The 227,552-nt window shown below is 67.8% G+C and carries 193 protein-coding genes and 3 tRNA genes (2 of these 196 running past the window's edge); 92 read left to right on the top strand and 104 right to left on the bottom strand.

Annotated elements, in window-relative coordinates; genetic code table 11:
* The 9 genes from mutM to rpsL all read left to right on the top strand — a co-directional run.
* Positions 1-883, top strand: partial view of a bifunctional DNA-formamidopyrimidine glycosylase/DNA-(apurinic or apyrimidinic site) lyase gene (gene mutM / locus ACVJ6E_RS19580; RefSeq protein WP_120270510.1) — the 3' portion only. 23 nt of this gene lie to the left of the window's left edge; 883 of the gene's 906 nt are visible here — the last part of the coding sequence; its start codon lies beyond the left edge, outside the window; the stop codon is at positions 881-883.
* Between the two features lie 136 nt (positions 884-1,019).
* Positions 1,020-1,793, top strand: a complete 774-nt coding sequence (locus ACVJ6E_RS19585) for an enoyl-CoA hydratase (RefSeq protein WP_120270509.1) — start codon at positions 1,020-1,022, stop codon at positions 1,791-1,793.
* A 195-nt stretch (positions 1,794-1,988) separates the two neighbouring features.
* Entirely contained in the window at positions 1,989-2,255 is a 267-nt protein-coding gene (rpsT, locus tag ACVJ6E_RS19590; RefSeq protein WP_067223418.1) for a 30S ribosomal protein S20, read from the top strand.
* Positions 2,256-3,419: 1,164 nt separating this feature from the next.
* On the top strand, positions 3,420-4,898 hold the full coding sequence (gene dnaA / locus ACVJ6E_RS19595) for a chromosomal replication initiator protein DnaA (protein WP_120270739.1): 1,479 nt from the start codon (positions 3,420-3,422) through the stop codon (positions 4,896-4,898).
* Positions 4,899-5,076: 178 nt separating this feature from the next.
* Positions 5,077-6,195 (top strand): DNA polymerase III subunit beta, encoded by a 1,119-nt coding sequence (dnaN, locus tag ACVJ6E_RS19600; RefSeq protein WP_067223421.1) that lies wholly within the window; start codon positions 5,077-5,079, stop codon positions 6,193-6,195.
* A gap of 100 nt (positions 6,196-6,295) precedes the next feature.
* Entirely contained in the window at positions 6,296-7,435 is a 1,140-nt protein-coding gene (gene recF / locus ACVJ6E_RS19605; RefSeq protein WP_120270508.1) for a DNA replication/repair protein RecF, read from the top strand.
* A gap of 62 nt (positions 7,436-7,497) precedes the next feature.
* Positions 7,498-8,115 carry a LysE family translocator gene (locus ACVJ6E_RS19610; RefSeq protein ID WP_120270507.1) on the top strand — a complete coding sequence of 206 codons (618 nt, stop codon included), beginning with the start codon at positions 7,498-7,500 and terminating at the stop codon, positions 8,113-8,115.
* Between the two features lie 214 nt (positions 8,116-8,329).
* Positions 8,330-10,783: a DNA topoisomerase (ATP-hydrolyzing) subunit B gene (gene gyrB, locus ACVJ6E_RS19615; protein ID WP_120270506.1), complete on the top strand. Its 2,454-nt coding sequence runs from the start codon at positions 8,330-8,332 to the stop codon at positions 10,781-10,783.
* Positions 10,784-10,962: 179 nt separating this feature from the next.
* Positions 10,963-11,334, top strand: coding sequence for a 30S ribosomal protein S12 (rpsL, locus tag ACVJ6E_RS19620; protein WP_067223430.1), 372 nt, complete (start codon positions 10,963-10,965; stop codon positions 11,332-11,334).
* 108 nt (positions 11,335-11,442) lie between these two features.
* Here the strand turns inward: rpsL and ACVJ6E_RS19625 are convergent, their stop codons facing one another.
* The 8 genes from ACVJ6E_RS19625 to ACVJ6E_RS19660 form a co-directional block, all read right to left on the bottom strand.
* Positions 11,443-12,984 (bottom strand): cryptochrome/photolyase family protein, encoded by a 1,542-nt coding sequence (locus tag ACVJ6E_RS19625; RefSeq protein ID WP_120270505.1) that lies wholly within the window; start codon positions 12,982-12,984, stop codon positions 11,443-11,445.
* A 297-nt stretch (positions 12,985-13,281) separates the two neighbouring features.
* Positions 13,282-13,494 carry a hypothetical protein gene (locus ACVJ6E_RS19630; RefSeq protein WP_120270504.1) on the bottom strand — a complete coding sequence of 71 codons (213 nt, stop codon included), beginning with the start codon at positions 13,492-13,494 and terminating at the stop codon, positions 13,282-13,284.
* A gap of 248 nt (positions 13,495-13,742) precedes the next feature.
* Positions 13,743-14,294 (bottom strand): OmpA family protein, encoded by a 552-nt coding sequence (locus ACVJ6E_RS19635; RefSeq protein WP_491676514.1) that lies wholly within the window; start codon positions 14,292-14,294, stop codon positions 13,743-13,745.
* The gene (locus ACVJ6E_RS19640; RefSeq protein WP_185924003.1) at positions 14,291-14,953 is read right to left on the bottom strand and encodes a L,D-transpeptidase; all 663 of its coding nucleotides are present in this window, start codon (positions 14,951-14,953) and stop codon (positions 14,291-14,293) included. The genes ACVJ6E_RS19635 and ACVJ6E_RS19640 overlap by 4 nt, the downstream gene beginning before the upstream one ends.
* Positions 14,954-15,069: 116 nt before the next feature.
* Entirely contained in the window at positions 15,070-16,743 is a 1,674-nt protein-coding gene (locus tag ACVJ6E_RS19645) for a molybdopterin-binding/glycosyltransferase family 2 protein (protein ID WP_120270503.1), read from the bottom strand.
* Positions 16,740-17,453 carry an XdhC family protein gene (locus ACVJ6E_RS19650; protein ID WP_120270502.1) on the bottom strand — a complete coding sequence of 238 codons (714 nt, stop codon included), beginning with the start codon at positions 17,451-17,453 and terminating at the stop codon, positions 16,740-16,742. Before ACVJ6E_RS19650 ends, ACVJ6E_RS19645 begins: the two co-directional genes overlap by 4 nt.
* 90 nt (positions 17,454-17,543) lie before the next feature.
* A complete protein-coding gene (locus tag ACVJ6E_RS19655; protein WP_120270501.1) occupies positions 17,544-17,888 on the bottom strand; it encodes an XdhC family protein in 345 nt (114 codons plus the stop codon).
* 892 nt (positions 17,889-18,780) lie between these two features.
* Positions 18,781-20,394, bottom strand: coding sequence for a phosphoenolpyruvate carboxykinase (locus ACVJ6E_RS19660; protein ID WP_120270500.1), 1,614 nt, complete (start codon positions 20,392-20,394; stop codon positions 18,781-18,783).
* Positions 20,395-20,952: 558 nt separating this feature from the next.
* Here ACVJ6E_RS19660 and ACVJ6E_RS19665 point away from each other — a divergent pair.
* From ACVJ6E_RS19665 to grpE, 14 genes are all read left to right on the top strand, one after another.
* The gene (locus ACVJ6E_RS19665) at positions 20,953-22,356 is read left to right on the top strand and encodes an MATE family efflux transporter (RefSeq protein WP_120270499.1); all 1,404 of its coding nucleotides are present in this window, start codon (positions 20,953-20,955) and stop codon (positions 22,354-22,356) included.
* A 108-nt stretch (positions 22,357-22,464) separates the two neighbouring features.
* Positions 22,465-23,163: a response regulator transcription factor gene (locus ACVJ6E_RS19670; protein WP_067223449.1), complete on the top strand. Its 699-nt coding sequence runs from the start codon at positions 22,465-22,467 to the stop codon at positions 23,161-23,163.
* Between the two features lie 105 nt (positions 23,164-23,268).
* A complete protein-coding gene (locus tag ACVJ6E_RS19675) occupies positions 23,269-25,110 on the top strand; it encodes a sensor histidine kinase (protein WP_120270498.1) in 1,842 nt (613 codons plus the stop codon).
* On the top strand, positions 25,107-25,568 hold the full coding sequence (locus ACVJ6E_RS19680; RefSeq protein ID WP_120270497.1) for a phosphoenolpyruvate carboxykinase (ATP): 462 nt from the start codon (positions 25,107-25,109) through the stop codon (positions 25,566-25,568). Before ACVJ6E_RS19675 ends, ACVJ6E_RS19680 begins: the two co-directional genes overlap by 4 nt.
* A gap of 310 nt (positions 25,569-25,878) precedes the next feature.
* Positions 25,879-26,283, top strand: coding sequence for a PTS sugar transporter subunit IIA (locus ACVJ6E_RS19685; protein WP_120270496.1), 405 nt, complete (start codon positions 25,879-25,881; stop codon positions 26,281-26,283).
* 4 nt (positions 26,284-26,287) lie between these two features.
* Complete coding sequence (locus tag ACVJ6E_RS19690; protein ID WP_120270495.1) at positions 26,288-26,581, top strand: HPr family phosphocarrier protein; 294 nt, start codon at positions 26,288-26,290, stop codon at positions 26,579-26,581.
* 717 nt (positions 26,582-27,298) lie between these two features.
* Entirely contained in the window at positions 27,299-28,696 is a 1,398-nt protein-coding gene (gene ahcY / locus ACVJ6E_RS19695) for an adenosylhomocysteinase (protein WP_120270494.1), read from the top strand.
* A gap of 351 nt (positions 28,697-29,047) precedes the next feature.
* Positions 29,048-31,519, top strand: a complete 2,472-nt coding sequence (locus ACVJ6E_RS19700) for a sensor histidine kinase (RefSeq protein WP_208996866.1) — start codon at positions 29,048-29,050, stop codon at positions 31,517-31,519.
* A 12-nt stretch (positions 31,520-31,531) separates the two neighbouring features.
* Entirely contained in the window at positions 31,532-33,091 is a 1,560-nt protein-coding gene (gene tsaE, locus ACVJ6E_RS19705) for a tRNA (adenosine(37)-N6)-threonylcarbamoyltransferase complex ATPase subunit type 1 TsaE (RefSeq protein WP_120270492.1), read from the top strand.
* A 48-nt stretch (positions 33,092-33,139) separates the two neighbouring features.
* The gene (locus tag ACVJ6E_RS19710; RefSeq protein ID WP_491676515.1) at positions 33,140-33,898 is read left to right on the top strand and encodes a nucleotidyltransferase family protein; all 759 of its coding nucleotides are present in this window, start codon (positions 33,140-33,142) and stop codon (positions 33,896-33,898) included.
* 39 nt (positions 33,899-33,937) lie between these two features.
* A complete protein-coding gene (addB, locus tag ACVJ6E_RS19715) occupies positions 33,938-37,099 on the top strand; it encodes a double-strand break repair protein AddB (RefSeq protein ID WP_120270491.1) in 3,162 nt (1,053 codons plus the stop codon).
* On the top strand, positions 37,096-40,596 hold the full coding sequence (gene addA / locus ACVJ6E_RS19720; protein WP_120270490.1) for a double-strand break repair helicase AddA: 3,501 nt from the start codon (positions 37,096-37,098) through the stop codon (positions 40,594-40,596). The genes addB and addA overlap by 4 nt, the downstream gene beginning before the upstream one ends.
* A 119-nt stretch (positions 40,597-40,715) precedes the next feature.
* On the top strand, positions 40,716-41,036 hold the full coding sequence (gene trxA / locus ACVJ6E_RS19725; RefSeq protein WP_120270489.1) for a thioredoxin: 321 nt from the start codon (positions 40,716-40,718) through the stop codon (positions 41,034-41,036).
* 239 nt (positions 41,037-41,275) lie between these two features.
* A complete protein-coding gene (gene grpE / locus ACVJ6E_RS19730) occupies positions 41,276-41,908 on the top strand; it encodes a nucleotide exchange factor GrpE (RefSeq protein ID WP_120270488.1) in 633 nt (210 codons plus the stop codon).
* Between the two features lie 119 nt (positions 41,909-42,027).
* Here grpE and fabF read toward each other — a convergent pair whose 3' ends face one another.
* Positions 42,028-43,296, bottom strand: a complete 1,269-nt coding sequence (gene fabF, locus ACVJ6E_RS19735; RefSeq protein ID WP_120270487.1) for a beta-ketoacyl-ACP synthase II — start codon at positions 43,294-43,296, stop codon at positions 42,028-42,030.
* Between the two features lie 73 nt (positions 43,297-43,369).
* A complete protein-coding gene (locus tag ACVJ6E_RS19740) occupies positions 43,370-43,792 on the bottom strand; it encodes a MarR family winged helix-turn-helix transcriptional regulator (protein WP_120270486.1) in 423 nt (140 codons plus the stop codon).
* Positions 43,793-43,917: 125 nt separating this feature from the next.
* On the opposite strand from ACVJ6E_RS19740, the gene ACVJ6E_RS19745 reads away from it, so the two are divergent.
* Positions 43,918-44,550, top strand: a complete 633-nt coding sequence (locus ACVJ6E_RS19745; RefSeq protein WP_120270485.1) for a trimeric intracellular cation channel family protein — start codon at positions 43,918-43,920, stop codon at positions 44,548-44,550.
* An 88-nt stretch (positions 44,551-44,638) separates the two neighbouring features.
* Here the strand turns inward: ACVJ6E_RS19745 and ACVJ6E_RS19750 are convergent, their stop codons facing one another.
* From ACVJ6E_RS19750 to sppA, 3 genes are all read right to left on the bottom strand, one after another.
* Positions 44,639-44,980 (bottom strand): LapA family protein, encoded by a 342-nt coding sequence (locus ACVJ6E_RS19750; RefSeq protein WP_120270483.1) that lies wholly within the window; start codon positions 44,978-44,980, stop codon positions 44,639-44,641.
* A 97-nt stretch (positions 44,981-45,077) separates the two neighbouring features.
* The gene (locus ACVJ6E_RS19755) at positions 45,078-45,386 is read right to left on the bottom strand and encodes an integration host factor subunit beta (RefSeq protein WP_120270482.1); all 309 of its coding nucleotides are present in this window, start codon (positions 45,384-45,386) and stop codon (positions 45,078-45,080) included.
* Entirely contained in the window at positions 45,383-46,390 is a 1,008-nt protein-coding gene (sppA, locus tag ACVJ6E_RS19760) for a signal peptide peptidase SppA (RefSeq protein WP_120270480.1), read from the bottom strand. Before sppA ends, ACVJ6E_RS19755 begins: the two co-directional genes overlap by 4 nt.
* A 199-nt stretch (positions 46,391-46,589) precedes the next feature.
* Here sppA and panB point away from each other — a divergent pair, with 199 nt between their 5' ends.
* Positions 46,590-47,396 carry a 3-methyl-2-oxobutanoate hydroxymethyltransferase gene (gene panB / locus ACVJ6E_RS19765; protein WP_120270478.1) on the top strand — a complete coding sequence of 269 codons (807 nt, stop codon included), beginning with the start codon at positions 46,590-46,592 and terminating at the stop codon, positions 47,394-47,396.
* A gap of 87 nt (positions 47,397-47,483) precedes the next feature.
* Positions 47,484-47,870, top strand: a complete 387-nt coding sequence (locus ACVJ6E_RS19770) for a DUF488 family protein, N3 subclade (protein WP_120270477.1) — start codon at positions 47,484-47,486, stop codon at positions 47,868-47,870.
* Between the two features lie 135 nt (positions 47,871-48,005).
* Here the strand turns inward: ACVJ6E_RS19770 and rpsA are convergent, their stop codons facing one another.
* From rpsA to aroA, 3 genes are all read right to left on the bottom strand, one after another.
* Positions 48,006-49,715 (bottom strand): 30S ribosomal protein S1, encoded by a 1,710-nt coding sequence (rpsA, locus tag ACVJ6E_RS19775; protein ID WP_067223490.1) that lies wholly within the window; start codon positions 49,713-49,715, stop codon positions 48,006-48,008.
* Between the two features lie 361 nt (positions 49,716-50,076).
* On the bottom strand, positions 50,077-50,703 hold the full coding sequence (cmk, locus tag ACVJ6E_RS19780) for a (d)CMP kinase (RefSeq protein WP_067223492.1): 627 nt from the start codon (positions 50,701-50,703) through the stop codon (positions 50,077-50,079).
* A complete protein-coding gene (aroA, locus tag ACVJ6E_RS19785; protein ID WP_120270476.1) occupies positions 50,700-52,055 on the bottom strand; it encodes a 3-phosphoshikimate 1-carboxyvinyltransferase in 1,356 nt (451 codons plus the stop codon). Before aroA ends, cmk begins: the two co-directional genes overlap by 4 nt.
* 242 nt (positions 52,056-52,297) lie before the next feature.
* Here aroA and ACVJ6E_RS19790 point away from each other — a divergent pair, with 242 nt between their 5' ends.
* Together ACVJ6E_RS19790 and ACVJ6E_RS19795 are read left to right on the top strand one after the other, a co-directional pair.
* Positions 52,298-52,690, top strand: a complete 393-nt coding sequence (locus tag ACVJ6E_RS19790; protein ID WP_120270735.1) for a TIGR02300 family protein — start codon at positions 52,298-52,300, stop codon at positions 52,688-52,690.
* Positions 52,691-52,887: 197 nt separating this feature from the next.
* A tRNA-Ala gene (locus tag ACVJ6E_RS19795) sits at positions 52,888-52,963 on the top strand.
* A 233-nt stretch (positions 52,964-53,196) separates the two neighbouring features.
* Here the strand turns inward: ACVJ6E_RS19795 and ACVJ6E_RS19800 are convergent.
* The 8 genes from ACVJ6E_RS19800 to ACVJ6E_RS19835 all read right to left on the bottom strand — a co-directional run bounded on the left by ACVJ6E_RS19800 (position 53,197) and on the right by ACVJ6E_RS19835 (position 60,059).
* Positions 53,197-53,961 carry a hypothetical protein gene (locus ACVJ6E_RS19800; RefSeq protein ID WP_120270474.1) on the bottom strand — a complete coding sequence of 255 codons (765 nt, stop codon included), beginning with the start codon at positions 53,959-53,961 and terminating at the stop codon, positions 53,197-53,199.
* 21 nt (positions 53,962-53,982) lie between these two features.
* Positions 53,983-54,216, bottom strand: coding sequence for a hypothetical protein (locus ACVJ6E_RS19805; protein WP_147421909.1), 234 nt, complete (start codon positions 54,214-54,216; stop codon positions 53,983-53,985).
* A 549-nt stretch (positions 54,217-54,765) separates the two neighbouring features.
* On the bottom strand, positions 54,766-55,503 hold the full coding sequence (locus ACVJ6E_RS19810; RefSeq protein WP_097175903.1) for an SDR family NAD(P)-dependent oxidoreductase: 738 nt from the start codon (positions 55,501-55,503) through the stop codon (positions 54,766-54,768).
* Positions 55,500-56,468, bottom strand: coding sequence for a branched-chain amino acid ABC transporter permease (locus ACVJ6E_RS19815; protein ID WP_120270471.1), 969 nt, complete (start codon positions 56,466-56,468; stop codon positions 55,500-55,502). Before ACVJ6E_RS19815 ends, ACVJ6E_RS19810 begins: the two co-directional genes overlap by 4 nt.
* Positions 56,469-56,477: 9 nt before the next feature.
* Positions 56,478-57,362 (bottom strand): branched-chain amino acid ABC transporter permease, encoded by an 885-nt coding sequence (locus ACVJ6E_RS19820; protein ID WP_067223533.1) that lies wholly within the window; start codon positions 57,360-57,362, stop codon positions 56,478-56,480.
* 2 nt (positions 57,363-57,364) lie between these two features.
* Positions 57,365-58,078, bottom strand: a complete 714-nt coding sequence (locus ACVJ6E_RS19825; RefSeq protein WP_120270470.1) for an ABC transporter ATP-binding protein — start codon at positions 58,076-58,078, stop codon at positions 57,365-57,367.
* Positions 58,078-58,842 (bottom strand): ABC transporter ATP-binding protein, encoded by a 765-nt coding sequence (locus ACVJ6E_RS19830; protein WP_120270468.1) that lies wholly within the window; start codon positions 58,840-58,842, stop codon positions 58,078-58,080. Before ACVJ6E_RS19830 ends, ACVJ6E_RS19825 begins: the two co-directional genes overlap by 1 nt.
* Before the next feature lie 11 nt (positions 58,843-58,853).
* Positions 58,854-60,059, bottom strand: coding sequence for an ABC transporter substrate-binding protein (locus tag ACVJ6E_RS19835; RefSeq protein WP_158592749.1), 1,206 nt, complete (start codon positions 60,057-60,059; stop codon positions 58,854-58,856).
* Between the two features lie 290 nt (positions 60,060-60,349).
* Between ACVJ6E_RS19835 and ACVJ6E_RS19840 the strand changes: the two genes are divergently transcribed.
* From ACVJ6E_RS19840 to ACVJ6E_RS19860, 5 genes are all read left to right on the top strand, one after another.
* Positions 60,350-61,279, top strand: a complete 930-nt coding sequence (locus ACVJ6E_RS19840; RefSeq protein ID WP_120270464.1) for a LysR family transcriptional regulator — start codon at positions 60,350-60,352, stop codon at positions 61,277-61,279.
* 212 nt (positions 61,280-61,491) lie between these two features.
* The gene (locus ACVJ6E_RS19845) at positions 61,492-63,570 is read left to right on the top strand and encodes an alpha-ketoacid dehydrogenase subunit alpha/beta (protein WP_491676516.1); all 2,079 of its coding nucleotides are present in this window, start codon (positions 61,492-61,494) and stop codon (positions 63,568-63,570) included.
* Positions 63,571-63,573: 3 nt separating this feature from the next.
* Entirely contained in the window at positions 63,574-64,836 is a 1,263-nt protein-coding gene (locus ACVJ6E_RS19850; RefSeq protein WP_120270462.1) for a dihydrolipoamide acetyltransferase family protein, read from the top strand.
* A gap of 7 nt (positions 64,837-64,843) precedes the next feature.
* Entirely contained in the window at positions 64,844-65,614 is a 771-nt protein-coding gene (locus ACVJ6E_RS19855) for a glucose 1-dehydrogenase (protein WP_120270733.1), read from the top strand.
* Between the two features lie 19 nt (positions 65,615-65,633).
* Entirely contained in the window at positions 65,634-66,071 is a 438-nt protein-coding gene (locus tag ACVJ6E_RS19860; protein ID WP_158592748.1) for a VOC family protein, read from the top strand.
* A gap of 115 nt (positions 66,072-66,186) precedes the next feature.
* Here ACVJ6E_RS19860 and ACVJ6E_RS19865 read toward each other — a convergent pair whose 3' ends face one another.
* Both ACVJ6E_RS19865 and ACVJ6E_RS19870 read right to left on the bottom strand, forming a co-directional pair.
* Positions 66,187-67,872 (bottom strand): methyl-accepting chemotaxis protein, encoded by a 1,686-nt coding sequence (locus ACVJ6E_RS19865; RefSeq protein ID WP_120270458.1) that lies wholly within the window; start codon positions 67,870-67,872, stop codon positions 66,187-66,189.
* A 15-nt stretch (positions 67,873-67,887) separates the two neighbouring features.
* The gene (locus tag ACVJ6E_RS19870) at positions 67,888-68,469 is read right to left on the bottom strand and encodes a hypothetical protein (protein WP_245164937.1); all 582 of its coding nucleotides are present in this window, start codon (positions 68,467-68,469) and stop codon (positions 67,888-67,890) included.
* Between the two features lie 490 nt (positions 68,470-68,959).
* Here ACVJ6E_RS19870 and ACVJ6E_RS19875 point away from each other — a divergent pair, with 490 nt between their 5' ends.
* Both ACVJ6E_RS19875 and ACVJ6E_RS19880 read left to right on the top strand, forming a co-directional pair.
* A complete protein-coding gene (locus ACVJ6E_RS19875; RefSeq protein WP_120270732.1) occupies positions 68,960-69,388 on the top strand; it encodes an Hsp20 family protein in 429 nt (142 codons plus the stop codon).
* Between the two features lie 78 nt (positions 69,389-69,466).
* On the top strand, positions 69,467-69,724 hold the full coding sequence (locus ACVJ6E_RS19880) for a BQ00720 family protein (RefSeq protein WP_120270455.1): 258 nt from the start codon (positions 69,467-69,469) through the stop codon (positions 69,722-69,724).
* A gap of 117 nt (positions 69,725-69,841) precedes the next feature.
* Here ACVJ6E_RS19880 and ptsN read toward each other — a convergent pair whose 3' ends face one another.
* The 8 genes from ptsN to ACVJ6E_RS19920 all read right to left on the bottom strand — a co-directional run bounded on the left by ptsN (position 69,842) and on the right by ACVJ6E_RS19920 (position 76,630).
* Complete coding sequence (gene ptsN / locus ACVJ6E_RS19885) at positions 69,842-70,306, bottom strand: PTS IIA-like nitrogen regulatory protein PtsN (protein WP_067223557.1); 465 nt, start codon at positions 70,304-70,306, stop codon at positions 69,842-69,844.
* Between the two features lie 90 nt (positions 70,307-70,396).
* Positions 70,397-70,975, bottom strand: coding sequence for a ribosome hibernation-promoting factor, HPF/YfiA family (gene hpf, locus ACVJ6E_RS19890; protein WP_120270453.1), 579 nt, complete (start codon positions 70,973-70,975; stop codon positions 70,397-70,399).
* A 450-nt stretch (positions 70,976-71,425) separates the two neighbouring features.
* Positions 71,426-73,015 (bottom strand): RNA polymerase factor sigma-54, encoded by a 1,590-nt coding sequence (gene rpoN, locus ACVJ6E_RS19895; protein WP_120270451.1) that lies wholly within the window; start codon positions 73,013-73,015, stop codon positions 71,426-71,428.
* 220 nt (positions 73,016-73,235) lie between these two features.
* Positions 73,236-74,090 (bottom strand): LPS export ABC transporter ATP-binding protein, encoded by an 855-nt coding sequence (gene lptB / locus ACVJ6E_RS19900; protein WP_120270449.1) that lies wholly within the window; start codon positions 74,088-74,090, stop codon positions 73,236-73,238.
* 100 nt (positions 74,091-74,190) lie between these two features.
* Positions 74,191-74,772, bottom strand: a complete 582-nt coding sequence (gene lptA, locus ACVJ6E_RS19905) for a lipopolysaccharide transport periplasmic protein LptA (RefSeq protein WP_120270447.1) — start codon at positions 74,770-74,772, stop codon at positions 74,191-74,193.
* Positions 74,769-75,479, bottom strand: a complete 711-nt coding sequence (gene lptC / locus ACVJ6E_RS19910) for an LPS export ABC transporter periplasmic protein LptC (RefSeq protein ID WP_199681493.1) — start codon at positions 75,477-75,479, stop codon at positions 74,769-74,771. Before lptC ends, lptA begins: the two co-directional genes overlap by 4 nt.
* Before the next feature lie 179 nt (positions 75,480-75,658).
* On the bottom strand, positions 75,659-76,294 hold the full coding sequence (locus ACVJ6E_RS19915; protein WP_120270445.1) for a ribonuclease D: 636 nt from the start codon (positions 76,292-76,294) through the stop codon (positions 75,659-75,661).
* Between the two features lie 249 nt (positions 76,295-76,543).
* A tRNA-Leu gene (locus ACVJ6E_RS19920) sits at positions 76,544-76,630 on the bottom strand.
* 312 nt (positions 76,631-76,942) lie between these two features.
* On the opposite strand from ACVJ6E_RS19920, the gene ACVJ6E_RS19925 reads away from it, so the two are divergent.
* The gene (locus ACVJ6E_RS19925) at positions 76,943-77,947 is read left to right on the top strand and encodes a complex I NDUFA9 subunit family protein (RefSeq protein WP_185924027.1); all 1,005 of its coding nucleotides are present in this window, start codon (positions 76,943-76,945) and stop codon (positions 77,945-77,947) included.
* Between the two features lie 84 nt (positions 77,948-78,031).
* On the opposite strand, the gene ACVJ6E_RS19930 is transcribed toward ACVJ6E_RS19925, so the two are convergent.
* A complete protein-coding gene (locus ACVJ6E_RS19930; RefSeq protein ID WP_158592747.1) occupies positions 78,032-78,421 on the bottom strand; it encodes a YjiS-like domain-containing protein in 390 nt (129 codons plus the stop codon).
* Positions 78,422-78,611: 190 nt separating this feature from the next.
* Here ACVJ6E_RS19930 and ACVJ6E_RS19935 point away from each other — a divergent pair, with 190 nt between their 5' ends.
* Positions 78,612-79,637, top strand: coding sequence for an HTH domain-containing protein (locus ACVJ6E_RS19935; RefSeq protein ID WP_120270441.1), 1,026 nt, complete (start codon positions 78,612-78,614; stop codon positions 79,635-79,637).
* Here ACVJ6E_RS19935 and ACVJ6E_RS19940 read toward each other — a convergent pair.
* Positions 79,620-80,426 carry an undecaprenyl-diphosphate phosphatase gene (locus ACVJ6E_RS19940; protein WP_120270439.1) on the bottom strand — a complete coding sequence of 269 codons (807 nt, stop codon included), beginning with the start codon at positions 80,424-80,426 and terminating at the stop codon, positions 79,620-79,622. The two genes, ACVJ6E_RS19935 and ACVJ6E_RS19940, sit on opposite strands and share 18 nt — an antisense overlap.
* Before the next feature lie 146 nt (positions 80,427-80,572).
* Here ACVJ6E_RS19940 and ACVJ6E_RS19945 point away from each other — a divergent pair, with 146 nt between their 5' ends.
* The gene (locus tag ACVJ6E_RS19945) at positions 80,573-81,265 is read left to right on the top strand and encodes a glutathione S-transferase family protein (protein ID WP_120270437.1); all 693 of its coding nucleotides are present in this window, start codon (positions 80,573-80,575) and stop codon (positions 81,263-81,265) included.
* Complete coding sequence (queG, locus tag ACVJ6E_RS19950) at positions 81,163-82,443, top strand: tRNA epoxyqueuosine(34) reductase QueG (protein ID WP_120270436.1); 1,281 nt, start codon at positions 81,163-81,165, stop codon at positions 82,441-82,443. Before ACVJ6E_RS19945 ends, queG begins: the two co-directional genes overlap by 103 nt.
* A gap of 2 nt (positions 82,444-82,445) precedes the next feature.
* On the opposite strand, the gene ACVJ6E_RS19955 is transcribed toward queG, so the two are convergent.
* The 16 genes from ACVJ6E_RS19955 to ACVJ6E_RS20030 all read right to left on the bottom strand — a co-directional run bounded on the left by ACVJ6E_RS19955 (position 82,446) and on the right by ACVJ6E_RS20030 (position 96,864).
* Positions 82,446-83,210, bottom strand: a complete 765-nt coding sequence (locus ACVJ6E_RS19955) for a glucose 1-dehydrogenase (RefSeq protein ID WP_120270434.1) — start codon at positions 83,208-83,210, stop codon at positions 82,446-82,448.
* 197 nt (positions 83,211-83,407) lie between these two features.
* Entirely contained in the window at positions 83,408-83,908 is a 501-nt protein-coding gene (locus ACVJ6E_RS19960) for an RNA pyrophosphohydrolase (protein ID WP_371811338.1), read from the bottom strand.
* Between the two features lie 65 nt (positions 83,909-83,973).
* A complete protein-coding gene (locus ACVJ6E_RS19965) occupies positions 83,974-85,158 on the bottom strand; it encodes a divergent polysaccharide deacetylase family protein (protein WP_199681491.1) in 1,185 nt (394 codons plus the stop codon).
* Positions 85,159-85,229: 71 nt separating this feature from the next.
* Complete coding sequence (locus ACVJ6E_RS19970) at positions 85,230-86,564, bottom strand: S41 family peptidase (RefSeq protein WP_120270430.1); 1,335 nt, start codon at positions 86,562-86,564, stop codon at positions 85,230-85,232.
* Complete coding sequence (locus ACVJ6E_RS19975) at positions 86,561-87,943, bottom strand: peptidoglycan DD-metalloendopeptidase family protein (protein ID WP_120270428.1); 1,383 nt, start codon at positions 87,941-87,943, stop codon at positions 86,561-86,563. The genes ACVJ6E_RS19970 and ACVJ6E_RS19975 overlap by 4 nt, the downstream gene beginning before the upstream one ends.
* Positions 87,944-88,178: 235 nt before the next feature.
* Positions 88,179-88,664: a 23S rRNA (pseudouridine(1915)-N(3))-methyltransferase RlmH gene (gene rlmH / locus ACVJ6E_RS19980; protein WP_120270426.1), complete on the bottom strand. Its 486-nt coding sequence runs from the start codon at positions 88,662-88,664 to the stop codon at positions 88,179-88,181.
* A 281-nt stretch (positions 88,665-88,945) separates the two neighbouring features.
* The gene (gene rsfS / locus ACVJ6E_RS19985) at positions 88,946-89,359 is read right to left on the bottom strand and encodes a ribosome silencing factor (RefSeq protein ID WP_120270424.1); all 414 of its coding nucleotides are present in this window, start codon (positions 89,357-89,359) and stop codon (positions 88,946-88,948) included.
* Between the two features lie 239 nt (positions 89,360-89,598).
* Complete coding sequence (locus ACVJ6E_RS19990) at positions 89,599-90,207, bottom strand: nicotinate-nucleotide adenylyltransferase (RefSeq protein WP_120270422.1); 609 nt, start codon at positions 90,205-90,207, stop codon at positions 89,599-89,601.
* The gene (locus ACVJ6E_RS19995; protein ID WP_120270421.1) at positions 90,208-91,488 is read right to left on the bottom strand and encodes a glutamate-5-semialdehyde dehydrogenase; all 1,281 of its coding nucleotides are present in this window, start codon (positions 91,486-91,488) and stop codon (positions 90,208-90,210) included.
* Positions 91,481-92,701: a glutamate 5-kinase gene (gene proB, locus ACVJ6E_RS20000; RefSeq protein WP_120270419.1), complete on the bottom strand. Its 1,221-nt coding sequence runs from the start codon at positions 92,699-92,701 to the stop codon at positions 91,481-91,483. The genes ACVJ6E_RS19995 and proB overlap by 8 nt, the downstream gene beginning before the upstream one ends.
* Positions 92,702-92,937: 236 nt before the next feature.
* Positions 92,938-93,984 (bottom strand): GTPase ObgE, encoded by a 1,047-nt coding sequence (gene obgE, locus ACVJ6E_RS20005; RefSeq protein WP_120270418.1) that lies wholly within the window; start codon positions 93,982-93,984, stop codon positions 92,938-92,940.
* Between the two features lie 36 nt (positions 93,985-94,020).
* The gene (locus ACVJ6E_RS20010) at positions 94,021-94,581 is read right to left on the bottom strand and encodes a GNAT family N-acetyltransferase (RefSeq protein WP_120270416.1); all 561 of its coding nucleotides are present in this window, start codon (positions 94,579-94,581) and stop codon (positions 94,021-94,023) included.
* On the bottom strand, positions 94,578-95,186 hold the full coding sequence (locus tag ACVJ6E_RS20015; RefSeq protein WP_120270414.1) for a GNAT family N-acetyltransferase: 609 nt from the start codon (positions 95,184-95,186) through the stop codon (positions 94,578-94,580). Before ACVJ6E_RS20015 ends, ACVJ6E_RS20010 begins: the two co-directional genes overlap by 4 nt.
* Positions 95,168-95,788, bottom strand: coding sequence for a GNAT family N-acetyltransferase (locus tag ACVJ6E_RS20020; RefSeq protein WP_120270728.1), 621 nt, complete (start codon positions 95,786-95,788; stop codon positions 95,168-95,170). Before ACVJ6E_RS20020 ends, ACVJ6E_RS20015 begins: the two co-directional genes overlap by 19 nt.
* A 137-nt stretch (positions 95,789-95,925) precedes the next feature.
* The gene (gene rpmA, locus ACVJ6E_RS20025) at positions 95,926-96,195 is read right to left on the bottom strand and encodes a 50S ribosomal protein L27 (protein ID WP_120270412.1); all 270 of its coding nucleotides are present in this window, start codon (positions 96,193-96,195) and stop codon (positions 95,926-95,928) included.
* A gap of 48 nt (positions 96,196-96,243) precedes the next feature.
* A complete protein-coding gene (locus tag ACVJ6E_RS20030; RefSeq protein WP_120270410.1) occupies positions 96,244-96,864 on the bottom strand; it encodes a 50S ribosomal protein L21 in 621 nt (206 codons plus the stop codon).
* A 539-nt stretch (positions 96,865-97,403) separates the two neighbouring features.
* Between ACVJ6E_RS20030 and ACVJ6E_RS20035 the strand changes: the two genes are divergently transcribed.
* A tRNA-Ser gene (locus tag ACVJ6E_RS20035) sits at positions 97,404-97,493 on the top strand.
* 662 nt (positions 97,494-98,155) lie between these two features.
* Here the strand turns inward: ACVJ6E_RS20035 and ACVJ6E_RS20040 are convergent.
* A complete protein-coding gene (locus ACVJ6E_RS20040; RefSeq protein ID WP_120270408.1) occupies positions 98,156-99,118 on the bottom strand; it encodes a DMT family transporter in 963 nt (320 codons plus the stop codon).
* Positions 99,119-99,197: 79 nt separating this feature from the next.
* Between ACVJ6E_RS20040 and ACVJ6E_RS20045 the strand changes: the two genes are divergently transcribed.
* Positions 99,198-100,592, top strand: a complete 1,395-nt coding sequence (locus ACVJ6E_RS20045) for an aminotransferase-like domain-containing protein (RefSeq protein WP_120270406.1) — start codon at positions 99,198-99,200, stop codon at positions 100,590-100,592.
* Positions 100,593-100,942: 350 nt separating this feature from the next.
* Positions 100,943-103,342: a bifunctional diguanylate cyclase/phosphodiesterase gene (locus ACVJ6E_RS20050; protein WP_120270404.1), complete on the top strand. Its 2,400-nt coding sequence runs from the start codon at positions 100,943-100,945 to the stop codon at positions 103,340-103,342.
* A 45-nt stretch (positions 103,343-103,387) separates the two neighbouring features.
* Here ACVJ6E_RS20050 and ACVJ6E_RS20055 read toward each other — a convergent pair whose 3' ends face one another.
* The 4 genes from ACVJ6E_RS20055 to ACVJ6E_RS20070 all read right to left on the bottom strand — a co-directional run bounded on the left by ACVJ6E_RS20055 (position 103,388) and on the right by ACVJ6E_RS20070 (position 106,498).
* Positions 103,388-104,485, bottom strand: coding sequence for an NADH:flavin oxidoreductase/NADH oxidase (locus ACVJ6E_RS20055; RefSeq protein ID WP_120270402.1), 1,098 nt, complete (start codon positions 104,483-104,485; stop codon positions 103,388-103,390).
* Between the two features lie 243 nt (positions 104,486-104,728).
* Entirely contained in the window at positions 104,729-105,403 is a 675-nt protein-coding gene (locus ACVJ6E_RS20060; protein ID WP_147421908.1) for a hypothetical protein, read from the bottom strand.
* A 102-nt stretch (positions 105,404-105,505) separates the two neighbouring features.
* Positions 105,506-106,090 carry an NAD(P)H-dependent oxidoreductase gene (locus ACVJ6E_RS20065; RefSeq protein ID WP_120270398.1) on the bottom strand — a complete coding sequence of 195 codons (585 nt, stop codon included), beginning with the start codon at positions 106,088-106,090 and terminating at the stop codon, positions 105,506-105,508.
* Between the two features lie 30 nt (positions 106,091-106,120).
* Entirely contained in the window at positions 106,121-106,498 is a 378-nt protein-coding gene (locus tag ACVJ6E_RS20070) for an antibiotic biosynthesis monooxygenase family protein (protein ID WP_120270397.1), read from the bottom strand.
* A gap of 113 nt (positions 106,499-106,611) precedes the next feature.
* Between ACVJ6E_RS20070 and soxR the strand changes: the two genes are divergently transcribed.
* Positions 106,612-107,100 (top strand): redox-sensitive transcriptional activator SoxR, encoded by a 489-nt coding sequence (gene soxR / locus ACVJ6E_RS20075; protein WP_120270395.1) that lies wholly within the window; start codon positions 106,612-106,614, stop codon positions 107,098-107,100.
* A gap of 3 nt (positions 107,101-107,103) precedes the next feature.
* Here soxR and ACVJ6E_RS20080 read toward each other — a convergent pair whose 3' ends face one another.
* Complete coding sequence (locus ACVJ6E_RS20080) at positions 107,104-109,086, bottom strand: ATP-binding protein (RefSeq protein WP_120270394.1); 1,983 nt, start codon at positions 109,084-109,086, stop codon at positions 107,104-107,106.
* An 8-nt stretch (positions 109,087-109,094) separates the two neighbouring features.
* Positions 109,095-110,630, bottom strand: coding sequence for a carboxyl transferase domain-containing protein (locus tag ACVJ6E_RS20085; RefSeq protein WP_120270392.1), 1,536 nt, complete (start codon positions 110,628-110,630; stop codon positions 109,095-109,097).
* Positions 110,631-110,790: 160 nt separating this feature from the next.
* Here ACVJ6E_RS20085 and ACVJ6E_RS20090 point away from each other — a divergent pair, with 160 nt between their 5' ends.
* The 4 genes from ACVJ6E_RS20090 to ACVJ6E_RS20105 all read left to right on the top strand — a co-directional run bounded on the left by ACVJ6E_RS20090 (position 110,791) and on the right by ACVJ6E_RS20105 (position 114,538).
* The gene (locus ACVJ6E_RS20090; protein WP_120270390.1) at positions 110,791-111,642 is read left to right on the top strand and encodes an enoyl-CoA hydratase-related protein; all 852 of its coding nucleotides are present in this window, start codon (positions 110,791-110,793) and stop codon (positions 111,640-111,642) included.
* A gap of 84 nt (positions 111,643-111,726) precedes the next feature.
* Positions 111,727-112,899 carry an acyl-CoA dehydrogenase family protein gene (locus ACVJ6E_RS20095; protein ID WP_120270388.1) on the top strand — a complete coding sequence of 391 codons (1,173 nt, stop codon included), beginning with the start codon at positions 111,727-111,729 and terminating at the stop codon, positions 112,897-112,899.
* A gap of 5 nt (positions 112,900-112,904) precedes the next feature.
* Complete coding sequence (locus tag ACVJ6E_RS20100; protein ID WP_120270387.1) at positions 112,905-113,933, top strand: zinc-dependent alcohol dehydrogenase family protein; 1,029 nt, start codon at positions 112,905-112,907, stop codon at positions 113,931-113,933.
* A complete protein-coding gene (locus ACVJ6E_RS20105; RefSeq protein ID WP_158592745.1) occupies positions 113,930-114,538 on the top strand; it encodes a TetR/AcrR family transcriptional regulator in 609 nt (202 codons plus the stop codon). The genes ACVJ6E_RS20100 and ACVJ6E_RS20105 overlap by 4 nt, the downstream gene beginning before the upstream one ends.
* A gap of 7 nt (positions 114,539-114,545) precedes the next feature.
* Here the strand turns inward: ACVJ6E_RS20105 and ACVJ6E_RS20110 are convergent, their stop codons facing one another.
* Positions 114,546-115,178 carry a LysE family translocator gene (locus ACVJ6E_RS20110; RefSeq protein WP_120270383.1) on the bottom strand — a complete coding sequence of 211 codons (633 nt, stop codon included), beginning with the start codon at positions 115,176-115,178 and terminating at the stop codon, positions 114,546-114,548.
* Between the two features lie 345 nt (positions 115,179-115,523).
* Here ACVJ6E_RS20110 and ACVJ6E_RS20115 point away from each other — a divergent pair, with 345 nt between their 5' ends.
* Positions 115,524-116,906, top strand: a complete 1,383-nt coding sequence (locus ACVJ6E_RS20115; protein WP_120270381.1) for a dicarboxylate/amino acid:cation symporter — start codon at positions 115,524-115,526, stop codon at positions 116,904-116,906.
* Between the two features lie 113 nt (positions 116,907-117,019).
* On the opposite strand, the gene ACVJ6E_RS20120 is transcribed toward ACVJ6E_RS20115, so the two are convergent.
* The 4 genes from ACVJ6E_RS20120 to amt form a co-directional block, all read right to left on the bottom strand.
* Positions 117,020-120,184: a multidrug efflux RND transporter permease subunit gene (locus ACVJ6E_RS20120; RefSeq protein ID WP_120270379.1), complete on the bottom strand. Its 3,165-nt coding sequence runs from the start codon at positions 120,182-120,184 to the stop codon at positions 117,020-117,022.
* Positions 120,185-120,308: 124 nt separating this feature from the next.
* Positions 120,309-121,475 carry an efflux RND transporter periplasmic adaptor subunit gene (locus ACVJ6E_RS20125; protein WP_120270377.1) on the bottom strand — a complete coding sequence of 389 codons (1,167 nt, stop codon included), beginning with the start codon at positions 121,473-121,475 and terminating at the stop codon, positions 120,309-120,311.
* Positions 121,472-122,080 (bottom strand): TetR/AcrR family transcriptional regulator, encoded by a 609-nt coding sequence (locus tag ACVJ6E_RS20130; RefSeq protein ID WP_120270376.1) that lies wholly within the window; start codon positions 122,078-122,080, stop codon positions 121,472-121,474. Before ACVJ6E_RS20130 ends, ACVJ6E_RS20125 begins: the two co-directional genes overlap by 4 nt.
* A gap of 104 nt (positions 122,081-122,184) precedes the next feature.
* The gene (gene amt / locus ACVJ6E_RS20135) at positions 122,185-125,433 is read right to left on the bottom strand and encodes an ammonium transporter (protein ID WP_120270374.1); all 3,249 of its coding nucleotides are present in this window, start codon (positions 125,431-125,433) and stop codon (positions 122,185-122,187) included.
* Positions 125,434-125,825: 392 nt separating this feature from the next.
* Here amt and ACVJ6E_RS20140 point away from each other — a divergent pair, with 392 nt between their 5' ends.
* Positions 125,826-126,365, top strand: coding sequence for an invasion associated locus B family protein (locus ACVJ6E_RS20140; RefSeq protein ID WP_120270372.1), 540 nt, complete (start codon positions 125,826-125,828; stop codon positions 126,363-126,365).
* Between the two features lie 119 nt (positions 126,366-126,484).
* Here ACVJ6E_RS20140 and ACVJ6E_RS20145 read toward each other — a convergent pair whose 3' ends face one another.
* Complete coding sequence (locus tag ACVJ6E_RS20145) at positions 126,485-127,255, bottom strand: SapC family protein (RefSeq protein WP_120270370.1); 771 nt, start codon at positions 127,253-127,255, stop codon at positions 126,485-126,487.
* 134 nt (positions 127,256-127,389) lie between these two features.
* Here ACVJ6E_RS20145 and ACVJ6E_RS20150 point away from each other — a divergent pair, with 134 nt between their 5' ends.
* Both ACVJ6E_RS20150 and ACVJ6E_RS20155 read left to right on the top strand, forming a co-directional pair.
* Complete coding sequence (locus ACVJ6E_RS20150; RefSeq protein WP_147421907.1) at positions 127,390-127,845, top strand: hypothetical protein; 456 nt, start codon at positions 127,390-127,392, stop codon at positions 127,843-127,845.
* Positions 127,842-128,165: a DUF6916 family protein gene (locus ACVJ6E_RS20155; RefSeq protein ID WP_120270366.1), complete on the top strand. Its 324-nt coding sequence runs from the start codon at positions 127,842-127,844 to the stop codon at positions 128,163-128,165. Before ACVJ6E_RS20150 ends, ACVJ6E_RS20155 begins: the two co-directional genes overlap by 4 nt.
* 77 nt (positions 128,166-128,242) lie before the next feature.
* On the opposite strand, the gene ACVJ6E_RS20160 is transcribed toward ACVJ6E_RS20155, so the two are convergent.
* From ACVJ6E_RS20160 to ACVJ6E_RS20180, 5 genes are all read right to left on the bottom strand, one after another.
* On the bottom strand, positions 128,243-128,818 hold the full coding sequence (locus ACVJ6E_RS20160) for a GNAT family N-acetyltransferase (protein WP_120270365.1): 576 nt from the start codon (positions 128,816-128,818) through the stop codon (positions 128,243-128,245).
* Positions 128,819-128,852: 34 nt separating this feature from the next.
* Positions 128,853-129,383, bottom strand: coding sequence for a tail fiber protein (locus tag ACVJ6E_RS20165; RefSeq protein WP_120270363.1), 531 nt, complete (start codon positions 129,381-129,383; stop codon positions 128,853-128,855).
* 10 nt (positions 129,384-129,393) lie between these two features.
* Positions 129,394-129,921 (bottom strand): phage tail protein, encoded by a 528-nt coding sequence (locus ACVJ6E_RS20170; protein WP_120270361.1) that lies wholly within the window; start codon positions 129,919-129,921, stop codon positions 129,394-129,396.
* Positions 129,922-129,955: 34 nt separating this feature from the next.
* Positions 129,956-130,456 carry a phage tail protein gene (locus tag ACVJ6E_RS20175; protein ID WP_067223661.1) on the bottom strand — a complete coding sequence of 167 codons (501 nt, stop codon included), beginning with the start codon at positions 130,454-130,456 and terminating at the stop codon, positions 129,956-129,958.
* 320 nt (positions 130,457-130,776) lie between these two features.
* Positions 130,777-144,150, bottom strand: coding sequence for a hypothetical protein (locus ACVJ6E_RS20180; RefSeq protein ID WP_120270359.1), 13,374 nt, complete (start codon positions 144,148-144,150; stop codon positions 130,777-130,779).
* A 339-nt stretch (positions 144,151-144,489) separates the two neighbouring features.
* Here ACVJ6E_RS20180 and ACVJ6E_RS20185 point away from each other — a divergent pair, with 339 nt between their 5' ends.
* Positions 144,490-144,981, top strand: coding sequence for an ureidoglycolate lyase (locus tag ACVJ6E_RS20185; RefSeq protein ID WP_120270357.1), 492 nt, complete (start codon positions 144,490-144,492; stop codon positions 144,979-144,981).
* A gap of 18 nt (positions 144,982-144,999) precedes the next feature.
* Here ACVJ6E_RS20185 and ACVJ6E_RS20190 read toward each other — a convergent pair whose 3' ends face one another.
* The 7 genes from ACVJ6E_RS20190 to hutI form a co-directional block, all read right to left on the bottom strand.
* On the bottom strand, positions 145,000-146,550 hold the full coding sequence (locus ACVJ6E_RS20190; protein WP_120270355.1) for a TRAP transporter large permease: 1,551 nt from the start codon (positions 146,548-146,550) through the stop codon (positions 145,000-145,002).
* A complete protein-coding gene (locus tag ACVJ6E_RS20195; protein WP_491676517.1) occupies positions 146,550-147,089 on the bottom strand; it encodes a TRAP transporter small permease subunit in 540 nt (179 codons plus the stop codon). Before ACVJ6E_RS20195 ends, ACVJ6E_RS20190 begins: the two co-directional genes overlap by 1 nt.
* A 130-nt stretch (positions 147,090-147,219) precedes the next feature.
* Positions 147,220-148,317, bottom strand: coding sequence for a TRAP transporter substrate-binding protein (locus ACVJ6E_RS20200; RefSeq protein ID WP_120270353.1), 1,098 nt, complete (start codon positions 148,315-148,317; stop codon positions 147,220-147,222).
* A gap of 83 nt (positions 148,318-148,400) precedes the next feature.
* Positions 148,401-150,074 carry a urocanate hydratase gene (gene hutU / locus ACVJ6E_RS20205; RefSeq protein ID WP_097175863.1) on the bottom strand — a complete coding sequence of 558 codons (1,674 nt, stop codon included), beginning with the start codon at positions 150,072-150,074 and terminating at the stop codon, positions 148,401-148,403.
* The gene (hutG, locus tag ACVJ6E_RS20210) at positions 150,071-150,889 is read right to left on the bottom strand and encodes an N-formylglutamate deformylase (RefSeq protein ID WP_120270352.1); all 819 of its coding nucleotides are present in this window, start codon (positions 150,887-150,889) and stop codon (positions 150,071-150,073) included. The genes hutU and hutG overlap by 4 nt, the downstream gene beginning before the upstream one ends.
* Positions 150,886-152,433 (bottom strand): histidine ammonia-lyase, encoded by a 1,548-nt coding sequence (gene hutH / locus ACVJ6E_RS20215; protein WP_120270350.1) that lies wholly within the window; start codon positions 152,431-152,433, stop codon positions 150,886-150,888. The genes hutG and hutH overlap by 4 nt, the downstream gene beginning before the upstream one ends.
* On the bottom strand, positions 152,430-153,665 hold the full coding sequence (hutI, locus tag ACVJ6E_RS20220; protein ID WP_120270348.1) for an imidazolonepropionase: 1,236 nt from the start codon (positions 153,663-153,665) through the stop codon (positions 152,430-152,432). Before hutI ends, hutH begins: the two co-directional genes overlap by 4 nt.
* Before the next feature lie 113 nt (positions 153,666-153,778).
* On the opposite strand from hutI, the gene ACVJ6E_RS20225 reads away from it, so the two are divergent.
* The 11 genes from ACVJ6E_RS20225 (at position 153,779) to ACVJ6E_RS20275 (ending at position 167,191) form a co-directional block, all read left to right on the top strand.
* Positions 153,779-155,152: a formimidoylglutamate deiminase gene (locus tag ACVJ6E_RS20225; protein ID WP_120270347.1), complete on the top strand. Its 1,374-nt coding sequence runs from the start codon at positions 153,779-153,781 to the stop codon at positions 155,150-155,152.
* Complete coding sequence (gene hutC / locus ACVJ6E_RS20230) at positions 155,152-155,898, top strand: histidine utilization transcriptional repressor HutC (RefSeq protein WP_120270345.1); 747 nt, start codon at positions 155,152-155,154, stop codon at positions 155,896-155,898. The genes ACVJ6E_RS20225 and hutC overlap by 1 nt, the downstream gene beginning before the upstream one ends.
* Before the next feature lie 191 nt (positions 155,899-156,089).
* A complete protein-coding gene (locus ACVJ6E_RS20235; RefSeq protein ID WP_120270343.1) occupies positions 156,090-157,124 on the top strand; it encodes a TRAP transporter substrate-binding protein in 1,035 nt (344 codons plus the stop codon).
* 63 nt (positions 157,125-157,187) lie between these two features.
* A complete protein-coding gene (locus ACVJ6E_RS20240; protein WP_120270341.1) occupies positions 157,188-158,456 on the top strand; it encodes a flavin-dependent oxidoreductase in 1,269 nt (422 codons plus the stop codon).
* 2 nt (positions 158,457-158,458) lie between these two features.
* Positions 158,459-158,935: a MarR family transcriptional regulator gene (locus tag ACVJ6E_RS20245; RefSeq protein WP_120270339.1), complete on the top strand. Its 477-nt coding sequence runs from the start codon at positions 158,459-158,461 to the stop codon at positions 158,933-158,935.
* Positions 158,936-159,088: 153 nt separating this feature from the next.
* Positions 159,089-161,176, top strand: coding sequence for a putative bifunctional diguanylate cyclase/phosphodiesterase (locus tag ACVJ6E_RS20250; RefSeq protein ID WP_120270337.1), 2,088 nt, complete (start codon positions 159,089-159,091; stop codon positions 161,174-161,176).
* 235 nt (positions 161,177-161,411) lie between these two features.
* A complete protein-coding gene (locus tag ACVJ6E_RS20255) occupies positions 161,412-161,921 on the top strand; it encodes a hypothetical protein (RefSeq protein ID WP_147421906.1) in 510 nt (169 codons plus the stop codon).
* Positions 161,922-161,994: 73 nt separating this feature from the next.
* Positions 161,995-163,266, top strand: a complete 1,272-nt coding sequence (locus ACVJ6E_RS20260) for an imelysin family protein (protein ID WP_120270334.1) — start codon at positions 161,995-161,997, stop codon at positions 163,264-163,266.
* A 108-nt stretch (positions 163,267-163,374) separates the two neighbouring features.
* Positions 163,375-164,877 carry a di-heme oxidoredictase family protein gene (locus ACVJ6E_RS20265; protein ID WP_120270332.1) on the top strand — a complete coding sequence of 501 codons (1,503 nt, stop codon included), beginning with the start codon at positions 163,375-163,377 and terminating at the stop codon, positions 164,875-164,877.
* 138 nt (positions 164,878-165,015) lie between these two features.
* Positions 165,016-166,068 carry an imelysin family protein gene (locus tag ACVJ6E_RS20270; RefSeq protein WP_158592744.1) on the top strand — a complete coding sequence of 351 codons (1,053 nt, stop codon included), beginning with the start codon at positions 165,016-165,018 and terminating at the stop codon, positions 166,066-166,068.
* The gene (locus tag ACVJ6E_RS20275; protein WP_120270329.1) at positions 166,049-167,191 is read left to right on the top strand and encodes a DUF1513 domain-containing protein; all 1,143 of its coding nucleotides are present in this window, start codon (positions 166,049-166,051) and stop codon (positions 167,189-167,191) included. The genes ACVJ6E_RS20270 and ACVJ6E_RS20275 overlap by 20 nt, the downstream gene beginning before the upstream one ends.
* Positions 167,192-167,210: 19 nt before the next feature.
* On the opposite strand, the gene ACVJ6E_RS20280 is transcribed toward ACVJ6E_RS20275, so the two are convergent.
* Positions 167,211-167,735, bottom strand: coding sequence for an ACT domain-containing protein (locus ACVJ6E_RS20280; protein ID WP_208996864.1), 525 nt, complete (start codon positions 167,733-167,735; stop codon positions 167,211-167,213).
* Positions 167,736-167,810: 75 nt separating this feature from the next.
* Entirely contained in the window at positions 167,811-168,335 is a 525-nt protein-coding gene (locus tag ACVJ6E_RS20285; protein WP_158592743.1) for a cupin domain-containing protein, read from the bottom strand.
* A 449-nt stretch (positions 168,336-168,784) separates the two neighbouring features.
* On the opposite strand from ACVJ6E_RS20285, the gene ACVJ6E_RS20290 reads away from it, so the two are divergent.
* From ACVJ6E_RS20290 to ACVJ6E_RS20320, 7 genes are all read left to right on the top strand, one after another.
* Positions 168,785-169,972, top strand: coding sequence for a sirohydrochlorin chelatase (locus ACVJ6E_RS20290; RefSeq protein WP_491676518.1), 1,188 nt, complete (start codon positions 168,785-168,787; stop codon positions 169,970-169,972).
* A 10-nt stretch (positions 169,973-169,982) separates the two neighbouring features.
* Positions 169,983-170,636 (top strand): precorrin-8X methylmutase, encoded by a 654-nt coding sequence (locus ACVJ6E_RS20295; protein ID WP_199681486.1) that lies wholly within the window; start codon positions 169,983-169,985, stop codon positions 170,634-170,636.
* A complete protein-coding gene (cbiE, locus tag ACVJ6E_RS20300; RefSeq protein ID WP_120270323.1) occupies positions 170,633-171,859 on the top strand; it encodes a precorrin-6y C5,15-methyltransferase (decarboxylating) subunit CbiE in 1,227 nt (408 codons plus the stop codon). The genes ACVJ6E_RS20295 and cbiE overlap by 4 nt, the downstream gene beginning before the upstream one ends.
* Positions 171,856-172,584 (top strand): precorrin-2 C(20)-methyltransferase, encoded by a 729-nt coding sequence (gene cobI / locus ACVJ6E_RS20305; protein WP_120270322.1) that lies wholly within the window; start codon positions 171,856-171,858, stop codon positions 172,582-172,584. The genes cbiE and cobI overlap by 4 nt, the downstream gene beginning before the upstream one ends.
* Positions 172,554-174,374: a precorrin-3B C(17)-methyltransferase gene (gene cobJ / locus ACVJ6E_RS20310; protein WP_120270320.1), complete on the top strand. Its 1,821-nt coding sequence runs from the start codon at positions 172,554-172,556 to the stop codon at positions 174,372-174,374. Before cobI ends, cobJ begins: the two co-directional genes overlap by 31 nt.
* On the top strand, positions 174,371-175,156 hold the full coding sequence (cobM, locus tag ACVJ6E_RS20315; protein WP_067337049.1) for a precorrin-4 C(11)-methyltransferase: 786 nt from the start codon (positions 174,371-174,373) through the stop codon (positions 175,154-175,156). The genes cobJ and cobM overlap by 4 nt, the downstream gene beginning before the upstream one ends.
* Before the next feature lie 84 nt (positions 175,157-175,240).
* Positions 175,241-175,867 carry a class I SAM-dependent methyltransferase gene (locus tag ACVJ6E_RS20320; protein ID WP_120270319.1) on the top strand — a complete coding sequence of 209 codons (627 nt, stop codon included), beginning with the start codon at positions 175,241-175,243 and terminating at the stop codon, positions 175,865-175,867.
* Between the two features lie 63 nt (positions 175,868-175,930).
* Here the strand turns inward: ACVJ6E_RS20320 and ACVJ6E_RS20325 are convergent, their stop codons facing one another.
* Positions 175,931-177,259, bottom strand: a complete 1,329-nt coding sequence (locus ACVJ6E_RS20325; protein WP_120270318.1) for a cobyrinic acid a,c-diamide synthase CobB — start codon at positions 177,257-177,259, stop codon at positions 175,931-175,933.
* A 2-nt stretch (positions 177,260-177,261) separates the two neighbouring features.
* Positions 177,262-178,200: a uroporphyrinogen-III C-methyltransferase gene (cobA, locus tag ACVJ6E_RS20330; RefSeq protein ID WP_120270317.1), complete on the bottom strand. Its 939-nt coding sequence runs from the start codon at positions 178,198-178,200 to the stop codon at positions 177,262-177,264.
* 102 nt (positions 178,201-178,302) lie between these two features.
* Between cobA and ACVJ6E_RS20335 the strand changes: the two genes are divergently transcribed.
* Entirely contained in the window at positions 178,303-179,409 is a 1,107-nt protein-coding gene (locus tag ACVJ6E_RS20335; protein ID WP_199681484.1) for a cobalt-precorrin-5B (C(1))-methyltransferase, read from the top strand.
* On the top strand, positions 179,406-180,152 hold the full coding sequence (locus ACVJ6E_RS20340; protein ID WP_120270315.1) for a cobalt-precorrin-6A reductase: 747 nt from the start codon (positions 179,406-179,408) through the stop codon (positions 180,150-180,152). Before ACVJ6E_RS20335 ends, ACVJ6E_RS20340 begins: the two co-directional genes overlap by 4 nt.
* 4 nt (positions 180,153-180,156) lie before the next feature.
* Here ACVJ6E_RS20340 and ACVJ6E_RS20345 read toward each other — a convergent pair whose 3' ends face one another.
* Positions 180,157-180,930 carry a WecB/TagA/CpsF family glycosyltransferase gene (locus tag ACVJ6E_RS20345; RefSeq protein ID WP_120270314.1) on the bottom strand — a complete coding sequence of 258 codons (774 nt, stop codon included), beginning with the start codon at positions 180,928-180,930 and terminating at the stop codon, positions 180,157-180,159.
* A 252-nt stretch (positions 180,931-181,182) separates the two neighbouring features.
* Between ACVJ6E_RS20345 and ACVJ6E_RS20350 the strand changes: the two genes are divergently transcribed.
* Complete coding sequence (locus ACVJ6E_RS20350) at positions 181,183-183,189, top strand: Wzz/FepE/Etk N-terminal domain-containing protein (protein ID WP_120270313.1); 2,007 nt, start codon at positions 181,183-181,185, stop codon at positions 183,187-183,189.
* Positions 183,190-183,241: 52 nt separating this feature from the next.
* Positions 183,242-184,459, top strand: coding sequence for a UDP-phosphate alpha N-acetylglucosaminyltransferase (locus ACVJ6E_RS20355; RefSeq protein WP_147421905.1), 1,218 nt, complete (start codon positions 183,242-183,244; stop codon positions 184,457-184,459).
* On the opposite strand, the gene ACVJ6E_RS20360 is transcribed toward ACVJ6E_RS20355, so the two are convergent.
* Together ACVJ6E_RS20360 and ACVJ6E_RS20365 are read right to left on the bottom strand one after the other, a co-directional pair.
* The gene (locus ACVJ6E_RS20360; protein WP_120270311.1) at positions 184,426-185,571 is read right to left on the bottom strand and encodes a glycosyltransferase family 4 protein; all 1,146 of its coding nucleotides are present in this window, start codon (positions 185,569-185,571) and stop codon (positions 184,426-184,428) included. The genes ACVJ6E_RS20355 and ACVJ6E_RS20360 overlap by 34 nt on opposite strands.
* Entirely contained in the window at positions 185,568-186,677 is a 1,110-nt protein-coding gene (locus ACVJ6E_RS20365) for a polysaccharide deacetylase family protein (protein ID WP_208996862.1), read from the bottom strand. Before ACVJ6E_RS20365 ends, ACVJ6E_RS20360 begins: the two co-directional genes overlap by 4 nt.
* Before the next feature lie 355 nt (positions 186,678-187,032).
* Here ACVJ6E_RS20365 and ACVJ6E_RS20370 point away from each other — a divergent pair, with 355 nt between their 5' ends.
* The 4 genes from ACVJ6E_RS20370 to ACVJ6E_RS20385 are packed head-to-tail and all read left to right on the top strand — an operon-like array spanning position 187,033 to position 192,446.
* The gene (locus tag ACVJ6E_RS20370; RefSeq protein ID WP_491676522.1) at positions 187,033-188,226 is read left to right on the top strand and encodes a glycosyltransferase; all 1,194 of its coding nucleotides are present in this window, start codon (positions 187,033-187,035) and stop codon (positions 188,224-188,226) included.
* Positions 188,223-189,620 carry a lipopolysaccharide biosynthesis protein gene (locus ACVJ6E_RS20375; protein ID WP_120270309.1) on the top strand — a complete coding sequence of 466 codons (1,398 nt, stop codon included), beginning with the start codon at positions 188,223-188,225 and terminating at the stop codon, positions 189,618-189,620. The genes ACVJ6E_RS20370 and ACVJ6E_RS20375 overlap by 4 nt, the downstream gene beginning before the upstream one ends.
* Positions 189,607-190,659 (top strand): glycoside hydrolase family 5 protein, encoded by a 1,053-nt coding sequence (locus ACVJ6E_RS20380; RefSeq protein ID WP_120270308.1) that lies wholly within the window; start codon positions 189,607-189,609, stop codon positions 190,657-190,659. The genes ACVJ6E_RS20375 and ACVJ6E_RS20380 overlap by 14 nt, the downstream gene beginning before the upstream one ends.
* Positions 190,635-192,446 (top strand): alpha/beta fold hydrolase, encoded by a 1,812-nt coding sequence (locus ACVJ6E_RS20385; RefSeq protein WP_147421904.1) that lies wholly within the window; start codon positions 190,635-190,637, stop codon positions 192,444-192,446. Before ACVJ6E_RS20380 ends, ACVJ6E_RS20385 begins: the two co-directional genes overlap by 25 nt.
* Here ACVJ6E_RS20385 and ACVJ6E_RS20390 read toward each other — a convergent pair.
* The 5 genes from ACVJ6E_RS20390 to ACVJ6E_RS20410 are packed head-to-tail and all read right to left on the bottom strand — an operon-like array spanning position 192,431 to position 198,316.
* Positions 192,431-194,908: a glycosyl hydrolase 2 galactose-binding domain-containing protein gene (locus tag ACVJ6E_RS20390; RefSeq protein WP_120270306.1), complete on the bottom strand. Its 2,478-nt coding sequence runs from the start codon at positions 194,906-194,908 to the stop codon at positions 192,431-192,433. The genes ACVJ6E_RS20385 and ACVJ6E_RS20390 overlap by 16 nt on opposite strands.
* 40 nt (positions 194,909-194,948) lie before the next feature.
* On the bottom strand, positions 194,949-195,956 hold the full coding sequence (locus tag ACVJ6E_RS20395; protein ID WP_120270723.1) for a DUF1839 family protein: 1,008 nt from the start codon (positions 195,954-195,956) through the stop codon (positions 194,949-194,951).
* Positions 195,957-195,958: 2 nt separating this feature from the next.
* The gene (locus tag ACVJ6E_RS20400; RefSeq protein WP_245164943.1) at positions 195,959-196,870 is read right to left on the bottom strand and encodes an amino acid--[acyl-carrier-protein] ligase; all 912 of its coding nucleotides are present in this window, start codon (positions 196,868-196,870) and stop codon (positions 195,959-195,961) included.
* A gap of 13 nt (positions 196,871-196,883) precedes the next feature.
* Entirely contained in the window at positions 196,884-198,065 is a 1,182-nt protein-coding gene (locus tag ACVJ6E_RS20405; protein ID WP_120270304.1) for an acyl-CoA dehydrogenase family protein, read from the bottom strand.
* Positions 198,065-198,316 (bottom strand): acyl carrier protein, encoded by a 252-nt coding sequence (locus tag ACVJ6E_RS20410; protein ID WP_067337794.1) that lies wholly within the window; start codon positions 198,314-198,316, stop codon positions 198,065-198,067. The genes ACVJ6E_RS20405 and ACVJ6E_RS20410 overlap by 1 nt, the downstream gene beginning before the upstream one ends.
* 413 nt (positions 198,317-198,729) lie before the next feature.
* On the opposite strand from ACVJ6E_RS20410, the gene pcaF reads away from it, so the two are divergent.
* Both pcaF and ACVJ6E_RS20420 read left to right on the top strand, forming a co-directional pair.
* A complete protein-coding gene (gene pcaF / locus ACVJ6E_RS20415) occupies positions 198,730-199,935 on the top strand; it encodes a 3-oxoadipyl-CoA thiolase (RefSeq protein WP_120270303.1) in 1,206 nt (401 codons plus the stop codon).
* A gap of 136 nt (positions 199,936-200,071) precedes the next feature.
* A complete protein-coding gene (locus ACVJ6E_RS20420; RefSeq protein WP_158592741.1) occupies positions 200,072-200,362 on the top strand; it encodes a PilZ domain-containing protein in 291 nt (96 codons plus the stop codon).
* 2 nt (positions 200,363-200,364) lie between these two features.
* Here the strand turns inward: ACVJ6E_RS20420 and ACVJ6E_RS20425 are convergent, their stop codons facing one another.
* From ACVJ6E_RS20425 to ACVJ6E_RS20440, 4 genes are all read right to left on the bottom strand, one after another.
* Positions 200,365-201,183, bottom strand: coding sequence for a hypothetical protein (locus ACVJ6E_RS20425; protein ID WP_158592740.1), 819 nt, complete (start codon positions 201,181-201,183; stop codon positions 200,365-200,367).
* Entirely contained in the window at positions 201,180-202,250 is a 1,071-nt protein-coding gene (locus ACVJ6E_RS20430) for a glycosyltransferase family 4 protein (RefSeq protein WP_120270301.1), read from the bottom strand. Before ACVJ6E_RS20430 ends, ACVJ6E_RS20425 begins: the two co-directional genes overlap by 4 nt.
* The gene (locus ACVJ6E_RS20435; protein ID WP_067223769.1) at positions 202,250-202,648 is read right to left on the bottom strand and encodes a 6-pyruvoyl trahydropterin synthase family protein; all 399 of its coding nucleotides are present in this window, start codon (positions 202,646-202,648) and stop codon (positions 202,250-202,252) included. Before ACVJ6E_RS20435 ends, ACVJ6E_RS20430 begins: the two co-directional genes overlap by 1 nt.
* Positions 202,649-202,762: 114 nt before the next feature.
* On the bottom strand, positions 202,763-203,794 hold the full coding sequence (locus tag ACVJ6E_RS20440; protein WP_120270721.1) for a zinc-dependent alcohol dehydrogenase: 1,032 nt from the start codon (positions 203,792-203,794) through the stop codon (positions 202,763-202,765).
* Between the two features lie 105 nt (positions 203,795-203,899).
* Here ACVJ6E_RS20440 and mdoH point away from each other — a divergent pair, with 105 nt between their 5' ends.
* From mdoH to ACVJ6E_RS20460, 4 genes are all read left to right on the top strand, one after another.
* Positions 203,900-205,795, top strand: coding sequence for a glucans biosynthesis glucosyltransferase MdoH (gene mdoH / locus ACVJ6E_RS20445; RefSeq protein WP_120270300.1), 1,896 nt, complete (start codon positions 203,900-203,902; stop codon positions 205,793-205,795).
* A 156-nt stretch (positions 205,796-205,951) separates the two neighbouring features.
* Positions 205,952-206,446, top strand: a complete 495-nt coding sequence (locus ACVJ6E_RS20450) for a hypothetical protein (RefSeq protein WP_120270299.1) — start codon at positions 205,952-205,954, stop codon at positions 206,444-206,446.
* A gap of 57 nt (positions 206,447-206,503) precedes the next feature.
* Positions 206,504-207,796 carry a CaiB/BaiF CoA transferase family protein gene (locus ACVJ6E_RS20455; RefSeq protein ID WP_120270298.1) on the top strand — a complete coding sequence of 431 codons (1,293 nt, stop codon included), beginning with the start codon at positions 206,504-206,506 and terminating at the stop codon, positions 207,794-207,796.
* Positions 207,793-209,424: a thiamine pyrophosphate-binding protein gene (locus ACVJ6E_RS20460; RefSeq protein ID WP_120270297.1), complete on the top strand. Its 1,632-nt coding sequence runs from the start codon at positions 207,793-207,795 to the stop codon at positions 209,422-209,424. Before ACVJ6E_RS20455 ends, ACVJ6E_RS20460 begins: the two co-directional genes overlap by 4 nt.
* A 27-nt stretch (positions 209,425-209,451) precedes the next feature.
* Here the strand turns inward: ACVJ6E_RS20460 and ACVJ6E_RS20465 are convergent, their stop codons facing one another.
* Positions 209,452-209,928: a DUF302 domain-containing protein gene (locus tag ACVJ6E_RS20465; protein WP_120270296.1), complete on the bottom strand. Its 477-nt coding sequence runs from the start codon at positions 209,926-209,928 to the stop codon at positions 209,452-209,454.
* A gap of 195 nt (positions 209,929-210,123) precedes the next feature.
* On the bottom strand, positions 210,124-211,284 hold the full coding sequence (locus ACVJ6E_RS20470) for a YeeE/YedE family protein (RefSeq protein ID WP_120270295.1): 1,161 nt from the start codon (positions 211,282-211,284) through the stop codon (positions 210,124-210,126).
* 272 nt (positions 211,285-211,556) lie between these two features.
* Between ACVJ6E_RS20470 and ACVJ6E_RS20475 the strand changes: the two genes are divergently transcribed.
* A complete protein-coding gene (locus tag ACVJ6E_RS20475) occupies positions 211,557-212,939 on the top strand; it encodes a tetratricopeptide repeat protein (RefSeq protein ID WP_120270294.1) in 1,383 nt (460 codons plus the stop codon).
* Positions 212,940-213,084: 145 nt separating this feature from the next.
* Positions 213,085-214,365 carry an OpgC domain-containing protein gene (locus ACVJ6E_RS20480; RefSeq protein WP_120270293.1) on the top strand — a complete coding sequence of 427 codons (1,281 nt, stop codon included), beginning with the start codon at positions 213,085-213,087 and terminating at the stop codon, positions 214,363-214,365.
* A 73-nt stretch (positions 214,366-214,438) separates the two neighbouring features.
* Here the strand turns inward: ACVJ6E_RS20480 and ACVJ6E_RS20485 are convergent, their stop codons facing one another.
* From ACVJ6E_RS20485 to ACVJ6E_RS20500, 4 genes are all read right to left on the bottom strand, one after another.
* Complete coding sequence (locus tag ACVJ6E_RS20485; protein ID WP_120270292.1) at positions 214,439-215,296, bottom strand: alpha/beta fold hydrolase; 858 nt, start codon at positions 215,294-215,296, stop codon at positions 214,439-214,441.
* A gap of 133 nt (positions 215,297-215,429) precedes the next feature.
* A complete protein-coding gene (locus tag ACVJ6E_RS20490; protein ID WP_088946124.1) occupies positions 215,430-215,552 on the bottom strand; it encodes a DUF2474 family protein in 123 nt (40 codons plus the stop codon).
* Entirely contained in the window at positions 215,552-216,559 is a 1,008-nt protein-coding gene (gene cydB / locus ACVJ6E_RS20495; protein ID WP_120270291.1) for a cytochrome d ubiquinol oxidase subunit II, read from the bottom strand. The genes ACVJ6E_RS20490 and cydB overlap by 1 nt, the downstream gene beginning before the upstream one ends.
* A gap of 4 nt (positions 216,560-216,563) precedes the next feature.
* A complete protein-coding gene (locus ACVJ6E_RS20500) occupies positions 216,564-217,970 on the bottom strand; it encodes a cytochrome ubiquinol oxidase subunit I (protein ID WP_120270290.1) in 1,407 nt (468 codons plus the stop codon).
* 316 nt (positions 217,971-218,286) lie between these two features.
* On the opposite strand from ACVJ6E_RS20500, the gene ACVJ6E_RS20505 reads away from it, so the two are divergent.
* Positions 218,287-219,057, top strand: coding sequence for a sterol desaturase family protein (locus tag ACVJ6E_RS20505; RefSeq protein ID WP_120270289.1), 771 nt, complete (start codon positions 218,287-218,289; stop codon positions 219,055-219,057).
* A gap of 16 nt (positions 219,058-219,073) precedes the next feature.
* Here the strand turns inward: ACVJ6E_RS20505 and ACVJ6E_RS20510 are convergent, their stop codons facing one another.
* Positions 219,074-219,892: a potassium channel family protein gene (locus tag ACVJ6E_RS20510; protein WP_120270288.1), complete on the bottom strand. Its 819-nt coding sequence runs from the start codon at positions 219,890-219,892 to the stop codon at positions 219,074-219,076.
* Between the two features lie 218 nt (positions 219,893-220,110).
* Between ACVJ6E_RS20510 and ACVJ6E_RS20515 the strand changes: the two genes are divergently transcribed.
* Positions 220,111-220,401: a hypothetical protein gene (locus ACVJ6E_RS20515; protein WP_120270287.1), complete on the top strand. Its 291-nt coding sequence runs from the start codon at positions 220,111-220,113 to the stop codon at positions 220,399-220,401.
* Positions 220,402-220,417: 16 nt separating this feature from the next.
* Here the strand turns inward: ACVJ6E_RS20515 and ACVJ6E_RS20520 are convergent, their stop codons facing one another.
* From ACVJ6E_RS20520 to ACVJ6E_RS20535, 4 genes are all read right to left on the bottom strand, one after another.
* Entirely contained in the window at positions 220,418-221,467 is a 1,050-nt protein-coding gene (locus tag ACVJ6E_RS20520) for a dipeptidase (RefSeq protein WP_120270286.1), read from the bottom strand.
* A 128-nt stretch (positions 221,468-221,595) separates the two neighbouring features.
* Complete coding sequence (mtnA, locus tag ACVJ6E_RS20525; protein ID WP_120270285.1) at positions 221,596-222,699, bottom strand: S-methyl-5-thioribose-1-phosphate isomerase; 1,104 nt, start codon at positions 222,697-222,699, stop codon at positions 221,596-221,598.
* Positions 222,700-222,917: 218 nt separating this feature from the next.
* The gene (hmuQ, locus tag ACVJ6E_RS20530; protein ID WP_120270284.1) at positions 222,918-223,232 is read right to left on the bottom strand and encodes a heme-degrading protein HmuQ; all 315 of its coding nucleotides are present in this window, start codon (positions 223,230-223,232) and stop codon (positions 222,918-222,920) included.
* A complete protein-coding gene (locus ACVJ6E_RS20535) occupies positions 223,232-224,560 on the bottom strand; it encodes a DUF2325 domain-containing protein (RefSeq protein ID WP_120270283.1) in 1,329 nt (442 codons plus the stop codon). Before ACVJ6E_RS20535 ends, hmuQ begins: the two co-directional genes overlap by 1 nt.
* 308 nt (positions 224,561-224,868) lie before the next feature.
* Here ACVJ6E_RS20535 and hemP point away from each other — a divergent pair, with 308 nt between their 5' ends.
* From hemP to pheT, 4 genes are all read left to right on the top strand, one after another.
* On the top strand, positions 224,869-225,099 hold the full coding sequence (gene hemP / locus ACVJ6E_RS20540) for a hemin uptake protein HemP (RefSeq protein WP_120270282.1): 231 nt from the start codon (positions 224,869-224,871) through the stop codon (positions 225,097-225,099).
* Positions 225,100-225,606: 507 nt separating this feature from the next.
* Complete coding sequence (gene pheS, locus ACVJ6E_RS20545) at positions 225,607-226,689, top strand: phenylalanine--tRNA ligase subunit alpha (protein ID WP_120270281.1); 1,083 nt, start codon at positions 225,607-225,609, stop codon at positions 226,687-226,689.
* Positions 226,686-227,360: a phenylalanyl-tRNA synthetase subunit alpha gene (locus ACVJ6E_RS20550; RefSeq protein WP_185924108.1), complete on the top strand. Its 675-nt coding sequence runs from the start codon at positions 226,686-226,688 to the stop codon at positions 227,358-227,360. The genes pheS and ACVJ6E_RS20550 overlap by 4 nt, the downstream gene beginning before the upstream one ends.
* 70 nt (positions 227,361-227,430) lie before the next feature.
* Positions 227,431-227,552: the start of a phenylalanine--tRNA ligase subunit beta gene (gene pheT / locus ACVJ6E_RS20555; protein ID WP_120270280.1), read on the top strand. 2,299 nt of this gene lie beyond the right edge of the window; only the first 122 of its 2,421 coding nucleotides appear in the window; the start codon lies at positions 227,431-227,433; the stop codon falls past the right edge of the window.

The raw sequence follows: 227,552 nt of genomic DNA on the forward strand, positions 1-227,552 counted from the left end.
GACGGTCCGCCGCGGCCTTTCCCCGGTCTTCGACGGGGCGATGATCCGCAAGGTGACGCTCAACCGGGGCGACCTGCGGTTTCCCCTGCCGGCGGACTTTCGCGACCGGCTCGGCGGGCAGCGGATGGTCGCGCTCGGCCGGCGGGCCAAGTATCTGCTGGGCGATCTTGAGGACGGCACCGTTCTGGTGATGCATCTGGGCATGTCCGGGTCCTTCCGCATCGAGGAAGTGGGCGAGGACCGGCCGCAGCCGGTCGCGGCCGATGCGTTCCACTACCCGCGTTCGGTCGACCGGGCGCATGATCACGTCATCTTCCATCTTGAGCATGGCGGCGCGGAGCGGCTGCGCATCGTCTACAACGATCCGCGCAGGTTCGGCTTCATGAGCCTCGTTGCCCGCGCCGAGATCGAGCACCATCCCTGGTTCGCCGCGCTCGGCCCCGAGCCGACCGGCAATGCGCTGGATGCCGAGCATCTGGCGCGGGTTGCGGCAGGCCGGGCAACCCCGCTCAAGGCGCTGCTGCTCGACCAGCGCGCCATTGCCGGGCTCGGCAACATCTATGTCTGCGAGGCGCTGCACCGGGCAAAGCTCAGCCCGCTGCGCAGCGCCGGCACGCTGGCCACCGCGACCGGCGCGCCGACGGCCGGGGCAAGGCGCCTGGTCGACGCCATTCGCGAGGTCATCGCCGAGGCCATCGTCGCTGGCGGCTCGACCTTGCGCGACCATCGCCAGGCCGACGGCGAGCTCGGCTATTTCCAGCATTCCTTCGCCGTTTACGGGCGGGAGGGGGAGCCGTGCCCGCGCCCTGCATGCGGCGGCACGGTCGAGCGTATCGTGCAGTCGGGTCGTTCGACTTTCCATTGCCCCCGCTGTCAGCGGTAGAAGGGGCGCCGGCAGGCCTCGTTCGGGGCCCGCTCGCGAGAAACTGCAAGGTTGCGGCGGCGGGGGCCTTCGGATACCCCTTGAGCCGCGAAGGCGGCGCTGGCTGACGACGCGCCGTCCCATTCCGGGAGGTCCCATGGGATACGAGAATATTCGGGTCGAGAAGCGCGGGCGGGTCGCCCTCGTCACCTTGAACCGTCCGAAGGCGCTGAACGCCCTCAACTCCGAGCTGATCGCCGAACTCAACGCCGCGTTGGCGCTGTTCGAGAGCGATGACAAGATCGGCTGCGTCGTGCTTACCGGCTCGGAAAAGGCCTTTGCGGCCGGCGCCGACATCAAGGAGATGTCTTCACTCTCCTTCGTCGAGGCCTACAAGACCGACTTCATCACCTCCTGGGATCAGGTGTCGCGGTTCCGCAAGCCGATCGTTGCTGCGGTCGCGGGCTATGCGCTTGGCGGCGGCTGCGAGCTGGCGATGATGTGCGACTTCATCCTGGCGGCCGACAATGCCAAGTTCGGTCAGCCCGAGATCACGCTCGGCGTCATGCCCGGTGCCGGCGGCACCCAGCGCCTGACCCGCTTCGTCGGCAAGTCCAAGGCCATGGAAATGTGCCTGACCGGCCGGATGATGGACGCTGCCGAAGCCGAGCGCTCCGGCCTTGTCAGCCGGGTGGTGCCGCTCGACGAGCTGCTTGAGGAAGCGATGCGGGTCGCCGAGAAGATCGCCGACTTCTCGCTGCCCATCGCCATGATGACCAAGGAAAGCGTCAACCGCGCCTACGAGACGACCTTGGCCGAGGGCGTGCGGTTCGAGCGCCGGGTCTTCCACTCGATGTTCGCCACCGACGACCAGACGGAAGGCATGAATGCCTTCGTCGAAAAGCGCGCGCCGCAGTTCAAGAACACGTAAAGAGCCCCCTGCCGGTCGCCAGCGCGGGAGTTTTGCGAGTTTTCGTGACTTTCGCGTTGACGACGGGCAGGTGGCCGCCTATAACGCGGTCGACCGGTGGCGGCCCGTTCCGCCGCCGCTTTCGTTTGACACAGGTGGCTTTGGCGCCTTGGTTTGAACGAGTCGGATTGTTCACGTAACGCATCAGGACAGAACATGGCCAACACCCCTTCGGCCAAGAAGGCGGCGCGCAAGATCGAGCGTCGCACGGCCATCAACAAGGCCCGCCGCAGCCGGGTGCGCACTCAGCTGCGCAAGGTTGAGGAGGCGATCGCCTCCGGCGACAAGGCGGCAGCGACGGACGCCCTCAAGGCGGCCCAGCCCGAGCTCATGCGGGCGGTCACCAAGGGTGTCTACCACCGCAACACGGCGTCGCGGAAGATCTCCCGCCTGAGCTCCCGCATCAAGGTGCTGGGCGCCTGAGCGTTGCGATCATCGCTAAAGACTTCGAACCCGGCCTTTTGGTCGGGTTTTTCTTTTGCCGGCGTCGCGTCGCAGAGCCGCTAACCGCCTAATCAAGACAAGCGATTCGGGTGCTTCCGAGCGCTTCCGACGTGGCATGAAAACTATTTGTTAATCAACAAGTTAGGATCATGTTGAGGAATGCGGCGATTGCCTCTCGCCGTTTCAGCTCTGTCAAGATTGAGGGTGAGAATTTTTTTTTAGTGCACAGCAAAATGGGCTCACGCGGGGCTTTTGCGTCGGAAACGCATTGAGTCAAAACGCATTCCAAATGACACCTGCCGCCTCGCCCTCCGGGCATCGCCGACCCCCTGCGCACTGCGCTATCGAAATGGCCGGTGAGTCTGTTGCGGCCCCTGAGGGGGCTGTGTATGGTCTTGTTTATCGGGCGCTCGCCCGGGCAAAATCGCAAAACTAAGAAGACAGAGGCCTCCAGGAGAGCAATGTTATATTTGTGTGAAAAATATACATTGAGTGGTAGTCGCGCGTTCTCCTGGCGGCGGTCCAGTAGTTTACCGGACCTGCGGCTCGCGTATCTGAAGTCGTAGACCGGAAGGACTATCTCCCCTCGCAAGAACCGGATGTTTTTGACTTGCCGTGTCCTTCGGCAGGCCGGGATTTCTGTGTCTTGCGGGCTGCCGTTTGCGGAGACGGCAGGAGATCGGCGCCTGTCGCGGACAGCCAGTGTGGTCTGCCTGCGACGGTTGCGCCCAGGGAAGCCGAAGACTGGAAAGAGGGGCTTGACGATGACTGCACAATCTACTTTCTGTGCCGCTCCGGCGTGGCTGCCATCTGATGGCATCTCGCCCTGATCCATCCCTGCGAGCCGTCGAGCGCGCAAGCGCCGTACGGCCCTCTCGCATCTAGCGACCCGCCCGTATCCGGGGCCGATCAATCGCCCACGTGACCCGCAGGAGGTTGAGGCACGGAAAGCCCCAAGGGGCAGAAGAGATTTCAAGCCGGGCGGGCAGCGCTCACCCGGCGAGGGTTACCTGTCGCTCTTGCGACACCTGGCGGGCCGATGACGGCCTGCGACAAGACCGCGCCGAAACGGCGAAAAACACAACAAGTGCAACGGGTTCTGCGGCGGCGGAGCATCTCGTTGACCATTTGGAGGCGATCACGATGAACTTGCAGGAACTGCCGGCATCCGAGACCGCAGGAATTGATCACTGGACACGCGTCAAGAAGCGCCTGCGCGCCGAGCTCGGCGAGGATGTCTTCACCAGCTGGTTTGCCCGTGTCGATCTGGAGGACCACTCCGACGGCACCGTGCGGCTCTCCGTGCCGACCCGGTTCCTCAAGCAGTGGATCCAGTCCCACTACCGCGAGCGGCTGATGGGCCTTTGGAAGCACGAGTGCGACGACGTTCATCGCATCGAGCTGACCGTGCGCGGCGCCGTGCGTGCCCGCCCGGCGGTTGGCGGCGTGGCCCGCCCCGTGCCGGCGGCCCCGCGGGCGTCTCAGCAGATCAAGCTTGTCGAAAGCCCCGCCTCGGGCAGGGTCGAGACCGTCTCGTCCGGTGTGGCGCGGCCTGCGGCTGCGACCCCGCGCGAAGGCTCCGACGGTCTGGAGGGCGCCTCGCTCGACCCGAAATATACGTTCGATTCCTTCGTGGAGGGGGAGTCCAACGCGCTGGCCCTGGCCGCCGCCCGTCAGGTCGCGACCGCCGCGGCCGTGACCTTCAACCCGCTCTACATCCACGCGTCGGTGGGCCTGGGCAAGACGCACCTGATGCAGGCCGTCGCCTCGGCGGCACAGGCCTCGGGCCGCCGCGTGCTCTATCTCACGGCCGAGCATTTCATGTACCGCTTCGTCGCGGCGCTGAAGGCCCAGTCCGCCCTTGCCTTCAAGGACACGCTGCGCACCATCGACCTGCTGTTGATCGACGACATGCAGTTCCTGCATGGCAAGCAGGTCCAGCAGGAATTCTGCCATACGCTCAACGCGCTGATCGACGGTGCCCGCCAGGTGGTGGTCGCTGCCGACCGTCCGCCCGCAGATCTCGAGACGCTCGACGATCGCATGCGTTCGCGTCTGGCCGGCGGCCTGGTCGTCTCGATCTCCGAGCCCGATTTCGGCCTGCGCCGCGCCATCCTGACCAATCGCATCGATTGCGTGCGCCGTTCGCATGCCACCTTTGCCGTGCCGGAGGCCGTGCTCGACTACGTCGCGCGCCATGTCGGCAATTCGGGCCGCGACCTGGAGGGCGCGCTCAACCGCCTGATCGCCCACAACCAGCTCACCAACCAGCCGGTGACGCAGGAAATGGCCGAGGCGACGCTGCGCGATCTGGTACGCAATGCCGAGCCGCGCCGGGTGAAGATCGAGGACATCCAGCGCATCGTCTCCAAGCACTACAACGTGTCCAAGGCTGATCTGCTGTCGGCCCGCCGCACCCGCACCATCGTGCGTCCGCGGCAGATCGCCATGTATCTCGCCAAGGTCCTGACCCCGCGCTCGCTGCCGGAGATCGGCCGCCGCTTCGGCAACCGCGACCACACAACCGTGCTGCACGCCGTCCGCAAGATCGAGGACCTGGCGCGGTCCGACAATTCGCTGGCGCAGGAGCTGGATCTGCTGAAGCGGATGCTGGACGCCTGATCTTCCATCCGGCAGGCATCACGGGCGGCATCCCCTTGACGGGGAGGGCCGCCCGCTTGCGGTTTCCGCAAGGCTTCGGGCCAGGATCGCCGGCACTTGCTTTTCGCAGCGCAAAAGGGCAGTGTCTTCGCCCATTTGACCGTCGCGGTTCCCACGATTTTCGACAATGGACGATGCAATGAAAGTGACCCTCGAGCGGACCGATCTTCTGAAGTCCCTGACCCATGTTCATCGTGTCGTCGAGCGCCGCAACACTATCCCGATCCTGTCGAACGTGCTGTTGCGCGCCGACGGCGGACAGCTGTTGCTGAAGGCGACCGATCTCGATCTGGAAATTTCGGAAAAGGTCGCAGCGCTGGTCGAACAGCCAGGCGCGACCACCGTGCCCGCGCACATGATCTACGACATCGTTCGCAAGCTGCCCGAGGGCGCGCAGGTGGCGCTGGAGACCTCGTCGGACAATGCGACGCTGGAGATCCGGGCCGGCCGCTCGCGCTTTGCCCTGCAGATGCTGCCCGAGACCGACTTCCCGGACATCACCGCCGGCGAGTTCACCCATCGCTTCACGCTGGCCTCGCGCGAGCTGCGCTCGCTGATCGATGCCACCCAGTTCGCGATCTCCACCGAGGAGACCCGCTACTATCTGAACGGCATCTACATGCATTCGGTGGCGACCGACGGCGGCGACCGGCTGCGTGCGGTGGCAACCGACGGTCACCGGCTGGCGCGGGCCGAGATCCCGGCGCCGAACGGCTCCGTCGGCATGCCGGGCATCATCGTGCCGCGCAAGACGGTCGGCGAGATCCAGAAGCTGCTGGAAGCGCCGGACGCGGAAGCCGCCATCGAGATCTCCGAGACCAAGATCCGCATCACCACCGGCGATGTGATCCTGACCTCCAAGCTGATCGACGGCACCTTCCCGGACTACGGCCGGGTGATCCCGCAGAACAACGACAAGGAAATGCTGGTCGAGCGCGACGAGTTCAAGGCAGCCGTCGACCGCGTGTCCACCATCTCCTCCGAGCGCGGCCGTGCCGTGAAGCTGGCGATCTCCGAAGGGCGCATGATCCTGACGGTGGTCAACCCGGACAGCGGTTCGGCGACCGAGGAACTGGCCATCGACTACGACAGCGATCCGCTGGAGATCGGCTTCAACTCCCGCTACCTGCTGGAGATCACCGGCCAGCTGCGCGGCGACACCGCCTGCTTCCGCCTGGCCGATGCCGGCGCACCGACGCTGATCCAGGACAAAGGCGTGGAAGACGCGCTGTATGTCCTGATGCCGATGCGCGTCTAGCAGCAGCCGGGCTTTTGCCCGCGGCCGACATCTGGTGCCGCGTGCGCCTTGAACGGCCCTGCAGGCGAGCCGCAGGCAAGCGACCCGTAATGGAGGCCGGATGGGCGAGCCGGTCCAGGTTGCCCTCAGCAGCCTGACACTCACCGATTTCAGGAACTATCAGCAGGCGAGCGTCGCATTCGGCGCCCGCCTCGTGGCGCTGGTCGGCGACAACGGCTCGGGCAAGACCAACCTTTTGGAAGCGGTCTCGCTGCTGACGGCCGGACGGGGCCTGCGCCGGGCCCAGCTCGACGACATCCGCCGGCAGGGCGCGGCTGCCGGCTGGAGCGTTGCCGCCCGCGTCGAAGGAGCGGCCGGCGAGACCCGGATCGGCGTCGGCCATGCCCCGGGCGAAACCGGGCGACGGGTGCGCATCGACGGCGCGGATGCCCGCTCCTCGGAACAATTGCTCGATTACATGCGGGTGCTCTGGCTGCTGCCGGCGATGGACGGGCTGTTCACCGGCCCGGCCGGCGACCGCCGCCGCTTCCTCGACCGGCTCGTGCTGGCGATCGATCCCGGACACGGCCGCCGCGTCGCCGATCTGGAAAAGACCCTGCGGGCCCGCAACCGCCTGCTGGAAGAGGGCGGGTCTGCCGCATTTCTCGACGCGGTGGAGGCGCAGCTTGCCCCGCTTGCGGTTGCCGTCGGCTTCGCCCGGCGCGAGACCGTCGCGCTGCTGCAGGCGCGGATCCGCCAGCAGGGCGATCTCGGCCTTCCCTTCCCGCTGGCCGGGGTGGAGCTCGCCGGCGAGTTCGAGCGCGACTGCGAGGGCGTGCCCGCCTACGACATCGAAGACCGCTACCGCGAGCAGCTGGCCGCGACCCGCATGCGCGACCGCGCCGCCGGGCGCACCCTTTACGGCCCCCACCGCAGCGATCTTGCGGTCCGCCACCTTGCCAAGGACATGCCGGCAGCGCTCGCCTCCACCGGCGAGCAGAAGGCGCTGCTGATCGGTCTTGTGCTGGCCCATGCGGAGGTGACTTCGCAGACCGCCGGCATGACGCCGGTGCTGCTGCTGGACGAGGTTGCGGCCCATCTCGACCCCGGCCGGCGCAAGGCTCTGTTCTCTCGCTTGTCGGAACTGGGGCTGCAGGTGCTGATGACCGGCACCGATAGTCAGCTCTTCGTCGACCTTCCCGAAGGCAGCCAGATTCTCCAGGTCGCACAATCGACCATTTCACCCTATATGAAGGACTGAACGGCCGCTTGCGGCGCCGCTGTCAGGCTCGCTCTCCGGTCTCTTGCAGGATTACGCTTTCCATGGATGTTTCCGCGCTGCTCGTCTTCGCTGCGGCCCTGTTCGTCGCGGCCGTCATTCCCGGACCCGGCATCGCCGCCATTGTCGCGCGGGTGCTCGCGCGCGGCCGCGAGGGGGCTTTTGCCTTCTGCTTCGGCATCGCGCTCGGCGACGTGATCTGGCTGGGCTTTGCCGTGGCGGGACTGGCCGTGCTGGCCAAGACATTCGGCACCGTATTCCTGATGCTCAAATATGCCGGTGCGCTCTACCTGGCTTATCTCGCCTGGAAGATGTGGACGGCGCCGGCCGATGGCGGCCTGGCAACGCTCGGCCCCGTGCGCAAGGAAAGCCCCTTCGCGCTGGCCATGGGCGGCCTCGCCGTCACCATGGGAAACCCCAAGGTGATGGTCTTCTATCTGGCGCTCCTGCCCAACATCATCGCGTTGGAGACGGTGACCGTGCTCGGGTATGCCGAGCTGTCGCTGATCACCTTTGCGGTGCTTGCCGTGGTTCTGGGCGGATACTGCGTGCTTGCCGAGCGGGCGCGGAAGATGCTCGCCAGCCCAAGGGCCGTGCGACTTCTCAACAGGGTCGCGGGCTCGGTCATGGCAGGGGCCGCGGTCGCGGTTGCGACGCGGTGATCGGCAGAGATCGGAATGCGCCGGTAACGCATTGACTTGAAACGGGAAAACCAAGGCGTATCCGGCCTGCCCCGAAACAGGGCGGCGCCTCCCGTGTCGGGACGGTGCGCAAGGGGCCGAAAGTGGCCGGAAAGCTTGGCGACAGCCGGTTGAACCCCTGTTGCAAGCCCGTATAACTGAACGACACACAAGATCCAGCGAGCGTTTGATTCGAATGAGCGACACTCCGACGGGCAGCGAAAGCGAACCGCAAGCCACCAACGGCGCAGATGATTACGGCGCCGACTCGATCAAGGTTCTCAAGGGCCTTGATGCGGTGCGCAAGCGCCCGGGCATGTATATTGGCGACACCGACGACGGCTCCGGCCTCCACCACATGGTGTACGAGGTGGTCGACAACGCCATCGACGAGGCCCTGGCCGGCCACGCCGACCGCGTTACCGTGACGTTGAACGCCGAAGGCTCGGTCACCGTGACCGACAACGGCCGCGGCATTCCCACCGACCTGCACTCCGAGGAGGGCGTGTCCGCTGCCGAGGTCATCATGACCCAGCTGCATGCCGGCGGTAAGTTCGACCAGAATTCCTACAAGGTGTCGGGCGGCCTGCACGGCGTCGGCGTTTCGGTGGTGAACGCCCTGTCGACCTGGCTCGACCTGCGCATCTGGCGTGCCGGCAACGAGCACCGCATGCGCTTCCGCAATGGCGAGGCCGAGGCCCCGCTGGCGGTCGTCGGCCCGGCGGAAGGGCGCAAGGGCACCGAGGTGACCTTCCTGCCCTCACCGGAGACCTTCACTCGCATCGAGTTCGATTTCGGCACGCTGGAGCACCGTCTGCGCGAGCTCGCCTTCCTGAATTCCGGCGTGCGCATTCTCCTGACCGACCGCCGCGGCGTCGAGGAGAAGGCCGTCGAGCTGTTCTACGAGGGCGGCCTGGAGGCCTTCGTGCGCTATCTCGACCGGGCCAAGCACCCGCTCATCGAGGCGCCGATCGTCTTGCGGACCGAGAAGGACGGCATCACGGTCGAGGCGGCCATGTGGTGGAACGACAGCTACCACGAGCAGGTGCTGTGCTTCACCAACAACATCCCGCAGCGCGACGGCGGCACCCATCTCGCCGGCTTCCGCGGCGCGCTGACCCGGCAGATGACCGGCTATGCGGAGCAGTCGGGCATCCTCAAGAAGGAGAAGGTCTCGCTGACCGGCGACGATTGCCGCGAGGGGCTGACCTGCGTGCTTTCAGTCAAGGTGCCGGATCCGAAATTCTCGTCCCAGACCAAGGACAAGCTGGTCTCCTCCGAGGTTCGTCCGGTGGTCGAAAACGCCATCAGCGCCGCGCTCGCCGAGTGGCTGGAAGAGAACCCGGCGCCGGCGCGCGTGCTCGTCTCCAAGATCGTCGAGGCCGCCTCGGCACGCGAGGCGGCGCGCAAGGCGCGCGAACTGACCCGGCGCAAGGGCGCGCTGGACGTTGCCTCGCTGCCCGGCAAGCTTGCCGACTGCCAGGAACGCGACCCGGCCAAGTCCGAGCTCTTCCTGGTGGAGGGCGATTCGGCCGGCGGCTCCGCGAAGCAGGGCCGCAGCCGCGAGAATCAGGCGATTCTTCCGCTGCGCGGTAAGATCCTCAACGTGGAGCGGGCGCGCTTCGACAAGATGCTGTCGTCGAACGAGATCGGCACGCTGATCACCGCGCTCGGCACGGGCATCGGCAAGGAAGAGTTCAACCTCGCCAAGCTGCGTTACCACAAGATCATCATCATGACGGACGCCGACGTCGACGGCGCCCACATCCGCACGCTGCTGCTGACCTTCTTCTTCCGGCAGATGCCGGATCTGATCGAGCAGGGGCACGTCTATATCGCCCAGCCGCCACTCTACAAGGTGAAGCGGGGCAATTCCGAGCAGTACCTGAAGGATCAGGAAGCGCTCGAGAACTACCTGATCGACACGGGCCTGGAGGATTGCACGCTGACCCTTGCCAGCGGCGAGGTGCGCAGCGGACACGACCTGCGCGACGTGGTCGAGAAGGCACGGGCGGTCGCCGGGATTCTCGACGGCCTGCATTCGCGCTACGACCGCGACGTGGTCGAGCAGGCGGCCATCGCCGGCGCGCTGAACCCGGACGTGCACGACGATCCGGTGCGCGCGGCGGAAGCGGCCGCCTATATCGCCCGCCGGCTGGACATTCTGGCCGACGAGTTCGAGCGCGGCTGGGAAGGCAAGGTGCTCGACAACGGCGATCTGGTGTTCGAGCGCACGGTGCGCGGTGTTCGGGAGGCGGCGACCATCGACGCGGCACTGCTCGGCTCGGCCGACGCCCGCAAGCTGGACGCCCGCACCCAGAACCTGCAGGAGGTCTACGTCAAGGCCGCGACGCTGGCCCGCAAGGGCAGCGAGACGGCCATTCGCGGCCCGCGCGCACTGCTCGACGCGGTCTTCGTCCAGGGGCGCAAGGGCATCGCGATGCAGCGCTACAAGGGTCTGGGCGAGATGAATGCCGAGCAGCTCTGGGAAACCACGCTCGATCCGAACGTGCGCTCCCTGCTGCAGGTGAAGGTGCGCGAGGCGGATGCTGCCGACGACATCTTCACCAAGCTGATGGGCGACGACGTCGACCCGCGGCGCGCCTTTATCCAGGAGAACGCCCTCGCGGTCGCCAACCTGGACGTCTGACGCTCTTCGGCCCGCCGGCCGGAATGCCCCAGGCTCGAAACCGGACGCCGGAATCGTGCCGCAGGCATTCCGACGCGGCGGAAAACGCCGGGAAGCGGGATTCTCCCTTTGACAAAGCGGGCCGCCCCCCCTATACGAAGCGGCCAAGACATTCCTCAAAAACAAGCTGCAAGCAACCTATGCCGACAATCAACCAGTTGGTTCGCCTGAACCGTAAGCCGACCGTCAAGAAGTCCAAGACCCCCGCGCTGGGCGGTAACCCGCAGAAGCGCGCGGTTTGCACCCGCGTCTACACCACGACGCCGCGCAAGCCGAACTCGGCTCTTCGTAAGGTCGCGCGTGTTCGCATGACCAATGGCAATGAAGTCACCGCCTACATCCCGGGCGAGGGCCACAACCTGCAGGAGCACTCCGTGGTGCTCGTGCGTGGCGGCGGCCCGAACGACCTTCCGGGCGTGCGCTACCGCGTGATCCGCGGCGTGCTCGACACCCAGGGCGTCAAGGACCGTAAGAAGCGCCGTTCGCTCTACGGCTCCAAGCGTCCGAAGTAAGCTTCCGGCCGGGTCGCACCCGGCAGGGAATTGTCTTGTCGAGGCCTTCCGGACACCCGTCCGGGAGGCCTTGATGTTTTTGGGCTTCAGGATTAGCGGGCACGCGACCTAGAGCGTGCCGGCCTCCAGCCGTTTCAGGCTGCGCGCGGCGGCGTTGAGATAGTCCTTGCGGGTCTCCGCCGACATGCGGTCCCAGGTCCGGTAGGGCTGGGCAAGGCGCGGATTGGCGCCGAGCTTCTCGCGGTTGCGGATCAGGAAGTCCCAATACAGTGCGTTGAACGGACAGGCGTTTTCGCCGGTGCGGTCCTTCACGTCGTACTGGCAGCCGCGGCAATGGTCCGACATCTTGTTGATGTAGTTGCCGCTCGCCGCATAGGGCTTGGAGGCGAGCAGCCCGCCATCGGCGAACTGGCTCATGCCGACCGTGTTCGGCAGCTCCACCCATTCGAACGCGTCCGCATAGACCGCGAGATACCACTCGTGCACCTGGTGCGGGTCGATGCCGGCGATCAGCGCGAAATTGCCGGTCACCATCAGCCGCTGGATGTGATGCGCGTAGGCCTCGTCCCGGGTCTGGCCGACGACCTCGCGCAGGCAGGCCATCTTCGTCTCCGCGCTCCAGTAGAAGTCCGGCAGCGGCCGGCTCGCGCCGAAATGGTTGGCGCCGGCATAGTCCGGCATCTTCAGCCAGTAGATGCCGCGCACATATTCCCGCCAACCGATGATCTGGCGGATGAACCCCTCGGCCGAGTTGAGCGGCACGGCACCGTCCAGAAATGCTTGCTCCGCCTTGCGGCAGACGTGCAAGGGGTCGAGCAGGCCCGCATTGATGTAGGGCGACAGGACCGAGTGGTAGAGATACTTTTCCCCGGTCAGCATGGCGTCCTGATAGTCGCCGAAACGCGGCAGGGCCTCCTTAATGAAGCGCTCCAGCGCCTTCTCCGCATCCTCAGTGGTGACGGCGAAGCGGAACGGGGTGAGCATGCCGAACCCGTCCGGAAAGCGTGCCTCGACCAGTTCCAGCACCGCCCGCGTCGTCGCGTCCGGCTCAAAGTCCAGCGGGCGCGGCATGAAGAGGTCGGTGTCCGCCGGCTTGCGGTTCTCGCTGTCGAAGTTCCAGCGGCCGCCTGCGGGCTCGTCGCCCTCCATCAACAGCCCGGTCTTGCGCCGCATCTCGCGGTAGAAATACTCCATCCGCAGCTGCTTGCGGCCCTCAGCCCAGGCGGCGAACTCCTTGTGGCTGCACAGGAACCGGCTGTCGGGCAGGATTTCGAGGGGCAGATTGTGCTCGCTCTCAAGCCCGCGCAAGATCTCCAGCACCCGCCATTCGCCGGGCTCGGTCACCCGGATCCGCGAGGGGCCGTGCCGCGCCACGGCGCGGCCGATCTCGCCCGCAAAGCTGCCGGTGTTGTCCGGATCGTCGAGCTCGACATAGTCGACCTGCCAGCCGGCATCGCGCAGGGCAGCGGCGTGATGGCGCATGGCGGCCAGGATGAAGGCGATCTTCTTGCGATGATGTGGGACGTAGGTCGTTTCCTCAGCGACCTCCATCATCAGCAGTCTTGCAGCGCTCTTGTCGACGTCCTGCAGCGCCGAGAGGCCGAAGGAGAGCTGGTCGCCGAGGATCGGGATGAGGACAGGTTGGGTCATGGCTCGCGGGAGCTGCGGGGAAAGAAGGGGCTCTTCCCGGTTACGCATCCCGGCCTTGCGCGGATCTTGCCCCTCTCGCATCGGGGGCGGGATGGGGGACAGCCTGGCGTGTCCCCCATCCCGCCCACGGGGACAAACGAAAGACGCCCGGTCGGTGTCCCGCCGGGCGTCTTCATCAAACTGGCTTTGCAAATTTCGAGACGGATTTTGCAAAATCCCGTCTCGATTTCCGCCGATTTTGCGACGGCGCTCGCAATCTCGCCCCAGGCTCAGCGGGGACAAGTGCCTGCGTCGGTGTCAGGCGGCGATACGGCGCTGCGCCTTGAAGGCGACCGGGGTGCTCTCGCGGTTGCGGCGACGCTCCTCGGCAGAGATATACACCAGCGCGTGATGCTCGCTGCAGTAGGAAATCCCCGCATCGACGCGGTTGCGGCACGGGAAGGTGTAGTTGCCGCCGGTGCCTTCGGCCCACTTGCACTGGCCGGCGCGCGGCAAACGGAGTTCGGTCATCGTTCTGTCCTTCAGTCTGGTGACGCCTTTCACTCCGAAGCGCGATCCACGGGGCTTGCCGAGGCATCGGTGTCAGGAGCGCCTGCCAGCGGCTGCGCGTCAAAAAAGCCGGGCCAAGGCCCGGCATCGATCCGATGACTGTAATATAGGTGTCACATTGCCAAAGGCCAAACGCATCTCCGGCATGGGAGCCATGCCTATATTGCAGTGCAACGATGTGGTTAATGCCGAGCGGTTGCAGTCTTACTTCACCGTTCGCGTTCTTCGCGAAGGTTGGTGACCACCCGGCGGTTCTGCGCCTTGCATTCTTCTTCGGCGCAGTCGCGCACCTTGCGCTCGGTGCCATAGCCCTTGGCCCAGAGCCGGTTCGGCGAAACGCCCTTGCCGACCAGATAGGCCATGACCGCATTGGCCCGGCGCGTCGACAGGGCCGTGTTGTCGCCGGCGCTGCCCGGATCGTCCGCAAAGCCCTGGATCTTGGCGAACCAGGTCCGGTTGGTCTTGAGCCACTCGGCCTGCTTGTCGAGCGTCATGCGCGCCGTCTCGTCGATGTCGGCCGAGCCTGGCGTGAAATAGGTCCGCCGCCCGACATTGAGCATGAAGGCTTCCTCGCTGCCCGGCTCCATGTTGGCGAAGCCGAGCACCGGCGCGTTGGTGACGTCCGGCGAGGCGACGTTCTCGACCGTGTTGCAGCCGGCCAACAGGGCCGAGGCGACGAGCCCGGCAACAAGCAGGGGCGAGAGCGGGGCACGCGGCCGCGCGGCGGGGCGGCCGGTTTCGGGCATCGGAAAGACGGTCACGTGCGCTCCTGATCCTTCGGGGTGCCGGCGCCCAGATGCTCCAGAACCGATACGCGGGTTCCCACGGGGCAACGCTGGTAGAGGTCGATGATGTCTTCTGGGAACATGCGGATGCAGCCCGACGAGACGTCGCTGCCGATGCTCCAGGGCTCCAGCGTGCCGTGCAGCCGGTAGCCGGTATCGGCACCGCTGTCGTGGTGCAGGTAGAGCGCACGCGGCCCCAGCGGGTTGTTCGGGGCGCCGCCCTCGACCAGTTTCGGCAGGTCGGGCTGGCGCTTGCGCATCTCCGGAGGTGGCACCCAGCGCGGCCACAGCGACTTGCGGCGGACCTGCGCACGGCCGAACCACTGGAAGCCCTCGCGCCCGACGCCGACGCCGTAACGCAGCGCGGTGTTGTTTTCCCAGATCCAGTAAAGGAAGTGGTTGCGGGTATCGACGACCACCGTTCCGGGCGATTCTTGCGAGAAATACTTGACCATCTGCCGGCGCCAGTGCGGCTTGATCACCGAGAAATTGGTGCGCCGGTACTGGAACCCGTTGTCGGAGGCGGCCCCGTCGAACCATTTCGAGGACGCGAATGCAGGCATGGGCAGCGAAATGTTCGTCGCCATCGCACCGGCGCCGACCAGCAGCGCACGCCGTGTCATGGATGCCGTCATGCCGTCTCCTCCTCCTGACGGGCAGCCGCTCCCGCTCCGCCCTCGTCAGTATCTGCGAGCGCGGAACAGTCCTATTACTGTCCATCGCGGAGAAAACGTCAATCCTTCGAAGTTTTTCAGTTTGGTGACGGGCCCGGCGAAGGCGTTTCGCCGAAGTCCGCGCCGGCCGCCGACAGCGCCTCGCGCGTGTCGAGATCGAGGCGCGCGGCCTCGCCGATCTCCACCTCGCGCATGGCCGAGGCGTTCTGCCCGATCAGGTGACGGGCGCCCGTGTCGCCCTCCAGCCGCGCCAGCGCGTCGAAATGGCTGCGGTCCCACAGGACCGGATTGCCACGTTTGCCGTGGGTGGTGGCAAGCACCAGGGTGACGCCCTCATCCGGCCGATAGGCCTCGATCAGGCGGTCGAGAACGGGGCCGTCGATGCCCGGCATGTCGGCAAGCAGGATCATCGCAGCATCGGCATCCGTTCCCAGGGCCTTGATGCCGGTGCGGATCGAGCCGGCCATGCCGTCGGCATAGTCCGGATTGTGCACCAGCGCGACGTCGAGCCCGGCAAGCGCGTCGGCGACCTCCTCGGCCATGTGGCCGGTCACCACGGTGAGGCGGGACAGCCCGCTTGCCAGCGCCGCCCTTGCAGCGATGCGCACCAGGGGCTCGCCGCCGATCTGGGCCAGCAGCTTGTTGACGCCGCCCGCCCTCCGCGACTGGCCGGCGGCCAGCAGGATGCCCTCGATCCGCCGCCCGCGCGGTGCCGCCTGCAGCGGCTCCTGCGTCGCCTCGCGTGCGGGTTCGCGCGCCACCTCGCGCGGCTGCGGCCGCGTGCCGATCTCCATCAGGAGGCCGCCGACGCCCATGCCGGTGATCTCATGGGGAGTGACGGGCAGGTCCGCCATCAGCCGGTCGAGCACCCAGTCGAAGCCGTTTTCCTTGGGGCTGCGGGCGCAGCCCGGCGCGCCGAGAACCGGCACTCCGCCGACCTCGCCGACAAGCAGCAGGTTGCCCGGGTCGACGGGCATGCCGAAATGCGTGACCGTGCCGCCGGCCTGCCGGATGGCGGTCGGGATGACGTCCTCCCGGTCGACGATGGCCGAGGCGCCGAAGACCAGAACCAGCTCCGCCCCGTCCGCGATCAGCGCGGCGATGGCCTTGGCCGTCTCGCCCGCCTCGTGGGCGACCCGGAGCTCGCGGGTGAGCTGCGATCCATAGACGGCAAGGCGGCTTTCGGTGATCCGCCGGGTCTTGTCTAGGGTGGCGGGCTTGAGATGCGCAAGCTGGGTCGCGACCAGCCCGACGGGGCGCGCGCGGAACGGAGCGACGCGCACTGCCCCGCCCACCGCCTGGCAGGCGGCCTCCACATCGGCGCGCGGCGCGGCGAAGGGAATGATCTTGGCCGTCGCCACCATGCGGCCACGGGTGATCCGGGCGTAGGCGGGCAGTGTGGCCAGCGTGATGGCCGGATCGATGCGGTTGGTCCGGTCGACCGCGTCCCTGTCGACCACCAGCAGGCCGTCGGCATCGGCATGGAAGTTGACCCGGCCGGTAAAGGGCGGCTCCAGCGTCATGCCGCCGCCGGACGCAGCCTGCGCGATGCGCCGCGCCGCTTCGTCCTCGTGGCAATCGTCCGGGCCGAGCCGGGCGGCAACGACCTCCGCGATGCCCGCATCCGCGATCCGTGCGATGTCGCCGGCGGTGAGCAGGTGGCCCTTCTTCAGCGCGCCGTCGGCAAGCCGCAGCGTGTGGGCGAGCAGGGCGCCTTCCGCCTCTCGCGTGGCGAGCGGGCCGAACTTCACGGCCGGCCTCCCTCTCCCTTGGGTTCGGGGCTCTTGCGAAGGGCGGCGATGATGTTGGCGAGCACGGCTACGGCGATCTCGGCCGGCGAGGCCGCGCCGATATCGGCGCCGATCGGGGCATCGATGCTGTCGAAGGCGGCCGGTGTCACGCCGGCCTCCAGCAGGCGCTCGCGCCGCTTGCCATGGGTCTTGCGGCTGCCGAGCGCGCCGACATAGAAGCACCCGGCCGACAGCGCGGCCTGAAGCGGCACGTCGTCGATCTTCGGGTCATGGGTAAGCGCGGCAAGCGCGGTGTAGGGATCGAGCGCCAACTGGTCGAGCACGTCGGCCGGCCATTCGGCGAGCAGCGTACCGTCCGGAAACCGCTCGGGCGTGGCAAAGGCGGTGCGCGGGTCGACGACGGTCACGTCGAAGCCGGCGATCTGTGCCATCGGCACCAAGGCCTGGCTGATATGGACGGCGCCGATCAGCACGATGCGCGGCGGCGGCACGCTGACGGTCAGGAAGGCCTGGCCGCCGCCTGCAAGCTCGACCAGCCCGGACTTGCCGGACCTCAGCCTGGCGCGCAGCTCCGCCGCCAGCGGATCGGCGTCCGTGATGTCGCTTGGGGCGACGAGGCGCTGGGCGCCGCTGCCGATCTCGGTGACGAGGATCGCGGGCTTGCGGCCGCTGCGGGCGGCGTTGAAACGGGCAAGGAGCTGTAGGTCCATGAAAGCGGTCCTGAAAATGGGGAGGCGCCGGCGAGCAGCACCTTGAGGCAGGCAAGGCGGATGGCGCGGAAGGGACCTTCCGCGCGCGGGTCAGGACGGCCGTGCCACCGGCTCCACATAGACGCGGATGCGCCCGCCGCAGGACAGGCCGACGCGCCAGGCGGTCTCGTCGGCGACGCCGAATTCCAGCATGGCCGGCTTGCCGGTCTCGATCACCTCGGCCGCTTCGGCCACGACCGCGCCCTCGACGCAGCCGCCCGATACCGAGCCCTCGAAATTTCCCTCCGCATCGATGACGAGATGCGCGCCGACCGGGCGCGGCGCCGAGCCCCAGGTCTCGACAACGGTGGCAAGGGCGACGCGGCGCCCGTCGCGGCTCCAGCTTTCCGCCAGAACCAGCGGATCGATCTCCGTCCGGATTGCATCCTGTTGCATGTCCGTCTCCTTCGTTGCCTCGAATATAGGCCGAGGCCGCCGACCTGCACAGGCTTCCCGTCGCTGGCCTTTGGTCGGAAGGGGATGGCCTCTCCTCGTCATCGCGCACAGCGCTCCAGCGCGGGTGCGGGACCCATTGGCACCTTTGGCGGGTGTTTTTGCTGCAACCCCTCCCAACATCTTCCCGGACGAGGCCGAAGGCCGAAGATCCGGGACCGGCGAGCCACAGCGGGTGCGGGTTTGGCCCGGAGCGCTTCGGCAACGCCCTCGGCTCTCCGGTCCCGGGTCGCGCTTCGCTTGCCCGGGAAGACGAAGGAGAGGCGAAGCAACGTCGGCGGGTGAGGGAAGGTAGTGCCACTTTCTCAAGGTGTCGTCCCGGTTTCGGCGCAGCCGAAGACCGGGATCCAGTAACCCCGGACGGTTCAGCCTGAGCTTCGGCGCTGTTGCCGGAACGCAGCTGGCTTCGCGCCACCATTCGCTCCGGCGGATACTGGGCGCCTGCCTGCGCAGGCGTGACAGCCGTGGAGGTGGCGATGCGCTTCCGTCTCACAGCCGCTGAAGTTGCCAATGGGTCCCGGCTCTGCGCTGACGCGCGGCCGGGATGACAGCCTGAGGGGAGGCGCGGCCGGGATGACAGCCTGAGGGGAGGCGCGGCCGGGATGACAGCCTGGGAAAATGGCGAAGACCTCGCATCCCCTCGGCCGTCACCCCGGACGAGCAACGCGAGATCCGGGGCCTATTGGCTGCCAGAGCGGTTGCGAGGACGCAGGTGGCCGACGGCATCGCTTCGCCCTTGCGGGACATCGGGCGCTCCCCGTACACAGCTGCAGCAAAGAAAAAGGGCGCCGCAAGCCTGCGGCGCCCTTCGACGTGTCAGCTGTCCGCTGCGGCGTTATTCGGCCGCGGCGCGAAAGGACGGGGCAGCAGCGAGGATCGCGCCGTCCACATGGCTTTCGAACTTGGCGAAGTTGGTGACGAACATGTCCACCAGCTTGGCGGCCTGCGCGTCGTAGGCCTCCTTGTCGGCCCAGGTCGAGCGCGGGTCGAGGATCTTCGGATCGACGCCCGGAACCTCGACCGGAACGGCGAAGCCAAAATTCGCGTCCGTGCGGCACTCGACGTCGCGCAGCGAACCGTCCAGTGCGGCGGAGAGCAGCGTGCGGGTGGCACGGATCGGCATGCGGTTGCCGATGCCGTAGGCGCCGCCCGTCCAGCCGGTGTTGACCAGCCAGCAATCAACCTCATGGGTGGCGATCAGCGAACGCAGCAGGTTGCCGTACTCGGACGGATGACGCGACATGAACGGCGCGCCGAAGCAGGTGGAGAACGTCGCCTGCGGCTCCGTCACGCCCTTCTCGGTGCCGGCGACCTTCGCCGTGTAACCGGACAGGAAGTGATACATCGCCTGGGCCGGGGTCAGCCGCGCGATCGGAGGCAGCACTCCGAAGGCATCCGCCGTCAGCATGATGATGTTCTTGGGGTGCGGCGCGCGGCCCGTCGGGCTGGCGTTGGAGATGAAGTGGATCGGGTAGGCGCAGCGGGTGTTCTCGGTCTTCGAGCCGTCGTCGAAGTCGGGAACGCGCGTCTGCTCATCGAGCACGACATTCTCCAGCACGGTGCCGAAGCGCTGGGTCGTGGCGTAGATCTCCGGCTCCGCCTCGGCCGACAGCTTGATCGTCTTGGCGTAGCAGCCGCCCTCGAAGTTGAAGACACCGTCCGGGCCCCAGCCATGCTCGTCGTCACCGACCAGCGTACGGGTCGGGTCGGCCGAAAGGGTGGTCTTGCCGGTGCCGGACAGGCCGAAGAACACGGCCGTGTCGCCCTCGTCGCCGACATTGGCGGAGCAGTGCATCGGCATCACGCGGCTGGCCGGCAGCAGGAAGTTCAGCATCGAGAAGACGGACTTCTTCATCTCGCCGGCATAGGAGGTGCCGCCGATCAGGACGATGCGGTTGGTGAAGTCGCAGGCGATCACCGTCTCGCTGCGGCAGCCGTGGCGCGCGGGATCGGCGCGGAAGCTCGGCAGGTCGATGATCGTCATCTCGGGGGCGAAATCCGCCAGCTCCGACGCATCCGGGCGGATCAGCAGGTTGCGGATGAACAGGGAGTGCCAGGCGTATTCGGTGAAGACGCGCACCTTGATGCGGTGGACCGGATCGGCGCCGCCATGCAGGTCCTGCGCATAGAGCGACATGCCCTTGGCATGGGCCGCCATGTCGGCATGGAGAGCGGCGAACTGCTCGGGGCTCATGGAGTTGGAATTGTCCCACCACACGGTGTCGCGGGTGGTGTCGTCGATGACGATGAACTTGTCCTTCGGCGAGCGGCCCGTGTGGACGCCGGTGTCGGCGACGAGCGCGCCGCCATCGGCGACGACGGCCTCCCCGCGGCGCAGCGCATGCTCATAGAGCGCCGGTGCCGTGAGGTTGCGATGAAGTCCGCCGAGCTCCTTCAAGCCGCACATGCCAGCGTCTTTCGAAGAAAGCTCTACGCCCTGATCCGCCATGTTTCCGAGATCCCTGTATCGTATTTGGTTCGACCGGTCCTTCGTGGACCGCTGAGACTGCCGGCTGCCGCGATATGCGTCCTGTCGCGATTTCGCAATATGAGTCCGGTAGCGTGTGAACTGCCGGCGGCCCTGGTGCCGGCGCACGGAACGGCCGTCGACCCCGTGTCGGGTCCGGCCCTGCTGTCTTTTTCGCTTTTGGCAGAGCGAACCTAGTGGATGGCCCCCAAATCAACAAGCGCAACGAAGGTGGCCGGTTCGAGATTAAATCGATTTAATTCACCGTTTCTGCAGTTATAATTATTTTTTAAGGAAAAATAATACGTGTTCCGGCGCCGGTTCCGGTGGAATACTCGTTTCATATCAGATCATTCGCGGATCATCCGTTCGGAACCGCGCCAAATGGTCGCGAAACCGGGCCGCGGGACGGGCCGGACCATGGCGGATTCGCATGGCTGACCGGCCCGGCGCTTTCGGCTATGGTCGGGGCCCGATTGCCCGGCGCAAGACAGCTTCGCGCCCGCTTCCCGCCTTTTCCGTCTCACCCGTCAGGCCAAGATGTCGACACTTCGCAGTCCCGCTCCCGCTTCGGCGGGGCATCATTTCCGCGCAACCGTGGCGCTGGCGCTGCCGATCATCGTCTCGCGCGCGGCACTCGTCATCATGTTCACCGTCGACACGGTGATGGTGGGCCGGGCGAGCGCTGCCGACCTTGCCTATTTCGGCCTCGGCGTCGCGCCGCAGCTGACCTTGATGATGGTCGCCGTCGGCGCGCTGCAGGCGACCGCCGTGCTGGCCTCGCAGGCGCTGGGCGCGGGCGATGCCCCGCGCGCCGGCGCGGTGCTGCGTGCCTCGCTCGCCCATGCGCTGGCGCTCGGCCTCATCTGTCTCTTCCTGTCGATGCTGGCCGAGCCGTTCTTTCTGGCAACGGGACAGGACGCGGACCTGGCCGCGGGCGCCGCGCGCGTCTCGCACGCCTTCGGCTTCGGCATGCCGGGCATCCTGCTGTTCGTCGCCTGCAACCTGTTCATGGAGGCGACCGGCCGGCCCAAGACCGGCATGGTGATCATGCTGGCCGCCAATCTCGTCAACGTGCCGCTGAATGCGCTGCTCGGCTACGGCTGGGGCGGGTGGTTCGCCGCCGGCGGGGCGGAAGGCATCATGATGGCGAGCACCATCGCCCGCACGCTCGCCGGCCTCAGCATCCTGACCATCCTGGCGATGCAGGCCCGGCGCGACGATACGTTCCGCATCCTGCCGCGCCGCAGCGCCGGGGCGGCCGCGCTCGGCCTGTGGGCGGACCCGGATGCGCGCCTGCTGCGCCGGCTCGGCCTGCCGATGGGCCTTGCCCAGGGCGTGGAAAGCGCCGCCTTCGCCACTGTCGTGATGATGGCCGGCTGGCTCGGCACCGCGCAGCTCGCCGCCTACCAGACGACGATGAGTCTCGTCACGCTGACCTTCATGATGGCCATCGGCACCGGTGGGGCGACGGCCATCCGGGTGGGCCGGGCCTTCGGCGAGGGCGACATGGCCAATGTCGGGCGCGCCGGCTGGACGGGCATCGCGCTCGGCGGGCTGTGGCCGCTGCCGGTGGCGCTGCTGTTCCTGCTGTCGCCGGAAACGGCGGCAAGGGCCGTGACCTCCGACCCGCGCACGGTCGAGGCGGCGGCGCAGGCGCTCTTCGTCGCCGGCTTCATGCTGTCGATCGACGCGGCGATGGCGGTGACCATCGGCGCCCTGCGGGGGCTTGGCGACGTGTGGTGGCCGACCCTGTGGCAGATCGGGGCGTTCTGGCTGATCGCGATTCCGGTCGCCTATGTGATGGCGATCGTGCTGGCGGTCGGCGCGGGCGGGCTGATCGGCGGGCTGATCGCCGGCATCATCGTCTCCTTCACCGGCCTGTCGTTGCGCTTCGCGCGCCAGAGCGCGATGCGGCGCCTTTCGCCGGTGGTTCCGCTGTAGCGGTCGGCGATTGCTGCCGGGCATCGCCATAATTTATGCGCATTTGCACCCGCAAGGCTGATAAACCAAGACGAGCGAACAAGAAGAACGGGTTCAGGGCTTTCGACCATGCCGACGATCGCACTCGTAGACGACGACCGCAACATCCTGACCTCGGTCTCCATTGCACTGGAGAGCGAAGGATACAGGGTCCATACCTATACGGACGGCTCCTCGGCCCTCGACCGGCTGATCACCGATCCGCCGGATCTTGCCATCTTCGATATCAAGATGCCGCGCATGGACGGCATGGAGCTGCTGCGGCGGCTGCGCCAGAAGTCCGACCTGCCGGTGATCTTCCTGACCAGCAAGGACGACGAGATCGACGAGCTGTTCGGTCTCAAGATGGGCGCCGACGACTTCATCCGCAAACCGTTCTCGCAGCGCCTGCTGGTGGAGCGCGTCAAGGCGGTGCTGCGCCGCGTGCAGCCGCGCGACCCGGCGACGAGCAAGCAGGAAAGCGACAAGCTGCTGGAGCGCGGCGACCTGATCATGGATCAGGAGCGCCACACCTCCATGTGGAAGGGCCAGCCGGTGACGCTGACCGTCACCGAATTCCTGATCCTTTACGCGCTCGCCCATCGTCCGGGCGTGGTCAAGAGCCGCAACGCCTTGATGGATGCGGCCTATGACGATCAGGTCTATGTGGACGATCGCACCATCGATAGCCATATCAAGCGGCTGCGGAAGAAGTTCAAGCTGGTCGACGACAGCTTCGACATGATCGAGACGCTGTACGGCGTCGGCTACCGCTTCCGCGAGGGCTGACGGCAGCGCCGCGCCCGCCCGGTCGATGCGCGATGCAGGCGGGGCGGCGTGCCTGCAACGCGTGGCCGGGACGGCCCCGGTCGGGGAAAGTGCCGGGAAAGATGAATGGCGATTGAGGTGGACACGAGCGGGCGTGCCGAGCATGAGGCCGACCGGCGGACGTCTCCTCCGGCCGAGGCCGGGGGCGCGCCGGCTGCTGCCCGCGGTCCCAACAGCCAGCGCCGCTTCCGCAGGCGCATCCTGTCGCGCATCGCCGGCTCGATCTCGCCCTATCTCACCTCCTCGCTGACCCGCCGCATCCTGGTGCTGAACCTCGCCGGCCTGTGCGCGCTGGTCGGCGGCATCCTTTATCTCAACCAGTTTCGCGCCGGGCTGATCGATGCCCGCGTCCAGAGCCTCCTGACCCAGGGCGAGATCATCGCCGGCGCCATCGCCGCCTCGGCGACGGTGGAGACCGACGGGCTGATGGTCGATCCCGAGCAGCTGCTGCAGCTGCAGGCGGGCGAAAGCGTCTCGCCGACCGACGGCTCGCGGCTGACCGACTTTCCGATCAATCCCGAGCGCGTCGCGCCGGTGCTGCGCCGGCTGATCTCGCCGACCCGCACCAGGGCGCGGATCTACGATCCCGAAGGCATCCTGATCCTCGATTCCCGGCATCTTTACGCGCGAGGCCAGATCCTGCGCTTCGACCTGCCGCCGCCGACCACCGAGGAACCGGGCCTGTGGGACCAGATCTGGGCCGACGTGAAACTGTGGTTCCGCCGGGGCGACCTGCCGCTCTACGAGGAGATCGGCGCGGGCAACGGGCGGGCCTATCCGGAAGTGGAGGCAGCGCTCGCCGGCTCGCCCGCTAGCGTGGTGCGCGTGTCCTCGCGCGGTGAGCTGATCGTCTCGGTCGCGGTGCCGGTGCAGCGCTTCCGCGCGGTGCTGGGCTCGCTGCTGCTGTCGACGCAAGGCGGCGACATCGACGCCATCGTGCGGGCCGAGCGCATCGGCATCGTGCGCGTGTTCCTGGTCGCCGCGACGGTGACCATGGTGCTGTCGATCCTGCTGGCCGGCACCATCGCCGGCCCGGTTCGGCGGCTGGCGGCGGCGGCCGAGCGGGTGCGCCGGGGCATCAAGTCGCGCGAGGAGATCCCGCAATTCTCCGAGCGGCGCGACGAGATTGGCCATCTGGCGAGCGCGCTGCGCGACATGACCAACGCGCTCTACAACCGCATGGACGCGATCGAGACCTTCGCCGCGGACGTGGCGCACGAACTGAAGAACCCGCTGACCTCGCTACGCAGCGCGGTGGAGACGCTGCCGCTGGCCAAGCAGCCGCAGGCGCGCGAGCGGCTGATGGAGGTCATCCAGCATGACGTGCGCCGGCTCGACCGGCTGATCACCGACATTTCCGATGCCTCGCGGCTGGATGCGGAACTGGCCCGCGCCGATGCCGAGCCCATCGACATCTCGACGCTGCTGCTGGGCGTGTGCGATCTGGCCAACGAACGGGCGGCGGCCGGCGAAGCGCGCGTCGAGGTGCATATCAATTCCTCGCGCCGCGACCATCCTTACCGGGTGCTCGGCCATGACAGCCGCCTCGGCCAGGTGGTCAACAACCTGATCGACAATGCCCGCTCCTTCTCGCCCCCCGGCGGCACGGTGCGGGTGACGGCGAACCGCACCGCCGACATGGTCGAGATCATGGTGGACGACGACGGGCCGGGCGTGCGCCCGGAGCTGCGCGAGCGCATCTTCGAGCGCTTCTATACCGACCGCCCGGAATCCGAGGGCTTCGGCAACAATTCCGGCCTCGGCCTGTCGATCTCGCGCCAGATCGTCGAGGCTCATCGCGGCACGATCTCGGTCGCCAACCGCGAAACGGTGGATGCCAAGACCGGCGAGACCCGCATCGACGGCGCCCGCTTCACCGTGCGCCTGCCGGCCGAGAGCCGGGGATGAGCGGCGGCGACACGGTTCATGCCTCCTGCATCCTGGTCGGCAGTGCCGGCATCCTGATCCGCGGCCGCTCGGGTGCGGGCAAGTCGCGCCTCGGCGAGCGGATTCTCAGCGAGGCGCGCTTGCGCGGCCTGCTGGCGCTGGCGGTGGCCGACGACCGGGTGGCGCTTGCCGCCCGCTCGGGCCGGCTGATCGCGAGCTGTCCGCCTCAGCTGGCGGGCCTGTGGGAGCGGCGCGGCGAGGGGATCGTTGAGGTGGCGGCCGAGACGCGCGCCGTGGTGCGGCTGGTGGTCGACCTGGTGCCGGAGGGCGAGCTGGAGCGCATGCCGGAGAGCGAGGCGATGCGCGTCACCCTGTGCGGGATCGCGCTTGCGCGCCTTGCCGTGCCCTGCGGGCACGAGCAGGACACGGCGCTCGACGTGCTGGCCGTACTGACGGGCCGGGCCTCCGACAGGGCCTGATCCGGGGGCGCTGCGTCAGGGTCCCTGTCGCATCCGCGCGGGACCTTGCGAAAAAGCCGGGGGCCGGGTCCGATTTTTCTTGCGCTGCAGCGTTACCTTGCCGACATTGGGCGCCCGGCATCGAACGACCGGGGGCGGGGAGCGCTCCGTCGCGTGCGGCCCGCGGGTCGCAGCGGCGCAAGACTGCAAGAGGCTAAGGTATCTGCACCGGTCGTTGGATCGGCGGGATATCCGGAAAAAGTCCATTGTGGTATGCGCCACGCCGGCCGCTGAAGGCGGACCGGACGGACGGACAAACGACGGACAGGGCATGATCGGTCTCGTACTTGTTACGCACGGACGATTGGCGGAAGAATTCAAGTCTGCGCTGGAGCATGTCGTCGGCCCGCAAGACCGGGTCGAGACGATCTGCATCGGCCCGGACGACGACATGGAGCAGCGCCGGCAGGACATCCTGACGGCCGTGGAGAGCGTCAATGACGGCTCCGGCGTGGTGCTGCTGACGGACATGTTCGGCGGAACCCCGTCGAACCTTGCCATCTCCGTCATGGACGGCACCAGCATCGAGGTCATCGCCGGCGTCAACCTGCCCATGCTGATCAAGCTGGCCAGCGTGCGCGGCGAAAGCGCCATCGCCGAGGCGGTGGACGAGGCCCGCAAGGCCGGCCAGAAGTACATTTCCGTTGCCAGCCAGGTTCTGTCGGGCCAGGGGTGACGCGATGATGGACCAGATGCAAGCGGCCGGGCTCACCCGCGACCTGAAGATCGTCAACCGGCGCGGCCTGCATGCCCGGGCCTCGGCCAAGCTGGTGAAGCTGGTCGAAACCTTCGACGCCGAGGTGGTGGTGATGAAGGACGGCCAGTCGGTCGGCGGCAATTCCATCATGGGCCTGATGATGCTGGCGGCCAGCCCCGGCTGCTCGATCCGCGTTTCCGCCACCGGCACGGAGGCGGAAAGCGCGCTCGCCGCCATCTCCGAGCTGGTGGAAAGCGGCTTCGGCGAGACCGACTGAGGCTTCGGTCGCGCATCTTCGCTGCCGCTCTGGCAACCAATGGGCCCCGGATCTCGCGATGCTCGTCCGGGGTGACGGCCGTAGTTGTGGCAGCGGCCTTTCCTCCCTCTCAAGTCGTCATCCCGGGCAAGCGAAGCGCGACCCGGGACCCATTGGCAACCTCGGCGAGGTTGAGACGGGAGCGCATTGCATCCCTCCACGGCGTTACGCCTGCGCTGGCAGGCGTCCAGTATCCGCCGGAGCGGATGGTGGCGCGAAGGCAGCCGCTATGCCTCCACGATCCCGGTTCTGCGTATCTCTGGCCAGAAGGGTGGCCGAGAGGGGGCCGGAGTGTTGCCGCATGCTTCCATGATCTGTTGGCGCTTCGTTAACCCAAGGGACAGGCACCGGGCCTTCGACTGAAAAGGACATAAAGAAATCTTTATATCCTTATTGCTTTGTATCGGTTTCCGGCCTATAAACCGGGCATCCGCCGGCTGCCTGCATCCGGCGCAAGGCGTTGTCCGCGCCGGACAAGGGGCCGAAAGGCCCGTGTTCCGGCGCCACACATGATCGTGCAAGACGCGCCAGAAAGACGAATTCCGGGGCAGCCCCAGGGTGCCCCAGGACACGGGCGCTGCCGGCCGCTGCCGGTCGCCCCTTCGGGAAATTCCTGTCCCGGACCCCGTTCCGGACGGGCAAGTGCTGTTTCAAACGAAAAGCGAGCGGACGATACGCATGACCACCGCAACCGATTATTACGTCAAGGATCTCTCCCAGGCCGACTACGGCCGCAAGGAGATCGACATCGCCGAGACCGAGATGCCGGGCCTGATGGCCTGCCGCGAGGAGTTCGGCGAGAAGAAGCCGCTCAAGGGCGCCCGCATCGCCGGCTCGCTGCACATGACCATCCAGACCGCCGTGCTGATCGAGACGCTGGTCGCGCTCGGCGCCGAGGTCCGCTGGGCCTCCTGCAACATCTTCTCGACCCAGGACCATGCCGCTGCCGCCATCGCCGCCGCCGGCATCCCGGTCTTCGCCGAGAAGGGCGAGACGCTGGAAGAGTACTGGGACTATTGCGACCGCATCTTCCTCTTCCCGGAAGGCACGGCGAACATGATCCTCGATGATGGCGGCGACGCCACCATGTACATCCTGCTCGGCGCCCGCGCCGAAGCCGGCGAGGACGTGCTCTCCAACCCGGGTTCGGAGGAGGAGAAGATCCTCTTCGCCCAGATCCGCAAGCGCATGGCCGCCAGCCCCGGCTGGTTCACCAAGCAGCGCGACGCGATCCGCGGCGTCTCCGAGGAGACCACCACGGGCGTCAACCGTCTGTACCAGCTGAAGGCCAAGGGCCTGCTGCCGTTCCCGGCGATCAACGTCAACGACAGCGTCACCAAGTCGAAGTTCGACAACAAGTACGGCTGCAAGGAGAGCCTTGTGGACGGCATCCGTCGCGGCACCGATGTGATGATGGCCGGCAAGACCGCCGTCGTCTGCGGCTATGGTGACGTCGGCAAGGGTTCGGCCGCCAGCCTTCGCGGCGCCGGCGCCCGCGTCAAGGTGACCGAGATCGATCCGATCTGCGCCCTGCAGGCCGCCATGGACGGCTTCGAGGTCGTCACCCTGGAGAAAGCGGCCCCGACCGCCGACATCGTGATCACCACCACCGGCAACAAGGACGTTGTGACCCTCGATCACATGCGTTCGCTGAAGGACATGGCGATCGTCGGCAACATCGGCCACTTCGACAACGAGATCCAGGTCGAGGCGCTGCGCAACTACAAGTGGACCAACATCAAGCCGCAGGTCGACATGATCGAGTTCCCGGACGGGAAGCGCATGATCCTCCTGTCGGAAGGCCGTCTGCTGAACCTCGGCAACGCGACCGGCCACCCGAGCTTCGTGATGTCCGCCAGCTTCACCAACCAGGTGCTGGCGCAGATCGAGCTGTGGACCCGTCCGGACGCCTACGACAAGGACGTCTACGTCCTGCCGAAGCATCTCGACGAGCGCGTCGCCCGCCTGCACCTGGCCAAGCTCGGCGTCGAACTGACGGAGCTGTCGACGGCTCAGGCCGATTATATCGGCGTGAAGACCACCGGCCCGTACAAGCCGGAACACTACCGCTACTGATCGGTCCGGCCGGTCCCCGGCGCATCCGGCAGGCGCAATCCTGCCGGACGCAGGGCAAAATCGGCACCGGAACGAGCTCTGGTCGATCCCTTGACGGGGGCTGTGGATGACACAGCCCCCGTTTACTTTTCGGTAACCGACACTTCTTCGCGATTCGCGTTTGCGTTATGGTCTTTGCGAATCAGGCGGGTCGTAAGGCAGAACTGCTTGAGGCCCGTGTTTTGCGACGGGCCTGATGCGGCAGCCTTATGCGGGCGACCCGATGCGGGTGCCCTGACAGGGCGACAGGGGAAAGAGCGGATGCCGGCGGACGGCTGGGAACATGGGCGCGACCGCGCCGCATGGCGGAGAGTGAGTCGCAAGGCTCGGCTGGGTCTGTCGACCGCGCCGCTGGCCTGGGTCGCCTCCACCGGCCTGTGCCTTGCCAACGATGTCCCCGGGGCCACCCATCCGCTGTTTTCGGGCAGCTTCACCCCTGAAAAGGTCGTCTGGATGGCCGCCGTCGGCGGTGCCGTGACCTTTGCCGTGACCGCTGCCGTCACCCTCATCCGCAACATGCGCGCAAGCTCCGGTACGCTGAACACCGCGACCGAGACCAGCGCCCGGCTCGCCGCGCGGCTCGACCGGCTGGAAAGCCTCGTCGCCTCCGACGACCAGCGCATCGTCATGTGGCAGCCCGGCGAGGACGAGCCCTTCGTTGCCGGCATGCTGGAGGAAAGCTCCGGCGTGCCGCGTTCGCCCGCCCGGCTGCTGGCCTTCGGCAGCTGGCTGGAGGCTCGTGCGGCCGGCGCGCTCGAACAGGCCGTCGACCGGCTGCGCCAGCACGGCGAGGCCTTCCGCATGACGGTGCCGACCCGCACCGGCGGCATGGTCGAGATCTGCGGCCGGGTGACCGCCAGCGCACCGGTGCTGCGCCTGCGCGACCTGACCGGCGAGCGCAAGTCTCAGGCCCTTACCGCCGAGCGCAACAGCGCCATGACCCGCGAGTTGCAGACCCTGCGCGCACTGCTCGACGGCGTGCCCTCTCCGGCCTGGTTGCGCGACGAGGAAGGCGCCCTGGTCTGGGTCAATGCCGCTTATGCGCGGGCGGTGGAAACCGACAGCGGCCAGGCGGCCATCGACGCGCGGGTCGAGTTCCTCGACGCCAAGGGACGCGGCCAGATGGAGCGCGGCCGCGACGAGAAAGGCCATTCGCGCGCCCGCCTGCCGGCGGTGGCGGCCGGCGCCCGGCGCATCTTCGACGTCACCCAGATTGCGGTCGACTCCGGCACCGGCGGCATCGCCATCGATGTCAGCGAGCTGGAAAACGTGCGCCAGGAACTCGGCCGCACCATCGACTTCCACGCCCGTACGCTCGACCAGCTGGCGACCGCCGTGGCGATCTTCGGCGCCGACCGGCGGCTGCAGTTCTACAACGCCGCCTTCCGCTCCCTGTGGGATCTCGACGCGACCTTCCTGGAGAGCAACCCGAGCGACGGGGCCCTGCTCGATGCGCTGCGCGCCGCGCGCAAGCTGCCCGAGCAGGCCGACTATCGCGGCTGGCGCAACAAGCTGCTGGAAACCTACACCTCGCTCGACGCACGCGAATTCTGGTGGCACCTGCCGGACGGGCGCACGCTGCGCGTCATCGCCAACCCGCATCCGCAGGGCGGTGTCACCTATATCTACGAGAACGTCACCGAGCGGCTGGACCTGGAAAGCCGCTACAACTCGCTGATCCGCGTCCAGGGCGAGACGCTGGACAACCTGTCCGAGGCGGTGGCGGTGTTCGGGTCCGACGGGCGGCTGCGCCTGTGGAACCCGGCCTTCGAGAACATCTGGGACCTGTCCGACGACCGGCTCGGCGACAGCCCGCACATCACCCGCATCGTCGACATGGAGATGCTGGAGCCGGAAGAGACGGCGACCTGGCGCCAGCTGGTAACGGCGGTGACCAGCCTTGCCGACAACCGCGAGCCGGTGTCCGGGCGGCTGGACCGGGAGAGCGGCGAGGCGATCGACTACGCCACCGTGCCGCTGCCGGACGGCGGCACGCTGGTGACCTTCGTCAACGTGACGGATTCGGTGAATGTCGAGCGCGCGCTGCTCGACAAGAACGAGGCGCTGGAACAGGCCGACCAGCTCAAGAACGCCTTCATCCAGCACGTCTCCTACGAGCTGCGCTCGCCGCTGACCAACATCATCGGCTTCGCCCAGCTGCTGTCCGACCCGAAATTCGGCCCGCTGACCGCAAAGCAGGGAGAGTATGTCGACTACATCCTCTCCTCGTCCTCGGCGCTGCTGGCGATCATCAACGACATTCTCGACCTTGCCACCATCGATGCCGGCATCATGGAGCTCGACATTTCCTCCGTGGATGTGGCGCGGACCGTGCAGGCGGCGGTGGAGGGGCTGAAGGACCGGCTGGCCGACAGTGGCATCGCGCTGAAGCTGACGGTCGCCGACGATGTCGGCGTGATCCAGGCCGACGAGCGGCGCCTGCGCCAGGTGCTGTTCAACCTGATCTCCAACGCGCTGCGCTTCTCCGATGTCGGCGGCACCATCGACGTCGGCTGCCTGCGCACGATGGATGCCATCGAGTTCCATGTCCGCGACCATGGCTGCGGCATCCCCGAGGACATGCTCGACCAGGTCTTCGCCCGCTTCGTCGGTCGCGATGCCGGCCAGCGCCGCCGCGGCGCCGGGCTCGGCCTGTCCATCGTCAAGAGCTTCGTCGAGCTGCATGGCGGCACGGTCTCGATCGAATCGGAAGAGGGGGTCGGCACATATGTCGTCTGCCGATTTCCCTTCGCACCCGACGCCCTCCAGCACGCCGCCGAGTGACCGGCTCCTGCCATGAGCGATACCAGCCCTGCATCGCCGTCCCGGGATGCGGAGCCGTTTCCCGGCGAGATTTCACTATCCTGTCCTGACGAGGCGGCGACCGTCCGCCTTGCCGAAGACATCGCCATCATGCTCCAGCCCGGCGACTGCCTGTGCCTCGTCGGGGACCTGGGCGCCGGCAAGTCGACCTTCGCCCGGGCCTTGCTGCGCGCGCTGGCCGACGATCCCGCGCTCGAGGTGCCGAGCCCGACCTTCACCCTCGTCCAGTCCTATCCGTTCGAACCGCTGCCGGTCGCCCATTTCGACCTCTACCGGCTGGAGGACGAGGAGGAGCTCGACGAACTCGGCCTCGACGAGATCCTGGAAAGCGGCGCAGCGCTGATCGAATGGCCGGAGCGCGGCGCCTCGCGGCTGCCGGACAACCGGCTCGTCCTGCGCATCGCCGCCGGCGACACGCCGCAGGCGCGCAAGATCGCCCTGCTGCCGCCGGACGAGGCCTGGCGCGCTCGCCTTGAGCGCACGCTGGCGATCCGCCGGCTGATCGAGGGAAGCGCGCTTGCAGGCGCTCTGCGTCGCCGCTTCCAGGGCGATGCCTCGGCACGCCGCTTCGAGACCGTGCGGGCCTCGGGCGCGGACGCGATCCTGATCGATTCCACCCCGCCGCCGCAGCATCAGCCGGTACTGCGCGACGGGCTGACCTACCGCCAGCTGGTGCATCTGGCCGACGGCGTCGATGCGGTCGTCGCGGTCACCGAGGCCTTGCGGGCGCGCGGCATCTGCGCACCGCGCACATACGGCGCCGATATCGCGGGCGGGCTGGTGCTGCAGGAGGATCTGGGGCGCGGCAAGGTGCTGGACGGCGGCCGGCCGGTAGCGGAACGCTATCTCGCTGCGGCCGGTGTGCTGGCGCGGCTGCACGGCGCCCCGCCGCAGGCGGACCTGCCGATCCCGAAAGACTGCGGCGGCGGCAGCTACCGGCTGTCGCGCTTCGACCCGCGGGCGATGCTGGTGGAGGCCGAACTGTTCCTCCACTGGTATCTGCCGCGCATGGGCGGGGAGGTGCCGGACGGACTGGCGGAGACCTTCGCCGGGTGCTGGCAGCCGCTGTTCGAGCGCGCCGCAAAGGACCGCAACTGGGTGCTGCGCGACTACCATTCGCCGAACCTGATCTGGCGCGAGGGCGAGAGCGGCGAGGATCGCATCGCCGTGGTCGACACCCAGGACGCGATGATCGGCCCGGCCGCCTATGACGTCGCCTCGCTGGCGATGGATGCGCGCGTGGATGTGCCGCAGGAACTGGAGCGGCAGGTGCTCGAGCACTACATCGCCCGGCGGCACCAGACCTCGCCCGGCTTCGACGAGGCGGCGTTCCGCCGCGACTACGCGATCATGGGCGCGCAGCGGGCGACCAAGATCCTCGGCATCTTTACCCGGCTCGCGGTGCGGGACGAAAAGCCCGGCTACCTTGTGCATCTGCCGCGCGTGCGCGAGTATCTGGCCCGCTGCCTGCGCCATCCGGAGCTGGCCGAACTGGCCGGCTGGTTCGACGGCCGCCTCGGCGAGACCGGATAGACGGCGCAGGCCCCAAACACCGGCCAAACCAACGGAAAAGAGGCGGACTTGCAGGCAGGACCAGACACGGAAAACGAGGCAGGGGCAAAGGGACCGAAGACGGCCATCGTGCTGTCGGCCGGGATGGGCAAGCGCATGCGCCCGATCACCGCGACGACGCCCAAGCCGCTGGTCCCCGTCGCCGGGCGGACGCTGCTCGACCGGGCCTTCGACAAGCTGGTGGTCGCCGGTGTCGAGACCGTCGTCGTCAACGTGCATTACCTCGCCGATCTGGTGGAGGCGCATGCGCTGCGCTGGCCGGCGCCGCCCAGGGTGCTGATTTCCGACGAGCGCGCCGAGCTGCTGGAAACCGGCGGCGGTGTCGTCAAGGCGCTGCCGCTGCTGGGCGAGGAGCCCTTCTACCTGCTCAATTCCGACAGCACCTGGATCGAGGGCGTGCGGCCCAATCTGGAACATCTGGCGAACAGCTTCGATCCGCAGAAGATGGACGGCCTGCTGCTCCTGTCCGGTCTCGTGTCCGCCGTCGGCTATGACGGCAAGGGCGACTTCGTGATGGATGCGGACGGACGCCTTGCCCGCCGGGCTGAGCGCGAAGTCTCGCCCTTCGCCTATGTCGGCGGGGCGATCCTGCATCCGCGGCTGTTCGACGGCGCGCCCGAAGGGGCCTTCTCGCTCAACCGCCTGTTCGACGCGGCAATCGAGCGCGGCACCCTGTTCGGGGTGCTGATGGAAGGCATCTGGCTGCATGTCGGTACGCCGGAGGCGATCGGTGCCGCCGAGCGGGCCATCCGCGACAGCGCCGCCTGACCGCGTGCGGTCCGACGGCAAAAGGGGAGGCGGAGACCGATGACGGGCGAGGCCAGGACGGGCGAGGCCAAGACGAGCCAGGCAAGCCCGCGTGTCTTTACGATTCCGCCCTCGGCCCCTTTTCTGAGGACGCTGGTCGATGCCCTGTTCGACGGGCGGCTGGTGCCTGGGCTCGACCCGCGCGCCGATCCGCTGGCGCTGGCCGATCTCACCCTCTACCTGCCGACCCGCCGCGCCGCCCGCTCCATCGCGCCGCTGATCCGCGAGAAGCTGGGCGGGGCGCCCGTGCTGTTGCCCTCGATCCGTCCGCTCGGCGACGTCGAGGAAGACCTGCAGCTGCTGCAGGTCGAGGCCTGGGCCGACGGGCTGCCGCCGGCCCTGCCGGAGATGGAGCGGCGCTTTGCCATGACGCGGCTGGTGCAGGCCTGGGAGGGCGCGCTGCGCCGCGAGGTGCTGGGCCTGCCGGCCGGCGCGGTGCTGCGCTCGCCGGCCTCCGCCGCCGATGCCGCGTGGCTGGCCGGCGACCTGCTGGCCCTGATGGACGAGATGGCGACGGAGGAGATCCCGTGGACGGGCCTTGCCGGTCTCGTGCCGGAGGACCACGCCCGCTACTGGCAGATCACGCTGGATTTCCTGAAGATCGCCATGGAGCACTGGCCGGCCTATCTGGCAAGCCGCGAGGCCAGCGACCCGAAGGCCCGGCGCTCGGCACTGCTGCGGCGCGAGGCGGAGCGGCTGCGCAAGAGCCCGCCGCGCGGTCCGGTGATCGCGGCCGGCGCCACCGGCTCCATTCCCGCCATTGCCGAATTGCTGGCCGTCATCGCCGGCCTGGAGCGCGGCGCGGTGGTGCTGCCCGGCTTCGATGCGGGAATGGACGAGCGCAGCTGGCAGGCGATCCTTGGCGGCGAAGGCGTTTCGGGGAGCCCCAGCCATCCGCAATACGGCATGGCGCGGCTCGCCGGCGCGCTGAAGATCGCCCGCGACGAGGTGGTGCCGCTGGCGGTGGGCGCGAGCGAGACCCTGCGGCTGCGCGACAGGCTGGTCGCGGAGGCCCTGCGCCCGGCCGAGACGACGGATGTGTGGCCGCAGGTCGTCGCGGACGTTCCGCCGGAGGCGCGCGCCCGTGCCTTTGCCGATGTCGCGATGATGGTCGCGCGCAACGAGGCGGAGGAGGCGCTCGCTGTTGCCACCGCCCTGCGCTCGGCCATCGAGGAGGGCAAGACGGCGGCGCTGGTGACGCCGGACAGGACGCTGGCCCGCCGGGTTGCCATCGAGCTGTCGCGCTGGGGGCTGCAGTCTGACGACAGCGCCGGCCGCCCGCTCGACCAGACCGCGCCCGGCGTTCTGGCCCGCCTTGCCGCGCGGCTGGCGCTGGACGGGCTGGAGCCGGTGGCCCTGCTGGCGCTGCTGAAACACCCGCTGACGCGGCTTGGTTTGCCGTCTAACAAGGTGCGCGCCGCCGCCCGCGCACTGGAGCGCGCCGTGCTGCGCGGACCGCGCGCAAGAGCCGGGACGCAGGGTCTTCGCGAAGCGGTTGCCGCTGCACGGCATCTGGCGACCCAGAGCGAGACCCCGCCGCGCCTGCCGCGCTGGCAAAAGCTGCATGAGGACGACTGGGACGACGTCGCCGACCTCGTCGACAGGCTGGCCGAGGCGCTGGCGCCGCTGGAGCGCCATGCGGAGACCCGCGAGCCGGTGGATGTGGTGCAGCTGGTCGCCGATCATGAGGCGGTGCTGCTGAACCTCGCCCGCGACGAGGACGGCAGCTCCGACGAGCTCTATGCCGGCGAGGCCGGCGAGGGGCTTGCCGCCGCCTTTGCCGAGATGATCGCCGCAGGTCCCTCTGGCCTGCAGGCGCCGCCCGCCGACTGGCCGGACATGTTCATCGCCCTCGTCTCCGGCCTCAATGTCCGCCGCCGCCTGCCGGGCGATCCGCGCATCGCGATCTTCGGCCCGATGGAAGCCCGGCTGCAGGATTTCGACATCCTGGTGCTGGGCGCGCTGAACGAGGGCAACTGGCCGCAGGCGACGCGCAACGACCCCTGGCTCAACCGGCCGATGAAGGGCGGGCTCGGTCTCGACCCGCCGGAGCGTCGCATCGGCGCGGCCGCCCACGATTTCTCGCAGGCGCTGGGCGCCGGCCGAGTGATCCTGTCGCGGGCCGAGCGCTCGGGCGGCGCGCCGGCCGTCGCCTCGCGCTGGCTGCTGCGGCTGACGACGCTGCTGGGCGAGGGTGTCACCGCCGCGATGCAGGCGCGGGGGCAGGCCCTGCTGGCGCTGGCCGCCCATCTCGACCGGGTCGAGACGGGGGCGGCGCCCGTTGCAAGGCCGGAACCGGCGCCGCCCGTTGCCGCCCGCCCGCGCCGGATTTCGGTAACCGAGGTGGAGCTGCTGATCCGCGACCCTTATGCGCTCTATGCCCGCAAGGTGCTGGTGCTGGACCCGGTCGAGCCGATCGGCGGCGATCCGGGCGCAGCGGAAAAGGGCACGCTGATCCACGATTGCCTGGCCGAGTTCCTGGACAGCTGGAGCGGCCCGTTCGATGAGGCGGCGCTGGCGCATCTCATCGCCATCGGCCGGGCGCAGTTCGCCCCGCTCGATGCCTTCCCGGCGATCCGGGCCGTGTGGTGGCTGCGCTTCGAGCGGATCGCCGCTGCCTTCATTCGTCACGAGGCGGCGCGCGCCCATCTGATCGCCGGCCGCCATCTGGAGATTTCCGGGGCGCTGGAACTTGATCTTTCCCCCGGCGGGCGCGTCACCCTGTCGGCCCGCGCCGACCGCGTCGACGCGATGGCCGACGGGAGTCTTGCGGTGATCGACTACAAGACCGGGCAGGCGCCGAGCGACAAGGAAGTCGCCGCGCTGCTGGCGCCGCAATTGCCGCTGGAAGTGGCGATGATCGGCCGCGGCGCCTTCGGCGAGGTGGACCGGGCGGCGCCCGTCGCAACGCTCGCCTATATGCGCCTGACCGGCGGGCGCACGCCGCTGGAGTGGCAGGACAGGACGCCGAAGAACACCAGCGTCGACGAGCTGGCCGACGAGGCGCTGGGCCGGACGGTGAAACTCTTTGCCGGCTATGAAAACCCGCAAAAGGGCTATCTGTCGCGCTCAAGAGTGCGCAAGGAAGCGGAGATGTCCGGCCCGTACGACCATCTGGCGCGGGTGCGCGAATGGGCGCTGAGCGGAGGGGAGGAGGAATGACCACCTTCGAGATCCCCGAGGCGACGCGGCAGAGGCAGGCGCTGGCCGCCGACCCGCGCCGCTCGGCCTGGGTGAGCGCCAATGCCGGCTCGGGCAAGACCTTCGTGCTGGCGCGGCGGGTGATCCGCCTGCTGCTGGCCGGCACCGCGCCCTCGCGCATCCTCTGCCTGACCTTCACCAAGGCCGCGGCCTCGGAAATGGCGACCCGCGTCTTCGAGACACTGGGCTCGTGGATCGCGCTGACCGACGAGGCGCTGGCGAGGGAACTGGAAGTCATCGAGGGACGGCGGCCGGACGCACGCGGACTGGCGCGGGCGCGTCATCTCTTCGCCGTGGCGCTGGAAACGCCGGGCGGGCTGAAGATCCAGACGATCCACGCCTTTTGCGAGGCGATCCTGCACCAGTTTCCGCTGGAGGCGAATGTCGCCGGCCATTTCCAGGTGCTGGACGACCGGCAGGCAGCGGACCTGCTTGCCGGCGCGCGCGCGCGCGTTCTCTCGCTGGCCGAGCGCGAGCCGGACAGCCCGCTGGGCCGGGCGCTGGTGCATCTGGTCTCCGAGCTGCCCGACAAGACGGTGGAGGCGGCGCTTGCCGACCTGATCGCCCGCCGCGACACGCTGCGCCGCTGGCTGCAGGATGCCGGGTCGATGGATGCGGCGCTGGCGCAGCTGACCCGTGCCTTCGGGCTTTCGCAAGGCGAAACGCTGGCGCGCCTCGATGCGGCCCTGCGCGAGGAGGTCTCGATCTCGCCGCAGGAGGCGCTGGCATATGCCGAGGCGCTGGCGAGCGGCGGATCGCGCGACAACGAGCGGGCCGAACGTCTGCGCTTGGCGGCCCGGCTCGCCGGCAACAGACCGGACGAGTGGTGGGAGGTCTGGCACCGGGTCTTCCTCAACAAGGACCTGGCGCCGACCAAGGCGCTGGCCACCAAGAAGGTGGAAGAGAACTTCCCGCAGGTGGTCGAGCGGCTTTACGGCGAGCAGGAGCGCCTCCTGGCGCTGCTCGAGCGGCGGCGGATCGCCTATGCGCTGGCCGGCACGGAGGCCGCGCTGCGTCTCGCCGATGCGATGCTCGACATCTACGAGCGCGAGAAGACCCGGCGCGGGCTGATGGACTTCGAGGACCTGATCGTGCGCACGGCCAACCTGCTGTCGCGCGACGAGGCGGCCTTGTGGGTGCACTACAAGCTCGACCAGGGTCTCGACCATATCCTGGTCGACGAGGCGCAGGACACCAGCCCGCATCAGTGGCGGGTGGTGCAGGCGCTGGCCGAGGAATTCTTCGTCGGCACCTCCGCGAACGAGCGCGTGCGCACGCTCTTTGCCGTCGGCGACGAGAAACAGTCGATCTATTCGTTCCAGGGCGCGGTGCCGGCCTATTTTGCCGACATGCGCCGCTATTTCGAGCGGCGCGCCAACGAGGCTGCGGTGGACTTCTCGCGGGTCGAGCTGACGCTGTCCTTCCGCTCGCGGCCCGATGTGCTCTCGGCCGTCGACACGGTTTTCGCGGCGCCCGACATGCATGCCGGCCTGTCGCAGGAGGCAGGCGCGCCGATCCACGAAGCGGTGCGGCGCAACGACCCGGGCATGGTGGAGATCTGGCCGCCGGAGGAGCCGGTGGAGCAGGAGGTGCCGGACGACTGGACCGCTCCGGTCGACCGCATCGGTGCCGATAGCCCGATGCTGCGGCTGGCCGACCGGCTGGCGCGCTCGGTGCGGAGCTGGTGGAAGAGCGGCGAGGCGGCGCCCGGCGACGTCCTGGTGCTGGTGCGCAAGCGCGGACCCTTCGTCGATGCGCTGACACGGGCCTTGAAGCGCGAAGGCGTGCCGGTGGCCGGCAGCGACCGGCTGGTGCTGAACGAGCATATCGCGGTGGAGGACCTCTTGGCGCTGGGCCGCTTCCTGCTGCTGCCCGAGGACGACCTGTCGCTTGCCTGCCTGCTGAAGAGCCCGCTGATCGGCCTCGACGACGACGCGCTGTTCCGCCTCGCCCGGCCGGACGGGGCGAACCTTCGCTCCGGCACGCTGTGGCAGTCGCTGCGCCGGCAGGCGGACGGCGATCCGGCATTCGAGCGGGCACGCGAGCGGATCGAGACCTGGCGCGCGCGCGCCGACTTCATGCCGCCCTTTGAGTTCTTCTCCCGCCTTCTGGGCGCCGACGGGGGCCGCCGGGCCTTCCGCGCGCGCCTCGGCTCGGAAGTCGACGACGTGCTGGACGAGTTCCTGGCGGTGACGCTGGCGTTCGAGCAGACCGGCGTGCCGGGGCTGGAGGGCTTCCTCGCCTGGTTCGCGGCGGCGCCCACGGAAGTGAAGCGCGAGCTCAACGCCGCACGCGGCGTGGTGCGGATCATGACCGTGCACGGGGCCAAGGGGTTGGAGGCACCGCTTGTCGTGCTGGTCGACGGGGGCGCGGCGCCGGTCAGCGCCCATCACGATCCGGTGTTCATCGAGCGGGCGATGCCGGGCAATCTCGGCGAGGTCACGGGCCTTGTCTGGAACCCGGTCAAGGCCGAGCGCAGCCCCTGGCACGGCGAGCGGCTGGACGCCCTGCGTCAGGCGGCGGCCGACGAATATCGCCGGCTGCTCTATGTGGCGATGACGCGGGCCCGCGACCGGCTGATCGTCTGCGGCTGGATGCCCGCACGCGGCCAGTCGGACGAGTGCTGGCACGCGCTGGTGGCAAGGGCGCTGGAGCCGGATGCCCGCGACGGCGAAGCGGGAGACGGCGGGCCCTGCCGCATCTGGCAGCGTCCCGGCACGGCGGCGCCCGCGCCGCGCCTTGCCCGGGCCGAGGAAGAGGCCGGCGAGGACGCCGGCGCGCCCGCGCCTGCCTGGCTGTTCGCGCCGGTGGTAACACCCGAGCGCCCGCGCCGCCTGCGCCCGTCCGAGGCCTTCGACGAGATGGAGGCGAAGGAGGGAACCGAACCGGTGCCGGCGACCGACCGTCTGGCAGAAGCGCGGGCCGCTCCCGACTTTGCGCTGGAGCGCGGCCGCCACCTGCACCGGCTGCTGCAGCTGCTGCCCGAACTGCCGCCGGCCGAGCGCCGCGCCGCCGGCGTGCGCTATCTCGCCCATGCCCTGACCCCGGTCTTCGCGACGAGGGCGGAGCAGCTCTTGAGCGAAGCGCTCGGCGTGCTGGACCATCCCGGCTTTGCCGCCGTCTTCTCTGCGGATGCGCGCGCCGAGGTGCCGCTGGCCGGAACGCTACGCCTTGCCGACGGCTCGGCCTACGAGGTGTCGGGCCAGATCGACCGGCTGCGCGTCGACGAGGACGCGGTGTGGATCCTCGACTTCAAGACCGACCGCCGGGTGCCGGAGGGGCCGCAGGAGATCGGCGAAGCCTATGTGGTGCAGCTTGCGGTCTATCGCCGGCTGCTTGCCGACATCTGGCCGGGCCGCGCGGTGCGGGCCGCGCTGGTCTATACGGCCGGGCCGAAGCTGGTCGAGCTGCCGGGCGAGGCGATGGATGCGGCGGTCGCCGCGCTCGCGCCCGCGTGAAGGAGACCCGGTGAGGGGAGATGCGGATGATCGCTTGCTTGACGCGGGCGGGTCGCCTTCCTACGTTCGGGGCAACGAAAGGATGCGTCGCATCCGCGAGCTTTTGGAAAGGGCATGAGATGGCCACTTCAGTCGTGACCGATGAGAGCTTCGAAACCGACGTCCTGAAGGCGTCCGGTACCGTCGTGGTGGATTTCTGGGCCGAGTGGTGCGGTCCGTGCAAGATGATCGCCCCGGCGCTGGAAGAAATCTCGGAAGAGATGAACGGGCAGGTGAAGATCGCCAAGCTCAACATCGACGAGAACCAGAACATGGCGATGAAGTACGGGGTGCGTTCCATCCCCACGCTCATCCTGTTCAAGGACGGCCAGCCGGTCGCCACGCAGATCGGCGCCGCCCCGAAGAACAAGCTGGCCGCCTGGATCCAGACCGCGATCTGACGCTGTCCGGTCCTGACGGACCCTGAACCGAATCACGCCGGTCCGGCTTGCCTTTCGAGGCTTGCCGGATCGGTGCGTCTTGCGTGCGATGCCGACCGGCCGAAGGGCGGGCCGGCAGACCAGCGCATCGGCGAGAAACCGGATCTCCCCTTGCTGCTGCAATCCGTGGCCGGGAGAGAGGCGGACCCGCCGGTCGGACCAGACCTTTTCTGAAGACGCCGAGCATTGCCGGGAAGACCATGAACGACAGCAACGACAAGACCAATATGAACCCCGAGGATGTCGCGACCGGATACGAGGCCGACGGCGGCGGCGAGGCACAGGCTGCCATCGACCCGACCGAGGCGCTCTTGGCGGAAAACGCCGAGCTGAAGGATCGCATGCTCCGCACCATGGCGGAGATGGAGAACCTGCGCCGGCGTACCGAGAAGGAAATCCGCGACAGCAAGCAGTATGCCGCCTCGAGCTTCGCCCGCGACATGCTGGGCGTCGGCGACAACCTGCGCCGTGCGCTGGAGGCGATCTCCGCCGAGGCCCGCGACGCGGCCAACGAGAGCATGCGCGCCCTGATCGAGGGCGTCGAGATGACCGAGCGCGAGATGCTCAACCAGCTCGAGAAGCACGGCGTGCGCCGCATCGATCCGGCCGGCGAGCGGTTCGACCCCAATTTCCATCAGGCGATGTTCGAGGTGCCGAACACCGAGGTGCCGAACAACACCGTCGTGCAGGTGATGCAGGCCGGCTACGTGATCGGCGACCGCGTGTTGCGCCCGGCCCTGGTCGGCGTGTCGAAGGGCGGGCCGAAGGAGCGCAAGCCCGAGGGCGAGGCCCCGGTGGGCGAGCCCGGCTCCACGGTCGACCGCACCGCCTGAGGATGTCTTTCCGGGCCTTTGACACGGCCCGGCCAGGTGCTTTCAAGAACCCGACGCTTTGACGAGAAAGGCGCGCCCGATGGCGCGCCTTTTTTGTTTTCTGCCTCGGATAGCCGGCGTCAGCCGAACCGGCTGAAGACCAGCGCGGCGTTCACCCCGCCGAAGCCGAAGGCGTTGGACAGGACATGGTCGACCGGTGCCGAGCGGGCGCCTTCAGCGATCAGGTCGAAGCCTTCGGCCTCCGCCATCGGGCGGGCGATGTTCAGGCTGGGCGGCAGGGTCCTGTCGCGGATGGCGAGGATCGAGAACACGGCCTCGATGGCTCCGGCGGCCCCCAGCATGTGACCGGTTGCCGACTTGGTGGAGCTGATCGGCACGCGGCCGCGGGCAGCGCCGAGAACCCGTTCCAGAGCAGCCAGCTCCGCCGCATCGCCGACAGGCGTCGAAGTGGCATGTGCGTTCACATAGCCGATGTCCGCGGCCTCGATCCCGGCCATCGCGATGGCGATCTCCATCGCGCGCGCCGCCTCGCGGCCGTCCGGCCAGCCGGCGGTGACGTGGTGGGCGTCCGTGGTGGTGCCGTAGCCGGACAGGACGGCCAGGGGGCGGGCGCCCCGGCGCTCGGCATGGTCCAGCCGCTCGATGACCAGCATCGCCGCGCCTTCCGACAGGACGAAGCCGTCGTGGTCCGCGTCGAACGGGCGCGAGGCGCGCTGCGGATCGTCGTTGTAGCCGAAGGAAAGCGCCTTGGCCGCCGTGAAGCCGCCGATGGCGACCGGATCGACGCAGCCTTCCGCGCCGCCGCACAGGGCGATATCGGCCTCGCCCGAGCGGATCAGCCGCATGGCATCGCCGATGGCCTGGGCCGAGGCGGCGCAGGCCGTGGTGGGCGAGCCGGCCGGCCCGTTGAAGCCGAAGCGGATCGACACCTGGCCCGCCGCGAGATTGGGAAGGAACGAGGGAACGACGAAGGGGGAGAGCCGGCGAGGTCCTTCCGTGCGCACCAGTTCGCTCGCCGCGGTGATCGCCGGAACGCCGCCGACGCCGGTGCCGATCTGTGTCGCGGTGCGCGCCCGCTGTCCGGGATCTTCCGGGTGCCAGCCGGCATGGTCCAGCGCCTCGACGGCCGCGGCCATGGCATACTGGATGAACAGGTCGTTCCGCCGCCGGTCGCGGGCATCCATGCAGCGCTCGGGGTCGAAGCCGTCCGCATCCTCTGCGATGGAGGGAACCAGCCCGGCGATGCCGCATTTCCATCCGCTCGTGTCGAAGCGGGTGTTGGCAACGATGCCGCTTTGCCCTGCGGTCAGCCGGCGCCAGTTCGCCTCGATGCCGGCGCCCAGCGGGGACACGGCTCCTAAACCTGTGACGACGATCGGTACCGACATGCAAGCCTCCTGTTTCGAGTTAGTGATGTGCATATACACATAATGAGGCAAGCACAAGGGACCGATCCGGCCCTCACGGTGCCGCCAGCCGCCGGGCGACGCTGAGATAGATCGCAGCCTCCTCTTCGGTGATGTCCTTCATCACCGACGCATAAGCGTCCGGCCAGGCCTCCAGAAGCGGGTCGAGAACGGCATTACCCTCCGGCGTCAGCTCGCAGACGCGCTGGTTTCTGGGCAGGCCGGGAACGCGCCGGACCAGACCCTTCTTGTCCAGCAGGTCGAGATTGCGCGTGAGGCTGGTGCGGTCGAGGGCGATGCGCTCGGCCAGCGCCATGACCGGCTGCCCGGGAAGATAGCGGATCGCCGACAGGAGGAAGAACTGCTGGACGGTGACGCCGTAGGGCTTGAGCCTTGCGTCCCAGCGCTTCAGCAGCGCCCGGGAGGTCGCCACGGTATTCATGATCAGGCAATCGGCAAGGGCTTTGGGCAGGGTCATGCCGCCATTGGAAAGCTGCGCCTTGCGAAGTCAAGACCTCGGCGCGTGCCGCAACACGGGGACAGCGGGCGGGCACCCCACTTCGGCCGTTGCGGATGCGCCGGGTTACGGCCTAGCATCGCCGCATGGCGACCATGCTCCAGATCCTCGATTTTCTCGGTGTTGCCGTCTTCGCGGTGACGGGGGCCATCGTCGCCTCGCGCCTGCGGCTCGACTGTCTCGCCTTCGTGTTCTTCGCCGTGTTCACCGGCGTCGGCGGCGGCACGCTGCGCGACCTGCTGCTCGATGCGCCGGTCTTCTGGGTCGAGAACGAGATCTATCTCGTGGTCTGCATCTCCATCGGCGCACTGATGTGGTTCGCAACGCCGCTGGTGGAGCGGATGAGCAAGCCGCTGCGCTGGGCCGATGCGATGGGCCTTGCCGCCTATTCGGTGATGGGCGCGGCGAAGACGCTGGCCCTCGGCCATCCGCCGACGGTGGCGGTGCTGATGGGCGTGGCGACCGCCACCTTCGGCGGCATCATCCGCGACACGATCGCCGACCAGCCCTCCGCGCTGGTCAACCCGGAGCTCTATCTGACGCCGGCCTTTGTCGGCGCGGGCGTCTATGTCGGCCTGTTCACCTTCGGCATCGAGGCCTGGCCGGCGGCGATTGCCGGGGTTGCGGCGGCCCTGGTGCTGCGCGGCGGGGCGATCATCTGGGGTTGGAACCTGCCGGCCTACACGCCCCCCTCAGACACGCCTTCCGACAAGCCCTGACGGCAGGGCAGCTGCCCGAAACGAAATCGGCCCGCGCGTCGACTGACGCGGCGGGCCGAAATCCGGATTGTCGAATTTTCGCTGCGGATCAGGCTGCCGAGCGCGAGGTGATCGCCTTGCCGCCATTGCCCTGCTGCTGCGCCTTCAGCCGGTCGGCCTCGGAATGCCAGCGGTCGGCCTCGCGCCGCTTGACGCGGGCTTCCTTGCGCCACTTGCCTTGTGCCGCCCACGAGGCGACGCCGCCGATGAAGACGCCGAAGGCGACGGCCGCGAACAGGATCCAGAACAGCGGCACATCCAGGCTCAAGGCCGGATCGACACGGTTGAACGGGTCGAGCGACAGTGTCACGACATGCCGGTTGGCGACCGCCAGTGCGATCAGCACGATGGCGATCGGCACCAGCACGAGGTTCTTCAGAAAGCGCGTCAATTCCAGTCTCCTGTACGGGCCGTGCCCGCGCGCGGCCGAAAGGCCGCGGGGTCCCTGTCCGATCCGCCTGTGGCCTCGCGGCGCTGGTCAGGGCATCTCAATCGTCGTCGGGGTCTTCCGAACCGTCCCCGTCGTTGAGACGCTCGCGCATCTCCTTGCCGGTCTTGAAGAAGGGAACGAACTTCTCTTCTACATCGACCTTCTGGCCCGTGCGCGGGTTGCGCCCGGTGCGAGCCGGCCGGTTCTTGACCGAAAAGGCGCCGAAGCCCCGAAGCTCGACCCGGTTGCCGCTGCGCAGGGCATCGGTGATCTCGTCGAGGATCGCATTGACGATGTTCTCAACGTCCCGCTGGTAGAGGTGCGGATTCTGTTCGGCGATCCGTTGCACCAGTTCCGACTTGATCATTCGCGTCCCCCTGTTCGGTCGAGACTTTCCGCCGCGTTGCGAGCGTGCCAAACGGACACAAGACCGTCAAGCGCAAGCCCTTCCGGGATGATGGCTCCGGCACCTGCCACCGCCTCGAGGGCGCCGCTGGCGACCCCGGAGCCGAACCAGTGCGCCATCCGGCCGACGAAGGGCAATCCGCCCTCTCTTTCGCGCTGGACCCGCCAGGTGAGGACCGGCAGGTCAGGCGCGACGCCGCGCTCGGTTTCCAGCCATTTCAAGCTGGCTTCCTCGCCGCCGAGATCGTCGATCAGCCCGAGATCGCGCGCCGCCTCGCCGGAATAGACACCGCCCTGGGCGACCGCCCGCACGGCGTCCGTGTCCAGGCCGCGGCGTTCCGCCACCCGGGCGACGAACCACTCGTAGCTGTCGTTGATCAATGCCTGCAAATTGTCGCGCACGGCCGGCGGCGTCTCGGAATGGAAGTTCGGCTCGGCCTTGAGGGGGCCGGAGCGGACAACGTCGAACTTGACGCCGAGCGTGTCGAGCAGCCCGCCGAAATTGCCGTACTGGATATAGACGCCGATGGAGCCGGTGATCGAGGTATGCCGTGCGACGATATGATCCGAGGCGATGGCGGTCATGTAGCCGGCGGAAGCGGCCAGCGTGCCGATCTGCGCGACGACGGGCTTCTTCTCGGCCAGCTCGCGCAGCGCCATGTACAGCGTCTCGCCGCCCACCGTGGTGCCGCCCGGGGAGTTCAGGTCGATGATCACCGCCTTCACCCGGTTGTTCTCGGCAAGCTCCTTGATCAGCTTGACCCTGTCGCGGTCGTCGACGATCAGTCCGCCGACCGGAAGCCGCGCGATATGATCGCCGCGCCGGTCGAGCGAGCCGAAAGCCCCGCTCCAGGACAGGATCCCGCCGATTGCCACGATCGCCAGCAGGAAGGCAAATCCCCTCCAGAACATCACCTTCCGGCGCAATCGCCGGCGGTCGACCAGCGCATCCGCATCAAGGGCCATGGACCAAACCTTTCGCTCTTCCCGTTTTGGGGAGGCCTATCGCTACATGGCTGCGCTCCGGTTGAAAAGCCCGAACTGCAGGAAACGGCCGCTCGACCCTCGTCGCAGCGCTTGCCGGACGCCGCGTCGTCTGGCACTCAGGCGCTCGCCACGTTTTGTTGCGGTGCACGATAACAGGTCGGGGAGGGCCTTACGAACCATGGCGCAAATCACCCTTAACACGCTGGACGCGAGCAAGGCGGAGGGCCGCCGCTTCGCGATGGTCACCGCCTATGACGCCGGCTTTGCCCTGGCCGCTGCCTGTGCGGGCATCGAGACGCTGCTGGTCGGCGACAGTCTCGGCATGGTGGTGCAGGGGCGCGGCTCGACCGTTCCCGTGACCATGGACGACATGGCCTATCACACGGCCTGCGTCCGCCGCGGCGTGGAGCGGGGCGAGCACCGCCCGCTGATCCTGGCCGACATGCCGTTCGGCGCGGCCAATGCGCGCGATCAGGCGGCGGCCAATGCCGCCCGGCTGATGCAGGCCGGCGCCAATGCGGTGAAGATCGAGGGCGGCGCGTGGGTGGCCGAGACGATCCGCCATCTGACCGAGCGCGGCATGCCGGTCTGCGCCCATCTCGGCCTGACGCCGCAAACCGCCGACATGTTGGGCGGCTTCCGCCTGCAGGGCCGCAATGAGGCGGCCGCCGCGCGCATCCGCGAGGAGGCCCGCATGCTGGAGGAGGCCGGCGCCCGCCTGCTGCTGCTGGAATGCGTGCCCGATGCGCTCGGGCGGGCGGTGAGTGAGGCCGCGACGGTGCCGGTGGTCGGCATCGGTGCGGGGCCTGCGACCGATGCGCAGGTGCTGGTCCTGCACGACATGCTGGGGCTGGGCGAGGGGCGCAAGGCACGCTTCGTGAAGGATTACCTTGCCGGGCGCGGCAGCATCGCCGAGGCGCTGCGCGCCTTCGGCGAGGAGGTGCGCTCCGGCGCCTATCCCGCGCCCGAGCACTGCTACGGCTGAGCCGCTCGGGGCGCGTGCCGTTCGCATCTTCCGGGCACGGGACCGGATGTGTCATCCTTTGCGCAGGCCACGGCAAGGGAGCGAAAGATGAGCGTTCGGATCGTGCGGCTTGGAACGCAGCGCAGCGAGGGCGAGGGGCCCCGGCTCGGCACGGTGCGCCGGCCGCCGCGCGGCGTGCGCAAGCAGGACTACGCGGCCGGCAACTGGTACGACACCTGGCTGCCCGAGCTGTCGCCGAGCGCGGAACTGGTGGCGAGTGCGCGGGCCGCGCAGTCGGACGCGGACTGGACGGCCTTCGTCAAGGCGTTCCGCAAGGAGATGGCAGCGCCTGGCCCCGCGCGCCTGCTCGACATGCTCGCAGCGCTGTCGCATTCCGGCGCCTTCTCGCTCGGCTGCTACTGCGAGGAGGAGGCCCATTGCCACCGCTCGGTCCTGCGCGAGCTGCTGAGCGAACGCGGCGCCGATATCGCCTGAGCCGCTGCAGCACGGCCCGGACCATCCCGGAAAACCGGCCGGAGAGGGAAGCTCCCCGGCTGCAAGGCCCTCCAAAATGAAAAAACCCCGGCCGCAAGGCCGGGGTTCTGTTTTTTGCGATGTCGCTTTTGGCGATCAGTCGTCGGTCTCGCGGGCCTTGAGGGCCGCGCCGAGAATGTCGCCGAGCGAAGCGCCCGAGTCCGACGAACCGTACTGCGCAACGGCTTCCTTCTCCTCGGCGATTTCCAGCGCCTTGATGGAGACCGACACGCGGCGGGTCTTCTTGTCGAACTGGGTGACGCGGGCGTCGAACTTCTCGCCGACCGAGAAACGCTCGGGGCGCTGCTCGGCACGATCGCGGGACAGGTCGGCACGACGCACGAAGGTGGTCAGGTCGGTGTCGACGATCTTGGCCTCGAGGCCGCCGTCCTTCACTTCGACCACTTCGCAGGTGATGATCGCACCCTTGCGCAGCTCGCCGGCCGCAGCCGTGTCGAACGGATCGCCGCCGAGCTGCTTGATGCCGAGTGAAATACGCTCCTTCTCCATGTCGACGTCGAGCACGACGGCGCGAACCATGTCGCCCTTCTTGTACTCTTCGATGACCTGCTCGCCCGGACGGTTCCAGTCGAGGTCGGAGAGGTGGACCATGCCGTCGACGTCGCCGTCGAGACCGATGAACAGACCGAACTCGGTCTTGTTCTTGACCTCGCCCTCGACCTCGGTACCGGTCGGGAACTTCTCGGCGAAGGCCTCCCACGGGTTCTGCAGGGTCTGCTTGAGGCCGAGCGAGATACGACGCTTGACCGGATCGACCTCCAGGATCATCACCTCAACCTCCTGCGAGGTGGAGACGATCTTGCCCGGATGGACGTTCTTCTTGGTCCAGGACATCTCGGAGACGTGGATCAGGCCTTCGATGCCCGGCTCCAGCTCGACGAACGCACCGTAGTCGGTGATGTTGGTCACGCGGCCGGTGAACTTGGCATCGACCGGGTACTTGGCCTCGATGCCGTCCCACGGATCGGCCTCGAGCTGCTTCATGCCCAGCGAGATGCGGTGCGTGTCCTGGTTGACGCGGATGATCTGGACCTTGACGGTCTGACCGATCGACAGGACCTCGCTCGGATGGTTGATGCGGCGCCACGCGATGTCGGTGACGTGCAGCAGGCCATCGATGCCGCCCAGGTCGACGAACGCACCGTAGTCGGTGATGTTCTTGACCACGCCTTCCATGACCTGGCCTTCCTCGAGGCTCTGGACCAGCTCCGAGCGCTGCTCGGCACGGGTCTCCTCGAGGACGACACGGCGCGACACGACGATGTTGCCGCGGCGCTTGTCCATCTTCAGGATCTGGAACGGCTGCGGGGTGTGCATCAGCGGGGCGACATCGCGCACCGGACGGATGTCCACCTGCGAACGCGGCAGGAAGGCCACGGCGCCGTCGAGGTCGACGGTGAAGCCGCCCTTGACCTGGTTGAAGATCTGGCCGGTGACCTTCTCGTTCGCCTCGAAAGCGACCTCGAGACGGACCCAGCTCTCTTCGCGGCGAGCCTTGTCGCGCGACAGGACGGCCTCGCCGAGCGCGTTCTCGACACGCTCCAGATAGACCTCGACCTTGTCGCCGATCGAGACGCCGGCGTCGTCGCCGTCACGTCCCTTGACGCCAAATTCCTTCAGCGCGATGCGGCCTTCGACCTTCAGGCCGACGTCGATCACCGCGAGATCCTTCTCGATGGCGATCACGGTGCCGGTGACGACGGAACCTTCGTACAGCTCCTGCTGCTCGAAGCTTTCCTCGAGAAGGGCGGCAAATTCATCGCGGGTAGGGTTCAAACTGCTCATCGAAACTCCTGGCAGCCAAGTCTGGCTCGTCGCCGGCGGGTTTGTGTTGGTCCTGGCGGCTCCTCCATCCGGCAACCCCGCGTTTGTCTGGGGGGCTGCATCCGCGCGCTCCATCTGCCCTTTGGCAACAGGATTGCGCAGGCCGGCGAGGCGGAAGGCGAAACCGCACGCTCAGTCATGTCTTGCGGGAAATGCGTGGCCGTTCTTCACCGAAAGGGGAAAAACATGTCCGCGATCCGCCAGTCTTCGCCCGGCCGGTCGCGGGCGAGCCGGACCATGAGGCCAATGGGCGCGGATGTCGGCACGCGAAGGCAGGCATCCGGCTCGGGCGCGATGCGAAAAAGCGCCGATCTCGTGACCGCTACCTTGCGTGCACGCTATCGACGATATCCACAGCCGCCTTGAACGCGGTTTCTATATCCATTTCCGACGTATCGAGCAAGTCCGCATCGTCGGCCGGTTTCAGCGGCGCCACGGCGCGGCCCGCATCGCGCTGGTCGCGGCGTTCCAGATCGGCCAGCACCCGGGCGTATTCCGCGTCCTGCCCCTTGGAGACGAGCTCCTGGGTGCGCCGGCGCGCGCGCTCGGCAGCGCTTGCCACCACATAAAGCTTCACGTCCGCATCCGGGCACACCACGGTGCCGATGTCGCGCCCGTCCAGAACGGCGCCTGGCGGTTCCTGGGCAAAGCGCCGCTGCAGCCGCACCAGCTCCTCGCGCAGGCCCGGCAGCACGGCGATCCGCGAGGCGGCCTCGCCGATCTCGTGCGCCGACAGCACGTCGCGGTCGAGGCGGGACAGGTCGAGATTGCGCGCCGTCGCCACCGCCACCGCTTCGTCGCCGAGCGGCAGGCCGCGGGCGAGCAGGGCTGCGGCGACCGCGCGATATGTGAGGCCGGTGTCGAGATGGCGCAGTCCGTAATGGTCGGCCAGCCGGCGCGCCAGGGTGCCCTTGCCCGAGGCCGCAGGCCCGTCGATGGCGATGATCATGCGGCCTGCTCTCCCGTTTCGCTGATGTCGCCTCCGAGCTCTGCGAACAGCGTCTCGAAGGTCGGGAAGCTGGTGGCGATCACCCCGCCGTCGTCCACCGTGACCGGCCGGTCGGCAGCAAGCCCCAGGACCAGGAAGGTCATGGCGATGCGGTGGTCGAGATGGGTGGTGACGGTGCCGCCGCCGATCGGGCCCTTGCGCCCGTGCACCCGCAAGGTGCTCTCGCCTTCCTCGCACTCGATGCCGTTGACGCGCAGGCCGGCGGCGACTGCCGCAAGCCGGTCCGATTCCTTCACCTTGAGCTCTTCCACCCCGAGCATGGTCGTGGTGCCTTCCGCGAAGGCGGCGGCCACGGCCAGCACCGGATACTCGTCGATCATCGAGGGCGCGCGGTCCGCCGGAACCTCGATGCCCTTCAGCCGCGAATGGCGCACGCGCACATCGCCGAGCCGCTCGCCGCCGGTCTCGCGGATATTGGTGATCTCCAGATCCGCGCCCATCTCCTGCAGCGTGGTCAGGAGGCCGGTGCGGTGCTCGTTGAGCAGCACGTCCGCGACCGTCACTTCCGAGCCCGGCACGATCAGCCCCGCGACGATGGGGAAGGCGGCCGAGGACGGGTCGGCCGGCACGGTGACGTCCTGCGGCTGCAGTTCGCCCTGGCCGGTGACGGTGATCACCCGCCCGCCGGTGTCGTCATGGTCGACCTGGATGGTCGCGCCGAAGCCGGCCAGCATGCGCTCGGTATGGTCGCGGGTGGGAATCGGTTCGACGACGGTGGTCTGGCCCGGTGCGTTGAGGCCGGCCAGCAGCACCGCCGACTTCACCTGCGCGGACGGCACGGGCACGCGGTAGCTGATCGGGGCGGGGGTGCCGGGGCCGTGCACCGACAGCGGCAGCCGGTCGCCGGAGCGCGAGATCACCCGCGTTCCCATCATCCGCAAGGGCTCCAGGACGCGGCCCATCGGCCGCTTGATCAGCGAGGCATCGCCCGTGAAGGTGGCGGCGATCGGATGGGTGCCGGCGATGCCGAGGGCAAGGCGCACGCCGGTGCCGGCATTGCCGTAGTCGATCACCGTTTCCGGCTCCACCAGGCTGCCGAGGCCGGCGCCGTCGACTGTCCACAGGCCATTGGCATCGCGCTGGATGCGGGCACCGAAGGCGCGCATGGCGGCGGCGGTATTGAGCACGTCCTCCGATTCCAGAAGGCCGGAAACCGTGGTCCGGCCGATGGCCAGCGCGCCCAGCATAAGGGCCCTGTGGGAAATGGACTTGTCGCCGGGCACGGTGACCCGGCCCTTGAGCGCGGTGCCGGAGCGGGCCGTCAGCGGCCTTGCGGCGGTGGAGTGGGACATGCTGGATTCCGAAAGCTTGAAGCCGACTGTTGCGTTGCACCTCGTATCATGCTGGAACCGATACGTCACCGTGGGTGTTGCCTCCGTCAGGGGGCCTTTGGCCGCGGTCTTTGGAACGCGCCGGAGAAAGCAACGGGGCGGGCCGACAAAGCGTTTGACGAAGCAGGGCGGATTAGGCTTTGACAGGAAGCCGGGCAGCCTTTATGCGAACGCCCGATTATCTGCAGACAAGGGTTGGAAACGTGGCAAAACCCGATCTTGGCACCAAGCGGCTGTGCGGCGGTTGCGGCACGAAATATTACGACCTCAATCGCGATCCGATTACCTGCCCCAAGTGCGGCACGGTGTTCATCGTGGCCCAGGCGATGCGGGCGAAGACCGCCGCCAAGGCTGCGGTCGTCGAAGAGGATGAGGACGACGTCGAGCTGGACGACGAGGGCGCCGAGATGGTCAGCCTCGAGGAAGCCGACGCGGAGACCGAAGGCGATACCGCCGTCGCGATCGACGACGACGAGGTCGACGAGGAAATCGGCGACGACGATGCCGACGATGTCTTCATCGACGATGAGGACGAGGAAGACGGCGACGTGCCGGGCATCGTGCTCGAGCGCGACGACGAGGACACCGACCGCTGAAAACGGCGTTGTCCACAGGCCCTGAAACTTTTCCTCAGGGCCTGTTCGGGAAAGCGGATTATTCCGCTTGACTTGAGGGGCGGAAGACGTATTTTCCGCCCGCACCGGCAAGGCGAACCCAAGCGTCGCCGGACGGTTCGAAGCAAGAGGGTCCCGGAGGTTTCCGGCCAACGGCTTCGGACAAGACACTGGAAGACGGGGCCATAGCTCAGTTGGGAGAGCGCTTGAATGGCATTCAAGAGGTCAGGGGTTCGACTCCCCTTGGCTCCACCAGTCTTCCCCTTCATGTGAAGATCCCCAAGATATCATCATGATGACGCGGGCAAGTGCTTGCCTGCACGTGCGAGCCGCGCGCTCGGGGGCAGCGAACGCGACCTGGGCGATGTCGACCTTGAGCTCGGCCGGACGGTCCGCGCACGGGCCGAACTGCTCCTTGCCGGAGATCACCGCCTCAAGGTGCTTCCCTCGCACTTGCCGCTCCATCCAGATGGCAGGGGCGGGGCCCCCTATTTTCCAGGCATGACAATGGCGGCCGGGACAGAGAACTGTGCACCGGCACAGGCCTCGGGCTGCTTCACTCTGACGGTCCACCAGCCTTCGAACGGCTTGTCGGCCAGTCCTTCGGCGGAGATCGGGTCGGACGCCGGGCAGGCCCTGCTCAAGGCTGCTGCGAGATCCTGCCAGTCCTTCCCGGGGGCGAAGCGAAGAGAGACGTAGGACTGCCCGCTCTCCCGTTTGGCGAGGCCTTGAAGATAGGCAAGGCTGGCCACGCAGGCGCAGACGACAACGAACAGCACGAGAATGATCCGGTTTGCCTTGCGGACCTGATTTTGAAGCGTCAGGTATGCGGCAAAACTGGTCACCTTGGACAGGATGGCCCTGAAACGCGCGATTTCCTGCTCGCTGTCCGCGTTCTCGTATTTGGCCCACAGATCCTCCAGGGATCCTATGTCGCTCGGCAGCAGCTCGTCGAGATACGGGTTGAGCATGGCCTGCACCGACGTCTGTTTCAGCCTGTCGCGGGAAAACGCCTTGGGAAACAGGAGTTCCTGCACGGTCATGACGGCGGCCAGGATCGCGACGACCACCACCGCCCCGAAGACAATCCCGAGGCCCAGGTGCTTTTCGCCAAGGTCGGGAAGAATGCCGAAAGACAATCCGCCGGCCAGCACGGCGCCCAAACCGGCCAGTGCGGCCGCAAACCACTTAGCGGTATCCCGCAAGTCCGCCCGCGCCTTGGCGTAGCGATCCCCCTGGGTCTCGTCCGTCATCACCAACTCTCCCCCGGCCTGCTAGAGGACCTTCCGCAGCATGATGGTGATATCGTCGCCGATGTCTCTCGGGGGCCTCGTCTTTCCGGGGAGGACTGGCCTTGCCTTGCGGTGCGTCCTGCTCTTGCGGGCCCTGACCAGGATCCGCAACACGCCTTTGACGGCCGCTTCCCTGTCCGGAAAGACGCCCTTCTTCACGAGAGAATCGAGATAATCGAGAATCTCCTGGTCAAGATCATCGACCCAGCTGCCCATGATGCCCTCATACAATTCGCTATCTTGAAAATGCCTGTCCTGTTCATGGGGCCGGCGGACGGTCCGCAGCGGATCCAAGAGCAAGTCTATCGTTTGAGCCCTGGCGCTTCGGCGGATGGTGCCCCAGCCGCTTGGGAGCACCCGCGCCCAGCAGTTCAGGCCCGGCAATCGGCGCCATTCTTGCAGCGGCGAACCCGACCGTTCCGGCCGTGAGACCCGGTCTCCGGTCGTCAGGCGCAAGGCCGTTTCGCCAGACCACCAATCATTGGTGTTCAGTGCGCAAGAGGCAAATAAAAACGTCATCGAACGCAGGGGAAGATGGCGTCTATCGGTCGTATCTTCAGAAAAGACAGTCTGTGATCCGGGAATTGAATGACTGCCCGAAGGAGTGCGTCTTGCTGGCGCTCTTGAGCGCTGCAGGACATCTGCCCGGGTGTTGGGCATGCGGGCAGGAAAGACACGACGGGCCAAGGCCGGTTTCAAAAAACAAGGCCACGGCGTGGTTCCGCCGTGGCCTTGTTTTTTGTTTTGCGTGCGGGAGGAGGGCGGTCAGTAGTCCGCCCGGCCGCCCGACATGTCGAAGACTGCGCCGGTGGAGAAGGATGCCCTGCGCGAGGCGACGAAGGCGACGATCTCCGCCAGTTCCTCCGGTGTGCCGAAGCGGTTCATCGGGATCTTGGCGAGAAGCTCCTGGACGTAGCTTTCCGGCCAGCCGTCGAAGATGCGCGTGCGGATCGCGCCGGGGGCGACGCAGTTGACCGTGACGCCGGTGGTGGCGAGTTCGCGCCCCAGCGTCTTGGTCAGCGAGATCACCGCAGCCTTGCTCGCCGCATAGGCGGCGATGCGCGGGCCCGGTTCCTTGCCGGCGACCGAGCCGATGGTGACGATGCGGCCATAGCCGCGCGCCACCATGTCCGGGATCACCGCCTGGCAGCACAGCAGCGTGCCGGTGACGTTGACCTCCATCACCCGCGCCCAGTCCGTGCTGGCGAGTTCCGCCGCCGGCACGTTGGGGCCGGGAATGGCGGCGTTGCACACCAGGATCGAGATCTCGCCGAGCATCTTGCGGGTGGCGGCCAGCGCGGTCGCTACCTCCTCCGGCGAGGTGATGTCGACGGCGCAAGAGTGGGTGGGGCCGATATCGGAGAGCTGCTCGGCACTGTCCTGCGCGGCTTCGCCGTCCTGGTCCCAGATCGCGACGCGCGCGCCTTCCTCCAGCAGCTTGCGGGCGATGGCCTGGCCGAGACCCCGGGCAGCGCCCGTGACGATGGCGGAACGCCCCTTCATCGGTTGCCCTCCTGCTTCGCGGCGGACCCGCCCTTGCGGGCGCGCATCTTCTCGATCCAGTCGCCGATCTCGCCGACGAAGCCCTTGCGGAAGGCGAGGATGCAGGTGAGGAACACGACGCCGATGATCACCGACAGCCACTCGCCCACCTTGTCGGCGAGGAAGTTCTGCAGAAGGATCACGAAGAAGGCGCCGGCCACCGGGCCGCCCAGCGTGCCGAGGCCGCCGAGGATGCACATCATCACCACCTCGCCGCTCAGCGCCCAGTGCAGGTCGTTGAGCGACTCGTAGGACAGCGCCAGCGCCTTCAGCGCGCCGGCCAGCCCGGACAGGGCCCCCGACAGGGTGAAGGCCAGCACCTTGTAGCGGTCGACGTCGTAGCCGAGCGAGATGGCGCGCGGTTCGTTCTCGCGGATCGCGGTCAGCACCTGGCCGAAGGGCGAGGTGACGATGCGGTGGATCGCGAACAGTGCCAGCAGGAAGCAGGCGGCGACCAGGCCGTAGAGGGCCATGTCGTCCTGCAGGTCGATGATGCCGAACAGCGTGCCGCGCGGGATGCCGTGGAAGCCGTCGTCGCGCCCCGTCCACTCCATCTGCATGGCGACGAAGTAGATCAGCTGCGAGATAGCCAGCGTGATCATCGCGAAGTAGATGCCCTGGCGGCGGATCGCCACCGAGCCGGCGAGGAAGCCGATCAGGGCCGCCACCGCGACGCCGGCGAGGATGCCGAGTTCCGGCGGCCAGCCGAGATGCTTCATCGTCACGCCGAGCGCATAGCCGGCCGAGCCGAAGAACATCGCGTGGCCGAAGGACAGCAGCCCCGTATAGCCGAGCATCAGGTTGAAGGCCGAGGCGAAGATGGCGAAGCACAGGAGCTTCACGATCAGCATCGGGTAGATGAAGGCCGGTGCGACGGCGAGCGCCGCGACGGCCAGCACGATCATGAGGGTGCGGGTGTTGAGCATGGCCTGTCCTCACTGCTTTCCGAACAGGCCGTGCGGGCGAACCAGCAGGACCAGGATCATCAGGACGAAGATCGCGGTGGACGAGGCCTCCGGGTAATAGACCTTCGCCAGCCCCTCGATCAGGCCGAGGCCGAGACCGGTGAGGATGGAGCCGAGGATCGAGCCCATGCCGCCGATCACCACCACGCCGAAGACGGTGATGATGATGGAGTGGCCGATCTGCGGGGTGAGCTGCATCAGGGGCGCGGCGAGCACGCCGGCAAAGGCGGCAAGCCCGACGCCCCAGCCGAAGACCAGGGTGACCAGCAGCGGCACGTTGACGCCGAAGGCCTGCACCAGACTCGGGTTCTCCGTGCCGGCCCGCAAGGTAGCGCCGAGGCGGGTCCGCTCGATCACCAGCCAGGTGATGAGGCACAGGCCGAGGGCCGCGACGATCACCCAGATGCGGTAGATCGGCAGGCGCATGAAGCCGAGGTCGACCATGCCCTGCAGCGACGGCGGCACCGCGTAGCGCAGGCCCGAGACGCCGAAATAGACCCGCACGAAGCCCTCGATCACCATGGTCAGGCCGAAGGTGACGAGCAGGCCGTAGATATGGTCGAGCTTGTAGATGCGCTTGAGAATCGTCCGCTCGATGACGATGCCGAGGCCCGCCGCCATCAGCGGCACCAGCAGGACGGCCCACCAGTAGCCGAGGCCGAGCGGCTGCAGCAGCAGATAGGCGAGGAACGCGCCCAGCATGTACATCGTGCCATGAGCGAAGTTGACGATGTTCAGCAGGCCGAAGATCAGCGACAGGCCGAGCGACAGCAGCGCGTAGAAGCTGCCGTTGACGAGGCCCAGCAGCAGCTGGCCGTAGAGCACGGGGGCGGGAACGCCGAAGATCTCGGTCATGGTCACACTCCCAGATACGTGCGGATGTCGTCGGCACGGGCGGTAAGATCGGCTTGCGCGATCTCCTCGACCACACGGCCGTGCTCGATGATGAAGAAGCGGTCGGCGAGCGGGGCCGCGAAGCGGAAGTTCTGCTCGACCATGAGGATGGTGAAACCGCGGGCCTTGAGATCCTGGATCACCCTGGAGAGCGTCTGCACGATTACCGGGGCGAGCCCTTCGGAGATCTCGTCCAGCAGCAGGATGTCCGCGCCGGTGCGCAGGATGCGGGCGATCGCCAGCATCTGCTGCTCGCCGCCGGACAGGCGGGTGCCGGGGCTGTGCGCGCGTTCCTTCAGGTTGGGGAACATCGCGTAGATCTCGTCGAGCGACATGGCCATGCCGCCGTCGGTGCGCGTCACCGGCGGCAGCAGCAGGTTCTCCTCGCAGCTCAGCGAGGCGAAGATGCCGCGTTCCTCCGGACAGTAGCCGAGCCCGGCCTTGGCGATGCGGTAGGCCGGTGTCGTGCTCATGTCCTTGCCGCGGATCTCAAGCCGGCCCTCGCGCCGGTCGAGCAGGCCCATGATGGCACGCAGGATCGTGGTGCGGCCGGCGCCGTTGCGGCCGATCAGGCTCACCACCTCGCCGCGGCGGACCGACAGGTCGACACCGTGCAGCACGTGGCTCTCGCCGTACCAGCCGTTCACCCCCTTCAGGGACAGGATGGTCTCGTCCATCAGTGTGCCCCCTCCAGCTCGGTCTCGCTGCCCATGTAGGCCTCCAGCACCCGAGGGTCGGCGGAGACCTCGGCATAGGTCCCTTCGGCGAGCAGCGCGCCGCGCTGCAGCACCGAGATACGGTCGCAGATGCCGGCGACGACCTTCATGTTGTGCTCCACCATCAGGATCGTGCGCCCCGCCGAGACGCGCTTGATGAGCTGGGTGACACGCTCCACGTCCTCGTGGCCCATGCCCTGGGTCGGCTCGTCGAGCAGCATCAGCCGCGGCTCCATCGCCAGGGTCGTGGCGATCTCCACCGAGCGCTTGCGCCCGTAGGGAAGGTCGGCCGCCTTGGCGTGGGCGAAGTCCTGCATGTCGACCTGCTCCAGCAGGTCCATGGCCCTGGCGTCGAGGCGCGAGAGCACGCTCCCGGGCAGCCAGAACGCATAGGTCGGCGCGTGGCGCCGCTGCAGCGCCACGCGCACGTTTTCCAGCACCGTCAGGTGGGGGAAGGTGGCCGAGATCTGGAAACTGCGCACCATGCCCTGGCGGGCGAGGGCGGCGGGTTTCTCGCGGGTAATGTCCCGGCCATCGAACACGATCCTGCCCGCACTGGGCGACAGGAACTTCGTCAGCAGGTTGAAGACGGTCGTCTTGCCGGCCCCGTTGGGCCCGATGAGGGCGTGGATATCGCCCTCCCGGACCCGCAGGGAGACGTCATCGACCGCCCGGAACCCGCGGAACTCCTTGCAGAGTCCAACCGTTTCCAGGATGTGGGTCATGGACTGTATGCTCAGCCCTTGTTGACCAGGGGGCACTTGCTCTGGTCGAGCGGCAGGAAGGCTTCGTCCGCCGGAATGGTCTCGAGCACCTTCAGGTAGTCCCAGTCGTACTGCGACTCCTCCGGCGTCTTGACCTGCACCAGATACATGTCGTGCACCATCATGCCGTCTTCGCGGATCTTGCCGTTCGCGGCGAACATGTCGTTGATCGGCATTTCGCGCATCTTGGCGAGCACCGTCTTGGCATCGGTGGTGCCGGCCGCCTCGACCGCGCGCAGATAGTGCAGCGTGCCGGAATAGTCGCCGGCATTGACCATGTTCGGCATCTTGCCGACACGCTCGTAGAAGCGCTTGGACCACTCGCGGGTCTGCTCGGTGCGATCCCAGTAGAAGCCGTCGGCGAAGAGCAGGCCGGACGCCTGGTCGAGGCCGAGGCCGTGGATCTCGTTGATCAGCAGGGTGAAGGCCACCATCTGCTGGTCGCCGCCGAGGCCGAATTCCTTCAGCGCGCGGATGCTGTTGGTGGTGTCGGACGAGGAGTTCGACAGGCCGATCGCCTGGGCGCCGGACGAGATCGCCTGCAGGGCGTAGGACGAGAAGTCGCTGGCCATGAAGGCGGGATGCTTGACGCTGCCGGACAGCGTGCCGCCGGACGACTCGATGGCGCCGGTCACCGCCGCCTCGACCGACAGGCCGTAGGCGAAGTCGGAGACGATCAGATACCAGTTGTCGACGCCCTTCGCCGCCAGTGCCTTCACCGGCGAGTTGGCGAGCGAGTAGGAATTGAAGGCAAAGTGGACGGCATTGGGCGAGCAGGCATCGCCCGTGATGCGGTCGGAACCGGCGCCGGTCACCACGACCACCTTGTCCTTGGACTGGGCGATCTCCATCACGCCGAGCGCGGCGGCCGAGTTCGACAGGTTGATCACCATGTCGGTGCCGCTGTCGAACGCCTCGCGCGCCTTGGTGACGGCGATGTCCGGCTTGTTCTGGTGGTCGATGAAGTCGGCATGGATCGGCTTGCCGTTCAGCGTGCCGCCGAAGTCCTCGATCGCCATCTTCACCGCTTCGATGGCGCCCTGGCCGCCATAGTCGGCGGTCGCGCCGGCCAGATCGGTCATCAGGGCGATCTTGACCTGGTCCTCGTCCGCGAGGGCAGGCATCGTCAGCACAGTGCTCGCCATCAGGGCGAACATGCGGCCATAAACCTTATTCATCGTGTTTCCTCCCGTTTCAGGCTCGCGAGCATGCAGGCGCATCCGCGGAGCCGGCGGGAAGTCCTCGTCTTCCTGCCGCCTGTGAGCGGAGTGCCATGTCTGTCGCGAGGGGGTGCGCAGATGCTCCCGAAACTTGCGCTTTGGCGTGGGCTGGGCGTCGCGGAGGCGATCCCTTGCCGTTGCCCGACGAACGCTAGGGATGCGCAAGGCATGTGTAAAATAGATAATTGACATGCAAACCATAATTAAAAGACATTTCACGCCGGTGGCGCTTGGGGGGAGGAGAAGCGATGAAAATCCGGCAGCTCGAGTATTTCATGCATGTGGTGAACACGCTGAACATCACCCATGCGGCGGAGCGGGCGAATGTCTCGCAGCCCGCTCTCAGCCGTCAGGTCCAGCTGCTGGAGGAGGAGCTGGGCACCCGGCTCGTCGACCGCCGGCCGCGCGGCGTGGCGCTGACCCCTGCCGGTCAGCGGCTGGCCGATCATGTGCGCGCCCTGATGCAGAATGTCGAGCTGATCAAGGAGGACATCATCGCGGCGGAGACCATGCCGGCGGGCTCCTTGCGCATTTCCTCCGCCTATTCCCTGCGCGGCCTGTTGATCGCCGACGTGGTCGCCGAGTTCCATCGCCTCTATCCGCAGGTCAATCTGGAGATCCACGAGGGCGTGTCGATCAACGTGCGCGAGGAACTGGTCACGCGCCATGTCGACCTTGCCATCTACTCCGATCACGGCGCCTCGCGCGGACTCAACCGGCAGGCGCTGTGCTCCGAAGGGCTGGTTCTGCTCGCCTCGCCGGAGGCGGGGCTGCGCATGGATGCGCCGGTTCCCAGCACGTCGCTGGTCGGGCTCGATCTGGTGCTGACCCCCTCGCCAAACGGCCTGCGCCGGGTGGTGGAGGACCTGCTGCCGCCGTCGGCCACCTTGCGCAATCCGCCGGTGATCGTGGAGACCAACTCGATCATCGTCGATCTGGTCTCGCGCGGCGGCCTGCACAGCATCCTGCCCTACAGCGCCTGCCATCAGGCCTATACGCGCGGGGAGATTTCCATCGCCCCGGTTGCCGGCGTCACCTGGCCCTGGGTCATAGCGACCTCGCGCGACCGGCCGCGCACCGCTGCCATGCGGGTGTTCACCGATCTTCTGCTCGGCCATGCCCGCCGGCTGGCGGCGGACGGGGTCTGGATTACCGCCGAGTTGCCCCCGGAGGATTGACTTCGCGCAAAACGCGAGGATTTCTGCGGGCTGACCCAGCGTCTGCGGCCATTGGACATAGATTAAACTGATCTTGAATTCACAGACATAACATCAGGTTATTCCAGACATATGCGCATTGATTTTGTCCTGCGCGCGCGAACATGCTTGCTTCCCCCGGAAAAGGCCGCATCCCGCGAGTGTCGGCCTGCCAATCCCGGGAGGAAAAATCCGTGGCAAGAAACGCCAGTTCGGCTGCCGGCGGCAGCCTGACCCTGCCTGTCGGCAAGAACACGCCCAAGCGGCTCAACCGCAACGTCCCCGAGCCGACCCGCGACGACATGCTGGCGCTCGCCCGCACGATGCTGCGGATCCGCCGCTTCGAGACGCGCACCGAGGAACTGTTCAAGGCCGGCGTCATCAAGGGTACCGCGCATTCCTCGGCCGGGCAGGAGGCGATTGCCGCCGGTGCCTGCCTGCCGCTGCGCCGCGGCGACTTCATCACCACCCATCACCGCGGCCACGGCCACTGCATCGCCAAGGGCGCCGACATCGACGGCATGATGGCGGAGCTGTGCGGCAAGCTCGGCGGCATCTGCGGCGGCATCGGCGGCTCGATGCATGTCGCCGACGTGGAGCTGAACATCCTCGGCGCCAACGGCATCGTCGGCGCCTCGATGGGGCTCGGCGTCGGTGCGGCGCTCGCCGCCAAGCAGCGCGGCTCGGACGATGCGGGCATCGCCTTCTTCGGCGACGGCGGCTCGAACGAGGGCATCTTCCACGAAGCGCTTAACCTCGCGGCCCTGTGGAAGCTGCCCATTGTCTTTTTCTGCGAGAACAATCTCTACGGCATGTCGACGCCCTTCGAGCAGGCGACGGCCGGCGGATCGGTGGCGGCGCGCGCTGCCGCCTACGGCATCCCCGGCGAGCGGATCGACGGCAACGACCCGGTCGAGGTCTATGCGGCGGTGTCCGAGGCCTTGGCCCGGGCGCGCGCCGGCGAGGGGCCGACCCTGATCGAGGGCCTGACCTATCGCCACGGCGACCATTCCGTGCGCGGCAATCTGCTCGGCTACCGGACCGACGACGAGATCCGCAAGTGGCTGGACGAAGACCCGCTGACCCGGTTGGCCCGCCGCCTTGCCGAGGACTGGGACGTCGATGCGAAGGAGTTCGCCGCGCTCGAGGCCGAGGCGTCCGAGGAGATCGAGACGGCGATCACCAGGGCTGAGACCCTGCCCGAGCCCGAACTGCCGATGCTGTTCGACAAGGTTCTGGCGCCGCGCCGCACCCCGCCGGCCCCGCCCGCGCCGGGTTCGCGCGCGATCACCTATACCGAGGCGGTGCGCGAAGCGATCTCTCAGTCCATCGAGGGCGACGACACCGTGTTCCTGATGGGCGAGGACGTCGGCCCGGTCGGCGGCACCTTCGGCGTCACCCGCGGCCTGTTCGACAAGTTCGGCCCCGACCGCATCATGAACACGCCGATCTCCGAGGGCGTGATCTCGGGCGCGGCCGTCGGTGCGGCGCTCTCCGGTCGCCGGCCCATCGCCGAGATCCAGATCTTCGACTTCGTCACCTTCATGATGGACCCCATCGTCAACCAGGCCGCCAAGCTGCGCTTCATGCTCGGCGGCAAGGCCTCGGTGCCGGTGGTGTTCCGCGGTCCCCAGGGCGGCGGCATCCGCCTTGCGGCCCAGCACTCGCAGTCGCTGGAAGCCTGGTTCGCCCACATTCCCGGCCTCACCGTGCTGGCGCCGTCCACGCCCTATGACGCCAAGGGCCTCCTGATGGCGGCGATCCGCGACGACAACCCGGTCGTCTTCCTGGAGCACAAGCTGCTCTATCTCGGCGGGGCGGCTCCGGTGCCGGAAGCGCCTTACGAGATCGAGATCGGCAAGGCCGACATCAAGCGCGAGGGCACGGACGTGACCGTGATCGCGACGCTGGCGATGGTCGAGCGCGCCCTGACGGCGGCCGAGACGCTGGCCCGCGAGGGCATCAGCGTCGAGGTGATCGACCCGCGCAGCCTGCGGCCGCTCGACATGGACTGCTTCGTGCGCTCGGTAAAGAAGACCAGCCGCTGCCTCGTGGTGCACGAGGCCTGGCGCACCGGCGGCCTCGGCGCGGAAATCGCCGCGCAGATTACCGAGGAGGCCTTCGACTGGCTCGATGCCCCGGTGGAGCGCATGGGCTCGGCCGAGGTGCCGATGCCCTATAACGACCGGCTCGAGCGCGAGGTGATGCCGAGCGCTGCCGGCATCGCCGAAACGGTGCGCCGCATGTGCCACCGCGATCTTGCGGGGGCCTGAGCCATGAGCATCAACATCCTGATGCCGGCCATCTCGCCCTCGATGACCTCGGGCAAGCTGGTGCGCTGGCATGTCGAACCCGGGACCCGGGTGCGGCAGGGCGACATTCTCGCCGAGCTGGAGACCGACAAGGCGGCGATGGACATCGAGGCGCCGGCCGACGGCGTGCTCGAGACGATCCTCGTGCCGGGCGGCACCGCCGACGTGCCGGTGGAGACCCCGATCGGGATCCTGGCCAGCGGCGCAGTCGAACCGGCAGTCGAACCGGCTCAGGCGCCCGCGCCCGTTGCCGCCCCTGCGCCTGCAGCCGTTGCGGAGCCCGTTCCCGCTCCGGCACCGGTCGCGGTTTCCGCGCCGGCCGTTGATCCGGACGCGCCGCCCCGGCGGATCTCGCCGCTGGCCCGCCGTCTGGCGCGCGAGATGGGCGTGGAGACGCAAGGCCTGCGCGGCACCGGCCCGAAGGGCAGGATCCTCGCCGCCGACATCCGCGAGGCGGCCGAGCGGCCCGCACCGGCACCCGTTCCGGCTCCCGCTATTGCGCCTGTTGCCGCTCCCGCGCCGCAGGCGGTCCCTGCCGGCGAGGTGGAGCCGCACACGGCGATGCGCCGGACCATCGCCCAGCGGCTGGTCGAGGCCAAGCAGACCGTCCCGCACTTCTATCTGGAGGTCCGCTGCGAGGCCGATGCCCTGCTGGCGCTGCGCAAGGAGCTGAACGCTGCGCTGGCGGCCTCCGGCTCGGACGCCAGGCTGACGGTCAACGACCTGGTGATGAAGGCCTATGCGCTGGCCATCGCCCGCACGCCCGATGCCATGGTGACCTGGAGCGAGGCAGGCCTGGTGCGTCACACCAGCGTCGACATCGGCCTTGCCGTCGCGCTCGAGGGCGGGCTGATCACGCCGATCCTGCGCGACGCCGCCCGGCTGTCGCCCGGCGCCCTGTCGCAGGCCGCGCGCGATGCCATTGCCCGGGCTCGTGCCGGCCGGCTGATGCCGGAGGAGTATTCCGGCGGTCTTGCCGGTCTGTCCAACCTCGGCATGTACGGCGTCAGTGCGTTCTCGGCGATCATCAATCCGCCGCAGAGCATGAACCTTGCGGTCGGCACCACCGAGACCGAGCTGGCGCTGCGCGACGGCCAGGCGGTCGAGGTGCAGCGCTTGCGGTTGACCCTGTCGGTCGACCATCGCGCCATCGACGGGGCGGTGGGGGCGCAGCTCTTGCAGCAGCTCAAGACCCTGATCGAGACGCCCCTGCTGCTGGCCTCGTGAGATGGCGATGCTGGAGGAGCTGTTCGACCTCACCGGCCGCGTCGCGCTGATCACCGGCGGGGCGCGCGGCATCGGGCTGGAAAGCGCGCGGCTGCTTGCCGAGGCGGGCGCCGCCGTGGCGCTGGTCGACCGGGACGGTGAGGCGCTGGAGGCGGCCGTGGCCGGCCTTCGGGCCGGCGGGGTGCGCTGTCTTGCCGTCACCGCCGACATTGCCGAGCCGGCGCGCCTGCCGGCCGTGGTCGAGGAGGTGTCGGACTGGGCCGGTGCGCCGGATATCCTGGTCAACAATGCCGCGTTGGTGCAGCGCGTGCCGGCGACCGAGCTGACGCCCGACATGTGGCGGCAGGCGATGGCGGTCAACCTGGACGCGGCGTTCGAGCTGAGCCGTCTCGTCCAGCCCGGCATGGCCGCGAAGGGCGGCGGGGCCATCGTCAACATCGCCTCGATCATGGCGCTGTCCGGCGGCGGCTTCTATCCCATCGCCTCCTACCACGCGTCCAAGGGCGCGATGGTCAACCTGACCCGCGGGCTGGCGATGGAGTGGGGGCCGCTCGGCATCCGCGTCAATGCGGTCGCGCCGACCTGGATCCGCACGGACTTCAACCGGGCGTTCCTCGACCAGCCGGGCGTTTCCGAACCGCTGCTCGCGTCCATGCCGCTCGGCCGTTTCGCCACCCTGCGTGACGCGGCCGCGGCCGTGCTTTATCTGTGCGCCCCGGCGGCGGCCATGGTCACCGGCCATGTGCTGCCCGTCGACGGCGGCTATCTCGCCCACTGACGACATTATGGGAGGATCCATGTCCGTCACGCAAAACCACACCGGCATCACGGTGGCCGACCTCGACCGTTCCGAGGCGATGTTCCGCGATCTCTTCGGCTTCGAGACAGTCTCGCGCGCGCCGCGCGACCCAGGCACCATCTCGCGGGTGATCGGCGTCGACGGCTGCGAGGTGGAGATCGCCTATATGCGCAACGGCACGGCGACGGTGGAGCTGCTGTGCTACTCGGCACCGCAAGAGCGCGGCGACTTCCGCCCGCGTCCCTGCGACCTCGGCTCCCTGCATCTCGGTTTCGATGTCGACGACATGGACGAGATGCTGAAGCGCTGCGCCGAGTGGTCGCTGGATCTTCTCGGCGATGTGGTGGTGGTCAGCGCCGGCCCGAACAAGGGCAAGCGCATCGCCTATCTGCGCAATCCCGGCGACGGTGTCGTGCTGGAGCTGATCGAGCGGTAACCCCGCCGCTGCCGATCCGGATTGTCCTGCTGCCGGTGCCCGGCCGGGCGCAGGATGCACGAACGCCCGCGAGGAACCTCCTCGCGGGCGTTCGGTGTTTTGTCGATGCGTCCGGTCAGGCCGCGCGGATGGTCGAGAGGAACTCGTTCATCGCCGTCTGCATCCGGCTGGAGCGGTCGTGCAGGTCGCGGATGGACTCGCGCATCTCGTTGCTGAGCGTGCCGGTGTGGTTGGCCTGCTCGCTGACCTCGATGATCGAGCCGCTGACGCTGCGCGTGCCCTGGGCCGCCTCGGCGACATTACGGGCGATCTCGTTGGTCGCCGCGTTCTGCTGCTCCGTCGCGGCCGCCATCGCCGAGGTGCGCTGACGGATGGTCTGGACCATCTCGGCAACGGAACCGGTGGCGACGATGGAATCGTCGGCCGCATGGCGCATCTCGGAAATCTGCGTGTCGATCTCTTCGGTCGCCTTGGCGGTCTGCTCGGCCAGTGCCTTGACCTCGGAGGCGACGACGGCGAAGCCGCGTCCCGCCTCGCCGGCGCGTGCCGCCTCGATGGTGGCGTTGAGCGCCAGCAGGTTGGTCTGCTCGGCAATGTCGGTGATCAGCTTCGTCACGTCGCCGATCCGCGCCACCACCTGCTGCAGCTTGCTCACCGCCTGGTTGGACCGCTCGACCTCGGTGGAGGCCTCGGTCACCACCTTGGAGGAGGCATGCACCTGCTCGTTGATCTCGGCGATGGAGGCGGACAGCTCCTCGGTGGCGCTGGCGACGGTGTTGACGTTCTCGGTCGCCTGCTGCGAGGCGGAGGAGACCGACAGCGCCTGGCGCGTCGTGCCCTCGGCGATATCGGCCAGCGCGCCGGCCGTGCCGTTCAGCGTTTCCAGCCCGCCGATCATCTCGCGGGTGATGGTCATCACCGTTTCCTCGAAGTTCGCCGCAACGCGCTCCATCTCGATGCGCCGGCGCTCGGCTGCGTCGAGGCGGGCCTGCTCGGTCTCTTCCTCCAACTCGCGGGTGCGGATCAGGTTGGCACGGAACACGCCGAGCGCATTGCCCATGCGGCCGATCTCGTCGGCACGGTTGCCGAGGTCGATCTCCTCGTTCGTGTCGCCGTCGGCGAGCTTGCGCACCACGTCGGCGAGCCTTGCGAGCGGCCGCGAGACGATGGCGAAGTTCAGGTAGCCGAGAATGGCGGCAAAGAGCGTGATGAGAACGCCGCTGCCGAGCGCGATCATCTGGGCGGAGGCAAGCTCTGCACGCTGCTGTGCCAGCAGGGCGGTTTCGCGGTTCTGCAAGGTCGCCTGGAGCTGTGTCACGCCGTCGAACGTCGCATTGAGCAGGCCGGCACCGGTTGGCGTCAGCTCCATGGCACGGGCGAGATCGACCGTTTCGGGCACCCGCATCAGGCGGATCTGCTCGCTGGCGAAGTCAGTGTGCCAGCCGTTCCAGGCGGTGCGGATCGTGTCGGCCTGGCCGGCAAGCGAGCCGTCGAGCGAGGCAAGGCTTGCCTTCAGTTCGTCGATCCGGCCGGAAATGGCCGTGGTCTGGCTCTCGACCTTGCCGACCCAGTCCCGGTTGCCGGTCAGCAGGAAGTTCTTCACCCACAAGGCCTGTTCCAGAACGGCCTCGCGCAGTTCGTCGGCATCGCGCGAGATCGCCGTCACCTGTTCGGCCTGGGTGACCGCATCGGCGGCAGAGATGGTCTTGGACCAGGTGATGGCGCCGCCGACGGCGCCGATCAGCGCCAGACACGAGAAGGCGATTGCGCCCTTGGTGGAAACCGAAAGCTTGGCGAGCATGATGTCAGTCCCGGCTTAGCTGGCAGGAGCCGCGCGGCGCGCGAGCTCGGTAAGGTTGAGCTCGACGGTGGCAGCGCCGATCGGCTTGGAGGTTTCGTCGGCGATCGTCAGGTTGAGCTGGGCGACCCAGATCTTGCGATCGCCATCCCACTCCGGCTCGTCGAGGAACACGGCATTGGCGCCATTGGGGAAGGTCTTCTGGAACTTCGCCTCGTCGCCCTGCCAGTAGTCGCCGGTGATAGAGCTCTGCCCGACATTGAGGCCGTTGGCATCCATCACGAAGATCTCGGTATAGAGCCCGAGGGTCTTGGCCTGGACGCGGAGCAGGTAGATGGACAGGGGCGCGGACAGCGTCGCCGAGATCAGCGGCTTGTCGTTGCTCTCGCGCTCGGCCACCCACTGCTGGTCCAGCGCGTCGATTTCCGCCTGGCTGAGATTGCCGCGCAGCTCGTTCTGCGCGTTGATCGACAGCGCCACGATCGGGTTGGCGAGCCATTCGCGGGTCTGGGCGATGAATGCATCGTCGACCAGTGCCTTGATGTCGGGTACCGGCGGCTCGGCCGCCGCCTGTCCGCTCAGCACGAGGGACGACAACAAGAAAATTCCCGCAAGGCGTCGCATTTGGAAGGCTCCTGTCCACAATCGGATCGATTGAGGCTTCCTCTCTCCGGGTTAAAGGAACCTTTAGGCGGGGAAATATAATTTTTGTGCAATGAGAACAAATAGTTGGCAGGTTGCTGGCAAAAATTTGTGCAATTCAGGAGTTGTGGAGCTTTGCCAGATTTGACCTTGGGACAGTTCTCAGGTCTTCCACAGGCCCGATCTTGCGGGAGAAAAGCAACCGCGATCACCCTAGCAAGTATCGGTCCAATCCCCCGGCAGGAGGGGGCTGAACGGTCCCGCCGAGGCCCTTGCCGAAGCCCTTTCTTGAACTCCACAGCCGCTCTCGCCATATATGACGAGACGGAACGCGTGTGTTCCGGCCGGATGCCGTCAGGGTCCGGCGTGTTGGACGCTCCGGTCTGGCCGGTCAGCCGGCGGACGGATCGTTTGGAATTGGGCCGCTTTGCAAAAGGGCTTGAAGCATATGACGCGTATGTCTGCGTTTTCCTCTCCCCTGCTTCTGGGTTTCGAGGATCTGGAACGGATGCTCGACAGGGTCAGCAAGGGCGCGAATGACGGCTACCCGCCGTACAATATCGAGCGCCTGCCCAAGACCGAGACGCGTGGCGAGATCATCCGCATCACCCTGGCGGTCGCCGGCTTTACCCGGGACCAGCTCGACGTCAGCGTCGAGGAAAGCCAGCTCGTGATCCGCGGACGCCAGGAAGACGACAAGACGCGGCAGTTTCTGCATCGCGGCATCGCGGCCCGACAGTTCCAAAGGGCCTTCGTTCTTGCCGAAGGGATCGAGATCCTGGGCGCGGAACTGAAGGACGGCCTGCTTTCCATCGATCTCATCCGCCCGGAACCCGAGCGTATCGTGCGCCGCATCGAGATCGACGCGCGGGACTGACCCCGCAACCGATCCCGACGATGCACGGACCGGAGCGGTGGTGCGGCGCATTGCCGGCCACGCGAAAGGAGCGATGCCATGACGTGTGACGAACAGACTTTCACCATGAAGCCCGGCGAATTCCAGGCTCTCGGCACGGGGGAGATCGCCTATGTGAAGGCGATGACCTCCGACGACCTGACCACGCTGTTTCCGCAGGCGCCGCGCATGCGCCCGGGGCTGAACCTGTGGGTTCTGCTCAACGCGGACGGAACGCCGATCATGCTGTCCGACAGCCGCGAGACGGCGCTGGCCAATGCGGCCGAGCACCAGCTCCACACGGTGGCGCTGCACTGACGAGGGGCGCATCCCGGATCTTCCGATCCCATCCCTCAACGACATGAAAAGGCCCCGGCTCCATCGCGGAACCGGGGCCTTTTTCATGTCCGGGCGTCAGCTGCGCGCTCCTGGCCCTCAGGCCGCGTTGGAGGCGACCGGCTGGGTCAGGATGGAATAGAGCGCGTCGGCATCGCTGGTGGCGCGCAGCTTGGCGACCGTACCGGGGTCGCGCATGCGCCGGGCGATGCGGGCGAGTGCCTTGAGGTGATCTGCGCCGGCACCTTCCGGCGCGAGCAGGACGAACACAAGATCGACCGGCTGGTCGTCCAGCGCATCGAAATCGATGGGACGCTCCAGACGGGCAAACAGGCCGACAAGCTTGTCCAGGCGGACGAGCTTGCCATGGGGAATGGCGATGCCGTTGCCCACCCCGGTGGAACCGAGGCGTTCGCGCTGCAACAGCGTATCGAAGACATCCCGTTCGGGCAGGCCGGTGACGGCCGCGGCCTTGGCGGCGAGTTCCTGGAGCGCTTGCTTCTTGCTGTTCGCTTTCAGGCTCGGAACGATCGCTTTCGATGTGATGAGATCGTTGAGATCCATAAGGCGACTCTTGGTTCGAGAAACGGAAAGCAACCGGCGCGCCGCCGCATCCCGCTGAGGGGATGCGGCGGGCCGGATTGCGTTGATGGTCTATCGGGCTGCGTTGTCCGGGTCGATCCACCCGTAATTGCCGTCCTTGCGGCGGTAGACGACGTTCACCGTCCCGCTGCCGGCATTGCGGAACACCACCACGGGTGCTTCCGCCAGATCGAGCTGCATCACCGCCATGCCGACGGTCATGGTCTTCACCTTGGCGGCGGTCTCTGCGATCACCAGCGGGGTGAAGTCGGCCGGGACCTCTTCGTCCTCCTCAACGGAAGCAAGGACATAGGAGGTCGCCTCGAACACCTCGCGCCCGTTGGCCGCGCCATTGGCGTGATGATCCTTGAGCTTGCGCTTGTAGCGGCGCAGGCGCTTTTCGATCCGCTCTGCGGCGGCATCGAAGCTTTGGCGCGGGTCCTGGCTGTCGCCCGACACCTGCAGGTCAATGCCGGTGTCGAGGTGGAGGAGGCATTCGGAGCGGAAACCGGATCCTTCGCGCCCGACCGTCACGTGGCCGGTATAGCCGCCGTCGAAATATTTCGAGATGGCTTCAGCGACGCGATCCTCGATATGCGTCCGCAAAGCATCGCCGACATCGACGTTCTTTCCCGATATCCGCAGTGTCATGAGAACCTCTTCTTGTTTTGGTCGTACCGACCCATGCCTGATTATGGCGTGATTCCCGCCAGTTTCATCATGGGCGACCCCACTGTGACAAACCGGGCTCCGAATTGATATCCGCAACCCGACCTATTGCATCCCGGTTCGGGGTCTTGCCTGCAGCACGGCGCCTTCCGGCGGTTCGTCTGCCGGCCGCCTCTCGCGCCCGGATCGCGTCCAAGACGCTGTCCTTGCGCGCGATACGACCATGCGGGCCGTTTCCGGCACGCATGAGCGCGGGTCTATAAGCGTGCGGCTGCGTGAAGTCAAATGGAGTCCGGCTCACGGCATTGCGGCAGTGGCCGGCCCGGAGGCCGATGGCCTCACCAAGTGCCTGAAGAAACAAGGGTTTCATTGCCACCCTGCCTTTCCCTGCCGCCCCGGCCCGACGCCGCGGCTGCGGCGTGCGCGCTGGATTCAGCCCCTGCCTGCCTTCTTCTCCCTCCGTCTCTGGACGGAGGAGGCGATGCGCAGGGACTCCCGGTATTTTGCAACCGTTCTGCGGGCAATGTCGATCCCCTCGTCCTTCAACATTTTGACGATCGTGTCATCGGAGAGGATGTCGTCGGGGTTTTCCGCGTCGATCAGCACCTTGATGCGGTGCCGCACCGCTTCGGCGGAATGGGCATCGCCTCCGCCGGCGGAGGCGATGGCGGCGGAAAAGAAGTATTTCAGCTCGAAGATGCCGCGCGGCGTTGCCATGTACTTGTTCGAGGTCACCCGGCTGACGGTGGACTCGTGCATCGAGATCGCCTCGGCGATGGTCCGCAGGTTCAGCGGCCGCAGATGCTGGACGCCGTGCACCAGGAAGGCGTCCTGCTGGCGGACGATCTCGCTCGCCACCTTCAGGATCGTGCGCGCCCGCTGGTCGAGGCTCTTGGCCAGCCAGTTGGCGGTCTGCAGGCATTCGGTGAGGAAGGTCTTTTCCGCCTCGTCGCGCGCCTGCCGGCTGATATGGGCGTAATAGGTCTGGTTGACCAGCACCTTGGGCAAGGTGTCGGTGTTCAGCTCCACCGACCAGCCGCCGTCGCGCGCCCGGCGCACGATCACGTCCGGCACCACCGGCTGGATCAGCGTTTCGCCGAAGGAGCTGCCCGGCTTGGGGTCGAGCGCCTTCAGTTCGGCGATCATCTCCTTCAGGTCCTCGTCGTCGACGCCGCAGACCTGGCGCAGCGCCGCATGGTCGTGGCGCGCCAGCAGGTCGATGTTCTCGATCAGCTTTTCCATCGCCGGGTCGAAGCGGTTCTTCTCGATCAGCTGCAGCTTGAGGCATTCGGCGAGCGAGCGGGCGAAGACCCCGGTGGGCTCCAGCGTCTGCAGCACGGTCAGGATGCCGTCGAGCCGTGCCCGCTCGATGCCCATCTTCTCGGCCGTGTCATCGAGGTCGAGGCGCAGGTAGCCGGCGTCGTCCAGGTTGTCGATCAGCACCTGGGCGACGAGACGCTCCACCGGATCGGCGATGGCCAGCACCATCTGGTCGCCGAGATGCTGCTGCAGCGACACGTCGGAGGCGACGAAGGCCTCCAGATTGTAATCCTCCGAGGCGCCGCCCGAGCCGGTGCGTGTCGTCAAGCCGGTCTGCCAGGGGTCGCGCTGCTGCGCGTCGCCCGCACCCGCCTCCGCCCGGCCGGTGCCGGGATCGTCGGGATAGATGTTGCTGAGATCGGTGTCGAGGCGCTGGGCGATGTCGCGGGAACTGTCGGACAGCTCCGAGCTCAGCCAGACGTCGCCATCGCCCTCGCCGCTGCCCTCGTTGCCGCCCTCGTTGCCGGAAGAGGGGGCCTCGCCCGCCTCGCGTTCGCCCGCTCCCTCGCTGCTGCCTTCGCCCTCGCCGGGGCCGCCCTCGCCGTCGGCGCGCTCCAGCAGCGGGTTGCGCTCCATTTCCGCTTCGACATAGCTCGTCAGGTCGAGCGACGACATCTGCAGCAGCTTGATCGCCTGCATCAGCTGCGGCGTCATGATCAGGGTCTGGCCCTGGCGGATCTCGAGCTTCGGCGATAGCGCCATGAAGGCTCCCGGACTGCTGCGGGGCGTTTCGATGCAAAGGTCTGCGGCCGTTCCAGGCGCGCGCCTGCACGGTTGCAGCGGCGGACATGCCCCCGTCCGCCGGCTCCCCGGATCCTGCCTGCCGCGCGCGCGATGTCTGCCGCGCATGCGGGCACGCGTCGCACCTGCCCCCGGTGCGATTGGTCCGCTTCTTGCTTTGTAGCCTAAGGGAGTTTTCGCATCAAAGCGTAAACTGCTCGCCGAGATAGAGCCGGCGCACGTCCGGGTTGGCGACGATCTCGAAGGGCGAGCCTTCCGTCAGCACTTCGCCGGCCGCGATGATATAGGCCCGGTCGATGAGGCCGAGCGTCTCGCGCACGTTGTGATCGGTGATCAGGACGCCGATGCCGCGATGGGTGAGATGGCGCACCAGCTGCTGGATGTCGCCGACGGCGATCGGGTCGATGCCGGCAAAGGGCTCGTCGAGCAGCATGAAGGTCGGGCGGCTCGCCAGCGCCCGGGCGATCTCGACGCGCCGCCGCTCGCCGCCCGAAAGGGCGATGGCGGGAGAGTCGCGCAGATGCGTGACGCCGAATTCCTCCAGCAGCGACTCCAGATCGTGCTGGCGCTGCTTGCGGTCCGGCTCCACCACTTCCAGCACGGCGCGGATGTTGTCCTCCACCGAGAGGCCGCGGAAGATCGAGGCCTCCTGCGGCAGATAGCCGATGCCGAGCCGCGCACGCCGATACATCGGCAAACGGGTGATGTCGAAGCCGTCGAGGCGGATGGTGCCGTGGTCGGGCTGGATCAGCCCGGTGATCATGTAGAAGCAGGTGGTCTTGCCCGCGCCGTTGGGGCCGAGCAGGCCGACCGCCTCGCCGCGCTGGACCATCAGGCTGACATGGCGAACCACCTGGCGCCGCTTGTAGCTCTTGCCGATGCCGTCGACGACGAGCAGCCCGTCCTCGCTCGCCGGATCGTACGGCTGTGCGGCCTCGTCGGTCCGGTCCTGCGTGCCCTGGCGGAAGATGGAGAGGATTTTCAAGGGGTCGGTCCAGGTCTGCGTGGCGCGGGCCCTCGCGGACCGCCTCGTCATTCTCGTCTTGCTGCTGCCTATTTGCATGAAAGGCGGCCGCCGTTCAATCCGCTGCGCGGCCGAGGCCCCGCACGAACGGCCGGCGGCGCGCCCGCCCGCGTCAGTTCTGCGGCGTGGTCTCGCGCAGCGAGTTCGGCTGGATCAGCACCTTGACCCGGCCCGTGTTCTTCGCTTCCAGGTCCGCCTTGCCGGTCTTCAGGTTGACCGTCAGCTTGTTGCCGACCACCACGTTCGGCCCCTGCGACAGCACCACCTCGCCGCCGGTCATCACCATCAGCTGCCGGTTCATGTCGAAGGTGGCGCGCTCGCCGGTCGCCGTCTGGTCCTTGGAGGAAATGTAGACGCGCCCGCTCGCCTCCAGCTTGGAGATGCGCTGGTTGACGCCGCCGGCGGCGGAGCCGTCGTAATGCACGACCAGGCGCTGGGTCTTCAGCATCGCATCGCCCTGGGTGACGACCACATCGCCGCTGAACACCGCGCTCTGGCTCTTGTCCTGCACCTGCAGCTCGCGCGCCTCGATCTGGATCGGTTCGCGTTCGTTGGAGCCGAAGCCGGCGAAGGCGTCGGAAAAGGTCTGCGCCCCGGCGCTGCCGGCGGCGAGCGCGAGGCCGAGAAGGGCGGCCCCCGCTGCGGCCGCGAGGCGGGCGGAAAGGGCGGGCAGGCTGTGCCGCGATGGGATCATGGAGCTTTCTCCGCGTTCGGCGGCATCACCGTCATGGAGATGCCGTCGGTGAAGGTCAGTGTACCCGCGTCCTGGTCGAAACGCATCCGTCCGGCGGTCAGCGAGCCGAAGGAGGAGGTGAGCAGCGTCTTTTCCTCGCTGCGCAGATGGCCGGTCTTCAGGTTGGCGTCGAGCGTGCCGAACCGTGCCGTCTCGCCGCCATTGGTGGTGACATCGACGCCATCGGCGAGCCTCAAGGTTTCCTCGAAGCTGTTATACGTGCCGCGTGCGGCGACAATGCGGACCTGCTGGTCGGCCGACAGGCGCAGGTCGGCGACGATCCGTTCCAGGTCGATGATGCGCGGGTCGCTGATGCGCTGGATCGCCCGGCTCGCCGACACCTTGTAGGAGCGTTCGCCGTCGTGGCCCGACAGTTCGGGACTGTCCATCACCAGGCCGTCGGCGGTGATGGTCACGGCGCCGAAGCCGAGGCCGGAGAGATAGTTGCTGACGGCGATCATCGCGACGATGGCCAGCATCAGCAGGACGCCGAGCCCGGGCACCAGCACGCGCAGGCCGCGCACGTGGCGGCTGTGCCGGCGCGACGCCTTGCGCGCGGCATCGCGGCGGGCTGCCTCGCGTGCGGGATCGTACGCGCCCGCATCTTCGGGCCCGCCGAGATCCTGCCCGTCGAAGGCGGGCTGCAGTCTGTAGGCCTCCTGGTCCAAGCCGTATCCGTCCGTCGGTCCTGTCAGCGCCTGTCTGCCATTCGGGCAAATCCGGCAGGGGGCGCCCGTCGCCCCGTGCCTGTGGTCCTGCCCCTATATAGGCACGCCCGTGCGTGCTGTCTTCCTTCCCCGGAGCGGCGCGGCTGTCGTCCGTTCCTCGCGGGCCGCCGGGGGCGGCCTCAGCTGTGGGCGAAGATGTCCGTATCGTCCCAGCCGGAGAGATCGAGCGCGGCGCGGGTCGGCAGGAACCGGAAGCAGGCCTCGGCGATCTGCGTGCGGCCCTCGCGCTCCAGCCGCTCGGCCAGCTTGTCCTTCAGCGCGTGCAGGTAGAGCACGTCGGAGGCGGCATAGGCGAGCTGCGCGTCGGTCAGGGTCTCTGCGGCCCAGTCGGAGCTCTGCTGCTGCTTGGAGATCTCCACGCCGATCAGCTCGCGGGCGAGATCCTTCAGCCCGTGCCGGTCGGTATAGGTGCGCACCAGCCGCGAGGCGATCTTGGTGCACCAGACCGGCGCGCAGTCGATGCCGAGCCCGTGCGACAGCACGGCGACGTCGAAGCGGGCGAAGTGGAACAGCTTGGTCTTGGCGGGATCGCCCAGGAGCTTTGCGAGATTCGGTGCGCTGGTCTGGCCGCTGGCGATCTGCACCACGTCGGCGCTGCCGTCTCCGGCCGAGAGCTGCACCACGCAAAGCCGGTCGCGATGCGGCTTGAGGCCGAGCGTCTCGGTGTCGATCGCCACGGCGCTGGCGGTCCGGTAGGCGGCCATTTCGGGCGAAGCGAGGTCGGGCAGGTCGCCGCGATGCAGGCGGATGGTCATGAAAAGGTGCCTCCGGGCGGGATGCGTGTTCAGTGCCTTGTCGAAAGTGACGCTCTTGATATCGGCGTTTTTCGGCCGCGTCCATCATGCGAGAGGCGATGCCGGCAGCGGTTTTGCGGCGGAAACGCACGCAGTATGACACCGCGTCTGCAAGGTCGGGCATCGCAAGGCCCGCCAAAACGAAAAAAGGCCCGGCGAACCGGACCTTTCTCGTGTGCCTCGGACCTATTGGCATGTCCGAGACGAATTTGGTGCCCAGGAGAGGACTCGAACCTCCACGCCCTTGCGAGCGCTAGCACCTGAAGCTAGTGCGTCTACCAATTCCGCCACCTGGGCTGTGAGGCGGGCTTGTAAGGAACGCTTGCGGGCTTGTCAACGGGGGTTTTTGAAACCGCCTGCGTATGTGCAAAACCGGCCTTCACAGACGCCGGTGCAAGGGCTATTGAGACCGGGCAGGCGGGATTTCCGGCTTCCTACGGTCAGGCGCCGCGAATCGGCGCCGCGTTGGCAGGACGAGTCCCGCCCTGAGAGATTCGCAATCCGGCGGCGTGACGGGTGGCGCCGGCAGCGGCGACCCGGGGCACCACCCGCCGACATCCGGGGCCTGCGCCCCATGAAGCACGAATGGTCACAGAGGGAGCGACGGTCATGTCCGCGGCATCTGGTTCGAAGGCCCTGAACGGCAAGCTCGTCACCGTGTTCGGCGGGTCCGGCTTCATCGGCCGCCATGTGGTCCGGGCGCTGGCCCGGCGCGGCTACCGCGTTCGCGTCGCGGTGCGCCGCCCCGATCTTGCCGAACACGTGCAGCCGCTCGGCGCCGTCGGCCAGATCATGCCGGTGCAGGCCAACCTGCGTCATCGCTGGTCGGTCGACCGGGCGGTGGTCGGCTCCGATGCGGTGGTCAATCTCGTCGGCATTCTCTTTGAGGCCGGCGCCCAGACCTTCGACGCGGTGCAGTCCTTCGGCCCGCGTGCGGTCGCCGAGGCGGCGCGCGCTGCCGGCATCGACCGGGTGGTGCATCTGTCGGCCATCGGCGCCGATGCCGATTCGCCCGCGGCCTATGCCCGTTCCAAGGCGGCCGGCGAGCAGGCGGTGCTGGAGACCGCGCCGCAGGCGGTGATCCTGCGCCCCTCCATCGTTTTCGGCCCGGAGGACGATTTCTTCAACCGCTTCGCCTCCATGGCGCGCATGTCGCCGGTGCTGCCGCTGATCGGCGGCGGCGTCACGAAGTTCCAGCCGGTCTTCGTCGGCGACGTTGCCGAGATGGTGGCGCGCGCGGTCGACGGCGAGCTGGCGCCGGGCACGGTCTATGAGCTCGGCGGGCCGGAAGTGCTCTCCTTCCGCGAGTGCCTCGAGACCATGCTCAAGGTGATTCGCCGCAAGCGGGTGCTGGTGCCGCTGCCTTTCGGCGTGGCCCGCATCCAGGCACGCTTCCTGCAGCTGCTGCCCAAGCCGCTGCTCACGGTCGATCAGGTCGAGATGCTGAAGGTCGACAACGTGGTCTCGGAGAAGGCCGAAGCCGAAGGGCGCACGCTCAAGGCGCTCGGCGTCGAGCCGCGCACCCTTGCCGCGATCCTGCCGACCTATCTGGAGCGCTTCCGCGAGCACGGCCAGTACGACGCCAACCGCATGACGGCCGGCCCCGAGGTCTGATCGCCGTTTCATTGACGCGAAATGCTCGCGAGCCGGAGCGGTTGATCGCCGCTCCGGCTCGTTGTCTTTCCGCTGAAGCCCGCATCAGTCGAGCCCGTGCCGCCACAGGCCGAAATCCGAGCCGAGCCGGCGGATACGCTGCCGCTCGCGGCGGCTCAGCCCGTCATCCGGCTCGTAGCCGAAATAGCCGCGCGACAGGCCGATATCGCGCAGTCCCGCCTCGTCCAGCCGCTCCAGCGCGGCCTGCGTGCGGCGCACCGAGCGCCAGCGCCGCCAGCGGGCGGCGAGGGCCCGTGCCGCCCGCGCCAGCAGCAGTGCCGGCAGGAAGCGCGGGGGCGTGGGAAAGTCGTACGGGTCGGGCGCCCTGCGCCCGTTCTTCGGTGCTGTATTGCGGGCGGGGCAGGTCTCGACCGAAGCGGTCCTGATGGCCCCCGTCTTGATGGCCCCCGTCCTGTTCACGCGCATGTCGGTCATGGCTGGCTCTCCTGTTGCCTGGCCGCGTTTCCCGTGAGGCCCGGTGAGGGCGCTGCGTTGTGGAAAGCGGCGATGCGAAGCAGGATGACGGGTGATACCTGACACCAGCGCGTCAGGTATGTTCCGGCCTTGTGATGGCAGGTGATTTTTTCGGCCCCTGAGGCGGCCGAACCTTCGGGAGAAGAGAGCGATGAACGCCATCGAACGGGCGCTCGGCATCCTGTTGCTGCTGACCGGCGGCCAGCGCAGCGCGGCCGAGCTGGCGGAGCGATTCGACGTGTCCGTGCGCACCATCTACCGCGATGTCGACCGGCTGCTGGCGCTGGGCATTCCGGTGGAGGCCGAGCGCGGGGCGGAGGGCGGCTACCGGCTGGCGCGCGACTATCTGCAGCCGCCGGTGGCGCTGACCCGCGGCGAGACGGCGGCCCTGCTGGTGGCGCTGGCCCTGGTGCGCGGCCTGCGCGCGACGCCGCTCCTGTCGGAGCTGGATGCGGCCGAGGCGAAGCTGCTGGCCTCCCTGCCACGTGCCGCGCGCGAGCTCTTCGGACAAGGGGAGCGCATCGTCGGCATCGAGTGCCCGCCCGCCGACATCTTCCATCCCGAGCCGGACGGGGTCGGCGATGGCGACACCCAGCTTGCCGTCGATCGTTTCATGCAGGGGCTTCTCGCCTCAAAGCGCGTGCGTCTGACCCACGAGAACCCCTATCGCGGCCGCAGCGTCGACTACGACATGGAGCCGCACGGCATCCTGTTCGACCGCGACCGCTGGTACCTGTTCGGCCACGATGTCGACCTGGGCTCGGAGCGGCTGATTCGTGCCGACCGGGTGCGGCAGATCGAGGTTTCCGGTTTCGCCTTCCGACCGCGTGCCGCGCTCTCGGTGCAGAGCCAGATCGGCCGCGCCTGGCTGTCGCGCGCCATGCGCCGCTGGGAGGGCGAGGGGCGGGTCAGCCGGCTTCTCGTCACGCGCGAGCAGGCCGAGCGCCTGCAGCGCGACTGGTACTACCGCCACGCGATCTTCGGCATGCAGGACGGGGAGGGTGCGGGACGCGGTCTTCTGGAGGTGCGCATCCCCAGCACCGATGCCGAGGTGATCCTGCCGCTGGTGCGCTGGCTCGGGCCGGGGGCGCGCCTGCTTGCCCCGGACGAGCTGCGCCGCCGGCTCGCGCGGGAGCTGGCGGCGATGGCGGCGGAGGCCTCAGCCGAAGAGATATAGGCCGGCGAAACCGGCAAGGCCGACGCCGATGCGCCACCAGGCGAAGGGCGCGAAACCGTGCCGGCTGACGAAGTCGAGCAGGCCGCGCACCACGAAGACGGCGGTGACGAAGGCCGCGACGAAACCGACGGCGATGATGGTCACGTCGTCGACCGACAGGATGTTGCGGTTCTTGAAGAGATCGTAGGCGAAGGCGCCCGCCATGGTCGGCATCGCCAGGAAGAACGAAAACTCCGCCGCAGAGCGCTTGTCCGTGCCCAGCAGCAGCGCGCCGGCGATGGTCGAGCCGGAGCGCGAGACGCCCGGCACCATGGCCAGCGTCTGGAAGAAGCCGATGGCCAGGCACAGCCACAGCGGATAGTTCATCACGTCGTCGTAGCGCGGCGGCCGCTTCATCCGGTCGACGGCCAGCAGCGCGATGCCGCCGAGCACCAGCGTGGTGCAGATCAGCGCCGGCGATTCGAACAGCACTTCCTTGATGAAGCTGTGGGCGAAAACGCCGATCACCGCCGCCGGCAGGAAGGCGAGCAGGATGCCGGCGACGAAGCGCCGCGCCTGCGCCTGGTGCGGCAGCGCCATCGCGATGGTCCACAGGCGGTGGAAATAGACGGACAGGATGGCCAGAATGGCGCCGAGCTGGATCAGCACCTCGAAGGTCTTGCCGGTGCTCTCGAATCCGATGAAATGTCCGAGCAGCAGGATGTGTCCGGTGGAGGACACGGGAATGAACTCGGTCAGGCCCTCGACGAGGCCGAGGATCAGCGCTCCGACGAGCGTCTCCGATTGCATGGGCTGGACTCTCCGGTTCCTTGCGGGGGTTCCTTGCGGGAATTGCCGCGTTGTACGACGGCGTGGTGCGGCGTATACGGGGCCCCTGGCAACGGTGCTGCCCGCTCTGCACCGTTTGATTAACCGTAACCGGTTACGATCCTCTTATGCTGACGCTGTATCGCCATCCGTTCTCGCCCCAGTCGCGTTTCGTCCAGCTTGTGCTGGCCGAATACGGCGCAAAGGTGGAGTTCGTCACCGAGCGCCCCTGGGAGCGCCGCCGCGAGTTCCTGATGCTCAATCCGGCCGGGTCCCTGCCGGTGCTGCGGGAAAACGACGGCCCGCCCGTGTGCGGGGCCTTCGCCATCATGGAATATCTCGACGAGACGCGCGGCTATGCGGTCGGCGACCGCCGGCTGATGCCCGACCATCCGGATGCGCGGGCCGAGACCCGGCGGCTGGTCGACTGGGCGGTCAACAAGCTCGACAACGAGGTGATCGGCCCCTTCGTGCGCGAGCGCATCTACAAGCAGGACATGCCGTCCTCGCAGGGCGGGGGATCGCCGGATTCGGCCATCCTGCGCGCTGCGCGCTCCAATATCGGCCACCATCTGCGCTATTTCGGCTATCTTGCCGCCTCGCGCAACTGGCTGGCGGGCGAGCGCCTGTCCTTCGCCGACTTCGCCGTGGCGGCGGAGCTGTCCTGCGCCGACTATATGGGTGAGGTGCCATGGGCGGAGGAGGAAAACGTCAAGGCATGGTACGCGCGGATGAAGTCGCGTCCGAGCTTCCGTCCGCTGCTGGCGGAGAAGATGCTGGGCATGCCGCCGGCGCCGGTCTACGCCGACCTGGACTTCTGAGCCCGCAGCAGGCGGCCCGGCTGAAGGCCTCGCTCTCCGAAAAGGCGCGGGCGCTCGGCTTTGACGACATGCGCGTCGCCCTCGCCGATGCACCGCCCCGGACCTCCGAAAACCTCGCAAGGTTCATCACCGAGGGCCATCATGGCTCGATGGAGTGGATGGCCGAGACGGCGGAGCGCCGCGCGGCGCCGCAGGCTCTGTGGCCGGATGCGCGCCGGGTGATCAGCCTGGCCCTGTCCTACGCGCCGGATGACGATCCCCTGGCGACGCTCGCCGCGCGCGAGCAGGCGACCATCTCCGTCTATGCCCGCAACCGCGACTATCACGACATCATCAAGGGCCGGCTCAAGGAGCTGGCGCAGCACCTACTGGCGCAGGCCCGGCGCATGGGGCTCGGCGAAGGCGAGGTGAAGGTCTTCGTCGACACCGCCCCGGTGATGGAAAAGCCGCTGGCCCAGCAGGCCGGCCTCGGCTGGCAGGGCAAGCACACCAATCTCGTCTCGCGCCGCCTCGGCTCGTGGTTCTTCCTCGCCGAGATCTTCACCGATCTGGAGCTGCCGGTGGATGAGGCCGAGACCGACCATTGCGGCTCCTGCCGGGCCTGCCTGGAAGTCTGCCCGACGGAAGCGTTCCCTGCGCCTTACCGGCTCGATGCGCGCCGCTGCATCTCCTATCTCACCATCGAGAACAAGGGACCGATCCCGCGCGCCTTCCGCCCCGCCATGGGCAACCGCATCTATGGCTGCGACGACTGCCTTGCCGCCTGTCCCTGGAACAAGTTCGCGGTCGAGGCGCGCGAGGCGCGCCTCGTTGCCCGCGACGAGCTGCGCGCGCCTGCGCTCGCCGACCTTCTGCAGCTGGACGATGCGGCGTTCCGCACCCTCTTTTCCGGCTCGCCGATCAAGCGCATCGGCCGCGACCGCTTCCTGCGCAATGTGCTGGTCGCCGCCGGCAATTCCGGCTCGCCCGCGCTTGTGGCAAGGGTCGAGCCGCTGCTCGCCGACGACAGCCCGCTGGTGCGCGGAGCCGCCGTGTGGGCGGCCTCGCGCCTGCTGCCGCCGGCACGCTTTGCCGCCCTCGCCGCCGCCGCGCTGGCAGGGGAGCAGGACGAGGAGGTGCGCGAGGAATGGCAGGCGGCCCTTGCCGCCGCCGAGGAGGGGGCGGCCGGGCCGGACTGATCTCAGGCCAGCATGTGGCCGCCGTCGACCGGTATCGCCGCTCCGGTCATGAACCTCGAGGCGTCGCTCGCCAGCAGCAGGAACGGCCCGTCGAGATCCTCGTACTGGCCGATGCGGCGCATGGGGACCTGCCGGATCATTGCCTTGCCGGCGTCGGTGTCGAAATAGCCCTGGTTGATTTCCGTCTCGAAATAGCCCGGCTCCAGCGCGTTGACCCGCACGTTCAGCCGCGCGAATTCCAGCGCCAGCGCCCGCGTCATCTGCACGACGCCGGCCTTGGAGACCGCATAGCAGGCGGTACCCATGCTGACCCGCTCGCCCAGGATCGAGGCGATGTTGACGATGTTGCCGGGCGTTTCCGTCTCGCGCCAGTGGCGGGCGGCGGAGATCGCCATCAGCCAGACCCCGCGCAGGTTGACCGACATCACCGCGTCGAAATCCTCCGCCGTCTGGTCGACGGCAAGGCCGGCCCGGGCGATGCCGGCATTATTGACGAGAATGTCGAGCCCGCCGAGCGCCGAGACCGCGCCGGCAAGACAGGCATGGATCGCCGCCCCGTCGCCGACATCGAGCGCCAGCGCCGCCGCCTTCGGTGCGCCGAGCTCGCGCAGCTCGCTCACCAGCGCGTCGAGCCGGTCCTGGCGCCGTGCGGCCACGACGATGGAGGCGCCGGCCCGTGCCGCGACCCGCGCGAAATGGGAGCCGAGCCCGCTCGAGGCGCCGGTGATCAGCATCCGTTTGCCGGACAGGTCCGCTGAAAGTGTCATGGTGTCCCCCGTGAGCATGTTGCGCCGGAGCGGGACGTGCCTCAGGGAAGGCGCCGCTCGGGCTGGATCGCGCGGGGCCGCAAGGGCGCGGCCCGCAGGCGCGGATGCCGGATCATGGCAGGCGGGGGCGCCGGGCGCCATGGCCGATTGGCCGGCGTGCGGGAACACGCTGGCCTGTGCGCATGGCCGAAGGGGGCTTAGCGGGTGAAGGCGGAAAAGGCTTGTACCACGCCTTCGTAGACCGCGCGCTTGAACGGGATGACGAGGCCGGGCAGCTCTTCGGCCCGCTGCCAGCGCCACTCGCTGAATTCCGGCTTGTGGCCGTCCGGGGGTGTCAGGATGTCGATCTCGCTCTCCTCGCCTTCGAAGCGGAAGGCGAACCACTTCTGCGTCTGGCCCTTGTAGCGGGCCTTGTGGCGCAGCGGCACGATGTCGGCGGGATAGTCGTAGGAGAACCACGAGGGCGCCTCCGCGATCAGCGAGATCGAGCGGATCGCCGTCTCCTCGTAGAGCTCGCGGCGGGCGGCCACCAGCGGGTCCTCGCCCGCATCGATGCCGCCCTGGGGCATCTGCCAGCAATAGTCGGGATCGACCCCGCCCTCCGGCGTGCGCTTGCCGGCCCACACCAGGCCGTCGGCATTGAGCAGCATCACGCCCACGCAGGGGCGGTAGTCGGGCAGGGCGGCGGGGCTGAGCACGCGGCAGGTCTCCTGAGGATCGTGGACGGGAGGGAAAGAGGGGATCGGCCGCGGCCGGCAGGGTGCTACTGGCCGGCGCGGTCGATCGAGGCGCTGATCGGGATGAGCTGCAGCCCGCGCTCTTCCAGGTCGCGCGACCATCTCTCCAGCTCGTCGATGGTCACGGGAAGCGCGCTGGCGACGCCGACGGCGATGCCGCGCGCCCGTGCGGTGCCTTCCAGCTGGAGCAGCCGGGCGGTGATGTCCTTGGGCCGCGGCACATCGTCGATGACCAGGTCCGCGTGGGAGTAGGGCGTGCGCAAGCCGTTTGCCGTCGCCCCGGCCACGCTGCGCGAGGACGAACCGTCGTCGACATACATCAGCCCGCGCCGGGTCACCTCTCCCAACAGCTGTTTCAACGAGTTTTCCGAGGCGGTGAAACGGGCGCCCATGTAGTTCATCACGCCGACATAGTTGCTGATCCGGCTGAGCAGCCACGACAGGCGGTCCTGCATCTCGCCCGGCGCGTTGCTGACCAGCAGCGTGTGCGGGCCCGGATCGTTGTCGGGATAGTCGAACGGCTCCATCGGCAGCTGCAGCAGCAGCTCGTGGCCGGCGCGGCGGGCCTGCTGCATCCAGCGGTCGATGCTGGAGCCGTAGGGCGCGAAGGCGAGGGTGATGTCCGGCGGCAGCCGGTCGATCGCCGCCTGGGTGCTGGTCTGCGACAGGCCGAGGCCGCCGACGATGATTGCGATCTTGGGAACGGAGGCGAAGGACTGGCCGACGGGCCGGGCGTAGATGTCGAGCGGCCGCAGCCCGCCCTCCGAGACGGTCGGCAGCTTGCCGTGCGGCCCGCTTTCGCTCACCCGCGCGTCGGGGCGTTCGGACAGTCCCTGTCCGCTGGCCAGCGACGGCATGGCCCGGTCGGTCGCGGGCGCGCTGTCCTGGTTGTCGATGGATTTGGGTTCGAAGCGCGGCCCGAGCGATTCGTCTTCGGCCGCAGCGACCTGGTCGCCGTCCTCGCTCTGGTCGGGCAGGGTCGGGCGGATCTCCACCACGCCGAAATCGCGGGCGGTCAGGCCGTCGAGGGAGCGTTCCAGGGGGATCGACGCGGTGGGCTCGCCGCCGAGCGGGTCGTCGACAACGCCGATCCACACAAGCACGGTCAGGCCCAGCAGGGTGATCATGCCGGCGCCGATCAGCCCGAGCGGCAGATTGAGATATTTCTTCTTGCTCAGCCCGAGGGGAGTCGAGAGGTCATTTCCCGCCATGGTGCCTCATCCGCTTTCAAGACGGGCGGAAGCGGGCTCCCCTCCCCAGGGCGCCCGCATCCGGTCGTTGATCAGTTCGGAACGGCGGCCTTCTGGTCGCCGACCGGCGGGAAGGCGCTGTTCACCTGGACGCCGTTGAGCAGGTCGAGCGCCAGCTTCAGCTGGGCATCGTCCTTGGGATCCGGCGGCACATAGGCCTGGCTGCCGGACTGCTCCTCGCCCTCGCCCTGCAGGTGGCCGCGCAGGCCCGCCTCGCCCTTGGTCTCGGCGCCGCTGGCACGCAGTTCCTCGGGCAGCTCCTGCAGCACCTCGATGTCCGGGGTGATGCCCTTGGCCTGGATCGAGACGCCCGACGGGGTGTAGTAGCGCGCCGTCGTCAGCCGGATCGCACCGTTGGCGCCGAGCGGGACGATGGTCTGCACCGAACCCTTGCCGAAGGACCGGGTGCCGAGCACGGTGGCGCGGCGGTGGTCCTGCAGGGCGCCGGCGACGATCTCGGACGCCGAGGCCGAGCCGCCGTTGATCAGCACGATCACCGGCTTGCCGTTGGCAAGATCGCCCGAGCGGGCGTTGTAGCGCTGGGTCTCGTCGGCGTTGCGGCCGCGGGTCGAGACGATCTCGCCGCGCTGCAGGAAGGCGTCGGAGACGGCGATCGCCTGGTCGAGCAGACCGCCGGGATTGTTGCGCAGGTCGAGCACGAAGCCCTTGAGCTTGTCGGAGCCGATCTTCTTCGCGACCTCGTCCATGCCGTCCTTCAGGCCGTCATAGGTCTGCTCATTGAACTGGGTCACGCGCAGATAGCCGACCTCGCCTTCCTCGCGGAAGCGCACGGACTTGATGCGGATGATGTCGCGGGTGATCGTCAGCTTGACCGGCTCGGCCACGTTCTCGCGGCGGATCGTCAGCTCGATGCCGGTGTTGATCGGTCCGCGCATCTTGTCGACCGCTTCCGACAGGGTCAGGCCCTGGATCTGCTCGCCGTCGAGATGGGTGATCAGGTCGCCGGCCATCACGCCGGCCTTGAAGGCGGGCGTGTCATCGATCGGGGTGACGACCTTGACCAGGCCGTCCTCCATCGTGACCTCGATGCCGAGGCCGCCGAACTCGCCGCGCGTCTGCACCTGCATGTCGCGGAAGTGCTTGGGCGACAGGTAGCTCGAATGCGGGTCGAGCGAGCTCAGCATGCCGTTGATGGCCGACTCGATCAAAGCCGCATCGTCGGGAACCTCGACATAGTCGGAGCGGACCCGTTCGAACACGTCGCCGAAGAGGTTGAGCTGCCGGTAGGTGTCGGAGGCGGCGGCATTCGCCACGCCGCTGACACGCACGGGCATCTGCGAGAGGGCGGTGATTGTCGCGCCACCGATGAGCGCACCGACCAGCAACAGGGAAGCTTTCCGAATCATCCGCGAGCCTTTTCTTCTTCGGGCCGAACCCACCAAGGTGTGGGATCGATCGAAACGCCGTCTTTCCTAAATTCAACATAGAGCACGGGTTGCGGTGCCGCGAGATCGAGAGTCGCCGCGCTTGCAACGCGCGTCTCTCCCATCGTCGCGACGGGCTCCCCTGCCAGCACGAACTGCCCCTGCTCGACATTCGTCCGGTCCATGCCGGCAAGAAGGATATGATATCCATCGCCGGCGTTCAGGATCAAGACCTGCCCGTAGGAACGGAACGGTCCTGCATAGACGACCCAGCCGTCCACCGGAGCCACCACCTGGGCATTGGCGCGGGTGGCGATCGAGCGGCCCTGGGTCGTGCCGCCGAAACTGTCCTGCGCCCCGAAGTCCCGCAGCACCGTGCCGGTCACCGGCGGGCCGATGCGACCCTTCGCGTCGGCAAAGGCGATGGCCGGCGCCAGCCGTCCCGGATCGCTGAACGGATCGGACGGGGGCGGGGCGTTGCGCCGGGCCTCGTCGGCCTTGCGGGCGGCTTCCGCCGCGTCCCGCGCGCTGGTGATGTCCCGCTCCAGCGTCGCGATCAATTCCTTGAGAGTGCCCGCCTCCTCGGCAAGCTGGCGTGTGCGGTCGCGCTCCTGCGCCAGTTCCGCTTCGCTCCTCTCATAGTCGCGCTTCTTCGAGGCGACCAGCATTTCCACGCGGGTGCGTTCCTCGGCCAGGCGCCGTCCGTCGGCGACCAGCCGGTCGCGCTCGGCCGCGCTCGACACCTTGAGCTGGCGCAGGGAGGCAAGGTCGCTCGCCAGCGCCTGCGCTTCCACATGCAGCTCCGGCATCACCGCGTTGAGCAGCAGGGCGCTGCGCACCGCGCCGAGCGCATCGCGCGGACGCACGGCGAGCGGCGGCGGCGGATGCCGGCCGATTCGCTGCAGTGCCGAGAGCACCTCGGCCAGCACGTCCTGTCGTTTGACAAGGGATGCGCGCACTGCGTCCTCGTTCTCTCCCAGGCGGCGCAGGCGATCTTCCGTCGCCGCCAGCTGCTCTTCGAGCCGGGTGACCCTCTGCGCCGTGCGCAGCAGGTCGGCATTGAGCGCTTCCCGGTCGCGCTCGATGGCGCGAATTTCTCGGGCGAGCGCGGCCTGCCGGTCCGCCGACAGCGACAAATCGCGCGTCAGCGTCGACAGTTCCTCCTCGCGGCGGGCCTTGCGCTCGGCCAGGCTCTCCGGTTGGGAGGCCGTGCCGGATGCGGGGTCCGCGGCGGTGGACGGCTCCTGCGCCGTCTCGATCTGTTCCTCGCTTGCCAGGCCCTGTCCGGGCCCCTGCGGCAACACGCCTGTCGCAAGCGCGACGGCGAGAGGAAGGATCAGCAGCAGATGGCCTGTCCGCATGGCTCTCGGCAGTTGGTCGTATGTTCACCGTTCCGCCCGTTCGGGTCGCGCTGCCGGTCTTGCCGGTGCGGATCCGCCGGACGCGGGGAGCCCGGGAGGGGCTGACTAAGGATGACCAGCTTGCCCCAGGGACGTTAAAGAAACGTCAACCCTAATGAATGGTAAACCCTTCACTCCTGCCTGCGGAAAGAAGGCCTAGACGAGAAATAGGGCGGAATACGGGCAGTCCGCTGCGTCACGCACCGCGGTGATAGGGATGGCCCGAAAGGATGGTCACCGCCCGGTAGAGCTGCTCGGCGGCGAGCGCCCGCACGATCTGGTGCGGCCAGGTCATCCGTCCGAAGGCGAGCTTTGCCCGCGCGGCCTCCAGCAGCGCCTCGCCATGGCCGTCCGGACCGCCGATCGCCAGGGCCAGATCCGCCGTTCCCGCATCCCGGATCTTTTCCAGCTCGGCGGCGAAGGCCTCGCTCGTCATGTCCCGGCCGGTCTCGTCGAGACACAGGATCGCCGTGCCCGCCGGCAGGGCGGCCAGCAGCGCGCGCGCTTCCTCCGCCTTGCGGTCCTGGGCGCGGGGACTGCGGGATTCGGGCAGCTCCGTCACCGACAGCGGACCGAGCGAGACGCCCCGGCCGGCCTTGTCGATGCGCGATCCGTACCGGTCGAAGAGCTCGCGCTCGGGACCGGCCTTCATGCGTCCGATGCAGGCGATGTGAAGGCGCATGGGCGGGCCGAAACTTTCCAGGTTCTGCGGGTGCGGCGGGATTGGAGGCGGGCGCGGATAGCGATCCTGCCAGGAGCCGGCCCACGAGTGCGGCCACAGGCGGCCTGATACGGCCGGGCGCACACGGTCCCGCTCGGCCTCGCAGGGCCGTTCTCTCCACCCCTTGCGCCCACGGGGTCCGAACAGCCGGAACCTTGGGGCGCGGGCGGCAGAGACCCTTCGTCCCGCCGGCGCAAGGCCTGGCGGGAGACGGTCCTGTCCGTTTCCTCGCTACGCCGGCATCAGCCGGCGTAGTGTACCGGCGCGCTCACGTCGTCCACCGACCACAGCTTCTCGATATTGTAGAAGGCGCGGACCTCTGGGCGGAACACATGGACGATCACGTCGCCCGCGTCGATGAGCACCCAGTCGCACTGGGGCGCGCCCTCGATCTGGGCATTGCCGTGGCCGGCATCCTTCAGGTCGCGCAGCAGGTGGTCGGCGATGGCGCCGACATGCCGGTGCGAACGGCCCGATGCGACGATGACCTGATCGGCCATCGGCGACTTGCCGGTGATGTCGATGGTGACGATGTCCTCGGCCTTGGAATCGGCAAGGGAGGCGAGGACGGTGTCGAGCAGGTTCGCACGCTGCTGCGTGCCGGCTGCTGCGGGGTGAGGGGCGGTGGACGCCGTCGCCTCGGTTTCGAAGGTCATGCTCAGACGGATTGCCTTTCATCCGGTTCGTCCGGCCGCATGCCGGCGGCTGCACGTCATGGTGCATCCTTTGGGGCTGCGGCCTGATGGATAGGGACGTCTGCCTTGGGCAGGTCGTCCGTTATCCGGCCTTGTACGCCGAAATGCGATACGGCGCGACTCTTCCGGCGCAAGTAAAAGAGTGGCCCTCGTTGGTGGCGTTTTCAAGACATTCCCGGCAACGTGCCGAACGGACCCTTTCACCGGTCCTGCGCGAGCGCGCGGATCCGCGTGGAGGAGGAGGCATCGCGCGGTCCGGTCAGGAAGGTCCAGGCGGGCGGCGCCATGCCCGGCAGCAGCCGCGCATCGGTCTCGTCGAGACGGTTGCCGGCAAAGCTCTGCGCCGCCGGCGAGGCGAGCGCGGGCAGCGTCGCGCCCGGCCGGTCGACCACCGCGATGGGCACGCGCGCGAAGATGTCGCGCCAGTCCTGCCAGCGGTGAAAGCCGGCGAGATTGTCCGCCCCCATCACCCAGACGAAGTTGAGCCGCGGCCGCAGCCGCGTCAGTCGCGCCAGCGTGCGCGCGCTATACGCGGTGCCCAGCTGCGTCTCCATCGCGGTCACCACCATGCGCGGATGCCGGGCAATCGCCTCCACCGCATCCAGCCGCCGGGCCAGCGGCGCCAGCTCCGAATGGTCCTTCAGCGGATTGCCCGGCGTCACCAGCCACCACAGCCGGTCGAGCCCGAGCCGCGCCAGCGCGATGTCGGCGACCAGCCGGTGGCCGGAATGCGGCGGATTGAACGAGCCGCCGAACAGGCCGATGCGGTTGCCCGGCTCGGCATGCGGAATGGCGAGCCGAAGGTCCATTCAGGGGCGCACCTGCCCGGTGCCGTGGACCCGGTACTTGAAGCTCGTCAGCTGCTCGACGCCCACCGGCCCGCGCGCATGCATGCGCCCGGTGGCGATGCCGATCTCCGCGCCCATGCCGAACTCGCCGCCATCGGCGAACTGGGTCGAGGCATTGTGCGTCAGGATCGCCGAATCCACCTCGGCGAAGAACCGCGCCACCGCCTGCGGGTCCTCGGCGATGATGCCGTCGGTGTGGTGCGAGCCGTAGGTCTCGATATGCTCGATGGCCGCCTCCAGCCCGTCGACGACGCGGACGGACAGGATCGCGTCGAGATATTCGGTGCGCCAGTCGTCCTCGGTCGCCGCGCGCGCCTGCGGCACGGCGGCGCAAACGTCCGCGTCGCCCCGGATCTCGCAGCCCGCCTCGATCAGCGCAGTGCAGATCGGCACCAGCAGCGTGTCCGCCACGGCACGGTCGATCAGCAGCGTTTCCATCGCCCCGCAGATGCCGGTGCGGCGCATCTTGGCGTTGACCGCCACCTTCAGCGCCATGTCCGGATCGGCGCTGCGGTCGATGAAGATGTGGCAGAGGCCTTCCAGATGCGCGAACACCGGCACGCGCGCTTCCTGCTGGACGCGGGCAACGAGGCTCTTGCCGCCGCGCGGCACGATCACGTCGACGGTGCCCTCGAGCCCGGCCAGCATCTCGCCGACGGCGGCCCGGTCGGTCACCGGCACCACCTGGATCGCCGCTTCCGGCAGGCCGGCGCGCACCAACCCGCGCGCCAGCGCGGCATGGATGGCAAGGTTGGAGCGGATCGTGTCGGAGCCGCCGCGCAGGATCACCGCGTTGCCGGCCTTCAGGCACAGCGCGCCGGCATCCGCCGTCACGTTGGGCCGGCTCTCGTAGATCACGCCGATGACGCCGAGCGGCGTGCGTACGCGCTCGATATGCAGCCCGTTCGGCCGGTCCCAGGCGGCGATCACCGCGCCCACCGGATCGTCCAGCGCCGCCACCGCCTCGATGCCGGCGGCAATCGCCTCGACGCGCTCCTCTGTCAGCGTGCCGCGGTCGAGATAGGCGGCGGTCTGGCCGCCTTCGGTCATCGCGGCGATGTCCTGTGCGTTCGCGGCCAGGATCTCGGCGGTCGAAGCGCGCACCTCTTCGGCCATCGCCGCCAGGGCAGCGTTCTTCGTTGCCGCATCGGCCGTCGCCAGCCGGCGCGACGCCGCGCGGGCCTCGCGGCCCATCTGCCGCATCAGTCCCGCGATATCGGTCTTCGCCACCCGTTCAAGCATCGCTGCCGCCTCCCGTCACCGTCTCTCCGGTCTGCCCGCTTAGCACGAGATCGTCCCGGTGCACCATCTCCGCCCGGCCCGCATAGCCGAGGATCGTCTCGATCTCGCGGCTGTTGCGCCCGAGGATCAGTCCCGCCTCCGGGTGGTCGTAGGCGACCAGCCCGCGGCCGATGTCGCGCCCGTCCGGGGCCACCAGCCGCACCGCGTCGCCGCGGTTGAAGTCGCCTTCCACCCGGCGGATGCCGGCCGGCAGCAGGCTGCGGCCCGATTCCACCGCGCGGATCGCGCCCGCGTCCAGGTGCAGCGCGCCGCGCGGCTCCAGATGGCCGCCGATCCACGCCTTGCGGGCGGTGGCGGGCGTCGACCTTGCGAGAAACCATGTCGCCCGGCCCCCTGCTTCCAGATGCGCCAGCGGGTTCATCCGCTTGCCGCTGGCAATCGCCATGGTCGTGCCGGCGGAGGTGGCGATCTTGGCCGCGTCAATCTTGGTGCGCATGCCGCCGCGCGACAGTTCGGACCCGGCGGCGCCCGCCATGGACTCGATCTCGCCGGTGATCGCCGCGACCTCGGGCAGGAACACCGCGTCCGGATTGCTGGCGGGCGGCGCGGTATAGAGCCCGTCCACATCCGACAGCAGCACCAGACAGTCGGCGCTGGCCATGGTGGCGACGCGCGCCGCCAGCCGGTCGTTGTCGCCGTAGCGGATCTCGGAGGTGGCGACCGTGTCGTTCTCGTTGACGATGGGCACGGCGCCGAGCTTCAGCAGCGTGCCCAGCGTCTCGCGGGCGTTGAGATAGCGCCGCCGCTCCTCGGTGTCGCCGAGCGTCAGCAGCACCTGGCCGGCGGTCAGCCCGCGCGCGCCGAGCGCTTCGGCATAGGCCTGCGCCAGCGCCACCTGGCCGACCGAGGCGGCAGCCTGCGCCTGTTCGAGCTTCAAGGGACCGCGCGGCAGCTTGAGGACGCCGCGCCCCAGCGCGATGGCGCCGGAGGAGACGACGATGAGCTCCGTGCCGGCCCGCGCCAGCATGGCGAGGTCGTCGGCCATCGCGTCGAGCCAGTCGCGCTTGAGCCTGCCGTCCTCGACGAGCAGGGCCGAGCCGATCTTGACGACGAGGCGGCGGTGGGAGGAGAGGCGGCCGGCAGCTTTTGCGGTGCCGGCCTTGCTGTCGCTGTCCGTCAGGGCGGACAGCGAATCGGAGAGGGGGGTGGACATCGGGTGTGGTCCGTCAGTTCGGGTGCGCGGCCCGTTGCAGGCGCGCGCGGAAGACAGGGGAGGGTGGGGCGGGGCGCCCTCGCGCGCCCGCCAAAGGCGCTCCCGGTCATGGTCGGCCCATCACGGCCCCTCCGTTGCGGCCCGTCTTCATCGCGGGCCTGGTTTCCTGTCTCCGGCGGGCTGTCGCCATCGCCTTGCGTCCTGTCGCGTCGTGTCCGCTTCCCGTGCCTGGCGCCTTACGACGGGCGCCAGGGCTCGCTCGGCATCTGCGGCACGGAGTTCGCTTCCTGCTCGCGGTCGCGGTCGATGGCGCGGCGGATCATCCGCAGGCCCCGGTCGACATTCTCGCCGCTCGCGGAGGACAGCAGCAGCGGCTTCTGCCCGCAGGCTTCCTCCAGGATCGCGGCCCGCTCCGCGCGGGTCTCCTCGTCCAGCGCGTCGACCTTCGACAGTGCCACCACTTCCGGCTTCTCGTCGAGCCCGGCGCCATAGGCGGCCAGCTCCCCACGCACCACGCGGTAGGCCTCGCCCGGGTCTTCCTGGGTGCCGTCGACCAGATGCAACAGCGCACGGGTGCGCTCCACATGTCCGAGGAACCGGTCGCCGAGGCCGATGCCCTCGTGCGCGCCCTCGATCAGGCCGGGAATGTCGGCGAGCACGAAGCCGTTACCGTCGATCTCGACGACGCCCAGATTGGGATGCAGCGTGGTGAAGGGATAGTCGGCGATCTTCGGCCGGGCCGCCGAAACGGCGGCAAGGAAGGTCGACTTGCCGGCATTCGGCATGCCGACGAGGCCGGCATCGGCGATCAGCTTCAGCCGCAGCCAGATCCACTTTTCCTCGCCCTCCAGGCCGGGATTGGCATGGCGCGGCGCCTGGTTGGTGGACGACTTGAAATGCGCGTTGCCGAAACCGCCATTGCCGCCCTTGAGCAGCAGAAGCCGCTCGCCGACGCGGGTCATGTCGGCCAGCACCGTCTCGTTGTCCTCTTCCAGGATCTCCGTGCCCACCGGGACCCGCAGCACCACGTCGTCGCCCTTGGCACCGGTGCGGTTGCGGCCCATGCCGTGCATGCCGGTCTTGGCCTTGAAGTGCTGGGCGAAGCGGAAGTCGATCAGCGTGTTCAGCCCGTCGACGCATTCGACGAAGACATCGCCGCCGCGCCCGCCGTCGCCGCCGTCGGGACCGCCGAACTCGATATACTTCTCCCGCCGGAACGAGACGGCGCCCGCGCCGCCGTCGCCGGAACGGACATAGATCTTGGCCTGGTCGAGGAACTTCATGCGTCGTGTCTTTCTGCTGGCCCGTCGGGCCGGTCGTCAGGCCTGTACCGGGGCATGTCCCCGGTTCCGGTACTCGAATGTCGTGCGGTCGAGCCGGTAGCAGCGCGCCGGCCGGCTTATCCCGCAGGCCAGGCTCGTGCACTCCGTCCCGCCGATGTCGCGGAAGCCGAGCTTTTCGAGCACGTTCCGCGAGGCGGTATTCTCTGTCATCACGCGGGCCTCGACGGCTTGCGCGTTTCCTGCCCCGAAAATCCAGGCAAGCGCGGTGCCGGCAGCCTCGCTCATGTAGCCGTGCCCCCAGAAGGGCCGGCCAAGCCAATAGCCGATCACCGGCGTTTCGTCCAATCCGCGTAGCGACAACGCGCCGACGAACCCGCTGCCATCGTCGATGGCAAGCTCGAATTTTGCCGGATCGCGGCCGATGCCGGCAAGCCACGTCTCGCCGTCCTCGCGCGAATAGGGGTGCGGCAGGCGCTCCAGCACCCGCGCGATATCGGCATCGTTTGCCAGCTTTGCAAGGCGGTCGAGATCACTGGCGACGGGCGCGCGCAGCGTCAGCCTTGCGCTTTTCAGCAAGGGATGGGCGAGCGTGCTCATATCGCGGCCTCCACCTGGCGCGCGTCGGCGCCCGGACGGCTGGCGTGCTCCAGCCGCAGCACCACGTTCTCCACCTCGCGTCCCAGCGCCAGCGAATGGCGCATCATCCGCCCCGTCCGGCGAAAGCCGAGACGGGCGAGCACCTTGAGCGAGGCGGCATTGTCGGCGAAGGCCCGCGCCGCCATCGCCTGGCAGCGATGGGCGGCAAAGCCCCAGTCGAGCGCGGCCGCTGCGGCCTCGCCGGCATAGCCGAAGCCCTGGAACGGGCGGCCGATCCAGTAGCCGATCGAGGGGCAGTCCGGATGTTCGGCCAGCTCTCCCGGCGCCTTGATGGCGACGAGGCCGATCACGATGCCGCCCAGCGTGACGGCGAAGGCCGCCTCGCCGGTCAGCGGATCCTCGTTGATGGCGGCGGCGACGAATTCCGCCGCCGCGCCGTCCTTCGCCGGCCACGGCATGCCGGTCAGCCAGCGCACGATCTCGTGGTCGCGGCTGCACAGCGTGTCGATGGCTTCCGCGTCCGCCGGCTCCAGCGGGCGCAGCACCAGCCGCCGGGTGGCGAGCCGGTCGCTCAGGCGTCCCTCATTCAGGCCGAGGTGAGGCATGTCATCCGCCCCCACTGCTTGAGGGCGCGCCAGGTGCTGCGGTCGATGGCGAAGCGGTCGACCGAGACCGCACCGCCGGCGCCGCGGGAATGGATCATCCCCTGCTCGACGAACTGGAAGCCGCACTTGACCAGCACCCGCCGCGAGGCGGGGTTGGTGACGCGGGCCGCCGCCGTCAGCCGGTCGGCACCCTGGGCCGCGAAGACATGGTCGACCACCGACTGCGCCGCCTCGGTGGCGTAGCCCTGGCCCCAGAACGGCTCGCCGATCCAGTAGCCCAGATGCAGCGGCTCGCCCTCGTCGGGAGCGCCATAGCCGATGGCGCCGATCACGCGGCCCGTCGACTTCAGGCGGATGGCGAACTTGGCGCGCGTCGTCGAGCGGTTCGCCGAAAGGGCGATGAGATTTCGCCCGTCGGCGACCGTGAAGGGATGGGGCATCGATGCCACCATCGTTGCGATACGGCGGTTGTTGGCGAGGAAAACGATATCTGCAAGGTCGTCCGGACGCAGCGCGTCCAGCTTCAGCCTCTCGGTCTCCTGCGGGCCAGCAACCGCGGCCAGACTATCTTCTTCCAGGCTCTCTTCGAGATCCGCAACCATGGTGTCCTCCGGCATTGCGACGAAAAGAAAAAGGGGAGATGGCGGCCCATCTCCCCTGATCCGTCGCGATCATGCCGGTTTTGTTTCAAACCGCCGGGTCGATGGGACGCCGGCGGTTCGAACCAAACACGTCGGCTTTACTCTGCTGCGTCTACGAGTGGCATCACGTTGATATACGTGCGTTTGTTGGCCTTGGCCTGGAACGTCACCGTTCCCTCGACGACGGCGAAGATCGTATGATCCTTGCCCATGCCAACACCCGTACCCGGATGCCACTTCGTGCCGCGCTGGCGCGCGATAATATTGCCCGGGACGACTGCCTCGCCGCCGAACTTCTTGATGCCCAGACGTCGGCCCGCGGAATCGCGGCCGTTACGGGACGAGCCACCTGCCTTTTTGTGTGCCATGACGAAACTCCTCGTCGAAAACCTTCAGTCAGCCTTGAATGGCGGCAATCACTTGCCGGCCAGATCCGAAGCCTGCTGGACCCAGTTGTCGCGCTCGATGCGGCCCTTGAAGGAAAGGGCTTCGTCGACGCGGGCGATGTCTTCCGCGGTGAAGGCTGCGACCTGAGCGTAGGTCGTGATGCCCATCGCGTTCAGCTTCTTCTCCAGCACGGGGCCGACACCGGAGATCTTCTTCAGATCGTCGGCGGGCGCATCCGGTGCGGTGAACAGGACCGGGAGTTCGGTCTCGGTGCCTGCATCCTCGGCCTTCTCCGCCTTCGGAGCAGCGGCCTTCTTCTTGGTCGCCGGCTTGGCGCCACCGGTCAGGATGTCGGTGATCTTGACCAGCGTGAAGCTCTGGCGGTGGCCGTTGCGGCGACGCGAGTTCTGCCGACGGCGCTTCTTGAAGATGATGATCTTGCGGTGGCGCGCCTGGTCGACGACCTCGCCGACGACGCTCGCACCCTCGACCAGGGGGGCACCGATCATGGTGGCGGTGTCGCCGCCCACCATCAGGACCTCTTCGAAAGTCACGGTCTCACCCGCCTCGGCCGAGATCTTCTCGACCTTGAGCAGGTCATCCTGGGCGACGCGGTACTGCTTGCCGCCCGTCTTGATCACTGCGAACATGTCTCGCACGTCCTTCTTTTCGTTTTGCTCGCCGGCAGGCCGTCTTTGGTCTGCCGGGCTTCGCCTTCCTGCCCTTCGGCGTCCCTTGCGGGAACTTGACGAGGACATTGCCTCTCTTGAAACCGTCCTGCCGGCTCGTCGGGCGGGGCCCTTGAAGCCTGGCGGAAAGGTCTGCCGGTCACCGGAAAAGCCGCAGTCAGGCCCCGTTTTCAAGGGCGTTGGCTGTGGGTTGCGGGGAACGGCGGAGAGCCTCGGGCAACGGATGGGCCTTTGCGGGCCCTTTGCGAAGCAGCGCGACTATACGGATCGGCGATGCAAAGTCAACGCTTGCAAGGGCGGTTTTGTGCGCTTTGCCGCGCGCGCCGGCGCTTTTGTGACACGCGCGCAACCCCTCGATCTTCCATGCGCTCCCGCGCCGGGGGCGCCTTGCCGGCCCGGCGCTGTGCACCGCCGGGGAAAAGTTGCAAGACGCCTCTTGTGCGGCTCGCCGCACTTCGCTATGTACCGTCGCACTTTGAGACCACGACATCTCATATAGCGGAGAGGTGCCGGAGTGGTTGAACGGGGCGGTCTCGAAAACCGTTGAGCGCGCAAGCGTTCCGAGGGTTCGAATCCCTCTCTCTCCGCCATTTCCTGACTTCGCGCTGTCGCCCTTCGCGCTGTCGCCCTTCGGGCTTCGCTCCAGTCGGGGCCGAGCATAAGCTCGGACGGCCCTTGGCCTTGCGAACCCTGCGGGTTCGAAATCCCTCCGCGATACCCCGCCATTTCATCATCGATTGCCGCCGGCAACCGCCTATGTGCCGTCGTTCGATGTCCGGCATGTTGGTGCGAAGCCGCGCGAAAAAACCCGCCCGGAATTGGCGCATGGACACCAATGCGCAGGTATCCGCATTCCCCAGATGCTGGGATATTCGCCATCTTCACGGCATGGCCGAGTTGGTCCAGGCCCACCGCTACCCGCTCAACGAACTGGCGTCCGGCCTCGGTCAGGCGGACGCCGCGTGCCTGAAGTTCAGATATTCAGCGACAGCGGGCGTATGACCGGCGATACCATGGGAATGCGTGACCCGAGCAGGGTTTGCGTGCCCCATCGGCGGCCGGTTATGGATTCTGATCGTCGACGCATTTTCGTCCCCGCTCTCGCGGCTGGTGGCTTGAGTCGGGTGAGCCCCTTTCGTCAGTTGAACTGGGCAAGGTTCCCTCGTCAGCGGTGCGGGCAACGCGAACATGGTGTTGAAGATCGTCCATTCGCGTCGCCACCATCATGGCCCTGGCATAGATGCCGAGCATTTCAGACCCTGCCCGCATCTGTCGCAGGTTTGACCGTCGCTTTTCGCAGCCCGGCAAGCGTCAGCCCGTAGATGCAGGCGACAGCAATGATCAGCGCCACAACCTGATATGTTTCGACAGTATCGCCGAGCAAAGGCACGGCGAGCACCATCGTCAGCGCAGGCCAGGGTGTAGTGATCGAACTGGCCAGGGAAACGTCGATGTGGCGGACGGCATGGAACCAGACGATCAATTCCAGGAAATAGACCAGCCCCATGATGGCCGACATTGGCTGAAAGATCGCGCTCAGGCCGGCAGCGATGCCCGAAGGAGTAGCGAAAGCTATGATCACCAGCAGGAACGCTGTCGAGATTGCCACCCGAAAGAACGTCACCTGCACGGGCGTAATCGGCGTATTGCTCAGTTCTTCCTTGATGATGACATGCGCAATGCTCCAAAGCAGGGGCACACCGAGAGAGACGAGAAACCAGGGCGACATGCCGGATACCATGAAGGTGCCGGCCGTTCCGAGATAGTAGAGCGATCCGATCAAAATCGCGGTCAGAGCCAGTTCGGCTGCCGTCTTGCGGCGTTTCAGGAAAAGCGTTTCCCAGAGGATGGCGAACAGCGGGTAGGCCTGTATTGCAATCGCCGCATTCGTCGCGCCGGCCTTCTCAACTCCCAGCACATAGAGATAGGTCGAAAGACCGAACAATGCGCCGGTGAACAGCGCCACGAGGATCATCCGTCCGCGCTCGCGGCGCGACAGATCTAGGCCAAAAATCCCTTTGGTCCCGCTTCGCAGTTCAAGCCCGAATGCCGGGGCCGCAAAGATCACCTGCCAGACCGACAATGCGAAAGCAAAGCTCAGCGCGCCAATGTCCGAAGGGCGCAGGTTTGAGACAATCGGCATGACACCCAGCAATGTGAGGCTGACAAGGGAAAACCCAACGCCTTTCCCGACGGATGGAGAGGTGAGTGCCATGACCGAAACTCATTGATTGTGTTGACGGCCAACTGAATTGCATCCATGTCTAAATAGGTGCAATCAAAACATTGATCTGATGGCAATTTGGATACCAGACCTGTCGAGCCGCGAAGGCCCGAAATACCTCCAGATTCTGGAGGCCATGGCTGAGGATATCGCGGCGGGCAGACTGGCCGCCGGAACGCGCCTTCCGCCGCATCGCGAACTGGCCTATCAGCTCAACATCTCTCCCAACACGACCAGCCGCGCCTATGCGGAGGCTGTGAAGCGGGCTCTCATCAAGGGGGAAGTCGGTCGGGGAACATTCGTTCGGTCCGCTGATTTCAGTCCAGATCAAGCAGAACCCGAGACACTGCTTCGCGAAAGCCGTGGTCCCATCGACCTTTCACGCAATCTGCCGCTGCCCGGCTTTTCGGAACCCCACATTCGTCGGGTCATGTCGGAGATCGCGAGCGATACGGGCTTGCGCGCGCTGCTCGACTATCAGACCGATACCGATCTGGTTCACCATCTTGAGGCAGGTCAGTCATGGCTCGCGGATTGCGGCGTGGAGGCTTCTCTTGAGTGCATTGTTCCGGTCGCCGGCGGCCAGCATGGCATTTTGTGTGCCCTGATGGCCCTTTTAAAGCCGGGCGACTTGTTGCTTGCCGAAGCCTTGACCTACACACCTGTTCTCGCGATGGCTTCGCGCCTCAACCTTCAGACCGGTGCCGTCGCGATGGATGCGCAGGGGCTGATTCCGGAGGCGTTTGAGGCCTGCTGTCGTGAGGCAAACCCGAAAGCGCTCTATCTTACACCGACCCTGCAAGCGCCAACGACGGTGACGCTCTCGGAGGATCGACGCGCCGAGATTGCGCGGATTGCGGACCATTACGGCGTTATCCTGATTGAGGACGATGTCTTTGGGCCGCTCAAATGCGACAAGCCAGCTCCGATCGCGCGATTTGCCCCTGACTTGACAGTCTATGTGACCAGCCTGTCCAAAAGTGTGGCGCCCGGCTTGCGGATCGGCTTCCTTCATGCACCTCGAAAACTCGCGTCTGCACTACGCCAGTCCGTCAATCTGAGTGTCTGGATGACGCCGCCAATGCCCCTTGAGGTGGCAAGCCGTCTGATCAAAGACGGAACAGCAGCGAGGCTGGCTGAGCAGCAGCGGCAGACGGCAAGCCGCCGCCAGCAGCTCGTTCAACGCGCATTGGGAATGGATACGGCAAAGCAGTTTCCTGACGGCTTCCATTTCTGGTTGCCGCTGCCAGAAGGCTGGCGAGCCGATGTGTTTCGCTCGGAATGCGCCCGCATGGGCGTTCACATCAGCGAGGGCCGCAGCTTTGCCATGAATGCCGCTGATGCGCCCGAGGCAATCCGCTTGTGCGTCAGCCATGAACCCGGTGAGCAACGGCTCATCCAGGGCCTGGATGTCATTGCCGCAGTGCTCCGGCAGAAGCCATGCGGGACACCGCTGACACTATGAGGATGGGGCTGATCGCATTCGGACGATCCCGAGAGCTGGTCGTCCAGGCATCTCGCAAAATTCAGCAATTTGAAATCCAAGCCCGATCCTTTCCTGTGCGCCCGGATTTCGTGCGTCCCTAGCCCTGCCTCGCCCCTCCTTGCGCTGCGGATGCGTGCATCCCCACTGCCGAACCATGCCGGCGTTGCTGCGCCGTTTGAGGATAGACTTGCCCGACTCTGCGGAAAGTGCCGTAATGGGTGCCGGGTTGATCTGGGAACGACGCTGCTGATACGTCGTTGGCTGGTTGAAATTAAGGAAAACGAAGGTGTTTTCCGCGATCATTCGGGCCATCTTTCGAGGATTTTCCCGTGCGCTTTTTCAGCTGCCTATTTACGGAACATGATCTTTGGCTGGTCGCGCTTGCGGCCGCGATCTGCGTCCTCGGCGCCTGGATCTCGATTCGCCTGTTCCTGCGCACCCGCGCGGCGGAGCGCGAGGCGCGGCCCTTCTGGGTGTTTCACGGGGCCGTGGCCGCCGGTTCCACCATCTGGTGTACCCATTTCGTCGCCATGCTCGCCTATCGGCCGGGCGTGCCCGTGTCCTACGATCCGACGCTCACCGGCATCTCGCTGCTGATCGCCGTCGTCTCCGCCGCGGTCAGCCTGGCCATCGCCTCCGGTCGCGGCCGGCTTGCCCCGATGCTCGGCGGCTGCATGTTCGGCGTCGGCGTGTCCGTCATGCACTATACGGGCATGGCCGCCTTCAGCATCGACGGTGCCATCGTCTGGGACATGACCTACGTGGCCGCCTCGCTCGTGCTGTCGCTGGTGCTGGGCGCGGCCGCCTTCGTTGCCGCCACCCGCGAGGGGGTGGTCCTGCAGACCCGCGAGCTGCTCGGCACCGCGCTGCTGGCAGGCTCCATCGTCGCACTGCATTTCACCGGCATGGCAGCGGTCGGCATCGTTCCGGCGGTGCCCCAGCCGGGCGGCGCCACCAGCGAGGATGCCTATGGCGTGCTGGCGGTGGCGGTGGCGGCGGTCGGCGTGCTGGTGCTCGGCACGGGCCTTGCCAGCCAGTTGCTGGACCGCCAGGCGACAGCCCGCACCCGGGCCCGCACCAAGCAGATCCTGGAAAGTTCCGTCGACGGCATCGTCATCGAGACCGCCGGACGCATCGTCGATTGCAACGAGGCCTTCATCCTGCTCAGTGGCATGCAGCGGGAAGCGCTGGTCGGGCGCACCTTTGCCGAACTGGTGCCGCGCGCGCCGTCCTCGGTCGACAAGCTGGTGCGCGCGACGCTGCTCACCGCCGCCGGCGCGCTGCTTCCCGTCGAGGTCGCGGCCCGCGAAGACCGCTACGAGCGGGACGATCTGACCGCCACCCGCTTTTATTCGGTGCGCGACCTGCGCCCGCGCCTCGCCCAGGAAGAGAAGATCTCCTACCTCGCCAGTTTCGACAATCTGACGGGCCTGCCCAACCGCTCCTCCTTCCTGGAGCATCTCGACAGCCAGATCGAAACGCGCCCGGCCAGCGCCCGGATCGCGCTCCTGGCCATCGATCTCGACCGCTTCAAGGAGGTCAACGACGTGCATGGCCATGCGGCGGGCGACCATGTGCTGTGCGTCCTGTCGGACCGCATGCGCACGGCCGTCGGCAAGGAGGCCTTCGTCGCCCGGCTGGGCGGCGACGAGTTCGTCGCCACCGCGCTGGTGCAGGACCGCGAGCAGGCGCTCGGCATCGCCTCGCGGCTCGAGCGCGAGCTCTTTGCCACCGTGCCTTACGACCATGTCGACCTGATCTGCGGCGCCTCCATCGGCATCTCGATCTTCCCCGACGATGCGGGAAGCCCGGCGACGTTGATGAACAATGCCGACCTTGCCATGTACCGGGCCAAGGGTTCGCCCGGCGAGGCGATCTGCTTTTACGAGGAGGGGATGGACGAGCGCGTGCGCGAGCGTCGCGCCATAGCGCTGCAGCTGCGTACCGCGCTTGCGGAAAACCAGTTCTTCCTCGTCTTCCAGCCGCAGGTCTCGGTCCGCGAGAACGAGGTGACCGGCTACGAGGCCCTGCTGCGCTGGCGCCATCCCGAGCGCGGCGTGCTGCTGCCGATGGAGTTCATCCCCATCGCCGAGGACACCGGCCTGATCCTGCCGATCGGAGAATGGGTGCTGCGCACCGCCTGCCGCGAGGCCGCGTCCTGGGACAACGAGCTGAAGATCGCGGTCAACGTCTCGGCGCTGCAGGTCGGCAGCATCGACATGCCCGACGTGATCCACGGCATCCTGATGGAGACCGGCCTGTCGCCGCAGCGGCTGGAAGTGGAGATCACCGAGACCTCGCTGATCCAGGATGCCGAGCGCACGCTGCATATCCTGCGGCGGATCAAGGCGATGGGCGTGTCGATCTCGATGGACGATTTCGGCATCGGCTATTCGTCCCTGTCGACCCTGCGCTCGTTCCCCTTCGACAAGATCAAGCTCGACAAGTCCTTCATGGACGATCTCGACCGCGGGCCGCAGGCCTCGGCGATGATCCGCGCCGTGCTGGCCCTCGGCGAAAGCCTCGATATCCCGATCCTCGCCGAAGGCGTGGAGACCGAGGCGCAGCTGGAATTCCTCACCCAGCAGGGCTGCACCGAGATTCAGGGCTATCTCGTCGGCCATCCGGACGAAAGCGCCGCGGAACCCGGCACGGCCGAGCAGAACCGGATCCTGCCGCCGCCGGTGATGCGGACGCCCCGCACCGGGAGCGGCCGCACCGGCGAGTGAAGCCGCCGGCCGGTCCTTGTCCTCTCCTGCCGACGGCCGTCTGCGTCAGCCGATGGCGGTGCGGCCCGGCCAGCGTTCGATGGCATAGCCCGCCTGCTTCGGCCACAACGCACGCGTTTCCGTGCCGAGCCGGCGGGCGGCGTGCAGCGGCCAGTTCGGATCGTCGAGCGCCGCCCGGCCGAGCCCGACGAGATCGGCGCGCCCTTGCGCGACTGCCTCCGCCGCCAACTCCGCCTCGCCCATCAGCCCCACCGCCATTGCCGGCAGGCCGGTCTCCTTGCGGATCTGCGCCGCCCAGGGCAGATACATGCCCGGGCCGATCTCGAAGCGCGAGCCGGTGAAGCCGCCGGCCGACACGTCGATGACGTCGACCCCGCGCTCGCCGACTGCGCGGGAAAAGGCCACGCTGTCCTCGATGGTGCGTCCGCCCTCCAGCCCGTCCACCGCCGACAGGCGCAGGAACAGCGGCATGTCGTCCGGCATCGCCGTGCGCACCGCCTCCACCACCTTGAGCGGGAAGCGCATGCGGTTCTCGGCGCTGCCGCCATAGGCGTCCTCGCGCCGGTTGGACAGCGGCGACAGGAACTGGTTCAGCAGGTAGCCGTGCGCGGCATGGATCTCGATCAGCTGGAAACCGGCCTCGACCGCTCGTTTCGTCGCCGCGGCCCAGGCCGCCACCTCCGCCTCGATATCGTCTTCGCTCATGGCGCGCGGCATCGGCGCGTCCTCGGCATGGGGCAGGGCGGAGGGCGCCACCGGCTCCCAGTGCTCGGCATCGGCCTCGCGCTCGTCGGTGCCGATCAGCCAGGGCGGGATCGAGGAGGCCTTGCGGCCGGCATGGGCCAGCTGGATGCCGGCGACCGCCCCTTGCGCGCGCAACAGCGCGGTGATCCGCGCCATGCCGGCGATCTGGCCATCGTCCCACAGGCCGGGGCAGCCATAGGTGATGCGTCCTTCGGCCGTCACCGCCGTCGCCTCGACGATCACGGTGCCGAAGCCGCCCAGCGCGAAGCGGCCGAGATGCACGAGGTGATAGTCGCCGACCACGCCGCCGCGCGCCGAATACTGGCACATCGGCGAGACGACGAAGCGGTTGGGCAGGGTCAGCCCGCGCAAGGGGAGGGGCGACAAGAGCTCGGTCATCGAATGTCCTTCCTGGCGATCCGGCCTGAGCTGGCCCTCACCCCGCGGCGGCCCCGCCGCGCCGGGCGGCATCGCGGGGGATGCGGCGGCACGCGTCTTGAACGGGCTGGGCCCTGCGGGGAGGGAAGGCTGGCGGGTCGGCGGATCGGGTTCGGGTAACGGTTTCGGATCAAATAGATGACCAACGGCACCCGCTTGTCCAGTGGGCAGCGGTTGCAGGGCTCGCGTCGGCCGGAGGCGCGCCTATTGTTCGCGGCAGATCCGGATGCCGGGATCCTCGCCGTCCTGCGTCTCCCAGTTCTGCAGCTCTAGGGCCCGCGGCGCGAAGGAGATCTTGCGCTCGTTCACCACCCCGCGGCCGGTCAGGAGATTGAGGTCGCAGCTCAGCGGCTCCTCCTCCTGCAGCGTGTCGTAGGAGGCGAAGGTCAGTCCGGCGACGACGAACCGTCCGTCGCGATAGGCGAGCGAGATCGTGTGCTCCCACCGGTTTCGGCCGATGGCGGAGTTCTGCGTGGTGATGGCGATGGAGCCGTTGGCAAGCGCCTTGATCGAGGGCTCCTGGCCGAAGGCGGCCGTGTCGCCGCCGCGCCCGCCCCAGATCTTGTCCGGTACAGCCAGCGCCAGCGCCAGCAGGCTCCCGTTCGTCTCCTCCGCGCGCAGGTAGACGTAAAGGCCGACCTGCATGTCGTCGCCGCGCGTCGTCGCCAGCAAGGCCAGGTCCTCGCGGCCGTCCTTGTTCCAGTCGCCGACGGCGGCATCGAGGATGTCCTGCGGGCGGATGTCGGGTGCTTGCGCGTCCGTCTGCCCATCCGCGGTCTGCGCGCCGGCCGGCGCGGCGAGGACCAGCGGCGCCGCGCAAAGAAGCGCAGCGGCTGCGGACAAGGCGAAGGGGCGGGCAATTCGGAGCAATCGAGTCATGCGGGTCTCTCCCTGCCGGACATCCGGCAGGGAGTCCTATCGCCGTGTTCGGCGGCAAATGCCAGCCCGGTTTCGCGCCGGGGCGCGATCCGGCGTGGCGCCTCAGGCCACCGCTTCCACGCCCCGTTCCTCCTGGCGGGCGCTGCGCAGCACGCGGCCCCACCAGGCGAGTTGATCCAGCATCCGCTCCGCCGCCGTGCCCAGATGCGGCAGCGCCTCGAAGTCGGCTCGGCCTTCGCGGATCGCCAGATAGTCGCCGTAGGAGATGTGGACGGCGGCCTTCACCGAGACCAGTTCCAGCTCCGCCGAGATCTGGCGCAGATGCATCACCGCCCGCGCGCCGCCGACGCCGCCATAGGCGATGCTGCCGGCCGGCCGGCGCACCCAGGAGGCATGGTCGAGCGCGTTCTTCAGCACGCCCGTCAGGCTGTGATTGTATTCCGCGACCGTGAAGACATAGGCGTCGCAGGTCGCCACCTTTGCCGCAAAGGCGCTTGCCGCCTGCTTCTGCGCCGTGCTCGCCGCCGGGTCGCCGTAGAAGGGCAAGGGGAAGTCGGCAAGGTCTATGACCTCGACGTCGAAGGCGCCGGTTTTCTCCGCCTGGGCGCGGATCCAGCGGGCGGGCTTGTCGGCAAAGCGGCCCTCGCGGGTGCTGCCGACGATGATCCCCAGCTTCAGTTTGCTCATGGAAGGTCCTTTCGTGTTCGAAAAACGGGGTCAGCCGCGCCGGGCGCTGTGGCTGGCGATCAGCTCGACGGGGATCGAATCGACGCGGGCGATCAGCGGTGCGATCCGCTCCAGATGCGCGGCGAAGTCCGGCGTTGCGCGCCAGTTGGCGGCCGCCATCGCGTCGGTGAAGCGGGTGATGACGACGAGGCAGCTGCTGTCGGAGGCCCAGTAGACCTCGTTGCCGAGCCAGCCGGCCTCGCCGGCCGCTTCGCTCAGGCGGGCGATTTCCTGCATCTGCATGTCGAGCAGCCGGTCGGCGGTGCCGCCCGTCGGGGTGAAGATGTTGATCATCGTGTAGGGGAGGGGCGCTTCGGCGGGGGCGAGGCGGGCCGCGGCCGCGGGGGCCGGGACGGGTGTTGCAGTCATTCTGTCGCTCCGGTTGTCTTGTCCGGGCAACGTGATAAAAGTTCAAGTGCACTTTAAGTCAACAGTCGCGCGGACGGTTTTCGCGCCTGCCCGCCGCAAAGGCTCCGCAAGCCATGCCCAGCCCCTCCCGCCGCGCCAAGCCAGGTCCTGTCCTCACCATCCAGCAGGTGGCGCGGCGCAGCGGCGTCGCCGCCTCCGCCCTGCGCTACTACGAGGAGCGCGGGCTGATCTCGGCCGAGCGCGCGGCCTCCGGCCATCGCCGCTTCGAGCGATCCGTGCTGCGGCGCATCGCCTTCATCGTCTTCGCGCAGCGTCTCGGTTTCACGCTTGAGGAGGTGAAGCAGGAGCTCGACAAGCTGCCGAGCGACCACATTCCGACCGGCGCCGACTGGGAGCAGCTGTCGCAGGTCTGGACGCAGCGGGTGGACGAGAGGATCGCCGAATTGCAGCGGCTCAAGCGCGGCCTTGCCGAGTGCATCAGCTGCGGCTGCCTGTCGCTCGCCCAGTGCCGCCTTGCCAATCCCGACGACCGCGCCGGGGCGCTGGGCGCCGGCCCGCGTTACTGGGTCGGCGCGCGCGATATCAAGCAGCTCCTGCCGTAGGTCTCAGCGCTCCGCAGGCTCCAGCCGCACCAGGAGGCGGCCGGCCTCCACCGTGTCGCGTTCGCTTGCTGCGATCTCGGCCACCGTGCCGTCGGCCGCCGCCTTCAGCTCCATCAGGAGCTTCATCGATTCCATCACCACCAGCGTGTCGCCCTTGGCGACCCTGTCGCCCGCCGCAACGCGGATCTCGACGACGAGGCCCGGCATCGGCGCGGCGATCCGCTCCGGCGAGGCGCCGTCGCCCGCCGCCCGGTCCTGGCCGAGATCGCCGAGCGGCAGCACCGCGCAGGCGATCTCCGTGCCCGGCCCGCACAGCCACATCCGTCCGTCATGGTGAGCGGCGGCGAAGCTTTCCGCCACACCATCGCGGGTGATGCGCACCCGGTCCGGCCCGGTCCACTGCGCGGCGATCTCCTGCGTCTCGCCGTCCGTGGCAAGGACCCGCCAGTTGCCCGCCTCGCGCGCTTCCAGCACGACGCGGCTCTCGGGTGCGGCCGCATCCACATAGGTCACCCGCGCCGGGCAGCCGGCCTGCGCGAGCAGGCGGAAGCCGGAAAGCGCCTGCCAGGGCGTTGCCGCCGCGCGCGGCCGGCTCGCAAGCGCCGCCGCCGCAAGGGCGAGGCCGTCCGCCTCCGGCACCCTCCATCCGTCCGGCCAGTTGCGGGCGATGAAGTCGGTGGTGACCTCGCCCTGCGCGAAGTCCGGCGAGGCCAGCGCGTCGTGCAGGAACAGCCGCGTGGTGGCCAGCCCCGCCACCTCCAGCCGGTCGAGGCCGGAGAGCAGCTTGCGCCGCGCCGCGTCCCGGTCGGGTCCGTGGGCGATCAGCTTGGCGATCATGGAATCGTAAGCCGCCCCGATCTCCGCCCCCGGCTCGATGCCGGCATCGCAGCGCAGTTCCGCAGGCGGCGACCACAACAGCACCTTGCCCGTGTCCGGGCGAAAGCCGGCGCTGGCGTCCTCCGCCGTCAGCCGCGCCTGGATCGCGTGGCCGTTGCAGGTGATGTCGTCCTGCGTCAGAGCCAGCTTCTCGCCGGCCGCCGCGCGCAGCTGCAGCTCCACAAGGTCGAGCCCGGTGATCTCCTCGGTCACCGTATGCTCCACCTGCAGCCGCGTGTTCATCTCCAGGAAGTGGACTTCCTGCGTCACCGCATCCATCACGAACTCGACCGTGCCGGCGCTGTCGTAGCCGATGGCCCGGCCGAGCCTGAGCGCTGCCTCGAACAGCCGCTCGCGGGTTTCGGGGAGCAAGCCCGGCGCCGGCGCCTCCTCGATCAGCTTCTGGTGATTGCGCTGGACCGAGCAGTCGCGCTCGAACAGGTGCAGCAAGGTGCCGTGCCTGTCGCCGATCAGCTGCACTTCCACATGGCGCGGGTTGCGCACCAGCTTCTCGATGAGCAGCCGTCCGTCGCCGAAGGCCCGCTCGGCCTCCGTGCGGGCCGCATCGATGGCAGCCTCCAGCCCCGCCTCGTCGTGGACGGCGCGCATGCCCTTGCCGCCGCCGCCGGCCGAGGCCTTGACCATCACCGGCAGGCCGATCTCGCGCGCGGCCCGCGCAAGATTGCCTGTCGACTGGTCCTCGCCGCTATAGCCGGGAATGCAGGGCACGCCGGCGCCTTCGGCCAGGCGCTTCGCCTCGATCTTGGCGCCCATCGCCGCGATGGCCCGCGCGTTCGGCCCGACGAAGGCGATGCCGTTTTCCTCGCAGGCCCGGGCAAGTTCCGGCCGCTCGGACAGGAAACCGTAGCCGGGGTGGATCGCGCCGGCCCCGCTCGCCCTGGCCGCGGCGATGATCCGGTCGAGGCGCAGGTAGCTGTCGCTTGCCGCCGCCCCGCCGATGGCGAGCGCCCGGTCGGCCATCCTCACATGCAGCGCGTTTCGGTCGGCATCGGAATGCACGGCGATGGTGGCGAGCCCCATGCGGCGCGCGGTGCGGATGATGCGGCAGGCGATCTCGCCGCGATTGGCAATCAGCAGGCTGTCGAACATGGTGCGCCTCACATCCTGTAGACCGGCCGCGGGCCGGTGTCCTTGTCGCCGCCCGCGCCCAGCGCCAGGCACAGGCCCAGCACGTCGCGGGTCTGGTCGGGCTCGATCAAGCCGTCGTCCCACAGCCGCGCGGTGGCGTAGTAGGGATCGCTCTGCTCCTCGAACTGGGCGCGGGTGCGCCGGTCCAGCTCGGCGATCTCCGCTTCGTTCGCCTGCGATTTCAGGCTGGCGCGGCGCAGCTCCGTCACCACGGTGGCGGCGACATCGGGGCTCATCGTCGCGATGCGCGCGTTCGGCCAGGAGAACAGGAAGCGCGGGCGGAAGCCGCGCCCGCACATGCCGTAATTGCCGGCGCCGTACGAGCCGCCGACGATCACCGTGTATTTCGGCACGCGCGCATTGGAGACGGCATAGACGAGCTTGGCCGAATGCTTGGCGATGCCGCCGCGCTCGGCGTCGGTGCCGACCATGAAGCCGGTGATGTTCTGCAGGAACAGCAGCGGGATCTGGCGCTGGTCGCACAGCTCGATGAAATGCGCCCCCTTCAGCGCGCTTTCGGAAAACAGCGCCCCGTCATTGGCCAGGATCCCGACCGGGTAGCCATAGATATGGGCAAAGCCGGTGATCAGCGTCGCCCCGTAGTCGGGCTTGAACTCGGCGAGCTGCGATCCGTCGACCATCGAGCGGATCAGCGCGCGCATGTCGGCCGGGCGCTTCAGGTCCACCGGCGCATGCTCGGACGGGCGCCCGGCGGCAACGAGCGGCGCCAGGGCCTCGCGCGGCGGCGGCGTCACCTTGCGGCCCTCGCCCAGATTGGCGACGATCTCGCGCAGCATGCGCATGGCGCTTTCCTCGTCGGGCGCGACGTGGTCGCTGACGCCGGAGACGGTGGTGTGCATGTCGGCACCGCCCAGCGTTTCGCCGTCGACGATCTCGTTGATCGCCGCCTTGACGATGGGCGGGCCACCGAGATGGATGCGGCCCGTGCCGCGCACCATGATCACCTGGTCGCTGAGCGCCGGGATATAGGCGCCGCCCGCGGTGCAGCCGCCGAAGACGACGGAGATCTGCGGCAGGCCGGCCGCCGACATCTGGCACTGGCGCCAGAACGCCCCGCCGAAATGGTCCTTGTCGGGAAACACCCGGTCCTGCTCGGGCAGGAAGGCGCCGCCGCAATCGACCAGATAGATGCAGGGCAGGCCGTGCTCCTCCGCCACTTCCTGGGCGCGTGAATGCTTGCGCACCGTCTCGGCGAAGAACGAACCGCCCTTCACCGTGGCATCGTTGGCGATCAGCATGCAGGGCCGGTCGTGGATCAGGCCGATGCCGGTGACGATGCCTGCTCCCGGCACCTCGCCGCCATAGAGCCCGTGCGCGGCCAGCGGCGACAGCTCCAGGAAGGCGGTGCCGGGATCGAGGGCCAGCTCGATGCGCTCGCGCACGAAGATCTTGCCGCGCTCCGCGTGGCGGGCGCGAAACTTCTCGCCGCCGCCTTGCGCTGCCGCCGCCTGCACCTGTCTCAGTGCGGCCACCAGGTCGTCCATGCCTGCCACGAGCTGCTCCTCCCGTTTGCATCGCTTCGCCCGGTTCGAGACCCTCGGCCCCGGTTGGGCGATTGACAATCTACCTAACGACCGTTAGAAAAACTGTCAACAGGCTGACCCATCAGCCGCATGCGACGAGGCTCGGGGAGGAGATCGCGCAATGCCAGACACGAAATCCGACACGCAGCCCGATACGGGAACCACCAGCGAACCGAACGGGAGCGCCCGCGACTGGGTGCGGCTCGACCGGCACGGGCCGGTCGCCGTCCTCGTTCTGGCCGCACCGGAGCAGCTCAACGGCATCCACGCCCCGATGATGCGCCAGCTGCATGCAAGGCTGGCCGAGGTCGCGGGCGATGACGCCATCCGCGCGCTGGTGCTGACCGGCGAGGGGCGGGGCTTTTGCGCTGGCGCCCATGTCGGCGAGATGGCGGGTTTTTCCGACAAGGGTCCTGCCGTCGGCCGGCTGCTCGACGAGGGCTGGAACCGCGCGGTGCGCCAGATCCGCGCCCTGCGAAAGCCGGTGGTCGCGGCGGTCAACGGCATTGCCGCCGGCGGGGGTGTCGGTCTGGCACTCGCCTGCGACATCGTGCTTGCCGCCCGTTCCGCCAGTTTCATCCAGGTCTTCGGCCCGCGCCTCGGCGTCGTTCCGGATGTCGGCAGCACCTGGTTCCTGCCGCAGGCGCTGGGCCGCGCCCGCGCGCTGCATCTGATGCTGACCGGCGATCCGCTGAAGGCCGAGACCGCCGCCGACTGGGGGCTGATTGCCGGCTGTGTCGAAGATGGCGAGCTGATGGATGAGGCCCTTGCCCTTGCCGGGCGGCTGGCGCGCGGGCCCGTTGCGGCCTTCGCCGAAATCCGCGAGGCGGTCGCGCAGGGCCTTGCCTCGACCCTCGACGCCGCGCTCGACCTGGAGCGCGACGTCAATGCCCGCCTTGCCGGCGGACCCGACTTTGCCGAGGGCGCGGCGGCCTTCGTCGAAAAGCGCGAGCCCCGCTTCGGCGGCGCCTGACAATACCAGGATCCTGACAAGACCAGGATCCAGTTTTCGCCGCCGGCAGCAAGGCCGGCCGGCACGCAACACGGGATGGACCGAATGACAGCTTCCGGTTTCGATGTGACCAGCGCCAGCGACTTCTTTTTCGAGGAAGAGCACAAGATGCTGCGCGATCAGGTGCGCCGCTTCGTCGAGGAGGAGATCAAGCCGCATGCCGACCAGTGGGAGCGCGACGGCGCCACCCCGCGCGAGCTGCTGCGCAAGATGGGCGCGCTCGGCTTCTTCGGCATCCGCTATCCGGAAGCCTATGGCGGCAGCGCCATGGACGAGCGCGCCACCGTCGTCCTGTCGGAAGAGCTCGGCCGCTGCACCTATGCCGGCGTCGCCATCACCGCGCTGGTCCACACGGACATGGCCTCGGTCCATCTCTTCAACGCCGGCAACGACGCCCAGAAGGCGAAATACATGCCCGGCATCATCAGCGGCGAGACCATCACCGCCGTCGGCGTCACCGAGCCGGACGCCGGCTCCGACGTCAAGGGCATCCGCACCACCGCCCGCCGCGAGGGCGACCACTACGTCCTGAACGGCACCAAGACCTTCATCACCAACGGCGTGCTGGCCGATGTCTACTGCATCGCCGCCAAGACCGGCGGCGACGGGCCGGCCAGCAAGGCGGTGACCATGTTCATCATTGAGAAGGGCATGGAGGGCTTCACCGTCTCGCGCGCCCTTGACAAGCACGGCTGGCGCAGCTCGGACACGGCCGAGCTCTCCTTCGTCGATGTCCGCGTCCCGGCCGAGAACGTGCTCGGCGAGGAAGGGCGCGGCTTCTACGAGATCATGAAGAACTTCCAGAACGAGCGCCTCGTGCTCGGCGCCATGGCCATGGGCGAGGCCCAGGCCGCCATCGAGCTGACGGTCGCCTATGTTCGCGACCGCAAGGCCTTCGGCGCTCCGCTCTGGGAAAAGCAGGCGATCCGCCAGCGCCTCGCCATGCTGTCGTCGCGGGTCGAGGCGGCCCGGCAGATGGTCTACGCCACCGCCGCCCGGTCGGCGCGCGGCGAGCAGCTGGTGCGCGAGGTCTCGATGATCAAGGCGCTGTGCGGCGAGCTGGTCAACGAGGTCATGTATGCCTGCGTCCAGTTCCACGGCGGCATGGGCTTCATGCGCGAGAGCACCATCGAGCGCATGTCGCGCGATGCCCGCGTCCAGGCGATCGGCGGCGGGGCGACCGAGGTGATGCTCGAAGAAGTCGCCAAGCGCATGTGACCGCAATGCGCGCCTTCGTGCTGGAAACCGGCTTCGGCCTCGACAACCTGGTGCTGCGGGAGCGGGAAACGCCGATGCCGGGGCCGGGCCAGGTGCTGCTGGAAATGCGCACCGCCTCGCTCAACTACCGCGATCTCGTGGTGGTGGCCGGCGGCCATGGCCGCGCCGTGCGCCCGCCCCTTGTGCCGCTGTCCGACGGCGTCGGCATCGTCGTGGAGACCGGGCCGGGGGTGCGCGACCTTGCCGTCGGCGACCGGGTGGCGCCGGCCTTCTACCAGCACTGGCAGGGCGGGGCCCCACCCGACGATCTGGAGGCCGGCCGTCTCGGCGGGCCGCTGGATGGCGTGCTCGCCTCCCATTGCGTCTTTCCCGAAAGCGGCCTCGTCAAGATCGCCGAGGGCCTGTCCAATGCGGAGGCGGCAACGCTTCCCTGCGCCGGCGTCACCGCCTGGAGCGCCCTGTCCGAGCCCTGGCCGCTGCGCCCGGGCGAGAGCGTGCTGATCCAGGGAACGGGCGGGGTTGCCTTGATGGCGCTGGCCCTTGCCCGCCGTGCCGGCGCCCATACCATCGTCACCACCTCTTCGCCGATCAAGGCGGCGCGCCTTGCCGCGCTCGGCGCCGATCTCGTCATCGACCGCAATGCGACGCCCGACTGGGCCCGCGCTGTGCGCGAGGCGACGGGTGGGCGCGGCTGCGAGCGGGTGCTGGAGCTCGGCGGGGCGGCGACGCTGAACGAGTCGGTCAAGGCGGTGCGCACTGGCGGCACCATCCTCCTGATCGGCAATGTCACCGGTTCGATGGCCGAGCTCTTCCTGCCGCTGGTCCTGACCCGCCGCATCACCCTGCATTCGGTGTCCTGCGGCTCGCGCCAGGCCTTTCAGGCGCTTATGGGCGCGCTGGCGGCGGGCGGCATCCGCCCGGTGGTCGACCGGGTCTTCCCCTTCGAAGAGGCGCACGAGGCCTTCCGCACCCTTGAAAAGGGAGAGCACTTCGGAAACATATGCCTCTCGCTCTCGCAGGACCCGTCCCGTTGACCGCCTCCCTTCCCAAGCCGCAGAAGAAGACGAAGAAGGCGCTCGAAGCGCGGCAGGTCATCATGGCCGCCGCCGCCCGGATGATGCGCGAGCGCGGCTATGCCGACACCTCGCTGCGTGATCTGGCGGCCGAGGTCGGCATGAAGGCCGGCAGCCTCTACTACCATTTCGCCTCCAAGGACGAGCTTGCCATCGAGGTCATGCGGCTCGGCGTGCAGCTTGTCTGCGATGCAGTCGACGAGGCGCTGGCGAAGCGACCGGACGCAAGCCCGCGCGAGCGGATCGTCATCGCCCTCAAGGTCCATCTGGAGACGCTGCTCTCGGCGAGCGATTTCGCCTCGGCCCATATCCGCTGCTACCCCTTCGTGCCCGAAGCGGTGCAGCTGGAGCTGCTGGCGACGCGCCGCAACTACGACAAGGTCTGGAGCGCGATCATCCGCGACTACCTCGGGGCGGAGGCCGACGGCCTGCGCGTCCGCTACCTGCGCCACGCCCTGATCGGCGCGCTCAACTGGTCGCTGGAATGGTTCGACCCCGCCCGCGACACCGTTCCGGGCTACGTCGCCGCGCTCGAGCGGCTGCTGCCGCCAGAAACCAAAGCCTGAGACGCTCTCAGCGCTGCGAGGCGGCGACCATCGCGCCGACGCCGATGAAGGCACCGCCCGTCACCCGGTTGAACACCTGTCCCCAGCGCGTCAGCCAGGGTGCCAGCCGTCCGGCCGCGCCCGCCAGCACCACCTCGTAGGCGAACTCCACCGCCGCGTAGGTGCCGGCGAAGATCGCGAACTGCAGCAGGAGCGAGGTGCCCGGCTGCATGAACTGCGGCAGGAAGGTCGAAAAGAAGATCAGCGCCTTGGGGTTCGACAGCGCCACCAGCAGGCCTTGCGTGAAGGCGCGGCGGCGGCTGATCGGGCGTGCCGCCGGGCCGCCCTCGCTCGCCGCCTGGATGCCGGCGGTGAAGGCCGGCGCCCGCCACAGCCGGATGCCCAGCCAGATGAGATAGGCAGCGCCCACCCACTTCACGACGCTGAACAGCATCTCGGAGGTCAGCATCAACGCGCCGAGGCCGGCGAGCGAGGCGCCGATCAGAAGCGCCATTCCGGTGATGCAGCCGAGCGCGGTGAACACGGTGCGGCCGAGCCCGTAGCGGACCCCGTGATTGAGGCAGAGGAGGCCGTTCGGTCCCGGTGTCAGCGACAGGGCGAGCGAGGCCAGCAGGTAGACCAACCACAGATCGAAGCTCATGCCGGCACTCCACACGGGCGGGCGGGGATAACGTGCAGCCGGCGCGAAAACGGTGGGCGGCCGGGCGGCGAACTTTAACACGCGCCGCGCCCGTGGAAAGGGGCTGCGCGCGGCTTGGCGATTTTGCGACGATTGAGACGGGTTCAGCCGATTTCGAGACGGAATTTTGCAAAATCCGTCTCGAAATTCTCAAACCCTTTCCCGGTCGACATCGCGCCGTTTCGCCAGCTTTCGCAAGGGGTTTCGGCTTTTCTGCGCCGGTTTGCGGGGTTTCCCTACTTGCCCCGGCCCGCCGCCTGCGGGCTATGGTGCGCCGGGGCGGGCAGCAGCGAGGCACGGCAGGGAATGACGGAATTGCGGACCGGCGGAACGGGCGAGACAGAGGCGGGGCACCAGCCGGGAGCGGGCCATCTTTCGGGCCAGCGCTTCAAGCTTCGGGTCTGGATCACCTCGCGGCTCTGGGCCCAGGTGGTCGCAGGCATGGTGCTGGGCTTCGGCCTCGGCCTGCTGCTCGGCGAAGGCGCCGGCCTGGTGGCGCCCGACACCGCCGAGGCCATCGGCCTGTGGCTGGCGCTGCCCGGCCGCATCTTCCTGGCGCTGATCGCCATGGTCTTGGTTCCGCTTGTCTTTTCGTCCATCGTCGGCGGTCTTGCCGGCGCCGGGTCCGGCGACACGCTGCGGCGGGTCGGGCTCTGGCTTGCAGGCTTCATCCTGGCGACGACGGCGGCAGCGGCGGTCGTCGGCGTGATGCTGGCCGAATGGCTGCGCCCGGGCGCTGCGCTTGTCGGCCTGCGCCAGGCCGGCGCGCAGGCTGCTGCCGGCGTCGAGGCTCCCGATGCCGTTGCCGCGCCGGTCTCCAGCACCTTGCCCGACCTCATCGTCAATGTTCTGCCGCAGAATCCGACCGCCTCCATCGCCCAGGGCGACATGCTCGCGGTTGTGGTCCTCGCCCTGCTGGTCGGCGTCTCGGTGACCCAGATCGACCGCTCGCGCGCGGACCCCTTCCTCCGCCTGATGGAAGCGCTGCTGTCGATCTCCATGAACATCGTCAAATGGGCTATGTTCCTGGCGCCTTTGGCGGTTTTCGGGCTGATGGCGCAGCTCGTCATCCGGGTCGGCCCGGAAACCCTGACCGGAATTTCCGGCTATGTCGGCACGGTTCTGCTCGGTCTCGCCCTGCTGCTCCTGCTTTATCTGGCGCTGGTCGGGCTGATGGGCGGGATCTCGCCGCGCCGTTTCTTCCAAGTGGCCGGCGGCAACCTGCTGCTGGCCTTCTCGACCTCCAGTTCCTCGGCGGTGATGCCGGTGACGATCCAGACGGCGCGCCGGCTCGGCGTGCCCGAAGGGATCGCCAATCTGGTGGTGCCGCTCGGCGCGACCATGAACATGGCCGGAACCGCGCTCTACCAGTCGGTCGCCATCCTCTTCATGGCCCAGCTCGCCGGGGTGGAGCTGTCCTTTGCGCAGATCGGGGTGATCACGGCGACGCTGGTCGCCTCGTCCATCGGGGCTCCGGGCACGCCCGGCGTCAGCATCGCCATTCTGCTGAGCGTTGCCGCCAGCGCCGGCATTCCGGCAGACGGGATGGTGATCATTCTGGGCGTCGACCGGCTGCTCGACATGTGCCGCACGGTGGTCAATGTCGCCGGCGACCTTGTCGCGGCGGTCGGCCTGCGCGGTCTTTCGGAAGACCTGCCGCCGGAACCGGGCGAGCCGGTTCCGGTCTGACGGCCGGCACAAGCCTTTGCCCGCAAACGACAAGGGCCGCCGGAAACCGGCGGCCCTTTCTCTTTGCAATCGCAAGACGTTCCGCGGGGAAGCGCGCCTTGCCTGCTTCGCCCTTACTCCGCCGGGGTCTTCTCGGCGGCGGGCGCCGGATGGTCTTCGTCCTCGTGCTTCGGCAGGTGGCCGTCGATCGGGATGCGGCGGAACATCCGCATCACGAAGACGAAGAACACCGGCACGAAGAAGATCGCCAGGATCGTGCCGGAGATCATGCCGCCCATCACGCCGGTGCCGATGGCGTTCTGGCTGCCGGCGCTGGCACCGCTCGCGATGGCCAGCGGCGTCACGCCCAGGGTGAAGGCCAGCGACGTCATCAGGATCGGCCGGAAGCGCAGATGCGCCGCCTCGATGGTGGCGTCGATCAGCGAGCGCCCCTCTGCCATCAGGTCCTTGGCGAACTCGATGATCAAAATGGCGTTTTTCGCCGACAGGCCGACGATGGCGATCAGGCCGACAGTGAAGTAGACGTCGTTCGGCATGCCGCGCAGCGTCACCGCGGCGACCGAGCCGATCACGCCGAGCGGCACGACGAGCATCACCGCGAACGGGATCGACCAGCTCTCGTAGAGCGCGGCCAGCAGCAGGAACACGAACAGGATGCTGAGGCCGATCAGGAACGGCGCCTGCGATCCCGACTGGATTTCCTGCAGCGACTGGCCCGTCCACTCGTAGCCGAAGCCGGCCGGCAGCTCGCCGGCAAGCCGCTCCATCTCGGCAATGGCATCGCCCGACGAGTAGCCGGGCGCGGCCTCGCCGGATATACGGATCGACGGGTAGCCGTTATAGCCGACGATCTGCGAGGGGCCCTTGCGCCACTCCACGCTGGCGAAGGCCGAAAGCGGCACCATTCCGCCGTTGTTGTTGCGGACGTTCAGGCGCAGCAGGTCGTTGGTCTGCATGCGGGCGTCCTGGTCGGCCTGCACCGTCACGCGCTGCATGCGTCCCGAGTTCGGGAAGTCGTTGACATAGGTCGAGCCGAGATTGGCCGAGATGGTCGCGTTAATGTCGGCGAAAGCGACGCCGAACGCATTGGCCTTCTCGCGGTCGATGATGAGGTCGACCTGGGCCGCATCCGGAAGGCCGTCGATGCGCAGGCCCGCCAGGATCGGACTTTGCGAGGCCGCCGCCATCAGTTGGTCGCGTGCGGCGCCAAGCGCCTCGGTGCCGCGTCCGCCGCGGTCCTGCAGGCGGAAGCTGAAGCCGTTCGAGGTGCCAAGGCCCTGGATCGCTGGCGGCGACAGGGCGAAGGAGATCGCGTCCTTGATGCCGAAGAGCTGGCCGTTGGCGCGGCCCGCAATGGCGCCGGCTGCATCCTCGGGTCCGCGTTCGGACCAGTCCTTCAGCGTCACGAAGGCAAGGCCGGCATTCTGTCCGGTGCCGGAGAAGCTGAAGCCGAGAATGCCGACGATGCGCGAGACGGCGCTTTCCTTGCCGAAGATCGCCTCGACCTGCTCGATGACCTCCAGCGTGCGGTTGGCGCTCGCCTCGGGCGGAGCCTGGATGTTGACCAGCAGGTAGCCCTGGTCTTCGTTCGGCAGGAACGAGGACGGCAGGCGCATGAAGCCCCAGCCGAGGCCGACCAGCAGGGCGAGATAGATGATCATCATCCGCCCCGCGCGGCGCGAGATCCACCCGGCGACCGAGCTGTAGCCGTTGGTCGTGCGGGCGAAGCCGCGGTTGAACCAGCCGAAGAAGCCCGTTTTCTCGTGGTGGCCCTGCGGGATCGGCTTCAGCATGCTGGCGCAGAGCGCCGGCGTGAAGGACAGCGCCAGGAAGCCGGAGAACAGGATCGACACGACCATGGTCAGGCTGAACTGCTGGTAGATGACGCCGACTGCACCGGGAAAGAACGCCATCGGCACGAACACCGCCGTCAGCACCAATGTGATGCCGATGATGGCGCCGGAAATCTGCGACATCGCCTTGCGCGTCGCCGCGCGCGGCGACAGGCCTTCCTCCGCCATGATGCGCTCGACGTTCTCGACCACGACGATGGCGTCATCGACGAGAATGCCGATGGCCAGCACCATCGCGAACATGGTCAGCACGTTGATCGAGAAGCCGGCCGCCAGCATGACGGCGCAGGTGCCCAGCAGCGCCACCGGCACCACCAGCGTCGGGATGACGGTGTAGCGGAAGCTCTGCAGGAACAGGAACATCACCACGAAGACGAGGGCGACGGCCTCCAGCAGGGTGTGGATCACCTTCTCGATCGACGCCTCGACGAAGGGCGAGGTGTCGTACGGGATCTCGTAGGCGATGCCTTGCGGGAAGAACTGGGCCAGTTCCTCCATCTTGGCGCGCACCGCCTCCGATGCCGCCATGGCGTTGCCGGTCGAGGAGAGCTGCACGCCGATGGCCGCGCTCGGCTGGCCGTTCAGGCGTGTCGAGAAGTTGTAGTCCTCGCCGCCGATTTCGAGGCGCGCGACATCGGAGAGGCGGACCGTGGAGCCGTCGGGATTGGCCCGCAGCACCACCTGGCCGAACTCGTCGAGGGACGACAGCTGCCCCTTGACCAGCACGCTGGCCGAGATCTGCTGGGTGATCGGGTTGGGCAGCGCGCCGATGCGGCCGGCCGCGACCTGGGCGTTCTGCGCCCGGATCGCATTGATGACGTCGCTGGACGTCAGGTTGAGGCCCAGCATCTTGTCCGGGTCCAGCCAGACGCGCATGGACCGCTGGGTCGCGAAGAGCTGGGCGCTACCGACACCCTCGATACGGCGGATCTCGCCGAGCACGTTGCGGCTGAGATAGTCGCCGAGATCGACCACGTTGTAGGAGCCGTCGGTCGAGGTGACCGACACCACCATCAGGAAGCCGGCGCCGGCCTGCTCGATGCGGATGCCCTGCTGGGTGACGATGCCGGGCAGTCGCGGCTCGACGCGGCGCACCGCGTTCTGCACGTCGACCGAGGCCTGCGACACGTCGGTGCCGGGCTGGAACGTCGCGGTGATCGAGATCCGGCCCGACGTTTCGGAGGTGGACTCGAAATAGATCAGCCCCTCGACGCCGTTCAGCTCTTCCTCGATCGGGCGGGTGACGCTGAGATAGGCGTCTTCAGGCGCCACGCCCGGATAGTTGGTCGAGATGGAAATCTGCGGCGGGGCGACGTTGGGATATTGGGCAACCGGCATGAAGGGGATCGCGATCACGCCGGCAAGCGTGATGAAAATGGCGATGACCCATGCGAAGACCGGCCGGTTGATGAAAAAGGACGGCATCAGATCGGATCCTGTGAGACCGGCCCGCAGGCGGCGCGGGAGGGCGCCGGCGGCCGTGGGCGGGCCGTTGAGTCAGGACGGGGCGGGCGCTGCCCCTTGCGCAGGGCGCGCCCGTCCCGACAGGTTATTTGGCCGCGACGGCGGCCGTCTTGCTTGCATCTTCCCAGGGGGTCGCCGCGACCGGTGCGCCGGGGCGCAGCTTCTGGAAGCCCTCGACGATCACCTTGTCGCCGGCGGAAAGGCCCTTGGTGATGACCCAGCGGGTGCCAATGATGCGGCCGGTCTCGACGGAGCGCAGCTCGGCCTTGTCCTCGGCGCCGACCACATAGACCTGAGCCTGGCCGCCGGCGTTCCGCTGCACGGCCTGCTGCGGCACGGCAAGCGCGTTCTGTTCGATGCCCTGCTCGATCAGGACCCGGACATACATCCCCGGCAACAGGTCGCCGTCCGGGTTCGGGAACTCTCCGCGCAGCGTGATTTGCCCGGTCGTGGCGTCGACCGCCGCCTCGGAGAACAGCAGCCGGCCCTTGTGCGGATACTCCTGTCCGTCATCCAGCTTCAGCTGCACGGCCGCCTCTCCGGCGCTCGGTCCGGTCAGCGAACCGACCTCCAGCGAACGGCGCAGGCTCAGCAGCTGGTTGGCGGACTGGGTGAAGTCCGCATAGACCGGATCGAGCTGCTGGATCGTCGCCAGCACGCCGCTGGAGGAATCCACCAGCGCGCCTTCGGTCAGCAGGGCCCGGCCGATGCGGCCGGAGATCGGTGCCCGCACCTCCGAGAAATGCAGGTTCAGCTCGGCCGCGTCGAGACCCGCCTGGGCGATCGCGACATCCGCGTCGGCCTGGGCGAGCGAGGCGATCGCGTTGTCGCGTGCCTGCACGCTGGTCACCCGGCGCTCGTGCAGTTCCTTCTGCCGGTCCGCCTCCTGGCGGGCCTGCAGCTGCACCGCCTGGGCGCGCTGCAGCGTCGCGCGGGCGCTCGCGACCTGGACGCGGAACGGCTCGGGATCGATGCGGTAGAGGACGTCGCCTTCCTGGACGATGCTGCCCTGCTCGAACACCCGTTCGACCAGGATGCCGGAGACGCGCGGGCGCACCTCGGCGATCCGCGTCGGGGCGATACGACCCGGCAGCTCGTTGGTGATCGGCAGCGTCTCGGCCTTGAGCTCCACGAAGCTCACACCGGTAGGCGGCATGGCGGGCGCGCCACCGGCCTCGTTCTTGCTGGCGACCTCGTTGCAGCCGGCCAGCAGGGCGGCGGCGAGGATCACGGCGGACAATCTGAATTTCATCGGGTCGACCTCTCGGGGGAAGAGGAAAGTGCGGGAGCGGGCACGGATACCGGTGCAGGCACCTGGTCGACGAGCCAGCCGATTTCGGAAATGATCCGGGCACGTTCTTCCGGCGCCCAGTCTTGCAGTCCGAGCCATTCGAGCGACATCAGCCCCTCGATGGCGAGAAAGGCGAGCAACGCGCCACGGGGGCTGCGCGAATTGCCGGTGACCTGCGCGATGCGCTCGCCATAGGTCCGGGCAATCGGCTCGCGCAGGTCGGCATCCTGGGCGAGCGAGGCGAGCAGGCCGAGCGCCACCGCCCGGTCCTCCTCGGTAAGCAGGTGCGAAGCAACCTCTATGCGGGTGCGAATCGCCGCGTTCGGATCGCCGGAAAAATTCGCCGCAGCCTCCTGCTCGCAGGTTGCGTGCGCTGCCAGCCGCCGCTCGACGACGGCTTTGATCAGGGCCTGCTTGGTCTTGTAGTCGTAAAGGACGCTGGCCTTGCTGATGCCGGCCTCACAGGCCACCGCATCCAGCGTCAGGCGCGCAGCACCGTCCCGCATCACGACCTGCTCGGCCGCGTCCAGTACCGTGTCGCGCTTGATTGTCCGCTTGCGTCCCATGCCGATCCCGTTTTTCCAACCGGATGGATATATATTCTCCCCGGTTAGATGCAACAGGTTTTTTGCAGCGCAACACGAAGTTTTGAAACGGTCGCCGGGCGTCCTCAATCGCCGCCGCGAACCTGAACGGTGCGGCGTTTCGAAGGATGCGGCGCGCGCGAAGTGAGCGTATCGCGCATGCGTCCGGCGGTGCTGCGCAGGGCAGGCACGGCAGGGCGGTCGACGCTGTCGTCGTCGGGCGCGGCGCAGCGCATGGCCACCAGCAGGGCGACGGTTGCCTGGTCGAGCCGCGTCTGCAGCTTCGACAAGGGGGCGGGCCGGCCGATCAGGTAGCCTTGCACCTCGTTGCAGCCTTCCTCGGCCAGAACGCGCAGTTCGTCCGCCTCCTCGACGCCTTCGGCCACGACGCTCATGCCGAGCGCGTCGCCCAGCCGGACGATGGTCTCCACGATGGAGCGCGCGCTCGGTGTCTTGCGCATCGCCCGGATGAAGGAGCGGTCGATCTTGATCACGTCGAAGGGGAAGCGCGCCAGATAGCCGAGCGAGGAATAGCCGGTGCCGAAGTCGTCGAGGGCGATGCGCACCCCGAGCGCCTTCAGCGCGGTGAGGATCTGCAGCGCACGCCGGTCGTCGTCGATGAGGACGTTTTCTGTGACTTCCAGCTCCAGCCGCCCGGCGGCGAGACCGGTCGCCTCCAGCACGTCGCGCACCGTCTCGATGAAGTGCTTGTCGCGGAACTGCAGCGGGCTGACATTGACGCTGATGCGCGGGATTTCCGGATGCGCCTGGACGATGGCGCAGGCGCGGCGCAGCACCCATTCGCCGATGGCGATGATCCGGCCCGACTGCTCGGCGACGGGAATGAAGTCGTTGGGGCTGATCATCCCCTTTTCCGGGTGATGCCAGCGGATCAGCGCCTCATAGCTGCCGATGCAGCTGCTGCGCAGGTCGAGCCTGGGCTGCAGGTAGAGCTCGAACTCCTCCTGCTCGATGGCCTGCACCAGGTCGGCTTCCAGCAGCCGGCGCTTGAGCAGCGCGGCATCCATGCCTTCCTCGAACAGGCAATAGGTGTTGCGGCCGAGATTCTTGGCCTTGTAGAGCGCCGTATCGGCGCGCGAGACGATGATCTCGGTGTCCTCGCCATGCAGCGGGCTGACGGCAATGCCGATGCTGGCCCCGCTGCGCAGCGTCAAGCCGTTGCCGCAGTCGATGGGCTGCGACAGGGCATGGACCAGCCGGTGGGCGAGATCGGCGGCCTGGTTGGCGAAGGCGATCTGGTGCTGGATGATGGCGAATTCGTCGCCGCCCAGACGGGAAATGGTATCGCTGGCCGGTACGAGCGCGCGCAGCCGGTCGGCGGTCGCGCGGATCACCTGGTCGCCGGCCAGATGGCCGTGCACGTCGTTGATCTCCTTGAACCGGTCGAGGTCGATCATCAGCACCGCGGCCGAGCCGTCGCGTCGGCGGGCGTCGGCCAGGACGGCGGCCAGCCGGTTGGAGAACACGGTGCGGTTCGGCAGGTCGGTCAGCGGATCGTGTTCGGCCAGGTGGCGGATATGCTGTTCGGCCTTCTTGCGGTCGCGCAGGTCGACCATCGCCGACACGCGGGTTCGCTCGCCGCGATACAGAACCTCACGGGCGCGCACTTCCACGGGGATGCGGGTCCCGTCGGCATGGATGATGTGCAGCTCGTAGGGCCCGCTTTCCTTGTGCGACAGCTGTTCGCGAACCCGTTCCCGGTCCTCCTGGGCGATATGCCCGAGCATGTCGGTGCCCTTGAGTTCGTCGAGCGAGCAGCCCATCAGCTGTTCCAGCGCATGGTTGCCGTCGATGATGCGCCCCCGCACGGAGATGACGATCGCCTCGAACGTCGCATTGGCGAGGGCGGTGAGCCGCTCGGCTTCCTCCTCGGCCCGTCGCAGCTCCGCCTTGCGCCCGCGGGCAAGCTCCTCGTTCTGGATCGAGTCCATCAGCCGGTTGAACAGGCGGGTCATCCGCTCCGCCTCGTCTCCCGGCTCCACCGGCAGGCGCAGGCTGAGATCGGCGTGCCCCTCGACCAGCCGCCCAACGGCATCCTCCACATGGCCGATGCCCAGCCTGGTGCCGTGCTCTGCCTCGTTGAGTCCGCGGATCTCGCCCTCGCGGTCGACGCGCAGCGCGATGACACGCTTCAGCACCAGGAAGAAGGCAAGGCCGAGACCGAAGGCAAAGACGAAGTTCAGCGCCGCGCCGCCCGCCTGCACCGCGAGCTGGGCGAGGCGGCCGCCGGCGGGCAGGTTCTCGATCGGGGCCAGCAGGGCAAGCCCGAGCGTGCCGACCACGCCGGCAATGCCGTGCACGCCGATGGCGCCGACCGCGTCATCGATGCACAATTGCCGCTCCAGCACGGAAACGCCGATGACGGCGGCAAGACCGCCAGCCAGACCGATGGCGAGCGCCCCCTGCGTCTGCAGCACCATGCAGCCGGCGGTGACGGCGACGAGGCCGCCGAGCATGCCGGTGAACGCCTTCTCGGGCAAAAGCACGCCCTCGCGCGCCCAGGCGATGACATAGCCTCCGCAGGTGCCTGCGGCGGCCGCCAGCACGGTATTGGCGATGACATGGGCAATGTCGGGCGAGGCCGTGAGCGTCGAGCCGCCGTTGAAGCCGATCCAGCCGACGAACAGCAGCAGGGCGCCGGTGGTGGCCAGGACCGGACTGTGGCCCTGGAAGCGGACCGGCCGACCCTGCGCATCGAAACGGCCGATCCGCGGGCCGATGACGAGACAGGCGGCAAGCGCGATCCACGCACCGGTGCCATGCACCACGGTGGAGCCGGCGAAGTCGACGAAACCCGCATTGGCGAGGAAGGCGCCGGTATTCTCGCCGAGCGCGTTGCCCCAGGCCCAGTGCACGAAGATCGGATAGACGAGGCCCGCGATGAAGACGGAGCAGGCGATATAGGCGGCAAGCGGCATGCGCTCTGCGACCGCGCCGGAAACAATGGTCGCCGCCGTGCCGCAGAACATCACCTGGAAGACGAAGAAGGCGAGCCCCCAGGAATCCACTCCGCCGAGCATGAACAGGGCCGGATCGTAGCCGACCCCGAAGCCGGACCCGGCGCCGAAGGCGAACATGAAGCCGACCCCGGCGAAAACCAGCACGGAAAAGGTGAAATCGAGGAGGTTCTTCTGTGCGACGTTGATGGAGTTCTTCGACCGCACCATGCCTGCTTCCAGCAGCAGGAAGCCGACCTGCATCAGCAGGACGAGCCCGGCGGCGAGCAGGACCCATACAAAGTCGAGGGTGCGGTGCAGCGAAGCGAAGCTCTCGGCCTCCTCCGCGGAGGCGGCGACAGTCGTTGCGACAAGCATGGCCGAGACGGCTAAGCCGGTCGCTGCCAGATGCCGAACCGATGAATCCTGTGCCGCCATATCCCCGCCAGGCCCCCATCTGCCCTTTGTTTGCCAGAGCTTAGGAACCAGCAGTTAAAAACTGATTGAAGTGTTGCATGGATGCAATGAGCGTCATGATTGCAGTTTTCCGCAGCGGTCCGGGTGCTTTCGGAAAGTCGGATATTCATGCTGCATCGCGGCGATGAACTTGCCTTTGCGGCAGTTTCGGCCGTCGGCGACGAGGCTTGCCCGAGGACAAGCGGGCGTGGGCCCGCCGGGCAGGCTTCACATTTGCTCGCGTTGCTTTAGGATCGCGCTCCGATTGCAACCGCCCGCCCTGCGGGCTGCACCAGTTCACGGATACTCCGCCCATGCGCTTTGATCTTCGACATGTCCTTTCTTCTGCCCGCTGTGCCGCGCTCGCCGGCCTTTTCGTGACCGCGAGCCTCGGCTCGGCCGCGGCGCAGGATGCAGCGCCCAAGCCGGCGGAAGGCGCGGCGGCGCCCAACTGGATTGTCCAGTGCTCGGAGGCAACCGACAAGGCTCCCAAGCGTTGCCGCGCGCTGCAGAACATTGTCATGCAGGAAGGCGGCCAGCGGCTGCTGACCGTGGTGGTCGAGCCGCGCGAGGGCGCGCCGAACCACGCGCTGGTGCTGGCGCTGCCGCATGGCGTGTTCCTCCCGGCCGGCACCCAGATCCGCGTCGACGAGGGCGAGCCGGTGCCGATGGCGATCCAGACCAGCGATGCCAACGGCGCCTATGCCGGCACGGCGATCAGCGACGAGCTTCTCGCCTCGCTGAAGAAGGGCCAGCGCCTGATCGTCGCCTTCAAGACCGCGCAGCAGCAGGACCTGGCGATCCCCGTGACACTGATCGGCTTCACCTCCGCCTACGGTCAGCTCGGCAGCTGACCGGCGGACGCCGCGGAGCCGCCGCTGACAGGCGGCGGAATGACCGGCAGAAAATCGAAAGGGCAGGCCCGTGAGGACCTGCCCTTTTCGTTTGGAGCGAAAAGCCGCTTCGTAAAGCGTCAGCTGTCGGCCGTGCGGCGGACCAGATCGGCCCAGTTCCGCATCGACCACAGATGCGCGTAGATCACCGGCAGCGCTCCGGCCTTGCGCAGGTCGAGGAAGGCCTCGTCGGACAGGGCGTTCACGCGCGCCTCATCGATGATGCTGAAGTCGTTGACGTTGAGCACCTCGCCGTCCGGCAGCGTGAAGCGCCCGGCATTCGGCGCGAACAGCTCGTGCTCGGCGATCTTGCGCATCAAGGCTTCGCTCTCGCGCGTCTCGCGCTGGAAGGCGGCGCAGAAGTCGAGGGCCTTGCGTACGGCCTCGGTCGGCTCCATGCCGTCGAAGAACCGCGTCTCGCCGTCGTTGCGCACCTTGTCGCTGGCCCTGTCGACGCACAGCGCAAACTCGCTCGCCTCGTCGTTGCGCGCCAGGATGAACGGGTAACGCCGCACATAGGACGGTACGTAGGTGTCGGCCGCCCAGGCGCCGTTCTCGTCGACGAAGAGATTGCGGTCCTGGCGCAGGCCCAGAACGGCAACGGCTGCCGGCGGATTGGTGCCGGCGGCAAAGACGATCGGATAGTGCCGGGCGGCGATGCCGAACTCGATGGCGTTGAGCGGCACAGCGTGGGTCTTGGCGGCGAAGCGATAGTCCGGCGCAAGATCGACACCGAGTTCGCCATGGCGATCAGCCCGCAGCGCTTCCGGCCTGCTGTAGAAAAGTGGCAAGGTGGACGGCCCTCCCGGCGCCGGGCGCGGGGTGTCCGTGTCGGCTTGAGTGCTGGTCATCCTGGTCCGTCCTCGATTATGCATTTGTGTTGAATGGCATGTGCCCCACAACGAGAGGGGGCGAATTTCTTGTACAAGTCCAACGGCTGGTTGCCTAGGCCATCCCGCCTTCAATAAGGTTGCAGGATGGCGGTTTGTCCATCGAGGACGCCAGACCGGAGCGGAACGGGGGGCGCATGGCGGGAGATGGCGAAAGCCATACGGGCATCAGCTTCAGCGGGGAGGACATTCGCCTCGACGGAGCGGTCTATCGGGCCTGCATCTTTCGTGAGTGCCGGATGCTCTATCAAGGCGGTCCGCTGCCGGTGCTCGAGGGCTGCCAGTTCATCGATTGCGGCTGGAATTTCGATGGCGCTGCAGCCAATACGCTGCTGATGCTCGGCGCGCTGAACCAAGGCGGGCTCGCTCCGCTGGTCGAGGCGACGCTGGCGGCGATCCGCGACGGCGGCGTGTTGGCACAGCCGTCCGACGGGCCGGCGCGCGCACCGGGGGCGCGGGTGATCGATCTCGGCTTCGGCCGCTTCCCGGTGCCCCGGCTGCGCCGTCAGCCGCGCGCCAGCATCACGGACAAACACGAGGGGGAAGCATGAGCGGCTTGGCAGACATTGCGGGGGTGACGCTGGCGGATTTCGAGGCGGTTCGCTCCGAGCCGGTGTTGCTGGTGGCCGCGAACGGGTCGCTGGAGCTGTCCATCGACGAGATCCAGAAGATGGGCAGCGGCGCCGGACTGCGGGATGGAGGTGCGTTCTCGATCATCTTTCGCGGCCCGCAGACCCCGTTCATCGAGCAGGGAACCTATCGGCTGGAGATCGGGACCGCTGATGCTGCGAACCGGGCCGAGCTGGAGCTGTTTCTGGTGCCGGTCGGCCACGATGCGAACGGGTGTCTCTACGAGGCCGTGTTCACCTGATCTGCCCCTGGCCGAGAAGCCGGCATTGCGAGCGGGTGCCGAGACCTTGAACGGCGCGCCCGTGCTGGCCGGCGTTTTCACTCCGGCGTCGGCGGGTCCCAGCGCATGAGGTGATAGACGCCCGTCTCGCCGCATTTGACGAAGCCAAGGCGCTGATAGAGGCGCATGGCCGGATTGAACTGCTCCACATGGATGCCGACGCCGCGCCCGCCCCGCTCGGCCAGTTCCAGAACATCCTCCAGGATTGCACGACCGAGCCCACGGCCGCGTTGCGCCGGCATGAGGGCGATATCGACGATGCGCAGCTCGGTCTCCCGCGTGTCGAGATAAAGCCGCCCGACAGGCTGGCCAGCCAGTTCGATGACCATCCAGTCCGCCTGCGGCATGTGCTGCATGTAGTGGCTGTGTTGCGCCTGGAATTGCTGCGCCAGGAAGGCGGCCTTCTGCTCTGCGCTCCAGGGCACCGGCGCGAGTTCGTCCTCGCGGGTCGAGGCATAGAGACGAAAGAGAAACGGCAGATCAGCTTCCGGCCTCATGCGGCGGAAGACCATTCCCAGCGCGGCGGCGCGTGGCAGCACAGGCAGCGGATCGCCTGCCGATATGACGGGATCCGGGCGGTCGAAACCGTCCGAATCCCGGGTTTGCTCGCTCATGGCCTGCGCTCCGGCATCGGCATGCTGCGCGTTGTCACGGGCGCGGCGGGAAGATGCCCTGCAGAGCGATGATGAACGTCAGAGCTAGATACGGCTGCATGTTGTTATGCGGCTGGCTGCCGCCGTTCACGCCGACCGACTGGGGCGCCATCATCTCGCCTGCCGGCCCGGCCGTGTACTGGTTGCCGGTACGCGGAGAGGCCAGCAAGTTGCCTTCGACGGCGTTGGTGTTGCCGACAGTGAACTGGCTACGCGCCACGGCCTGAACCCGGTGCGTATGCTGCGGCATTTCCGTCTGGAGCAGCGTCACGGTCTCGCTGCCGCTCGACTCGCCGAGATGTCGGAAGCTCAAGCCGGGCCCCTGGCCATGCTGCATGGGCGAGCGGCCCTGCAGGTCTGGCAGCGCGAAGGTCGACTTGCCGTCGCCGCCATAGGTAGTGCCCAGCAGCGAGAACAAGGCGGTATTCTGCGAGATCGGCATCAGCTGACCATCGCAATACGCCCATCCCTTGGGGGCGAAATTGCCAGCGAATATGCGGATTTCCGCAACGAAAGGATCGGACATTGTGAACCTCTCAGGTCGGCGAAGGATAGATGCCGTAAAGCGAGATGATGAAGCTGACGGCGAGATAGGGCGCCATGTTGTTGTGTGGTTGGCTGCCGCCGGTAACCTGGATCGCATTCGGGCCCAACTCGGTGGAGGGCGGCGGTGTCTGCGAGGCGAAGTAGGGATCTCCGGCAGCCGCCGAGGCCAGCACGTGGTTCTGCGGCGACGCTTCCGTGCCCGTCGCCTTGTTGGCGACCAGCATGTGCGAGTGGCTCGGGATCTGCTGCTGGGTCAATGTGACCTCTTCGGATCCTCCTGATTCCGACAACACATAGGCCGGCTGGCCGGGGCCTTGTCCGAAATGCAGCGGCAGACGGCCGCGCAGGTCGGGCAGTGCGAACGTGTTCTGCCCGTCGCCGCCATAGGTGGTGCCGATCAGATTGAAGAGCGTTTCGTTCTCGGCGATGGACAGCAACTGGCCATTGCAGAACTCCCAGCCGAGCGGCGCGAAATTGCCGCCGAACATGCGGATTTCGCCGATATAGGGCATGGACATGAGGGCCTCCCTCGCTTTTGGGAAAAGGTGAAGCTCAATTTGGCGACGGGAAGATTCCCTGCAGCGCAATGCAGAAATTCAGCGTCAGGAACGGCTGCATGTTCTGGTGCGGCTGGCTGCCTCCGACATTCGAGAGGCTGCTCGGCGACATCGTGACCGAGTTGGCAAGCGGCCCATAGAGCAGACCGAGATTGTTGCCGAGATAGTTGTTGGTCGGAGTGTTGGTGTCGACCGCCGTTGCCGAAGCCATCGGCAGGTGGTTGTGCTCGGGCATCTCGGGTGTCGTCAGCGTATGGCTTGTCTCGCCGGCGCGCTGGCCGAGGGTGAAACCGCTTCCCACATGCACCGGTACCCTGCTGCGAAGATCGGGTAGAGCAAAATTGGTCGTCCCGTTGCCGCCATAGGTCGTCCCGAGCAGGGCGAACAGAGCCTGGTTCTGGTTGATCGGCAGAAGCTGACCGTTGCAGAAGGCCCATCCCTTTGGCGGGAAGTTGAAACTCATGATCCTGATTTCCGCAAGAAACGGTTCTGACATTCCGCCCTCCCAGGCGCTTTCGTGTGTCGCGAGCCGTGACCGGGAAAACTAGTCTTGAAAAAGCCCGGCCAAAATGATTGCGCACGGATCCTGTGACAATTTCCAGTCGATATCAAGGGCAAAGAGCACCACTATATTGCGAAAAGTATTTACCTAATCGCGAATTATACAACCTTTAATTAATAAAATGTGCTTTGGGATTGCGCTTCCGGAAAGCGGGGCGGCAGGTGCCACAGTGGAAACCCGACGTTAGGCGGGGCGAGTGCTCCGGGAAAGGCAAACCGCCGCCCCTTTCGGAGCGGCGGTGATACGATCGATGCCTACGGAGCGGTCGGCGTGTTGCAGGTCCCGGTGCCGAAGGTCGTGGACGCCGAGAACGGGTTGATGAAGCTGCCTGTCGTCACCGAAGACTGCTGGCCGGTAAGGAAGATCTCCACCGTCTGCGTGTCCGGATTGAAGTCCGCCGCCTCGTTGAAGGTGCCGCCGAGACCCTGGATCAGGAACGTGCCGGAGGCAGAGTTCTCGATAACGATGTCGCCATTGCCGGCGGGGGCTGTCGAGATCGTGTTGTTCTGGACCTGGAAGCAGACCGTCTGGCCGACCGTGCCCTGGTTGCGCAGGTCGATACCGGTATTGGCGATGTCGGTGCCGTTCACGTTGATCGTGTTGTTCAGGACCTGGACATCGAGGCGGCCGGTGCCTGCATCGCGCCCGCTGGCGAAGATGCCGAAGCCGTCATTGATGGTGATGTTGTTGTTCTGGATGGTGACGGCATTGTTGCCGCTGCCCGAGTTGGTGACGACGATGCCGTCGATCGGCGTTCCTGCCGCTGTCGTCGTCGTCAGCGTGTTGCCGCTGATCGTGCCCTGCAGACGACCGGTGTCGTTGGCGTTGAGCGCGATGATCGCCGGACCCGTGCCGGCGGTGCCGGCCTGGGTGATGGTATTGCCGGTGATGTTGAAGAACAACTGGCCGTTGCCGGTGGCCGTGCCTGCCACGCCGACGAACTGCGTGCCGCCACCGCCCGGGACAAGCTGGTTGCCGCCGGTGAGGTTGAGCTGCAGGTTGCCGTTGCTGGCGTTTGCAGCGACGCCGCGCGAGGCGTTGTTGGTCAGCGTCGAGCCGGACATGTCGATGCGCAGGTTGCCCGCTGTGTCACTCGTTTGGGCGAGCAAGCCGAGGACGCCCGAGTTGGAGATCGTCGAATTGACGATGGTCAGAAGGTCCGGATTGGACGTGTCGCCCGAGGCCGTTGCCGTGCTGTTGGCGATATCGATACCTGCATCTGCGGCGCCGGTGATGGTGACGCTGTCGAAGCGGCTATCCAGGCCTTCTGCTGCTGTTCCGCGGAGGTTCTGCAGGAAGATGCCGTTCTCGTCTGCCGCGTTGCCGGCATCGGTGATACGGACGCGCGTCAGGTCGAGATTGGTGACGATGGACCCGAAGATGCCGTGGACCCCGGTCGTGGTGATGTCGAGGTTGGTCAGCGCCACGTTGTAGGTGTTGGTCAGCATGATGCCGCTGCCGGTGGAGTTCTGGATCGTGCCGCCGCTGCCCAGAGTCGAGCCCGATCCGGTGACCGCGAAGCCTCCGGTGTTCCCCGTGCTGTCCAGAACGATGCCGTTGACGGCGCCGTTGGTGTTGATCGACTGGAAGGTCACGCCGGCCGCGCCGAACTGGGTGTTCACGAACTGGACGGCGGTGCCCGTTCCGGTATCCACGGTGTTGCCGGTGCCCGTGACCGTCACGGTGCCGCCGCCGGTCGCCAGGAAGCCGGTTCCCGACGTCGTGTTGATGACGAGCCCGCCATTGCTGAAGTTGATCGTCGACCCCGCATTGTTGGCGAGCGACACGGCGGTGTTGGCGCCGCTGGTGACGGCAGCGCTGCCGCCGAACGTGACGGAGGTCCCCACGGCCAGATCCGAGATGAGGATCGTCGGACCCGTACCGGCCGCGTTGCTCAGGCTCAGGTTGCCGGTCGTCAGAGAACCCGATGTGCCGTCGCTGAGCCTGATCGGCGAGCCCGAGCTGCCGGGATTGTTGATGGTGCCGAGCGTTATGTTCATCGCGGTGTTGCGGATGTCGAGCGCGCGGCCGCCGCCGAAAGACGTGACGTTGAAGGCGGAGACGTTGCCGAGCGTTACGGTGCCGGCATTGTTGGCATAGAGACCGATCGAATTGCTCGTTGAGTAATTGGACGCCGCCTCGAGCGTGAAGCTGCCGGCGTTGTTTTCGAGATAAATGCCGCCGCCGCTCTCGCCCAAATCGTCATTGTCGATGGACACGGAGTTGAGCGTGACGTTTGTCGTGGTGTTGCGGATGTCGATCGAGGCGACACCGGCACCGAGCGCGTTGTTGGTGCTCACGCTGCCGCCGAGGATCGTGAGGATGCCGCCGCTATCGGCATTGATGCCCTGGCCGTTGGCGGTGGTGGTACCCCCTCCGATGTTCCGCTGGAAATCCGTATGGACGAACCTGGTGAATGTGGTTTGCGAGGCCGCATTGTTGTTCTGCAGGAGAAGGCCGTCGCCCCCTGCCGTATAAGCGGCGTCGTTGCGGTTGGAGACCTCCATCTGCGCCTGGAAATCGGCGACGAATGTCGACTGGGCGTTGGTGATCCGGATGCCGGCGTCCTGGGCGTAGTAGATGATGCTCGAAGCGGTCGTGGTGAACGAACCCGAGTTGCCGTCGAGATCGATGCCGTAGGTCATCGAACCCGGCGTGCCGGTGTTGCCGAGGACGAGGCCGTTGAAAATGAAGTCCGCCGAGGAATTGGCGATCCGCACGCCGGTCCCGTTGACATCGAACACACTCGTGTCCGCGACACGGAAAGTGCCGCCGGAGACATTCTGCAGGTCGACGAAGTTGCCGCTGGACAGGCCGGAGGCGGCCGCAGTGTCGAAGAAGACTCCGCCCGTGCCGACCGCGACCGTGTTCATGATGACGCCGCGGCCCGTCGCCGTGTTGACCGCCTGCGTTCCGCTGCTTGCGACATTCAGCGTCAGCAGCGTTCCGCCTGAGCCGTTTGCGTCGAAGCCGGTGCCGGCATCCGTGTCGATATCGAGCGCGCCGGTGAAGTTGACCGTGGTCGTGTTGCCCGCGCCGAGGTCGATGTCGACGCCCGCGCCGGCCGATCCGGCATTGTTGATGGTGGTCGCGCCAAGGTTGAACGTTCCGGTCGAACCGGTGATCCTGAGACCGGCTCCGGCCGAACCGGTGACATTCAGCGTGCCGATGGTCAGCGCGTTGTTGCCGGCCGCGGTCGCGTTGCCGCCCTCGACATAGACGCCCGAACCGGCGGCGTTGGTCGAGTTCACCGTGCCGAAGGTGAGGTTCATCGTAAGCGGATCGAGGAACAGCGCCGTGCCGCCCGTCGTGTCGACCGTGCCGGACCCGCCGCCGTTCAGCGTGAAGACGGTATTGAAGCCGTTCGTCTTGGTATCGACCTCAAGGCCGGTGCCGCCATTGTTGAAGATGTTCAGCGTGGTGAAGCCGAGTTCGCCGGTCGTGTCGATGAACGAAACACCGTCGCCAGCCACACGATTGCCGGTGCCCTGGCCGACATTGAGCGTGCCGCCGGCGACTGCACCGCCTGCGCCGTCGCTGTCGAAGTCGACCGCCTGGAACAGGATCCCGCCGCCGGTGCCGTTGCCGATTACGGTGTTGCCCGAGAAGGAGCGGATGCCGATCGAGCTTTCGGTGGCCGAGACGTTCTGGCCAACGATTTGAACGGTGGGTACGCCGGACGCCGCGCTCTCGAAGGTCGTGTTGTCGATCGAGAGCAGAAGGTTGTTGGCGGTTCCAGTTCCGAATTCTTCGACATCGAGCGCCTGGCCGGTCGAGCGGATGGTGTTGGTGCCGGTGAGGTTGAAGGTCAGGACGCCGGTGCCGACCGAGGCGATGCGGATGCCGGCGCCGGAGATATCTCCGGTGTCGCCGTTTCCGCCTGCACCCATCACGATGTCGGACAGCGTCACGGTGTTCGAGATTGCGCCGGTCTGATTGATGAGGATACCGGAGCCGCTGATGTCGTCCACCGCGCCGGTCGCGGACGCGCCGAGCGTCAGGCCGGAGATCGAGGCGTTCGCGTTCTGGATCAAGACGCCGTTGCCGCCGGTCGCATCGATCGTGTTGGTGCCGGCCAGCGTGAACGAGCCGACCGCATCATTGTCGACGAGTTGGATGCCGTTGGAGAGCGTGTCCGTGCCGGTGCCGTTGATGTCGATGTTCGTGACTGTGACCGTGGCATCGGAGGTCTGGTAACCGATGCCGTAGGCCTGCGAACTGCCTGCATTGACGGCAATCGTGGATGTCGCCCCCGCATGGCCGACCTGGAACGTGCCGGTGCTGTTGTTGTTGAACGAGATCGCCGAGCCGCGGCTGGAGATCTGTACGCCCGCTCCCGCCGTACCGATGTTCACCGTGCCGTGCGAGCCGTTGAACAGAAAACCGAACTGCGTGTCGTCGATGGTCACGCCGTTCGCACCGGTGCCGATATTGATCGTCGAGGTGCTGGCGCCCGTCGTCTGCACGCCGGCAAAGCTCTGCGTGTTGCTGGAATCGATGTCCAGATTTGCGATCGTCAGCGCGCCGGTCATGGTGAGGTTATTCAGGCTGACGACGTCGTAGGTCGTGGTGCCCGACCGGTTGAAGCTCGCGTTCTGGATGGTGATGCCGCCGGCACCCGACACCGTGTCGAGTTCGATGCCCGCCAGATTGCCGGTCGAGGTGATCTGGTCGAACGTGAAATTTCCGGCACCGATGGCGACCGAGGTGAGATCCAGCGCCCTGGCACCCGAAGTGGTGATCGTGTTGGTGCCGGTAGCCGTCGCCGTCAGCGAGCCTCCGCCCGAGCCGTCCAGGAGCAGGCCGCCCGTCAGCGTCACATCCGACAGGTTTAGCTCCGATGCTCCGGCGGAAGTGGACGCGTGGATGGCGCGGGAGAAGAAGCTGGCTGTCGAGATCGCGCTGGAACGGATGTTGACGTTCGATGCCGCGTTCAAGCCCACTCCAATGCCATGGCCGCTGATGCTGGTATTGGCGATGGAGACATTCTGGACTGTTACCGATCCCGAAATCAGCACCGTGGCGCCGGTTGCCGCCGACGTCAGGATCGGAACCACCGTGTCGAAGCTGCCCGGGGCGGTGATCGTCGAATTGGACGCGATACCGGTAAGTAGGACGCTCGCCGGTGCGCCACCGGCGGCAATGCCCAGCGTCGTGAGGTCGACGCTGTCGCCGCCAGCCATGCCGAGCAGTGCCCGGCCGTCCGAAAGAGTAAGGGATGCAGTGCTGAGATCGATGGTCTGTTGCACGCCGCCGGTCGTCGCATCGACCAGCACGATCACATCGGCGCCGGAGGACATCGCCTGGAATATCGTACCGGGATCGGAGAATGTACCGGTGCCGGACGTGCCGTTCGTGTCGACGACGAAGTAGTTGGCGCCCTGGAGGTTCGTGACGTTGCTCGTGGCAAAGCCGACGTCCTCGAAATCGTACTCGCCGGTCGCGGTGACGCCGGTGGTGACGATGGCGATGTTGCCGGCGACCGCCGAGGTGTCGATGGTGCTGGCCACCGGCGCCGAGCCGTCGCCGTACTGGAACCGCACGCCGTCGGCAATATTGGCATTGGTCAGGTCGACGCCGAACTGCACGCCCTGGATCGTGCCGGATCCCGTGGTCACCACGTCCTGGCTGTTGTCGTAATCGGTGAGATCGATGCCCCGCGACCCGACCTGACCGGTGCCGGTGATATCGAGCGTTGCGAAGGTGATCTCGCCGTCGAACGTGCCGCCCGACAGGTTGAGGCCTGTCGCGGAGGCGCCAACACCGGTGATGTCGACATTGCCGAAGGTCATGGCACCGTTGGTACCGGTGGCGCGGATGCCGTTGCCGCCGGTGCCCATGGCGATGGTCATGTCACCGGTGGTCAGCGTGCCGGAATTGCCGTTGAGCAGCAGCCCGTCGCCACCGGTGACGGAGATGTCGACCGTGCCCAGGTTGACGTTCGCCGCGACATTGGCGAGCGACACGGCCGAACCGGTGGTGCCTGAAACCGTGGTCGTGCCGGAGACGGTAAAGGCGCCGCCGGTGAGGTTGTTCAGCCCGATGCCAGCCGCGCCCGCGACATTGGTATTGGACAGCGATGTCAGGTTGATGCCGCCGGCGGCGATCGCCGTGTTGGAAAGGTTGATGCCCCGGCCGGCATTGGCGGCGACCGTGCCGGCGGCGATGCCGAGCGCGCCGCCCTGCTGGAAGACCACGCCGAAGGCGCTTTCGACGTTGATGTTGAGATTGGTGAAGCTGTACGTGCCCGTCTGGCCGTTGTTGTCGATGAACAGGCCGTCGCCGCCCATCGCCGTGGTTGAGCCGAAATCCACCGTGCCGGTGAAGGACACGGAATGGGCGCCCGTCGCATTGAAGGACGAGATGCCGGCGCTGCTCGCGCCATTGGCAACCACGGTGCCGGCATGGGTGAGGCTTCCGCCGCCCATCTGGAGCATGAAGAGCACATTGCCCTGCGTGACGTCGATCGAACTGGTGGCATCGAAGTTGAAGTCGGCGGTGCTGCCGGTGATGGCGATCGCGTTGAGGGTTGTCCCGGCGACATCGACATTGGTGGCGTTGATGGTGCCGCCGGCAGTGTTGAAGGTCAGTCCATGTGCGCCCGACGTGATGGAGATGTTCTCCAGCGTGGTGGTGCCGGTGGTGTTGTCGAGGGTGATCGAACCGTTTGCGCCCGAGCCGGTGGACGTGATGTTGCGCAGGGTCGAATTGGCGGCATTGAGCAAGACGTCGCCGGTATTGCCGGAGAAGGTGACGCCGTCGATCGTGGTGTTGGTCGAGGGCGTGATCTCGATGCCGTAGGTCGAGAAGTTGCTGATCAGCGAGCGCTCGATCACGGTATTGCTGGCACCGGCGACGTCGTGGACACCGCGCGAGGCGGTGCCGTTGCCTTCAAGATGCACGCCGGAAATGCGGTTGCCGGTGGAGCCGAGCGTGACGACGTCGTTGCCGGCCGAAGTGGTCAGCGTCGCCGCGCCGTTGCCCGTCGGGTCGGCGATGACGATGCTCGTCGCAGACAGCAGGATGGTCGGCGGCGCCGTGATGTTGACTGCGACGGACTGGCTGCCGCCGGCGCCGTCGCCGAAGCTCAGCAGCTGCACGTTGTCGAGCAGGTTCAGCGTATCATTGGCATTGCTGCCCAGGGCGGTAATGACGTCGCCATTGTCGATCAGGACGATGATGTCGCCCGCGGCAATGGCCGCCTCGGCAGCCGCCAGCGTCATCGGGTTGGAGGCGTCGGAGCCGGAGCCGTCGCCGCCGCCGACCGCGCCGTCAGCATCAACGAAGTAGATCCGGCCGAGGCTGAAGCCGTTGCCCGGGCTGGTCGAGAAGGCGACGTCGCGGAAATTGTAGGTGCCGGCAACCGGGGCGCTGCCGGCATCGATGGCGACCGTCGCCGAGATCGTCGAGCCGGTGTCGACCGCATCCTCGCCATCGCCATAGGTGAAGTCGAGATTGGTCGCGCTGTTGAGGAACACGCCGGTGTGGACGCCGGAAATCGAGCTCGAGCTGCCGCCGGCCGCAGTGTCGCCGAGACGGACGGTGCCGCCTCCGAGCGCCCCGCGCAGATCGACCGCTACGGTCCCGGTAGACGCATTGCCGGCAACTGTGAACGTGTCGGCGCTCACGGTGGCGTTGATCGTCGCGCCGGTCAGCTCGACACCGGTGGAATCCGGTGAATTCAGCGTGATGTCGAGTTCGTCGAACGAGATGTCGCCGGTGATCGTGCCGGAAATGTCGATGGCGGCGCTGCGCGCCTCGATTGACGGGACGGGGGTGCCTGTCGGCAGCGGGGTGGCGTGCGGGTTGTTGATCACCGTCCGCCCGAAGGAGATCGCTCCGCTGGTATTGGTGATGCGGATCGCATCTTCCACCGTGTCGGAGATGGTTGTCGTGCCCGTGACGGTGAACGTGCCGCTGTTGCCGGACAGATCGATGCCGACAGTGGAGCCGCCGGTTGTCAGGTTGGCTCCCGGTGTCGATGCCACCGTCAGCGTGTTGAAGTTGAAGGCACCCGAGGACGCGGTTACTTGGATGCCGGTGGCAGGGGTGCGGGAATAGGCTGGACCGGTGAAGTTGACTCGATCCGGAGCGTTGATGGTTGTGGTACCGGTGACAGTGAACGAGCCGGCGAACTGGTCCGCGTAAAGCCGGCCGGTCGTCGTCCCGCCCAGCGTCAGGCTCGACAGGGTGATGTCGCCATTCGCCAGGCCGAAACCGGTTCCCAGGAACATCTGGCCGCCCGTGACCTCGCCATCGGCAATCCCGACCGTCAGGCCGGGGTTGCCCGACCCCAGCGTGAGCGCCTGGTTCACCGCGTTCACGTTGTAGTTGGTGAAGTCGATCCGGCCGATATTTGGGTTTGCCGTGCTCTCGAAGAAAACGGCGCTTCTGACGGCGAGACCCGGAGTGCCGGCGGTAAAGGTCCCGCCGTTGACGGCCTGCAGGCCTGCGGTGGACAGGTCGGAATCGAACGTGACGCCCTGGAAGTTCACTCCATTGCCGAAGAGGCTCGGATCGAAGGCCGTCGCGGAACCCAGCAGCGTGTTGTTGGCGAAGTCGGTGACGGTGATCAGCCCGTTGTTGCCGATGATGCGGACGCCGGTGTCCTCGACCTGGAACGTCGAATTGGAAATCGCGACGACAGCGCTGTCATCACCGCTGGTGGTGACGACGACGCCGTGCTCGCTGGGAGTGGCTGTCGCACCGGACGCTTCGTGGACAATGGTCAGGTTGTCGACGGCAAGCGACAGTGCGCGGGTTGCGCCGGCATCGTTCTGGATGACGTTGAAGCTGTTGAACGAGCTGCCGCTGGCAATCGTGTTGATCGTGCCGCCGTTGACGGCGAACGACCCGTCGAGGTTCTGCAGCAGAACCGAGGTCATGTTCGCGTTGGTCGCATTCACCTCGTCCAACGTGATGTCCACGGCCATGTTGGAGATGTTGATCGCCATCGCGTCCGTCGTGGACAGCGTTTCCGTGCCCGCATCGGAAATCCGCAAGGTGCCGCCACCCGAGCCGACAAGCGCGGCAGTCGCAGATGTGACGACCTGGAGACCGCCGTCGAATGCGACAGTGGACGCAGTCCCGCCGTTGTTGACACTCACGCCGACGCTGGTGAGCGCGGTCGTCGTGCCGAGCGAGACCTGGCCGCCGAAGTTGACGCTGTTGGCGCCCGTCGCGCCGGCAATGAGGATGCCGGATGCGGTTGTGCCGTTCGACGAGATCGATCCGAAATGGCTGAAACTGCCGCCGACACGTCCCGTGATGGCGACCGCGGCACCCGAACTGTTGAGGACCGAACTGTCGGCGTCGAAGCTGATCGTGCCGTTGCCGCCGGAAACGGCGAGCGAGTTCACACCCGTGATGTCGACATTTGTGCCGGTGACGTTGCCGGCAACGCCGGCCAGCGACAGCGCCGTGCCGGTGGTGTTGGAGATCGCAAGGTTGGTGAGCGTGACCGCACCGGTGGTGTTGGTCAGGCCGATGCCCGCGGTCGAGGTGACGCCGCTGATGGTGACGCCGGCGATGCCGGAGCCCGAAACCGCATTGCCGGCCGAGCTGCCGATGATGATGTTGCGGATCGCGTTGCCGTTGGCGAGTGCCAGCGTGGCGCCGCCGCCACCGGAATTGGTCAGCGTTGCCGCGCCCAGGCCCGTCGGATCGGAGACGGCGATGCCGGTGGCCGGCAGGTTGGTGCCGGTAATGTTCAGCGGGATGACGAAGCCGGATTCGGTGAAGGTCCGACCGCCGCCGAATGTGTCGACGGTCTGGCCGTCGTCCAGCGTGAAGGTCAAGCCCGAGGTGTCGATGGCCGAGCCGTCGTTGATCAGCACGAAATTGACCGTGCCAAGCGTCGAGGCCATCGCTATGGCGGTGGCGATGGAGGCGCGGTTGTCGGTGGAGGAGCCATCGCCGGTGCCGGTCGCCGTCGCGGCGACATAGTAGTTGTTCGAGAGGTTGACGGCGAAGTTGAACCCGCCGGTGAAGGCGGTCGAGCCGAAGGCATAGGTGCCGTCGCCCGCATTCACCCCGATGCCGTCGAGGGCATAGTTGCTGCCCGAGATGCTGCCGCCGCCGAACGTGAAGTTGGCGCTGGGGGCCGCACCTGCCGCACCATTGGTGCCGAGCACGACGCCGGTCGCGACAGCGGAGATGTTACCGCCATTGGTGATGGTGACCGTACGGCCGTTCTGCGTGCCGGAAATGTCGATGCCGCGCGAACCGGCGGTGCCGGTGCCGGTGACGTCGAGGCTCAACATGGTGAGCGTCGCATCGCCGCCGGCAAGGTTGAGGCCGGCGCCTGCGTCGAGGCCGGTGATGTCGACGTCGCCGAAACTGAAGCTGCCGCCGGTCGATCCGGACAGGTCGATACCGTCGTCGCCCATTCCGGACAGAGTTGTGGCGCCGGTGACGGTGAAGCTGCTGCCGGTGCCGAGCGCCAGCGACAGTGCATCGCCAGCAGCACCGCTGCTGGTGACGCTGGAGAGCGTGATGTTGGTGGCGATGCCGCCGCCGATGGAGGCCGCGCTGCCGCCGGTTGCGGAGATGGAGCCGCCGGAGATGTTGAGCGAGCCGCCGCCGGTCGCCGAAAGTGCGTCGAAGCCGGCCGTGGCGATGTCGAGCCCGCCGGTGAAGGCGATGGTCGAAGACTGGCCGTTGTTGTCGAGGCTGAGGCCGCTGCCGCCGCCGAGCGCGGTGGTGGTGCCGAGCGAGACCAGACCGCCGAAGGTGACGTTGCTGGCCGCCGTCGCGCCGGCGATGGTGATGCCGGATGCGGTTCCGCCGTTCGACGAGATCGAGCCGAAATGGCTGAAGCTGCCGCCGATGCGGCCGGTGATCTCGACGGCGGCCCCGCCGGTATTGGTGATCGAGCTGTCGGCGTCGAAGGTGATGGCGGCATTGCCGCCGGAGACGGCGAGAGAGTTCACGCCGGCAATGTCGACATTGCTGCCGGTGACGGTGCCGGTGTTGCCCGACAGCGACAGGCCGGTGCCGCTGCCGTTGTTCACCGAGACATCGGTCAGGATGACCGAGCCGGATGTATTGGCGAGCGAGATGCCGGCGGTGGAGGTGACGCCGGCGATGGTGACGCCGGCGATGCCGGAGCCGGAAATGGCGTTGCCGGCAGCGTTGCCGACCGTGATGTTGCGGACCGCGTTGCCATTGGCGAGCGACAGGGTCGCGACGCCGCCACCGGAATTGGTCAGCGTTGCCGCGCCCAGGCCCGTCGGATCGGTGATGGTGACACCGCCGGTCGGCAGGTTGTCGCCGGTGATGTTCAGCGGAATGAGGTAGCCGGCCTCGGTGAAGGTGCGCCCGCCGCCGAACGTGTCGATGCTCTGGCCGTTGGCGAGCGTGAAGGTCAGGCCCGACGTGTCGATGGCCGAGCCGTCGTTGATCAGGATGAAGTTGACGGCGCCGAGGCTGCCGGCCTGCGCGATGGCGGTGGCGATCGAGGCGGCATTGTTCGTCGAGGAACCGTCGCCGGTGCCGCTCGCGGAGACGTAGAAATTCTGCGTGCTGCTGATGTCGAAATTGAAGGCGCCGGTAAAGGCGGTGGTGCCGAAACCGTAGCTGCCGGTGCCGGACAGGATGCCGATGCCGTCCAGCGCGAACACGTTGCCGGCAACCATGCCGCCGCCGAAGGTGAAGATGGCGTCGGCCGCAGTGCCTGCCGCGCCGTTGGTGCCGAGCACGATGCCGGTGCCGACATTGGAGATGTTGCCGCCGTTGGTGATGGTCACCGTCCGGCCGTTCTGGGTGCCGGAGATGTCGATGCCGCGTGAGCCGGCAACACCGGTGCCGGTGACGTCGAGGCTGGCCATCGTGACCGAGGCGTCGCCGCCGGCCAGGTTGAGGCCCGTACCGCCGCCCAGGCCGGTGATGTCGACATGGCCGGCGACGATGGTCGCGTTCGTCGTGCCCGAGAGATCGAAGCCGTCGCTGGATGCGCCCGCGCCGAGGCCGTCGACCGTCGTCGTGCCGGTGAAGTTGAACGTGCCGCCGCCGGTGATGACCACCGCGTCGTCGCCGGTGTTCGTCGCCGTCAGGTTGGCAACGTTGATGATGCCGCCGTTGTTGTCGAAGGACAGCGCATCTCCGGTCACGTTGGAGATGTTGATCGTCGACAGCCGGGTCGTGCCGGTGTTGTTGGCGATCGAGATGCCGTTGGTGCCGCCGTCGATGGTGATGTTCGACAGGGTCGCGGCTTCGTTGTTCAGGAAGATCGACGTGCCGGTGATGCCGCTGAAGGTGAGGCTGTTCAGCGTGGCATTGGTCGCACCGGTGATGCTGACGCCGTCGGTGGCGTTCTGGATCGACAGGTTCGACAGGGTGACGTTGGAGACGTTGTTGCCGCCGATCACCGTGCTGCCGCCCTGCAGGGTCAGCCCGCGAATGAGAACGTCGTCGGCCAGCGTGACGGTGGTGATGCCCGGATCGCCGTCGATGGTGCCGGCGGTGCCCGAAGTCAGGAACGAGGTGGTCAGACCGCTGGACAGGCGTACGGCGATGCTCTCGCCGCCGCCGACCAGCACCTGGCCGGACTGCATGGTGACGCCGGTCGTGGTGACCGTGCCGTCATCGCCCAGCACCACGACGATACCGTCGGTGCCGGCGCTGGTGATGGCCGCCGAAAGGCTCGTCGGGTCGATGAAGCTGCCCGAGCCGCCGCCGGACCGGTTGGCATAGTAGATGCCGCCGTAGACCCGGCCGGTGGTCGGGTTGACGACCGGAATATTGGCAAGAGCGGAGGAGCGCGCGCGGGTGGCGGAGCGAATGCCCTTGTCGCGGCGGATGCCTTCGGCCATGCGCTCGCGGATCGGCGACAGGCGCGAGCGGGTCTCGCTGCCGTCGTCCGTCTGGCCGGCAAAGAGCGGCATGCGGAAGCGCGCGGAGGCGATCGCGTCGAACTCGTCGTCCTTGTCGTAGACGAGCTCGGCACCCAGCGTCAGGCGCGAGCCGGAAATGCCGAGGGCATCGTTGACCTGATATTCGAGGCCGACGCGCGCGCCGGTCTCCATCTTGAAGCCGCTGCGGTCGTAGACATAGCCGCCAACATAGGTGCGCAGCTTCTGGTTCTCGGAAAACGGAGAATCGAAGAGGGCACCGAGCTCGCCGGTCAGGCCGTACAGCAGGCCTTCGGTGCGCTCGATCTGGGCACGCTGCTCGACCAGCTGGTTGCCGACAACGTTGACGCCGGTGGTCACGGTCCGGCTGCCCAGCACCTTCTTGGCGCCCAGCGGGACATGGGCGTTCAGGCGCAGGTCGAAGATGGACGTGAAGGCCTCGAGGCCGAAGGTGGCGCCGAGGTGGTATTCGCTGTTTTCCGTGCGGACGACGTCGACGAAGGCATTGGCGCCGATCACCAGGTCGTCGGCGACCAGCTCGCGCGCGCCGAAGCCGACCGACATGGAGCCGCGCGCGTTCTCGCCGTAGTCGAGACGCAGGTCGAGGAAGACGACGCTGTCCCCGTCCTGGCCGATGGGCATGAACCCTTCGAGGAAGGAGGCGGCTTCCGTTCCGGCCTGGGCGCCGATTTCGCCCCATGCGCCCCAGTAGCGTTCGACCTGGGAGGTTGCATCCTGTGCAGCGGCGGAGCCGGTACCTGCAATGAGCGCTGCCACGCAAGAGGTGGACAGCAACTCGCGACCGGAGACCGCGCGAAAGCGGCTATGGGGGAAACGATAAGAAATGACACCCTCCCAAGGTGTGCATGAACGCTTTCAAAAAAAATCGCACGCGCAAAAGTGGTATCGTGCTGGCAAGTACTTTCCCCAAGATGGCGCCACTTGCAATCGCTGCGCGCGCGAAACAGCCCTTCCCGTAAGGAATCATTAAGGCCTGTTGCCCCGATGTGACACTCGCAACGACTGCCGCCTCGGGCGCGCTATGACCCTGTGTTTCTTGGCAATTATTGAATATTAGAAGGTTGTCCCAGGTCACCTGTCTGCCAGGAGAAAAGCATGACCCACGTGCTGACGCCCGAACCCTTGACCCGCGAGGCCTTTTCCTCGTTCGGAGATGTCATCGAAGCCCGCCACGAGGCGAGCCACCTCATCAACGAGGGGCGCACCCGTAGGTTTCATGCTCTCGCCGAGGCCGAACCCGGCCCGGACGGCAAGCCGATACTCTCGATTTTCCGGGGAACGCCCTGGCCGAGCCCGCCGACCGTGCGGATGCTCGAGCGTCATCCGCTCGGCAGTCAGGCTTTCGTGCCGATGCAGGATCATGCATGGCTGGTGGTCGTCGCCAGCGATGCGCGCCCGGCCGATTGCCGATGCTTCTTTGCGCGCGGGGACCAGGGCGTCCAGATCGCCCGCGGCGTCTGGCATCACCCGCTGCTGGTGCTCCAGCCCCTGCAGGATTTCCTGGTCGTCGACCGGAGCGGGCCGGGCGTCAACCTGGAGGAAGTGTTCTTCCCCGAGGGCGAGAGCGTGGTCATCGCGCCGATCTGAGCCTCCAGGAGGCTTTGGTCAGAAGATCAGGCGGGGCAGGGTGGTCGCGATCTGCGGCAACAGCCAGATCAGGCCGACTCCGGCGATCTGCAGGGCGATGAAGGGAATGACGCCCTGATAGATCTGCCCGGTGGTGACCTCGGGTGGTGCTGCACCGCGCAGGTAGAACAGCGAGAAGCCGAAGGGCGGGGTCAGGAACGAGGTCTGCAGGTTGATCGCGATGAGGATCGACAGCCAGACCGGGTCGTGACCCATCAGGATCAGCACCGGCGCCACCAGAGGTAGCAGGATCACCGAGATCTCGACGAAATCCAGGAAGAAGCCGAGCAGGAAGACCATTGCCATGACGAAGAGCAGGGCAGCGTCCGGGCCGCCCGGCATGTTGGTCAGGAATTCCTCGATCCGGTGATCGCCGCCGAGCCCGCGAAACACCAGCGAGAAGATGCTGGCGGTGAGGATGGTGGCGAAGATCATTGCTGTCACCGACAGGGTCGAGTTCATCACCGGCTTGAGGACATCGGCGCGGAAGGTGCGGGCCAGCGCCTGCAGGATCGCGGCGGCTGCCACGAGGACGAAAACCGTTGCCAGGGCGCCGGCCGCCCAGTCGAGCGGGCCGACGTCGCTGCGCTGCAGGCGAACGGGATGGACCGAGATCAGCACGGCGAGCAGGGCAAGGCTTGCCGCACCGGCGATCACCAGCTTGCGCTGGCCGTTGCCGAAGCGGGCGGAGGCCATCAGCAGCGCGCCGATGGCGCCGACGGCCGCGGCCTCGCCCGGCGTCGCGATGCCGCCGAGGATCGAGCCGAGCACGGCGATGATCAGCAGGACCGGCGGCACGATGGCCCCGGAGATCTCCCGAGCGGAAGGGCGCGCGCCCTCGTGCTGCATGGCCGGGGCGGAGGCCGGCGACAGCCAGGCCTTGACGAGCAGGTAGCCGATATAGATCGCGACCAGCATCAGGCCCGGCAGCAGGGCTGCTGCGAAGATCTGGCCGACCGAGATCGTCTCGATGGTGAACTTGCCCTGGCGGAACTGCGCCTGCTGGTAGGCGTTCGACATCACGTCGGACAGGATGATCAGCAAGGTCGAGGGCGGAATGATCTGGCCGAGCGTGCCGGAGGTGCACACGATGCCGGAGGCGAGCCGGGCGTCGTAGCCGTTGCGCAGCATGGTCGGCAGGGCGATCAGGCCCATCGCCACGACAGTGGCGCCGACGATCCCGGTGGAGGCGGCCAGCAGCGCGCCGACCAGCACGACTGAGATGCCGAGACCGCCGCGCAGCGTGCCGAACAGACGACCTGCGGTCTCCAGCAGGTCTTCGGCGATGCGGCTCTTTTCCAGCACCACGCCCATGAAGACGAAGAGCGGAATGGCAATCAGCACGTCGTTGGTCATCACGCCGAAGACGCGCTGCCCGAGCGCGCCCAGCAGGCTCATGTCGAACTGGCCGGTGAAATGGCCGAGAATGGCGAACAGCGTCGCGATGCCCGCGAGAATGAACGAGACCGGATAGCCGATCAGGATCGCGACGATCAGCGCGGCGAACATCAGGAGGTCGAGCGGCAGCATCAGGCGCGGGTCCCGTTTTCGGAGGCGGCGTTGGCGTCCTGCGGCGCCGCGATGCGGGAGAGATCGCGCAGCAGGCAGGCGAGGCCCTGAATGGCCAGCAGCACGCAGAAGGCGGGCACCAGCGACTTGAGCAGGAAGGAGGCCGGGATGCCGCCGACGGAGATGGCGCCCTCCATCACGGCCCACGAATTGCGCACGGAGGGCCAGGACCACCAGGCAAGGATGGCAAGCGAGGGCAGCAGGAAGACCAGAGCCCCCAGCGCGTCGATCACCGCGCGGCCGCGGGTGCCGAACTTCGCGTAGAAGATGTCGACGCGCACATGACCGTCGACCAGCAGCGTGTAGCCGGCGCCCAGCATGAACAGGGCGGCATGCATGTAGAGCACGCCCTCGTTCAGGAAGATGAAGCTGATGCCATAGACGTAGCGCAGCACCACCACGCCGAACTGCAGCAGCACCATGAAGAGCGCCAGCCAGCGCACCAGGGCGCCGACGGAGCGGTTGACCAGGTCGAGCCTGTCTGCAAGGCGGGCGAGCACGGGCCTTGTCCTCTCGTGCGGGCGATCAGGGGGATGATCGCGAGCCGGAGACCGGCCCGCGACCTGTAAGACGAGCGGTGCCAGGGTCCGAAACCGCGCCCGAACCCTAGCAGGTTTTACCGAGGCTTGCTCAGTACTTGTAGTCCATCGCGCGGGCGTTCATCTGCCCGTTGTCGGCATAGACCATGTAGTCGGCGACCGACGAGCGATAGGCGAGGAAGCTCTCGACGATCCGGCGCACCAGCTCGTCGTCGTTCTCGCGCAGCTCGCCGATGACCTCGCCGGCGGCATTGCCCATGGCGACGATGACGTCGTCCGGCAGCTTCTTGACCTGCACGCCCTGCTCGGCGACGAGCTGCTGCAGCGCCATCGCATGCTTGGTCGTGTACTCGGTCCAGACCGGGTTGTAGAGCGACTCGCAAGCCAGCGCGACGGCCTGCTGCAGGTCGGCCGGCAGCGCGTCATAGGCAGCCTTGTTGACCGCGCATTCCTCGGCCGAGGACGGCTCGCCGACGCCCGGCCAGTAGTAGTTCTTGGCGACCTGCTGGAAGCCGAGGGCGGAGTCCGACCACGGGCCGATGAACTCGCCCGCGTCGAGCGCGCCCGACTGCAGCGCCTGGAACATGTCGCGCCCGCCCATCGCCTGCACGGCCATGCCGAGCTTGGCGCACATTTCCGAAGCAAGACCGGTGGTGCGGAAGCGCAGACCCTTCAGGTCGTCGACAGAGTTGATCTCGTTGCGGAACCAGCCGGCCCACTGCGGACCGGAATTGCCGCACAGGAACGGCTTCAGGCCGAAGCGGCCGTAGATCTCGTCATAGAGCTCCTGGCCGCCGCCATGGGCGAGCCAGCCGAACTGCTCGTCCGCGCGCAGGCCGAAGGGCTGCGAGCCGAACAGCAGGATGCCCTTGGACTTGGAACCCCAGTAGGAGGGGACCGCATGGTAGAGCTCGGCGGTGCCTTCCGACACGGCGTCGAACACGCCGTTGCCCGGCACCAGTTCGCCGGCGGCGTAAAGCTGCACCTCGATGCGGCCGCCCGACAGGGCGGTGATGCGGTCAGCCAGCATCTGCGCGGCGACGCCCGGGCCCGGCAGGTTCTTCGGCCAGGCGGTGACCATCTTCCAGCGCCGCACGTCCTGGGCGATGGCGGGAGCGGCAAGACCGCCTGCAGCGGCGGTGGCGAGGCCGCCGACAGCGGCGGTCTTCAGAAAATCACGTCTCTTCATGGCAGCACAGTCCTCTGGTTGGTTTTCCTTCACAGCATCGTCGGGCCTTTCCGGCCCTTTGAACGTCCCGCGGACCCGTCCCCTCAGTTGCCGAGGATGGCGGGCAGGCGCAGGCCGTGTTCCCTGGCGCAGTCGAGCGCGATGTCATAGCCGGCATCGGCATGGCGCATCACGCCGGTCGCCGGATCGTTCCACAGCACCCGCTCGATGCGGCGGTCGGCATCTTCGCTGCCGTCGCAGCAGATCACCATGCCCGAATGCTGCGAGAAACCCATGCCGACGCCGCCGCCATGGTGCAGGCTGACCCAGGTCGCCCCGCTCGCGCAATTGAGAAGCGCGTTGAGCAGCGGCCAGTCGGACACGGCGTCCGAGCCGTCCTGCATGGCCTCCGTCTCGCGGTTGGGCGAGGCGACGGAGCCGGAATCGAGATGGTCGCGGCCGATGACGATCGGCGCCTTGAGCTCGCCGTTGCGCACCATCTCGTTGAAGGCAAGACCCAGCCGGTGGCGGTCGCCCAGGCCCACCCAGCAGATGCGCGCCGGCAGGCCCTGGAACGAGATGCGCTCGCGCGCCATGTCGAGCCAGCGATGCAGATGGGTGTTGTCGGGCAGCAGCTCGCGCACCTTGGCATCGGTCTTGTAGATGTCTTCCGGATCGCCGGACAGCGCCGCCCAGCGGAACGGACCGACGCCGCGGCAGAACAGCGGGCGGATATAGGCGGGCACGAAGCCGGGGAAGGCGAAGGCGTTTTCCAGCCCTTCCTCCAGCGCGACCTGGCGGATGTTGTTGCCGTAATCGAGTGTCGGAACGCCCATGTTCCAGAAGTCGACCATGGCGGCGACGTGCTCGCGCATGGAGGCGCGTGCGGCCTTCTCGACGGCCTTCGGGTCGCTCTCGCGTTTGGCCGCCCATTCGGCCATGGTCCAGCCCTTCGGCAGGTAGCCGTTGATCGGGTCGTGGGCCGAGGTCTGGTCGGTGACGATGTCCGGCTTCACCCCGCGGCGCACCAGCTCGGGGAAGATCTCCGCCGCATTGCCCAGAAGGCCGACGGACTTGGCCTCGCCCGCCTTGGTCCAGCGCTCGATCATCTCCAGCGCCTCGTCCAGCGTTTCCGCCTTTTCGTCGACATAGCGGGTGCGCAGGCGGAAATCGATGGATTCGGGATTGCACTCGACCGCAAGGCAGCAGGCGCCGGCCATCACCGCGGCGAGCGGCTGGGCACCGCCCATGCCGCCGAGGCCGCCGGTGAGGATCCACTTGCCCTTGAGCGAGCCGCCATAGTGCTGGCGGCCGGCTTCGACGAAGGTCTCGTAGGTGCCCTGCACGATGCCCTGGCTGCCGATATAGATCCACGAGCCGGCGGTCATCTGGCCGTACATCATCAGCCCGGCCTTATCGAGCTTGTTGAAGTGGTCCCAGTTGGCCCAGTGCGGGACGAGGTTTGAATTGGCGATCAGCACCCGCGGGGCGTCCTTGTGGGTGCGGAACACGCCGACCGGCTTGCCCGACTGGACGACCAGCGTCTCGTTTTCCTCAAGGTCGCGCAGGGTCGCAACGATGCGGTCGAAATCGTCCCAGGTGCGTGCCGCCCGGCCGATACCGCCATAGACGACGAGCTCGTTCGGCTTCTCCGCCACGTCGGGATCGAGGTTGTTCATCAGCATCCGCAAGGGAGCTTCGGTCAGCCAGGACTTCGCGGTGATCTCGGTGCCGGTGGCCGCCCGCACGGTGCGGGTGTTGTGGCGCGGGTTGGTCATGTGTTTCCTCCGGAGACAAGCGACCCGTCGAGCGCGAGGCGTTCCAGACGGGTGAGAAGGGTCTTGAGATGGACGCGAAGGGCGCCCGCCTTCGCCTCGTCATAGGCGAAGGGCGCGCTCTCGCTCGCCAGATGGGTCGACTGGGCGAGCTCCATCTGGATGGCGTGGATATTGTCGGCCGGCCGGCCGTAGTGGCGTGTGGTCCAGCCGCCCTTGAAGCGGCCGTTGAGGATGCTGGTGTAGCCGTCCGCCCCGCCGCAGACCTCCGCAGTGGCCTGCTCGATCAGGGGATGGCAGGTCGCCCCGCCATTCGTGCCGATGTTGAAGTCCGGCAGCTTGCCCTCGAACAGGAAGGGGATGTGCGAGCGGATCGAGTGGCAGTCGTAGAGGATGGCGACACCGTGGATGGCCTTCACCCGCTCGATCTCGGCGGCAAGCGCGGCATGATAGGGCGCATGGAACGCCTCGCGCCGGGCAGCGACGTCGGCTTCGGTCGGAGCCTCGCCGTCCTTCCAGATCGGCACGCCGTCGAAATCCGTCTCCGGCACGAGGCCGGTGGTGTTCTGGCCCGGATAAAGGCTCGCGCCTGCCGGGTCGCGGTTGGCGTCGACGACATAGCGATGGAAGGTCGCGCGCACCGTGGTGGCATCGTCCAGCAGCCCGTCATAGAGCAGGTGGATGTGCCAGTCCGTATCGGCCAGCTCCAGGCCGCGCGCGTTGAGCCGGTCGGCGATCTCTTGCGGCACGTGGGTGCCAGTGTGCGGCAGGCCGAGGACGATCGGGCTCGTGCCCTTGCGGATTTCGACGGGGGTCATGCGGCCTCTCCCAGCGACAGCAGGGCGGCTTCGCTCGCGGCCGTCACGACTTCGCGGCTGGTGACGAGGCGAGCTGCGACCTGCAGGTCGGGCGCCATGTAGCGGTCGGCCTCCAGCGGGGCCACATGCTGGCGCAGCCGGGCGACGGCGGCGGCCAGCGGCGCGCTGGTGGCGAGCGGGGCGCGATGCTCGATGCCTTCGGCCGCGCACAGCATCTCGACACCGAGAATGACCGCGAGATTGGCGTTCATCCGCTCCAGCCGCCGCGCCCCGTGAGCGGCCATGGAGACATGGTCTTCCTGGTTGGCGCTGGTCGGGGTGGAATCGATGGAGCAGGGATGGGCGAGGTGCTTGTTCTCGCTCATCAAGGCTGCCGTCGTCACCTCGGCGATCATCATGCCGGAGTTGAGGCCGGGATCGCGGGCAAGGAAGGGCGGCAGGTCGAAGGACAGGGTCGGGTCGACCATCAGCGCCACCCGGCGCTGGGCGATGGCGCCAAGCTCGGCAATCGCCAGCGCGATCTGGTCGGCGGCGAAGGCGACCGGCTCGGCGTGGAAATTGCCGCCCGAAACGATGCGTCCCTCGTCGATCAGCACAAGCGGGTTGTCGGTCGCCGCGTTTGCCTCGATCTCCAGCGTGCGGCCGGCCATGCGCAGCAGGTCGACGCAGGCGCCGGCCACCTGCGGCTGGCAGCGGATACAATAGGGGTCCTGCACGCGGCTGTCGCCGGTGCGGTGGCTTTCGCGGATCTGCGATCCTTCCATCAGGGCACGCATGGCGGCCGCGACCTCGATCTGGCCGCGATGGCCGCGAAGCGCGTGGATCTCCGGCAGCAGCGGGGCGGTCGAGCCCATGATCGCATCGGTGGACAGGCTCGCGGTGAGCACGGTGGCTTCCGCCAGCCGCCATGCGGTGAACAGTCCGGCAAGTGCGCAGGCGGTCGAGAACTGGGTCCCGTTGATCAGCCCGAGACCCTCCTTCGGGCCGAGCACGACCGGCGTGAGCCCCGCCTTTTCCAGCGCGGCGCGGCCGGGCATGCGTGTGCCCTCGTAGTCCGCCTCGCCTTCGCCGATCAGTACGGCGGTCATGTGGGCGAGCGGGGCAAGGTCGCCCGAGGCGCCGACTGACCCCTGCGAGGGAACGCAAGGGGTGATGCCGGCGGCAAGGCAGTCCTCGATCAGCTTCAATACCTCGAAGCGTACGCCCGAGGCGCCGCGCCCGAGCGACAGCAGTTTCAGCACCATCATCAGCCGCGTCGTCGCGCCGTCGAGCAACTCGCCGACGCCGCAGCAATGGGACAGGATCAGGTTGCGCTGGAGCGTCGCCGTGTCGGCGCCTGCGATCTTGACGCTGGCAAGCTTGCCGAAGCCGGTGTTGACGCCGTAGACGGCCTCCTCGCCCATGGCAGCCGCGGCGACCCGCTCGGCCGCGCGTTCGATGTCGGCTTGTGCGCTGCGGTCGATGCGCGCGGGCAGGCTCTCGCGGTGGATGCGTTCGAGCTGGGCCAGGGTGACGCTGCCCGGCGTAAGGGTCATGACGCTCATTGTGCGCCTCCGAAGATGCGTTCGTGCAGCGGGTTGAAGCCGATGCGATAGGTCAGCTCGGCCGGCTCCGCGACGTTCCAGACGGCGAGGTCGGCGCGCTTGCCGGCCTCGATGGTGCCGATCTCGCCGGCAAGGCCGAGCGCCCGTGCCGCCTCGCGGGTCGCACCGGCAAGGCACTCTTCCGGCGTAAGGCGGAACAGGGTGGCGCCCATGTTCATCGCGAGCAGCAGCGAGGTCAGCGGCGAGGAGCCGGGATTGCAGTCGGTGGCAAGGGCGATCGGCACGCGGGCTGCGCGCAGCGCTGCAACGGGAGGCGCCTGCGGTTCGCGCAAGGTGTAGAAGGCGCCGGGCAGAAGCACGGCGACCGTGCCGGAGGCCGCCATCGTATCCACACCGTCCTGGCCGAGATGTTCCAGGTGATCGGCGGACAGCGCTCCGTATTGCGCGGCAAGCTTCGCCCCGCCGAGATCCGACAGCTGTTCGGCATGCAGCTTGATCGGCAGGCCGAGAGCCTTTGCCCGCTCGAAGACCTGCGCCATCTCGGCCGGGGAAAAGGCGATGCCCTCGCAGAAGCCGTCGACGGCGTCGACCAGGCCGGCCGCATGCGCCGCATCGAGGCCCGGCAGCGCCACCTCGTCGAGATAGGCCTGCGAACGGCCCTTGTATTCGACCGGCACCGCATGCGCGGCCAGCCAGGACGTGACGACGCGCACGCCGCGTTCCCGACCGAGACGGCGTGCGGCCGTAAGCATGCGGATTTCGTCGGCGATGGTCAGGCCGTAGCCCGACTTGATCTCGATGGTGGTGACGCCTTCGCCGATCAGCGTGTCGAGCCGGGGCAGGGCGGAGGCGACGAGGTCGTCCTCGCTTGCAGCCCGCGTCGCCGCGACGGTGGAGACGATGCCGCCGCCGGCGCGGGCGATCTCCTCATAGCTCGCCCCTTCGAGGCGCAGCTCGAACTCGCGGGCCCGGTTGCCGCCATGGACGATATGGGTGTGACAGTCGACGAGGCCGGGAGTGACGAGGCGCCCGCCCAGGGACCGGGATGGCCAGGATGCGTAGTCCGCCGGCAGGTCGGCGGCATGGCCGCACCAGGCGATGCGGCCATCGGGGCCGATTGCGAGCGCGCCGTTTTCGACGAGACCATAGGGGGCGGTGCCCGCGACCATGGTCGCAAGACGCAATGCGGTCAGGACCTCGCCGACGGCGGATCCGGTCGCAGTTTCTGGCATGACCCCTCCCAGGGTTTCCGGTCGGCAGGCCCTTCCGGAGTGCTGCAATATGTATTTGTTTAATTACGATATGTATGTACATAATTGTCAATCGCAAAAATGAGGCGGACAGGATGCGGATCTGGGCGGAGACGGCCTTGCTGGCCACGGGATGGGCGCGCGACGTGGTGGTGGACATCACCGCGGACGGGCGGATCGGCGAGGTTCGACAAGGAGTTGCCCGGGCCGATGCGGCCGCGGAACGCACCGTCGGGATCCTGCTGCCGGCGCCGGCCAACCTGCACAGTCACGCCTTTCAGCGGGCGATGGCGGGCCTGAGCGAATTCCGCGGTACCGCCGAGCACGACACCTTTTGGACCTGGCGCGAGATCATGTACCGCTTCCTCGGCGCCTTCACGCCGGAGACGGTGGAGGCCGTGGCGGCCTTCGTGCAGATGGAGATGCTGGAGGCCGGTTATGCGGCCTCTGCCGAGTTCCATTACGTCCACAATCAGGCCGACGGCACGCCCTATGACGACCGGGCGGAGCTCTCCCGCCGCATCGCGGCTGCATCGCGGGCCTCGGGCATCGGCCTTACACTGCTGCCGGTCTACTACACGACCGGCGGGCTCGACCGCCGCCCGTTGGCGGGTGGGCAGCGCCGCTTTGGCTCCGATCTCGAGGGTTTCGCGCGGATCGTCGAGGGCGCCGGGCAGGCGGTGGCAGAGCTTCCCACCGATGCGCGGCTCGGAATCGCGCCGCATTCGTTGCGCGCGGTGCCGGCAGAGGACCTTGCGAAGGTCGCCGCGATGCGGCCTGCCGATCCGCTGCACATGCATATTGCCGAGCAGACCGGCGAAGTGGAGGAGGTGCTGGCCGCCCATGGCCGCCGTCCGGTCGAATGGCTGTTCGACAATCACGCGGTCAATGAGCGCTGGTGCCTGATCCACTGCACCCATCTGACGGACGGCGAGCGCAAGGCGATCGCGACGAGCGGCGCGGTGGCCGGCCTGTGTCCGATCACCGAATCGAGCCTCGGCGACGGGATCTTCGACGGCGCGCGCTATCTCGCCGATGGCGGCACGCTGGGCGTCGGCTCGGATTCCAACATCCGCATTGCCCTGTCGGAGGAACTGCGCACGCTGGAATATTCCCAGCGCCTGCGCGACCGGCACCGGGCGGTGTTGGCGACAAGCGACCGGTCCTGCGGCCGCAGGCTCTACGACGAGGCGCTCAAGGGCGGGGCACGGGCGCTCGGCCGCGACAGCGGAGCGATCCGCACGGGCGCGTGGGCGGATCTCGTTGCCCTCGATGCGGCCTCGCTGCATCTGGAAGGGCTTGCCGGCGATACCCTGCTCGATGCATGGATTTTCGCCGGCGACAACCGGCTGGTGCGTGACGTATGGGCGGCGGGGCGCCATATGGTGCGCGACGGCAGCCATGTAGACCGTGCGCGGATCGAGGCCGGCTACCGCAATGCGATGCAGACCCTGAAGCGGAGCATGTGATGTCACGACCCGTCGTGCCTGCGAAGGACGGCGATCCGGTGCCGGCCGGCATCCGGGTGCCGACATCCTTCCGGGCCATCAAGGCGGAAATCCTCAAGCGCATCAGCGAGCGGGTCTGGTTGCCCGGCGAGTTGATCCCGGGCGAGGAGGATCTGGCGCGCGAGTTCGGCTGCGCCCGCGTCACTGTCAACCGGGCGCTGCGGGAGCTTGCGGAGATCGGGCTGGTGGAGCGCAAGCGCCGCGCTGGCACCCGCATCGCCGAGCATCCCTTGCGCGAGGCGCGGCTGGAAATTCCGGTGGTGCGCAGCGAGGTCGAGGCCAGAGGCGCGCAGTATCGCTTCTCGGTTCTCAGCCGCGAGCGGCTGGAGGCGCCGGAGGCGATGCGGGCCCGGCTGGACCTGCCGGCCGGAACGCCGATGCTCCATGTGCGCTGCCTGCATTTCGCCGACAACCGGCCGTGGCAATACGAAGATCGCTGGATCCACATCGCCGCCGTTCCCGATATCGCCGAAGAGCCGTTCGAGCGCATGAGCCCGAACGAGTGGCTGGTGAAGTTCGCTCCTTTTTCGGAAATGGAGATCGGCCTCAGCGCCGCCGCCGCCAGCCGCGAAGAAGCGACGCTGCTCGCCCTCGAGCCGGGCGCGCCGGTCTTCGTGTTCGAGCGCACGACATGGCTGATCGACCAGCCGATCACCCATGTGCGGATGCTGCATCCCCAGTCCTACCGGATGGTCTCGCGGTTCTGATCGCGGCCGCTTAGACGATTGATCGTCTGCCCGTTCACGGGCATAATCGTTTACATAATAAACGATCTGGATGCGGTCCGCCGGGGTGGCCGCGTCCGCATGGGCTTGGCCCGGATCGGCGACAGCCGGCGGGCAGGGGCGGTCGGCGCAAACGCGCCGGGACCGTGCAAGGTAACCTGGGAGGACACCGAATGCTTCGACTGAAAACGCTCGCCGTCGCCGCGACGGCGCTGGCCTGTGCCGGCATTTCTCCGGCGTTGGCGCAGGATGTGACCCTGCGCGTGCACCACTTCCTGCCGGCTCCCGCGCCGGTCCCCAAGAATTTCATCACGCCCTGGGCCGAGAAGGTGATGGCCGAGTCCAACGGCCGCATCAAGGTCGAGGTCTTCCCGGCGATGCAGCTCGGAGGCACGCCGCCCTCGCTCTACGATCAGGCGCGCGATGGCGTCGTCGACATCGTCTGGACCCTGCCGGGCTACACGCCGGGCCGCTTCCCGGGTACCGAGGCGTTCGAGCTGCCCTTCATGGCCGGCAAGGCAGAGCCCACCAGCCAGGCCTTCTGGGACTTCTACGAGAAGTACCTCACCGACGAGTTCAAGGACGTCCATCCGATCGCGGTGCATGTGCACGGCCCCGGCCTGCTGCACGTCAAGGGCGACGGCGTGACCAAGCTGGAGGACATGAACGGCCTCAAGCTGCGCGGTCCGACCCGCCAGACCAACGCGCTGCTCGGCGCGCTCGGCGCGACCCCGGTCGGCATGCCGGTCCCGGCCATGCCCGAGGCGCTGTCCAAGGGCGTGATCGACGGAACCGTCGTGCCGTGGGAAGTGACCACGCCGCTGAAGGTCGCCGAACTCGTCAACAGCCATACCGACTTTGAAGGCTCGCGCGGGCTCTACACGGCGACGTTCGTCTTCGCGATGAACAAGGCGAAATACGACAGCCTGCCCGCCGATTTGAAGGCGATCATCGACGCCAACAGCGGCCGCGAAGTGTCCAAGTGGGTCGGCCGCGTCATGGACGAGGGCGACCTGCCGGGTATCGCTGCCGCCGAAAAGGCCGGCAACACGATCCGCAAGCTGCCGCCGGAAGAGGTGGATCGCTGGAAGGCCGCGGCCGAGCCGGTCGTTGCTGCCTGGGTCGAGGAAGTGTCCGGCAAGGGCTATGACGGCGCCGCCATGGTCGAGGACGCCCGGGCCTTGATCACCAAGTACGCCGGCGAGTAACCGGCGGCCCCGCCGGCCGGGCTGCGGCCGGCGGGGCGTCTTTCTGGCGCAAGGATTTCCGTCATGACCGTTCTCGTTGCCGGCGCTGGCATCGCCGGCCTGACGCTCGCCCTCAGCCTGCATCGGATTGGCGTGCCCGTTCGCGTATTCGAGGCGGTGCGTGAGATCCGCCCGCTCGGCGTCGGCATCAACCTGCAGCCCCATGCGGTGCGCGAGCTCGATGAACTCGGACTGCTGGACCGCCTGGATGCCATCGGCCTGAGGACGCAGGAAGTCGCCTATTTCTCCAGTCACGGCCAGCCGATCTGGTCGGAGCCTCGCGGGATGTCCGCCGGCTATGATTGGCCGCAATTCTCCATCCACCGCGGTCGGCTGCAAATGATGCTGCTCGATGCCGTGCGCGAGCGACTGGGTCCCGATGCGGTCACCTGCGGCGTTTCGGCCGCGGGATGGCGCGACATCGACGGCGGCGTCGAGATCGATCTCGTCGAGCGGGAGACCGGCGCTCCGGCCGGCAGCGCGAAGGGCGCTGTCTTCATCGCTGCCGACGGCATTCACTCCACCGCCCGTGCGGGGCTGTATCCGGACGAGGGGCTGCCCGCGTGGGGCGGCATCGTCATGTGGCGCGGTGTCACCCGCGCGCCGCATTTCCTCACCCGCCGTTCGATGGCGATGACCGGCTGCAAGCCGCGCAAGTTCGTCTGCTATCCCATCGAGGACATCACGCTCGACGACGGCCGACCGGGCACGGTGATCAACTGGATCGCCGACCTCAGGATGCCGGCGGATCACATCTGGCGGCGCGAGGACTGGAACCGGCCGGGCAATCCCGACGACTTCCTGCCGCGTTTCGACACCTGGCGCTTCGACTGGCTCGACATTCCCGCGCTGATCCGCAATGCGGAGCACATCTTCGAATATCCGATGGTCGACCGGGACCCGCTGCCGCGCTGGACCCATGGGGCGATGACGCTGATGGGCGATGCCGCGCACCCGATGTATCCGATCGGCTCCAACGGGGCGAGCCAGGCGATCCTCGACGCGCGCGTGCTGACCCGCGAGATCCTGCGTCATGGCGCGGTACCGGCAGCGCTCGCCGCCTATGAGGAGGAGCGGCGTCCGGCAACGGCCCGCATCGTCCTCGCCAACCGCGCCGACGGGCCCGACAAGGTGCTCGACGTGGTTGAGGAGCGGGCGCCGGACGGGTTCGGCCGGATCGAGGACGTGCTTTCGCGCGAGGAGCTTCTGGAAACGGCGGCCGGGTACAAGCGGATCGCCGGCTTCGACGTCGAGGCCTTGAACCAGCGCCCGCCGATCGTCCCGGCTGCGTGATCATGAGCGCCGGCGCAGGCCAGGGCGAAGTCCCGTCGGGCGCGTCTCTCGACTATGGCCTCCTCAACGAGTTGGTCGGCCACCTCCTGCGCCATGCCTTCCTGCGCGGCCATCAGGTCTTTGGCGAGGTCTTCGCCGGCGAGGCCTTGACGCCGCTGCAGTTCATGGTGCTGGAACTCGTCGACCGCAATCCGGGCATCACCCATCGCGATGTCGCCGCCGCCATGTCCAGCGCGCCCTCGGTGCTGACGACGGCGCTCAAGCCGCTGGTGACCGCCCGGTTGCTGGAACAGGTCCGCGTCGCGCGGGACGGGCGCCGCGTCGCCTATCGCCTGAGCCGCGAGGGGAGGGAGCGGTTCCGCGCCGTGCGGCCGCGCATCGCCGACGCCGAGCGTCGGTTGCTTGGAGATCTGGATGCGGCCGAGGCCGAGGCCCTGCGAGGGTTTTTGCGCCGGATTACCGGGCGTTTTTCCGCCTAAGGGAAAATCCGGATAGGGATCCGTTAAGGTCTTTCCGGGATAGTGTGATCTGTCGCGGGTACGTGTCCTCGGGGAGATGATCGTGTCTGGGTCTCTTGCCGTGCGTCCAATCCGCCGGAGGATGGTTGGCGCGACCTACGAGGTGAGCCGTTCGTGCTCGATATCATCGCCTGCATTACGTTAGATCACAATGCAGCGCTGGTCGCGCTGGCAGCCGGCATGTGCGTGGTCGGTGCGTGGATCAGCTTCCGCCTGTTTCAGCGCGCCCGCGATACTGAAGGCTGGATGCGCGGAGGCTGGCTGTTTCTCAACGGCATGGCCACCGGATCGTCGATCTGGTGCACGCATTTCATCGCGATGCTCGCCTATGAGACGCAGACCGCCGTCTATTTCAATGCGACCCTGACGATCCTGTCGCTGTTTCTCGCCATTGTCGGCTCGGCGCTCGGTTTCGCGCTGGCCTGCAGCGGCCTGTTTCGCCTGGCGCCGGAGGCCGGCGGCGTCGTCATCGGCGCGGCCGTGGCCTGCATGCACTATATCGGCATGGCGGGATATCGGGTCGACGGCCTCATCCATTGGAACCAGAACTATGTGATCGCCTCGGTGATCGCCAGTCTGGTTTTCTCGGCGCTTGCGCTCAACCGGTTCATGCGCCCGACCACCCGCTGGTGCCGGTATGGCGCCACGACAGCACTCGTGCTGGGCATCGTGCTGCTGCATTTCACGGGCATGACGGCGATGACCGTGACGCCGCTCCGGCCGCTCTTCTCGCCGAATGTCGACCAGTTCTCGGCGCTTGCGCTGGCGGTTGCCGGCGTTGGAGCCCTGGTGATCGGCATGGGTGTCGTTACGGCCCTGCTGGACCTGAAAACCCGCGCCACTGCCGATGCCGACCTGCAGCGCCTTTCCGAATTCGATCCTCTGACGGGCCTTGGCAACAGGTCGCTGTTTTCGCGTCGCCTCGAGGAGGAGTGCCTGTGGGCCGACAGCCATGACGGCCGCCTGTGTCTGGTGCTGGTGAATCTCGACGATTTTCGCACGGTCAACGACCTGCGTGGCCATTCGGCCGGCGATGCGCTTCTGGCGGCGCTCGGGGCCCGCGTCGGCAACGGCTTGAGGGCCGGCGAAGTCGCCATGCGCATCGGCGGCGACGAGTTCGCGGTCATGCGCCGGTTGTCCGCGTCCGAAAAGGTCGACGAGTTCCTGGAGCGGCTGGACACCCTGTTCCGCCGCCCCTTGAAGGCATCTGGCATGGTGATGCCCTGCGCATCCGGCATGGGCGTTGCCATCTATCCCGATCATGGCCTGTCCGCCTCGGACCTGCTTGCCAATGCGGGGCTGGCGCTTGCCCGCGCCAAGGACGAGACTCTCGAGCGCACCTGTTTCTCCAACAGCGTCGTGGATCAGGCCGAACGTCACCGTCGGGAGCTCGCGGTGGCCCTGCGCGGTGCTGTCGAGCGCGGCGAGCTTTGCCTCTTTTTCCAGCCGCAGATGGACCTGGCGACCGGCGAGTTTTCCGGCGCCGAGGCTCTCGCGCGCTGGACCCATCCCGACTACGGCTCGGTGTCGCCGGCGGTCTTCATCCCGATCGCCGAGGAGAACGGGCAGATCATCCCCATTGGCGACTGGGTGCTGGAACAGTCCTGCCGCCAGGCCGTAACCTGGGCCAAGCCGGTGAAGGTGGCGGTCAATCTCTCCGCCATTCAGCTGCGCCAGCGCGGCCTGCCCGAGCGCATCGGCGAGATCCTGCGCGAGACCGGGCTCGACCCGGCCCGGCTGGAGATCGAGGTGACCGAATCCTCGTTCATGGCGGACCTCGACCTCAGCCTGCAAATTCTGCGGGAGATCCAGGCGCTCGGCGTCTCGGTCGCGCTCGACGATTTCGGCACGGGCTATTCGGCGCTTGCCAGCCTGCGGGTCTATCCGTTCAACCGGATCAAGCTGGACCGGGGTTTCACCTCCGATCTTGCGGTGTCCGACGAGGCCCGCGCCATCGTGCATTCGGTGCTCATGCTCGGTCAGTCGCTCGGCACGCCCGTGCTTGCCGAGGGTGTGGAAACGGACGAGCAACTGGCTTTCCTGCGTGCTGCCGGCTGCCGCTCTATCCAGGGATTCCTCTATTCGCGCCCCGTTCCGGCCGGCGATCTGCAGCGCCTGATGCTCGCCCCGCCCGCCCCCGGCCTTTTGGGGAGCGCCCGGCGCATCGTTTCCGCCCGTTTGCCGCAGGCCGCAAACGGCTGAGGGCGCATGCCCTCCGGCGAGCCGAACCTCCCTGTTTTGCAAGGAAGAATCCGGTCCGGTCACCGTCCGGCGCGGGCAGGGCTGTGGCCGGATTCAGTTTAGAATTTTTCTAATATATTGATTTTATTGGAATATTATCTTGACTGTAAAACTCAGAATAGCGTTAGTTCAGCCAATCCCGGCTGGCTGGGACCTTTGATGTCGGGGCCTTTACCCCCGGTGATTGGAGGCTGACGTGATTGGAAGATTGCAGGACCGCTCGCCGGCGTTCGCTCCCGGCGAGGAGGTCGAGACGCTTGTCGTCGAGGGGCTGCGGCGCTGGCTCGCCGGTTATCAGACGGGCAGCATCGAATGCTGGGAAATGGCCTGGTCGCTCTATGCGGGGCGACTGGGCGTCAACCGGGCTCGCCAGGCGGTGACCGGACTGTCCTGTTTCGCCCGGGCGCTGAACGGCTGGGCCAAGTGCGGTCTGTCGCTTCTGCCCTACGACTGCCCGCATCGCTGCGCGCATGAATGCCTTGCGGTCGCACTGGTTGCGTCCTGGCAGCGCGGTGACCGTGAGGCGGCCGCCAACATCGCCGAGGAACTGGTGATCTCCGGCGGCTTGCCGTTCACCCTGGAGGCGGCTGCGAATTTCGCGGAGACGCTCCGCCGCCTCGACCTGGTTCTGCCGGATCCCGCCTGCCTTGCCTGCCGTCGGCCCATGCCGGTGGCGATGCTTGCGGCAGCCGAGACCCGGCACTGACTGCCTTTGTGCGTTCCGCGCACGTGTATCGAACCAAACGCTTGAACCGAATGAAAAGGAAGGATCGCCCGAGATGAAGAAAACCCTGTTGCTTGCGACGACGCTGGCGGGCATCGCCCTGCTGCCGGCCGGTCTGGCGCGGGCGGCGGATGCCGCCGCCGTTCTCGACACCTATGGCGACATCGCCGAGGCCGCTTATGCCGAGTCCGTGGCAACCGCCGAGCAGCTGTCCGCCGCCGTCGACGCGCTGATCGCCAAGCCGTCCGACGAGACGCTGGCCGCTGCCCGCAAGGCGTGGCTTGCCGCCCGCCGGCCCTACCAGCAGACCGAGGTCTACCGCTTCGGAAATGCCATCGTCGACGACTGGGAAGGCAAGGTGAACGCCTGGCCGCTGGACGAGGGGCTCATCGACTATGTCGACGCCGGCTATGGCAGCGACAACCCGGAGAACGCCTTCTACACCGCCAACGTCATCGCCAATCCGAAGATCACCGCTGGCGGCCGCGAGATCGACGCGACCGAGATCACCCCGGCGCTTCTGTCGGAAGAGCTGCAGGAAGCCGGCGAGATCGAAGCCAATGTGGCGACCGGCTACCATGCGGTCGAGTTCCTGCTCTGGGGGCAGGACCTCAACGGCACGGACAAGGGCGCGGGCAACCGTCCGGCGACCGACTTCGACACCGCCAATTGCACCGGCGGCAATTGCGAGCGTCGCGCTGCCTACCTGAAGGCCGCGACCGAGCTGCTGCTGTCGGACCTGAAGGAAATGGCCGATGCCTGGAAGGACGGCGGTGCGGCCCGCGCCGAGCTTGCTGAGAAGGGCGAGGCCGGCGGTCTTGCCACGATCCTGACCGGCATGGGCTCGCTTTCCTATGGCGAGCTGGCGGGCGAGCGCATGAAGCTCGGCCTCATGCTGCACGATCCGGAGGAAGAGCACGACTGCTTCTCCGACAACACCCACATGTCGCACTACGACGACGTGATGGGCATCCGCAACGTGTGGTTCGGCCGCTACGAGGGCTTTGCCGGCAAGTCGGTGGAAGGCGCGTCGCTGCGCGATCTGGTCGCTGCCAAGGATGCGGCCGTTGCCGAGGAAGTCACGGCCAAGCTCGACGCGACGCTCGCGGCCTTCGAGGCGCTGCGCGAGCGTGCGGAGACGGTCGAGGCCTATGATCAGATGATCGGCGAGGGCAACGACGAGGGCAATGCGGTGGTGCAGGCTGCCGTCGATTCGCTCGTCGACCAGACCCGCTCCATCGAACGGGCCGTTGCGACGCTCGGTCTCGACCAGATTGCCTTCGAGGGCTCCGACAGCCTCGACAATCCGGGCGCAGTGTTCCAGTAAGCACGCTGATCTGACGAACCGGCCGCGGCGGGGGACACGGGCCCGCCGCGGCCTCCACCCATGTGCCGGCGGCCGGGGCGTCGGGCACTCAGGTAATGCGATCCTTCCATGCCGTCAGCCTATCTTTCCGCCGCTGCCAGCCTGTGTGTGGCTGCGAGCCTCGCCCTGCCCGCCCATGCCGGCGAGGGCGCACTCCCGCACCGGGATGATCTGAGCCCGCGTGATCGCGCCAGGGTCGCCAGGGTGGTTGCCGATCCCGCGGACTTTTCCGCAGCAGAAGCCTTCGAGGCGATGCCGGGCGGGGCTGCGACCTATATCAAGCGCATCAACGTCAATGCGTTCTCGTTTCCTTCCGCCAATATTTCCTTCGAGGACCAGCAGCGGTTCGCGGTCGGCAACGGGCTGTTCCGCAAGTTGTGGGTGTCTTCGCCGTCTTCGACGAACGCGTCCGACGGGCTCGGCCCGCTGTTCAATGCGCGCTCCTGCCAGGGCTGCCACCTCAAGGATGGGCGTGGCCACCCGCCGCGCGACGGTGAGGAGCCGGTGGCTCTGTTCCTGCGCCTCTCGGTGCCGGGCGAGCCGGACCCCGGCAAGCTGCTGCGCCCGGAGCCGACCTATGGAACCCAGTTCCAGAATTACGCCGTTCCCGGCCTGAAGTCCGAGGGCCGGCTGGAGGTTCGCTACAGCGAGACCTCCGTGACGCTGGGCGACGGCACGCGTGTCAGCCTGCGCGTGCCCGACTACCGGATGACCGATCTCGGCTACGGGCCGATGTCGCCCGACGTGCTGGTCTCGCCGCGTGTCGCGCCGCAGATGATCGGCCTGGGGCTCCTCGAGGCGATTCACCCGGGCGATATTCTTGCCGGCGCGGATCCGGACGACAGCGATGGCGACGGCATTTCCGGCCGCCCGAGCTGGCTGCCGGATCCGGCGACCGGCGGCAAGGTGCTCGGCCGGTTCGGCTGGAAGGGCGAGGCGCCGACCGTGCGTGCGCAGTCGGCGGGCGCCTTCGCCGGCGACATCGGCATCTCGACCCCGGACGAGCCCAACCCCTATGGCGACTGCACGCCGGCGCAGACCGAATGCCTGGCCATGCCGACGGGCGAGCAGGCGAATCTCGGCCCGACCGAGGGGCCGGACCCGGTTCTTGAGCTGGTCGACTTCTACTCGCGAAATCTGGCCGTCCCGCGCCGCCGGGATGTCGACGACCCTCAGGTTCTCGCCGGCAAGGCACAGTTTCACGAGCTCGGCTGCGCCAGTTGCCACCGGCCGAAATTCGTCACCTCGCGCAAGGCGGAGCTGGAGGCCCACCGGTTCCAGCTGATCTGGCCCTATTCCGACATGCTGCTGCACGATATGGGAGAAGGGCTTGCCGACAACCGGCCGTTGGCGAATGCCTCCGGCCGGGAATGGCGCACCGCGCCGCTATGGGGTATCGGACTGACCGAGCTGGTGTCGGGGCAGGAAAGCTACCTGCATGACGGGCGCGCCCGCACGCTGGAGGAGGCGATCCTCTGGCATGGCGGCGAGGGGCAGGCGGCCCGCGATGGCTATGCGGCGCTCGATCGCGCGGACCGCGAGGCGCTGTTGCGGTTCCTCAAGTCGCTCTAGGGAGCGGCAGAGCGAAAAGACAGGGACAGGAGCACGGTGATGACGGGTGCGAGACGCGGGTCGCAGCAGCGGTATGGCGGGCGTATGCCGGCCCGGCGATTGACGCGCAGTGCCGGCGCAGTGGTCCTGACTTGTCTGTTGGTTGCAGCCGCTGTGGTGGCGATGCCGCGGCAGGCCGCCGCAGAGATCGACTATTCCCGTTTCTGGCCGCAGACCCTGTCCGGTTTCGCCCTGCCCGCCAGCGATGCGCTGGGCAAGGCGGCACCGGCGCTGGCCAGTGGTATCGAGGCGGCCTGCACCGGCGGGTCGGGCGAGCCTTTCGCGTCCGCCTTCACCGAGGCTGTCGAGGCGGTGGCGCGTCTTTCCATGCTGCGCGTCGGGGCCCTTGCCGACGAGAACAGGCTGGAGCGCATTGCCTTCATTCCCGACGGGCGCGGCGTGGTCCGCCGGCAGGTGACGCGTCTGATCGCGGATCGCGACGAAACGGCGCTGGATGCGACCCGGCTGCGCGGCAAGAGCGTCGCGCTGCAAGGACTGACGGCGCTCGAATGGGTGGCCTTCGACAAGGACGGAAAGGTCCTTCTTGCCGACAGCGGCGAGGAGGGCGCCTATCGCTGCGCCTATGCGGCCGCTCTGGCCGCCCGTCTCGGCGAGACCGCGAAGGAGATTAGCGGCGCCTTTGCCGCGCCAATTGGACAGACCGCCCTGCTGCTGTCGCCGGCACAGGAAAACGGGCTTGCCAAGACGCACAAGGAAGCGGCGGGCTTCGTCTTCAATGCGCTGATGACGTCGCTGGAGCTGATCCGCGACCAGATGCTGGCGCCGCTGGTCGGCGAGGGGGCGCCGGCGTCGCTTGTGGCGCGCGTGCCCTTCTCCCGCTCGCACAACGGCACGGCCTATCTGTCCGGCGCGATCGGCGGGCTGTCGCAGGCCTTCTCGGCTGCCGGCTTCGCGCAGGCCTCCGGCGACGGCGAGTGGATCGTCAACACGCTGGACTTCGAGCGCGACAATGCCTTGAAGGCGCTGGCGGCGGTTCCGGCCGATCTGGAGGCCGCGCTGTCCGACAAGGAGGCAAGCGGTCGTCTTGCCTATGTCCTCACGGTTCTGACAGGGCTGCGCACCACGCTTGGCGGAGAGCTTGCCGCCTATCTCGACTTCCGTGGAGGCTTCAATGCTTTGGACGGCGATTGACCGGCGGTCCCTGCTCGTCGGCGGCGGGGCTGCCCTGGCGGCGCTGGCGCTCGGGCCGGATGGGGCTCGGGCCGGCGGGGCGGAGCTCTCCGAGGACCCGCTCTTTGCCGCCGCACGGCGGGAGGCCGACGGCAGCCACAGCATCGTCGTGACCGGCCTCGATGGCATCGACCGCCAGGTGATTCCGCTTCCCGGCCGCGGCCATGATGTCGCTGTTTGCCCGGTCAGCGGACGTTGCCTCGCCTTTGCCCGTCGCCCCGGCACGTTCGCCGTCAGCTTCGATGTGTCCGGCGCCCGTCCTCCGGTCGTGTTCGAGGCCGTGCCCGGCAGGCACTTCTACGGCCATGGCGCCTTTTCGCCGGATGGCCGTCTGGCCTTCGCGACGGAGAACGACTACGTCGCGAACCGGGGCGTGATCGGCGTCTACGATCTCAGCGGCGACCGGCCGCAGCGTGTCGGCGAGTTCTGGTCCGGCGGCATCGGTCCGCACGATATTCTGCCCTTGCCCGATGGGCGCAGCCTCGTCGTTGCCAATGGCGGCATCGAGACTCACCCGGACAAGGGGCGGGAAAAGCTCAACATCGAAACGATGCAACCGAACGTGACCGTGATCGACCGCGAAAGCGGCACCGTGCGCGGCGTCGCGGACCTGCCGGCGCATCTGCACAAGTTGTCGCTCCGCCACATGGCGGTGGGGGGCGCAGGCAAGGTCTGGATCGGCGGCCAATATGAAGGCAGCCTGGAGGAGACGCCGCCGCTGATGGCCTCGCTCGATACGGCCGACGGGCGCTTTTTGCTGCATGATGTGCCGGATGATCTGCGCGGGCGTCTTGCCAACTATGTCGGCTCCGTGACCATGAGCCGCGATGGCGAGGTGGTTGCCGCCTCCTGCCCGCGCGCCGGCCGTATCCTCTATTTCTCCGCCAAGACCGGCGCCTTCTTGTCCAGCCAGCAGCGCGCCGATGCCTGCGGCCTTGCGGCGCTCGATCAGGGCGGCTTCCTGATCTCGGACGGTCAGGGCAGCCTCAGCGAGAGCGGGGATCGCACGGGCGCGCCGATGCTGCTCGCCTCCGGAGCCGGCATTTCCTGGGACAATCACATGGTGGCGATCGATCCGGCCTGAGGAAAGGCTGTCTGTCGCCTCAGACCGTGTCGCTGAAGTCGATCTCGGCCATCAGGTCGCCGGCCAGCGTCTCGAGCGCGGCGGAAAGATCGCCTGCCGACAGATCCACCGGAAGAACGACGTCCACCTGCGCGCGGAACATCCGCTCGCCGCTCATGGAGCCGGCGGACACCTCCGTCTCCAGTTCGGTGATGCTGACGCCCTTGGCCGCCAGCACGGCGGCCACCGCATGCACAATACCCGGATGGTCCTGGCAGATGACGGTCATCCGGGCGGCCTGGCCGTGGTTTTCGTGGCTCGCCTCGCTGCGCTTCAGCGTGGTGGCGATGCCGTCGGCCGACAGCTGCGACAGCGCGGTTTCCAGCGCCTCGACACGCTCCTGCGGCACCTCGACCCGCACGAGGCCGGCGAAGGTGCCGGCGAGCCGGGACATGGAGCTTTCGATCCAGTTTCCGTCATGGGCGGCGATCACGTCCGACAGCCGTTCGACGAGCCCCGGACGATCATCGGCGATCGCGGTGAGAACCAGCGAAATCATGGACATGGGCGTGCGCCTCCCGGAGGTTTTCCGGCAGGCTAGACCATAGCGCGGTCAATGGAAACCGGAACGAGCCCGGTCTCAGGAGATGCGGCGGCGGCGGTCCGGCGAAGAACCGAAGGCGGCGGTGTAGAGCCGGGCCTTGATTCGCGACAAGCGGGCATAGATCCGCAGCGGCAGGCGCGCCAGCGGCGGCACGACATCGTGGCAGAACGCGACCTTGCGCACATAGCCGTGCACTTGCCACTCGAACCAGTTGAAGGCGGGGAAATAGGCGGTGTCGCCGGCGGTGAGCTTGCGCACTTCGCCGTCCGGACCGGTGACCGTGACCGATCCTTCCAGGATGTAGACCGCCTCGTCGCAGCCGAAATACCAGTTGAAGCGACCGTCCGTGCAGTCCCAGACCGACATGTTCGCATTGCGGTCCTGCCCGCTGGCCAACTGCACTGCACGTGCCTGCGGATCTCCCTCCAGAACCCAGTCCGGATTGATCGGCGCGGGCAGGAGCTCCAGCCCGTCGAGGCGCGCCAATGTCAGGCCGGCCGGCGTGCGGTCGGCTACGCCCATGGCAGCTCCCAGCGCGCTGGCGGACGCAGTGTCGGTCATGGTCGGTCTTCTCCCTTCTTGTGGTTTCTCCCGTTGTACCATCAAGCCGTGAAGAACCGGTTTCCGCAATGGGTGCGTTTTGCCCGCCGCGTTGCCGACAGCAGCTGCCGCATTTGCCCCTTGCGAGGGGCGCAAGGCTCCACTAGCGTGCCCGGCCAATGACGGCGTCCCTGGAGGGACTGAAAGCAAGTCCGGTGGTGACCGACCCAAATCGGGGGTCCAGTCCGGAGCTGTCCGAGCGGTATTCGGTCCGGCGCGACGGCACGGTCGCGCGGGGGCCCTGTCCTGTATCCGGCCGCTTTCACTCTCTCCCTGCGGCGCTGCGCCGGACCTGTCCGGCTTTTCACGCGGGCGCGTGGCCAAGAGGGAGCTTTTGAGATGAAACCAGAATTTGTCTTCGCCGCCGTTTTGGCCGAGCGTCCCGCCCGTTGCGACCGGGGAGGGGCATGATGGCCGACGTGATGAGTGAGACGGGCGAGAAGCTGGGCCTGATGATCTGCGGCCATGGCAGCCGCAACCGCGGCGCCGTGCGCGAGTTCGCGCAGCTTGCCGAGGGGCTGAAGGCGCGCTTTCCCGGATGGCCGGTGGAATACGGCTATCTGGAATTCGCCAATCCGGTGATCAAGGACGGTCTCGACCGGCTGCGCGAGCAGGGCTGCACCCGTATTCTCGCCGTGCCAGGCATGCTGTTTGCCGCAGGCCACGCCAAGAACGACATTCCGTCCGTGCTGAACACCTACCAGGCGCAGCATGAAGGCCTGACAATCACCTACGGCCGGGAACTTGCCGTCGACACGAGGATGATCCGCGCCGCCGGCGACCGTATTCGCGAGGCTCTGGAAAAGGCCGGCGACGATGTGCCGCTGCACGAGACCCTGCTGATGGTCGTGGGACGCGGCGCGTCCGATCCCGACGCCAATTCCAACGTCGCCAAGATCACCCGCATGCTGTGGGAAGGCTTCGGCTTCGGCTGGGCCGAGACGTGCTATTCCGGCGTCACCTTCCCGCTGGTCGAGCCCGGGCTCGAGCATGCAGCGAAGCTGGGCTATCGCCGCATCGTCGTCTTCCCGTATTTCCTGTTCTCCGGCGTCCTCGTCAGCCGCATCTACAACAACACGGACGAGGTGGCGGAGCGTCATCCGGACATCGAGTTCGTCAAGGCCGGCTATCTCAACGACCATCCGCAGGTGATCGACACCATGGCGGACCGGGTCACCGAGATCCTGCAGGGCGCCAACCTGATGAACTGCCAGATGTGCAAGTACCGCGAGCAGGTGCTTGGCTTCGAGGCGGATGTCGGGCGGCCGCAGGAAAGTCACCATCACCATGTCGAGGGCCTTGGCGCGGACGCCGAGTGCAAGCTGTGCGATGACGTGTGCACCGGAGCCTGCGAGGAACAGGCGACAGGTCACCACCACCATCATGACCATGGCCACTCGCACGATCACCATCATCACCACGACCACGACCACGACCATCATCATGATCATGCTCATGATCACGGTCACCATCACCACGGTCATGGCCACACTCATGGGCATGGGCACCATGATCATGGGCACGATCATCACCATCCGCCCTATCCTCATGCGGACCACCCGCTGGGGCCGAAGTCGATGAAGAAGCGGTCCACATGAGGTGTGGGGCGTGAGCGGCGGCCGTTACGACTACGAGCGCGATCCCGCGCAGATCTATCGCCGTTCCTTTTCCATCGTGCGCGAGGAGGCGGATCTCTCCGCCCTGCCCGAGGCGCTGCATCCGGCCGCGATCCGCATCGTTCATGCCTGCGGCATGCCCGAGGTGGTGGCGGATCTGGCCTGGCGCGGCGATGTCGCGGCGGCGGTCGGTGGCGCCTTGGCTGCCGGCGCGCCCGTCTTCGCCGATGTGCGCATGGTCTGCGAAGGTGTGATCCGCAGCCGTCTGCCGGCCTGCAACGATCTCGTATGCACGCTCAACGAGCCTCCCGTGCCCGGTCTTGCCCGGCGTCTTGGCACCACCCGTTCGGCCGCGGCCGTTGATCTGTGGCGCGACCGGCTCGAGGGAGCTGTCGTGGTTGTCGGCAATGCGCCGACCGCGCTGTTTCATCTGCTGGAGCGGATCGGCGAGGGCTTTCCGCGCCCGGCCGCGATCCTCGGCTTCCCGGTCGGCTTCGTCGGCGCGGCGGAATCGAAGGAGGCGCTGCTGGAGAGCCCGCTCGATATCCCCTGCCTGGTGCTGCGCGGCCGGCGCGGCGGATCGGCCATCGCCGCTGCCGCGGTCAATGCGCTTGCCGCCGGGGTGCCGGAGGAGGACCCGGCATGAGCCTTGACGACAAGGCGCGACGCGCCCCCTGGCTGACCGTGATCGGCCTCGGCGAGGAGGGTGTCGAGGGACTTTCTCCGATTGCGCGGCAGGCGCTTGCCGATGCGAAACGCGTCTTCGGCGGGGCCCGCCACGGCGAGCTTGTCGCTCCGCTCGGGATCGAGGTCGAGACCTGGCCGAGCCCGTTCCACAAGGGATTGGAAGCGCTGCTTGCTGCGCGCGGCGAACCCATTGCGGTGCTGGCGAGCGGGGATCCCATGTGGTTCGGCATCGGCTCGACGCTCGCGCGCTCGGTGCCGGTGGAGGAAATGCTGGTGCTGCCGGCACCGTCGTCCCTGTCGCTCGCCGCCGCACGGCTCGGCTGGCCGTTGCAGGACATCGAGATCCTGTCGCTGCATGGCCGTCCGATCGATCTGTTACGCGCCGCTCTTCATCCCGGCGCCAGGGTGCTTTGCCTCACCTCGGGTGCCGGGGCAGCGGAAGAGATCGCCGACCTTCTCGTCGATGAGGGCTATGGCGCGAGCCGGCTGACCGTGTTGGAGCATCTCGGCGGACCGGCCGAGCGCATCCTGTCGGGAAGTGCCGAAGGCTGGCGCGGCGAGGTTGCCGCCCTCAACGTCGTGGCACTCGAGGCGGTCGCGGTGCGCGATACGCCGCTGCGCCCGCGTCTGCCCGGCTTGCCGGACGATGCCTTCCGTCATGACGGCAAGATCACCAAGCGCGAGGTGCGCTCGGTGACGCTCGCTCGCCTGATGCCCATGCCCGGTGCCCTGTTGTGGGATATCGGCGCGGGCTCGGGGGCTGTCGCCATCGAATGGCTGCGTGCGGCGCCCCGCAGCCGGGCCATCGCACTGGAGCCGGACGACACCCGCCGCGCCACCGCGCGGGCGAATGCGGCGGCTCTCGGCGTGCCGCATCTCGACCTCCGTCCCGACGCGGCGCCAGATGGCCTTGAGGGTCTGCCGCCACCCGATGCGATCTTCCTCGGCGGCGGCCTGACCGCACCCGGCACGCTGGAGGCGGCACTCGCGGCGCTGCGGCCCGGCGGCCGGCTCGTCGCCAATGCGGTGACGCTGGAAAGCGAGGCGATCCTTCTTGCCGCCCATGCCCGCCACGGCGGCGAGCTGGTGCGCATTGCGGTGTCGCGGGCCGGTGCCGTCGGCGGCATGACCGGATGGCGCCCGCTGATGCCGGTGACCCAGTGGAGCCTGATCCTCCCATGACTGCTGGAACCCTTTACGGCGTCGGCCTCGGGCCGGGCGACCCGGACCTGATGACGGTGAAAGCGCACCGGCTGATCTCGGGCGCGCAGGTCGTCGCCTATCCGGCGCCCGACGACGGCGAGAGCTTCGCCCGCTCCATCGCGGCCGCGATCATCCCGCCGTCCGCCCGCGAGATCCCGATTGTCGTGCCGATGCGCGTCGAGCGCTTCCCGGCACAGGCGGTCTATACCCGCGCGGCCGAGGAGATCGGCGAGGTCCTCGCCTCCGGCACCGATGTTGTGACGCTGTGCGAGGGGGACCCGTTCTTCTACGGCTCCTTCATGTATCTGTTCGAGCGGCTGTCGCGGCGCTTTCCTTGCGAGATCGTGCCGGGCGTGACCTCGCTCACCGCGTGTGCTGCCCGCCTTGCCCGGCCCTTGACCGCGCGCAACGATGTCCTGACCGTCATTCCCGGACCGCTGCCGGACGATGAGATTGCCGCGCGGATCGAGGCGGCGGGCGCCATCGCCATCATGAAGGTCGGGCGCCACCTGCCGCGCCTGCGCCAGTTGATCGAGGGGCTGGGCCTCATCGATCATGCAGGCTATGTGGAGCGGGCGACGCTCCGGGCAGAAAAGGCGATGCCTCTTGCCGATGTGACGGAAGCCGCCGCCCCCTATTTCTCGATGATCCTGATCTACAAGGGAGACGAAGCGTGGATGCTACCGCCGCAATCCTCGTCCTGACGCCGGCGGCGGAGCCTGTCGCGCGCCGCATCGCGGCCGCCCTGCCGGGTGCCACGCTGCATGGGCTCGCCCACCGGGTGCCCGGCCTCGACGTTTCCTTCGCCGAGACGCTGAACCATATCCGTGCGCTCTATCAGGCCGGCACGCCCATCGTCGGCGTCTGCGCCTCTGGCATCCTGATCCGCGCGCTGGCCGCCGTGATCGAGGACAAGCGGTCCGAGCCGCCGGTTCTCGCCGTCTCCGAGGACGGGGCGAGCGTCGTGCCGCTGCTCGGTGGCCATCGCGGCGCCAACTCGCTCGCCCGCCAGGTGGCGGATGCGCTGGACGGTCATGCCGCGGTGACGACGCAGGGAGATACGGCGCTGGGCGTTGCGCTCGATTCGCCGCCCAAGGGGTGGTGGCTCGCCAATCCGCAGGATGCCAAGGGCATCATGGCGCGCCTCCTGGCCGGAGAGCCCGTCACTCTCAAGGGCGATGCCCCCTGGATCAGCCGCTCGCGCCTGCCGCTTGCGGACAAGGCGGAGATGGAGATCGTCGCCAGCGTCGAGGCTGTCGCGCCCGGTGCCGACCGTCTCGTCTATCACCCGCGCCGCCTCGTCGTCGGTGTCGGCTGCGCGCGCGGCTGCCCGGCGGAAGAACTCTCTGCGCTGGTGCGCGAGACGCTTGCCGGCACCGGCATTGCCGAAGGGGCGGTGGCGCTTGTCGCGACCCTCGATCTCAAGGCGGACGAGGCGGCGGTCAACGCGCTCGCCGCTCAGCTCGGCGTGCCGCTGCGCGTCTTCACCGCCGCCCGGCTGGAGCAGGAGGCGCCGCGCCTTGCCAATCCCTCGGACGTCGTCTTCGCCGAGGTCGGTTGCCACGGCGTGTCCGAGGGCGCGGCGCTTGCCGCCACCGGGGCGGACGGCTCGCTGCTGGTCGAAAAGCGCAAGACCGCCAATGCAACCGTTGCCGTCGCCCTTGCGCCCGCACCGGTCGACCCGGCCGAGGCGGGGCGCCCGCGCGGCCGTCTCTCGGTGATCGGCATCGGGCCGGGCCGCGACGACTGGCGCACGCCGGAAGCTTCACGCCTGCTCGCCGATGCGGATGAGGCGGTCGGCTACTCGCTCTATCTCGACATCGTCGCGCCGCTGATCCAGGGCAAGCAGCGTCATGCCTTCCCGCTCGGCGCGGAGGAGGAGCGCGTCCGCTTCGCGCTGGAACGTGCCGGCGAGGGCCGTTCGGTGGCGTTGGTGTCGTCAGGCGATGCCGGCATCTATGCCATGGGCGCGCTGGTCTATGAGCTTTTGCACCGCGAGACCACGGAGGGCGGCGTTTCGGATGCGGCAAAGCGTGTCGAGGTGGTCAACGCTCCCGGCATCTCGGCATTGCAGGCGGCGTCCGCGCGCATCGGCGCGGTGCTCGGCCACGATTTCTGCACCATCTCCCTGTCGGATCTCCTGACCCCATGGGAGGCGATCGAGCAGCGGCTGAGGGCCGCGGCCGACGGCGATTTCGTCGTCGCCTTCTACAATCCCGTGTCGAAGCGCCGTCGCACCCAGCTGGCGGCCGCACGCGAGATCCTGCTTGGCGCCCGTCCGGCCGATACGCCGGTGGTGCTCGGCTACAATCTCGGCCGCGAGGGCGAGACGCTGACCGTGACGACGCTCGGCGAGTTGCGCGTCGACGATGTCGACATGCTCACCACAGTGCTGGTCGGCTCGTCCGCCTCGCGCGCGGTCATGACCGGCTCGGGCCGTCCCTTCGTCTACACCCCCCGCGGCTACGCCAAGCGCATCGAGGAAAAGCTTTGACCGTCCACTTCATCGGCGCCGGGCCCGGCGATCCCGACCTCATCACCGTTCGCGGGCTGAAGCTGATCGAGGCCTGCCCCGTCTGTCTCTATGCCGGCTCGCTGGTGCCCGAGGCGATTGTCGCGGCGGCGCCCGAGGGGGCGCGCGTCATCGACACCGCGCCGATGACCCTCGACGAGATCATGGCGGAGATCGAGGCGGCGCATGCGCGCGGCGAGGATGTGGCGCGCGTCCATTCCGGTGATCCTTCGCTCTACGGCGCGATTGCCGAGCAGATCCGCCGGTTGAAGGAGAAGGACATTCCCTTCGACGTGACGCCCGGCGTGCCGGCCTTTGCCGCTGCCGCCGCCGCCCTCGGCCAGGAACTCACCGTGCCGGAGATCGCCCAGACCGTGATCCTCACCCGCACGACAATGAAGTCCTCCGATATGCCGAAGGGCGAGGACCTGGAAACGCTCGGCAAGAGCGGCGCGACGCTGGCGATCCACCTGTCCATCCGGAACCTGCGCGAAATCGAGCGCCAGCTCGTCCCGCTCTACGGTGCAGACTGCCCGGTCGTCGTCGCCTACCGGGTCGGCTGGCCGGACCAGAGTTTCATCCATGGCACGCTCACCGACATTCGCGAGAAGGTGCGCGAGGCGAAGATCACCCGTACGGCGCTGATCTTCGTCGGCCGGGCGCTGCAGCCGCAGGCGGATTTCCGCGACAGCGCGCTTTATCACGCCGACCATGTCCATGTGCTGCGGCCGAAAAAGAAGAAAACGGCTAAAACCGAGGCCTGAGGCGGCCGGACCGGCCGTCATTTGCATCTCGCGGCGCCTCTCCTTAGGCTTGGGCCATCCCAACAGCCAAAGGAGAGACCCGCCATGGAGACGGACAACCCGCTCTTGCAACGTGCCTATGCCCTGGATGGCGACAGGGAGCGTATCCGCGATCTCTATGCCGATTGGGCCGGCAGTTACGACGCGGACACGGTCTCCGGCATGGGCTATGTCGCCCCGGCGCTTGCCGCCGAAGCTCTGGCGCGCGAGATCGGCGAGGGGGCCGGCGCCGTGCTGGATGCCGGGTGCGGAACCGGCCTTGTCGGCTTGGAACTGAGCCGGCGTACGAAAGCGGATATCGACGGCGTCGATCTCAGCCCCGGCATGCTGGAGCAGGCCTCGGAGAAGGGCGTCTACCGGCAACTCGCCGAGGCTGACCTGACCCGTCCGCTGGATCTGCCCGACAATGCCTATGACGGGGTGGTGAGCGTCGGCGTCTTCACCAGCGGCCATGTCGGCCCGCAGGCCATCGACGAACTGGCGCGTGTCGCGCGTCCCGGCGCGCCGCTCGTCGTCACCGTGCACGAGAAGGTCTGGGAGAGCGACGGCTATCCCGCGCATCTCAAGACGATGGAAGACAGGGGCATCGCCCGCATCCGTGCCATCCGCGATTCGGCCTATCACGAAAAGGAAGGCTATCGCTGCAAGCTCTGCCTGCTTGAGGCCGCCTGACCCTTGCCCGATCGGCCGGGGTCACACCCGGTCGATCGGGTGCCGCCGATCGGGTGCCATCGATCAGGTGCCATCTATCAGGTGAATGAACGAGCCCGACACGCGGCCGACGCGCAGTCCGACATCGCCGACCGGCGCTCCAAGCGCGTCTTCCGCCTGGAACAGCCGCTCCGCCTGCCCCTCGCGCAGGATGGTCGCGTAGTGGAATTCGTGGCCCGTCAGCTCGCCCTGCCACGGCGCACCGGGAAGGGCCTTGAGCCGCCGGTAGCCGAGATGCCGCTTGCGTGTCGCAAAGCTGGTTTCCAACGGCAGCAGCCCGAGCATCGCGTGCCGCGCCCCCTCGGCGTCCGTCAGATGCTCGCCGAGCACCATGTAGCCGCCGCACTCGCCGTAGATCAGCGCGCCGCGCGCCATGGCTGCCTGCATCCCCTGCCGGAACCGGCTGGCCGCCGCGATTCGTTCCGCATGCAGTTCCGGATAGCCGCCGGGCAGATAGACAGCGTCGCACTGTGCGTCGGGAGCCTCATCGGCGAGAGGCGAGAAGAACGACAGCTCGGCGCCCTGCGCCTGCCAGCCCGACAGCAGATGCGGATAGGCAAAGGCAAAGGCGGTATCGCGGGCGATGGCGACGCGCTGGCCGGGCGGCGGCAGCGTCGCGGCCGCGGTCGATTCACTGCGCGCCAGCGGAGATGCCAGTGCGCGGAGCGCATCCAAATCGCAGCTCCCGGCGACGCGCGCGGCCGCATGCTCCAGGAACCCTGCGAGATCGCCGTGTTCTCCCGCCTGCACCAGACCGAGATGGCGCTCGGGCAGATCGAGCCTGGCATCGCGCGGCACAGCGCCGAGGACCGGCATGGCGATGCCGGCAAGCGCTGCTCGCAGCATCCCCTCGTGGCGCGGGCTGCCGACCCGGTTGAGGATCACGCCGGCGACGGTCACATCCGCGCGGTGGTCGCGAAAGCCCCGCACCAGCGCGGCGACCGACTGCGACTGCTTTCCCGCATCCACCACCAGAACGACCGGCAGGCTTAGACGTGCGGCAAGATCGGCGGTCGAGCCGCTGCCGTCGGCGGCGCCGTCGAAAAGGCCCATGACGCCTTCGACCAGCAACAGGTCGGCAGTCTCGGCCTGGGCCGAGGCCAGTCTGTCGATGAGAGCGCCGCGCATGGCGAAGGGGTCGAGATTGACGCAAGGCCGGCCGCTGGCCGCCGCGTGGAAGGCCGGGTCGATATAGTCGGGCCCGGTTTTGGCGCTGGCGACGCGGATCCCGGCCTTGCGATAGGCTTTGAGCAGGGCGAGCGTGAGCGTGGTCTTGCCGCTGCCGGAAGCTGGCGCGGCGATGACAAGGCCACCAACTGGCCTGGATTCGCCTGCCGTGATTTTGGCGGTCATGGTCAGCCGCCGCTCGCCGGCCGTGCGGTGGTCGTCTCGCGCAGGTCCAGCGGGTCGGAATAGAGCTCCCGTCCTTCCAACGCGCCGAGCCAGTCGAGCCCGGCACGCAGCCGCACCACTTCGCCCACCACGACGATGGCCGGCGGTTCCAGCCCGGCGGCTTCCGCATCGGCGGAGGCACTGGCCAGCGTCGTCTCCAGCACCTTCTGGTCGGGCAGCGAGGCATTGCAGACGATGGCGACGGGTTCCTCGCCCCGGCGTCCGCCGGCCAGCAACTTGGAGACGATCAGCTCGAGATGCTTCATCGCCATGTACATGACGATGACGGGAGACCCGCGCGCCACCGCGTCCCAGTCGATGGCCGAAGGCGTCAGGCCTGTCTGGTCGTGGCCGGTCAGGAAGGTGACGGCCTGGTTGGTGTCGCGATGGGTCGCGGGAATGCCGGCATAGGCGAGGCCACCGATGCCGGCGGTGACGCCGGGAATGATGCGGAACGGCACGCCGTGCGAGACCAGCGTCAGGGCCTCCTCGCCGCCGCGGCCGAAGACGAACGGATCGCCGCCCTTCAGGCGCAGCACCCGCTTGCCCGCCCGCGCATAGTCCACGAGCTTCAGCGAAATGTCGCGCTGCTTCGGGCTCGGCTTGCCGCCGCGCTTGCCGGCATAGTCGATGATCGCGTCCGGCCGGGCGAGGCCGAGGATCGAGGCATCGACCAGCGCATCGTGCACGATGACGTCTGCCTGGGCGAGGCCGTTGAGGACATGCAGCGTCAACAGGCCGGGGTCGCCCGGTCCGGCGCCGGCCAGCCATACCCAGCCGGGCAGGAAGTCCGGCAGCGGAAAGCCGCGCCGGGCCAGCCCTTCGAGCGCTTCACTGAGCGGCGGGCAGGAATTGGGCGCCACGGTCGGGGCGGGCTGATCTGCGTGTTTCTCGTTTGACATCCTGATCGTTTTTACGCCGCTCCGCCCGCCGCGCCAAGGTCGGTTGACGTCGGCTTCCATAGCAATTGCGACCTTGCCATGTGCGCCCCTATAGTCCGGCGCATGAACCGCAAGGAAACAACCGCATTGCGCCGGGGCTGGACCACCGGCACCTGCGCGACCGCCGCAGCCAAGGCCGCCTATCAGGCCTTGCTGACAGGCACGTTTCCCGATCCCGTCGAGGTGACCCTGCCGAAGGGCGAGCGGCCCGCCTTCGCCCTTGCGCTGGAGGAACTGGGACAGGGCTTTGCCCGTGCCGGCATCGTCAAGGATGCAGGCGATGATCCCGACGTGACCCACGGCGCGACGGTGATCGCCAGCGTGCGCATTGCACCGGCCGGGTCCGGTGTCCTGTTCCGTGCCGGCGAGGGGGTCGGCACGGTGACGCGCGCCGGACTGCCGATCCCGCCGGGCGAGCCGGCAATCAATCCGGTGCCGCGCGAAATGATCCGCGGCGTCATTGCCGAGGTGGCAGCCCTGTTCGGTGTGACCGGCGATGTCGAGGTGGAGATCTCGATCCCCGGCGGCGAGGCGCTGGCGCAGCGCACGATGAACCCGCGCCTCGGCATTCTCGGCGGCCTTTCGGTCCTTGGTACCACGGGCATCGTGCGCCCGTTCTCCTGCGCGGCCTGGATCGCCTCGATCCATCGCGGGGTCGATGTTGCGCGCGCCGCAGGTCAGTCGCATGTGGTCGGAGCCACCGGCACGACCTCGGAGGAAGCGGTGAAGGCCCGCTATGATCTTCCCGAGATGGCCTATCTCGACATGGGCGATTTTGCCGGTGGGCTGCTGAAGTATCTGCGGGCCCATCCCGTGCCGCGGCTGACGCTGGCCGGGGGCTTTGCCAAGTTCGTCAAGCTGGCGCAAGGGGCGCTGGACCTGCACTCGGCGCGCAGCCAGGTGGACTTTGCCGCGCTTGCCCTGCTGCTGGAGCGGGCCGGGGCGCCGGCGGAGATCGTCGAGGCGGCGAGGGGCGCCAACACCGCCAAGGAGGTGCTCGACCGCGCCGAAGCCGCCGGCATCGATGTTGCCGCCGAGGTCGCGCGCGGCGCCCAGGCTGCCGCCCGGGCCGTGCTGCGCGACGCCCCGGTCGATGTCGAGGTGCTGGTGGTCGACCGGGCCGGCGCCGTCGTTGCGCACCGTCCGTTCGATGCGGAAGGCGCTGCATGAGCCTGCCGCTCCCCGTCCTTCTGTTGGCCGGCACCGGCGAGGCGCGGGCCCTTGCCGGCCGGCTTGCCGACGATCCCCGTTTTGCGGTCACAGCGTCGCTTGCCGGTGCCGTCGAACGGCCCGAGGCCTATCCGGTTCCCGTGCGGATCGGCGGCTTTGGCGGGGCGCAAGGGCTGGGCACGTGGCTGCGGGGCGCGGGCATCGCTGCAGTGGTCGATGCCACCCACCCTTTCGCCGCGCGCATCTCGGCCAATGCCGTTGCAGCCACGCGTATCGCCGGCATTCCGCTTTTGCGGCTGGAGCGTCCGGCCTGGCAGGCCGGGCCGGGCGACGACTGGCAGGAGGTTGCCGATCTGGACGAGGCGGCCGCAATTCTGCCGTTGCGCGCAAGGCCCTTTCTCGCGGTCGGCCGCAAGGAAATCTCGCGCTTCGCCGAGCGCCGCGATCTCGACTGCCTGATGCGGATGATCGATCCGCCGGAGGCCGGCACCCAGCTGCCGCCGGGCCGGCTGGTGCTTGCCCGTCCCTCCAGGGACGTGGATGCGGAGGTCGCCCTCTTGCGCGGGCACGGCGCGACCCATGTGGTGACGAAGAACAGCGGCGGTCCCTTCGGCGAGGCGAAGCTGCTCGCCGCCCGCCGTCTCGGCCTGCCGGTGGTGGTGGTGCGCCGGCCGGTCGTTGCTGGCGGCGAGGTGGTCGAGGATGTCGCTTCCGCGCTCGCCTGGCTGGAAGCGCGGCTTTGATGCATCAGGCGCGGGCGGACTTTCCCGACAGCTTCAGGCACAGGATCTTCCACAGATAGCGGATGATGCCGCTCGTATAGCGTTGGCCCAGACGCTTGGGCTCCTGCCACAGGCGATAGACCCACTCCAGCCCGTTGTGCCGCAGCAGCGAAGGCGCGCGCGTCACCTCGCCGGCGGTGAAGTCGAACAGCGCGCCGACGCCCAGAGCCAGCGGCACGTCGAGATCGCTCCACAGCCGGTTGATGAGAAACTCCTGGCGCGGATTGCCCATTGCCACCAGCAGGATGTCGGGGCGGGCGGCGTTGATGTCGGCAATGATCTCCGGGATCTCGTCCTCGCCGAAATACCCGTTGCGCCACCCGCAGATGGTGATTGCGGAGTGGCGGGCGGCGAAGACACCGGCGGCCTTCTCCACCACTTCGGGCCGGGCACCGAACAGATAGACGCGGGTGCCGTGAGGTGTGGCGTCCAGCAGTGCGGGCACGAAGTCGGTGCCGTTCAGATTGTCCTCGAAACCCGCGCCGGACAGAACCCTTGCGCCGATTTCCGCGCCGATCCCGTCATTGAGCACGAGGAACTGGGCGAGCGCCTTGGCGAAGGCCGGATCGTCCATCGCCAGCAGCAGGCCGTGGGCATTGGCAAAGGCAACGGCAAGACGGGTGCCAGAGCCGGGAACGGCAAGCAGGCGGCGGATCGCGTCCGTGCGGCTGAGGCGCGCGATGGCCACCGGGCCTATCTGCACGCTGTCCTGGTCTGTCTTGGCGATTTCGCGCGTCATCCGCTTCCGTCCGTTGCCTTCGCCCGGCACTGTCACAGGTATGGGGTGTTCCGATCAACAGCAGTCTAACGATACTCCGCAGGAATTGGGGCAGCATGAACACCCGGTTAACCGCGCGGACGGGCTCGCTGTTTGCAGCTGCCCTTTGGGGAAATGTTAACCATGACGGACGAGACTGGAGAACATGCCGGCCATGTGGCGTGGCGGTGAGCCGGGCCTCCGGCGCGTGAGAACAGCGATGGCTTCCCGAGCATGATCGATATCTACCAGATCCCCGGCATTCTGAAGAAGCGCATGATCTGGCTGATCATCCTGCCGTTGCTCTTCATGACCCTTGCGCTCGTCTATCTGACCATGCGCACCCCGAACTATCGGGCGGTGGTCGAATTGCTGATCGAGCCGCAGGCGCTGCAGATCGTCGGCAACGAAATCGTGTCGCGCCAGGGCGGAGACAGCGTCCAGCGTTTGGCCATCGACAGCCAGACCTATGTGATTCTCTCCAATTCCGCGCTCAACGAGGTCATCGACAAGCTCGACCTGGAGAACGACCCGGCGATCCTGCCGAAGTCCGGCGGACTTCTGTCGCGGCTCCTGGGTAGCGGCAAGGAGCCGTCGGCGCAGGACCGGCGCGCGGCGGCCGTCAACGCCCTGCGCGAGCGCCTCCAGGTAATGCGCATCGAGAACTCCTTCGTCTTCAACATCTTCATGCAGCACCCCGACCGCTTCAAGGCGGCCGAGATCGCCAACGAGGCGGCCCGCATCTATCTCGACGAGCAGCGCACGCGGCGCACCGAGTCCACCTTGCGCGCCTCGGTCGAACTGCAGGCCCAGGCGGATGGCCTGCGCAAGCGCGTCGAGGAAGCCGAGGCGAAGGTCGAGGCCTTCCGCGCCGAGAACGGCCTGATCCGTACCAGCGAGCGCGGGCTTGTCGTGGGGCAGCGGTTGCAGGAGCTGAACTCGCAGCTCACCCAGGCGCGGGTGGAGCTGGAGGGTGCGCGTGCCAATGCCGAACTGCTTGCCGGGCTGACCGCCGATGCCATCGAGGGCGGCTCCCTGCCGGTCCGCCTCCAGACCTCGACGCTCGGCTCCCTGCGCGTCCAGTATGCTCGTATCGCCGAACGCGAGGCGCAGGCGGCAACGACGCTCGGTGCCAATCACCCCCAGCTGCGCGAGCTGCGCTCCCAGCTGACCAACACGCGCGAGATGATCGACGACGAGCTCAGCCGGGTTCGCCGCTCCGCCAATGCCGACCTGCAGCGCGCGGAAGCCAATGTCGCGGCGCTGGAAACCCAGCTTCAGGGGGTGACCTCCACCAGCGTCGACCAGAGCAGGGCCGAGATCCAGCTGCGCCAGCTTGAAAGCGAGGCGGACTCGCTCGCCACCGTCTATCGCGCCTTCCTCAGCCGGGCGAAGGAACTGGACGAGCAGAGCAGCATCGACACCAGCAATTCCCGCATCATTTCGCCGGCGGTGGCGCCGCTTCGCTCGATGGGCCCCTCCGGCCTTATCGTCCTGCTGGCGGCCGGCGTCTTCGGCACCATCATGGCGGCCGGTTGTGCCGTCGGCTGGGAGATCCTCAACGGCAAGCTCGGCTCGGAGCGCGAGCTGGTCGACATCACCGGCGTTCCGCTCATCGCCAGCATGTCGGTGCCCGGTACCCGCCGCGGCCTGCGCAAACGCGCCGACGACAACGTGGCGGAGCGCCAGTTGGCCGTCACCCGCATCGCCTTCGCGCTGCGCCACGCCTTCGAGAACGAGCGGCCCGCGCATGTACTCGTGCTGGCAACCGGCAGCGGCACCGATATCGCGCCGCTGTCGCGCGCGATTGCCGCCAGCCTTTACGACATGGGCGAGGATGTGCTGCTGGCCCGTCCGGGCGACGGGACGGAGCGTCTGGCGGCGCCGTCCAAGACCACCGCCGTTGCCGAGGCGGGAGGGCGCTCGCGCCTGTCCGCCCGTCGCCGGCAGGCCGAGACCGCCGCGCTGGCGCCGGCCGCGCCCTTTACCGTGGAGCGGCTGGACGGACGTGCCGGCCGGGCGGGTGTCGACGCCTTCGAGACCACGGGGGACGAGTTCCTGATCATCGACGGCGGGTCGGCGCTGTCCAATCCTCACCTCCCGATGCTTCTCGACTACAGCGACGCGATCCTGCTGGTCACCCGGGTCGGCGACACGGCCCGCTCCGATCTCGACCGCACGCTCGCCCTGCTCAAGCCCTGGGAAGAGCGGATGATCGGCAATGTCGCGCTGGCGGCCTGAAACGTCGGGCGGTCCCGTCTGGAGCAGACTTCCTGCTGCACGGCCGACCGCGGTGCGTCGGCCCGACACCTATGACCTGTGGATCCGGGCCGCCGGCCTGCTGGTCATCGGCACCATCGTCTTCAACTTCTTCCTGGCGTTCCTCAACACCCGCGTGATGGGGGTGTCGCAGAACATCGTGATGCTGGCGGAGCTTGTGCTGATCGCCGGCGCCATGATCCTGGCAGCCGACCGGCGCGCTGGGCTCTATGCGCTGCTGGCCGTCTATCTCGCCTATGTGGCGCTGATCCTGGCCTTGCGGCCGGAGCTCGACCTGAAGGCGATCCGCGACGGGCTGATCCCGATCGCGTTCTATTTCCTGGGGCGCCGGGTCCGGGACATCGAGAGCGTCGACCGCATCGTGCTGCTGTCGGCGGGCATCGTCGTGGCCATCGGCTTCTTCGAGTATTTCCTGCTCGACGTCTTCATCGCCAATGTCAACGTGCTGAAATACTACATCTCCCGCGGCACGCTGGAGGTCGGCGACAACCTCATCGAGGATTCCTCGCTCTTCATCAGCGGCACCCGCATGCAGGGCCGCAACCTGCTGCCGTTCCTCGGCACCCACCGGGTGTCGTCGGTCTTTCTCGAGCCGGTGGCGATGGGCAATTACGGCGCCTTCCTGGTGCTGTGGGCGGTCTTCCGAAAGGACATGACCCATCGCTGGCTGCTTCTGGCCGCAGCCTCCATCGTCATCGTTCTCGGCGATGCGCGCTTCGGCATGATGGTCTGCTTTGCGCTGATCGCGGTGATCATGGTCTACCGCGTCATTCCCCGGCTGATCTGGGTGCTGGTGCCGGCCTTCATCACGCTGGCGATGGCCGTCTACGGCATGTCGACCGATGCGCTGCGCTGGGAAGACGATCTGGGCGGGCGCTGGCTGCACGCCTCCTGGCTGCTGCTCAAGCTCGACACGCAGGGCGTGTTCGGCATTTCCAGCTATGGCGGCTTCCTGGAGGATAACGGCTATGCCTATTCGCTCCACCAGCTCGGTCTCATCGGCATCGCCGGCCTGTGGTCGCTCTACATTTTTGCGCCGGTGCGCTCGCCCGATGCCTGGCGTTTCCGCGCCCCGCTCGTGACCTATATCTGCCTGCTGATGGTGGTCTCGGCCTCGTTCTATTCGATCAAGACCGCCGGGCTTCTGTGGTTCTGCGCCGGTGCCGTCGACGTGTGGCGCGGCTTTGCAGCTGGCCGTCAGCGCGTCGAAGACCCGAGCGCCTCGCGGTAGAAGTCCGCGTAGCGCTCGGCCGTGCTCTCCCAGGAATAGGTCTGCGCCACGGCCATGACCTCCTCGCGCAATCCCTTCGGATCGGCGGCAAGCCGGTCATGGGCAGCGGCAAGCGCGTTCGCCGCCTGCTCCGCATCGCCGAAATCCGTCAGCGCGATCCCGGGATGGCGCTGCGCGAAGGCGGAAAAGGCGGCATTGGGTTCGGCCACCGGCACCAGGCCCGCGCTCATTGCCTCGATCAACGCAATGCCGAAGCCTTCATAGACGGAGGCGCTGGCGAACAGGCTCGCCCGGCCCGCGATCTCCCGCATGGCTGCATCGTCCGGGCCGACATGCAGCCGGGCCCGGCCTGCGAGCCCGCGTTCGCCGATCATCGCCTCCACGTCCTTGCCGCTCCAGTCGAACGGCGTGCCGACGATGTCGAGCGTCCACTCCGGATCGCGCCGGGCAAGGACCGCGAAGGCGTCGAGCACCCGGTCGATGCGCTTGTTGTGCGACAGCCGGCCGATGCTGACGATGCCCTTCACCGGGGCCTTGGCGCCTGCATCGCCGAGCTTGGAAAGGTCGACGCCGTTCTCGATCAAACGCACCTTGCTGGGGGCGATGGCGGCGAAGCGCTCGTAGTCGCTCTGGCTGCAGCAGGCGATGCCGCGATAGGCGGTCGCGGAAAGCCGCGTCAGGGTATTGAACCAGACCGTCTTCAGTCCGCCGGCCGTGCCGGAGTGGAAGAAGCCGCCATGGGTGGTGGCGACGAGCGGCCTGCGGTGGAACGGGGCGGCAAGGGCGAGCGCATCGAAGAAGAAGTCGATGGCATGGACATGCACGAGATCCGCGCCGGCAATGGCCTTGAAGATACCCGGCGTGACGGGGTAGCGCGTCGATCCGTGCCAGGGCAGGCGGATCACCTCGATGCCGTCGATGATCTCGCGCGCCGGCAGCTGCTCTCTCGTTCCGCCGCGAAACACCCGGTCGCAGGTCACGATCCTGACGCTGGCGAAACGGTCCTTCTGGCGGGCGGCCAGGCTTGCGACGAAGTCTTCCAGCCCGCCGACGCTCGGCCTGTACTGGCGCACCACATGCACCAGATGGAGCTCGCCGTCTTGCTGTGTCATGCGGCGGGGGCCGTCACGCCGGCCAGCGGATTGCCGCCGCGCGTAGCGAGTGCGCGGAACAGTCCGTCGATGCCGCATTCGGTGTAGGAGGCGGAATCGGTCGTGAACTCGGCATTCTGCCGCGGCAGGGTGAACATGTGGTCGGCATGGGCCGGGAACAGGCAGCCGGGCGTGGTGGTCACGGCGGTACGGAAGCCCGCCTCGCGCGCGACCCTCGGCTCGCGCTCGCCGGAGAGCGACGGCGGGCCGTAGGGATAGGCGAAATGCGGCACCTCCCGGTCCAGCAACGCTTCCAGATAGGCCTTGTTGTCGGCGATGTCGGCGCGCAGCTCGTCCTCGTCCAGCAGGGCAAGGGCGCGGTGCGTCGTGGTATGGGCGCCGATCTCGATCAGCGGGTGCCGGTCGGCGGCCCTGACGCCGGCATCGTCCAGCACGTAGCGGGCGACGACGTCGGCAAGGCAGATCCCGTGCGCCTTGAATGTCGGGCCCAGCATCTCGGCCCGGCGGAAGTCTTCCCAGACCCACGCGACGGCGCGCCGCAGCCCGGCGATCTTGCTGTTGATGTCCCGGCAGGTGAACCGCTGCTCCATCGGCTCGATCTCGATCCGCTCGCGCGAGCGGAACAGCTCGGTCAGACCCAACCACCAGGCATTGATGGTGCGGGTCATCATTTCGGTCGGCACGTAGATCGTGGCCGGCGCGGCGTATTTCTCCAGAATGGGAAGGGCAAGGTCGATGTTGGAGCGATAGCCGTCGTCGAAGGTGAGGACCGCGAAGGGACGGGGGTCGTTCTGGGCGATGCGCCGCGTCGCCTCGTCCAGCGTCACCACTTCCCGCTTGCGCCGCCGCAGTCCGGCCAGGATCCGCTCGAAGTCGCCGATCAGGCAGCCCTGGTCGAGATTTGCCCGGGTGTCGCGGGTAAAGTGGTGGAACATCAGGATGACGCCGGACCCGCCGTAGCGGTACCCGATCAGTCGGGTGAGACGGCTTTTTGCCAGCATGCGCAGCCCGAACGTCTTGATCCGCCGGCGTGTCCGCTCGCCGGTCGTCAGCTGCGGCGTAACGGTCGGTACGGCTTGCAGCAGGCTGTGTGTTCGTGCCGTCATCTTGTGGCCATCCTGTTGTGCAGGAAGTCTGTCGTTTTCGTGTCTTGTCTGGTCGAAAGCTAGCCGCAGACCATGAACGTCAGGTTGCAGGCACCACGTCTCTCTTTCGTTTCGATTGCCATGGTAAAGCAAATTTGAAGGCAGGTGCCGATCCCGGTCTTTTGTGTTGCGGCAAGCTCCGGTTAACGCCATTGGCCGGAAACCGCACCCCGTTTGTGCCGGACCTCGCCGCGAACACGGCCGATTAACATGTTTTGGCTAGTCAGGTGGTGAGTTGAAACCAGCACGTACCAGACCCACGGAAATGCCCGGGCCGATGCGAATTTTGATGGCTTGCGCTGCCTTTCCCCCTTTCATGGACGGCGGAGGGCCCATTTCAGCCCTGATGCTGGCCCGCATGCTTGCGGGCGAGGGGCATGTGCTGCGCGTCGTCAATGTCGCGGACGAGGAGGCGCTGGAGCAGGCCGACGGTTTCGAGGTCCGGCGCATTCGCCCGCCCAATGTCTACTGGAACTATCGGCGCCCGCGTCCGACCTGGAAGAAGATCGCCTGGCATCTGCTGGAAAACGGCAACCCGCGCGCCTTCACGGCGATGCGCCGGGAGATTGCGGACTTCCGTCCCGACGTTCTGCTGACCGACAGCATCGAGAACATCAACGTCGCCTCCTGGGCGGCGGCCCGCTCGCTCGGCGTTCCGGTTGCGCATACGCTGCGCAGCGCCTTCCTGATGTGCTGGCGCGGCGTGATGCAAACGTCCGACGGGCGCAATTGCGACGGCCAGTGTTCCACCTGCTGGCTGACCTCGCTCGGCAAGCGGCACTTCACCCGCTATGTCGACGGGCTGTGCGGCGAAAGCCGGGAAGTCATCGAGCGCCATGTGTCGGCCGGCTACTTCCCCAACGCGGTGACCCGGCGCATTCCCGGCGCCATCGATCCGGTGCCCGGCGCGACGGCGCGGCGCTTTCCGGCGGACCGGCCGCTGCGCGTCGGCTTCCTCAGCGTTCATACCCCTTTCAAGGGACTGCAGGTTCTGGGCGAGGCGGCGGCGCGGATCGCTTCCGCGCGCCCGGTGGACTATGTCATTGCCGGCACCTCGCCTGACGGCAGCGATGCGACGGAGCTGACGCGGGGCTTCCCCACGGACAGGACCCGGTTCCTCGGCTGGGCGGACCCGGCGACCTTCTTCCCGCAGGTCGACCTGCTGGTCTTTCCCTCCATCGGCCGCGAGGCCTTCGGCCGGGTCGCCATCGAGGCCTTCGCCCATGGCGTGCCGGTGCTCGGCTCCGACCTTGGCGGCATTGCCGAAACCGTTATTCCGGACCATAACGGCTTCCTGTTCCCGGCCGGCGATGCAGCATCGCTTGCCGGGCTTATCGAGCAGGTCGCCGGCGACGGCGCCCTCTTCGAACGTCTTTCGCAAGGAGCGCTCGCCTCTGCCGAGCTCTACTACCGGCCGCAGATCGCGGCAGCCTATACCCAGTTTCTGGAGACTGCAGTGGAACATGCGGCAGCGCGCGCCGGCGGTGTGCGGGAGCAGGTGGCCTCATGATCGAGCGGATCCGAGCGATCGCCGCCGGCAAGGGCTTTCGGAAGATCTTCTGGTCCCTGGTCAGCCGGGGCAGCAGCACCGTGCTGAGCTTCGCCCTGCTGTTCGTGGCGAGCCATGTGCTCGATACGAACGAGTACGGCCTCTACATCTTCCTCTTCTCCGTTGGGTCCTCGCTGGGCCTGATCGCGGTATTCGGCCAGCAGGTCCTGCTGGTGAAGCACTTCCGACTGGCGACGCATGCGCGCGGGGAAACCAACCAGTCGCTCCTCTATTACAACGCGTTGTGGCTGGGCATCGGCTGCGGCGGACAGGTGCTCGCCGCCCTCGTCATCTGGCTGTTTTCCGACCGGATTCCCTATCCGTACGACCACCTGCCCATCGCCTTGCTGTTCGGCGCGATCTTCACGCTCAGCGAGTACATGCAGAGCTACTTCATCGTTCATGCGCGGATCGTGCTGGCCCTGGTGCCGCGGGAGAACCTCTGGCGCCTGCTGTCCTGTGTGGCTCTGGCCGTGCTTGCCTGGGCAGGCTTGCTGCAGACAGGTGCGCTCGCCATCGAGATCGTCACCGGCCTGCTCGCGCTGATGGTCGGCTACCAGTTCGTCCGCTTCGTCGCCCATGAAGGGCTCGGCTTCCTGCATGCCCCCAGTGCGCGCGCCGAGGTGCCCTCGGGCGAATGGCGGCGCGAGACGCTGACCTTCTCCGCCAACGGCTTCTTTTCCGCAGCGGCGCTGTACTTCGAGACGATCCTGATCGGCGTTGCCATCGGGCTCGACATTGCCGCCTTCTATTTCGTCGCCACCCGCATCGCCTCCCTGCTGATCCTGCCGGTGCTGGCGATCGATACGGTCGGCGTTCCGCTGATCTCCGCCCGCTTTCAGGAGCGGGACCACGAAGGCGCACAAAAGCTCGTCTCCATGCTCTCGGCCGGCAGCTTCGCCCTTGCCCTCATCGGCGGGGTGGTGCTGTTCGTGATCGGCCCCTTCGTGCTGCATCTCTTCGACCCGTCCTTCGTCGAGCATTTTCCGGTGCTCGTGCTGCTGTCCATCGGGGCAATCGCCCATGCCTTTTTCGGCCCCGGCACCTGGCTGATGATGATCGGCGGCGGCGAGGCGCATCTGCTCAAGGCGCGCAGCGTGGTCTTTGTGGTCTATCTCGGATTGCTGTTCGTGCTGGCCAGCCAGTTCGGGCCGGAGGGCGTTGCCATGGCCGGCGTCATCGAGTTGGTGACGCTGCACCTGATCTCGCGGCGCTGGGTCCTGCGCCACTGGCAGGTCGACAATGCAGCCATTTCCTTCCTGACCCTGCGGTGGCGCGAGAAGCGCGCGGCCGCCCGGCCGGTGAGCGAGGAGGCGGCCCAGGCGGCGGGAGCAGGAGACAATGGGCGTTCGTGAGTTCGTCACCGCGGGCGTTCTCGCCTCGCTGTTGCTCGGCCCGGCTGGTGCGAACGCCGCCGAGTGCCTGCGCGGGGCCAATGCCGCCGGAGCCGAGTTCGGCGAGGTCCTGCCCGGCGAGTTCGGCCGCCACTACATCTACCCCTCGGCCGAAACCCTGCGCTACCTGCGATCCAAGGGCATGAACGTCATCCGCCTGCCGTTCCGCTGGGAGCGGTTGCAGAAGAAGCAGTTCGCCGAGTTCGACCCGGCCGAGCTGAAGCGGCTTCAGGAGACGGTCGCCACCGCCACCGGTCTCGGCATGACGGTGGTGCTCGATCCCAGCAACTTCGCCATGTATTACCAGAAGAACATCGGCGGCGAGGACGTGCCCATCGAGGCCTTTGCCGACTTCTGGCGCCGGCTCGCGCCGCTCTTTTCGGGGCGCGACGACATCATCTACCTGATCATGAACGAGCCGGCCTTCGTCACGGCGCAGCAGTGGCTGCCGGCGGCGAATGCCGCCATCGCCGAAGTGCGCAAGGCCGGCGCGGACAATTTCATCCTCGTGCCCGGCACGATCTGGACAGCGGCCGTGCACTGGTACGCGGACCAGGAGGGCGGCTCCAACGCCGAGGTGATGCGCGGCGTCGTCGACCCGATGAACCACTACGGCTTCGACATCCACCAGTATCTCGACGACGACTATTCCGGCACCAAGACCGCTTGCAACAAGGTGGACGAGGCGATTGCCGGGCTGGAGCGCGTCACCGCCTGGATGGAGGAAACCGGCAACCGCGCCTTTCTCGGCGAGTTCGGCGGCCATGCCCGCCCCGATTGCTATCGCGGCCTTGCCCGTGTCGTCAGCCTGCTGAACTCGCGCCCCGACATCTGGACCGGCTGGACCATCTGGGCCGCCGGTGACTGGTGGGGCGATTATCCGCTCTCGGTACAGCCGCTGGAGGACGGCCTCGACCGGCCGCAGATGGTGGCGATCGAGCCGTTCATCGCGCGCAAGACACCGGAGGAGCGTTCGTGCGAGTCGCTGCGCCGCCGATGACAGGTCCGGCACCCGTCCCGCGCCTGCCGGTGGCCTTCGCCGGGACGGTCGGCCTGCTTGACTTGGCCGGCGGCGATGTCGGCGTGGTGATCTGCGAGCCCTGGGGCTACGAGGCGCAATGCGCCCGCCGCGCCTTGCGGGTCCTGTCCGACCGCCTGTCGGCGCTGGGCTGCCCGGTGCTGCGCTACGACCAGCCCGGCTCCGGCGATGCGCTCGCCTCCGCCGCCGATATCGGCGGGCTCGCCCCGTTCGACGCCGCGCTCGCCTCCGCTTGCGAGACCTTGTTGCGGGACACCCGCGCCACCCGCGTCGTGCTGGTCGGTCTCGGCCTCGGTGCGGCCCTGTGCCTGCGCCATGCGGGCACCCATCCCGACACCGTAGCGGGCCTCGTGCTGCTGGCGCCTCCGGCCAAGGGCCGCATGTGGCTGCGCGAGTTGCAGGCCCGCGCGGTGATGATCGGCGAGGTCACCGGCTCGGCGCCTGCGCCCGGGCCCGGCGAGGCTTTGCGCATCGCCGGCCTGCCGATGTCCGACGCGCTGGCTGCCGAGCTGCGCGCGCTCGATCTGACCGTGCTCGATCAAATGCCCGCCTGTCCGGTTCTGGCGCTGGCGCGCGAGGGGCGCGCCGCGGAAGGCACCTTGTGCGAGACGCTTGCCGCTGCCACCGGCGGCGAAGCCGGCATCATGACCGGCTATGACGAGCTGATGACCGACCCGACCGGTTCTCTCGTGCCGGAGGCAGACTACTCTCGCGTCCTGTCCTGGGTGCAGAGCCTGCTGCCGCAGGCTGCTGGTGTCGCTCCCGTTACCACCGATGGCGCGCCGGTGCTGCCTGCCGCCCGGCTTGCCGGGCCGTCCTTCACGGAGACGCTGTGCCTTTTCGGCCCGCAGGAGACGATGGTCGGCGTCTGGTGCGCACCGGCCTATCCGGACCCTCAGGCCCTTCCGGTGATCCTGCTCAATGCCGGCGGCAATCCGCGCGCGGGCTGGGCGCGCGGCGGGGTGGAGCTTGCCCGTGCGCTCGCGGCCTCCGGCGTTCCCTCCTTCCGCTTCGACATTGCCGATATCGGCGACAGCCGGCCGCTGCCCGGCGGGCCGGAGGTGGTCCACTATCATGCAGGCCTGCCGGCGCAGCTCTCCGCCGCCATCGACCTCTGCCAGGCGATGGGCGGCGGCGATCGCGTCGTGGTCACGGGCAATTGCGGCGGCGCCTATCTGGCGCTCAATGGCGCGCTCTCCGACACACGCATCGCCCATGTGGTCGCGGTCAACCTGCAGCGCTTCTTGTGGGACCCGCGCGACGACGTTGCCGAGGTGCTCCGCTTCGGCCACAGCTCGGCGAGCGAATACGGCCGCAAGCTGTTTGACCCCAGCAAGTGGAAGCGGGTGCTCGCCGGAAAGTCCGACCCGCTCGGCATCCTGCGCAGCCTTGCCGTGCGGGCCTGGCGGCAGGGCGAGCGGCGTCTTGCGCCCTGGCTCTTCGGCCTGGCACCGTTCTCGCGGCTCTATCGTCAGGTGCATGCCAATCTCGCGGCGCTGTCCATGCGCGGCGTTGCCATCGTCCTCGTCTTCAGCGAGGGCGATCCGGGGCTGGCGCAGCTGGACACGTTCTTCGGCGAAGCCTGGAAGCGTCTGGCCGCCTATCCGAATATCGATGTTGTCATGATCTCCGACGCCGACCACAATCTCACGCCCGAGGCCGCCCGTCTGGCCCTGCGCGAGCAGGTGATCGGCGCGGCCCTGGCCGAGGCCACGAGTGAAGCCGCGGGCGCTCAGCCCGCCGCGTAAGGCACCGGCTGTCCGTAAAGCGGCAGAACCTGCCCCTGCGGCCTGGCGTCGGTGGGGGCGCCCGCTCGGCGGCGCAGCGCCACCGTCTTCACATGCCCCGGCGCGAGGTGGAACCAGTTGTCGAGCGCCAGGAACGCCTCGTCGCGGATCGACACGCTCTGCGCCACCCTGTCGCTCGAAAGCTGCAGGCACCAGCCGCCATCCGCTGTCGCGAATGCGTCGGCGGAGATCTTCGCCCCGCGCGCCGACGCCTTGCGCCCGAGCGGGAAGTGGAAGGCCTCGTCCAGCACCGCATCGGTGTCGGGATCGAGCACCCGCACATGCACGCAGTCGTGCGAGGGCGGGCCGAAGCGGAAGGCGAAAGTCGTGTCGAAGAAGGCGCCGATCAGCCGGGTCGCCGGAAGGGTGAGGCTGCCATGCGCAGGCATCTCCACCACTTCGCCGCCGCTCGCCACCGGCATCTGCCCTTCGCGCAGGCACGCGATCTCGATTCGCAGCGCCCGCGCGTCGGGCGTATCGTTCTGCAGGTGGATGTCGAGCCCGTTGGTGCCTTCGTCTGTCACGGTGAGGCGCAGCGGCGCAAACGCCCGGCGCAACCCATGCCAGGCGGATTTCGGTGTGCCGTCGCTACCGACCACGCCCCAGCCGGCGCCCGGCATCAGGTCCTGGAAGGTCCACACGAGCGCGCCGCCGCAGCCCGACCCCTTGCGCCGCCATTCCGCGAAGGTGGTCTCCATGATTTCGGCCACGGCCGCCCGGCCGTGGTCGAGATAGGAAGCCGGATCGCCATAGCGCAGGTCGAGCGGATCGGTGCCGTAGAGCTCGCGCACATAGTGGTCGCGCACGTCCTCGAAGTCCCAGCCGACATCCCGGTCGCGCGGCACGCCGCGCTTCCAGTCCGGATGGTGGCAGGGAGCCAGCTCGGAGACGGCGCCGGGCTCCGGTACATTGGAAAAGGCGAGGCATTCGCCGGCAAAGCGCACATGCGCCCGCCTTGCATCCTCCAGCGGCCGGCGATAGGCGCCGACGCCGTAGTAATGGGCGATTCCCGCATTGGGCGAAAACGGCATGGCCCCGCCGCTCGGCGAGTTCGGCACATAGGGCACGTCGGGCCGCGCGCTTGCCGCCGCACCCGGCAGGATCTCCTCGGTCAGTGCCCCGCGCCAGCGTTCCTCGGGCAGGCCCATCATCGCGCCCTGCTGGTGCATTTCGCTGCCGCCGCAGATGACCGCGAGGGACGGCGAGGCGCTCGCCGCGCCGAGCAGGTCCGATGTCTCGCTGGCGACTTTCGCAGCGAAGTCCGGATCGCTCGCCGGATAGTCGAAATTGGCGAAGGGCAGGTCCTGCCACACGAGAATGCCGAGTTCGTCGCACAGCTCGAAGAAGGCAGGGCTTTCCGGCGCCATCGTTCCGCCGATGCGCAGCATGTTCATATGCGCGTCGCGCGCCAGCTCCAGCCAGGGGCGATAGGCATCAACGGTGCCGGGCAGGGCGCAGATGTCGGCGCTGGTCCACACCGCGCCGCGGCAGAACACCGGCACGCCGTTGACGAGGAGGGCGAAGCCGTTGCCGTCCGGGCCCCGGTCCACCTCGATCCGCCTGAAGCCGGTGCGTGCCAGCAGCACCTCGCGCCCTTCGCAGACCAGCCGGACGTCGTGCAGGGTGGGCGTGCCGTGGGTATGCGGCCACCAGGGTTCGATATCGGGAAGCTCCAGCGTCGCGGCAAGCTTGCCGTCCGCCTGCTCCTCCAGCGGCGCCTCGATGCCGGCACAGGCGATGCGTGCGCCTGGCGCAAGCCCGTCGCCGGGCCGCAGCGAAACGGTAAGCCGTCCGGTGCCGTCCTCGCTGAGAGCCGTGCGGACGGAAAGGCCTTGCAGCAGCACATCGGAGCGAGCGGCGAGCGTCAGTTCTCGCCAGGGACCGACCGCATGCACGCTCGGGCACCAGCCCGGCATATGGCCGAGCAGCGTGGTGCGGACCATGCGAAGGCCCGGCTCGTCGGCAAGGCGCGTGCGCCAGCGCGCGCGCGGGCCCTTGCGGGCGAAGTGCGGCGTCAGCGCGCGAAAGCAGAAGACCAGCTCCGCCGGGCCATCGAGGTCGAATTCGATCTCGAGCGGCTGATACATGCTGTCGGAGGTCAGCAGCGGCGCATCGCCGATCCAGGCCTCGCAGACCGTCGCCAGCCCGTCGCAGCGCAACACATGCGTCCCGGACTTGGACGGTGCGATCCGGCAGCGATACCAGACGTCCTTGTCGTGCAGCGGCGTCGGCGCCTCGCGCGAAAAGCGGCCGGCCGCCTCCAGCGCGGCCGCCGCCGTTCCAGGCACCTGTGCCGGCACCCAGTCTGCCTCGACGTTCATGTCGGAGGGCGTCGTCCAGGCATACGCCGGCGTGACGCAGAGCTGCCAGTCGGCACCGGCGAGACGGTTCGCGGCCTCGGGGAGGGTGGCAAGGTCGATCATCTGGCTCCCCGATATCGGGTCTGGCCGCACCGTGTGCGCGTCACGCGGCGAGCATGCGCAGGCGTGCGGGGAGTTTCTCTTCCAGCCCCGCCATCAGCGTGTCCCAGGCCGTGGCCGCCGGGGTCAAGGCCTCGCCGAGACCCGCGAAGCGCTTGCGCGCCAGCGCCCGTGCCAGCTGGAACTGCAGCGTCTTGCAGCATTCGGAGATGGCGCGTGCAGCCTCCGCTTCCGCCGCAAGGCTGCCGTCCTCGGCGAGCCAGTCGAGATGGCTTGCCGCCAGCTCGAAATTGGCGCCCGCCTGGCGCAGCGTGTTGAACGCGTATTTGTGGAAGGCCTCGAAGGGACGCTCCGACAGGGCCTCGATCTCGGCTGCGAAGCTAGACGCATAGGCGGCAAAGGGATTGTCCTTCGGCCGTCGCGCCAGATGCCCGGCGAGCAGCTTCCAGGCGATCTCGCGCGGATTGCCGGCCAGGGAAGCATCGGGCGCCGTCTCGGGCAGCTTGGCGAACTCGGTATAGGGCAGGAAGGGCAGGGGCTGCGCATGCGTGCCGCGCTGGAATACCCCGTCGAAATCCTCGCCCTCCAGTTCGAAGAAGCCGGCATTGTGGAAGTAGCGCAGGCGCTTGGCATCTTCGTCCAGCGCGGTGATCGCCACCGTCGTCTTGCCGTGCTCGATCCGGTAGCTGACGCCCTGCGTGTCGGGCAGGAAATAGCTGTCCACCTCGACGAGGCACAGCCGGCCGCGGGCGATCTGCGTCGCCACATGCTGCTCGACCGGCTCGTAAACCGCCAGTTCCGTCGCGCGGATGCCGTACAGGGTTTCCAGGTCCTCCAGCGGCACCTTGAAGAAGGTGAACTGGTCGCCCTCGAAATCCTGCGCCACGGTGAAGCCGAGCATCGCCTCCACCGGCAGGCCGAGCGCATGCAGCACCTCGATCCAAAGATCGACATAGCAGTTTGTCTCCGGCCACATCCGGCCTGCGTCGTGCAGGGGATGCGGCCGGTAGCCGTCGGCCCGAAGGGCGGAGAGCCTGTCGAACGCGGGCATGGTCAGCCCCACAGCGCCTTGCGCACGTCCGCGGGCCAGTCGGCCGTGTCCAGCCCGTGGCGGGCGAACAGCGCGAGCGCGATCCGCTCCAGGCCGAAGCCGACGCAGGCCGTGTGGGCGGTCTCGCCATCGGCGGTCTTCAGGCCCCAGGTCGTGCCGAAGTGGTCCTGGTGGTAGTTGAAGCTGAGGCAGGCGGTCTTGTTGGCGGACGAGGTCACCGGGATCAGCAGCTCGAACTTCAGCTTCTGCTCGCGCTGGCTGTTGCCCATCATCTTGCCGGCACGGCCGAAGAACGGATCGTTCGCCGTGTCCAGCTCGACATCGAGGCCGACGGCGGAGATCAGCTTCTGCCCGCGCTCCATCCAGTCCTCGCGGAACTCCATCACCTCGTCCGGCGTGCCCATGCGCACGAACTCGCGCATGCGGAACAGCTGCATGCGGGCCGGGTCCTTGGACGGTTCATGGCGGAAGCAGTAGGACTGCAGGTCGAACAGCCCGCCGCCGGCCGGCAGCGGTCCGCGCTTGGACACCACCGGATAGAGCGGGTAGCAGGCGGCCGGCGTCAGCACCACGTCGGTGCCCTTCTGGCCTTCCGTCCAGTCGCCGCCCTCGGCGATGCACTGCAGCAGGTTCATGTGGTCGAGCTCGCAGCCGCAGAAGCTGTGCACCGTGCCGGCCAGCTGCGGGAAGCTCTTCATGTAGCCCGAGCCCTCGAAATGGGCGCGGTTCATGCCCGGCGGGAAGCGGATCACCTCCGGGCGCGCGTCTGCCGGCGCATGGGCGTCGATCAGCTTCTCGAAGCGCGCGATCACGTCCTCGAAGGCGCCGCTGCGGCCGTAGAGGCCGTCGATGCCGGTGTCGATCAGCAGGCCGGCGGCAAGCAGCCGGTCGAGCAGCGAGCTCTGCATGTCCATGGTTCCCTCCCGATCAGCCATAAAGGCTGGTGTCCTGCTTGTGCACGAGCAGCATGGTCGACGTGTTGCCGAGGATGCGGTCGTTGGAAATCATCAGCTGGGCCGAATGCGCGTCGCGCAGGTGCCGGCCGAGGCTGAAGGGCGTGCCGTTCTTGTAGGCGAGGATGCCGCAGATCAGCATGCAATGATTGATGATCGACAGGATCGTCTGCGAACTGGCGATCTTCAGGTTGTTCATCGCCACGGCAAAGCTCATGGCCGAGAGCTTGTCCTCGTCCAGCCGTGCCGCGTCGTATTTCTCGATGGCTGCCACGATGCTGGCCTTGACGCCCTGCAGCAGGGCCGAGGCCTCCGCCACGCGCAGCGCGCCGGGGGGCGTCTGGTCGGGGCTGCGGCGGGCGGCCGCGCGCACGAAGGCCTGCGCCTTGACGAAGGCATCGGCCGCGATGCCGTACCACACCGCACTCCACAGGATATGCGAATGGGCGAGCATCGACTGGGCAGCGATCTCGGCAAAGGGCCGGGGCAGGATCTGCTGCGCCGGAGCCTCGCCTTTGAACAGGAACCCGTCCGAGCAGGTGCCGCGCATGCCCAGCGTGTCCCACACATGAGTGCGTTCGAGCGTGTACTGGTCCTTCAGGAAGACGGTCATCACCTGGTCGCTTGAGGCAGCCTGCGGGTGCGCGCGCGAGGTGATGAGGATGGCGTCGGCTTCCGTGCCGTAGGAGATGACGGTGGCGTCCTTCTGCAGGCGGCAGGTGTCGCCCTCGACCTCGATCGCGCAGATCGAGTTGCGCAGGTTGCCGCCGATGCCCCCTTCCGTGGTCGCCGAGGCCAGCAGCAGCTGCTCCCCCGCGACCCGGGTCATGAAGGCGCGATGCCAGGTGTCGCCCTCGCCGTGGCTGACGAGGCTGGAAACCTTGATCTGGTGCATGGCGAAGACCATCGCCGCGGCCGAGCACGCCTGCCCCAGGATCGTGCAAAGCTCGGAAATCTCCGCGACCGATGCACCGTCGCCGCCCAGGTCCGTCGGGATCTGGCAGCCGAGCAGCCGCTCCTGGCGCATGGCGTCGACCGCCTCGCGCGGGAAGCGCGCCTCGATGTCGACCGCATCCGCGTGGGTGGCGGCGATCGCTGCCACCCGCCGCATGCGCTCGAACAGCGTCATGGCCGTTGCGGAGCCGAGCGCGTTCATCACGCCACCTGCTCGCCCGGTGCGAGTTCGGCCACTGCCGAAGAGATCGCGCCGATGCTGGAGAAGGTCTTGCGGTTGAGCATGGTCTCGGGGAACTCGATGTCGAACCGCTCCTCCAGCGCCAGCATTAGCTGGACCGAGGCGAAGGACGACAGGCCGGCGGCATAGAGATCCGCATCATCGGCAAGCGTGGCGACATCCACGGGAAGCTTGCCGTGACTGGCAATGATCTTCCTCACGTCCTCGGTAATCGGCATTGTCGTTCTCCTGTAAATTCGGCGCTCTGCTAAATTGTTTCTGCTTCTTGTGGCGGTGTTGGACGTGTTGTCGCATGTTCGAATTGAAAATATCTAAACTTGAATACAGACGTCGTCGCGAAATTTGTTAAGGTTAAAATTGAACTTCTCCTCCGCGCCGGGCCGTCCTCGCCGTGCACAGGGACACGCTATATCAGCAAGCCCTGCGGGCAGGGCGGAAAAGACGTCTTCTCTTCGCAGCCACCGTCTGCTGGTGGCCGTCCTGCGCCGGAAGTCGGCGCTGCTCGTTTTAATTGACCGTCCGGTCGATCAATTATTAAATGCCGGCGATGGGCGTTGACGCCTGCCCGCATGGCGGGGAAAAAGACGCCGGCAACAACGGCCCGGCCGGACCAGGGAGATTTCTGATGCGCAATGCCTATATCGTCGATTACGTCCGCACGCCGATCGGCCGCTTCGGCGGTGCGCTGTCCTCGGTCCGGGCGGACGATCTGGGCGCGGTGCCGATCCGTGCGCTGATCGAGCGCAATGGCGGCGTGGACTGGGCGCGCGTCGACGACGTGATCTATGGCTGCGCCAATCAGGCAGGCGAGGACAACCGCAATGTCGCGCGCATGGCCGCGCTTCTTGCCGGCCTGCCGGTCGAGGTGCCGGGCACCACGGTCAACCGCCTGTGCGGCTCGGGCATGGATGCGGTGATCATGGCCGCGCGCGCCATCCGCACCGGCGAGGCCGATCTGATGATCGCTGGCGGCGTGGAGAGCATGTCCCGCGCGCCCTTCGTCCTGCCCAAGGCCGACAGCGCCTATTCCCGCCATGCCGAGATCCACGACACCACCATCGGCTGGCGCTTCGTCAATCCCGTGATGAAGGCGCAATACGGCATCGATTCCATGCCCGAGACGGCGGAAAACGTCGCCGAGGACTACAAGGTCGCGCGTGCCGATCAGGACGCCTTCGCCGCCCGCTCGCAGGACCGCGCCGTCGCGGCCCAGGAGAACGGCCGCCTTGGCCGCGAGATCGTCCCCGTGACCATCCCTCAGCGCAAGGGCGATCCGATCGTCGTCGACCGCGACGAGCACCCGCGCGCCGGTACCACCGCCGAAAAACTCTCCAAGCTGCCGACCCCGTTCCGTCAGGGCGGTTCGGTGACCGCCGGCAATGCCTCCGGCGTCAACGACGGTTCTGCCGCGCTGCTGATCGCGTCCGAAGAGGCGGTGAAGGCCTATGGCCTGACGCCGATCGCCCGCATCATTGGCGGGGCGGCGGCCGGCGTGCCGCCGCGCGTCATGGGCATCGGTCCGGTGCCGGCGACCCGCAAGCTGATGGCGCTGCTGGGGCTGTCGATTGCGGATTTCGACGTGATCGAGCTGAACGAGGCCTTCGCGGCGCAGGGGCTGGCGGTGATGCGCGAGCTGGGGCTCGCGGACGACGCGGCGCATGTCAACCCGAATGGCGGCGCCATTGCGCTCGGCCATCCGCTCGGCATGTCGGGCGCGCGCATCGTCGGCACGGCGGCGCTGGAGTTGGCCGAGCGCGGCAAGTCGCGTGCGCTCGCCACCATGTGCATCGGCGTCGGCCAGGGCATTGCCTGCGCCATCGAGCGCGCCTGAGGCCTTAGTTATCTGGGAAGAAACTTCCCGCAGTCTCTTGACGGTCGGCGGTCCGCGGGCGGACAACCGCACTGAGATTCCGGAAAATGGGGCAGACCGCGGCGGATTTCGCCGCGGCCGGAATATGGAGATCGACATGGAAGACGGCGCGGACGATCCACGGCGCAGCAGCCGGGTGAGAACGCTCAAGCAGGGCAGACTGGTGCTGCAGGGCAAGGGAGGGTTCGGCATCGATTGCCGGATCGTCAATCTCTCGCCTCATGGCGCCCGGCTGAAGCTGGAAACGCCGCTGACCCGCAGCGAGGCCGTCGACCTCGTCTTCCTTCCCGAGAATATCCGGACCCCGGTCAAGGTCATCTGGCAGGAGGAAAACCAGATGGGGGTGGAGTTTTCCGAACCCCTCACCTGGCTGAAGAACCTGACCTGATCCTAGCTGCGGGGCAGGGCGGCAAGGTCGAAATGGCCGACCCGGGTCACCAGCTCGCCTGCCCGGATCTGCTCCAGTCGCAGGGCCAGCCACGCCTCCAGGGCAGCGGCATCCGCGCCGGTCTCGCGTGCCGCCTGCGCCCAGCCTTCCACCAGCATCGTCTGGAATGCGGTTTCCCCCGGCAGCGCCTCCCAGTCGGCGGCCCCGTCCGTGACCTGCAGGCCCGCCTTGCGGAACGCGGCGGCGGCATGGGCATGGGCTTTCGGCCCCAGCGCCGGCCCGAAGCCCTTGTCGCTGCCCTGATGTGCCCGCATCGCCGCATGCACGGTCTCATCGAAGGGATGTTCCGGCTCCAGCTCCTGCCGCCCGTCATAGGTCAGCATGGCGAGGAACGGCAGCCCGCGCGTGGCCAGCGTCTCAGCCAGCCCGTCGATCCACTGCGCCGACACGAGGTCGAGAAAGGCGGAGGTGGTCACCGCGTCGATCCCGTCCAGCAGCCCTGCCGGGAGCCCCGGCGCCAGGTCCGCCGCGACGATCTCCGCCGCCAGTCCGTCGCGTTCGGCCATGTCTGCGGCCAGCGCCATCAGCGCTGGATCGTGCTCGGCAAGGCGCCAGCTGGTGGGAAAGCGCAGATGCGGGTGCAGCGCGCGCATCGTCGCGCCGGTTCCCGCGCCAAGGTCGAGGATCACCAGCGGCGCGTCGCCCTTCCTGCGCGCCCGCGCCTCCAGATGATCGAGAAAGGCCTCGCGTACCTCCGCGTTGCGGGCCCGCAGGTCCGCCGGTTCGCGTGCCGAAAGCCAGTCGCCGGAAAAGCCGCTCATCTTGCAATCTCCGCAATCAGGGCAGCCAGCCGCCGGGCCTGGTCCTGCCAGCCCGGTAGGCCCTGCGCATGGGCGCGCGCCGCCTGTGCCATGGTTTCGGTGCGCTGCGGATCGTTCGCCAGCTGCCGGATCGCCGCGCCCACGTCGTCCGCGTCGCCGGTCTTGCACAGGATGCCTGCCGCACCCGGAACGGTGTCGCGTACCGCGCCGGTGCCGGTCGCGATGACGGGAAGGCCATGCGCCATCGCCTCGACGAAGGCCATGCCGTAGCCCTCGTAGAGCGTGGTCAAGGCAAACGCATCCGTCTCGGCATAAAGCGCCTCGAGCGCCGCCTTCGGCAGGGCGCCGTGCAGGCGCACCTGCCGCGACAGGCCGAGCCGGTCGATCTCCGCGCGCACCCGGCTCGCGTGGGCGGGGTCGAGTTCGGCGCTGCCGGCGATATCGAGGGTGATCCGCGTGTCGCCAAGGCCGGCAAGGGCTGCCAGCAGCGTGGGATGATCCTTGCGCGGCACCAGCGAGCCGACGCACAGCAGCCGGAACGGATCGCCCGGTTGCCGGCGGATCCGAGTGGGCAGCGGCGGCAGGACAAGGCCCGGTTCCAGCACGCTCACCCGCTCGTTGGCGACGCCGAATTCGGCGATGACGGCGGCGGCGGTGGCCGCGCTTGTCGTCACCACATGGCGCGCCAGTGCCAGAGCCCGGCGCTCGCTGGCATGCAGCTCCGCCGCCCGGTCTGCGGGCACGCCGCTCTCATGGGCCAGCGGATGGTGGACGAGGGCGATCAGGCGCAGCCGCTGGGCATGCGGCGCGGCGATGGCGTCCATCACGCCGAAGGCCAGCCCGTCGATCATCACCGCCTCGCCATCGGCAAGGCCGGCGAGAAGGCGTTCGCCGGCTTCAAGCGTGGCCGGCGAGGGCGCAGGGTAGCCCTCGCCGAGCGTCAGCGCGGTTGCCTCGACGCCGATGGCGGCCAGGGCCGCGAGCAGCTCGCGGTCGTAGACATAGCCGCCGGTCGGCGTCTCCAGCCGGCCCGGATAGAGAAAGGTGAGCCGGGCTGCGGCCGTCATCAGATCTTGCCTTCGTACCAGGCCCGTGCGGCATGAGACTCGTGCAGCGTCACCCGGATCGAGGCGAGCTCGCTGCCCGGACGGCCGAGACGGTTCTCGCGCGCGGCCTTGGCCAGCGCGTCGAAGATGTGACGGCTCAGGAACTCGGTGGTCGTGTTCTTGCCCTTGAACTCCGGCACGTCGTCGAGATTGCGGTAGTTCAGCGGCGTCAGCGTTTCCTTGAGCACTTCGTGCGCACGGCCGATGTCGATGACGATGCCGTTCTCGTCGAGCTCCTGCGAAAAGAACGCGGCGTCGACCACGAAGGTCGCACCGTGCAGCTGCTGCGCGGGGCCGAAGACGTCGCCCTTGAACGAATGGGCGATCATGATGTGGTCGCGGACTTCGACGGCATGCATGTGTCGGGATCTCCTGTTGGAACCGGGCGGACGCTCTTCTGGTCTGAGGACGATACGCAAGGCGGCCGCATCCGGGTCGGTGCGGCGCGCATGTGACGTCAAATTGCGCCGACTTCAGGGCGCGGCAGCCGGTCCGTCGTTGTTTTGCACGTCGTTTTCCGCCCCATGGCGGATCGGCTGCGCCAGCACCGGCACCCGGCCGGCGAAGATGTCCGGCAGCCGCTCGGCGGCCTGCGCGATGGAAATCGGCGGCGAAATCAGCGTATCGAGCGCCGGGTCACACAGAAGTGACAGGGCGGTCTCCATGCGCCGGCGATAGGTCCAGCGCGCCTGCCGGTCGGGCGGCAGGCTGCCGACCTGGCTGGAACGCAGCGTCAGCCGCCGGCTGTGGAAGCCGCCGCCCAGATGCGCGGTCACCGGCTTGGCGCCATACCAGCTCATCTCCACCACCTTCGCCTCGCGTCCGGCCAGCGAAAGTGCGGTGTCGAGGCCGGACGGGTGGCCCGAGGTGTGAAAGACGAGGTCCTGGTCGAGCGGGGCATCGCCCGGCAGGGCGAAGGCTGCGCCCAAGGCATGCGCATGGCGTTCCTTCGCCGGATCGGTGTCGACCACGGTGACCCGCGTGCCGGGCAGGCGGGCGGCCAGATAGGCGACCAGCAGCCCGACGACCCCGCCGCCGACCACGGCAACGTGATCTCCCGGTGAGGCGCCGCCGTCCCATAACCCGTTGAGCGCGGTTTCCATATTGGCCGCCAGGATCGCCCGCCGCGCGGGCACGCCGGCAGGAATCTTCACGGCGGCGGAACCGGAGACGGTGAAGTGAGTTTGATGAGGATGGAGAACGAAAACGGTTTCGCCGGTTCGCGCCGGATCGCCCTCGACGATTTCGCCGACACAGGCGTAGCCATATTTGACCGGAAAGGGGAAATCCCCCTCCTGGAAGGGTGCGCGCATGCGCTGCCATTCGCTTTCCGGCACCGCTCCGGTGAAGACGAGGCGCTCGGTACCAAGGCTGATGCCGCTCCACAAGGTGCGCACCAGAACCTCGCCCTCAGCCGGCCTCCGTACTTCTTGCAGGCGCAGTTCCAGCGTCTCCGGGCCCGTGGTCCAGAGTGCTTGTGCATCGCAAGAAAATTTATTTGGCATGCTGCGCTGCGTCACAAATCCTCCTTAGTCCGAGGCAACGTATAGCGCAACAGAAGGGGCTGGGCATCCGCTATCGCCGACCATCTGTTTACGAGGCTGTGTTTCATGTTCCAGAGCAGGTTGCCGACTTACCTCACACCGGATTCCTCCGGCACCGGCGTCATTGCGCCGTCCCCGGACCTTCACCAGGCTGCGCCCGCAGATGCCGCAAGGCTCGCGCGCCGGCGCGCCGTTTTCGCCACTCTCGTCCTCGCCTCCATGGCCGGATTGACCACGTTGCTGGGCATCGCCTTTTCCGGCGACGGCGGCGTCACCTGGGCCGAGTGGCTGATGATCGCCTGCTTCCTGCTGACCTTGCCCTGGACGGCAATCGGCTTCTGGAACGCGGTGGTCGGCCTTGCGGTCATGCGCCTGTCGCGCGACCCGCTGGCCACCGTCTCGACCCTGCGCCCGGGTGATGTCACCCGCGACAGCACGTCGTCGACCGCGATCCTGTCCTGCATCCGCAACGAGGATGTCGACGATGTCGCCGCCTCGCTCGATGCGATGGCCGCCGATCTCGTGCGCTCCGGCCGGTCCGCCGGCTTCACGCTCTATGTCCTCAGCGACACCAATGTCGAGGAGATCGCCGGCCGCGAGGAGCGCGCCTTCGCCGAGCTCGCCGCGCGCTGGGAGGGCCGTCTGCCGGTTCTCTACCGCCGCCGGTCGGAGAACCCCGGCTTCAAGGCCGGCAACATCCGCGACTTCCTGGACCGCTGGGGCGCGGCGCACGACTATGCGATCGTGCTCGATGCCGACAGCTTCATGTCGGCCAGGACCATGCTTGACATGGTCGCGCGCATGGATGCCAACCCGCGCGTCGGCATCCTGCAGACGCTCGTCGTCGGCATGCCGACCACCAGCGCCTTCGCCCGCATTTTCCAGTTCGGCATGCGTCTCGGCATGCGCTCCTACACGCTGGGCAGCGCCTGGTGGCAGGGCGATTGCGGTCCCTATTGGGGCCACAACGCGATCCTGCGCGTCGCGCCCTTCGCCGAGCATTGCCACCTGCCCAAGCTCCCGGGCAAGGGGCCGCTGTCCGGCTGGGTGCTGAGCCACGACCAGGTCGAGGCGGTCCTGATGCGCCGTGCCGGCTACGAGGTGCGCGTACTTCCGGTCGAAAGCGAAAGCTTCGAGGAGAACCCGCCCAACATGCTGGAGTTCATCCGCCGCGAGCTGCGCTGGTGCCAGGGCAATCTCCAGTACATCAAGCTGCTCGGCCTGCCGGATCTCAAGCCGGTCAGCCGTATCCAGCTGGTGCTGGCTATCCTGATGTTCGTCTCCGCCCCCGCCTGGCTCACCTTCATGGTCACCGGTGCATCGCTGGTTGCCTTCGGCAGCGGCGAGCTGATCCGCTTCGACCTGACGGCCGGCTTTGCGCTGTTCCTCATCGTCATGACGATGATCTTCGCGCCGAAGATCGCGACCTTCCTCGACATTCTTGCCGACCGGAAGCTGCGCAACGCCTTCGGCGGCGGTCTGCGGGTGACGGCAAGCTGGGTCGCCGAGCTGGTCTTCTCCATGCTGATGGCGCCGATCGTCGCCGTCGCCGTGACCCTGTTCGTCGCCGGCCTGCCCTTCGGCAAGGCCATCGGCTGGGGCGCGCAGATCCGCGACAACCGCACCCTGCCGCTCGGCCTGTGCGCATCCAAGCTGTGGCCGCAGACCCTGTTCGGTCTTGCCGGCTTCACCTTTGCGTTCACCGTGACGCCGGATCTGGTCTGGCCGCTGCTGCCGGTCATCCTCGGTCCGTTCCTGGCCGTGCCGCTTGCCCGCCTGACCTCGGGCGAGACCGCCGGCCGCTTGGCGCTCGCCTCGCATCTGTGGCGCCTGCCGGAAGAGGTCACGCCGGCCGAGTGCCTGTTGCCGCTGCGTCTTCCCGCCCATGCCTCGCTCGGCGTCTCCTTCGGCGGGGCGCATGGCGGCGCCATGGCGCCGGATCTCGCCCGCGTCGACGGCTGAGCTCGGCTCTTGCGTCCCGGCGGATCACTCCGGCCTCTCGCCGTGGTGATCCGCCGTGCCCATCCTGTCGCGGGCCGTTGATTTGAGCGGATCGCGCCTTTGCGTCACTTTGTCCCTGCCGCCGGGCGCGCCGCCCGGCCACGGGAGACAGATGCCATGCAATCTCACGCCGCCCCGGCCGACGCCGCTGTCCGCTTCTTTCCGCCGCTCACCCTGGCAACCTTCGTCACCGCGCTCATCGCTGGCGTGCTTGCCGACGGCACCTGGGAGATCTGGGCAAGGGTGATCACGCCGCTATGGGTCGGCGGTCCGCTGCAGCCGGCAGCCCTCGTCCAGTCGGTTTTCGGCTTCAGCAGTTTCGCGCTTGCCGAGGCGATCCACCTCGTCGTCGGCGTGGTGTTCTATCCGCTCGGCTATCTCTTCATCGCAAAGCCCATCGCCGACCGCTTCCTGCCGTTCTTGCCCTGGCCCGTCGTGGCGCTGGGCTATGGAGTTGGACTGTGGGTCTTCGCGCTCTACATCATGGCGCATCTGTTCGCCGGCCTGCCGCCTTTCCTGAACTTCATCACCTTGACCTGGGCTTCGCTCATCGGTCACCTCCTGTTCGGGCTGGTCGTCGGCATCGTGGTGCGCTGGCGGATGCCGGCATGAGCCGTCCCCGTTCCGGCCTCCGCCGTTCCTGTCGCCCCTGTTCCCTAACGAGGTGAAATGACGTCGTCCGATACCGCTTCTTCCCCTGCCGATCCGGCTCCCGGCGGCAGGGGGCCGCTTGCCGGAGTGAAGGTGCTCGACCTGTCCCGCATCCTCGCCGGCCCCACTGCCACCCAGCTGCTCGGCGATCTCGGTGCCGATGTGGTCAAGATCGAGCGGCCCGGCAGCGGCGACGACACCCGCGGCTGGGGACCGCCCTTCCTGCGCGATGCGGACGGCAACGAGACCCGCGAAAGCGCTTATTACCTCTCTTCCAACCGCAACAAGCGTTCGCTCGCCGTCGACCTGTCGAGCGAGGAGGGCATTGCCCTGGTGCGCCGGTTGGTGCGCTGCGCCGATGTGCTGGTGGAGAATTTCAAGGTCGGCGACCTTGCCCGCCGCGGCCTCGGCTACGAGGCGCTGTCGGCGGAAAATCCCGGCCTCGTCTATTGCTCGATCTCCGGCTTCGGTCAGGACGGCCCCTATGCGCACCGGGCCGGCTACGACTTTCTCATCCAGGGCATGGGCGGGCTGATGTCGCTCACCGGCCGGCCGGATGCGGAAGGCGGCGAGCCGACCAAGGCGGGCGTCGGCATCGCCGACGTCATGTGCGGCATGTACGCGTCCAGCGCCATCCTCGCCGCGCTGCATCACCGCAGCGCCACCGGCGAGGGCCAGCATCTCGACATCGCCCTGTTCGACACCCAGGTCGCTTGGCTGATCAACCAGGGCGTCGCCTGTCTCACTGACGGCAACGTGCCGCCGCGCCGGGGCAATGCCCATCCCACCATCGTGCCCTACAACGCCTATCCGGCGCGCGACGGGTCCTTCATCCTCGCCGTCGGCAACGATGCGCAATTCGCCCGCTTCTGCGAGGTGGCAGGCAAACCGGAGCTTGCCAGCGACCCGCGCTTTGCGCGCAACGCCGACCGGGTGCGCAACCGGCTGGAGCTGGAGCCGGAGGTTGAGCGGCTGACGGTGACCCGCGACCGGGCCGACTGGATCGCCGCGCTGGAGGCGGTCGGCGTGCCCTGCGGCCCGATCAACGATGTCGGCGAGGTCTTCGCCGATCCGCAGGCCTTGCATCGCGGCATGCGCATCGAGATGGAGCACCCCGTGAGCCGCGACGGACGCGTCGCGCTGATCGGCAACCCGCTGAAGCTCTCGCGCACGCCCGTCACCTATCGCCGTGCGCCGCCGCGCCTTGGCGAGGGCGGTGGCGAAGCGCTGGCCGAATGGCTCGGAGAGGACGACAATGGCATCCGGGCGCTCGCGGAAAGCGGCGCCATCGTGCTGGCGGAGACGGAATGAGCGGGACGGGAGCGGACTTCATCGCCGCAAAGCTGCGGCAGGCCGGCTGCACCCATGCCTTCGGCATGCCGGGCGGCGAGGTGCTGGCGCTGATGGGCGCGCTTGAGGAGGCGGGCATCGCCTTCCAGCTGGTCAAGCACGAGAATGCCGGCGGCTTTATGGGCGAGGGCGTCTGGCATGCGCAGGCCCGCGCCAGGCGCGAGGCGCCCGCCGTCCTGCTCGCCACCCTCGGGCCCGGCGTTGCCAACGCGGTCAACGTGGTCGCCAACGCGCTGCAGGACCGGGTGCCTCTCGTCTTCCTGACCGGCTGCGTCGATGCCGGCGAGGCGGAAACCTACACCCATCAGGTCTTCGACCATGGCGCCCTGTTGCGCCCGGTGGTCAAGGCGAGCTTCCGCGCCGCCCCCGGCGCGCTCGGGGCGATGATGGACAAGGCGATCCTCACCGCGCTGGAAGGCCAGCCTGGTCCGGTCCATGTCGATGTGCCCATCGGTGTCGCGGAAGGCGCCTGCGGGGAGGTGCTCCACCCCCTGCCGCCGCGCGTGTCGCCGCGCGATCTTGCGCCGACCGGCCCTACGCTGGAGGCGGCGCGCGCGCTGCTTGCACGCGCCGAGCGTCCCATCGCCATCGCCGGCGTCGATGCGGTCAACGAGGATGCGGGAGCGGCTGTCGCCGCCTTCTGCCGGGCTCATAACGTGCCGCTCATTACCAGCTACAAGGCCAAGGGCCTGCTCGACGAGGCCGATCCGCTGGCGCTCGGCGGCGCCGGCCTGTCGCCGCGCGCCGACGCACATCTGTTGCCGCTGCTGGCGGCTTCCGACTGCATCCTGCTTCTCGGCTACGACCCGATCGAGATGCGCATCAACTGGCGAAACCCGTGGCCGGCCGATGCGCCGGTGGTGGAAATCGCAGCCAGCCCGCGCCGGCACGGCATGCATGCCGTCCGTCATCTCCTGCCCTGCGGGGTTGCGCCGGCGCTTGCCGCCTTGGGTGAGGGGCTTGCGCCGCGCGCCACCTGGCCGGGCGGGGAGATTGCGGCCGCGCGCGCAGCGCTTGCCGCCCAGTTCTCACCCGAGCCCTCTGGTTGGGGTCCGGCCGCCGTGTTCCATACCCTGCGGGACGTCTTGCCGGCTGAGACGGTGGCGACTGCCGACAGCGGCGCCCATCGCATCCTCGTTTCACAGGTCTGGCGTGCCGGCTTCCCGCGCGCCATGCTGCAGTCGTCGGCCCTGTGCACCATGGCCTGCGCCCTGCCGCTCGGCATCGGCCATGCCATCGCCGAGCCCGAGCGTCCGGTCGTCGTCTTCGTCGGCGATGCGGGGTTGGAGATGGGGCTCGGCGAGCTCGCCACCTTGCGCGACCTCGGCCTGCCGGTTCTGGTCTGCGTTCTGGTCGACGAGAGCCTTGCCCTCATCGAGCTGAAGCAGCGCGCCAGCCAGCGCCCCAATGTCGGCGTCGACTTTGCGGGCACGGACTTTCCGGCCCTTGCCCGCGCGCTCGGCGGCCACGGTGTGTGGGTGGACGATGCCGAAACGCTCGCCCGCGAGGCGCAGGCGGCACTTTCCCGCGACACCTACACCCTGCTCGCCTGCCGCATCGGCCGGCGCGCCTATGACGGCAAGTTCTGAGGGACGCCGGAACAGCGGCGCGCGGCCTCACTCTTTGGCTGCCGCCCGCTCGCCGATTGTCCGGAAGATGACGTCGAGTTCTCCGGCGAGGGCCGCCAGATCCTCGCCGCCTTCCTCCATGTAGGGAGCGAAGACCCGGCTCGGCTCCTTCCACGAGAGCGTCGCCGTTCCCTCTGCGGTCTCCGTGACATAGAAGCGGATCGGCGCCTCGATGCCGGCAGCAATGCTGGCCTTCAGCATCCGCCGGGCGAAGTCGTTGCGATAGACGCCGATCACCCGGTTGCCCGGGATGGTGATGCCCTGCATAGCCGCCCCGTCGGAGGCGCTCGCCTGCGTCACCAGCCCCATCTTTTCCGCCGCGACCGCGTCTTTCAGCCGCTCGACCAATTCGGCGAAGCCGTGCTGCGTCTCGATCACCGTCCAGCCCGGGCGCGGGGCGATCTGCGCATGCGCGGTGGCGGCAAGCAGCGGCAGCAGGGTGAGGCAAAGCAGCAGCGGGCGCATCGGTTCGGCTCCGGTCGCAAGGAGTGAAAGAGCCTTGAGCCTAGCCCGTGCACGCCGCCCGCGCCCTGCACGAGCGCTTGAGCCGCGATCACGATTGTCGGAGCCTCCCGGCATTCCGTGGCGGAGGCACCAAAGCAAAAGGGCCGGAACGCGTAGCGCGTCCCGGCCCTCGTGCCTATGTCGTGCCTGGCTGTCTCAGCCCATGCCGAGCTTCAGGCGGAGGCGCGTGCCGACCAGGCTTCCCATGAAGCCGAAGACCAGCCACAGCCAGCCGTGCAGCGAGCCGGAGGCGATGCCGCCGAGATAGGCGCCGATGTTGCAGCCATAGGCGAGCCTTGCGCCGTAGCCCATCAACAGGCCGCCGAGGATCGCGGTCGCAAGGTCGCGGCCCGACAGCTTCCACACCGGCGCATACTTGCTGGCGAGCGCTGCGGCCGCCATGGCGCCGAACAGGATGCCGAAATTCATCACCGAGGTCGCATCGGCGAAGACCGAGGCCTCCAGCGCGCCCTTCTGCCACTGCCAGTAAGGCCAGTCGGTGACGGTCACACCGAGGCCCTGCAGGATCTTGGCGCCCCACAGCGCAAAGCCCGAGGTGATGCCCCAGGGGCGGCCGAGCACGATGAAGGTGGCGATGCCGACCAGCGCGATGGCGATCGCGCCGAGGGCCAGCGACCACGGGCCGGTCAGGAACGAGACGGTGGCGCGCGGCTCGGCAAGGCTACCATGCGCACGCTTTTCCATCCGTACGCTCCACAGCGCGATCAGCGCCAGCACGGCGGCGGTCGCGGCATAGGCGCCGAGCGGGCCGAACTCGCTCACCAGGGAGACCGCCGGCAGCTTGGGCAATTGGCCCCACAGGTGCATGTGCGGGGTCGCGGCGACCGAGCCGGCGATGAAGGCCGCCAGCGTCACCATCATGCGGGTCGAGCCGCCGCCGGCGGTGAACAGCGTGCCGGAGGCGCAGCCGCCGCCCAGCTGCATGCCGACGCCGAAGGCGAAGGCGCCGATGGCCGCGGCGATGCCGAAGGGAAACACGAAGCCGCCGGTCGGCATGCCGAAGGAGGCGCCCCAGGCGATCAGCGGGAAGGAGACCGCGGAGGTCAGCAGGATCAGCAGGAACTGGGCCCGCAATCCGCCGCCGCGCTTTTCCGTCACCAGCCGGCGCCAGGCCGCGGTGAAGCCGAAGCTGGCGTGGTAGAGCGCAAGACCGGCGAAGCCGCCGATCACGACGGCGGCACCGAGCCGCCAGCCGCCGGCATTGGCGGCGAGCACGGCAACGCTCGCAAGGCCGGCGAGCGAAAGCGCCAGCACGTTGCGGTTGGGGCCGGAAAGGGTTTGGGCGAGGCTTGTCATGATCCTCATCTAGCGCGAGCGCGAGCGTTTGCGAAAGGTATCGCATTCCACGACCGGGCGCCTCGGCGCAAATCGGGTTCCGCCATTTCGCCTTCTTTGGAAGATACGTCTCCTGACGGGGAGTGCTGTACACGCCGGCCGCAAGCTTTTGTGTTTTGCTTGTCATCGGAGCGGGCGGGACACTGCTGGGGCTGACAGGACCCACGTCCGCTGCCCGGCTTTCATCGCCGGTCTGCGGCAGGCGGCTTCAAGGCCGCCGGCAGGATGCGACGATGACACTCACCGACGCCTATGGCTACCCGCTCACCCTTTCCCATGCCGGCGCGTTGACGCCCTGGCGGGGAGTGGTGCGCGCTTTCCTCTCCCACGGCTGCGCGACGCCCGATCTCGTTGCCGAGACGCTGCGCCTTGCCCCGGACTTCGCCTTCGGCCACGCCGCCCACGGCCTCTTCTGCATGCTGCTCGGCCGGCGCGAGCTGGTCGCCGTTGCCGCCGAGGATCTGGAGCGCGCGCGCACCGCCTCGGCCGCCGTCGGGGTCAGCCCGCGCGAGGCCGCCGTGGTCAATGCGCTCGGCGACTGGCTCGCCGGCCATCCCGCCCGCGCGGCCGCCCGGCTGGATGCGGCCCTTGCCGATCATCCGGCCGACCCTCTCCTGATGAAGCTCGTCCACGCCATCCACTTCGTGCTGGGCGATGCCGGCGGCATGCGTCGCTCGCTGGCCGGCGTCGAGCAGGCCTTCGACGCCGATCATCCCGAGCGCGGCTACTTCCTCGGCTGCCAGGCCTTCGCGCTGGAGGAGACGGGCGACTACGCGCTTGCCGAGCGTCTCGGCCGCGAGGCCGTGGCGCTTGCGCCGGACGATGCCTGGGGCCTGCATGCGGTCGCCCATGTCTACGACATGACCGCGCGGGCGGAGGAGGGGCGCGCCTGGCTGGAGGCCAACACCGCCGCCTTCTCCCACTGCAACAACTTCCGCTTTCACGTCTGGTGGCACCTGGCGCTGATGTATCTGGAGCGCGGCGACATCACCCGCGTGCTGGAGCTCTACGACGAGGAAATCCGCGCTGAGCGCACCGACGATTATCGCGACATCTCCAACGCGGCCTCGCTCCTGGTGCGGCTGGAGATCGAGGGCGTCAATGTCGGCGGCCGCTGGGACGAGCTCGCCCGCCTTGCCGAGGCGCGGGTCGACGACCGCTGCAACATCTTTGCCGACCTTCACTACATGCTGTCGCTGGAAGGCGGCGACCGGCGCGAGGCCGCCGACGCGATGATCGCCTCCATGGGCGCCCATGCGGGGGAGGAGACCGACATGGGCCGCATCGCCGCCGCCGCCGGCATGCCGGCCGTCCTCGGTCTGGAGGCCTGGGCACGCGGCAACTACTTCTCCGCCTTCCGCCATCTCGACCGTGCCCGCCCGCAGCTCTTTCGCATTGGCGGCAGCCACGCGCAGCGCGACGTGTTCGAGCGGCTGGCCATCGAGGCGGCGCTGCGCGCCGGCCTTTGCATCGATGCGGAACGGCTTTTGCGCGAGCGCGTTACCCTTCGTGGCGGGATCGACCGCTTTGCGGAGGTCCGGCTGGAACGGGCCGAGCGGATGCGCCGGGCCACCCGCCTGATGCAGGACGAGGCGCTGCGGGCGATCCCGGCGTGAGCGGTATGGGAAAACCGCGGGAATTCGGTGCAGCCAGGCATGCCTGGGGTTGTTCTGCCCTTATTGGGCCATGATCGGCGGGTGAAAGAACCCGCCTCGCCGGCAGGCTCGCCGGCGGCAGGAAGAGGATCTTCTGCTCGTGAACATGCATGTTTCGCCGGCCCTTAGCCCCCCGCGTCCGCGCGATCCAAGGCTCGATTTCTTTCGCGGCCTCGGCATGTTCATCATCTTCGTGGCGCATCTGCCGGGCAACACCTGGACGCTGTGGATCCCGGCCCGTTTCGGCTTTTCCGACGCGACCGAGATCTTCGTCTTCTGTTCCGGCATGGCCTCGGCACTCGCTTTCGGCAAGGTCTTCGACCAGCACGGCTGGCTGATGGGCGTCGCGCGCACCGGCCACCGGATCTGGCAGGTCTATTTCGCCCATGTCTGCCAGTTCCTGGTCATCGCCGCCGGTCTCGTGTGGATCCAGCAAAGCGGCTATCTGTCGGAGTGCTGCGGCCTGAGCGAGGACTATGTCGCCTCGCTCAACCTGTGGCCCTTCTTCGAGCAGACGGGCGAGGCGCTGCCGGGCCTGCTGATCCTCACCTATGTGCCGAACTATTTCGACATCCTGCCGATGTACATCGTCATCCTGGCCCTGATGCCGGTGGTGATGGCCTTCTCCCGCATCTCGCGGTGGGCCGTGTTCGCCCTGATGGCCGGTCTCTGGCTGGCAGCGGGGCAGGGGTTGCTCGATCTCCCGGCCGAGCCCTGGTCGGACCGGCCCTGGTTCTTCAATCCCTTCGCCTGGCAGCTCGTCTTCTTCACCGGCTTCGCCTTCATGCGCGGCTGGATCCCGGCTCCCCCGGTCTCGGCGGCGCTGGTCGCCCTGTCGGCGGTCGTCGTGCTGGCCTCCGTGCCCTTCGCCTGGCACGTCGCCTACAACGAAGTGCCGGAATTCCTCGCCGTTCGCGACGCGATCACGCCGCTGTGGGACAAGACCACCTTCGGTGCCTTCCGCTACCTGCACTTCCTTGCGCTGGCCTATCTCGCCTGGGTGGCGGTCGGCGCGGGCGGCGCGCGCCTGCTTGCGGAAAATCTCTGGGGCCGTTTCGTGAATGTCGTGCGGAAGGTCGGCCAGCAGTCGCTCGCCGTCTTCCTGGCCAGCCTGGTGCTGGCCCAGGCCATCGGCATCCTGCGCGACATGGCCTGGGGCCGCGGCGATCCGCTGGCCGAGTTCCTGGCCAATATGGGTGGCTTCGCCGGCCTGATTGCCGTTGCCTATCTCGTCTCCTGGTACAAGAAGCAGCCCTGGCGCCGCTCGCCCGCCGGAAAGTCTGGGCCGGGGCCGAAGTCCTCCGACGGCGGCTCGGCCAGATCCGAGCGCAGCCCGGCCGCCCGTGCCTCGCAGCCGGCCCGGACCGATCCGGCCATGACGAACTAGGAAAGATCGGCCGGGCGGGGCGAGGATATCCCGCCCGCCCGGCCCGGTCCTGATTTTGGCGCCAGCTTCAGCCTCAACCGGTCCAGCCGCGCCGCTGCGCGATCAGCTGCCAGCCCTGCTCCACCCATTCGGCGCGAATGCTGTGCCCGCCCGCATGCAGGCAGACTTCCAGAAGACCCGGACCCGCGCTCGCCTCCTGCAGCTGGCAGGATAGGCCCTGCGCCGGTGCCTCTTGCGGAAACGCGGGTGCAAGCCCCGCCTGCCGCTGCCACAGGGCAAGGCTCTTGGCGACGTCCGACTGCCGCCAGTGCTCGCCGATGGCCCGGCCCTCCAGCGGCACCGTCTGGTCCGCCGTGCCGTGCACATGCACCAGCATCGGCACGGGCGAGGGGCAGGCCTCCGGCACCGGATCCCAGAACGCTCCGGCCACCGCCACATATCCGGCGAAGAGCTCGCCCTCGCGGCAGGCGATGTTCCAGGCCATCGAACCGCCCATCGAAAAGCCGGTCAGCACGGTCTTCTCGCCGGCAATGCCGAAGCGGTCCTTCAGATCCGCCGCCAGCGCCCGGAAGAAGGCGAACTCGTCGCGCAGTTGCCGGGGCGCGCCGGGATAGGACCAGGTGCCGCCTTCCCCTTGCGGGGCGACGAAGGCAACGCCCAGCCGGTCGGCAAGCCGCGCCCAGGCGCTGTTGCGCATCTCGGCTTCTGCCGAGCCGCGCCAGCCGTGCAGAAAGATGATCGCTCCCTTGGGCGCTCCGCCTTGCGGCAGGCGGATGCGGTATTCGCCCCCCGCAATGGTGCAGGGTGTCTCGATGCCGCAGCCCGGTGCGGTGCCGGCGGAGGCGGCAGGGGGGACTGAGAGCACCAGGCCGCTCAGAACGGCGGCGGCGAGCGGGGGGAAGCGGCGTGCGAAAGAGGCGGGACGGAACATCGGCAACTCCCGGCAGGACGGATGCGGGCCCCAGCATGAGCCCGTATCCTCCCTCTCGGCAAGCGTGTGCTGCCTGCCGCCCCTCACGCTTCGGTGAGGGGCGCCGGTCGCCCGGGTTTGCAGCTTGCCGAGCTTAGAGGATCGCCCAGCGGATGAGGCTGGCGATCACGAACAGCGTCGCCACGCCCGCCAGCCACAGCCCGGCGAACCAGGCGAGCCGCTGATAAAGTGGCCGCTCGGAGCCGTCCCGCGTCATCAGTGATACCCCTCGTCCGGCCGCACCTTGCCGCGGAACACCCAGTAGGCATAGCCGCTATAGGTCAGGATCATCGGGATCAGCACCACCGCCCCGATCAGCAGGAATTCCAGCGAACTGTCGGGAGCGGCCGCTTGCCAGATGGTGATCGAGGTCGGCACCACATAGGGGAACAGGCTGACGCCCAGGCCGACGAAGGTGACGAGGAAGAGCCCGAGGCTGGCCAGGAACGGCATCCCGTCGCGGGTCGAGCGCAGGCTGGTGAACAGCAGCACGGCGAGCGCGGCCACGAAGATCGGCACCGGTGCGGTGTAGAAGATCTGCGGGACCTCGAACCAGCGCGCGGCGAACTGCGGATGCAGCGCCGGCGTCCACAGGCTGACCACGGCGATCATCGCCAGCAGAAGTCCGCCGAGCACCTTCGCCTTGTCGCGGAAATGCTCCTGCATCGGGCCTTCGCACTTCCACACCAGCCAGGTGGCGCCGAGCAGCGCGTAACCGATCACCACGGCAAGGCCGGTGAGCAGCGAGAACGGCGTCAGCCAGTCGAGCCAGCCGCCCGCATAGGCGCGCCCTTCCACCTCGATGCCCTGAATGATGGCGCCGAGCGCGATGCCCTGCGCCAGTGCGGCGGTCAGCGAACCCAGGAAGAAGGCGACGTCCCAGACCCATTGCCGGTGCGCCGGTGCCTTGAAGCGGAATTCGAAGACGACGCCCCGGAAGATCAGGCCGAACAGCATCGCCATGATCGGCACGTAGAGGGCGGGCATCAGCACCGCATAGGCCAGCGGGAAGACGGCATAGAGCCCGCCGCCGCCCAGCACCAGCCAGGTCTCGTTGCCGTCCCACACCGGGGCGACGGAATTCATCATCACGTCGCGCTCGGCCTTGGAACGGGCGGTGGGAAACAGGATGCCGAGGCCGAGGTCGAAGCCGTCCAGCACGACATAGAGAAACACGGCGGTGGCGATCAGCAGGGCCCAGATGAGGGCGAGGTCGAAGATCATGGCTCTACTCCGCCGGCTTGGGTTCGTCTGCATAGGCAGGGGCGGGCGTCACGCCCGCCGCGCGGGTCGGCTCGCCCCTTTGCGGCCCTTGCGCATCGCCGCCCGGCCTGTGGCCCATGGCTTTCAGGATGTAGCCGGTGCCGATGCCGAAGACGATGAAATAGACCACGATGAAGACCAGCAGCGAGGTCGCGACCGCCGGTGCGTCGACCGGCGAGATGCTGTCGCTGGTGCGCAGCAGGCCGTAGACCGTGTAGGGCTGGCGGCCGACCTCGGTGGTGATCCAGCCGGCCAGCACCGCGATGAAGCCGGTCGGCCCCATCAGCAGGACGGCCCGGTGGAACAGCGGCGTCTCCGCCAGCGTCCCGCGCCAGCGCAGGTAAAGGCTCCACACGCCGATGCCCAGCATCAGGAAGCCGATGCCCACCATCACGCGGAAGGAGAAGAAGACGATGCTCGCGTTCGGCCAGTCCTCGCGCGGGAAGTCCTTCAGCCCCGGCACCCGCCCGTCGAGCGAATGCGTCAGGATCAGGCTGCCGAGCTTGGGCACTTCGATCCGGTAATGCGTCTCGGCCGCCTCCATGTCGGGGATGCCGAACAGGATCAGCGGCGCGCCGTTCTCGCCCTCGAAATGGCCTTCCATCGCGGCGATCTTGGCCGGCTGGTGCTCCAGCGTGTTCAGCCCGTGCATGTCGCCGGCCATGATCTGCACCGGGGTGACGATGGCGGCCATCCACATCGCCATGGACAGCATCACCTTGGCGCCTTCGTTCCCGCGCTCCTTCAGGAGGTGCCAGGCGCCGACCGCGCCGACCACGAATGCGGTGGTCAGGTAGGCGGCCAGCATCATGTGGACGAAGCGATAGGGGAACGAGGGGTTGAAGACGATCTCGAACCAGTTCTCGGGGATGAACTGCCCGGCCTCGTTGATCGAATAGCCGACCGGCGTCTGCATCCAGCTGTTGGCCGAAAGGATCCAGAAGCCCGACAGCGCCGTGCCGAAGGCGACCATCGCGGTTGCCATGAAGTGCAGCCGCGGTCCCACCCGGTTGAGGCCGAACAGCATGATGCCGAGGAAGCCGGCCTCCAGGAAGAAGGCGGACAGCACCTCGTAGCCCATCAGCGGCCCGATCACCGGCCCGGTCTTGTCGGAGAAGACCGACCAGTTGGTCCCGAACTGGTAGGTCATCACGATGCCCGAGACGACGCCCATGCCGAAGGCGACGGCGAAGATCTTCAGCCAGTATTTGAAGAGCTGCAGGTAGACCTCGCGCCGCGTCGCCAGCCACAGGCCCTCCAGCACCATCAGGTAGCTGGCGAGGCCGATGGTGAAGGACGGGAAGATGATGTGAAACGACACGGTGAAGGCGAACTGGAATCGCGCCAGGTCGATTGCGGAAAAGTCCATCATACTGGCTCCTTCGCGGGTCTGGCCGGGACGTTGCGACCCTTGCTCGTTCCGCTGGCTCTTGCCCCGCCGGGATGGGCAGGCGGGGTCCTCGGTCCGGAAACTTGCGCGCGCACCGGGGCTTGGCCATGCGACCGATTGAAGCCCGCTGCCTGCCCGCTGGCAACCCCCAGGGCCGGAAATGACCGGTTCCGGCCTTTCCCGGCGTCCGGCGGGCCGGCCTTGCGCGAAATGCCGCAACGCTTGCCGGCCCGCTCCCTTTCGGGGGCGATGCATACCGGCTAGATTGCCGCTACGAAAACTTGCGGCAGGAGGCTGGATGATTTGGCTTCCGATCGGCTGGTCGGGATTTCTTGAAGTCTGGGTGGCGTCCTACGCCGTGCTCTTGCTGCTGTATCTGGGGTTCGGGCTGGCCTTGGTCGCTGCAAACCGCCGCCATCCGGAATGCCGCATCCAGGAGACGCGGCGCTCGGACCGGGCCGGCGCCGAAATCCGCCACAGCCTCGTCGCCCTGATCTCGGTGTCTGGATATGTCGCGGGCGGTCTCTGCCTGCAGGCCAACGGCTATGCGCTGTTCCAGCCGGGAGAACTGACGGTGCTCTCCTTCCTCGGCTGGTCCTTCGTCTCCGCCATTGCCTACGACACCTGGTTCTACTGGTTCCACCGGGCGATGCACACCAGGGCGCTGTTCCGTTTCCATGCCCTGCACCACCGCTCGGTCACGCCCACGCCCTGGGCCAACAATTCCGATGGGTTCCTCGGCACGGCGGCAGAGCAGGCCTATTTCCTGGTGGCCCCGCTGGTGCTGCCGATCCCGCCGCTCGTCTTGATCCTGCACAAGATCTACGACCAGGGCAGCGGCATGATCGGCCATTGCGGCTTCGAGTATGTCGCCTCGCCGGGTGCGCGAAGGCCCTGGCCGCTGGTCTGCACCACCTTTCACGACCAGCATCATTCGAATTTCCGCTGCAATTTCAGCAACACGTTCTCGGTCTGGGACCGGGTGATGGGCACGCTGCACCCGTCCTACGACCGCAGGGTCGAGGAGATGGAGCATCCCTCGCGCAAAGGTCCGGGCGGCGCGGCCTGAACGCGGCCCGACCGGCTCAGCGCCAGTCGCCCTCGGTCGGGATGTTGAGCGATATGCCGCAATGCTTGCAGTGGACGGCGTCCGGATCGTGCCGGCTCAGCCCGCATTCGGGGCATTTGTGGGCGACCTTCAGCGGCCGGAAGATCGTCTGCACCAGCCGCAGGAACAGCCCGACGCCGACGATCATGATCAGGATGGTCAGCAGCCGCCCGTATTCGTCGGTCATGATGATGTCGCCGAACCCGGTCGTGGTCAGCGTCGTCACCGTGAAGTAGAGCGCGTCGAGAAAGGTATTGATGCCCGGGTTGCGGCCCTTTTCCAGCACATGCACCGCCGCCGAGACGACGAAGATGAACACCGTCAGGTTGACCAGCGCCTGGATCACCTGCTCGTTGCGGCGGAAGAACGGCATGTGCCCCTGCAGCTCGCGGATCAGGTGATAGGAGCGCAGCAGCCGCAGCATGCGCACCACCAAGAGCAGGGCCAGCCCCTCCACGACCGCGCTGGCGAACAGCGAGGCGATCACTACCGCATCGGCCAGCGCCATGAAGCTGACCATCGCCTTGAGCGGCCGGCTGGCTGCGGCCAGCCGCAGCAGGTAGTCGGCCAGCATCACCGCGCCGATGACGTAGTCGAGCCGATTGTCGGTGTCGCTGAGGCCGAACAGGATCGAGGCGAAGAAATAGCCGATGGCGAGAAAGTCGAAGAGCAACAGCCCCATCCGCCAGCGCCGCGAGCGGGCCGAACTGCCGAAATAGAGCCGGCGGACGGCGGATCGGAAACGGGTGAAGGGCGGGTCCTGCGGCTCGGCGTCCGGGCGTGTCTCGGCGGTCATGGCGCGATCATGCGCAGCGCCCCGGCCGGTGGTCAATCGTCCCGGTTCCCGCGCCGCCGGCGGGGCGGACCTGCGGGAACGCAGCGGGCATAAGGGATTCTACACATTGGGCCTTTGGCATTGAGGCTTTTGACTCCGAAGCGAATCGGAGCAAGGTTTCGTTAACCATTTAAGCGGCGGCGGGCCCGACCTGCCGCAGGGTATTTCCGGGGAGCGTCATGTCAGCCTTTGTCCAGTCCCTGCCGACCTTGAACGACAGCCTGCGTTTTGCCGAACAGCATGTGGGGGACATCCTGCACACGCCCAAATCCCGGGACGGCGCAGCCTATCGTTTCATCGTGCGCGGGACGGGACGCTTCGGCAACGGCGCGCGCAGCGGCAGCCCGTGCGAGGTTCTGGCCGCCACCCGCCGCGAGGCGGAGCTGCGCCGCCTGCATGCAGTCGCCACCAGCATCGCGCAGTATCTGGAAGAGCGCATCGCCGCCGAAAGCCCGCTCGGCGACGAGTGAGACAGGCGCGCGCCGCTCAGTTCCAGGTCCGCTCCAGCACCGACAGCCAGTTCTTCCAGGCGATCTTCTCGATCAGCTCCTCGCCGTAGCCCGCCTCGCGGAAGGCCTGCAGCAGCACCGGCAGGCCGGACACGTCGCCGATGGCGCGCGGCACCATGCAGCCGTCGAAATCCGAGCCCAGCGCCACCCCGTCCTCGCCGAGCCGCGACAGCAGGTGGTCCGTGTGCCGCACCATCACCTCCAGCGGCGTGTCGGAGATGTTGGCCCCGTCCGGCCGCAGGAAGGCGACATGGAAGTTGAGCCCGGCAAGGCCGCGGCTTTCGGCGATGGCGTCTAGCTGCCGGTCGGTCAGGTTGCGGGCCGAGGGGCAGACCGCATGGGCGTTGGAATGGGAGGCGACGAGCGGCCGGTCGCTGATCGCCGCCACGTCCCAGAAGCCCTTTTCGGTCAGATGCGACAGGTCGACCATGATCTTCAGCCGGTTGCAGGCGCGCACCAGCTCCTTGCCCGCATCCGTCAGTCCCGGTCCCGTGTCGGGGGAGGAGGGGCAGGTCATCGGCACCCCGTCGCCGAAGATGTTCGGCCGGCTCCAGACCGGGCCAAGCGAGCGCAGGCCGGCGGCGTGCAGCACCTCCAGCGCGGTCATGTCGGCGTCGATCGCCTCCGCGCCTTCCACATGCATCACCATGGCGAGCTTCTTGGCCGCCATCGCCGCGCGGATTTCGTCGGCATCGCGGCAGATCCGCACCTCGCCGGCGCTTTCCCGCTCCAGCCGCAGCGCGCGGGCGAACATGCGCAGCGTGAAGGCGAGCGCGTCCGGCTGCGCCACCTCGGCGAAGTTCGCCGGATCGTCCGGGTCGTAGCGCACCTTCAGCGCATCCCCCAGCTGCGAGGGGACATAGATGGCGAAGAGCCCGCCGGCGAAGCGGCCGTGGCGGGCGCGCGGCAGGTCGATGTGATCGCGCGCCGCGCGTTCGAAGAACGAGCGTTCGCGGGCCGTTCCGGCGCCGAGCTCCAGCTTGAGCAGCGTGTCGTTATGGCCGTCGAAGACGGGGATCTGGCTCATTCGGATGTCGTGTCCTGGGAGAAGGGGCGTGCGAGGCTGGCTGAAAGGCCCGGAACCGTGCCCGGGCCGTTGCCGCCAGTGTCGCCGCCCCTTGCCCGCGGCGCAAGAGGGCGTGCCCCCTTGCGCGGTCAGGACGCGGCGCGGCGCTCCGGGAAGAGGCTCGCGAGCCCGTCGGCGCTGGCCGCGCAGATGCCGCGCTCGGTGATCAGGCTCGTCACCAGCCGTGCCGGCGTCACGTCGAAGGCCGGGTTGGTCGCCTCCGTCGTCGGCGGCGTGATGGCGATGGTCTCGCTGCGGCCGTCTTCCGTCAGGCCGGTCAGATGCGTCACCTCGCGGCCCGAGCGCTCCTCGATGGGGATCTCGCGCAGGCCGTCGCGAACGGTCCAGTCGATGGTCGAGGAGGGCAGGGCGACATGGAACGGCACGCCGTTGTCATGGGCCGCGAGCGCCTTCAGATAGGTGCCGATCTTGTTGCACACATCACCCGTCGCCGTGGTGCGGTCGGTGCCGACGATCACCATGTCGACCAGCCCGTGCTGCATCAGGTGGCCGCCGGCATTGTCGACCACCAGCCGGTGCGACACCCCGTGCCGGCCCAGTTCCCAGGCGGTCAGCCCGGCGCCCTGGTTGCGCGGCCGGGTCTCGTCCACCCACACATGCACGGGGATACCGGCATCGTGCGCCTGGTAGATCGGCGAGGTCGCCGTGCCCCAGTCGACGGTGGCCAGCCACCCGGCATTGCAATGGGTCAGGATGTTCACCGGTTCGCCTGGGGCCTTGCGCGCGGCGATCTCGCGGATCAGCGACAGCCCGTGCCTGCCGATGGCGTGGTTGACCTCCACATCCTCGTCGCAGATCTCGCCGGCCTTGGCCCAGGCGGCGGCCGCGCGCTGGTCTTCGGGCAGCGGGGCGACGCTTGCGGTCACCGCGTCGAGCGCCCAGCGCAGGTTGATCGCGGTCGGCCGTGTCGCCGCCAGCATGGCGGCAGCCTGCGCCAGGCCCGCATCGGAGGGATCGCGCGCCAGCGCCATGGCCAGGCCATAGGCGGCGGTGGCCCCGATCAGCGGCGCGCCGCGCACCCACATGTCGCGGATCGCCGTCGCGGCGGCCTCCGGCGTCGCCAGTTCGGTCGTGACGAAGCGGTGCGGCAGCTGCGTCTGGTCGATGATGTGCACCGACCGGCCATGCTCTGCCGGCCAGATGGAGCGATGGGCAACGCCGTCGATCTTCATGACATCTCCGTTTCGATGGGCCAGGAGGAGTAGGGCCGGGCAGGGGCACCCGCCTTCCGGTCGCCTTTCTTTCGGGGAGCTAAAGCATCTTTCTCGCCGCTTTGCCACCCGCAGCACGGCGAAGCGGCGGTGCGGGGAGGAGAAAACGAAACGGGGCAGGCCCTTTGCGGAACCTGCCCCTGAAAGGACACCGAACCCGTGTCTGCGAAACGGGTGCGTCAGGCCTTTTCGGCCAGCACCGTCTCGAAACCCTCGAATTCCGGATGGCCGAGATACAGCGGCTTGTTGTCGCCCGCGCCCTTGTGGGCATCGCGGAAGGCCTGGCTCTTGGTCCAGGCAACGAAGGCATCCTTGTCCCGCCAGATCGTGTGCGAGGCATAGAGCGTATGGTCCTCGCGGTCCGGTCCCTTCAGCAGGTGGAACTCGACGAAGCCGTCCATCGTGCCAAGATGCCGGTCGCGGTTGCGCCACACCTCCTCGAAGGCGTCCTCGTTGCCGGACTTCACGCGAAAGCGGTTCATGGCAATGTACATCAGATAGTTTCTCCCTCTTCTGACACTGGCCCCTGCAGGGCAAACTGTGCCGCCGACCGCTCGCCGACAAGGTCCTGCAGGGCCTTGCGGAACGCGGTCTGGCCTGTGCTGCGCAGCGGCACGAAAGGCTTGTTGAGCTTCTGGCAGATCTTCTTGGCCCGCAGGCAGGCGTCATGGCTGACGCAATTGACCGGGCAGAAGACGCAGTCGACGGACGGCAACAGGTGGTCGAGGCGCTGCGGTGCGTCCTCCACCCCGCCGTCGTGGTGGACGAATGTGGTGTTGAAGGCCTCGGCAATGCCGCGCAGCCGGTCGCGGTGGCCGTGCATGCCGCCGACATAAAGGATCGCCTTGGGCCGTGCTGCCGCCTCGCCCTGTCCGGGGAGTGCGCGGACCGCAGAGCCGACGACGGCGAAAGGGGCCGGGCTTGCGGCGAGGGCCGCCATCGGCCGCGCCTGCCGTGGCATGAGCTGGGGCGCGGGGCGCCGGGTCTCGTCGTCGATCTCGCGCAACCGCGCTTCCGCCTGGCGGGCGCGCACCCGTGCCGATTGCAGGGCGCGTCCGGCCTTGTCGAGCCGGCGGCGCAGGGAGGCTGCGTCCGGTGCCGTCTCAGCCGTCTCCGGCTGGCGCGCCTCGTCCGCCGCCCGTCCGGCCTTCAGCTTGGCCAGCGCCGCGCGCAGCTCGATCAGTTCCCGGTCGCGCTGGGCCAATGCCTCGCGCAGCCCGCTTTCCACGCGCCGTGCCCGGTCCTCGGCCTCCTGCAGCTGGTCGCGCAGGGTCGCGGCCTCCTCGTTCTTCTGGCGGAACGAGGCTCCGGCCAGATGCGACCACATGTGCACCTCGCCGAAGATGCGCGCTCGCAAGGCGCCCGGCACGTGCTGGTGCGTCATGAAGGCCCAATAGGCGGGACCGACCTGGCCCCGGTCGCACATGTCGCGCCACAGGGCTTCCAGTTCCGCCGCCGTGCGCGACCGGCCGACCCGGCGCAGCGCGCCCTCGAAGCGGCCGTCGAGCAGTTTCTGGAAGGCGCGGGAGAAGGCGCAATCGGTGGTCGACAGGCGCACGAAATGGCCGTGCACGTCGTAGTCGGGCGTGTCGGGGGAAACGTCGATGCCGGTCTTTTTTGCGGTCCGGCGCAGGTCGGCGACGCTGGCGCAGGTGCCGACGATGGAACAGTGGACGCTGTCGGCCTGCTCCCATAGCGCGATGCGCTTGCGTGCGGCCTGGGCATCGCTCCCGATCTCCTCGCAGGCGAGCGGGGTGCGTCCCGAATGCGCGGCGACCGCGGTCTCGATCGCCTTTCGCAGCTTGTCATCCCTGGCGCACATGGAGCCGTGCCCCTTCCTGAAACAGGTTGAAAACGCTTGGTCACGATTCGGCTGGTCAAGAGCGTGGCTTGCTGTCCGTCGAGGGAGTGGACGGGTAGCTGGCTGGCGCTTGGATCTCCGTCTGCCGTCTCCGGGCACAGCGAGAGGCGAAACGGACATTGCCTTTCGTATAAAACATGAGTATTTCAGTCAAGAATATTCTTGCGAACGGTTCGCAAGTTTAGAGCTATTCCAAACCACGGACGGCTGAACCGGAGTTTCCGGCCATTCTCGTCCAGGGCCCAAGCGATCGAAGGAGCAAGTCGATCATGTCCCAGTCTGCGAACCCCGCCTCTCAGGCCCAGGCCGCCGCCTGCCGGCGGCCGCGCACCCAACAGCGCACCCTGACCCTGCCGAAAACGGCGAAAGTCTCGCAGGAGCCGCTGGAACTGGACAGCTCCGCCCTGTTCCAGGGTGCTCGCGAGGTCCATATCCGCCACAAGGACATGGTCTACCGGCTGTCGATCACCCGCTTCGAAAAGCTGCTGTTGACCAAATAGGTCTGCGGCGGGGCCTGCCCCGCCCTCCCGTCTCCTGCCGCGAGCCTCCCCCGCGAGAGCTGCCGGAGCCGGCGCCGGATGCGTGCCTTGGTGCGCTTCCGGCGCTTGCCTTCCGCCCGCCGATCTGCGAAGGAAAGAGCCTTCGAACGGCAACCCGGCAGGACCAGACGTGGCTCTCGGTTACACTCCGGCCGCCCTTTCCGCGGCACCGACGTGCCGGCCTTCATCGGCCGGCCGCGACCTGTTGCCGGGCGAACGTCTCCATGCCGCACGTTTCCGCATCCTGCAGTCCCGCCTGATGCATCAGGGCCCGGCCTGCGGTCGATTTAGGCGGCTGCCGAGCTGACCCCTGTGCCGGGTTCCGTGTCCGGTTCCCGGCCCGTTCCTGTTGCCGGTCTTCGCCCCGCCGCTGGAAAGCGGCCGAAAGTCTGGTAAAAGACCCCCGAATTTCCCTTCACACGTGCCGCGCCGGCATGCCGGCCGCGCGCCGCCAGTCACGACGGTGCCATGTCCGAACTGCAATCCCTTGAAACTGCGATCCTCGCGGCCATCGCGTCCGCGTCGAACGAGGCCGAGCTGGAAGAGGTGCGCATCGCCGCCCTCGGCAAGAAAGGGTCCGTGTCCGAGAAGCTGAAGACCCTGGGCTCCCTGTCGCCGGACGAGCGGCGCGAGATGGGCCCGGCGATCAACGGCCTCAAGACCCGGGTCACCGATGCGCTCGCCGCCCGCCGCGAGCTGCTGCAGGATGCCGCGCTCGACGCGCGCCTGGAGACCGAGCGGGTCGACGTCACCCTGCCGTTGCGTGCCGCTCCGGCCGAGGCCGGGCGCATCCACCCGGTCAGTCAGGTGATCGACGAGCTCACCGCGATCTTCGCCGACATGGGCTTTTCCATCGCCGAAGGCCCGGACATCGAGACCGACCATCTCAACTTCACCCAGCTGAACTTCCCGCCGGACCATCCGGCGCGCGAGATGCACGACACGTTCTTCCTGCCCGAGAAGGCGGACGGCGAGCGCATGCTGCTGCGCACCCATACCTCGCCGGTGCAGATCCGCACCATGATGTCGCAGGAGCCGCCGATCCGGGTGATCATCCCGGGCCGCACCTATCGCTGCGACAGCGACCAGACCCATACGCCGATGTTCCATCAGGTCGAGGGCCTGGTCATCGACAAGAGCAGCCATATCGGCCACCTGAAATGGGTGCTTGAGGAGTTCTGCAAGGCCTTCTTCGAGGTCGACGAGGTGCGCATGCGCTTCCGCCCCTCCTACTTCCCCTTCACCGAGCCGTCGATGGAGGTCGATATCGGCTGCGACCGCTCGGGCAACGAGGTGAAGATCGGCGAGGGCAACGACTGGCTGGAAATCCTCGGCTGCGGCATGGTCCATCCCAATGTCATCCGCAATTGCGGCCTCGACCCGGACGTCTACCAGGGCTTCGCCTGGGGCATGGGCATCGACCGCATCGCCATGCTGAAATACGGCATGCCGGACCTGCGCGCCTTCTTCGACGCGGATGTCCGCTGGATCGAGCATTACGGCTTCCGCCCGCTCGACCTGCCGACCCTGTTCGGAGGCCTGTCGCGATGATCGCCCGTACCCTCGTTTCGCGCCTTCGTGCGCTCGTGCTGCCGCTGCTGGCGCTCGCCGTGCTGGTCCAGGGGCTTGCTGCGCCCCTGACCGCGGCTGCCCAGACGGCCCAGCCCGTCTCCTTCGTCGAGGCCTGCGCCGGCAAGTCGCAGGAGCGCGGACGGCTGCGCTATTGCGACGACTATTTCCGCGAGTCGCTCGGCCCCCAGGCGGACACGATCCTGTATCTGCGCGACCGCATCACCACCTTGCGCGCCAGCCAGGAAGTGAATGCGGAGAGCAATTACGAGAGCTTCCTCACCGCCGTTGCCATCGTCGCCTTCCTGTCGATCGCGACCATGGTGCTGGTCACCGCCGAGCGCCGCATTTCCGGCATCGCCAAGTGGTCGTCGGTCACCTCGGCCGCCGGCGTGCTGGTGATGGTGGCGATCCTGACGCTCGGCTGGCTCGACAAGTACCGGGCCGAGGATGCGGCGATGCTCGAGCTTGGCCTGCTGCGCGACCAGGTGGAGGTCGAGGCCTCCCACGCCATCGCCACCGGGCGCGGCATCGACGAGGCGACGATCCATCGCTGGACCGACCGCCTGCACGAGATCGGCATCCGCTTCGCCAACAATTACGGCAGCGCCTCCATCGTCCCGGACCTGGACCGCTTCACGCCGCAGAACTGACGCGACACGCACCGGCGCGCGGAGCCCCGCCGCGCCGGTCCCGCCAAGACATTCGAAGAGACGCAAGACCATGAAGTTCACTCTGTCCTGGCTGAAGGAACACCTGGAGACCGACGCCACCCTCGACGAGATCGTCGAGGCGCTGACCCGCGTCGGTCTGGAGGTCGAGGATGTCGCCAACCCGGCCGACCG

It is taken from the genome of Stappia sp. G46H5W, assembly GCF_058448995.1.

What these genes read in the sequence shown, in the direction of transcription:
- ACVJ6E_RS19755 (WP_120270482.1), bottom strand. Translation starts at nt 45,386, where the DNA reads ATGATCAAGTCGGAACTGGTGCAACGGATCGCCGAACAGAATCCGCAC.
- ACVJ6E_RS20045 (WP_120270406.1), top strand. Translation starts at nt 99,198, where the DNA reads ATGGCAATTTGGATACCAGACCTGTCGAGCCGCGAAGGCCCGAAATAC.
- cydB (WP_120270291.1), bottom strand. Translation starts at nt 216,559, where the DNA reads ATGATCTTCGACCTCGCCCTCATCTGGGCCCTGCTGATCGCCACCGCC.
- ACVJ6E_RS20505 (WP_120270289.1), top strand. Translation starts at nt 218,287, where the DNA reads ATGATTTGGCTTCCGATCGGCTGGTCGGGATTTCTTGAAGTCTGGGTG.
- rpsL (WP_067223430.1), top strand. Translation starts at nt 10,963, where the DNA reads ATGCCGACAATCAACCAGTTGGTTCGCCTGAACCGTAAGCCGACCGTC.
- ACVJ6E_RS20470 (WP_120270295.1), bottom strand. Translation starts at nt 211,284, where the DNA reads ATGACAAGCCTCGCCCAAACCCTTTCCGGCCCCAACCGCAACGTGCTG.
- pheS (WP_120270281.1), top strand. Translation starts at nt 225,607, where the DNA reads ATGTCCGAACTGCAATCCCTTGAAACTGCGATCCTCGCGGCCATCGCG.
- ACVJ6E_RS19965 (WP_199681491.1), bottom strand. Translation starts at nt 85,158, where the DNA reads ATGGCGGGAAATGACCTCTCGACTCCCCTCGGGCTGAGCAAGAAGAAA.
- ACVJ6E_RS19945 (WP_120270437.1), top strand. Translation starts at nt 80,573, where the DNA reads ATGCTGACGCTGTATCGCCATCCGTTCTCGCCCCAGTCGCGTTTCGTC.
- ACVJ6E_RS20320 (WP_120270319.1), top strand. Translation starts at nt 175,241, where the DNA reads ATGGAGACGGACAACCCGCTCTTGCAACGTGCCTATGCCCTGGATGGC.
- ACVJ6E_RS20405 (WP_120270304.1), bottom strand. Translation starts at nt 198,065, where the DNA reads ATGAACGCGCTCGGCTCCGCAACGGCCATGACGCTGTTCGAGCGCATG.
- ACVJ6E_RS20500 (WP_120270290.1), bottom strand. Translation starts at nt 217,970, where the DNA reads ATGATGGACTTTTCCGCAATCGACCTGGCGCGATTCCAGTTCGCCTTC.
- ACVJ6E_RS19915 (WP_120270445.1), bottom strand. Translation starts at nt 76,294, where the DNA reads ATGACCATCCGCCTGCATCGCGGCGACCTGCCCGACCTCGCTTCGCCC.
- ACVJ6E_RS20535 (WP_120270283.1), bottom strand. Translation starts at nt 224,560, where the DNA reads ATGTGCGCCAGGGATGACAAGCTGCGAAAGGCGATCGAGACCGCGGTC.
- grpE (WP_120270488.1), top strand. Translation starts at nt 41,276, where the DNA reads ATGAACGACAGCAACGACAAGACCAATATGAACCCCGAGGATGTCGCG.
- hutC (WP_120270345.1), top strand. Translation starts at nt 155,152, where the DNA reads ATGTCACGACCCGTCGTGCCTGCGAAGGACGGCGATCCGGTGCCGGCC.
- ACVJ6E_RS20030 (WP_120270410.1), bottom strand. Translation starts at nt 96,864, where the DNA reads ATGTTCGCAGTGATCAAGACGGGCGGCAAGCAGTACCGCGTCGCCCAG.
- ACVJ6E_RS19850 (WP_120270462.1), top strand. Translation starts at nt 63,574, where the DNA reads ATGAGCATCAACATCCTGATGCCGGCCATCTCGCCCTCGATGACCTCG.
- ACVJ6E_RS19970 (WP_120270430.1), bottom strand. Translation starts at nt 86,564, where the DNA reads ATGATTCGGAAAGCTTCCCTGTTGCTGGTCGGTGCGCTCATCGGTGGC.
- ACVJ6E_RS20185 (WP_120270357.1), top strand. Translation starts at nt 144,490, where the DNA reads ATGACCCACGTGCTGACGCCCGAACCCTTGACCCGCGAGGCCTTTTCC.
- ACVJ6E_RS20280 (WP_208996864.1), bottom strand. Translation starts at nt 167,735, where the DNA reads ATGTCCATGATTTCGCTGGTTCTCACCGCGATCGCCGATGATCGTCCG.
- rpoN (WP_120270451.1), bottom strand. Translation starts at nt 73,015, where the DNA reads ATGGCGCTATCGCCGAAGCTCGAGATCCGCCAGGGCCAGACCCTGATC.
- ACVJ6E_RS20145 (WP_120270370.1), bottom strand. Translation starts at nt 127,255, where the DNA reads ATGACCAGCACTCAAGCCGACACGGACACCCCGCGCCCGGCGCCGGGA.
- ACVJ6E_RS19800 (WP_120270474.1), bottom strand. Translation starts at nt 53,961, where the DNA reads ATGACGGACGAGACCCAGGGGGATCGCTACGCCAAGGCGCGGGCGGAC.
- cbiE (WP_120270323.1), top strand. Translation starts at nt 170,633, where the DNA reads ATGAGCCTTGACGACAAGGCGCGACGCGCCCCCTGGCTGACCGTGATC.
- ACVJ6E_RS20080 (WP_120270394.1), bottom strand. Translation starts at nt 109,086, where the DNA reads ATGTTCGACAGCCTGCTGATTGCCAATCGCGGCGAGATCGCCTGCCGC.
- ACVJ6E_RS20350 (WP_120270313.1), top strand. Translation starts at nt 181,183, where the DNA reads ATGATCGATATCTACCAGATCCCCGGCATTCTGAAGAAGCGCATGATC.
- ACVJ6E_RS20170 (WP_120270361.1), bottom strand. Translation starts at nt 129,921, where the DNA reads ATGTCCATGCCCTATATCGGCGAAATCCGCATGTTCGGCGGCAATTTC.
- hemP (WP_120270282.1), top strand. Translation starts at nt 224,869, where the DNA reads ATGTCCCAGTCTGCGAACCCCGCCTCTCAGGCCCAGGCCGCCGCCTGC.
- ACVJ6E_RS20365 (WP_208996862.1), bottom strand. Translation starts at nt 186,677, where the DNA reads ATGACGGCACGAACACACAGCCTGCTGCAAGCCGTACCGACCGTTACG.
- hutG (WP_120270352.1), bottom strand. Translation starts at nt 150,889, where the DNA reads ATGACCCCCGTCGAAATCCGCAAGGGCACGAGCCCGATCGTCCTCGGC.
- ACVJ6E_RS19930 (WP_158592747.1), bottom strand. Translation starts at nt 78,421, where the DNA reads ATGACCGACATGCGCGTGAACAGGACGGGGGCCATCAAGACGGGGGCC.
- ACVJ6E_RS20265 (WP_120270332.1), top strand. Translation starts at nt 163,375, where the DNA reads ATGCCGTCAGCCTATCTTTCCGCCGCTGCCAGCCTGTGTGTGGCTGCG.
- amt (WP_120270374.1), bottom strand. Translation starts at nt 125,433, where the DNA reads ATGCTTGTCGCAACGACTGTCGCCGCCTCCGCGGAGGAGGCCGAGAGC.
- ACVJ6E_RS20325 (WP_120270318.1), bottom strand. Translation starts at nt 177,259, where the DNA reads ATGACCGCCAAAATCACGGCAGGCGAATCCAGGCCAGTTGGTGGCCTT.
- ACVJ6E_RS20335 (WP_199681484.1), top strand. Translation starts at nt 178,303, where the DNA reads ATGAACCGCAAGGAAACAACCGCATTGCGCCGGGGCTGGACCACCGGC.
- lptA (WP_120270447.1), bottom strand. Translation starts at nt 74,772, where the DNA reads ATGATCCCATCGCGGCACAGCCTGCCCGCCCTTTCCGCCCGCCTCGCG.
- ACVJ6E_RS19670 (WP_067223449.1), top strand. Translation starts at nt 22,465, where the DNA reads ATGCCGACGATCGCACTCGTAGACGACGACCGCAACATCCTGACCTCG.
- lptB (WP_120270449.1), bottom strand. Translation starts at nt 74,090, where the DNA reads ATGACGAGGCGGTCCGCGAGGGCCCGCGCCACGCAGACCTGGACCGAC.
- ACVJ6E_RS20345 (WP_120270314.1), bottom strand. Translation starts at nt 180,930, where the DNA reads ATGACGCGCGAAATCGCCAAGACAGACCAGGACAGCGTGCAGATAGGC.
- ACVJ6E_RS20380 (WP_120270308.1), top strand. Translation starts at nt 189,607, where the DNA reads ATGGGCGTTCGTGAGTTCGTCACCGCGGGCGTTCTCGCCTCGCTGTTG.
- recF (WP_120270508.1), top strand. Translation starts at nt 6,296, where the DNA reads ATGGGCGAGCCGGTCCAGGTTGCCCTCAGCAGCCTGACACTCACCGAT.
- ACVJ6E_RS20290 (WP_491676518.1), top strand. Translation starts at nt 168,785, where the DNA reads ATGGCCGACGTGATGAGTGAGACGGGCGAGAAGCTGGGCCTGATGATC.
- ACVJ6E_RS19630 (WP_120270504.1), bottom strand. Translation starts at nt 13,494, where the DNA reads ATGACCGAACTCCGTTTGCCGCGCGCCGGCCAGTGCAAGTGGGCCGAA.
- ACVJ6E_RS19830 (WP_120270468.1), bottom strand. Translation starts at nt 58,842, where the DNA reads ATGACCCACATCCTGGAAACGGTTGGACTCTGCAAGGAGTTCCGCGGG.
- soxR (WP_120270395.1), top strand. Translation starts at nt 106,612, where the DNA reads ATGCCCAGCCCCTCCCGCCGCGCCAAGCCAGGTCCTGTCCTCACCATC.
- queG (WP_120270436.1), top strand. Translation starts at nt 81,163, where the DNA reads ATGGTACGCGCGGATGAAGTCGCGTCCGAGCTTCCGTCCGCTGCTGGC.
- ACVJ6E_RS19680 (WP_120270497.1), top strand. Translation starts at nt 25,107, where the DNA reads ATGAGCGGCGGCGACACGGTTCATGCCTCCTGCATCCTGGTCGGCAGT.
- ACVJ6E_RS20435 (WP_067223769.1), bottom strand. Translation starts at nt 202,648, where the DNA reads ATGCATGCCGTCGAAGTCCGCGACCACATCATGATCGCCCATTCGTTC.
- trxA (WP_120270489.1), top strand. Translation starts at nt 40,716, where the DNA reads ATGGCCACTTCAGTCGTGACCGATGAGAGCTTCGAAACCGACGTCCTG.
- ACVJ6E_RS19975 (WP_120270428.1), bottom strand. Translation starts at nt 87,943, where the DNA reads ATGCGGACAGGCCATCTGCTGCTGATCCTTCCTCTCGCCGTCGCGCTT.
- ACVJ6E_RS20285 (WP_158592743.1), bottom strand. Translation starts at nt 168,335, where the DNA reads ATGACCGACACTGCGTCCGCCAGCGCGCTGGGAGCTGCCATGGGCGTA.
- rsfS (WP_120270424.1), bottom strand. Translation starts at nt 89,359, where the DNA reads ATGACCTTCGAAACCGAGGCGACGGCGTCCACCGCCCCTCACCCCGCA.
- ACVJ6E_RS20055 (WP_120270402.1), bottom strand. Translation starts at nt 104,485, where the DNA reads ATGACCGAGCTCTTGTCGCCCCTCCCCTTGCGCGGGCTGACCCTGCCC.
- ACVJ6E_RS20460 (WP_120270297.1), top strand. Translation starts at nt 207,793, where the DNA reads ATGAGCGGGACGGGAGCGGACTTCATCGCCGCAAAGCTGCGGCAGGCC.
- ACVJ6E_RS20450 (WP_120270299.1), top strand. Translation starts at nt 205,952, where the DNA reads ATGCAATCTCACGCCGCCCCGGCCGACGCCGCTGTCCGCTTCTTTCCG.
- ACVJ6E_RS20065 (WP_120270398.1), bottom strand. Translation starts at nt 106,090, where the DNA reads ATGAGCAAACTGAAGCTGGGGATCATCGTCGGCAGCACCCGCGAGGGC.
- rpmA (WP_120270412.1), bottom strand. Translation starts at nt 96,195, where the DNA reads ATGGCACACAAAAAGGCAGGTGGCTCGTCCCGTAACGGCCGCGATTCC.
- ACVJ6E_RS20375 (WP_120270309.1), top strand. Translation starts at nt 188,223, where the DNA reads ATGATCGAGCGGATCCGAGCGATCGCCGCCGGCAAGGGCTTTCGGAAG.
- ACVJ6E_RS20070 (WP_120270397.1), bottom strand. Translation starts at nt 106,498, where the DNA reads ATGACTGCAACACCCGTCCCGGCCCCCGCGGCCGCGGCCCGCCTCGCC.
- ACVJ6E_RS20155 (WP_120270366.1), top strand. Translation starts at nt 127,842, where the DNA reads ATGAGCGGCTTGGCAGACATTGCGGGGGTGACGCTGGCGGATTTCGAG.
- panB (WP_120270478.1), top strand. Translation starts at nt 46,590, where the DNA reads ATGGCGCAAATCACCCTTAACACGCTGGACGCGAGCAAGGCGGAGGGC.
- ACVJ6E_RS20455 (WP_120270298.1), top strand. Translation starts at nt 206,504, where the DNA reads ATGACGTCGTCCGATACCGCTTCTTCCCCTGCCGATCCGGCTCCCGGC.
- ACVJ6E_RS20465 (WP_120270296.1), bottom strand. Translation starts at nt 209,928, where the DNA reads ATGCGCCCGCTGCTGCTTTGCCTCACCCTGCTGCCGCTGCTTGCCGCC.
- ACVJ6E_RS19640 (WP_185924003.1), bottom strand. Translation starts at nt 14,953, where the DNA reads ATGACGGCATCCATGACACGGCGTGCGCTGCTGGTCGGCGCCGGTGCG.
- mtnA (WP_120270285.1), bottom strand. Translation starts at nt 222,699, where the DNA reads ATGAAGATCGACGGCGTTGCCCATCGCTCCATCTGGCCGGCAGAGCAT.
- ACVJ6E_RS20485 (WP_120270292.1), bottom strand. Translation starts at nt 215,296, where the DNA reads ATGTTCCGTCCCGCCTCTTTCGCACGCCGCTTCCCCCCGCTCGCCGCC.
- ACVJ6E_RS19925 (WP_185924027.1), top strand. Translation starts at nt 76,943, where the DNA reads ATGTCCGCGGCATCTGGTTCGAAGGCCCTGAACGGCAAGCTCGTCACC.
- ACVJ6E_RS19585 (WP_120270509.1), top strand. Translation starts at nt 1,020, where the DNA reads ATGGGATACGAGAATATTCGGGTCGAGAAGCGCGGGCGGGTCGCCCTC.
- ACVJ6E_RS20110 (WP_120270383.1), bottom strand. Translation starts at nt 115,178, where the DNA reads ATGAGCTTCGATCTGTGGTTGGTCTACCTGCTGGCCTCGCTCGCCCTG.
- ACVJ6E_RS19770 (WP_120270477.1), top strand. Translation starts at nt 47,484, where the DNA reads ATGAGCGTTCGGATCGTGCGGCTTGGAACGCAGCGCAGCGAGGGCGAG.
- hutI (WP_120270348.1), bottom strand. Translation starts at nt 153,665, where the DNA reads ATGCCAGAAACTGCGACCGGATCCGCCGTCGGCGAGGTCCTGACCGCA.
- rlmH (WP_120270426.1), bottom strand. Translation starts at nt 88,664, where the DNA reads ATGCGCCTTCACATCGCCTGCATCGGACGCATGAAGGCCGGTCCCGAG.
- rpsA (WP_067223490.1), bottom strand. Translation starts at nt 49,715, where the DNA reads ATGAGCAGTTTGAACCCTACCCGCGATGAATTTGCCGCCCTTCTCGAG.
- ACVJ6E_RS20225 (WP_120270347.1), top strand. Translation starts at nt 153,779, where the DNA reads ATGCGGATCTGGGCGGAGACGGCCTTGCTGGCCACGGGATGGGCGCGC.
- ACVJ6E_RS20480 (WP_120270293.1), top strand. Translation starts at nt 213,085, where the DNA reads ATGCATGTTTCGCCGGCCCTTAGCCCCCCGCGTCCGCGCGATCCAAGG.
- ACVJ6E_RS20190 (WP_120270355.1), bottom strand. Translation starts at nt 146,550, where the DNA reads ATGCTGCCGCTCGACCTCCTGATGTTCGCCGCGCTGATCGTCGCGATC.
- ACVJ6E_RS19610 (WP_120270507.1), top strand. Translation starts at nt 7,498, where the DNA reads ATGGATGTTTCCGCGCTGCTCGTCTTCGCTGCGGCCCTGTTCGTCGCG.
- ACVJ6E_RS20275 (WP_120270329.1), top strand. Translation starts at nt 166,049, where the DNA reads ATGCTTTGGACGGCGATTGACCGGCGGTCCCTGCTCGTCGGCGGCGGG.
- ACVJ6E_RS19935 (WP_120270441.1), top strand. Translation starts at nt 78,612, where the DNA reads ATGAACGCCATCGAACGGGCGCTCGGCATCCTGTTGCTGCTGACCGGC.
- ACVJ6E_RS20165 (WP_120270363.1), bottom strand. Translation starts at nt 129,383, where the DNA reads ATGTCCGATCCTTTCGTTGCGGAAATCCGCATATTCGCTGGCAATTTC.
- ACVJ6E_RS19690 (WP_120270495.1), top strand. Translation starts at nt 26,288, where the DNA reads ATGATGGACCAGATGCAAGCGGCCGGGCTCACCCGCGACCTGAAGATC.
- hutH (WP_120270350.1), bottom strand. Translation starts at nt 152,433, where the DNA reads ATGAGCGTCATGACCCTTACGCCGGGCAGCGTCACCCTGGCCCAGCTC.
- ahcY (WP_120270494.1), top strand. Translation starts at nt 27,299, where the DNA reads ATGACCACCGCAACCGATTATTACGTCAAGGATCTCTCCCAGGCCGAC.
- ACVJ6E_RS19825 (WP_120270470.1), bottom strand. Translation starts at nt 58,078, where the DNA reads ATGGACGAGACCATCCTGTCCCTGAAGGGGGTGAACGGCTGGTACGGC.
- ACVJ6E_RS20490 (WP_088946124.1), bottom strand. Translation starts at nt 215,552, where the DNA reads ATGACGCGGGACGGCTCCGAGCGGCCACTTTATCAGCGGCTCGCCTGG.
- ACVJ6E_RS20235 (WP_120270343.1), top strand. Translation starts at nt 156,090, where the DNA reads ATGCTTCGACTGAAAACGCTCGCCGTCGCCGCGACGGCGCTGGCCTGT.
- ACVJ6E_RS20240 (WP_120270341.1), top strand. Translation starts at nt 157,188, where the DNA reads ATGACCGTTCTCGTTGCCGGCGCTGGCATCGCCGGCCTGACGCTCGCC.
- ACVJ6E_RS20040 (WP_120270408.1), bottom strand. Translation starts at nt 99,118, where the DNA reads ATGGCACTCACCTCTCCATCCGTCGGGAAAGGCGTTGGGTTTTCCCTT.
- ACVJ6E_RS19995 (WP_120270421.1), bottom strand. Translation starts at nt 91,488, where the DNA reads ATGCTTGAACGGGTGGCGAAGACCGATATCGCGGGACTGATGCGGCAG.
- ACVJ6E_RS19820 (WP_067223533.1), bottom strand. Translation starts at nt 57,362, where the DNA reads ATGACCGAGATCTTCGGCGTTCCCGCCCCCGTGCTCTACGGCCAGCTG.
- ACVJ6E_RS20115 (WP_120270381.1), top strand. Translation starts at nt 115,524, where the DNA reads ATGACGGAATTGCGGACCGGCGGAACGGGCGAGACAGAGGCGGGGCAC.
- ACVJ6E_RS20130 (WP_120270376.1), bottom strand. Translation starts at nt 122,080, where the DNA reads ATGGGACGCAAGCGGACAATCAAGCGCGACACGGTACTGGACGCGGCC.
- ACVJ6E_RS19855 (WP_120270733.1), top strand. Translation starts at nt 64,844, where the DNA reads ATGCTGGAGGAGCTGTTCGACCTCACCGGCCGCGTCGCGCTGATCACC.
- ACVJ6E_RS19650 (WP_120270502.1), bottom strand. Translation starts at nt 17,453, where the DNA reads ATGGACCTACAGCTCCTTGCCCGTTTCAACGCCGCCCGCAGCGGCCGC.
- ACVJ6E_RS19660 (WP_120270500.1), bottom strand. Translation starts at nt 20,394, where the DNA reads ATGGCGGATCAGGGCGTAGAGCTTTCTTCGAAAGACGCTGGCATGTGC.
- obgE (WP_120270418.1), bottom strand. Translation starts at nt 93,984, where the DNA reads ATGAAGTTCCTCGACCAGGCCAAGATCTATGTCCGTTCCGGCGACGGC.
- ACVJ6E_RS19875 (WP_120270732.1), top strand. Translation starts at nt 68,960, where the DNA reads ATGACGCGTATGTCTGCGTTTTCCTCTCCCCTGCTTCTGGGTTTCGAG.
- ACVJ6E_RS19940 (WP_120270439.1), bottom strand. Translation starts at nt 80,426, where the DNA reads ATGCAATCGGAGACGCTCGTCGGAGCGCTGATCCTCGGCCTCGTCGAG.
- proB (WP_120270419.1), bottom strand. Translation starts at nt 92,701, where the DNA reads ATGTCCACCCCCCTCTCCGATTCGCTGTCCGCCCTGACGGACAGCGAC.
- addB (WP_120270491.1), top strand. Translation starts at nt 33,938, where the DNA reads ATGACGGGCGAGGCCAGGACGGGCGAGGCCAAGACGAGCCAGGCAAGC.
- ptsN (WP_067223557.1), bottom strand. Translation starts at nt 70,306, where the DNA reads ATGGATCTCAACGATCTCATCACATCGAAAGCGATCGTTCCGAGCCTG.
- ACVJ6E_RS19675 (WP_120270498.1), top strand. Translation starts at nt 23,269, where the DNA reads ATGGCGATTGAGGTGGACACGAGCGGGCGTGCCGAGCATGAGGCCGAC.
- cmk (WP_067223492.1), bottom strand. Translation starts at nt 50,703, where the DNA reads ATGATCATCGCCATCGACGGGCCTGCGGCCTCGGGCAAGGGCACCCTG.
- ACVJ6E_RS20430 (WP_120270301.1), bottom strand. Translation starts at nt 202,250, where the DNA reads ATGACGGCCGCAGCCCGGCTCACCTTTCTCTATCCGGGCCGGCTGGAG.
- ACVJ6E_RS20400 (WP_245164943.1), bottom strand. Translation starts at nt 196,870, where the DNA reads ATGGACATGCAGAGCTCGCTGCTCGACCGGCTGCTTGCCGCCGGCCTG.
- ACVJ6E_RS20370 (WP_491676522.1), top strand. Translation starts at nt 187,033, where the DNA reads ATGGACGGCGGAGGGCCCATTTCAGCCCTGATGCTGGCCCGCATGCTT.
- tsaE (WP_120270492.1), top strand. Translation starts at nt 31,532, where the DNA reads ATGAGCGATACCAGCCCTGCATCGCCGTCCCGGGATGCGGAGCCGTTT.
- ACVJ6E_RS20550 (WP_185924108.1), top strand. Translation starts at nt 226,686, where the DNA reads ATGATCGCCCGTACCCTCGTTTCGCGCCTTCGTGCGCTCGTGCTGCCG.
- ACVJ6E_RS19880 (WP_120270455.1), top strand. Translation starts at nt 69,467, where the DNA reads ATGACGTGTGACGAACAGACTTTCACCATGAAGCCCGGCGAATTCCAG.
- cobA (WP_120270317.1), bottom strand. Translation starts at nt 178,200, where the DNA reads ATGTCAAACGAGAAACACGCAGATCAGCCCGCCCCGACCGTGGCGCCC.
- ACVJ6E_RS20425 (WP_158592740.1), bottom strand. Translation starts at nt 201,183, where the DNA reads ATGAGCGGCTTTTCCGGCGACTGGCTTTCGGCACGCGAACCGGCGGAC.
- ACVJ6E_RS19665 (WP_120270499.1), top strand. Translation starts at nt 20,953, where the DNA reads ATGTCGACACTTCGCAGTCCCGCTCCCGCTTCGGCGGGGCATCATTTC.
- dnaN (WP_067223421.1), top strand. Translation starts at nt 5,077, where the DNA reads ATGAAAGTGACCCTCGAGCGGACCGATCTTCTGAAGTCCCTGACCCAT.
- ACVJ6E_RS20100 (WP_120270387.1), top strand. Translation starts at nt 112,905, where the DNA reads ATGCGCGCCTTCGTGCTGGAAACCGGCTTCGGCCTCGACAACCTGGTG.
- rpsT (WP_067223418.1), top strand. Translation starts at nt 1,989, where the DNA reads ATGGCCAACACCCCTTCGGCCAAGAAGGCGGCGCGCAAGATCGAGCGT.
- ACVJ6E_RS20140 (WP_120270372.1), top strand. Translation starts at nt 125,826, where the DNA reads ATGCGCTTTGATCTTCGACATGTCCTTTCTTCTGCCCGCTGTGCCGCG.
- ACVJ6E_RS20390 (WP_120270306.1), bottom strand. Translation starts at nt 194,908, where the DNA reads ATGATCGACCTTGCCACCCTCCCCGAGGCCGCGAACCGTCTCGCCGGT.
- ACVJ6E_RS19865 (WP_120270458.1), bottom strand. Translation starts at nt 67,872, where the DNA reads ATGCTCGCCAAGCTTTCGGTTTCCACCAAGGGCGCAATCGCCTTCTCG.
- ACVJ6E_RS20260 (WP_120270334.1), top strand. Translation starts at nt 161,995, where the DNA reads ATGAAGAAAACCCTGTTGCTTGCGACGACGCTGGCGGGCATCGCCCTG.
- ACVJ6E_RS20510 (WP_120270288.1), bottom strand. Translation starts at nt 219,892, where the DNA reads ATGACCGCCGAGACACGCCCGGACGCCGAGCCGCAGGACCCGCCCTTC.
- ACVJ6E_RS20200 (WP_120270353.1), bottom strand. Translation starts at nt 148,317, where the DNA reads ATGAAGAGACGTGATTTTCTGAAGACCGCCGCTGTCGGCGGCCTCGCC.
- gyrB (WP_120270506.1), top strand. Translation starts at nt 8,330, where the DNA reads ATGAGCGACACTCCGACGGGCAGCGAAAGCGAACCGCAAGCCACCAAC.
- ACVJ6E_RS20515 (WP_120270287.1), top strand. Translation starts at nt 220,111, where the DNA reads ATGTCAGCCTTTGTCCAGTCCCTGCCGACCTTGAACGACAGCCTGCGT.
- mdoH (WP_120270300.1), top strand. Translation starts at nt 203,900, where the DNA reads ATGTTCCAGAGCAGGTTGCCGACTTACCTCACACCGGATTCCTCCGGC.
- sppA (WP_120270480.1), bottom strand. Translation starts at nt 46,390, where the DNA reads ATGGCCCTTGATGCGGATGCGCTGGTCGACCGCCGGCGATTGCGCCGG.
- ACVJ6E_RS20020 (WP_120270728.1), bottom strand. Translation starts at nt 95,788, where the DNA reads ATGGTTGCGGATCTCGAAGAGAGCCTGGAAGAAGATAGTCTGGCCGCG.
- ACVJ6E_RS20095 (WP_120270388.1), top strand. Translation starts at nt 111,727, where the DNA reads ATGACAGCTTCCGGTTTCGATGTGACCAGCGCCAGCGACTTCTTTTTC.
- ACVJ6E_RS19860 (WP_158592748.1), top strand. Translation starts at nt 65,634, where the DNA reads ATGTCCGTCACGCAAAACCACACCGGCATCACGGTGGCCGACCTCGAC.
- ACVJ6E_RS19655 (WP_120270501.1), bottom strand. Translation starts at nt 17,888, where the DNA reads ATGCAACAGGATGCAATCCGGACGGAGATCGATCCGCTGGTTCTGGCG.
- ACVJ6E_RS19745 (WP_120270485.1), top strand. Translation starts at nt 43,918, where the DNA reads ATGGCGACCATGCTCCAGATCCTCGATTTTCTCGGTGTTGCCGTCTTC.
- ACVJ6E_RS19805 (WP_147421909.1), bottom strand. Translation starts at nt 54,216, where the DNA reads ATGGGCAGCTGGGTCGATGATCTTGACCAGGAGATTCTCGATTATCTC.
- ACVJ6E_RS20475 (WP_120270294.1), top strand. Translation starts at nt 211,557, where the DNA reads ATGACACTCACCGACGCCTATGGCTACCCGCTCACCCTTTCCCATGCC.
- pcaF (WP_120270303.1), top strand. Translation starts at nt 198,730, where the DNA reads ATGCGCAATGCCTATATCGTCGATTACGTCCGCACGCCGATCGGCCGC.
- ACVJ6E_RS19955 (WP_120270434.1), bottom strand. Translation starts at nt 83,210, where the DNA reads ATGACACTTTCAGCGGACCTGTCCGGCAAACGGATGCTGATCACCGGC.
- ACVJ6E_RS20160 (WP_120270365.1), bottom strand. Translation starts at nt 128,818, where the DNA reads ATGAGCGAGCAAACCCGGGATTCGGACGGTTTCGACCGCCCGGATCCC.
- ACVJ6E_RS20360 (WP_120270311.1), bottom strand. Translation starts at nt 185,571, where the DNA reads ATGACACAGCAAGACGGCGAGCTCCATCTGGTGCATGTGGTGCGCCAG.
- hpf (WP_120270453.1), bottom strand. Translation starts at nt 70,975, where the DNA reads ATGACACTGCGGATATCGGGAAAGAACGTCGATGTCGGCGATGCTTTG.
- ACVJ6E_RS20440 (WP_120270721.1), bottom strand. Translation starts at nt 203,794, where the DNA reads ATGCCAAATAAATTTTCTTGCGATGCACAAGCACTCTGGACCACGGGC.
- hmuQ (WP_120270284.1), bottom strand. Translation starts at nt 223,232, where the DNA reads ATGTACATTGCCATGAACCGCTTTCGCGTGAAGTCCGGCAACGAGGAC.
- ACVJ6E_RS19835 (WP_158592749.1), bottom strand. Translation starts at nt 60,059, where the DNA reads ATGAATAAGGTTTATGGCCGCATGTTCGCCCTGATGGCGAGCACTGTG.
- ACVJ6E_RS19685 (WP_120270496.1), top strand. Translation starts at nt 25,879, where the DNA reads ATGATCGGTCTCGTACTTGTTACGCACGGACGATTGGCGGAAGAATTC.
- cobI (WP_120270322.1), top strand. Translation starts at nt 171,856, where the DNA reads ATGACTGCTGGAACCCTTTACGGCGTCGGCCTCGGGCCGGGCGACCCG.
- ACVJ6E_RS19990 (WP_120270422.1), bottom strand. Translation starts at nt 90,207, where the DNA reads ATGGACCTTCGGCTCGCCATTCCGCATGCCGAGCCGGGCAACCGCATC.
- ACVJ6E_RS20520 (WP_120270286.1), bottom strand. Translation starts at nt 221,467, where the DNA reads ATGAGCCAGATCCCCGTCTTCGACGGCCATAACGACACGCTGCTCAAG.
- ACVJ6E_RS20245 (WP_120270339.1), top strand. Translation starts at nt 158,459, where the DNA reads ATGAGCGCCGGCGCAGGCCAGGGCGAAGTCCCGTCGGGCGCGTCTCTC.
- addA (WP_120270490.1), top strand. Translation starts at nt 37,096, where the DNA reads ATGACCACCTTCGAGATCCCCGAGGCGACGCGGCAGAGGCAGGCGCTG.
- hutU (WP_097175863.1), bottom strand. Translation starts at nt 150,074, where the DNA reads ATGACCAACCCGCGCCACAACACCCGCACCGTGCGGGCGGCCACCGGC.
- ACVJ6E_RS20420 (WP_158592741.1), top strand. Translation starts at nt 200,072, where the DNA reads ATGGAAGACGGCGCGGACGATCCACGGCGCAGCAGCCGGGTGAGAACG.
- aroA (WP_120270476.1), bottom strand. Translation starts at nt 52,055, where the DNA reads ATGTCCCACTCCACCGCCGCAAGGCCGCTGACGGCCCGCTCCGGCACC.
- ACVJ6E_RS20090 (WP_120270390.1), top strand. Translation starts at nt 110,791, where the DNA reads ATGCCAGACACGAAATCCGACACGCAGCCCGATACGGGAACCACCAGC.
- ACVJ6E_RS19840 (WP_120270464.1), top strand. Translation starts at nt 60,350, where the DNA reads ATGAAAATCCGGCAGCTCGAGTATTTCATGCATGTGGTGAACACGCTG.
- ACVJ6E_RS20395 (WP_120270723.1), bottom strand. Translation starts at nt 195,956, where the DNA reads ATGCCCGCGTTCGACAGGCTCTCCGCCCTTCGGGCCGACGGCTACCGG.
- ACVJ6E_RS20340 (WP_120270315.1), top strand. Translation starts at nt 179,406, where the DNA reads ATGAGCCTGCCGCTCCCCGTCCTTCTGTTGGCCGGCACCGGCGAGGCG.
- ACVJ6E_RS20125 (WP_120270377.1), bottom strand. Translation starts at nt 121,475, where the DNA reads ATGAAATTCAGATTGTCCGCCGTGATCCTCGCCGCCGCCCTGCTGGCC.
- ACVJ6E_RS20010 (WP_120270416.1), bottom strand. Translation starts at nt 94,581, where the DNA reads ATGAGCACGCTCGCCCATCCCTTGCTGAAAAGCGCAAGGCTGACGCTG.
- ACVJ6E_RS20085 (WP_120270392.1), bottom strand. Translation starts at nt 110,630, where the DNA reads ATGGACGACCTGGTGGCCGCACTGAGACAGGTGCAGGCGGCGGCAGCG.
- ACVJ6E_RS20015 (WP_120270414.1), bottom strand. Translation starts at nt 95,186, where the DNA reads ATGCCTCACCTCGGCCTGAATGAGGGACGCCTGAGCGACCGGCTCGCC.
- ACVJ6E_RS19625 (WP_120270505.1), bottom strand. Translation starts at nt 12,984, where the DNA reads ATGACCCAACCTGTCCTCATCCCGATCCTCGGCGACCAGCTCTCCTTC.
- ACVJ6E_RS20060 (WP_147421908.1), bottom strand. Translation starts at nt 105,403, where the DNA reads ATGACTCGATTGCTCCGAATTGCCCGCCCCTTCGCCTTGTCCGCAGCC.
- fabF (WP_120270487.1), bottom strand. Translation starts at nt 43,296, where the DNA reads ATGTCGGTACCGATCGTCGTCACAGGTTTAGGAGCCGTGTCCCCGCTG.
- ACVJ6E_RS19810 (WP_097175903.1), bottom strand. Translation starts at nt 55,503, where the DNA reads ATGAAGGGGCGTTCCGCCATCGTCACGGGCGCTGCCCGGGGTCTCGGC.
- ACVJ6E_RS20175 (WP_067223661.1), bottom strand. Translation starts at nt 130,456, where the DNA reads ATGTCAGAACCGTTTCTTGCGGAAATCAGGATCATGAGTTTCAACTTC.
- ACVJ6E_RS19815 (WP_120270471.1), bottom strand. Translation starts at nt 56,468, where the DNA reads ATGCTCAACACCCGCACCCTCATGATCGTGCTGGCCGTCGCGGCGCTC.
- dnaA (WP_120270739.1), top strand. Translation starts at nt 3,420, where the DNA reads ATGAACTTGCAGGAACTGCCGGCATCCGAGACCGCAGGAATTGATCAC.
- ACVJ6E_RS20120 (WP_120270379.1), bottom strand. Translation starts at nt 120,184, where the DNA reads ATGCCGTCCTTTTTCATCAACCGGCCGGTCTTCGCATGGGTCATCGCC.
- ACVJ6E_RS19740 (WP_120270486.1), bottom strand. Translation starts at nt 43,792, where the DNA reads ATGACCCTGCCCAAAGCCCTTGCCGATTGCCTGATCATGAATACCGTG.